The 230,686-nt window shown below is 62.0% G+C and carries 194 protein-coding genes, 1 tRNA gene and 1 pseudogene (2 of these 196 cut by a window edge); 95 read left to right on the forward strand and 101 right to left on the reverse strand.

Annotated features, from left to right (window positions below):
* Positions 1–63 carry the 3' end of a glycine zipper family protein gene (locus BLT26_RS07485; protein WP_245720638.1) on the forward strand. 288 nt of this gene lie to the left of the window's left edge, so the window shows 63 of its 351 coding nt (coding positions 289–351); its start codon lies beyond the left edge, outside the window; its stop codon occupies positions 61–63.
* A gap of 149 nt (positions 64–212) precedes the next feature.
* Here the strand turns inward: BLT26_RS07485 and BLT26_RS07490 are convergent, their stop codons facing one another.
* Positions 213–863 (reverse strand): hypothetical protein, encoded by a 651-nt coding sequence (locus BLT26_RS07490; protein WP_091511371.1) that lies wholly within the window; start codon positions 861–863, stop codon positions 213–215.
* A 288-nt stretch (positions 864–1,151) separates the two neighbouring features.
* On the reverse strand, positions 1,152–4,298 hold the full coding sequence (putA, locus tag BLT26_RS07495) for a bifunctional proline dehydrogenase/L-glutamate gamma-semialdehyde dehydrogenase PutA (RefSeq protein ID WP_091511382.1): 3,147 nt from the start codon (positions 4,296–4,298) through the stop codon (positions 1,152–1,154).
* A gap of 139 nt (positions 4,299–4,437) precedes the next feature.
* On the opposite strand from putA, the gene BLT26_RS07500 reads away from it, so the two are divergent.
* The 5 genes from BLT26_RS07500 to BLT26_RS07520 all read left to right on the forward strand — a co-directional run bounded on the left by BLT26_RS07500 (position 4,438) and on the right by BLT26_RS07520 (position 9,528).
* The gene (locus tag BLT26_RS07500) at positions 4,438–4,950 is read left to right on the forward strand and encodes an Lrp/AsnC ligand binding domain-containing protein (RefSeq protein ID WP_091511385.1); all 513 of its coding nucleotides are present in this window, start codon (positions 4,438–4,440) and stop codon (positions 4,948–4,950) included.
* A gap of 24 nt (positions 4,951–4,974) precedes the next feature.
* Positions 4,975–5,910, forward strand: a complete 936-nt coding sequence (locus BLT26_RS07505; RefSeq protein WP_245720639.1) for a DMT family transporter — start codon at positions 4,975–4,977, stop codon at positions 5,908–5,910.
* A 126-nt stretch (positions 5,911–6,036) separates the two neighbouring features.
* Positions 6,037–7,194: an acyl-CoA dehydrogenase family protein gene (locus tag BLT26_RS07510; protein WP_091511391.1), complete on the forward strand. Its 1,158-nt coding sequence runs from the start codon at positions 6,037–6,039 to the stop codon at positions 7,192–7,194.
* Between the two features lie 302 nt (positions 7,195–7,496).
* On the forward strand, positions 7,497–8,783 hold the full coding sequence (locus BLT26_RS07515) for an OmpP1/FadL family transporter (protein WP_175453058.1): 1,287 nt from the start codon (positions 7,497–7,499) through the stop codon (positions 8,781–8,783).
* Between the two features lie 298 nt (positions 8,784–9,081).
* Entirely contained in the window at positions 9,082–9,528 is a 447-nt protein-coding gene (locus tag BLT26_RS07520; RefSeq protein WP_091511397.1) for an OsmC family protein, read from the forward strand.
* A gap of 25 nt (positions 9,529–9,553) precedes the next feature.
* Here the strand turns inward: BLT26_RS07520 and BLT26_RS07525 are convergent, their stop codons facing one another.
* The 4 genes from BLT26_RS07525 to BLT26_RS07540 all read right to left on the reverse strand — a co-directional run bounded on the left by BLT26_RS07525 (position 9,554) and on the right by BLT26_RS07540 (position 16,202).
* Entirely contained in the window at positions 9,554–11,134 is a 1,581-nt protein-coding gene (locus tag BLT26_RS07525; protein WP_245720640.1) for a phospholipase D family protein, read from the reverse strand.
* Between the two features lie 150 nt (positions 11,135–11,284).
* Entirely contained in the window at positions 11,285–11,806 is a 522-nt protein-coding gene (locus BLT26_RS07530) for a hypothetical protein (protein ID WP_139169445.1), read from the reverse strand.
* Between the two features lie 473 nt (positions 11,807–12,279).
* Entirely contained in the window at positions 12,280–13,782 is a 1,503-nt protein-coding gene (locus BLT26_RS07535; RefSeq protein ID WP_091511408.1) for a flavin-containing monooxygenase, read from the reverse strand.
* A gap of 149 nt (positions 13,783–13,931) precedes the next feature.
* On the reverse strand, positions 13,932–16,202 hold the full coding sequence (locus BLT26_RS07540) for a multiheme c-type cytochrome (RefSeq protein ID WP_091511412.1): 2,271 nt from the start codon (positions 16,200–16,202) through the stop codon (positions 13,932–13,934).
* 369 nt (positions 16,203–16,571) lie between these two features.
* Here BLT26_RS07540 and BLT26_RS07545 point away from each other — a divergent pair, with 369 nt between their 5' ends.
* Together BLT26_RS07545 and BLT26_RS07550 are read left to right on the forward strand one after the other, a co-directional pair.
* Positions 16,572–17,576 (forward strand): HAD family hydrolase, encoded by a 1,005-nt coding sequence (locus BLT26_RS07545; protein ID WP_091511417.1) that lies wholly within the window; start codon positions 16,572–16,574, stop codon positions 17,574–17,576.
* A 99-nt stretch (positions 17,577–17,675) separates the two neighbouring features.
* The gene (locus BLT26_RS07550) at positions 17,676–19,229 is read left to right on the forward strand and encodes an arylsulfatase (RefSeq protein WP_245720641.1); all 1,554 of its coding nucleotides are present in this window, start codon (positions 17,676–17,678) and stop codon (positions 19,227–19,229) included.
* A 220-nt stretch (positions 19,230–19,449) separates the two neighbouring features.
* On the opposite strand, the gene BLT26_RS07555 is transcribed toward BLT26_RS07550, so the two are convergent.
* Positions 19,450–21,420, reverse strand: coding sequence for a DUF3604 domain-containing protein (locus tag BLT26_RS07555; protein WP_245720642.1), 1,971 nt, complete (start codon positions 21,418–21,420; stop codon positions 19,450–19,452).
* Between the two features lie 287 nt (positions 21,421–21,707).
* Here BLT26_RS07555 and BLT26_RS07560 point away from each other — a divergent pair, with 287 nt between their 5' ends.
* The 3 genes from BLT26_RS07560 to BLT26_RS07570 all read left to right on the forward strand — a co-directional run bounded on the left by BLT26_RS07560 (position 21,708) and on the right by BLT26_RS07570 (position 25,178).
* Positions 21,708–22,820, forward strand: a complete 1,113-nt coding sequence (locus BLT26_RS07560; protein ID WP_091511427.1) for a cation diffusion facilitator family transporter — start codon at positions 21,708–21,710, stop codon at positions 22,818–22,820.
* A gap of 224 nt (positions 22,821–23,044) precedes the next feature.
* Entirely contained in the window at positions 23,045–24,724 is a 1,680-nt protein-coding gene (locus tag BLT26_RS07565) for an NAD-dependent malic enzyme (protein ID WP_091511431.1), read from the forward strand.
* 55 nt (positions 24,725–24,779) lie between these two features.
* Positions 24,780–25,178, forward strand: coding sequence for a hypothetical protein (locus BLT26_RS07570; protein ID WP_091511436.1), 399 nt, complete (start codon positions 24,780–24,782; stop codon positions 25,176–25,178).
* 33 nt (positions 25,179–25,211) lie between these two features.
* Here BLT26_RS07570 and BLT26_RS07575 read toward each other — a convergent pair whose 3' ends face one another.
* The 6 genes from BLT26_RS07575 to BLT26_RS07600 all read right to left on the reverse strand — a co-directional run bounded on the left by BLT26_RS07575 (position 25,212) and on the right by BLT26_RS07600 (position 32,725).
* Positions 25,212–26,036, reverse strand: coding sequence for an SDR family NAD(P)-dependent oxidoreductase (locus tag BLT26_RS07575; RefSeq protein WP_091511440.1), 825 nt, complete (start codon positions 26,034–26,036; stop codon positions 25,212–25,214).
* Between the two features lie 167 nt (positions 26,037–26,203).
* The gene (locus BLT26_RS07580) at positions 26,204–26,989 is read right to left on the reverse strand and encodes a DUF4397 domain-containing protein (protein WP_091511443.1); all 786 of its coding nucleotides are present in this window, start codon (positions 26,987–26,989) and stop codon (positions 26,204–26,206) included.
* A gap of 5 nt (positions 26,990–26,994) precedes the next feature.
* The gene (locus tag BLT26_RS07585; RefSeq protein ID WP_091511447.1) at positions 26,995–28,248 is read right to left on the reverse strand and encodes an APC family permease; all 1,254 of its coding nucleotides are present in this window, start codon (positions 28,246–28,248) and stop codon (positions 26,995–26,997) included.
* A gap of 140 nt (positions 28,249–28,388) precedes the next feature.
* The gene (locus tag BLT26_RS07590; RefSeq protein WP_091511450.1) at positions 28,389–29,597 is read right to left on the reverse strand and encodes an efflux RND transporter periplasmic adaptor subunit; all 1,209 of its coding nucleotides are present in this window, start codon (positions 29,595–29,597) and stop codon (positions 28,389–28,391) included.
* Between the two features lies 1 nt (position 29,598).
* Positions 29,599–31,977, reverse strand: coding sequence for an ABC transporter permease (locus BLT26_RS07595; protein WP_091511453.1), 2,379 nt, complete (start codon positions 31,975–31,977; stop codon positions 29,599–29,601).
* A 31-nt stretch (positions 31,978–32,008) separates the two neighbouring features.
* On the reverse strand, positions 32,009–32,725 hold the full coding sequence (locus BLT26_RS07600) for an ABC transporter ATP-binding protein (RefSeq protein ID WP_091511456.1): 717 nt from the start codon (positions 32,723–32,725) through the stop codon (positions 32,009–32,011).
* Between the two features lie 253 nt (positions 32,726–32,978).
* Here BLT26_RS07600 and BLT26_RS07605 point away from each other — a divergent pair, with 253 nt between their 5' ends.
* On the forward strand, positions 32,979–33,284 hold the full coding sequence (locus tag BLT26_RS07605) for a hypothetical protein (protein WP_091511459.1): 306 nt from the start codon (positions 32,979–32,981) through the stop codon (positions 33,282–33,284).
* Between the two features lie 4 nt (positions 33,285–33,288).
* Complete coding sequence (locus BLT26_RS07610; protein WP_091511463.1) at positions 33,289–33,729, forward strand: hypothetical protein; 441 nt, start codon at positions 33,289–33,291, stop codon at positions 33,727–33,729.
* Positions 33,730–33,744: 15 nt separating this feature from the next.
* Here BLT26_RS07610 and BLT26_RS07615 read toward each other — a convergent pair whose 3' ends face one another.
* The 4 genes from BLT26_RS07615 to BLT26_RS07630 form a co-directional block, all read right to left on the reverse strand.
* Positions 33,745–35,076 carry an MgtC/SapB family protein gene (locus BLT26_RS07615; RefSeq protein ID WP_217631401.1) on the reverse strand — a complete coding sequence of 444 codons (1,332 nt, stop codon included), beginning with the start codon at positions 35,074–35,076 and terminating at the stop codon, positions 33,745–33,747.
* A 207-nt stretch (positions 35,077–35,283) separates the two neighbouring features.
* On the reverse strand, positions 35,284–36,150 hold the full coding sequence (locus tag BLT26_RS07620; RefSeq protein ID WP_091511471.1) for a copper resistance protein B: 867 nt from the start codon (positions 36,148–36,150) through the stop codon (positions 35,284–35,286).
* An 8-nt stretch (positions 36,151–36,158) separates the two neighbouring features.
* Positions 36,159–37,955, reverse strand: coding sequence for a copper resistance system multicopper oxidase (locus BLT26_RS07625; RefSeq protein ID WP_091511478.1), 1,797 nt, complete (start codon positions 37,953–37,955; stop codon positions 36,159–36,161).
* Between the two features lie 129 nt (positions 37,956–38,084).
* Positions 38,085–39,371 (reverse strand): hypothetical protein, encoded by a 1,287-nt coding sequence (locus tag BLT26_RS07630; protein WP_139169446.1) that lies wholly within the window; start codon positions 39,369–39,371, stop codon positions 38,085–38,087.
* A gap of 469 nt (positions 39,372–39,840) precedes the next feature.
* Here BLT26_RS07630 and BLT26_RS07635 point away from each other — a divergent pair, with 469 nt between their 5' ends.
* Positions 39,841–40,293 (forward strand): VOC family protein, encoded by a 453-nt coding sequence (locus tag BLT26_RS07635; protein ID WP_217631402.1) that lies wholly within the window; start codon positions 39,841–39,843, stop codon positions 40,291–40,293.
* 228 nt (positions 40,294–40,521) lie between these two features.
* Here the strand turns inward: BLT26_RS07635 and greB are convergent, their stop codons facing one another.
* Both greB and BLT26_RS07645 read right to left on the reverse strand, forming a co-directional pair.
* Complete coding sequence (gene greB, locus BLT26_RS07640) at positions 40,522–41,031, reverse strand: transcription elongation factor GreB (RefSeq protein WP_091511484.1); 510 nt, start codon at positions 41,029–41,031, stop codon at positions 40,522–40,524.
* Positions 41,032–41,048: 17 nt separating this feature from the next.
* Positions 41,049–43,040, reverse strand: coding sequence for a S9 family peptidase (locus tag BLT26_RS07645; RefSeq protein ID WP_091511488.1), 1,992 nt, complete (start codon positions 43,038–43,040; stop codon positions 41,049–41,051).
* Between the two features lie 224 nt (positions 43,041–43,264).
* Between BLT26_RS07645 and BLT26_RS07650 the strand changes: the two genes are divergently transcribed.
* A complete protein-coding gene (locus tag BLT26_RS07650; protein WP_091511492.1) occupies positions 43,265–44,119 on the forward strand; it encodes a beta-keto acid cleavage family enzyme in 855 nt (284 codons plus the stop codon).
* An 87-nt stretch (positions 44,120–44,206) separates the two neighbouring features.
* Here the strand turns inward: BLT26_RS07650 and BLT26_RS07655 are convergent, their stop codons facing one another.
* The 6 genes from BLT26_RS07655 to BLT26_RS07680 are packed head-to-tail and all read right to left on the reverse strand — an operon-like array spanning position 44,207 to position 52,005.
* Positions 44,207–45,370 carry an acyl-CoA dehydrogenase family protein gene (locus BLT26_RS07655; RefSeq protein WP_091511496.1) on the reverse strand — a complete coding sequence of 388 codons (1,164 nt, stop codon included), beginning with the start codon at positions 45,368–45,370 and terminating at the stop codon, positions 44,207–44,209.
* 14 nt (positions 45,371–45,384) lie between these two features.
* Positions 45,385–47,421 carry an acetyl/propionyl/methylcrotonyl-CoA carboxylase subunit alpha gene (locus BLT26_RS07660; RefSeq protein ID WP_091511499.1) on the reverse strand — a complete coding sequence of 679 codons (2,037 nt, stop codon included), beginning with the start codon at positions 47,419–47,421 and terminating at the stop codon, positions 45,385–45,387.
* The gene (locus BLT26_RS07665; protein ID WP_245720643.1) at positions 47,418–48,245 is read right to left on the reverse strand and encodes an enoyl-CoA hydratase/isomerase family protein; all 828 of its coding nucleotides are present in this window, start codon (positions 48,243–48,245) and stop codon (positions 47,418–47,420) included. Before BLT26_RS07665 ends, BLT26_RS07660 begins: the two co-directional genes overlap by 4 nt.
* The gene (locus BLT26_RS07670; RefSeq protein WP_091511505.1) at positions 48,235–49,446 is read right to left on the reverse strand and encodes an acyl-CoA dehydrogenase family protein; all 1,212 of its coding nucleotides are present in this window, start codon (positions 49,444–49,446) and stop codon (positions 48,235–48,237) included. Before BLT26_RS07670 ends, BLT26_RS07665 begins: the two co-directional genes overlap by 11 nt.
* Positions 49,447–49,504: 58 nt before the next feature.
* Complete coding sequence (locus BLT26_RS07675) at positions 49,505–51,112, reverse strand: acyl-CoA carboxylase subunit beta (protein WP_091511509.1); 1,608 nt, start codon at positions 51,110–51,112, stop codon at positions 49,505–49,507.
* A complete protein-coding gene (locus BLT26_RS07680; protein ID WP_091511513.1) occupies positions 51,112–52,005 on the reverse strand; it encodes an SDR family oxidoreductase in 894 nt (297 codons plus the stop codon). Before BLT26_RS07680 ends, BLT26_RS07675 begins: the two co-directional genes overlap by 1 nt.
* A gap of 201 nt (positions 52,006–52,206) precedes the next feature.
* On the opposite strand from BLT26_RS07680, the gene BLT26_RS07685 reads away from it, so the two are divergent.
* Both BLT26_RS07685 and BLT26_RS07690 read left to right on the forward strand, forming a co-directional pair.
* On the forward strand, positions 52,207–52,800 hold the full coding sequence (locus BLT26_RS07685) for a TetR/AcrR family transcriptional regulator (protein ID WP_091511516.1): 594 nt from the start codon (positions 52,207–52,209) through the stop codon (positions 52,798–52,800).
* A gap of 197 nt (positions 52,801–52,997) precedes the next feature.
* Positions 52,998–55,583 carry a hypothetical protein gene (locus BLT26_RS07690; protein ID WP_091511520.1) on the forward strand — a complete coding sequence of 862 codons (2,586 nt, stop codon included), beginning with the start codon at positions 52,998–53,000 and terminating at the stop codon, positions 55,581–55,583.
* A gap of 32 nt (positions 55,584–55,615) precedes the next feature.
* On the opposite strand, the gene yciH is transcribed toward BLT26_RS07690, so the two are convergent.
* Positions 55,616–55,939 carry a stress response translation initiation inhibitor YciH gene (gene yciH / locus BLT26_RS07695; RefSeq protein ID WP_091511523.1) on the reverse strand — a complete coding sequence of 108 codons (324 nt, stop codon included), beginning with the start codon at positions 55,937–55,939 and terminating at the stop codon, positions 55,616–55,618.
* A 135-nt stretch (positions 55,940–56,074) separates the two neighbouring features.
* On the opposite strand from yciH, the pseudogene BLT26_RS07700 reads away from it, so the two are divergent.
* A pseudogene (locus BLT26_RS07700) lies at positions 56,075–56,884 on the forward strand (ion transporter); the annotation flags it as partial.
* 221 nt (positions 56,885–57,105) lie between these two features.
* On the opposite strand, the gene BLT26_RS07705 reads toward BLT26_RS07700, so the two are convergent.
* Entirely contained in the window at positions 57,106–57,570 is a 465-nt protein-coding gene (locus BLT26_RS07705; protein ID WP_091511530.1) for a PaaI family thioesterase, read from the reverse strand.
* Positions 57,571–57,678: 108 nt separating this feature from the next.
* Here BLT26_RS07705 and BLT26_RS07710 point away from each other — a divergent pair, with 108 nt between their 5' ends.
* Together BLT26_RS07710 and BLT26_RS07715 are read left to right on the forward strand one after the other, a co-directional pair.
* Positions 57,679–58,824 (forward strand): serine hydrolase domain-containing protein, encoded by a 1,146-nt coding sequence (locus tag BLT26_RS07710; protein WP_091511534.1) that lies wholly within the window; start codon positions 57,679–57,681, stop codon positions 58,822–58,824.
* Between the two features lie 17 nt (positions 58,825–58,841).
* Positions 58,842–59,069: a SlyX family protein gene (locus tag BLT26_RS07715; protein WP_091511537.1), complete on the forward strand. Its 228-nt coding sequence runs from the start codon at positions 58,842–58,844 to the stop codon at positions 59,067–59,069.
* A 160-nt stretch (positions 59,070–59,229) separates the two neighbouring features.
* On the opposite strand, the gene BLT26_RS16255 is transcribed toward BLT26_RS07715, so the two are convergent.
* Positions 59,230–59,556 (reverse strand): hypothetical protein, encoded by a 327-nt coding sequence (locus BLT26_RS16255; RefSeq protein ID WP_139169448.1) that lies wholly within the window; start codon positions 59,554–59,556, stop codon positions 59,230–59,232.
* A gap of 181 nt (positions 59,557–59,737) precedes the next feature.
* On the opposite strand from BLT26_RS16255, the gene BLT26_RS07720 reads away from it, so the two are divergent.
* From BLT26_RS07720 to BLT26_RS07740, 5 genes are all read left to right on the forward strand, one after another.
* On the forward strand, positions 59,738–60,388 hold the full coding sequence (locus BLT26_RS07720) for a YiaD family glycine zipper/OmpA-like lipoprotein (RefSeq protein WP_091511540.1): 651 nt from the start codon (positions 59,738–59,740) through the stop codon (positions 60,386–60,388).
* A 125-nt stretch (positions 60,389–60,513) separates the two neighbouring features.
* Positions 60,514–61,029: a hypothetical protein gene (locus BLT26_RS07725; protein WP_091511544.1), complete on the forward strand. Its 516-nt coding sequence runs from the start codon at positions 60,514–60,516 to the stop codon at positions 61,027–61,029.
* Positions 61,030–61,403: 374 nt separating this feature from the next.
* Positions 61,404–61,913: a hypothetical protein gene (locus BLT26_RS07730; RefSeq protein WP_091511548.1), complete on the forward strand. Its 510-nt coding sequence runs from the start codon at positions 61,404–61,406 to the stop codon at positions 61,911–61,913.
* A 62-nt stretch (positions 61,914–61,975) separates the two neighbouring features.
* Positions 61,976–62,344: a SpoIIAA family protein gene (locus tag BLT26_RS07735; RefSeq protein ID WP_091511554.1), complete on the forward strand. Its 369-nt coding sequence runs from the start codon at positions 61,976–61,978 to the stop codon at positions 62,342–62,344.
* A 48-nt stretch (positions 62,345–62,392) separates the two neighbouring features.
* The gene (locus BLT26_RS07740) at positions 62,393–63,205 is read left to right on the forward strand and encodes a class I SAM-dependent methyltransferase (RefSeq protein WP_091511559.1); all 813 of its coding nucleotides are present in this window, start codon (positions 62,393–62,395) and stop codon (positions 63,203–63,205) included.
* A gap of 45 nt (positions 63,206–63,250) precedes the next feature.
* On the opposite strand, the gene BLT26_RS07745 is transcribed toward BLT26_RS07740, so the two are convergent.
* From BLT26_RS07745 to BLT26_RS07760, 4 genes are all read right to left on the reverse strand, one after another.
* A complete protein-coding gene (locus tag BLT26_RS07745) occupies positions 63,251–64,636 on the reverse strand; it encodes an L-serine ammonia-lyase (protein ID WP_091511563.1) in 1,386 nt (461 codons plus the stop codon).
* 164 nt (positions 64,637–64,800) lie between these two features.
* On the reverse strand, positions 64,801–65,778 hold the full coding sequence (gene cmoB, locus BLT26_RS07750) for a tRNA 5-methoxyuridine(34)/uridine 5-oxyacetic acid(34) synthase CmoB (protein WP_091511566.1): 978 nt from the start codon (positions 65,776–65,778) through the stop codon (positions 64,801–64,803).
* Between the two features lie 14 nt (positions 65,779–65,792).
* Positions 65,793–66,530 (reverse strand): carboxy-S-adenosyl-L-methionine synthase CmoA, encoded by a 738-nt coding sequence (gene cmoA, locus BLT26_RS07755; protein ID WP_091511570.1) that lies wholly within the window; start codon positions 66,528–66,530, stop codon positions 65,793–65,795.
* Between the two features lie 33 nt (positions 66,531–66,563).
* Positions 66,564–69,473 carry an insulinase family protein gene (locus BLT26_RS07760; protein ID WP_091511574.1) on the reverse strand — a complete coding sequence of 970 codons (2,910 nt, stop codon included), beginning with the start codon at positions 69,471–69,473 and terminating at the stop codon, positions 66,564–66,566.
* Between the two features lie 231 nt (positions 69,474–69,704).
* Between BLT26_RS07760 and BLT26_RS07765 the strand changes: the two genes are divergently transcribed.
* Genes BLT26_RS07765 through BLT26_RS07775 form a run of 3 tightly spaced genes read left to right on the forward strand, consistent with a single transcriptional unit; the run spans position 69,705 to position 71,528 of the window.
* Positions 69,705–70,418 carry a DUF599 domain-containing protein gene (locus BLT26_RS07765; RefSeq protein WP_091511577.1) on the forward strand — a complete coding sequence of 238 codons (714 nt, stop codon included), beginning with the start codon at positions 69,705–69,707 and terminating at the stop codon, positions 70,416–70,418.
* Between the two features lies 1 nt (position 70,419).
* Positions 70,420–70,749 carry a nucleotide pyrophosphohydrolase gene (locus BLT26_RS07770; protein WP_091511581.1) on the forward strand — a complete coding sequence of 110 codons (330 nt, stop codon included), beginning with the start codon at positions 70,420–70,422 and terminating at the stop codon, positions 70,747–70,749.
* Between the two features lie 5 nt (positions 70,750–70,754).
* Positions 70,755–71,528: a methyltransferase domain-containing protein gene (locus BLT26_RS07775; RefSeq protein WP_091511586.1), complete on the forward strand. Its 774-nt coding sequence runs from the start codon at positions 70,755–70,757 to the stop codon at positions 71,526–71,528.
* Positions 71,529–71,560: 32 nt separating this feature from the next.
* On the opposite strand, the gene BLT26_RS07780 is transcribed toward BLT26_RS07775, so the two are convergent.
* Positions 71,561–72,085 (reverse strand): J domain-containing protein, encoded by a 525-nt coding sequence (locus BLT26_RS07780; protein WP_091511591.1) that lies wholly within the window; start codon positions 72,083–72,085, stop codon positions 71,561–71,563.
* A 41-nt stretch (positions 72,086–72,126) separates the two neighbouring features.
* Positions 72,127–73,395: a porin gene (locus tag BLT26_RS07785; protein ID WP_175453059.1), complete on the reverse strand. Its 1,269-nt coding sequence runs from the start codon at positions 73,393–73,395 to the stop codon at positions 72,127–72,129.
* Positions 73,396–73,567: 172 nt separating this feature from the next.
* Between BLT26_RS07785 and BLT26_RS07790 the strand changes: the two genes are divergently transcribed.
* Positions 73,568–74,197 carry a class I SAM-dependent methyltransferase gene (locus BLT26_RS07790; protein WP_245720644.1) on the forward strand — a complete coding sequence of 210 codons (630 nt, stop codon included), beginning with the start codon at positions 73,568–73,570 and terminating at the stop codon, positions 74,195–74,197.
* A 73-nt stretch (positions 74,198–74,270) separates the two neighbouring features.
* Positions 74,271–74,900: a peptide-methionine (S)-S-oxide reductase MsrA gene (gene msrA, locus BLT26_RS07795; RefSeq protein WP_091511600.1), complete on the forward strand. Its 630-nt coding sequence runs from the start codon at positions 74,271–74,273 to the stop codon at positions 74,898–74,900.
* An 89-nt stretch (positions 74,901–74,989) separates the two neighbouring features.
* Here the strand turns inward: msrA and BLT26_RS07800 are convergent, their stop codons facing one another.
* The 10 genes from BLT26_RS07800 to phhA all read right to left on the reverse strand — a co-directional run bounded on the left by BLT26_RS07800 (position 74,990) and on the right by phhA (position 87,422).
* Positions 74,990–75,823 (reverse strand): sulfurtransferase, encoded by an 834-nt coding sequence (locus BLT26_RS07800; RefSeq protein ID WP_245720645.1) that lies wholly within the window; start codon positions 75,821–75,823, stop codon positions 74,990–74,992.
* A gap of 208 nt (positions 75,824–76,031) precedes the next feature.
* Positions 76,032–77,282, reverse strand: a complete 1,251-nt coding sequence (locus BLT26_RS07805; protein ID WP_091511607.1) for a DcaP family trimeric outer membrane transporter — start codon at positions 77,280–77,282, stop codon at positions 76,032–76,034.
* Positions 77,283–77,445: 163 nt separating this feature from the next.
* Complete coding sequence (locus BLT26_RS07810) at positions 77,446–78,570, reverse strand: amidohydrolase family protein (protein WP_091511610.1); 1,125 nt, start codon at positions 78,568–78,570, stop codon at positions 77,446–77,448.
* Between the two features lie 236 nt (positions 78,571–78,806).
* On the reverse strand, positions 78,807–80,480 hold the full coding sequence (locus tag BLT26_RS07815) for an alpha/beta fold hydrolase (protein ID WP_245720646.1): 1,674 nt from the start codon (positions 80,478–80,480) through the stop codon (positions 78,807–78,809).
* Between the two features lie 47 nt (positions 80,481–80,527).
* Entirely contained in the window at positions 80,528–81,145 is a 618-nt protein-coding gene (locus BLT26_RS07820) for a trimeric intracellular cation channel family protein (protein WP_091511614.1), read from the reverse strand.
* Positions 81,146–81,221: 76 nt separating this feature from the next.
* The gene (locus BLT26_RS07825) at positions 81,222–82,406 is read right to left on the reverse strand and encodes an acyl-CoA dehydrogenase (RefSeq protein ID WP_091511617.1); all 1,185 of its coding nucleotides are present in this window, start codon (positions 82,404–82,406) and stop codon (positions 81,222–81,224) included.
* A 416-nt stretch (positions 82,407–82,822) separates the two neighbouring features.
* Entirely contained in the window at positions 82,823–83,992 is a 1,170-nt protein-coding gene (locus BLT26_RS07830; protein ID WP_091511621.1) for a cation:proton antiporter domain-containing protein, read from the reverse strand.
* 115 nt (positions 83,993–84,107) lie between these two features.
* The gene (locus BLT26_RS07835) at positions 84,108–85,736 is read right to left on the reverse strand and encodes an aminotransferase class V-fold PLP-dependent enzyme (RefSeq protein WP_091511624.1); all 1,629 of its coding nucleotides are present in this window, start codon (positions 85,734–85,736) and stop codon (positions 84,108–84,110) included.
* A gap of 109 nt (positions 85,737–85,845) precedes the next feature.
* The gene (locus tag BLT26_RS07840) at positions 85,846–86,316 is read right to left on the reverse strand and encodes an Lrp/AsnC family transcriptional regulator (protein WP_091511628.1); all 471 of its coding nucleotides are present in this window, start codon (positions 86,314–86,316) and stop codon (positions 85,846–85,848) included.
* A 287-nt stretch (positions 86,317–86,603) separates the two neighbouring features.
* Positions 86,604–87,422 (reverse strand): phenylalanine 4-monooxygenase, encoded by an 819-nt coding sequence (gene phhA, locus BLT26_RS07845; protein WP_091511631.1) that lies wholly within the window; start codon positions 87,420–87,422, stop codon positions 86,604–86,606.
* Between the two features lie 191 nt (positions 87,423–87,613).
* Between phhA and BLT26_RS07850 the strand changes: the two genes are divergently transcribed.
* Positions 87,614–89,059: a TyrR/PhhR family helix-turn-helix DNA-binding protein gene (locus BLT26_RS07850; RefSeq protein ID WP_091511634.1), complete on the forward strand. Its 1,446-nt coding sequence runs from the start codon at positions 87,614–87,616 to the stop codon at positions 89,057–89,059.
* 29 nt (positions 89,060–89,088) lie between these two features.
* Here BLT26_RS07850 and BLT26_RS07855 read toward each other — a convergent pair whose 3' ends face one another.
* Complete coding sequence (locus BLT26_RS07855; RefSeq protein WP_091511637.1) at positions 89,089–89,439, reverse strand: Mpo1-like protein; 351 nt, start codon at positions 89,437–89,439, stop codon at positions 89,089–89,091.
* Positions 89,440–89,573: 134 nt separating this feature from the next.
* Here BLT26_RS07855 and BLT26_RS07860 point away from each other — a divergent pair, with 134 nt between their 5' ends.
* The gene (locus BLT26_RS07860) at positions 89,574–90,797 is read left to right on the forward strand and encodes a CaiB/BaiF CoA transferase family protein (RefSeq protein WP_091511641.1); all 1,224 of its coding nucleotides are present in this window, start codon (positions 89,574–89,576) and stop codon (positions 90,795–90,797) included.
* Positions 90,798–90,818: 21 nt separating this feature from the next.
* Here BLT26_RS07860 and BLT26_RS07865 read toward each other — a convergent pair whose 3' ends face one another.
* The gene (locus BLT26_RS07865) at positions 90,819–92,843 is read right to left on the reverse strand and encodes a CocE/NonD family hydrolase (RefSeq protein ID WP_091511645.1); all 2,025 of its coding nucleotides are present in this window, start codon (positions 92,841–92,843) and stop codon (positions 90,819–90,821) included.
* A gap of 24 nt (positions 92,844–92,867) precedes the next feature.
* Complete coding sequence (locus BLT26_RS07870; protein WP_091511651.1) at positions 92,868–94,187, reverse strand: ATP-grasp domain-containing protein; 1,320 nt, start codon at positions 94,185–94,187, stop codon at positions 92,868–92,870.
* A 225-nt stretch (positions 94,188–94,412) separates the two neighbouring features.
* Between BLT26_RS07870 and BLT26_RS07875 the strand changes: the two genes are divergently transcribed.
* Positions 94,413–95,057 carry a lysozyme inhibitor LprI family protein gene (locus BLT26_RS07875; RefSeq protein WP_091511655.1) on the forward strand — a complete coding sequence of 215 codons (645 nt, stop codon included), beginning with the start codon at positions 94,413–94,415 and terminating at the stop codon, positions 95,055–95,057.
* Positions 95,058–95,157: 100 nt separating this feature from the next.
* Here BLT26_RS07875 and asnS read toward each other — a convergent pair whose 3' ends face one another.
* The 5 genes from asnS to metH form a co-directional block, all read right to left on the reverse strand.
* Positions 95,158–96,558 (reverse strand): asparagine--tRNA ligase, encoded by a 1,401-nt coding sequence (gene asnS / locus BLT26_RS07880; protein WP_091511658.1) that lies wholly within the window; start codon positions 96,556–96,558, stop codon positions 95,158–95,160.
* Between the two features lie 192 nt (positions 96,559–96,750).
* Positions 96,751–97,311: a DUF934 domain-containing protein gene (locus BLT26_RS07885; RefSeq protein WP_091511661.1), complete on the reverse strand. Its 561-nt coding sequence runs from the start codon at positions 97,309–97,311 to the stop codon at positions 96,751–96,753.
* Complete coding sequence (locus tag BLT26_RS07890; RefSeq protein WP_091511666.1) at positions 97,295–98,956, reverse strand: nitrite/sulfite reductase; 1,662 nt, start codon at positions 98,954–98,956, stop codon at positions 97,295–97,297. The genes BLT26_RS07885 and BLT26_RS07890 overlap by 17 nt, the downstream gene beginning before the upstream one ends.
* A 546-nt stretch (positions 98,957–99,502) precedes the next feature.
* A complete protein-coding gene (locus tag BLT26_RS07895) occupies positions 99,503–99,748 on the reverse strand; it encodes a DUF2970 domain-containing protein (protein WP_091511670.1) in 246 nt (81 codons plus the stop codon).
* A 13-nt stretch (positions 99,749–99,761) separates the two neighbouring features.
* The gene (metH, locus tag BLT26_RS07900) at positions 99,762–103,457 is read right to left on the reverse strand and encodes a methionine synthase (protein ID WP_091511672.1); all 3,696 of its coding nucleotides are present in this window, start codon (positions 103,455–103,457) and stop codon (positions 99,762–99,764) included.
* 239 nt (positions 103,458–103,696) lie between these two features.
* Here metH and nfuA point away from each other — a divergent pair, with 239 nt between their 5' ends.
* A complete protein-coding gene (nfuA, locus tag BLT26_RS07905) occupies positions 103,697–104,299 on the forward strand; it encodes a Fe-S biogenesis protein NfuA (RefSeq protein WP_091511675.1) in 603 nt (200 codons plus the stop codon).
* A 91-nt stretch (positions 104,300–104,390) separates the two neighbouring features.
* Here the strand turns inward: nfuA and BLT26_RS07910 are convergent, their stop codons facing one another.
* The 7 genes from BLT26_RS07910 to murI form a co-directional block, all read right to left on the reverse strand.
* Positions 104,391–105,383 carry an endo alpha-1,4 polygalactosaminidase gene (locus tag BLT26_RS07910; protein WP_139169449.1) on the reverse strand — a complete coding sequence of 331 codons (993 nt, stop codon included), beginning with the start codon at positions 105,381–105,383 and terminating at the stop codon, positions 104,391–104,393.
* 458 nt (positions 105,384–105,841) lie between these two features.
* Positions 105,842–105,979 carry a DUF3096 domain-containing protein gene (locus BLT26_RS07915; protein ID WP_091511679.1) on the reverse strand — a complete coding sequence of 46 codons (138 nt, stop codon included), beginning with the start codon at positions 105,977–105,979 and terminating at the stop codon, positions 105,842–105,844.
* A gap of 139 nt (positions 105,980–106,118) precedes the next feature.
* Positions 106,119–106,574 (reverse strand): thioredoxin TrxC, encoded by a 456-nt coding sequence (trxC, locus tag BLT26_RS07920; protein ID WP_091511682.1) that lies wholly within the window; start codon positions 106,572–106,574, stop codon positions 106,119–106,121.
* Positions 106,575–106,773: 199 nt separating this feature from the next.
* Positions 106,774–107,850: a 3-deoxy-7-phosphoheptulonate synthase gene (locus BLT26_RS07925; protein WP_091511684.1), complete on the reverse strand. Its 1,077-nt coding sequence runs from the start codon at positions 107,848–107,850 to the stop codon at positions 106,774–106,776.
* A 160-nt stretch (positions 107,851–108,010) separates the two neighbouring features.
* Positions 108,011–111,490: a UvrD-helicase domain-containing protein gene (locus tag BLT26_RS07930; RefSeq protein ID WP_091511685.1), complete on the reverse strand. Its 3,480-nt coding sequence runs from the start codon at positions 111,488–111,490 to the stop codon at positions 108,011–108,013.
* Between the two features lie 2 nt (positions 111,491–111,492).
* Complete coding sequence (locus tag BLT26_RS07935; RefSeq protein ID WP_091511688.1) at positions 111,493–114,249, reverse strand: PD-(D/E)XK nuclease family protein; 2,757 nt, start codon at positions 114,247–114,249, stop codon at positions 111,493–111,495.
* Positions 114,250–114,270: 21 nt separating this feature from the next.
* Complete coding sequence (gene murI / locus BLT26_RS07940; RefSeq protein WP_091511689.1) at positions 114,271–115,155, reverse strand: glutamate racemase; 885 nt, start codon at positions 115,153–115,155, stop codon at positions 114,271–114,273.
* Between the two features lie 133 nt (positions 115,156–115,288).
* Between murI and BLT26_RS07945 the strand changes: the two genes are divergently transcribed.
* Genes BLT26_RS07945 through BLT26_RS07955 form a run of 3 tightly spaced genes read left to right on the forward strand, consistent with a single transcriptional unit; the run spans position 115,289 to position 118,146 of the window.
* Positions 115,289–116,731, forward strand: a complete 1,443-nt coding sequence (locus BLT26_RS07945) for a DNA recombination protein RmuC (RefSeq protein ID WP_091511692.1) — start codon at positions 115,289–115,291, stop codon at positions 116,729–116,731.
* Between the two features lie 6 nt (positions 116,732–116,737).
* Positions 116,738–117,670 carry an AEC family transporter gene (locus tag BLT26_RS07950; protein ID WP_091511694.1) on the forward strand — a complete coding sequence of 311 codons (933 nt, stop codon included), beginning with the start codon at positions 116,738–116,740 and terminating at the stop codon, positions 117,668–117,670.
* 11 nt (positions 117,671–117,681) lie between these two features.
* Complete coding sequence (locus BLT26_RS07955; RefSeq protein ID WP_091511697.1) at positions 117,682–118,146, forward strand: DUF2489 domain-containing protein; 465 nt, start codon at positions 117,682–117,684, stop codon at positions 118,144–118,146.
* Between the two features lie 29 nt (positions 118,147–118,175).
* Here the strand turns inward: BLT26_RS07955 and trmA are convergent, their stop codons facing one another.
* Positions 118,176–119,264 carry a tRNA (uridine(54)-C5)-methyltransferase TrmA gene (trmA, locus tag BLT26_RS07960; protein WP_091511700.1) on the reverse strand — a complete coding sequence of 363 codons (1,089 nt, stop codon included), beginning with the start codon at positions 119,262–119,264 and terminating at the stop codon, positions 118,176–118,178.
* Between the two features lie 156 nt (positions 119,265–119,420).
* On the opposite strand from trmA, the gene BLT26_RS07965 reads away from it, so the two are divergent.
* Positions 119,421–119,825 (forward strand): secondary thiamine-phosphate synthase enzyme YjbQ, encoded by a 405-nt coding sequence (locus tag BLT26_RS07965; protein WP_091511702.1) that lies wholly within the window; start codon positions 119,421–119,423, stop codon positions 119,823–119,825.
* Between the two features lie 31 nt (positions 119,826–119,856).
* Here BLT26_RS07965 and BLT26_RS07970 read toward each other — a convergent pair whose 3' ends face one another.
* The 9 genes from BLT26_RS07970 to BLT26_RS08010 form a co-directional block, all read right to left on the reverse strand.
* A complete protein-coding gene (locus BLT26_RS07970) occupies positions 119,857–120,192 on the reverse strand; it encodes a TusE/DsrC/DsvC family sulfur relay protein (protein ID WP_091511706.1) in 336 nt (111 codons plus the stop codon).
* Positions 120,192–120,473, reverse strand: a complete 282-nt coding sequence (gene tusB, locus BLT26_RS07975) for a sulfurtransferase complex subunit TusB (protein WP_091511709.1) — start codon at positions 120,471–120,473, stop codon at positions 120,192–120,194. Before tusB ends, BLT26_RS07970 begins: the two co-directional genes overlap by 1 nt.
* Positions 120,474–120,491: 18 nt before the next feature.
* On the reverse strand, positions 120,492–120,854 hold the full coding sequence (gene tusC / locus BLT26_RS07980) for a sulfurtransferase complex subunit TusC (protein ID WP_091513301.1): 363 nt from the start codon (positions 120,852–120,854) through the stop codon (positions 120,492–120,494).
* A 23-nt stretch (positions 120,855–120,877) separates the two neighbouring features.
* Positions 120,878–121,270, reverse strand: coding sequence for a sulfurtransferase complex subunit TusD (gene tusD / locus BLT26_RS07985; protein ID WP_091511712.1), 393 nt, complete (start codon positions 121,268–121,270; stop codon positions 120,878–120,880).
* Positions 121,271–121,361: 91 nt separating this feature from the next.
* Positions 121,362–122,039: a Bax inhibitor-1/YccA family protein gene (locus BLT26_RS07990; protein WP_091511716.1), complete on the reverse strand. Its 678-nt coding sequence runs from the start codon at positions 122,037–122,039 to the stop codon at positions 121,362–121,364.
* A gap of 66 nt (positions 122,040–122,105) precedes the next feature.
* A complete protein-coding gene (locus tag BLT26_RS07995) occupies positions 122,106–124,571 on the reverse strand; it encodes an endonuclease/exonuclease/phosphatase family protein (RefSeq protein WP_091511721.1) in 2,466 nt (821 codons plus the stop codon).
* Positions 124,572–124,589: 18 nt separating this feature from the next.
* Complete coding sequence (locus BLT26_RS08000) at positions 124,590–125,864, reverse strand: glycosyltransferase (RefSeq protein WP_091511724.1); 1,275 nt, start codon at positions 125,862–125,864, stop codon at positions 124,590–124,592.
* Positions 125,861–128,104 (reverse strand): glucosidase family protein, encoded by a 2,244-nt coding sequence (locus BLT26_RS16480; protein WP_091511727.1) that lies wholly within the window; start codon positions 128,102–128,104, stop codon positions 125,861–125,863. The genes BLT26_RS08000 and BLT26_RS16480 overlap by 4 nt, the downstream gene beginning before the upstream one ends.
* Positions 128,104–128,814, reverse strand: a complete 711-nt coding sequence (locus tag BLT26_RS08010; protein WP_091511731.1) for a TVP38/TMEM64 family protein — start codon at positions 128,812–128,814, stop codon at positions 128,104–128,106. The genes BLT26_RS16480 and BLT26_RS08010 overlap by 1 nt, the downstream gene beginning before the upstream one ends.
* A 210-nt stretch (positions 128,815–129,024) precedes the next feature.
* Here BLT26_RS08010 and BLT26_RS08015 point away from each other — a divergent pair, with 210 nt between their 5' ends.
* Both BLT26_RS08015 and betB read left to right on the forward strand, forming a co-directional pair.
* Entirely contained in the window at positions 129,025–129,807 is a 783-nt protein-coding gene (locus tag BLT26_RS08015; RefSeq protein WP_091511735.1) for a TorF family putative porin, read from the forward strand.
* 148 nt (positions 129,808–129,955) lie between these two features.
* Positions 129,956–131,419 carry a betaine-aldehyde dehydrogenase gene (betB, locus tag BLT26_RS08020; RefSeq protein ID WP_091511739.1) on the forward strand — a complete coding sequence of 488 codons (1,464 nt, stop codon included), beginning with the start codon at positions 129,956–129,958 and terminating at the stop codon, positions 131,417–131,419.
* A gap of 45 nt (positions 131,420–131,464) precedes the next feature.
* Here betB and betA read toward each other — a convergent pair whose 3' ends face one another.
* The 4 genes from betA to rne all read right to left on the reverse strand — a co-directional run bounded on the left by betA (position 131,465) and on the right by rne (position 139,125).
* Positions 131,465–133,165: a choline dehydrogenase gene (betA, locus tag BLT26_RS08025; protein ID WP_091511743.1), complete on the reverse strand. Its 1,701-nt coding sequence runs from the start codon at positions 133,163–133,165 to the stop codon at positions 131,465–131,467.
* 9 nt (positions 133,166–133,174) lie between these two features.
* A complete protein-coding gene (gene betT / locus BLT26_RS08030; RefSeq protein WP_091511746.1) occupies positions 133,175–135,241 on the reverse strand; it encodes a choline BCCT transporter BetT in 2,067 nt (688 codons plus the stop codon).
* Between the two features lie 493 nt (positions 135,242–135,734).
* Positions 135,735–135,822, reverse strand: a tRNA-Ser gene (locus BLT26_RS08035).
* A 141-nt stretch (positions 135,823–135,963) separates the two neighbouring features.
* Positions 135,964–139,125, reverse strand: a complete 3,162-nt coding sequence (gene rne, locus BLT26_RS08040) for a ribonuclease E (RefSeq protein ID WP_091511750.1) — start codon at positions 139,123–139,125, stop codon at positions 135,964–135,966.
* A gap of 785 nt (positions 139,126–139,910) precedes the next feature.
* On the opposite strand from rne, the gene rluC reads away from it, so the two are divergent.
* Both rluC and BLT26_RS08050 read left to right on the forward strand, forming a co-directional pair.
* On the forward strand, positions 139,911–140,903 hold the full coding sequence (gene rluC, locus BLT26_RS08045) for a 23S rRNA pseudouridine(955/2504/2580) synthase RluC (protein ID WP_091511753.1): 993 nt from the start codon (positions 139,911–139,913) through the stop codon (positions 140,901–140,903).
* Positions 140,904–140,947: 44 nt separating this feature from the next.
* Positions 140,948–141,592, forward strand: a complete 645-nt coding sequence (locus BLT26_RS08050; protein ID WP_091511758.1) for an HAD-IA family hydrolase — start codon at positions 140,948–140,950, stop codon at positions 141,590–141,592.
* 5 nt (positions 141,593–141,597) lie between these two features.
* Here the strand turns inward: BLT26_RS08050 and BLT26_RS08055 are convergent, their stop codons facing one another.
* On the reverse strand, positions 141,598–142,197 hold the full coding sequence (locus BLT26_RS08055) for a Maf family protein (RefSeq protein ID WP_091511762.1): 600 nt from the start codon (positions 142,195–142,197) through the stop codon (positions 141,598–141,600).
* Between the two features lie 108 nt (positions 142,198–142,305).
* Here BLT26_RS08055 and BLT26_RS08060 point away from each other — a divergent pair, with 108 nt between their 5' ends.
* The 7 genes from BLT26_RS08060 to fabF all read left to right on the forward strand — a co-directional run bounded on the left by BLT26_RS08060 (position 142,306) and on the right by fabF (position 147,795).
* Positions 142,306–142,848, forward strand: a complete 543-nt coding sequence (locus BLT26_RS08060) for a YceD family protein (RefSeq protein ID WP_091511765.1) — start codon at positions 142,306–142,308, stop codon at positions 142,846–142,848.
* Between the two features lie 75 nt (positions 142,849–142,923).
* Entirely contained in the window at positions 142,924–143,115 is a 192-nt protein-coding gene (gene rpmF, locus BLT26_RS08065; protein ID WP_091511768.1) for a 50S ribosomal protein L32, read from the forward strand.
* Between the two features lie 3 nt (positions 143,116–143,118).
* Positions 143,119–144,153: a phosphate acyltransferase PlsX gene (gene plsX / locus BLT26_RS08070; RefSeq protein WP_091511772.1), complete on the forward strand. Its 1,035-nt coding sequence runs from the start codon at positions 143,119–143,121 to the stop codon at positions 144,151–144,153.
* A gap of 24 nt (positions 144,154–144,177) precedes the next feature.
* On the forward strand, positions 144,178–145,122 hold the full coding sequence (fabD, locus tag BLT26_RS08075; protein ID WP_091511775.1) for an ACP S-malonyltransferase: 945 nt from the start codon (positions 144,178–144,180) through the stop codon (positions 145,120–145,122).
* Between the two features lie 17 nt (positions 145,123–145,139).
* The gene (gene fabG, locus BLT26_RS08080) at positions 145,140–145,895 is read left to right on the forward strand and encodes a 3-oxoacyl-ACP reductase FabG (RefSeq protein ID WP_091511778.1); all 756 of its coding nucleotides are present in this window, start codon (positions 145,140–145,142) and stop codon (positions 145,893–145,895) included.
* A gap of 224 nt (positions 145,896–146,119) precedes the next feature.
* The gene (gene acpP / locus BLT26_RS08085; protein WP_067080870.1) at positions 146,120–146,356 is read left to right on the forward strand and encodes an acyl carrier protein; all 237 of its coding nucleotides are present in this window, start codon (positions 146,120–146,122) and stop codon (positions 146,354–146,356) included.
* 197 nt (positions 146,357–146,553) lie between these two features.
* Positions 146,554–147,795, forward strand: coding sequence for a beta-ketoacyl-ACP synthase II (fabF, locus tag BLT26_RS08090; protein ID WP_091511782.1), 1,242 nt, complete (start codon positions 146,554–146,556; stop codon positions 147,793–147,795).
* A gap of 123 nt (positions 147,796–147,918) precedes the next feature.
* On the opposite strand, the gene BLT26_RS16610 is transcribed toward fabF, so the two are convergent.
* Positions 147,919–148,068 carry a hypothetical protein gene (locus BLT26_RS16610; protein WP_245720679.1) on the reverse strand — a complete coding sequence of 50 codons (150 nt, stop codon included), beginning with the start codon at positions 148,066–148,068 and terminating at the stop codon, positions 147,919–147,921.
* Between BLT26_RS16610 and BLT26_RS08095 the strand changes: the two genes are divergently transcribed.
* The 14 genes from BLT26_RS08095 (at position 147,997) to BLT26_RS08160 (ending at position 159,913) form a co-directional block, all read left to right on the forward strand.
* Positions 147,997–148,623: an aminotransferase class IV gene (locus BLT26_RS08095; protein WP_245720675.1), complete on the forward strand. Its 627-nt coding sequence runs from the start codon at positions 147,997–147,999 to the stop codon at positions 148,621–148,623. The genes BLT26_RS16610 and BLT26_RS08095 overlap by 72 nt on opposite strands.
* Positions 148,617–149,696, forward strand: coding sequence for an endolytic transglycosylase MltG (mltG, locus tag BLT26_RS08100; RefSeq protein WP_245720647.1), 1,080 nt, complete (start codon positions 148,617–148,619; stop codon positions 149,694–149,696). Before BLT26_RS08095 ends, mltG begins: the two co-directional genes overlap by 7 nt.
* A 2-nt stretch (positions 149,697–149,698) precedes the next feature.
* Positions 149,699–150,322, forward strand: coding sequence for a dTMP kinase (gene tmk / locus BLT26_RS08105; RefSeq protein WP_091511790.1), 624 nt, complete (start codon positions 149,699–149,701; stop codon positions 150,320–150,322).
* Positions 150,323–150,357: 35 nt separating this feature from the next.
* Positions 150,358–151,386 (forward strand): DNA polymerase III subunit delta', encoded by a 1,029-nt coding sequence (locus BLT26_RS08110; RefSeq protein WP_091511793.1) that lies wholly within the window; start codon positions 150,358–150,360, stop codon positions 151,384–151,386.
* 108 nt (positions 151,387–151,494) lie between these two features.
* On the forward strand, positions 151,495–151,845 hold the full coding sequence (locus BLT26_RS08115) for a PilZ domain-containing protein (protein WP_091511796.1): 351 nt from the start codon (positions 151,495–151,497) through the stop codon (positions 151,843–151,845).
* Between the two features lie 7 nt (positions 151,846–151,852).
* Entirely contained in the window at positions 151,853–152,629 is a 777-nt protein-coding gene (locus BLT26_RS08120) for a TatD family hydrolase (protein ID WP_091511800.1), read from the forward strand.
* 27 nt (positions 152,630–152,656) lie between these two features.
* A complete protein-coding gene (locus BLT26_RS08125; RefSeq protein ID WP_091513307.1) occupies positions 152,657–153,286 on the forward strand; it encodes a dUTP diphosphatase in 630 nt (209 codons plus the stop codon).
* Positions 153,287–153,389: 103 nt separating this feature from the next.
* Positions 153,390–154,370, forward strand: coding sequence for a malate dehydrogenase (locus BLT26_RS08130; protein WP_091511804.1), 981 nt, complete (start codon positions 153,390–153,392; stop codon positions 154,368–154,370).
* 156 nt (positions 154,371–154,526) lie between these two features.
* Positions 154,527–155,045, forward strand: coding sequence for a DUF2244 domain-containing protein (locus BLT26_RS08135; RefSeq protein WP_091511807.1), 519 nt, complete (start codon positions 154,527–154,529; stop codon positions 155,043–155,045).
* Between the two features lie 167 nt (positions 155,046–155,212).
* Positions 155,213–155,689, forward strand: coding sequence for a thioredoxin-dependent thiol peroxidase (gene bcp, locus BLT26_RS08140; protein WP_091511811.1), 477 nt, complete (start codon positions 155,213–155,215; stop codon positions 155,687–155,689).
* Positions 155,690–156,126: 437 nt separating this feature from the next.
* Positions 156,127–156,573 (forward strand): helix-turn-helix domain-containing protein, encoded by a 447-nt coding sequence (locus BLT26_RS08145; protein WP_091511814.1) that lies wholly within the window; start codon positions 156,127–156,129, stop codon positions 156,571–156,573.
* A 129-nt stretch (positions 156,574–156,702) separates the two neighbouring features.
* Positions 156,703–157,035 carry a preprotein translocase subunit YajC gene (gene yajC / locus BLT26_RS08150; RefSeq protein WP_091511818.1) on the forward strand — a complete coding sequence of 111 codons (333 nt, stop codon included), beginning with the start codon at positions 156,703–156,705 and terminating at the stop codon, positions 157,033–157,035.
* 98 nt (positions 157,036–157,133) lie between these two features.
* Positions 157,134–158,147 carry a D-cysteine desulfhydrase family protein gene (locus BLT26_RS08155; protein ID WP_091511822.1) on the forward strand — a complete coding sequence of 338 codons (1,014 nt, stop codon included), beginning with the start codon at positions 157,134–157,136 and terminating at the stop codon, positions 158,145–158,147.
* A 107-nt stretch (positions 158,148–158,254) separates the two neighbouring features.
* Complete coding sequence (locus tag BLT26_RS08160) at positions 158,255–159,913, forward strand: alanine/glycine:cation symporter family protein (RefSeq protein ID WP_091513312.1); 1,659 nt, start codon at positions 158,255–158,257, stop codon at positions 159,911–159,913.
* A gap of 146 nt (positions 159,914–160,059) precedes the next feature.
* Here BLT26_RS08160 and BLT26_RS08165 read toward each other — a convergent pair whose 3' ends face one another.
* Positions 160,060–161,394, reverse strand: coding sequence for a glutamine synthetase family protein (locus BLT26_RS08165; protein WP_091511826.1), 1,335 nt, complete (start codon positions 161,392–161,394; stop codon positions 160,060–160,062).
* Between the two features lie 220 nt (positions 161,395–161,614).
* On the opposite strand from BLT26_RS08165, the gene BLT26_RS08170 reads away from it, so the two are divergent.
* The 5 genes from BLT26_RS08170 to cysB all read left to right on the forward strand — a co-directional run bounded on the left by BLT26_RS08170 (position 161,615) and on the right by cysB (position 168,395).
* Positions 161,615–162,922, forward strand: coding sequence for an NAD(P)/FAD-dependent oxidoreductase (locus tag BLT26_RS08170; RefSeq protein ID WP_091511830.1), 1,308 nt, complete (start codon positions 161,615–161,617; stop codon positions 162,920–162,922).
* A 191-nt stretch (positions 162,923–163,113) separates the two neighbouring features.
* Positions 163,114–165,447, forward strand: a complete 2,334-nt coding sequence (locus BLT26_RS08175) for a TonB-dependent receptor (protein ID WP_175453061.1) — start codon at positions 163,114–163,116, stop codon at positions 165,445–165,447.
* A 135-nt stretch (positions 165,448–165,582) separates the two neighbouring features.
* Complete coding sequence (locus BLT26_RS08180) at positions 165,583–166,269, forward strand: TetR/AcrR family transcriptional regulator (RefSeq protein ID WP_091511842.1); 687 nt, start codon at positions 165,583–165,585, stop codon at positions 166,267–166,269.
* Positions 166,269–167,174: a 5'-nucleotidase gene (locus tag BLT26_RS08185; RefSeq protein ID WP_091511847.1), complete on the forward strand. Its 906-nt coding sequence runs from the start codon at positions 166,269–166,271 to the stop codon at positions 167,172–167,174. Before BLT26_RS08180 ends, BLT26_RS08185 begins: the two co-directional genes overlap by 1 nt.
* Positions 167,175–167,423: 249 nt before the next feature.
* Complete coding sequence (gene cysB / locus BLT26_RS08190; protein WP_091511850.1) at positions 167,424–168,395, forward strand: HTH-type transcriptional regulator CysB; 972 nt, start codon at positions 167,424–167,426, stop codon at positions 168,393–168,395.
* Between the two features lie 126 nt (positions 168,396–168,521).
* Here the strand turns inward: cysB and BLT26_RS08195 are convergent, their stop codons facing one another.
* The 3 genes from BLT26_RS08195 to ppsR form a co-directional block, all read right to left on the reverse strand.
* Positions 168,522–168,824 carry a hypothetical protein gene (locus BLT26_RS08195; protein ID WP_091511855.1) on the reverse strand — a complete coding sequence of 101 codons (303 nt, stop codon included), beginning with the start codon at positions 168,822–168,824 and terminating at the stop codon, positions 168,522–168,524.
* A gap of 156 nt (positions 168,825–168,980) precedes the next feature.
* Entirely contained in the window at positions 168,981–170,321 is a 1,341-nt protein-coding gene (pabB, locus tag BLT26_RS08200; protein WP_091511858.1) for an aminodeoxychorismate synthase component I, read from the reverse strand.
* 86 nt (positions 170,322–170,407) lie between these two features.
* The gene (gene ppsR / locus BLT26_RS08205; RefSeq protein ID WP_091511861.1) at positions 170,408–171,235 is read right to left on the reverse strand and encodes a posphoenolpyruvate synthetase regulatory kinase/phosphorylase PpsR; all 828 of its coding nucleotides are present in this window, start codon (positions 171,233–171,235) and stop codon (positions 170,408–170,410) included.
* Positions 171,236–171,411: 176 nt separating this feature from the next.
* On the opposite strand from ppsR, the gene ppsA reads away from it, so the two are divergent.
* The 5 genes from ppsA (at position 171,412) to BLT26_RS08230 (ending at position 180,344) form a co-directional block, all read left to right on the forward strand.
* Positions 171,412–173,781 carry a phosphoenolpyruvate synthase gene (gene ppsA / locus BLT26_RS08210; protein ID WP_091511865.1) on the forward strand — a complete coding sequence of 790 codons (2,370 nt, stop codon included), beginning with the start codon at positions 171,412–171,414 and terminating at the stop codon, positions 173,779–173,781.
* 602 nt (positions 173,782–174,383) lie between these two features.
* Entirely contained in the window at positions 174,384–174,881 is a 498-nt protein-coding gene (locus BLT26_RS08215; RefSeq protein ID WP_245720648.1) for a L,D-transpeptidase family protein, read from the forward strand.
* Positions 174,882–175,033: 152 nt separating this feature from the next.
* Positions 175,034–175,513 carry a ribonuclease E activity regulator RraA gene (rraA, locus tag BLT26_RS08220; RefSeq protein ID WP_091511871.1) on the forward strand — a complete coding sequence of 160 codons (480 nt, stop codon included), beginning with the start codon at positions 175,034–175,036 and terminating at the stop codon, positions 175,511–175,513.
* A gap of 333 nt (positions 175,514–175,846) precedes the next feature.
* Positions 175,847–178,090, forward strand: a complete 2,244-nt coding sequence (locus BLT26_RS08225; protein ID WP_091511874.1) for an acyl-CoA dehydrogenase — start codon at positions 175,847–175,849, stop codon at positions 178,088–178,090.
* A 49-nt stretch (positions 178,091–178,139) separates the two neighbouring features.
* Positions 178,140–180,344 (forward strand): acetyl-CoA hydrolase/transferase C-terminal domain-containing protein, encoded by a 2,205-nt coding sequence (locus tag BLT26_RS08230; RefSeq protein WP_091511878.1) that lies wholly within the window; start codon positions 178,140–178,142, stop codon positions 180,342–180,344.
* A gap of 58 nt (positions 180,345–180,402) precedes the next feature.
* On the opposite strand, the gene aceA is transcribed toward BLT26_RS08230, so the two are convergent.
* On the reverse strand, positions 180,403–181,737 hold the full coding sequence (aceA, locus tag BLT26_RS08235; RefSeq protein ID WP_091511882.1) for an isocitrate lyase: 1,335 nt from the start codon (positions 181,735–181,737) through the stop codon (positions 180,403–180,405).
* Between the two features lie 35 nt (positions 181,738–181,772).
* Here aceA and BLT26_RS16675 point away from each other — a divergent pair, with 35 nt between their 5' ends.
* Positions 181,773–181,895, forward strand: a complete 123-nt coding sequence (locus BLT26_RS16675; RefSeq protein ID WP_281245466.1) for a hypothetical protein — start codon at positions 181,773–181,775, stop codon at positions 181,893–181,895.
* Positions 181,896–182,289: 394 nt separating this feature from the next.
* Here the strand turns inward: BLT26_RS16675 and BLT26_RS08240 are convergent, their stop codons facing one another.
* A complete protein-coding gene (locus BLT26_RS08240; RefSeq protein WP_091511886.1) occupies positions 182,290–183,888 on the reverse strand; it encodes an isocitrate lyase in 1,599 nt (532 codons plus the stop codon).
* A gap of 116 nt (positions 183,889–184,004) precedes the next feature.
* On the opposite strand from BLT26_RS08240, the gene BLT26_RS08245 reads away from it, so the two are divergent.
* Together BLT26_RS08245 and BLT26_RS08250 are read left to right on the forward strand one after the other, a co-directional pair.
* Positions 184,005–184,940 carry a LysR family transcriptional regulator gene (locus BLT26_RS08245; RefSeq protein ID WP_091511889.1) on the forward strand — a complete coding sequence of 312 codons (936 nt, stop codon included), beginning with the start codon at positions 184,005–184,007 and terminating at the stop codon, positions 184,938–184,940.
* Between the two features lie 150 nt (positions 184,941–185,090).
* Positions 185,091–187,268 carry a malate synthase G gene (locus BLT26_RS08250; protein ID WP_091511892.1) on the forward strand — a complete coding sequence of 726 codons (2,178 nt, stop codon included), beginning with the start codon at positions 185,091–185,093 and terminating at the stop codon, positions 187,266–187,268.
* Positions 187,269–187,376: 108 nt separating this feature from the next.
* On the opposite strand, the gene BLT26_RS08255 is transcribed toward BLT26_RS08250, so the two are convergent.
* The 7 genes from BLT26_RS08255 to BLT26_RS08285 all read right to left on the reverse strand — a co-directional run bounded on the left by BLT26_RS08255 (position 187,377) and on the right by BLT26_RS08285 (position 193,417).
* Positions 187,377–187,895 (reverse strand): DUF7931 domain-containing protein, encoded by a 519-nt coding sequence (locus BLT26_RS08255; RefSeq protein ID WP_091511896.1) that lies wholly within the window; start codon positions 187,893–187,895, stop codon positions 187,377–187,379.
* Positions 187,888–188,310 (reverse strand): GNAT family N-acetyltransferase, encoded by a 423-nt coding sequence (locus BLT26_RS08260; protein WP_091511899.1) that lies wholly within the window; start codon positions 188,308–188,310, stop codon positions 187,888–187,890. Before BLT26_RS08260 ends, BLT26_RS08255 begins: the two co-directional genes overlap by 8 nt.
* 1 nt (position 188,311) lies before the next feature.
* Positions 188,312–189,478 (reverse strand): cupin domain-containing protein, encoded by a 1,167-nt coding sequence (locus BLT26_RS08265; protein WP_245720649.1) that lies wholly within the window; start codon positions 189,476–189,478, stop codon positions 188,312–188,314.
* 10 nt (positions 189,479–189,488) lie between these two features.
* Positions 189,489–190,862, reverse strand: a complete 1,374-nt coding sequence (gene purB, locus BLT26_RS08270) for an adenylosuccinate lyase (protein ID WP_091511903.1) — start codon at positions 190,860–190,862, stop codon at positions 189,489–189,491.
* A gap of 16 nt (positions 190,863–190,878) precedes the next feature.
* Positions 190,879–191,514 carry a high frequency lysogenization protein HflD gene (gene hflD / locus BLT26_RS08275; RefSeq protein ID WP_091511906.1) on the reverse strand — a complete coding sequence of 212 codons (636 nt, stop codon included), beginning with the start codon at positions 191,512–191,514 and terminating at the stop codon, positions 190,879–190,881.
* Positions 191,515–191,584: 70 nt separating this feature from the next.
* Positions 191,585–192,721 carry a tRNA 2-thiouridine(34) synthase MnmA gene (gene mnmA / locus BLT26_RS08280; RefSeq protein ID WP_091511910.1) on the reverse strand — a complete coding sequence of 379 codons (1,137 nt, stop codon included), beginning with the start codon at positions 192,719–192,721 and terminating at the stop codon, positions 191,585–191,587.
* 114 nt (positions 192,722–192,835) lie between these two features.
* The gene (locus BLT26_RS08285) at positions 192,836–193,417 is read right to left on the reverse strand and encodes a pseudouridine synthase (protein WP_091513319.1); all 582 of its coding nucleotides are present in this window, start codon (positions 193,415–193,417) and stop codon (positions 192,836–192,838) included.
* 152 nt (positions 193,418–193,569) lie between these two features.
* Between BLT26_RS08285 and icd the strand changes: the two genes are divergently transcribed.
* Positions 193,570–194,820 carry an NADP-dependent isocitrate dehydrogenase gene (gene icd, locus BLT26_RS08290; RefSeq protein WP_091511914.1) on the forward strand — a complete coding sequence of 417 codons (1,251 nt, stop codon included), beginning with the start codon at positions 193,570–193,572 and terminating at the stop codon, positions 194,818–194,820.
* Positions 194,821–195,040: 220 nt separating this feature from the next.
* Here the strand turns inward: icd and cspD are convergent, their stop codons facing one another.
* On the reverse strand, positions 195,041–195,319 hold the full coding sequence (gene cspD, locus BLT26_RS08295) for a cold shock domain-containing protein CspD (RefSeq protein WP_091511916.1): 279 nt from the start codon (positions 195,317–195,319) through the stop codon (positions 195,041–195,043).
* A 278-nt stretch (positions 195,320–195,597) separates the two neighbouring features.
* Between cspD and clpS the strand changes: the two genes are divergently transcribed.
* A complete protein-coding gene (gene clpS, locus BLT26_RS08300; RefSeq protein WP_091511920.1) occupies positions 195,598–195,975 on the forward strand; it encodes an ATP-dependent Clp protease adapter ClpS in 378 nt (125 codons plus the stop codon).
* Positions 195,976–196,087: 112 nt separating this feature from the next.
* Complete coding sequence (gene clpA, locus BLT26_RS08305; RefSeq protein WP_091511924.1) at positions 196,088–198,364, forward strand: ATP-dependent Clp protease ATP-binding subunit ClpA; 2,277 nt, start codon at positions 196,088–196,090, stop codon at positions 198,362–198,364.
* A gap of 77 nt (positions 198,365–198,441) precedes the next feature.
* On the opposite strand, the gene infA is transcribed toward clpA, so the two are convergent.
* The 4 genes from infA to trxB form a co-directional block, all read right to left on the reverse strand.
* Entirely contained in the window at positions 198,442–198,660 is a 219-nt protein-coding gene (gene infA, locus BLT26_RS08310; RefSeq protein WP_010130378.1) for a translation initiation factor IF-1, read from the reverse strand.
* A gap of 139 nt (positions 198,661–198,799) precedes the next feature.
* Positions 198,800–199,519 (reverse strand): arginyltransferase, encoded by a 720-nt coding sequence (locus tag BLT26_RS08315; RefSeq protein WP_091511928.1) that lies wholly within the window; start codon positions 199,517–199,519, stop codon positions 198,800–198,802.
* Positions 199,516–200,244: a leucyl/phenylalanyl-tRNA--protein transferase gene (gene aat / locus BLT26_RS08320; protein ID WP_091511931.1), complete on the reverse strand. Its 729-nt coding sequence runs from the start codon at positions 200,242–200,244 to the stop codon at positions 199,516–199,518. Before aat ends, BLT26_RS08315 begins: the two co-directional genes overlap by 4 nt.
* A 139-nt stretch (positions 200,245–200,383) precedes the next feature.
* Positions 200,384–201,328 (reverse strand): thioredoxin-disulfide reductase, encoded by a 945-nt coding sequence (trxB, locus tag BLT26_RS08325; RefSeq protein ID WP_091511934.1) that lies wholly within the window; start codon positions 201,326–201,328, stop codon positions 200,384–200,386.
* A gap of 393 nt (positions 201,329–201,721) precedes the next feature.
* Here trxB and BLT26_RS08330 point away from each other — a divergent pair, with 393 nt between their 5' ends.
* The 7 genes from BLT26_RS08330 to BLT26_RS08360 all read left to right on the forward strand — a co-directional run bounded on the left by BLT26_RS08330 (position 201,722) and on the right by BLT26_RS08360 (position 209,618).
* Entirely contained in the window at positions 201,722–204,061 is a 2,340-nt protein-coding gene (locus BLT26_RS08330) for a DNA translocase FtsK (RefSeq protein ID WP_091511937.1), read from the forward strand.
* 87 nt (positions 204,062–204,148) lie between these two features.
* Entirely contained in the window at positions 204,149–204,757 is a 609-nt protein-coding gene (gene lolA, locus BLT26_RS08335) for an outer membrane lipoprotein periplasmic chaperone LolA (protein ID WP_091511939.1), read from the forward strand.
* Positions 204,750–206,096, forward strand: a complete 1,347-nt coding sequence (locus BLT26_RS08340) for a replication-associated recombination protein A (RefSeq protein WP_091511942.1) — start codon at positions 204,750–204,752, stop codon at positions 206,094–206,096. Before lolA ends, BLT26_RS08340 begins: the two co-directional genes overlap by 8 nt.
* A gap of 49 nt (positions 206,097–206,145) precedes the next feature.
* Entirely contained in the window at positions 206,146–206,520 is a 375-nt protein-coding gene (crcB, locus tag BLT26_RS08345; RefSeq protein WP_091511945.1) for a fluoride efflux transporter CrcB, read from the forward strand.
* Between the two features lie 18 nt (positions 206,521–206,538).
* Positions 206,539–207,816: a serine--tRNA ligase gene (gene serS / locus BLT26_RS08350; protein WP_091511949.1), complete on the forward strand. Its 1,278-nt coding sequence runs from the start codon at positions 206,539–206,541 to the stop codon at positions 207,814–207,816.
* Positions 207,817–207,862: 46 nt separating this feature from the next.
* Positions 207,863–209,242 (forward strand): siroheme synthase CysG, encoded by a 1,380-nt coding sequence (gene cysG, locus BLT26_RS08355; RefSeq protein ID WP_091511952.1) that lies wholly within the window; start codon positions 207,863–207,865, stop codon positions 209,240–209,242.
* A 169-nt stretch (positions 209,243–209,411) separates the two neighbouring features.
* On the forward strand, positions 209,412–209,618 hold the full coding sequence (locus BLT26_RS08360) for a hypothetical protein (RefSeq protein ID WP_245720650.1): 207 nt from the start codon (positions 209,412–209,414) through the stop codon (positions 209,616–209,618).
* A gap of 25 nt (positions 209,619–209,643) precedes the next feature.
* Here BLT26_RS08360 and BLT26_RS08365 read toward each other — a convergent pair whose 3' ends face one another.
* Complete coding sequence (locus BLT26_RS08365; RefSeq protein WP_091511959.1) at positions 209,644–211,998, reverse strand: penicillin acylase family protein; 2,355 nt, start codon at positions 211,996–211,998, stop codon at positions 209,644–209,646.
* Positions 211,999–212,292: 294 nt separating this feature from the next.
* On the opposite strand from BLT26_RS08365, the gene BLT26_RS08370 reads away from it, so the two are divergent.
* From BLT26_RS08370 to BLT26_RS08390, 5 genes are all read left to right on the forward strand, one after another.
* The gene (locus BLT26_RS08370) at positions 212,293–214,872 is read left to right on the forward strand and encodes a TonB-dependent receptor (RefSeq protein ID WP_245720651.1); all 2,580 of its coding nucleotides are present in this window, start codon (positions 212,293–212,295) and stop codon (positions 214,870–214,872) included.
* Between the two features lie 162 nt (positions 214,873–215,034).
* The gene (egtB, locus tag BLT26_RS08375) at positions 215,035–216,342 is read left to right on the forward strand and encodes an ergothioneine biosynthesis protein EgtB (protein WP_245720652.1); all 1,308 of its coding nucleotides are present in this window, start codon (positions 215,035–215,037) and stop codon (positions 216,340–216,342) included.
* A complete protein-coding gene (gene egtD / locus BLT26_RS08380; protein WP_091511970.1) occupies positions 216,339–217,307 on the forward strand; it encodes an L-histidine N(alpha)-methyltransferase in 969 nt (322 codons plus the stop codon). Before egtB ends, egtD begins: the two co-directional genes overlap by 4 nt.
* A complete protein-coding gene (locus tag BLT26_RS08385; RefSeq protein ID WP_175453062.1) occupies positions 217,276–217,896 on the forward strand; it encodes a DUF411 domain-containing protein in 621 nt (206 codons plus the stop codon). The genes egtD and BLT26_RS08385 overlap by 32 nt, the downstream gene beginning before the upstream one ends.
* 61 nt (positions 217,897–217,957) lie before the next feature.
* The gene (locus tag BLT26_RS08390) at positions 217,958–218,932 is read left to right on the forward strand and encodes a hydrolase (RefSeq protein ID WP_091511977.1); all 975 of its coding nucleotides are present in this window, start codon (positions 217,958–217,960) and stop codon (positions 218,930–218,932) included.
* Between the two features lie 330 nt (positions 218,933–219,262).
* Here BLT26_RS08390 and BLT26_RS08395 read toward each other — a convergent pair whose 3' ends face one another.
* Positions 219,263–219,529, reverse strand: a complete 267-nt coding sequence (locus tag BLT26_RS08395) for a hypothetical protein (RefSeq protein ID WP_139169451.1) — start codon at positions 219,527–219,529, stop codon at positions 219,263–219,265.
* A 270-nt stretch (positions 219,530–219,799) separates the two neighbouring features.
* On the opposite strand from BLT26_RS08395, the gene BLT26_RS08400 reads away from it, so the two are divergent.
* From BLT26_RS08400 to BLT26_RS08415, 4 genes are all read left to right on the forward strand, one after another.
* A complete protein-coding gene (locus BLT26_RS08400) occupies positions 219,800–220,294 on the forward strand; it encodes a hypothetical protein (RefSeq protein WP_091511984.1) in 495 nt (164 codons plus the stop codon).
* A gap of 46 nt (positions 220,295–220,340) precedes the next feature.
* Entirely contained in the window at positions 220,341–221,354 is a 1,014-nt protein-coding gene (locus tag BLT26_RS08405) for a zinc-dependent alcohol dehydrogenase family protein (protein ID WP_091511987.1), read from the forward strand.
* A 176-nt stretch (positions 221,355–221,530) separates the two neighbouring features.
* Entirely contained in the window at positions 221,531–222,853 is a 1,323-nt protein-coding gene (trhP, locus tag BLT26_RS08410) for a prephenate-dependent tRNA uridine(34) hydroxylase TrhP (RefSeq protein ID WP_091511990.1), read from the forward strand.
* A gap of 176 nt (positions 222,854–223,029) precedes the next feature.
* A complete protein-coding gene (locus BLT26_RS08415; protein WP_091511994.1) occupies positions 223,030–224,865 on the forward strand; it encodes a DUF389 domain-containing protein in 1,836 nt (611 codons plus the stop codon).
* 94 nt (positions 224,866–224,959) lie between these two features.
* Here the strand turns inward: BLT26_RS08415 and BLT26_RS08420 are convergent, their stop codons facing one another.
* The 6 genes from BLT26_RS08420 to hypF form a co-directional block, all read right to left on the reverse strand.
* Positions 224,960–226,600: an acetolactate synthase large subunit gene (locus BLT26_RS08420; protein WP_091511998.1), complete on the reverse strand. Its 1,641-nt coding sequence runs from the start codon at positions 226,598–226,600 to the stop codon at positions 224,960–224,962.
* A 233-nt stretch (positions 226,601–226,833) separates the two neighbouring features.
* A complete protein-coding gene (locus BLT26_RS08425) occupies positions 226,834–227,580 on the reverse strand; it encodes a hypothetical protein (RefSeq protein ID WP_091512002.1) in 747 nt (248 codons plus the stop codon).
* A gap of 71 nt (positions 227,581–227,651) precedes the next feature.
* Complete coding sequence (hypE, locus tag BLT26_RS08430) at positions 227,652–228,689, reverse strand: hydrogenase expression/formation protein HypE (protein WP_091512006.1); 1,038 nt, start codon at positions 228,687–228,689, stop codon at positions 227,652–227,654.
* Positions 228,679–229,782, reverse strand: coding sequence for a hydrogenase formation protein HypD (gene hypD / locus BLT26_RS08435; protein ID WP_091512009.1), 1,104 nt, complete (start codon positions 229,780–229,782; stop codon positions 228,679–228,681). Before hypD ends, hypE begins: the two co-directional genes overlap by 11 nt.
* On the reverse strand, positions 229,779–230,069 hold the full coding sequence (locus BLT26_RS08440; protein WP_091512012.1) for a HypC/HybG/HupF family hydrogenase formation chaperone: 291 nt from the start codon (positions 230,067–230,069) through the stop codon (positions 229,779–229,781). The genes hypD and BLT26_RS08440 overlap by 4 nt, the downstream gene beginning before the upstream one ends.
* Positions 230,060–230,686: the end of a carbamoyltransferase HypF gene (gene hypF / locus BLT26_RS08445; protein ID WP_217631404.1), read on the reverse strand. It continues 1,689 nt past the right edge of the window; 627 of the gene's 2,316 nt are visible here — the last part of the coding sequence; its start codon lies beyond the right edge, outside the window; the stop codon is at positions 230,060–230,062. Before hypF ends, BLT26_RS08440 begins: the two co-directional genes overlap by 10 nt.

Genomic DNA, 230,686 nt, shown 5'->3' on the forward strand with positions numbered 1-230,686 from the left:
TCCGAGGAGAGGTACATTGTCAGGAACTGTCTGCGCGGTCGCGGATATCGCGTGCTGAATTGATCTTTTCGTACAGTGTGTGGTCAAAGTTTCAACAGAGCCTGTTGATATTCGGCAATCTCACAGGACTTGGCTTGAGCCGGGCATGAGCCCGGCTTTTTTTTGCCTGCAGATTACTGGTAGACCGGCATTGGCCGATCCGCAAGACGCATTTACCTGGACAGCGAAATCGCCCTGGTGGCCGGGCCCTGGCCGTTGGGCGAAGCAAGGGCGAGAATACGCATGGACATGTCGATATAGTCATTGCCGAGATTGTCGTATTCGCGGTTGACGTGATAGGGCGTGGCGTGGTCCCGCAGGAAAGTTCCCTCGATACGGAACAGTTCATCGTCCTTGTTTGATTTCAGGTGGCCGGCGACCAGCTGGGTCAGTTCCTTGAGCACGGCCAGGATCGCAGCGGAGCCGGGATTTGCACTGACGATTGTATCGATTCCCAGTTCCACCGCCTTGCTGCTGACAATTTCCTCAACCTGCCCGCCGATGCTATTCAGGTCGGAGTCGCTCTCCATCACCAGTACCGACAGGGCCACGAACTTTCCCGGGTTCCTGGGCCCGTAAACCAGGTGCCCGTCGCCGAGCATTTTTACCGTGCCACCCCGACGCACTTTGGGGAACGGCATCATATTGAAATCAATTGCGGGACTCGCAACACCGGATTCGTCTATGGCCATGGAAACGATGTAGGGCTCGTTGTAGTTCTGGAATGACGAGTCCGCATGCTTCTTGAGCGTGAAGCGGGGGATTGTGATTGCGATGCTGTCGCTCATTGGGTCGAACGGCGCATTGTAGGGATTATTGGACATTTTTGTTCTCCTTGTGCGAACCCCGATTCTACCGCTATTCCCACTGTGTTTTGTACATCCCGCACCGGCACCTGTGCATGACGGTCGGGGTGGCGGTAGCCACCATGGATGAAAAGCAGCGTGCAATGAAAATGAATATGCGTGCGGGTATCGGCGGCAGGGAGAAAGGGCAAGGAGAAAGGGCAAGGAGAAAGGGCAAGGAGAAAGGGCAGGGAGTGGGTGAAAAGGGGGAAATAAAAAAGGGCGGTTTCCGGTTGGAAACCGCCCCCTGGGGTGCGATACCAGGCTCTACTGGGCCAGCGAGAACAACTGGGTGTTGCCGCCGGTCGCCACGGTATTGATGGTCTTGGTCTTCTCGTCGGCGAAACGGAACAGGTAGTGCGGCCCGCCCGCCTTGGGCCCGGTGCCGGACAGTCCCTGGCCACCGAACGGATTGACGCCAACGACAGCACCCACCATGTCCCGGTTGACGTAGCAGTTGCCCACGTTCACGCGCTTGAACACGGCGCCGGCGCGGCCCTCGATGCGGGAATGCAGGCCGAAGGTGAGGCCGTAACCGGTGGCGTTGATCCGGCGGATGACATCCTCCAGCTCGCCCGCCTTGAAGCGCACCACGTGCAGGAAGGGACCGAACACCTCGCGCTCGAGTACGGAGAAGTCCTCGATCTCAACCACCTGCGGGCCGAAGAAGGTGCCCTTCGCCGGCACCTTGTCTCCGTCGAAGGAGAAGAGCGGTTTCGCTTCCTGCTGCATGCGCTCGCGGTGCTTCTGCAGTGTGCCCAGCGCCTTGGCGTCGATCACCGGACCGATGTCGGTGGACAGCAGGGCAGGGTCGCCCAGGGAAAGCTCCTCGCAGGCACCCTTGAGCATCTTCAGCAGGTTGTCGGCGATCACGTCCTGCACACACAGGACGCGCAGGGCAGAGCAGCGCTGGCCGGCACTGAGGAATGCCGACTGGATGACATCGTCCACTACCTGCTCTGGCAGGGCGGTGGAGTCCACGATCATCACATTCTGGCCGCCGGTCTCGGCGATCAGGGGGATGATGGGCCCTTCCTTGTCGGCGAGCTGGCGGTTGATCAGGCGCGCGGTCTCGGTGGAGCCGGTAAAGGCCACGCCCGAGAGGCGCGGGTCTTCGATCAGCAGCGGGCCCACTGCGGCCCCGGTACCGGTGATCAGGTGCAGCACCTCTTTCGGTACGCCGGCCTGGTGCATCAGCTCGATGGCCCGGGCGGCAATCAGCGGGGTCTGCTCGGCGGGCTTGGCAAGCACCGCGTTGCCGGCGGCCAGGGCAGCCACCACCTGGCCGGTAAAGATCGCCAGGGGGAAGTTCCACGGGCTGATGGCCACAAATACGCCGCGCCCGGTGAGGTAGAGTTCGTTGCTCTCGCCGGTGGGCCCGGGTAGTTCCTGCGGCTCGCTGAAGTGGCGGCGGGCCCCGTTGCCATAATAGCGACAGAAATCCACTGCCTCGCGCACCTCGGAGATGCCGTCGTTCAGGGTGCGACCGGCCTCCAGGCAGATCAGTGCCGTCAGGTCGTTGATGTGCTCTTCGTACAGGTCGGCGATGCGGTCGAGGATTTTTCCGCGCGCGTTGCCGCCCAGCCGGTCCCAGGCCACCTGCGCCTCAGTGGCTGTGCGGTAGGCGGTGTCGATCTGGTGTTTGTCCGCGTTCGCGGTATGCCCCACCACCTCGCCGGTAGCCGGGTTGTAAACCGGCTCATCGACCTTGCCCATGGCGCCGTTGATGATCGGCCCTCCCTTGAACTGCTTGCCGCGCATCTTCTCGACACTCTCCAGCAGTGGTTCCACCGCCAGCGGGTCAGTGAGTTCCATGCCGTGGGAGTTCTTCCGGGGCAGGGGCTCGCCGCCCAGGAGGATGTCCTCCGGCACCGGAATCTGCGGGTGGCGGTAGGGCTTGCAGTTCTCACTCTGTTCGATGGTGTCCCCCACCAGCTCCTCCACCGGGGTCTTCTCATCCATGAAGCGGTTGACGAACGAGCTGTTGGCGCCGTTCTCCAGCAGGCGGCGTACCAGGTAGGGCAGCAGGTCCTTGTGGGCGCCCACCGGGGCGTATACCCGCACCGGCACGCGCTTGCCGTACACCTTTTCCAGCTGCGCGTACAGCAGGTGGCCCATGCCGTGCAGGCGCTGGAACTCGTAGTTGTTCTCGTCGCCGGCCATCTCCAGGACCAGGCCCACGGTGTAGGCGTTGTGGGTGGCGAACTGCGGATACACGGCGTCGCGGTTGTCCAGCAGCTTCTTGGCGCAGACCTGGTAGGACAGGTCGGTGTGGCACTTGCGCGTGTACACCGGGTAGTCGGGCAGGCCCAGCTGCTGGGCATGCTTGATTTCGGTATCCCAGTAGGCGCCCTTGACCAGGCGCACCATGATCTTGCGGCCGGTCTCGCGGCCCAGGGCGATCAGCCAGTCGGCCACGTAGGGGGCGCGCTTCTGGTAGGCCTGCAGTACAAAGCCCAGGCCCTGCCAGTTGCCCAGCTCCGGCGCGCGCGCCAGGGCCTCGAAGATATCCAGGGAAACATCCAGGCGGTCCGCTTCCTCGGCGTCGATGTTGAGGCCCATGTCGTACTTGGCCGCGGCAATGCACAGCTCCTTGACGCGGGGCAGCAGCTCGGTCATGACGCGCTCGCGCTGCAGTACACTGTAGCGCGGGTGCAGGGCGGACAACTTGATGGAGATGCCGTTGGCCTCGATCACATCGCGCTTGTCGTTGTGCTTGCCGATGGTCTCGATTGCGCTCATGTACGCATCGAAATAGCGCTTGGCATCGGCCATGGTGCGGGCGCCTTCGCCCAGCATGTCGAAGGAGAAGCGGGTGCCGGGGACATTCTCGGCCGGGCCTCGCTTCAACGCCTCCTCAATGGTGCGGCCGAGGACATACTGGCCGCCCATGATCTTCATCGCCTGCATCATGGACGCGCGCACCATGGGCTCGCCCATGCGGCTGACCATGCGCCGCATCCAGTGAGAGGGCTTTTCGGTGATATCCGGGTCCAGCTCGACGATATTGCCGGTAAGCATCAGGCCCCAGGTGGAGGCATTTACGAACAGGGAGTCGGACTGGCCACGGTGGCTGGACCAGTTGCCGGAATGCACTTTCTCGGCAATCAGTTTATCGGCAGTATCCGCATCCGGTACCCGCAGGAGGGACTCGGCCAGGCACATGAGCGCCACGCCCTCCTTGTTGGAGAGGCCGAACTGCTGCAGGAAGGCGTCCAGCGTGCCGCGCTTGCTGCGCTCCTTGCGCGACTCGACCACCAGCTCACGGGAGGTGGCGAGGATTTTCTGGCGCAGTGTGTCGCTGGGCCGCGGGGCGGCCAGCAGTTCGCTCACGCACTGGTTTTCGTCGGCGTGCAGGTACTGGCGGGCCTTCTCGCGCGCGCTGTGCAGGTCCCCGGCGAATTGTGTTGGCATGCTGTCTCCAAAACTCTAGATTGATACCAGAAGAAAAGTCGGATTATGTGCGATTTTGCTCAGAATTAATCGCCATTATGCAAACAGTTGTGGTTAAATATAGCGCCTATTTGCATGATCACCAGTAGGGTATGTTGCTATGTCACGTCAGATGGAAGACCTGGACCGTATCGACCGCCAGATTCTGCGCATCCTCCAGCGCGAGGGACGCCTGCCGAACGTCGAGCTGGCCAGGCGCGTAAATCTCAGTCCCACCCCCTGCCTGGAGCGGGTCAAGCGCCTGGAGCGCGAGGGCTTCATCCGCGACTATGTGGCGTTGCTTGATCCCCTCAAGGTCCACGCCGGCCTGGTGGTCTACATCCAGGTTACGCTCACCGATACGGCCACCGAGGCACTGGAGGCCTTCAACTCCCACGTCTCCAGCCTGGAGGAAGTGCAGGAGTGCCACATGGTGGCCGGCGGCTTCGATTACCTCATCAAGATCCGCATCAAGGACATGCTGGGCTATCGCCGTTTCCTGGGCGAGAAGCTGGCGTCCATACCCGGGGTGCGCGAGACCCATACCTATGTGGTGATAGAGGAAGTAAAGACCGATACCGCGGTGGCGGTGCCCGACCCCGAGCCCAAGAAAGCCAAGTCCGGCAAGCGCTAGCGCGCCCCCCGGCAATTCAACAGTATGTCGAGCGAACAACTGGCCCCGATGACCACGCTATCCGTACCCGACAATCGCCGCGCCGTAATGCTGGCCCTGGCGGCGGTTCTCTGCTGGTCGACAGTGGCCAGTGCCTTCAAGCTCTCGCTGCAGTATGTGTCCCCACTGCAGCTGGTCAGTATAGCGGCCGCGGTGTCCACGCTGCTGATGGCTGCGGTAGTGTCAAAGCAGGGGGAATGGAGCGGGCTCGGGCGCGCGTGGCGGCGCAACTGGCGCTGGTACCTGGCACTGGGTTTCTGCAATCCTTTCTTCTATTACCTGGTGCTGTTTAACGCGTATGACCTCCTGCCGGCCCAGCAGGTACTGCCACTGAATTACACCTGGGGCGTGCTGCTCGCGCTGTTGTCGGTGCCGGTGCTGGGCCACCAGCTGCGTACCCGCGACCTGGTGGCCGCGTTGGTGTGCTACAGCGGGGTGCTGGTGATCGCCACCGGCGGCAACCCGCTGGAGCTGGAGTTCGCCGACCCGTTGGGGGTTGGCCTGGCCCTGTTCAGCACCCTGATCTGGTGCTGTTTCTGGCTGCTGAATACGCGTATCGGCGGCAGTGCACCGGTGAACCTCCTGCTCACTTTCCTCTGCGGGCTGCCCTGGCTAGCAGGAGCGCTATTGATGTGGGGCGACTGGCACTGGCCACCACTGGCGGGCTGGGCCGGAGCGGTGTACGTGGGCCTGTTCGAAATGGGGATCGCCTTCCTGCTGTGGCAGGGAGCCCTGATGGCCTGTGATAACGCTGCCCGCATCAGTAACCTTATTTATCTCTCGCCGCCACTATCGTTGGTATTTATTGCGCTGCTGGTGGGCGAAACGATCCAGATGGCAACCATTGTTGGCCTGGTTTTGATTATGCTCGGGGTCGCCGTGCAGCAGGGCGCGCTGCGTCGGTGGCTCCTGAAACGATAAAGAATCCGCAGGAGCGGCCGCTGGCCGCGAACTGGTCACGAACGAACCAGGTGCATATCGCGGCCAGCGTCCGCTCCTACGATGATCGAGAGAAACTGAAAAGCGATAAAGATAAGCAGGTACCCCATGGATTTCTCCCTCACCGAAGAACAACAGATGATCCAGGATGCCGCGCGCCAGTTCGCCGACAGCGAGCTGAAGCCGGTGGCGGCGGAGCTGGACAAGACCGGCAACCGCGAGTTGCTGCTGGAAAAGCTGCGCCAGCTGGCGGAGCTGGGCTTTATGGGGATCAACATTGATCCGGACTTCGGCGGCACCGGCGCCGGAACCGTGGCCTTCAGCCTGGCCATTACCGAGCTGGCCCGCGGCTGTGCCTCCACCGCCACTACCACCTCCGTGACCAATATGGTTGCCGAGGTTATCCAGGCGGTGGGTAATGAGGACCAGAAGGCGAAGTACCTGCCGAAGATCTGCAGTGGTGAGTATGCCGCCGGATCCTTCTGCCTCACCGAGCCCAGTTCCGGCTCCGATGCTGCCGCCATGCGCACCCGCGCGGTGAAGGATGGCGATGAGTACGTGCTGAATGGCAGCAAGCTATACATCTCCAGCGCCGAGTTCGCCGGCGTGTTTGTGGTGTGGGCGGTGACCGATCCGGAAGCCCCGAAAGGGAAGGGCATTTCCTGCTTCCTGGTGGAGGCGGATACGCCCGGCCTGGTGATCGGCAAGGCAGAAGAAAAAATGGGGCAGAAAGCCTCGGTGACCAACGAGGTTTCCTTTGACGACTGCCGTATTCCCGCCGCCAATCTCATGGGCGAGGAGAATCGCGGTTTCCGCATCGCCGCCGGGGAGCTGGCCGGCGGGCGCATCGGTATCGGTTCCCTGGCGCTGGGCATCGGCCTGGAGGCACTGGACTGCGCACGCGCGTTTATCCAGGAGCGCGAACAATTCGGGCAGCCGCTGGCAAAATTCCAGGGCCTGCAGTGGCAACTGGCCGACTGCTATACGGAAATGGAGGCAGGGCGACTGCTGCTGATGCAGGCGGCGTGGCAGAAAGACGCAGGGATGGCGTTCGGCCCCGCCGCGTCCATGGCCAAGCTGTATGCCACCGAGAAGGCCAACGAGGCCTGTTACCGCGCGCTGCAGATGCACGGCGGCGCCGGTTACACCCGCGATTACCCGCTGGAGCGCATGGCGCGCGATGTGCGTATCACCACCATCTACGAGGGCACCAGTGAAATCCAGCGGCTGATCATTGCCCGTCACCTGCTCGACGGTCTCCGTTGACCTGACTTGCGGCACGGCCTGCCGATCCGGCGGGCCGAGTTCCCTATCCCCCGCTCGGCGCGGCCGATCCCTTCCCGGCGTGCCTTTCCTTTTCTGCTTCCCTCCAGGCTCGGCTAGGCTTAAACCTGCACTTGCTTGAGTTTTGCGGGACCCGTGAATATGGACGCCTGCCTGGAAACCTGTGCACCGCTTGACCGGATTACAGGGCCGTTCAGCACCGCCCGGGTAGGGCCGGCGCCCTCCATAAAAGGACCTTAAAGCGAGCCACAGGGAATGTGCTGTCCCGGGACATGGAGATGTCGATGGTAAAGTCGTATAGGCATTCGCTGCTGCTGCCCCTCGCAGCGCTCACTATTGGCTGGTCACACTCCGGTTCTGCCGGGGGACTCATGGTGTGGGAAATCGGTACGCCGACCCTGGGCACCGCCGGCGCCGGCTGGGCGGCGATGCCGGAGGATGCATCCACTGCCTACACGAACCCCGCCGGTACCGTCTGGCGGGACAATACGGAACTGATGGCGGCGGGGCAGCTGTTGTACGGCCATCTTGAGTTCAATGATGATGGCGCGAGCAACGTTCCGGGCAACGATGGCGGCAACGCCATCGAGTGGTTCCCGGGCGGCGGCTTCTTTGCCGCGGGCCGGTTCACCGACCGAATCGGCTGGGGCTTCGCCATGGCCGGCAATTTCGGCGGGGTACTGGACTATGACGGTGACTGGAAAGGTCGCCGCTTCGTGACCGAGACCAGCCTGATCGGTATGAGCCTGCTGCCTTCACTGAGCTGGAAAGCGAGCGACTGCCTGTCAATCGGTCTTGGCCTGAATGTGATGGGCGCCTATTACAAATACGAGTCGCGCCCCCGCGCCGGCCTGGCGGGCGGCGATGCGCGACTGAAATACGATGACAGGGATATCGGCTACGGCGGCAACCTGGGCGTTATCTACAAGCCCACTGCAGCCACTACCCTGGGGTTCAGCTATACATCGCAGGTCGACTGGGAGTTCCGCGATGACCTGCGGCTGGATGGTTTCGGTCCGCTGTTCACTCGCCTGGTAGAGCGACTCGATGGTGCGCGCACTGGCTTTGATATGAATGCGCCCCAGACCCTGACCATCAGCCTGCAACAGCATCTCACTGGATCGACCACGATGTATGCCAATGTGAACTGGCAGGAGTGGTCGGAGTTTGGGCTGATTGGCTTTGAAATCGATAACCCCAACCAGACCAGCGCCACTATCAATCGGGAATACGACGACAGCTGGCACGGTGCCCTGGGCCTGCGGCACCAGTACCGGACCGGTGCCCTGGCGGGGTGGGCGCTGTCGGCCGGTATTGCCTATGACAGCAGTATCGAGGACCTGGGCTCTCGCACCGCAGATGTGGTTGTCGACAAGCAGTGGCGCCTGGGGCTGGGAGGGCAAAAGGAACTCTGTCCGGGACTGCGGCTGGATCTCGGTTACACCCTGGTGTGGATGGGAGATGTTCCTATCGACCAGCAGGGTGCGCCGCCGTTTAGCCCACGGTTACAGGGCAGCTATGACGATTACTCTCTGAATTTCTTCGGTGCCTCATTACAGTTCGAGCTCTGATAGTAATCTCAGCCCGTGGTCGCGCTTGACCGTCGAGCGAGAGTCGCGAGTGACGCACTTTGTAGGCAGACTGACGACTGGCTGCGGTAATGATGGTTGCGTTGGTTTTTTTGGTTCCCTGAGCGGCTGGTGCGGCTCATGCTTTAACATTGTTTGACCCTGAAAACCCGGGTTTCCCAGTTACCAGTTCAGAACAAAGCTGAGATGGCGCGGAGCGTCGCCCGACCGGCCAGGGGACATCCTCTTTGACTGCGAGGGCGTGTATATTGTCCGCAAGGAAAACTGACGAGGTGGATTGATGAGCGGGCCGACACCAACCGTTGTAACTGTCGAAGAATCCGGGGAGGGTAAATTCACCCAGGCCATGCAGTCCGGTCCCCACCAGCTTGTCGCCGACGAACCGGAGGATTTTGGCGGTGACAACCGGGGGCCCGGGCCCTACGAGTACCTCCTGATGGGGCTGGGCGCCTGTACCAGCATGACCATCCGCATGTACGCCGACCGCAAAAAGATTCCCTTGCAGCGGGTTCGGGTCATCCTGTCTCACCAGAGGGTTCACGCAAAAGATTGCGAGGACTGCGAGACGAAAGAGGGGAAAATTGACGAAATCGTGCGGGAGATAACCCTGGAGGGGGAGTTGACCATTGAACAGCGGGAGAAGTTGCTAGATATTGCCAACCGCTGCCCGGTACACCGGACCCTGACCTCGGAGAACGTTGTGCGCTCACGGCTCTCTTCTGCCTGAACTTCGTTACTCTATAGAATGGGGCTCACACCTGTGACTCGATTGGCAACCATGAGAGCAGCCAGGCCACGAACCGGTCCCAGGTACTGGTTTCCGGTTCCTTGTACCAGGTTTGTCTCTGGCCGTCGTCCTTCCCGGTCCAGGTCAGCCGGTCCCCTTCCCCCAGCGTAAGTCGCCACGCCGAGTCTGGCGCCACCCAGTCCTCGAACAGCGCATTCAACTGGTTATTGATGGCCGCATTCTCGATCAGCACGCCGATTTCGGTATTGTGCCGGCGCGAACGACTATCCATATTGATGGACCCGATGAAGACCCGATCGTCATCGATCACAAAAGTCTTGGCGTGAAGGCTGGCGCTGCTACTGCCCTCAAACCAGTGCAGCTTGCGTTCCTGGTCGGCGCTGGGGCGTAGCTCCCAGAGCTGTACACCCGCCTCGAGCAGGGGACGCCGCGAATGGGAATAGGCGCTGTAAACCGCAGCAGTATCGGTACTGCTGAGGCTGTTGGTGAGCACCCCGATATCCATACCGCGATTTGTCAGGTCGGAGAAAAAGTCTTCTCCGCGTTCGCCCGGTACAAAATATGCCGAGCTCATCCTGATCCGCGAGCTTGCCCGGGATAGCTCTTGCATCAGCTCATATGCCGGCAGCTCCTCCTCCGGGATATCAGATTCGCTAAATGCCTTGGCCGGCGGGTCAGTGAACAGGGTGGCGGGGCCCCACTCAAATTCGAGCTCACTGGCGAGCAGGCGCTGAGAGAAGTCGGAGTCGCGTTGCGCCTTGTGGAACTCGCTGTCCGCATGTTCCTGCAAGTTTTCCTTTATTCGCGTCCGCATTTCCTCGAGGCTGAGGGAGTCGTCGTCATCCAGCATTAATTCCGCCACGGGGACCGACCTGTCGTGGTTCCAGTACTCGTCGAAGGCGGACGCTGCCCGCGGCAGCAGGTTGCCCACGATGAGCACGTCGGTATCCAGGAACTGCCTGCCGTCGCCGGCAAAATATTCATCTGCGATGTTGCGGCCGCCGGTGATCATCGCCACTCCATCGGCAATCAATAATTTATTGTGCATCCGGTGATTGATCCGGCCGAAATTCCTGATGTGCTCAAGCGCACGGTCAAGGTCGCTGCGCCCGGCCACCGGGTTAAACACCCGCACCTCCATATTCTGGTGTTCTGTCAGCGTCACGATATTCGGGTTGCCGACCCTGGTGGCAACATCATCCACCAGTAGCCTGACGCGGACCCCCCGATCTGCGGCTTCGAGAAGTTTGCTGGCGATCAGGTTGCCGGAGACGTCATCCGCAAAAGCGTAATACTGCACGTCGAGTGAGACCCGGGCCTGCTGAATCAGCACCAGTCGGGCGACAAAGGATGTAGGTCCCTCCGGGAGGAGCAGGAATCCCGAATGCTCGCCCGGCTGTTGATCTGTGTGTCTGGTGATGGCTTGTGCCATCGGAGATTGAGTCGCGGGTGGCAGAGCGTGGGAGGCGGCCCGTTCTTCCGGGTCATAGCCCTGATCGCCGCTGTTACATGCCTGCAGGATCAAAAAGCTGGTGAATACCATCACCGGAAGCGGTAACTGTCCTGGGGTATAGCTGGTGTTCATTCTGTTAACCGGTCTACTTTCGTCCCAAAAGCCGGCGGCAATCACCGCGGCGGTCGAGGCAGCGGTTCAGTATTTGGCAATGGAAGGGGGAAGGGTACTGAATAATAGTAGTTAGCCGGCCTGCCCCGGGCAACCGGACAATCCTTCCGTTCATTTTTTAGGTGGGCCGGGATTTTTCTCGGTACTGATTGCTATGTTCGGTTCCGGGTTCTTCACTTCCTCAACAAGGTGTCCTGCTACAGTCTCCTCGGGCGCGAATCGCAGGAACAGGCCGAGGCAGATCAGGAGTATGGCGGCAGCGAGAATAATAAGCGCCGGGTACACCAGTAGTTCCGCCTTGCCGGTTTGCCCGAACTTGATTACGAAAATGAGGCCCTCGAGCGAGAGTGCCACGCAGACCACCACAATAAAGCGGGGAGTGGATCGCCGCAATATATGAGTCACCTCGCCGATGGCCGGTTTGCGCAGCTCGTGGGAAAGTGCGCGCTGTAGCTCGTAGATTGCGAGGGCGACAATCAGGTTGCTGATCGCATTGGTTATCACCTCGGGTATCTCGTTGTTCGGGTAAGTGAAGCCCTCGATGATCACGTAGGCGGCCACGCTGACGGCACTGGAAATCAGTATCAGTGCCGTGACCACCATCAGGAATAAGGAGAAAACCCCCAGGAACATCAGTGTATTGGCTCTTTTGTTCTGGAGCTTTTTGTACAGCCTGTAAAGGTGGTTTGCCATAGCTCGCGGGACACTCTCTTGGGCAGGGAAATATGTCACAGGGCGGGCTGTACGGCGTGTCAGTGCATAGCACAAGGATGGACACTACCTGTGGCTCGCTATTGAGAGTGTAGTAAAGAGCGGGGCGGTTTTTTTCCCCTGGCCAGGGGGCTGGAATGGTCCCGTGACGGGGGTAAACCAAATGGTGCAGGAAGGTCAGGTGGGAAGAATGATCGGACCCTTTCCAGCGCAGCAGGCAGAAGGTGACATGCCGGCTGTCACCCGCTGTTTTGAGCGTCAGTCTGGCGACAGGGGGATGGGACGGCGCGCGACATGTAAGCGGAGTCGGGAGCTCGCCTATTAGCGGCCCCCTGTCAGGGTAGACCGCGACTCAATTGCGGGAGCCACGCGCTGAGTGAGCCGGGTCGTTATCCTTAACAGGCTGCTTCGCTGGCAGCCTCCTTTGCAAGTGGCGCGCGTCCTCCTGTCCGGGCATAGAAGGTGAGGATGCCGTCGTCGATCGGGTCTTCCAGCAGAATCCGGGCATCGCGCTCATAGTCGTTCACCAGCCGCCACGGGTATTTGCTGCCCTGTCGGGGCAACAGCGGGTCGGCACGCTGCACATAGCCTGATTTCAGCGCCGCCATGACGGACTCCTGCTCCTTGCAGCCCTCGCGGTCGATCGGCATGAATACCGCCTTTCCCTCGCGCTGCATATGGTTCAGCAGGCGGCAGAGGTAGTCCGCCGACAAGTCGGCCTTCAGCGTCCAGGCCGCGTTGGTATAGCCGAACACCCAGCCCATGTTGGGCACGCCCTCCATCAGCACGCCCTTGTAGGTGAGCCGTCGGTTCATTTCCACGCGTTGGCCGTCGACCTTCAGGTCCATGCCGCCCAGTACCTGCACCTTTAGGCCAGTAGCGGTGATGACGATGTCTGCCTCCAGCTCCCGGCCGGATTTCAGCCGGACGCCGGTGGTGGTGAAGGTATCTATCTCGTCGGTTTCCACCGATGCCCTGCCGGAGCGGATCGACTCGAACAGGTCGCCGTCAGGGACCGCGCAGAGGCGCTGGTCCCAGGGAGCGTAGTCGGGCGCGAAATGGCGCATATCGTAATCCTTGCCCAGCGCCCTGCGTACGCCGCGCAGCATCAGCCTGCGGACGAGGTTGGGCCAGCGCCGGGCCGCCTTGAAGATCCAGCGGTGCAGCTTGATATTGCGCTTGCGGGCCATGCGGTACACCCACCGCTCCGGCAGGAACTTCTTCAGTACGGCGGAGATCTTGTCGCGCGCCGGCACCGATAGCACGTAGGTAGGGGAGCGCTGCAGCATGGTGACATGGGCCGCCTTTTCACCCAGGGCTGGAACCAGGGTCACCGCCGTGGCGCCGCTGCCGATTACCAGCACACGCTTGTCGCTGTAGTCCAGGTTTTCGGGCCACTGCTGCGGGTGGACGACTTGCCCGGTGAACTGGTCGATGCCCGGAAACCGGGGCAGGTAGCCCTGGCGGTAGTCGTAGTAGCCGGTGCAGGAGATCAACACGTCGCAGGTATAGCTGACGGGGTTGCCGCGCTGTTGCCCCCGCAGCTCCCAGCACTGGCGGCTGCTGTCCCAGTTGGCTTCCTGCAGGTCAACGCCGAACTGGATACGCTCTGAGACCCCGTATTCGTCGGCGGTATCACTGATGTACTTGCGGATGGACTCGCCCTCGGCGAGGACCTTGAAGCCGTTCCAGGGGCGGAAATTGAAGCCGAAGCTGAACATGTCCGAATCGGAGCGGATTCCCGGGTAGCGGAACAGGTCCCAGGTGCCGCCGATCCGCTCGCGGCGCTCGAGCACCGCAAACTTCCGGTCCGGGCAGTCCCGGCTCAGGTGGCAGGCCGTGCCGATGCCGGAGAGCCCGGCACCGATGATCAGTACATCGTAGTGCTGCTGTGTCATGGGATATCGTGTCTTTATTGTTCTGGATTGTTCTGGCTGTGTATGCGCTGTTGTCGATGGCCCCAACGATAGCGGATTACGTGGGTCGGTAACAGCGGCAGCGGGGGCTCCGCTGCCTCATTAGCTCCTGATAGCGCCTGGAACTGGCGTTACTGCAGCGCGCGAAGGTACTTGCGGGCCGCCGTCTCGTCGCCGGCCTCGCGGTGCATGGCCACCAGCGCCGAGAGGATCTGCCGGTCCGCCGGATAGTGCTCCAGGCCCCGCTCCAGCTCGGCAATGGCTTCCTCTGGGCGGCCCGCCGAGTTGAGCGCCACCGCGTAAACGTAGATGTAGCGGGCCGGCGCAGCCTCCGCCGTCGCCGACTGGCGCAACAACTCAATTGCCGCTCCTCTTTGGCCCTGCCGCACCAGCGAGAGGCCCAGGGCGTGCTGGACGGGGGCTTTCTGCGGAACCCTGTCGAGCGCCTCCCGCAGCAGCGACTCGGCATCGCTCTCGCGGCCGGAACTGCGGTAGAGGTCGGCCAGGTTGACGTAGGCTGGAGTAAAGTAGGGCGCCAGCGAGATTGCCTGGCGGTACAGCAGCTCGGCCTGCCGCTGATCGCCCCACTGGGCGTGGATCCCCGCAAGGTTGGCCAGTGACTCCGGCCGGTCACTGTTGAAGCGCTCGGATTCCCGGTAGCTCGCCAGTGCCCGGCTGTACTGTTGCTGTACCCGCGCCGGGAGCTGCTCGACCGGGTGGGCCGCCAGGGCATTCGCGGCGAGGGATTCGGTGACCCGCTTGCCCTCGTACAGCAGGGGGATAGCGAGGGCAGGGCGGATAGGCGCAGGGACGGATTCCAGCGACTGTGCCAGGCCGAGGTTAAGCAGCGGCTCATTGCCCTGGGCTATCGCCTGGAGCAGCTGTGCCGACTGCCGGGAAAGGTAGCGTGGCAGCAGGCTTACCGCAGTTGCCCTGGCGATCGCGGGCTGGGTGTCATCGACGGCCAGCGCCATCAGGGCCCGTTCGGCGCCCGGGAGGCCATGGCGGCCGGCGTAGAGTGTCTCGCCAAAATGCGTTTCAGTGGGTGGACCGAATTTCTCTGCCAGGACCCGGGCTGCCCAGCGATTGGACTGGTCGGTATGGCAGCCGGTACAGGCGTTGGGTGTCTGCAGCCGCTCCGACAGATCCGGCCGCGGTACACGCAAGCTGTGGTCCCGGCGCGCATCCACCTGCATGTAGGTTTTGGCCGGCATATGGCAGTTGACGCATTGTGCGCCCTCGCTGCCCCGGGGATGAAAGTGATGCGCGGCGGTATCGAATTTGCCGGGCAGGTGGCACTGGGCGCACACCGCGTTTCCCTCCGCGCGGAGCTGCAGGCTGTGGGGCTCATGGCAGTTGCTGCAGCTCACCCCTGCTGCATGCATCTTGCTCTGTAAAAAGGAGCCGTATACATAGACTTCGTCCCTGACCTGGCCATCAGCATGGTAGAGCGGCTCAGTGAGCAGTGCCGGGCTGAAGTGATCCAGCAGCTCGCTGCCGGCCCGGGCGCCGGGGAAGCTGGTCCGGCGGCGGGAGTGGCACTGGGCACAGGTTTCGATTTCGGTTTGCGTCTCGGCCGCGGCACTCAGCCGGGCGGTGCCGGCCGCGGCGTCCATCACCCAGGCCGCCTGCTGGCCTGCGCGGTATGATACCGCGAACCCCTTTCGCGTAACGGCACGATCAGGATTCGCGGCCCATTGCAGGTGCCGTGAGGCGGGGCCGTGGCAGGCCTCGCAGCCCACGTCCATCTCTGACCAGCTGGTTGCGTATGTATGGCTGGCGGGATCGTAATTCTTCTGCAGGTTGGTGGAGTGGCAGTCGGCGCATATGAAATTCCAGTTGTAATTGAGCCCGGTCCAGTGGAGCTGGTCCCCGGCTTCAATGTGCTCTTCCGGATGCAGGTGGAACCAGCGTTGTCCGCCCTCCGAAGTTTTACGGCTATCCCAGGCTATGCCCAGGGCCTGCAGCTTTCCGCCGGGAAGTGCCACCAGATACTGTTGCAGCGGATGGACGCCGAAGGTGTAGGCGATCGGGTAATCTGCTGTCTTGCCGTCCGGGCCATCGGTGCGGACCATATAGCGCCCGTTGTGCGTGAAAAAACGGGAGCGGGCACCGTAATAATTAAACTCCGCATTATCGAAGTCGCCGAGCACCGTGTCGGCGTTGGCTTCCTGCATGGCCAGGTCGTGATGTGAGCCCTGCCAGCGCTTGAACTGCTCTGCGTGGCAGCCGACGCATGTGCGGGTGCCCACATAGGTTGCAGGGCTGGAGCCGGCAGGAGGTTCAGCAGTGGCTTCCTTTATCGCTCCAGGGGATGCTGGCGCTTTTTGCGCGGGCCCGCTGTGCCGGTCGCAACCGGCGATCAGTAGCATTACCAGCAATACGGGCAGGGCGACAGGCATGGGGCCTCTGGGTGCGGTCGTTGTTGTTATGCATGGCCGGTCCCCGCTCTTGTTGAAGAGGCCGAACCGCGTTTCAGTATAGCGATGCGTGCGCCACCTTTCCGGTTGCTCGGTGGAGTCGGGCGCCTTTCGGTTTCACCTGCGCCAGAGCAGGCTCTTCCACCATCTAATGACTGTCCCTGGACGCCTGGTACAGCCTGCCTTTATTCCCCGGAGGGAGGGCCGAGAGGTTTGCACGACGGAATCATTTACCGTGCCGCATCTGTGACGTCAGCCATTGGCACCTCAGGACGAGCGGCTAAAGTTAAATGGAGTCGGTGTTGGATGCGGGGCTTTCCGTTGCGGAAAGTTCGCGGAACGGGAGTGCTCATGCGCATGAGATACAAGCTGTCAGGCCTGCTCTCGCTGGTTGTGACCCTGGTCCTGGTAGCCTGTCCGGTGGCTGTGAAGGCTGCGGACCCGTTGCCATCCTGGAAGGACAATGGCACCAAGGATGCCATTATGGAGTTTGTCGCGAAGGTGACCAGGGAGGGCGGCAAGGATTACCTTCCGCCGGAGCAGCGGATCGCCACCTTCGATAACGACGGCACGCTCTGGGCCGAAAAGCCCATTTACTTCCAGCTGGTTTACGCGGTGGACAAGGTCAGGGAGATGGCCCCGGAGCACCCGGAGTGGAAAGACCAGGAACCTTTTGCGTCCATATTAAAGGGCGATCCCCAGAAGGCCCTGGAGGGAGGGAAGCCGGCCCTGATGAAGTTGATGGCGGCCACGCACACCGGTATGACCGGCGAGGAATTCAGGAGCAGCGTCAGCGAATGGCTGGAGACAGCACGGCATCCCAAAACGAAGAAGCGCTACACGGAGATGGTCTACCAGCCAATGCTGGAATTGCTGAGGCATCTCAGGGCCAACGGTTTCAAAACCTATATCGTCTCCGGTGGTGGCATCGATTTCTTGCGAGCCTTTTCCGAGGAAACCTACGGTATCCCACCGGAGCAGGTGGTGGGGAGTACCCTGAAGGCCGGCTACGAGCTGCGCGATGGAACGCCGGTGCTGGTCAAGCAGGCGGAAGTTGCCCTGATTGACGACAAGGAAGGCAAACCGGTTGGTATCTACCAGTACATTGGCCGTCGCCCGGTGTTCGCGGCCGGGAACTCCGATGGTGATTTGCAGATGCTGGAGTACACGACCGCAGGTGCCGGCCCCAGCTTCGGGCTGCTATTGCATCATACCGACTCTGGTCGTGAGTGGGCCTACGACCGGCATTCAGCCGTCGGGCGCCTGGATAAGGCGCTAAAGCAGGCGCCGGAAAAGGGATGGACGGTGGTCGATATGCAGGATGACTGGAGGGTGGTGTTTCCTTTTGAAAAGTGAGCAGCGGCTAGTCTTACTGTTGAAATGCCCTCCGGTCACTGGCTCAGCTCGCCCGGGCACGTGACCCGCCTGCGATTGTGGAAGCACATGAGAAAAGGAATGCTGTCTCGTTCATTGCGCCTGTCCCTGCTGGGTACCCTGGCGGCACTGCTCCTCTACCAGGGCTCCGCCTGGGCCCAGTCGAAACCGAACATACTGGTGATCTGGGGCGACGATATTGGTATCACCAATATCAGCTATAACAGCCGCGGCCTGATGGGTTACGAGACGCCGAATATCGACCGTATCGCGAAAGAGGGGCTGGCCTTCACCGATTACTACGGGCAGCAGTCGTGCACGGCCGGGCGTGCGGCTTTCCTCGGTGGCAATGTGCCCATTCGGACCGGGATGACCAAGGTGGGACTGCCCGGGGCGAAGGAGGGCTGGCAGGAGTCCGATGTGACCATTGCCACCGTGATGAAGAGCCTGGGTTATGCCACCGGCCAATTCGGCAAGAACCACCAGGGCGACCGGGACGAGCACCTGCCGACCAACCACGGTTTCGACGAGTTCTTCGGCAACCTCTATCACCTGAATGCGGAGGAGGAACCGGAGCACCGGGACTATCCGAAGGATCCGGAGTTTCGTAAGAAATACGGGCCGCGGGGCGTTATCCACGCCAGGGCGGGTGGCGAGATCAAGGACACCGGCCCCTTGACCAAAAAGCGGATGGAAACCATCGATGACGAGACGGTGACGGCCGCCATCGACTTCATCAAGCGCGCCCACCAGGCGGGCAAGCCATTCTTCGTATGGTGGAACGGCACGCGCATGCATTTTCGCACCCATGTGAAGGCGGAGCACAAGAACCTGGCCGGGCCCAACAGCAACGAGTACCAGGACGGCATGGTCGAACATGACCAGCACGTGGGCCAGCTGCTCGATGCGCTGGACCAGCTAGGCATTGCCAAGAACACTATCGTCTTCTATTCGACCGACAATGGCCCACATTTCAATACCTGGCCCGATGCCGGCACCACGCCGTTTCGCAGCGAGAAAAACTCCAACTGGGAGGGCGCCTATCGGGTTCCCGCATTCGTTCGCTGGCCCGGCAAGTTCCCCGCTGGCAAGGTCCTGAACGGTATCGTCTCCCATGAGGACTGGCTACCGACACTGGCGGCTATCGGTGGAAACCCGCAGATCAAGCAGCAACTCAGGGAAGGGGTCAAGCTGGAAGGGCGCAAGTACCGGAATTACATCGACGGCTATAACATGGTCGATTTCTTTACCGGGAGGGCCAGCGAATCTCCCCGTAAGGAATTCATCTATGTAAACGATGACGGGCAGATTGTGGCCATGCGCTACGAGCCTTGGAAGGCGGTGTTTCTCGAGAACCGGGGCGAGGCCTTCGAGGTCTGGCGCGAGCCTTTCACCGAACTGCGCGTGCCACTGCTCTTTCACCTCCGCCGCGACCCGTTCGAGCGGGCCCAGCACAATGCCAATACCTACAACGACTGGTTCCTGGACCGGGCGTATGTGCTGGTGCCCATGCAGAAGCTGGCCACTGACTTCCTCAAGACCCTGAAGGAATATCCGCCGAGCCAGACACCGGGTTCCTTCAACCTGGAGAAGGTACAGAAGATGCTGGAGGAGGGAGCGTCCGGCAGTAACTAGGTGCCGGACAGCCTCCGGGTCCAGCAGTCCCAGGTCGTTGGGCAGCGCCGTTTCCTGGTAGGTCTCCGCCTTGTTACCGGGCGCAGCCTTGACCCGCCAAAACCCCCGGGGGCAGTTTTGGTTGGCTTGGCTGCTACCGCGTTTGATACCGGTTGATTATCCGTCCGGGTTTCCCGCTCGCAGCCTGGTGCCACGATATATTCCCGTAAATGAGCCTGGCTCAGGGCGTGTACCAGATGGGGCTGGAGAAGGCGCGCTCCTGGAGAGTCATCGGTACTTTCTTGTCCATCTCCACGTCGAACCGAACCCTGTCGTACAGCGTCCAGCGCGGGGTAGGTATTTCCAGTGCCCGCACGTAATAGAAGGCTTTCTGTCCGGGGTCGAAGTCCGGGTCCCTGAATACCCCGACCAGCTGTGGCGCGCCTATATCATTGGTGTATTCGGCGGTCTTCAGGTTCACGGTGTTGCCCACTGCCGGGATTTTTCCCTGTGCATCCGCCTTGCGGGTGCCCGACCATTTGACGTTGTAAATCTTCTCGTGGGTCTCGCCATCGCTGTCGACCCATCCCTTGATGACCTGGACCCGGTCGAGGTTGGCACCCTCGGGATCCTTCATGACCGCCACCAGGAAGGTCGGCACTTGGCCTTTCTTTGCTGAGGGCAGCTTGCCTCCCATCGGCACGCCCTTCTTGTAGCCAGCGGCAGCCAGGTCGCCTCTGGCGTCCGCATCGGAAAAACCGTAGCCGCCGAAGAAGCGCACTTTCATGCGTGGCCCGGTGGTGGCAAAGGTCTCCCTGCGCTTCATGGCGTCCCAGATCGCCTCGCGGGTATTCTCCCTGGCCCAGACACCCATGATGCCGGAAGCCGCCTGCTCCCAGCCGACGTATTCACCGGCCGGGCCAGACAGCAGGGGGAATTTCCAGCGCTCCTTGTTGCTGGGCTCCAGGGTCTTGAACTTGCCGAAGAAGTTATCCTCTTCGGCGGTGGATAGCCCGGTATGGGTATCGGTAGCGGCATTGGCGCCGTACTGGAAGGGATTGGTGCCCAGCTCTTTTTCCAGCCGCATGCCGGACTTCAGCGCCTCGCGCCAGTACTCGTATTTGAGCGCGCCCTTGGGCTTGGGCTTCAGGATCAGGTTGCCCCGGTCCCACAGGTCCCAGTCGGCGAATTCGTCGGTTGGCGACAGGGAAGGGTGGACCTCGCTCTGGCCCTTGATCTGGGTCACCTCGAACAGGGGCTCGTACCTGGCGCGCATCCGAGCCCACTGGGGCGTCATGGCCGAGCCATCGAAGCGCTGTTCCTCGAACATCCGGCCGTTGGACAGGTTGCCATTGTGGGGGATGGCAAGCACCTTGCCGCCGGTCTTGTCCTCGTAGGCTTTCATCCAGGCCCAGAGTTTTTCCGGGTCCTGGGTCTCGAAGGTGGTCAGGGGAAGGATATCCCGGGTCCGTTCGGCGCCGTCGCGGAAAATGACATTGCGGTGCAGGTTGTCACCGCCGTCCGCGTTGACCGTCCACTCGAAGGCGATAAACGTGCTGAACTCACCGGGCTGGTAATACTTTTCTGCCGCCTCAATGGTCTTCTGCCAGGCGGACTTCATCCATTTCGGGTCCATTACCTCCTTGGGCAGCCGGCCCTCCGACTGCATGACGATCAGCTCACTCTTGGCATCCGCCGCAGCTTTTTCATCCCCGGAGGCCAGGGCATCGTGCCAGCCCTTGATGGTCTCGTTTGCCATCATCTCGGGGTTGCCGGCAACGATTTCATTAATCACTCCCATGCCATCCGAGTGGTCGGTGATCATAAACCAGTCGTAGGGGCGCGCGAGCTTGGCCTTCAGGCCACTGTTGGACTTGACCTCCCGGCCCAGCGCAAAGCGGTAGGCGTCCTCCGGCGTCAGGGTGGCGCCGTCCATGCCGGCATCGGCGGACCAGCCGGTGTGCACGTGGCTGTCGCCAAAGTACGCTTCGCGGGGATAGGCCGCACCAGTATGGGGCCCGCGTTGCGCGGCCTGCTTTTCTTCCCGTGACGCCTTGCGCATGTCAGGTTGCCGGGCGTCGGCTTGCCCCTTCGATGTCGGGTCCGGTTTATTGTCTGCAGAGGGCGGGGTAGTTGCATTGGGTTGGTCGCAGGCGTTCAGCAGGGCTGCGATACAGGTTAGCGAAATGGCCAGTACGAATCCTTTCATCATTGCTCACCTTCACTGATACTGTGAGCAGCTATACCTCGCCCGAGTTATGGCGAAGATGCCGCTGTCCATGCTGCCGGACCCGGGTAACTGCCCAGCCCGGGCGATTGCAAGAACAGTAGACGAGGACGCGTTGTTCCGTGCGGCGGTAGCCGGCATAAACGCCGGGCGACCAGGCAATATGCGTGAGGTTAAGCGCTGATGCGGCAGGCTGAGAAATTGTTCCGGCGCACGTTCCGTGTTGTCCATGATGCCGGGTAGGATTTTCGCAATATAAATTGAGGGAAGAAATGGCCCAGGGATCAAAGAAAGCTGTACTTTACGCCATCTTCGTTAACGGCATCATCACGGTGCTGAAAGGATTGTCGGCACTCGCCACGCATTCGGCCTCGATGATGAACGAGGCGGTGCACAGCCTGATGGATACCCTTAACCAGGTGTTCCTCATGATCGGGCTGATCCGTGGCGGCGCGGGAGTCGACAGGACCTACGCATTCGGCCACGGCCAGAAGAAATACCTCTGGAACCTCTGGAGTGCGATCGGCCTGTTTTCGATCGGCTGCGGCCTGGGCCTGGCGCATGCCTGGCATGCCTGGCACCAACTGGGAAGCGTCGAGCGGCCCACGGCAGTCTCATTACTCGGGATGGAGATTGCTCCCATACTGATCTCGGCAGTGGTGCTGACCATTGCGCTGGTACTAGAGGGCTATGTGCTGCTTGTGGCGACGCGGGAGTTTCGGGCCCAGATGCGTGCCAAGGGTGCCAGCAACCCGTTTCGCTTCCTGCGCGAGGCGGATGACCCGACCCTGATTGCGGTGCTGCTGGAAGATTCCATCGCGGTTACCGGTGTGATCCTTGCTGCGACGGGTATCACCCTGACGCAGTTGACCGGCGATGAATCCTGGGATATCTGGTTCTCGGTCGCCATCGCGGTGATGCTGGGGATCACGGCAATCTTCCTCGGCATGATCAATATGCGCTACCTCACCAGCATCCGCGATGCCGATGCGGAGCGTGCCTTTGCGGAAATCTGCGAGCGCCGCCGGGACATCGAACGTTTTCACGACCTGCGCTCGATTGTCGTCGATGAGACCCATGTGGTGGTGGTGGCCGAAGTCGAGCTGCGCGAAGAGGTATTGGTGACTGATATGCGGGAACGCATTCACGCCCACGAGCAGGCATTGCTGGAGCGGGTCCCCGAGCAGCGCCGTACCGAACGGGTACGGGAGTACGCGGAGATTCGCGCAGTGGTGCAGGCCACCCTGGAGCGCACCGAGCGCGTTATCGACGAGCTGGAGACGGAACTGAAGGATCGCTGCCCGCAGGTTTTTCACCTGACGGTAGAGGTGGAAGGGATTGCTGCGGAATCCGCGCTGGATGCGCCGGGAGAGTTGTTATCCTGAGCGGCCCGCGGTAGGCTCCCGCTCGCGCGGTGACGGTGCCGGAATCCGGCTTTTTTGCAGGAGAAAAAGGATATCTTTGTGACCGCGGGCGGTTACCTGTTCATGTTTTCTGTTCAGGCGCTGTGCAGGAGCCGCACTTTTCCCGAATTCCAAGTAAAGATTACTTTCCGCCGGCCGCTCACGGCCGGTGTCGAGCCGATATACCCAGAACATACGAATACCAGATGACCAACGAAGACAAGCGTCCGCTCTATATCCCCCACGCCGGCCCCTCCCTGCTGGAGATGCCGCTGCTGAACAAGGGCAGTGCCTTTACCCTGAAGGAGCGCCTGGAGTTTAACCTGGTTGGGCTGCTGCCCAATAACGTTGAGACGATCGAAGAGCAGGCGCGCCGCGCCTACCACCAGTACCAGCAGTGCAACAGTGACCTGGAGCGGCATATCTACCTCCGCGCCATCCAGGACGACAACGAGACACTCTTTTTCCGCCTGATCGAGGAGCACATCGAGGAGATGCTGCCGATCATCTACACGCCCACCGTGGGCAAGGCGTGCGAGGAGTTTTCCAATATCTACCGCAACCACCGTGGCCTGTTCGTATCCTATCCGGACAGGGATTACATGGACGACATCCTGCGTAGTGCCACCAAGGATAATGTGAAGGTGATCGTGGTCACCGACGGTGAGCGCATCCTCGGGCTGGGTGACCAGGGCATTGGCGGCATGGGCATCCCCATCGGCAAGCTTTCACTCTATACCGCCTGTGGTGGCATCAGTCCCGCCTACACCCTGCCGGTAATGCTGGATGTGGGCACCAATAACCGCACCCTGCTGAATGACCCCATGTATATGGGCTGGCGCCACGAGCGCATCTCCCAGGAGGAATACGATGAGTTCGTGGCGGAGTTCATTGCCGCGGTAAAACGACGCTGGCCGAAGGTGCTGGTGCAGTTCGAGGACTTCGCCCAGACCAATGCCATGCCACTGCTGGACCGTTACCGCGATGAGTTGTGTTGTTTCAACGACGATATCCAGGGCACTGCCGCAGTCTGCCTGGGCACCGTGCTGGCGGCATGCAAGGCCAAGGGAGAGCGGCTGAGCGACCAGTGTGTGCTGGTGGTGGGTGCCGGCTCTGCCGGTTGCGGTATCGCCGAGCAAATCGTCAAGGCCATGGAGGAAGAGGGCACCAGCGAGGCCCAGGCGCGGGAGCACCTGCTGATGTTCGATCGCTATGGCCTGGTCACCAGTGATATGAAGGGCCTGCACACCTTCCAGGCCCGCCTGGCGCAGGATCCGGAAAAGTATCCCGGGGTGAGCGAGTGGGACCTGTTGCAGTTGGTGCAGCAGGTGAAACCCACCATCATGATCGGCGTATCCGGACAGGGCGGCCTGTTTACGCAGGAAGTGATCGAGGCCATGCATGCCGGCTGTCCGCGACCGCTGGTGTTGCCGCTGTCCAATCCCACCTCCCGCGCCGAGGCCACGCCGAGGGAAATCCTTACCTGGACACGGGGCGAGGCGCTGGTGGCCACCGGCAGTCCCTTCGAGCCGGTAGAGCTGGAAGGCCAGACCTACCGGGTGGCCCAGTGTAATAATGTCTATATCTTCCCGGGCATCGGCCTGGGGGTTATCGCGGCCGGTGCCTCGCGCGTTACCGACGGCATGTTGATGGCCGCGTCCAATGCCCTGGCAGAGCATGCGCCCGTGGTGCAACGCGGTGAGGGATCACTGCTGCCGGCGCTGTCCGATATCCGTGAAATCACCCGGTATATCGCCTTGAAGGTGGGCCAGCAGGCGCAGGAAGACGGTGTGGCGCCGGGCATCAGTGAAGAGAAACTGTCGGCTTCCATCGAGCGGAATTTCTGGTACCCGGGATACCGCAAGTATCGCCGGCGATCTTTCTGAACCGGGCAGCCCCTTCATGGACTCACGGCTTCCAGCTGCAACACTGGAGGAAAACATGACACCTGCAGAGGCACACCGCGTGAAGCGTGAGAATTTCTGTAATGGGGTCAAGGGCTGGTTCCTGTTCCTGCAAACCGATTTCGGCTATCGGAGCGAGGGCCCCAGGGCTAGCACACAGCCGAATGGCAGCGTGATCCGCGACACCTTTACCTTCGCCAACAGTGAAAGGGACCGGTTGATCAAGATCAGTAATGCCTACCATCCGGTGGACTATGGCTTCGAAATCAATTGCTATCGCCCTTCGGTCTCCCTGAATCCCGGGGATGCCTTTCTGGCCGCGTTTATGGTCAAGGAGGAGCAGGACCTGGCGCAGGGGTACCTCGAGGGACTGGCCCGGGAGTTCAGGAAGACATACGATGGGCTGATTCGTGGAGTGTCCTGGCCGGCTGGCTGATTGCAGCCGCCGGCGCCTGGCAAGGGCTGGTCCTCAGGATCCCTCGATTGCTGCTGCCTGCCTGCGCAGTACTTTCAGCAGCACCAGGCTGCACACCCTGAAGAAAATGCCCGGGAACAGGCGGTTGGCGAGGGCGGTCAGTTTGCCGCGGGTGCCGGGGATAATCTGCCACTTGCCCCGATCCAGGCCGGCCAGGATCTCGTCGCAGGCGGTGTCTACGTCCAGGGAGCCGGCCACCTTGCGTAACTCCATGGAAACCGGGTCTCCGTCGAGCTTCTCCTTCTCTACCATCGGCGTGCGCACCTCGGCGGGGCAGATACAGCTGACCCCGATACCGAGCGGCTGGTACTCAAACCGCAGGGTGGTTGCGAGCCCCACGACACCAAACTTGGAGGCGCCGTAGGCTGCGTAGCCGTAATTGCTGGTCAGGCCGGCCAGCGATGCCACCAGGGCCAGGCGAGACCCCGGTTGCAGGTGCGGCATCACCGCTTTGGCGAAGTGGAAGCTGCCATGCAGGTTCACGTCCACCACGCGATGGAAATCCTGTGTGGACAGTTCCGTAAACGCACGATTCACCACGATTCCAGCGGAGTTCAGGGCCAGGTCGGGCTCGCCCAACTCGCTGACACTCCTGTCGACTGCTACCTGCAGCTCGGCCAGCCCGGTTACGTCGACAGGCTGAAACTGCCAGGTTCCCCCGCCCTCACTTGCGGCGAAGTCCAGTTGGCTGCGGGCATCCTCAGGAAGCCGGAGGTCGAGTACCGATACACACGAACCCCGCCGTAGCAAGCGCAGGGCGAGGCCCAGCCCGAGTCCACTGCCACCCCCGGTGATGATTGCGTGCTTCCAGAATTTCATGGCGCTTCCCCAGGCGGAGTTTCCGCACTTGTCTTTTTTACCGAATGTAACAGGAAAACGTCATCGGGATGAAGGGGTGCGTGAGAATGGAAATAGAAATAGGGGAGCAGGCTGTGACGGGAAAGACCGGGAGCGTGATCCAGGCCGTTGCTGGATCACGGCCTGGCTCAGGGAAAGTCTTCCGTTATTCCGTTCACTATCATCGGCGATGTCAGGTAATGCCCTTTCCGCGGGATAATGAAGAAGCTGTTCAGCACCTGCTGGCGGATGGTTACCGGTTCCCGTATGACTCTTAGTGGTGAACCGCTGAACAGCAGCTCCAGTTGCAGCTCGCCGGTAGGTACCGGTTTCGTATGGCTGCTGTGGAAATACTTGAGGGTTGAGGAGAATTCCTTGCTGTCACCCTTTATTAACTTTCCCTCGAGGTGGGTAGCGCCCGGCATCAGGTTGATCACGCGGAACTGGCCTTTATGCTTCTCTTTTACAAAGAAATCGTTCACCAGAAGCACCTGTGGCAGGTAGCCATTGTCGGTCCGCGTTGCGCTGCCTTCTACCAGGGTATGCAGTTTGTTATCCAGGGTCTGCCTGTTGAGCTTCTGCGGCCCCGTTGAAATACCGGCGATAAAAAGGGTATAGGATTCCCGGGTGCCGAGCCCGAAGGTTTTTTCCAGGATTGCCTGCTTTCCTGTGACAACCCGCAGCCGGTACCGGCCCGGCTCCAGGGAATGGTACTTCGACAGGCTTCCATAACTTAACCTGACCTCTTTCTCCTGTTTTTCACCCCTGTACAGCAGCACCTGCACCTGGTCTGTCCCCCAGAGGAAGTTGGCAAGGCGCAGCCGTGTGGCGTTTTCCTTCGCGGGATCGCTGCATGACGCCAGCGCAAGGCTGAACAGCAAAATGACTAACAGGCGGGCGGCGCAGGCCGGCGGGTATCCGTTCACTATGGCCATGTAATTCAGCTCTCGGTATGTTTCAGCAGCTGGGGCCTGCCCAGCAGGATCAGCAGGATCAGCAGGGCGAGGCCGGCCAGGGGGACTGGTTTGGAAATGGCGAGCCTAAGCAGCAGTGACAGGCCGGTGATGACCGCTATTATCATGCCCAGGCACGGGATCCACTTCTTGCTGTCGCGCTCTTTGAAGCACAGCCAATTTACGATGCCAAAGGTGGTGATAAATACGAGGCTCGCAGCTTCCACCAGGGAGCTCAGGGAACCAATCACGGCGAGCACACCAGCCATGCTTCCCAACAACAGGATGGAGCGGTCCGGAACATCGTTGCCGTTCGTATGCCGGAACCAGCCGGGCAGTTCCCTGTCGTGGGCGATGCGCTTGGCCAGCTGCGCAGTCGAGAAGAGCGTGGAGTTTATCGCCGCCGCCGTCGCGAAGCAGGCGGCCACCGTGATCGCCGCGACGCCTGCGGTACCGAAGGCTCTCTTGGCAGCGATGGAAAGGGCAATCTCCTTGAAGTCCACCAGCGAGGTGGCGCCGCCCAGGAAGGTGGCGCCCAGGGTCACGATGACGTAAAGCGCTACCACAAACGCCGTTGCGCTCACCAGCACCGGCATAAAGTACTTCTGCGGATCCCTTATCTTGTCGTACTCGTAGCTGAGCAGCTGGAATCCCTCATAGGCCATGAAAATGGCAGCCCCGCCGAAGAGGCTCGACCATATTGGGCGCGGCTCGATCCCGGCCACCAGTTTGGTGGTATCCCATTGTCCCAGGCCGTAAACACCAAGTGCCAGCAGCATCAGGAGGTTGGCAGAGACGATGGTGATCTCCACCTTGGTCATCTTGCCGACGCCCGCCAGGTTCAGCCCGATCAGCAGCGCCACGACTCCGGCTGCCAGCAGGCGTATCAGCAGGGGGTTGCCATGGAAGGCAAACGACAGGTAGTGCCCGAATACATAGGCATAGACAGAGATAGTGAGTACATAGCCCAGTATCAGCATCCAGGCGAGGCTCCCCGCCAGGCTCTCATCTACGGTCTTTTCCAGAAAGGCGAAAGCGCCGCCACTCTCCGCAAACTTGTTGGACAGAAAGACATAACTGTAGGTGGAGGTGAGGGCCAGAATCCCCACGTATGCAAACGCAAGCCAGCTCCACTGCGCGGAGACGGCAATCACCACGCCCAGCACCGTATATATCCCGCCACCGACCATGCCGCCGGCAGCGAGCGCCCACACAGATAAGGGATTCAGTTTGTTCGACATATTCGGTGTATGCGCCTTTTGCACTGGGGATATAGCTGCGAGGGATCGGCGGCATTCCGCGCGGCCATCGCCCGGCAGTCTAGACGCAGTCGGCGGGCTATGCCTGTTGAGGGCAGGAAGCGGACTCCCGGGGCAGGGGGCTAGAGTGCCCGCTTCTCAACTGCCACCCCGTCCTCAATCCGCTCGCTCGGGTGCAGCACCAGGGTGTCGCCCTCCACGAGACCATCAAGAACCTCCGCCACCTGCCCGTTATTGTGGCCTATCTCCACTGGCACCAGCTCGGCCTGCCCGCCCCTTACGCGGAATACCGCCCATTTTCCCCGGTAGCGGATCAGCGTTCCGGTGGGAACCTGCAGGATCTTCTCACCCCGCCATATCCGTACGGCTGCATCCACCCGGTACCCGTGCCCCAGTCGCTGCCATTCCCTGCGTGGATCGTCTAACTCGATGATGACATTTACACGCTGCTCCTCGATGCCGAGGGCCGAGATCTTGGTAAAGCCGAACGGCTCCACTACCCGCACGGTGCCGTGCAGCGGGTTGTCCCCGCCCCACCGGGTGAAGCGCGCGTAGTCTCCCGGGTTGACCTGCACCGCGTCGCGGGACAGAAGGTCGACTACCACTTCGAGTTGGGACGGGTTGCCGATGTCGAGCAGGGGCGTACCCGCCTCGACGACGCTCTCACTCTCCTGGCGTAGTTGCAGCACCTGGCCGCTGACCGGGGCGGTCACCTTGACAATGTCCTCCGGGCTGGGCGGTTTGCCCTCCCGGGGCGGGATCAGGGCGGCGCGGGCATTTTCCAGCTCACCCTGGCGTACTTTTTCCGCTGCCCTGGCCGAGGCGAGGGAAGCTTCAGCGCTGTCCAGCGCCAGCTCGACACGCTCCAGCTCCGATTGCGACACGAAGTCCTTTTCTGCCAGCTGGCGAAAGCGCCGGGCGTCTGCCCGGGCAAACTCCAGTTGTGCCTCGGCATCGCGCCGTTCCGCACGCGCCAGCTCCAGCGCCGACTGTGCACTGCGTATTGTGGCCATCGCCTGGTTGCGGGTGCGCTCGTCGAGGAACTGCGGGTGGGTTGGAAGCAGCTGGGCCAGTTCGGTGCGATAGGCGGTTACCGTATCGCCGACCTCCTTGTCGACGCGCAAAAGGTAGCCGGTCACCGGAGCTGAGACCACGAACACGTCCTTGACCCTTGTGTAGCCCTCGTCGCGTACATAGACCTCCATGGGGCCGCGGGACACCCCGGCCAGGTCCACGGGCACGGGCTTGGGCAGGAACGCCCAGGCGAAGAACAGGACCAGGACCGCCAGCAGCCCGATGATCACCAGTCGACGCAGGAGCTTCGCGCGCATGTTATTCCCTGGTCTTCAGGACCGCGATCAGGTCGAGCCGGTCGATGCGTCGCCTGACCAGCAGCCCCGATCCGAGTGCCGCGAGCAGGACCACCAGGGCGGCGTAGCCGTAAGTTGAAGGCGCAATCACCAGCGGTATGCGGAATAGCTCGGTATCGAACGACAGTACCAGCGTTGCCGCCAACAGGTAGCCGAGCAGGGCGCCGAGCGGCAGCGCAAGCAGCGTCAACAGCGCCAGTTCACCCAACAGGATGTAGGATATTTCACCGCGGGTGAGACCGAGCACGCGCAGGCTGGCCAGTTCGCGGGCGCGCTCGGACAGGGATATGCGCGCGTTGTTGTATACCACCCCCACCGCGATGAGCCCGGCGAAAAGGGTGTTGAAGAACACGAAGGTCCCGAGGCTGTCCTGTAACGTTTCGTAAAAGGCGTTCTGGGCCTGCTCCTGCAGGCTTACGCCGGCGACGAGGGGTGTGTTCTTCAGTTCTGCGTAGAGCGCGTCTGTCTGTTCCGGATCCACAAGAAGGTAAGTGCCATTGATGGCGGTATCTTCCTTCAACAGGCGGTTCAGGTAGTCCAGGTCCATGTAGGCGCCGGTGCCCATATAGGTTTTGACGACCTGGCTGACCGGGATGTCCAGCTCAGGGCGGCGTCCGGTGCGGACTTCGACCCGTAGCAGCTCGCCCGGGGTGACTTTCAGTAGTTCCGCGAGCTTGTCCGAGAGCACGATCCCCTGGGGTGCTACCGGAATGGGGTTGAGCCCGGTGTCCACGATCCGGCTGAGCTCCGCCCCGGGAAGTATCCCGACGATACTCTCGCGGCGGGTTCGCGGCCCGTTGCGCAGTACCACCGGGATGGCGCGAAAGGGCTCTGCGTGCATGACTCCGGGGGCGTGTAACACATCCTGGATGGCCCGGTCGTTGCGGGGGTCGAAGAAGTTCACGGTCACATCCTGCCGGTCGATGACATTGAAGCTGATATCCACCATGTACATCATGGCATCCATTGAGAAGCTTGCGCCGATCAGCAACCCCTTCGACATGGCAATACCGAGCACGGCCATGGCGGCACGGCGGGGCCAGCGGTAGACGTGCCGCAGGATCATTCTCGTGGGCTGGTCGATCCAACCCGACAGTCTCTCTAACCAGCGTGCCGAGCGACTGTAGTCCGGCGGTGGGGGCGGCACCATCGCCACTGCCGGCTCCAGTCGCATGACGCGCCGCACCGAGGAAAAGGTGCCTGTCACGGCCACCAGCAGGCTAACCCCGACCGCCACCAGGTAGACCTGTGCCGGGGCACGGAAAATCAGGAAGGGAAACTTGAAGAAATCCTGGTACATGTTGGCGAGGCCCCGGCCCAGCCAGGTGCCGAGGGCGACACCGATGAAAATACCCAGGATTACGATGACACCAATCATGCGGAGGTAGTGGAGGGCTACAGCACGGTCCGTATAGCCGAACGCCTTCAGCAGGCCGATCTGCTCGCGCTCCGTGTCGATCAGGCGCCCGACTACGACATTGAGAAGGAAAGTGGCCACCAACAGGAATATCGGTGGGAGTATGCGCCCTATGGTTTCCAGCTGGTTGATCTCATTGACGAGGAACTGGTCAGAGATCATCTGGTCACGGCCGTAGGCCCCGGTTGCCCCGTAGCGCTTGAGCATTGTATCCAGTTGCTCGAGCAGCGCGTCCTCGTTGCTGCCGGCGGAGGTGAGCAGCACCGCCTCATTGAAGGCGCCGTCAAGGTCGAAGGCATGGGCCAGGGCATCACGGCTCATCCACAGCACACCGAAACGCTTCTTGTCCGGCACGATCTCCCCGGGAGATATGGCGTAGATATATTCTGGCGACAGGACAATACCCGTGATGGTGAGCCGTTTGCGGGTGCCATTAAGGATCGCATGGATATGGTCGCCCGGCTGCAGCCCGTGCGCCTCGGCAAAGGCATCGAGCGCCAGCACCTGCTCCTCATGCTGGGGGTCCAGGTAGCGGCCGCGGCGCAGGACAATATCGTTGATATGGGGGGTAGGGATCTCGGGCAGCGATTGTATCTCGCCCGTGATCGGGGCGCTGGCACCGGGCACATCGAGGATTACCCCGGCCCGGATACGGGTTTCCGCGCGCCGCACGCCGGGCAGTGCGCCGATTTCGTCCAGCAGGCCGGTGGGTGCACGCTTCACGGGCGCGATAATGTCCGCGAAACGATAGCGTTCGTAATAGGCAGCGCGGGTCTCTGCCAGTGACAGCAGCATGCCCCGCGACATCACGTACATACCCACCCCGCAGCCGATGACCACCGCTATCGCCAGTGCCTGGCCCTTGATGGCCCAGAGATCGCGGACCAGCTTCCGGTCCAGTGGCTTCAGCAGTTCGACCAGCATGGAAAGTATTTCCTGTTTGTGCGCGGGCCAGCTACCAACTCAATTCCTCAGGCGCGCACGGCTCCGGATTGGTTTCGCTCCGCTGGATCTGGCCATCGGCCATGTACAGGACCCGGTCAGCCATGGCGGCGATACCGGCGTTGTGGGTAATGATCATGGTAGTGGTATCCAGTTCACTGTTTACCCGCGCGATGGCCTCGAGAACCACGATACCGGTCTGGCTGTCGAGCGCCCCGGTGGGCTCGTCACAAAAAAGTACATTTGGCTGCTTGGCGATTGCACGGGCAATGGCTACCCGCTGCTGTTCGCCACCCGACAGCTGCGCCGGGAAGTGATCCATGCGTTGCTCCAGGCCCACCAGGCCCAGGGCCTTCTCCGGTGACATCGGGTTCTGTGAAATCTCTGTCACGAGGGCAACATTCTCGCGTGCCGTCAGGCTCGGGATCAGGTTGTAGAACTGGAACACGAAGCCTACATGCTCGCGCCGGAACAGGGTCAGGTGGCGATCGTCGAAAGCGGTGAGCTCACGCCGGTCGAAAAACACGCGCCCGGAAGTTGGCGAGTCGAGCCCGCCAAGAATATTCAGCAGGGTGGATTTCCCGCTGCCGGAAGGCCCCAGCAGCACTACCATCGCCCCGCGCGCGACCTCAAGGTCCACGCCGCGCAGGGCGTACACCGTTGCCTCACCACTGCCGTAAACCTTTGTCAGTCCTTCAGCGCGAAAGGCGGGGTAGTCGGCTCTGTTCATCTCAATCTTGCCTGCTGGTCGTGGCCTGCAGCTGCTGCCAGTCGGCCCGGTGTAACAGGAGCTTCGCCCCGGTGAATGTCCTGACCCAAGTCTAGGTGCTGGTGTGCAAAAGCATGACAAAACTCGTTTGCTTGCGGTGGAGACCTGCGCTGCTCGACTAGGCTCATGGCAGTTCAGGCAGGGTGCGCCAGCAAACAGCCCGGAACGGGCGGCGTACCTGTGAGTTATTGACAGGTATGAGGGAGATCCCGCTATGGCCAAAGACAGGAATATATACGATGACATCGATAACAAGACGGACCTGCGCGATGTCGCATTGATGATTCGCAAGGACGTTGATGACGCCGATTCACGGGATGAATTGACGGAACTCTATCGACGCGCAGGCTATCTGGTGACACTTTCCCATGCACAGTCCTGGGAAAAGAAATTTGGCAATGATATCGGTGAAATCCGTGAAGTGGCCCAGGAGGAGTTTGCCAAGACCGCCCGCAAGGTTAACCGCCGTGCCGAGGATATTGGCACCGAGGCCGATTACGATGAAAGCTGGGGAGACTGAGAAAATGAGCACGGGGAAGAGCGGTCGCGAATACAAGTCAACCGAATCCCAGTACAAGGGCAATGCAGCCGAAATGTACATAACTTACGACCTCGAGCAGGAGACCCGCGGCGATACCACCGCGATGTATCCCAAGGTCAAACGTGTCTATATCGCCGGGGAGGTGACCGACTGGAAAGTTGGCCGCTTCAAAAAGCAGTCTGGCAAGGAAGTATTCGGCGTAAAGATCGAGTATGAGCAGACCCGGGAGGGCTATGAGCGCTCGGGCTACACGGCCAGGCGCAGTGATACCGGCACCGAGTATGAGGTGGAGCCGACCAGGGTGCCCGCCAGCAAGTCGGAATTCACCAAGATCGTCGAGCTGCCCGAGGACGCCGAGAATATCGAATTTCGGGGCCAGGACCTGCCGAACAAGTATCGTGACGCGTTGCAGAATGTCCGCTAGCTGAATTGCCCGCGCCTAACCAGCGGGCCAGAAAGCAATCACCGCCAACCCGGCCACGAAAGGTGCAGCGAATAGCAGCAGCACCCGCCGGAACAGCTTCATCCCGCCGAGGGCACCGGCGGCCCCGGCCTTGAAAACCAGGTTGGCGAGCGTCGCGATCAGCATGGAGCGCCAGGCGGTCGCGGCTTCCAGTGTGCCCTTGCCGGCGAGGTTCGCGGTGGACAGGGTAATTGCATCCACATCGGTAAACCCGGAAATCAGCGCCACTACATAGATCCCCTGGTTGCCAAAGTAATCCTTGGCGGCCGCGACGGCCAGGATCACGATAGCGTAGAGACCGCCGAATACCAGTGCCGGGGTGAGCTCCGCCGGGTTGGTCTGCTCGGGCATCTCATCTTCCTGGCGGCCCACCCGCAGGTAGCCCACGCCGCAGACTGCGGCACTCACCAGCAGCATCGCCGCCAGGGGTGGAAACAGCTGCAGCACCATACGCGGAGCCACCACCGCAATCTCCACGAACATGCGCACGAACATGCTGGTGGAGGCGATCAGTATCACCAGCGCAGCCAGGTTGACCAGCGCGGCCTGGTTGCGGGCCCGGCGCGCATAGCTGACCGTTGTCGCGGTGGAGGAAATCAGCCCGCCGATCACGCCGCTTAGCAGGGTCCCTGTGCGAGCCCCCACGATCTTGTAGGCGCCATAGCCACCCAGCCCGATCCCGACGATCAGCACGACCAATAGCCAGATCTTGAATGGATTGAGCACATCGTAGGGCCCGAAGGTGCGGTTGGGCAGAATGGGCAGGATGATCAGCGAGATCAGCGCAAACTGCATGATTGCGCGCAAATCTTTCTCCTGCAGGTGCCGGGCGAAAGCGTGCATGGTGGGCTTCAGGTGCAGGAGGATGGCGACAGTACCGCCAACCGCCACCGCGATCGATTGTTCGCCCAGCATCACATAGGCCCCCACAAGGTACATCATCAGGGCGGTAATCTCGGTGGTGATACCGCTGCTCTCTCCCTCGCCCCGCAGCCTGCCAAGGTTGCCAAGGATCAGCACGATGGTGATACACAGCAGGCCCGCGGGTACCATCCATTGCGCCTGGTGCACGTCACCAATACGCGCGGCCAGGGCACCGAACAGGGCGATCAGGGGAAATGTACGGATACCGCCAATGCGATCGGTGGTGCGCTCCCGCTGCAGCCCCACCAGCAACCCCAGGCTGAGCGCGATACCCAGCGCTATGGCGCTGTCGACGTCGACATAGGGCGCGGCGAGCTGGCCGTCACTCGCGGCACTGGCAGCAGCATCAACTTGTTGGTCGGGAGAGCCGGTGGTTCCTTGCAAGGCAGAGTCCGTTTATTTGGATTATTACGCCCGCCGGGCGGGCGTACCCCGGCGCCGCTCGCCAGCGGCTCGGGCTTCAGTCACCTTCCAATATAGTCGCTGTGGCGCCAGTGCCGAACTGCGCCGGCGATGGACTGCCGGCCGCCGACAGGGCGGGGCGGACCGGGATGAGACTGGGCGATACATAAGGCAGGAGACGGGATCAGGTCAGAACCAGAAGCGGAAGCCTGCCAGTGCAAAAGTAAACTCGGTTTCCCCGCCATCGGCCTCGATCAGGTCCGCGGTTTCGCCAATTTTGCGCTCCCAGGATACGCCGATATAAGGCGCGAATTTTGGTGTGATCATATAGCGCAGGCGCAGCCCCAGCTCCACGCCGGTGAAGCCAGTACCGATGTTGTAGGCGGGGACATCCGAAAACGAGAAATCTGTCTCGAAGCGGGGCTCCAGTTCCAGGCGCTGGGTGAAATAGAAGCCGCGTTCCATCTCCAGCCGCCATGATACATCGCCATCCTCGCTGACATAGGCAGTCAGGTCGGTTTCAAATCCGTAAGGGGTCATGCCCTGCAGGCCCCCCGCAAGGAAGGAGCGGCTTTCGTTGGGGTTGAAGTCGTGGCGCATCCCGAGTTGCAGGTCCCAGAAGGGGCGGATGGCGTGGTTCCAGAACACCTCCAGCCGCGCCGATTCCGTTTTGCCCCCGGCTTCGCGCTCGCCTTCAGACTCCAGGTACAGCTTGTTGTGATCCCCGCCATACCAGGCGTCGATTTCCCACAGCTGTTTTTCCAGGTCGCCATCGCGGCGGTACTCCAGTCGTTTGCCCAGCACCTGGAAGAATTTCTGGTTGTCGTGGATGGGGACCACGCCGAAATTTTCCTGTGGCTTGCCCGGCGTATCCTCGGCATACTTCCTTATCTCATTGCCTGGCGGTGGCGGCAGGGGAGGGCTGCGGTAATCTTCCGGTTTCGGCTCGGTGCCGTCGTCTGAGGCCTGGATCGGCACGTCCTTCGGCGGCTGCTCCTGTGCCAGCAGGGACGGCGAGAGAAGCAGCATGACCAGGTAGGGAACAAAATATTTCATAGCTGGACTCACGCGACGCGGATAACCTGGAACATACCGGCTTCCATGTGATAGAGCAGGTGGCAGTGGAAGGCCCAGTCTCCTTTTTCGATGGGCGTTATCAGTACCGACAGCGCCTCACCGGGCTTGATCAGGATGGTGTGCTTGAAGGGTATCTGCTCGTTATCCCCCCCATTTTCCAGTTGCATCCACATGCCGTGCAGGTGCATCGGGTGCTCCATCATGGTGTGGTTGACCAGGAAGAGCCGCAGCCGCTCGTTGTGCCTGAACAGGTACGGCGCCGGCTGTTCGGTGAACTTCTTGCCATCCAGGCCGAAGATGAAACGCTCCATGTTCGCGGTCACGTTGATGACCATCTCGCGGTCGACGGTAGCCTTGTAGGGCTGGGGCTCGGCCGACACCAGGTCCTTGTAGGTGAGTACCTTCCAGCCGTCCTTGCCCAGGCCTACACCCGGTTCCGCGAGCCGGTCCTGCGGGTTCATTACCACCATGGCCACGTTCGGGTTGTCTTTGTCCGGCAGGAAGGGCATGGGGCCGTTCGGGCCGGGGATGCCGGGGTCCTGCATCTGCATGCGCTTGCGCCACAGCTTCTCCTTCATGGCATCGCTCATGCCGCCGAAGTACTTGCCCTTCATCATGCCCATGCCGATGTCTTCCAGTTTGCGATCGGGCGCGGGGCGCAGGGGGGGGACCGGCGCCTGCATGCCCGGCTCCGGGGCCAGGGTACCGCGGGCATAGCCGCTGCGGTCGAGGGACTCTGCGAACAGCGTATGGGCGCGCGCCTCGCGGGGCCTGATCAACACGTCGTAGGTTTCCGCCACGCCGATGCGGAATTCGTGGCACCTGACCGGTTGCACGGCCTTGCCGTCCGCCATCACCACTTCCATGTCGAGCCCGGGAATACGAACGTCGAAGTTGCTCATCGACGAGGCGTTGATAACCCGCAGGCGGACCGTCTCGCCGGGGAGGAACCTGCCGTTCCAGTTCATATCCGGGGAGTGGCCGTTCATCAGGTAGGTGTAGATATAGCCGGTGACGTTGGAGAGATCCCGCGGGCTCATGTTCATCTTGCGGAAGGGCAGCAGCTCCGCGTTGGCGTCGGCGAAGCCCATCCTGCGGATGTCGTGCAGGTAATCGAACACAGTGCGCTTGTAATAGATGTAGTAGTGGGGGTCGAGGTTGATATTGCGGAACAGCGTCTCCGGGTCTGTGAAGGCCCAGTCCGACAGCACGATCACGTGATCCCGGTCGTAGTGGAAGGGCTCGCCGTCCTTCGGGTCGATTACCAGCGGGCCGTAGGAGCCGGTCTGCTCCTGGAAGCGGGAGTGGCTGTGGTACCAGTAGGTGCCGGCCTGCACCACCTTGAACTGATAGCGGTAGGTCTCGCCGGGCTGGATGCCGTTGAAGTTCACCCCGGGTACGCCGTCCATGCGGAAAGGGACGAGAATACCGTGCCAGTGGATCGAGGCATGCTTGGTGTCGGGCAGGTAATTGGAGACATCCATGGTCACCGTGTCGCCCTCCCGCCAGCGGATCAGCGGCCCCGGAACAGTGCCGTTGATGGCGGTGGATGTGCCGGTCCTGCCGTTGATCGCGAGCGGGGTATAGCGGAACGCCAGGTCGAAATAATTCTGGGGCCGGTAGTCCCCGATCCCATCGTGGATGTGTTTCGGGGACGTGAGCGCCCAGGAAGCCAGCGGAAAAACTGCGTTGACGCCGGTGGTGAAAATGCCGGCGCCCAGCGTCTGGAGGAACCGGCGCCGGCTGCCGATGGTGGGCGCGCCCGGCTGCTGCTGATCGGCCATCGCTGTAGGATCCCGGTACTTGAGATCCTGCAACTGTAGCCGACGGAGCAGGCGAACCGGCACGGGGTCGCTAGTTTGGCGCCGGGCTTCGCTGGTATGGCAGGGGACCAGGGCCTGGCCGCCCTGTATTTACCCGCTTACGCCGCAGGAGCCGAGGCGCTGTTTCCACAGCTGCTCGTTGGCGAGAAAGTCGGCGTACTCCGCGCGGAAGCTCTCGCAGGCCGCAGTCCCGTCTTCTGACGACGCGCAGCAGGTCAGGGCCTGCCTGAGTTCGCGCTCGGAGACGCTGTCGAAGGCGGTGGAATCGTCCGGGCCATACATGATGCTGTCCTCCCACGACTTCACGGGTCGCCAGGAGTTGTTGCCGTAGGCGCCGCCGTAAAAGCAGCCCGCACCCGCCTCGCAATCCAGGCCGATGTCCTCGGTACCCCAGACCGGGGTGCAGTTGGAATCGAAATAGTCGTCTTTGGTCTCCGACCAGCCGCAGCACTGGTAGACCCCGTTTTCATCCTTGGTGCAGTCGCCGTCTTCCAGGCGGTTGTGGCTGACGCACTGGTCGCGGGTGGTGAAGGTGGGGCAGACCGAGGTCTCCGACTGGGTGTACTCGGAGGCCGGCTTGTAAGAGTTACACCACTTGGAGCAACCCGGTCCGTCCAGGTTGCGCCACTCCCGCGAGCGTTCGCTGGGCCAGCCCTCAACCGCGTCGCCATTTTTGTTGATGCCACCGCCGTAGAAATCCGCCAGCCCGAAGTTGTGGCCCACCTCGTGGATCACGGTATTGGTCTGCTTGTCCAGTACGGTTGCCAGGTCCTTGCCGGAGTCTGAGCCCACGTAGATCACTTCACCGGCCGAGCCGCCGTATGAGGAGTCGGCGAACACCACCTTGATCAGGCCGTGCACGTCACTGACATCACACTGGGCGGTGATAGCCTGGTGAATCTTGTCATCGTCGCACTGGAGCAGGTCGCCCCCGTTCAGTCCCTTGTTGAGTCCCTTACAACTGAAGTCCTCACCGTTGCCGATATCGAGGCGGTAGAAGGCCAGATGGCTGAAATACTCGCTGAAAGGCGGGATGGCCTGGAACTGCTCGTAGACAGCATCGTTGACCAGCTCGTCGAAGTAGGGCGCGTCATTGAGGTTTAGGAAAAAAATCTTGAGTTCGGCGTTCTCGCTGCCCTCGAAGGGTACACAGTTGCCCACGGAGACATATTCTCCCGGAAGCAGGTCCGTGCCGCCACTGCTACTGGTTCCCGAACTGCCGGTGGAACCGGAACTACCAGATGAGCCGGAGCTGCCGGAGGAGCTCGAGGCAGGCGGGGTGGGAGAGTCGTCTCCACCGCCGCCGCCCCCGCCACAGGCGGTGAGCAGGCAAAGGGAGAGCGTCAGCAACAGGTTGCGGCAAGAGAGTGAGGTCATTGAAATCACATCTAACGGTTATTTTTTGTACATCACGCGGAAGCGCACTGTGCGTTGTCCGCCAAACACCTTCAGCCTTCAATGACCTCTAAGTCGCCTCACGGCGATTCCTGACTCCCTGTTGATCGGGTGGGCAAATTTTATACAGCGCTTTCGCTCGTCACCGCGCCCGGGGCGTGGGACCAAATTGACGCAAAATCATACAGAATCATTTTGCCAATTGCATGCTTTTTGTTTTCTTTGTGCAAAAATTGATCGACCTGGTATCGGGCGAGATATGCAGTCAGTCTCGGGCGGCGGGGAGGTGGTGGGCGGGGAGGGGCCCTTACCGCCGCACACTTTTTCCCGTCGTCTAACCTGAATCCATTATTACCGCGTGGCCCGGGAGAGCATGCCGGGGCCCTGCGCGGGGAACTCCAGTTGTGCGACATGCATGTGTCTCGACGGCCACAAACAGTGGGTGATGGAAATGAATAACGGTAATTCGAAAGCGATTGCGCTGGGCATCAACCATGTAGCGCTGGAGGTGCGCGATCTGGAAGAGGAACTGGATTTCCTGGGTCGCCTGTTTCGCTTCAGCCTGCGCGGGCGCGAGGAAAATATGGCATTCATTGAACTCGGCGATCAGTTTATCGCATTGCTGGAGTCGTCGAATACCGGGGAAGACAGCCATCGTCACTTCGGGTTGGTTGTGGATGACAGAGAGGCTGTGGAAGCGCGCCTGCGGGAAAACGGTATTCCAATTGTGGGTGACAGGTTCCTGGATTTCCGTGATCCCTCCGGCAACCGCTGGCAGGTAGTGGAGTACGGCGAGGTGCAGTTTATCAAGCACGAACAGGTACTGGCCCGGCTGGGGGCAGGCGGCCTGCGCAAGTCTGCTGCGAGCCTGGAGCAACTGCGAGAAAAAGGTATCGCACCCTGACTGCGCCGCCGGCGAAACAGGGGAAGAGAAGTTCAATGGCTGGTAAGTTTGACGGAATACAGCAGGAGAAACCTGCCCGGCCCGAGTCGCGTCAATCGTGCCGGGAAAGTCAGGTCGAGCCGCTACGCATGTGACAGGGAAACGAGTCCCCGTAATTGAATGGGTACGGCTTGATCGGGATTCCGGGGGACATCTGTCAGGCACCGAGTGGGCCGGGGTACCTGAACATCAGTCTGCGGAAGTCTCGTAACTTATCTCAAGCACGTAATAGGTAACCCAGCGTTCCTCGATGCGGATATCCACTTCGTCGTCGAGTCTCTTGCCAAGTAGTGCCCGCGCCACTGGGGAATCCATGGAGATAAGTCCTTCTTTTACGTTGAACTCGTCGGGCCCGACGATACGGTAAGTGCTCGTGTTGCCCTCATCATCCTCGATGGTGACCCAGGCCCCGAAGTACACCCGCTCCCGGTCCTCTGGGATGCGGTCGACCACGGTGACTTCCTCCAGCCGCTTGGTGAGGAAGCGCACCCGGCTGTCAATTTCCCGCAGGCGTTTCTTGCCGTAGATATAGTCGGCATTCTCCGAGCGGTCGCCCAGCTTGGCTGCCTCGCTGACGGCACTGGTGACCCGGGGCCGCTCTTCTTCCCACAGGTACTTGACCTCGGCCCGCATCCGACGGGCACCCTCCGGAGTGATATATCGCGAACCGCGCGGGCGCGGGGGTCTCCATCTTCCCATTTATGTGCTTGCTCCTGTCAGTCGCTATGTGGCTGACTTGCGAGGTTTTCGATCTCGATGCCGGGGCCCGGCTCGGCAAGGGGAAAGCCGAAAATGCGGCTGTAGAATTCCAGCTCTGCCTCCAGCGCCATTTTTATGCTGTCGCCCGAGCGGAAGCCGTGGCCCTCGTTTGCGAAAGTGATATAGGCCACAGGTATGCCCTGCCTGCGCAGGGCAGCCACTATGGCTTCGGCCTGGTTGGGGGGCACCACCTTGTCCTCCAATCCCTGGAAGACGATCACCGGGCAGTCGAGTTCCTCCACATAATTGATGGGGGAACGTTCGCGGTAGGTTTCCTCCGCAGCAGGCCAGGGGCCCACCAGTTTGTCCAGGTAGCGCGACTCGAATTTGTGTGTATCCCGTGCGAGTGTGGTCAGGTCACCGACGCCATACAGGCTGGCACCGGCCCGGAAAGTCTTGTGGAAGGTGAGTGCCGCCAGGACCGTGTAACCGCCGGCACTGCTGCCCTTGACCAGCAACCGCTCCGGATCCGCGAGACCCCTGGAAACCATGAATTCCGCGCCTGCACACACGTCCTCTACATCGAGTACGCCCCAGCCGTTTTGCAGGCGGTCGCGATACTCGCGACCGTAGCCGGTGCTGCCGGAATAGTTCACGTCCAGCACGGCGAACCCGCGGCTGGTCCAGTACTGGATTTTAAGGTTAAGCCCCGCGGAAGTGGCTCCGGTGGGGCCCCCGTGGCTCAATACCAGTAAAGGCGGCAGCTCGCCATCGGGCGCGCAGTAATGGGGATTTTCCGGGGGATAGTAGAAAGCGAATACGTTGCGCTCGCCGACCGGGTATTCGATTTCCTGTGCGAAGGAGAAGGTCTCTGCCGGCAGGCCAGCACTGTTGCTGCGCGCTATGGTTGCCAATTTCCCCGAATGGTTGTCATAGCGCACCACGGCGGGAAACTCGCTCGGTGAGGCGGCGATGAATACGGCCTGGTGGCTTTCGCAGCGCAGGCTCTCGATATCGCAGTAAGGCTGTTCCAGTAGCGTGTGGCCACCGCTCTCCAGGTCGATGCGGGCCAGTCGCCAGCGGCCGCCTTCGGTGAAGGTGCAGAGAATCTCGTCGCTGGTCAGGAAGCCGTAGGTGGACATGCCGAACACCCACTGGGGTGTTGCGAACTCTGCAGCCCGCTCCCACAGCGGTGCACTCTGTCCGCGGCGATACAGGTTCCACCAGTTGTTGCGGTCGGAAACGAAAAACAGTTCACCTGCCGGTGACCACTGCGGCTGGAAAACCGATTCCCGCTCGCCACCGGCAACGACCTCGATGTCACCGGCCCGGCCATCGTCGTCGAGGGTGGTAATGCACAACTCGGTACCGTCCCAGGGCATGTTCGGGTGAAACCAGCGCAGGAAACAGAGTTGGTTGCCATCGGGGCTGGGCGCCGGGTTGGAATAAAAGTCGGCGCCCTCAAGCAGGACGCGCGGACGGGTGCCAGCGCTGTCGCCCGCATCATCGAGCCTGAAGGCAACAATTCGTGCCACGGGCTCTTCGCCGGCATCGCACGGCGTATAGTCCTCCTGCACACAGAGTAAGCGGTTGCGCCGGCGGTCCAGCTGCAGGTCGGCGTAGCGGTAGGGGCCTTCATTGGACAGGGGGCGCGCTTCACCACCGCTGAGAGGCATGTGATAGATGCGCTGGTCGGCAGCCTGGACAAAGTAAACCCGGTCGTTGGCGACCAGGTAGCTGGCACCACCATATTCGTGCGCTTTCGAGCGCACGCTGATGGGGGCGGGGGTGATATCGCTGTTGCCGTGCTGCGGGCAATGGCGGACCAGCACCGAGCGGCCGTTTTCGGCCGGGCGTGATTCGAGCCAGTAAAAGCAGCCGTCCACCAGGCTCGCCTCGCTGAGGCGCACGCTGCCTTGCACCAGCAGGTCTGCGGTGACACCAGATTTCCAGCTTCCGTAAGGTGCAACCTGTTTGTCCTGATTTCCATTCGCAGGAATATCAACCATCCCGCATCCCCCTGTTGGTGTTCCATCGAAAGGCTTTGTCAGCGTAACGAATGTGTCTCGCTGGCGCGCATTCTGCCGCCGTGCGGAAACGGGTACAAGTCGGCTTTGTGCGCCTGCGGGCCTGTGTTAGCCTGAGGGAACCAAGCAATTGCTTGGTTTTGTCGGTGAACACTTCCGACTCGTGCGAGTCCCGTCCCGACAAAGATAATCCAGGAGTCCTGCCCATGTCTGATGAAGTGGTGATTACCTGTGCACTGACCGGTGTGCTCACCGACCCCCGGCAGCACCCGGTGCCCGTGACGCCCGAAGAAATGGCCGCGTCCGCCCGCGAGGCATTCGATGCCGGTGCGTCGGTGATGCATGTGCATTTCCGCTGCCAGGAGCCCGGTATGGGACACCTGCCCAGCTGGGAGCCGGGGGTGGCGGTTGCCATTGCCGAGGCAATCCGGCACGCCTGTCCCGGGGTCATCATGAATTTCTCCACAGGTACTATCGGCCGTGACCAACAGGGCCCACTCGACTGCATCCGTGCCGGGCGCCCGGAAATCGCCGCCTGCAATGCAGGCAGCCTCAATTACCTCAAGGCGCGCTCCAATGGCAACTGGGCCTGGCCGCCAATGTTGTTCGAAAATACGGTTGAAAAGGTGGAGGAACTGCTGGAAGTCTGTCGCGAGACAGGCACGCGCCCGGAGTTCGAGTGTTTCGACGTGGGTATCGTGCGCTCGGTCGGGATGTTCCGGGACGTGGGATTGGTCGACAGGCCCAATTACAACCTGGTGATGGGCGTTGCCTCCGGCATGCCCGCCGACCCGGACCTGCTGGCACTGTTGCCGCGCTACATGCACGAGGGCGCGCTCTGGCAGAGTACCGTGATCGGACGGCAGGAGATCTGGCAGCTGCATCGCCGCACCGCGGAACTCGGGGGGCACCTGCGCAGCGGTGTGGAGGATACCTTTTACCTACCTGACGGCTCCCGCGCCAATGGCAACGGCCAGCTCATCGAGGCGCTGGTAAGAGTTGCCGAAGAGTGCGGGCGCAAGGTGGTATCGCCAGGCCGGGCGAGGGAAATATTTCTCTGAGCTTTTGCTCGCCCCGAGTGAGAGCCTGGAGCGACTGGCCGTGTGGTGCCAGCGGCGTCGCCGGCCGGGGAGCGCGACGCCGGCCTTTCAGATGCCCATCTGCCGGGAGGCCAGGTCACGGAGGATTTCTTCAGAACCACCTCCAATGGCATTGACCCGCACCTCGCGATAGATACGCTCGGTCCGGCTGCCGCGCATGTAGCCGGCGCCACCCATTACCTGCATCGCCTCCCGCGCGCAGAATTCCATGGTTTCGGTGGCCTGGACCTTCAGCAGGGACACGTCGGAAACCTTCAGCTGGCCCTGTTGCTCCGCGCAGGCGCACAGCTCCAGGTAGGCCTGGGTGGCATTGATGCGCTGCTGCATCCCCGCGAATTTGTGGCGGATCACCTGGTGGTCAGCCAGGCGCTTGCCGAAGGTCTTGCGTGCCTGGGCCCACTCGATCGCCTCCTGCAAGCAGACCCGGCTGTAGCCGACGCAGGAGGCCGCGATGCCCAGGCGCTCGCCGTTGAAGTTGTGCACGATCGGCAGGAACCCCCCGTTTTCCTCACCGATCAGGTTGTTCCTCGGAACCTTGACCTCATCGAAAAAAATACTGGCGGTGTCGGAACACCACCAGCCCTGTTTCCGGTCCAGCGCCTGCCGCTCGACACCGGCGGCCGCGGCGGGGATCAGTAGCAGGGATATCCCGCCGAAGCCCTCTTCCCCGGTGCGCACGGCGGTGGTGAACCAGTCGGCGCGCATGCCTCCGGTGATGAAGGTTTTCTCGCCGGTGACCACGTAGTGATCTCCGCTGGACCTGGCCCGGCACTGGATATTCGCCACGTCGGAGCCGGCACCGGGTTCGGTTACCGCCAGGGAGATATGCCTCTCGCCGCGCAGAACGGGCGGTACCACGGCCGACCTCAGAGCCTCGGAACCATAGTGAACCAATGGTGGCAGTGCGATTCCATGCACCATCAGGCTGGCGTAGAGGCCGCCGGCCCCGCAACGGGCGAGTTCCTCGGCGGCGACGAGGGTATGGAATACATCGCCCGGCACACCGCCGTAGGACTCCGGATAACCCAGCTGTAACAGCCCGACCTGTGCGGCCTTGTGCCAGAGGCCGGCTGGAAGATGGCCCTCCTCGTCCCACTGGTTGATATGGGGGGAGATCTCGCGTTCCACGAAGCGCCTCATCTGTTCGCGCCACTGGTGGTGTTCTTCGCGCAGAAACGGGCTGTACAGCCGGGTATTATCGATGTCGTACATCCTGTTTCCCCTATTCAGGTTATCGACGGGGTAGGCTGGGGCACTGGCTCGATACGCGCCAGCACCTGGCCGCCGCGCACCTGGTCACCGGGCCGGGCTGCCAGCTCGCCGACCGTTCCATCGCAATCGGCTTTCAGCGGGTGTTCCATTTTCATTGCCTCGATCACCGCCACTGTATCTCCACACTGCACCGCCTGGTCCGCCGTCACGCAGAGTTCCACCAGGGTCCCGTCCATGGGCGCACGGATAAGCCCGTCGCTGCGGGCCTGGGCTGCGCTGGCGGGGAAGTGAGAGTGGTCTTCCCACTGCGCCTGTTGGCCATCCATCAGCAGGTGCAGCCGGGCGCCGCGCAGACTGAATGTTGTCAGGCACTCGATACCATCGACGGCGAGGCGGGCGCGATCCCCGGCCATGTGCACAACCTCGATGTCGAAGTTCTCCCCACCGGATTCCACCCTGATTCCGGAGCGGCCCTGGTGTACCCGGAGACGACACTCGAAAAGCCTGCCATCTCGCTGGAGGCAAAAATAAACCGGGACGCTGTTATCGCCGTTGCGCCAGTTTGCCCGGCCGCTTCGGCAATCGGCAGGATCGAGCGCGCATCGGTACATCACTGTTGCAGCAATTGCCGCTTCCCTGTGCTGGGCGGAATCTATGTGGTCCGGATTCCCAGTGGGTTTGAGTTCCTCCTGCTCAGCCAGGAAAGCGGTGGTCGCTCCTCCTGCGGCAAACACCGGGCTGTCGATCACGCGCTGCAGGAACGCAAAGTTGTTGCGCGGCCCGATAAACTCAATGCGGGAGAGGGCATTGAGCAGCCGCATGCGTGCCTGCTCACGATCGCGACCGTGAGCAATCAGTTTGCCCAGCATGGGATCGTAAAACGGGGTTACGGCACCGCCGGTTGCTATGGCATGGTCGCAGCGGATGCCGGGAGCGGCCGGTTCCTGCCAGTGGAGTATCTCGCCGGATTGCGGCAGGAAGTGGTTGTCCGGGTCCTCGGCATAGAGTCGCACCTCGATGGCGTGGCCGGCGAGCTTCACTTCCTGCTGGCTGATTGGCAGGGGCTCGCCCCGCGCCACCGCCAGTTGCCAGGCCACGAGGTCGAGCCCGGTCACCATTTCGGTCACCGGGTGTTCCACTTGCAGGCGGGTGTTCATCTCCAGGAAATAGAAATCGCCATTTCGGTCGAGCAGGAATTCCACGGTACCGGCGCCGATATAATTACACGCGCGGGCTGCCGCCACGGCGGCTTCCCCCATACGCCGGCGGAGATCCGCTCCCACGGCAGGGGAGGGGGACTCTTCCACGATTTTCTGGTGACGGCGCTGGATAGAGCAATCCCGTTCACCCAGGTGGATGATATTCCCGTGGCAATCCGCGAACACCTGCACTTCCACGTGGCGGGCATCGACGAGCGCTTTCTCGAGAATGATTTCGTCACTGCCAAATGCGCTTTTCGACTCACTGCGTGCGCTGCGCAGCCGGGCCGGCAGCTCCTCCGCATTCTCCACCAGGCGCATGCCCCGCCCGCCGCCGCCGTCGGCGGCCTTGACCATCAGTGGAAAACCGATCGCGGCGGCAGCATGCAGCATTTCACTTTCGCCGTTGGAGTGCTGCTCAGGGAGAGCGAAGCCGGGGATACATGGCACCCCGGCCTGTTCCATCAGCGCCTTGGCACGGCGTTTGTTGGCCATGGCCTCTATGGCCTCGGGCGGTGGGCCGATAAATTCCAGCCCGCTGCGGATGCAGGCTCGTGCAAGCCCCGCGTTCTCCGACAGGAAACCATAGCCGGGATGCACTGCAGTGGCACCGCCCCGGATGGCAGCGGCGATCACCCGCTCTATATCCAGGTAGGACTCCTGTGGTGCGCGGCCACCGATCCCGATTGCCACATCGGCCGCCCGGGTATGGGGCGCGTTGCGGTCGGGGTCACTGTAAATGGCGATGGTCCGGTAACCTTCCGCTCGCGCCGTGCGCATGATGCGCATGGCAATTTCGCCACGATTGGCCACCAACAGGGTGGGGCGGCGGGGGCTGTTGTTGTGCTTCATTGCGGTTGCCACCCGGCCGGGCGTTTCTCGATAAACGCGCGGGTGCCCTCACGGCCCTCGGCGCCCTGTACGGCACGGGAAAACAGGCGTGCGGCGTGGTCCAGCAATCGCTCGCGACCAGGCCCGGCGGCAGCCGGGTCGCTGTCGAGCAGCAGGCGCTTGGTAGTCGCCAGCGCAGCGGGGGCGCAACGGCCGACCGCCGTGAGCTGTTCGGCCACGGCGGCATCCAGGGCCGCGCAATCAGTAACGGTAGAATGTACCAGCCCCAGGCGCAGGGCCTCGGCGGCATCGATGCTGGCACCGGCCAGTGCCAGCCTGCGGGCCTGTGACTGGCCGATACGGGCCACGACGAACGGCGCCACTTGTGCCGGTACCAGGCCCAGCCGCGCCTCCGGCAGGGAGAAGCGTGCATTCCTGCTGGCGATGGCAATATCAGCGGTGCATGCAAGTCCCAGTCCACCGCCCATGATTGAGCCCTCGAGCGCAACAATGGTCACCAGCGGGGATCTCTCGAAGCGCTCCAGCAGGTTGCCGAAGCGGCGGTTGAGTTTTTCGAAGGCGTCCTCCTGCCCACGCTCGACTAATTGTTGCGCATTGAGCATGTCGCTCACGTCCGCCCCGGCCGAGAAGTGGCCGCCGGTGCCCCGCAGTACCAGGGCCCGAATCGCGGGGTCATTCCCTGCTGATTCCAGTTCTTCGAGAAGGGCATCCACCATTCGCAGGCTGAGTGCGTTGCGCTGTTCGGGCCGGTTCAGGGTGAGAAAAATCGCATGCCCCTCGCGGCGGCTGAGCACTGGCGCGGTAACGGTATCCTCAGTGTTCACGCTGGGTCTCCTCTTTGCGAGACGCGTTTCCACCGTGGGGCCTGGGCGCATGTGGCCCGGGAAGTATGCCCATCAGTTTGGAGATAATGCCGAGCATCACCTCGTCGGCGCCCCCGCCGATCGCGGTGAGGCGGGAATCGCGATAGGCGCGGTTGATGGGCGTCTCCTCCATGTAACCCATGCCGCCCCAGAACTGCAGGCACTGGTCGGGAATGGAGCGGCCCAGGCGCCCGGCCTTGAGTTTCGCCATGGAGGCGAGGGTGGTGACATCCTCGCCTGCCACGTAGGACTCGATCGCCCGCCACGTCAGTGCGCGTAGGCACTCCACTTCCGTCTGCATTTCCGCGAGGCTGAAATGAACAGCCTGGTTGTCGAGCAGGGCACCGCCAAAGGCCTGGCGCTCGCGCGTATAGTCGATGGTTGAGGAAACACAGTTTTCCAGGCCGCGGATTGTCAACAGCGCACCGGCAAGCCGTTCTTCCTGGAACTGCAGCATCTGGAGCAGGAAGCCATCGCCCTCGTTGCCGATGCGATTGCGTTTCGGCACGCGCACATTGTCAAAGAATACCGGAGCGGTTTCGGAAGAGCGCATGCCCAGTTTCTTGAGCCGCTCCCCCACGCGCACTCCCGGGGCATCCGCGGGGATCACCAGCAGCGACTTGTTGCGATGTGGCTTGCCTTCGCCGGTATTGACCAGGGTACAGAAAAAATCGGCGCTCGGGGCATTGGTGATCCACATCTTGCTGCCGTTGACCAGATAATCGTCGCCGTCGCCGGTGGCAGTTGTGGCAATACCGGCTACGTCAGAGCCGGCGCCGGGCTCGGAGACTGCGATTGCCCCTACCATGCTGCCCCGAATGGCGGGGGTGAGGAATTCCTGGCGGAGCGCGTCATTGCCGAACCTGGCCAGCGCAGGTGTCGCCATGGAGGTCTGGACGGCGATGGCCAGCGGCACGCCGCCGCAGTGGGCTGCACCGAGTTCCTCGAGGAAGACCGCCTCGTAGCTGAAGTCGAGAGCAAGCCCGCCGAATTCTGCGGGCTTGTTAATGCCGAGCAGGCCCAATTCCCCGAGGCTGGCGAACAGCTCGCGGCTGGGAAAGTATCCTGCGGCCTCCCACTCGCTGACCCTGGGATTGATTTCACGCTCGACAAAGTTGCGTACAGTGCGCTGCAGCTCGCGATGCTCGTCGGTCAATACCATGGCGATGTACCCTTTTCCTTGAGTGTTTCGACCTCTCTGAGCACCCTGGCGATGCTCCTCAGAACCTGGCGACCCCAAATGAATTCGTGCGTTGTGATGCCAGTTCAGCTCCGTGACATATTTCCAGCAGCATGCCCAGCAGCCTGCGGGTATCCCGTGGGTCGATGATTCCGTCATCCCAGAGCCGTGCACTGCTGGAAAGCGCCCCGGAACCCGCCTCCATAAATGCGGCGGTATCCTGCTCCACCCGGTCGAGAGCGGCCTCGTCGATCGCGCCGGCGCGCCGCATCTTTTGCTCGGTTACGATGCGCAGCACCTTGCCCGCCTGGGCCGCACCCATCACGGCCGTGCGGGAATTGGGCCAGGCAAAGATAAAGCGCGGGTCAAAGCCGCGCCCGCACATGGCGTAATTCCCGGCCCCGTACGAACCCCCGATGACGATGCTGAGCTTGGGCACACTGGCGTTGGCCACTGCCTGGATCATCTTGGAGCCGTGCTTGATGATACCGGCGCGCTCCACCTCGGTGCCGACCATAAAGCCGGTGGTGTTATGCATGAACAGAAGCGGCGTGCCACTCTGCTCGCACAGCTGGATAAACTGGCCAGCCTTGCTGGCACCGGCCGGGGTAATGGGGCCGTTGTTGCCGATCACGCCCACAGTATGGCCCTCGATCCTGGCATGGCAACAGACTGTTTGCCGGTCGAATTCGGGCTTGAAATCCAGTAGAGCCGAGTCATCGACGATACGCGCCAGCACCTCGCGCACATCGTAAGGTTTCCTGCTGTCGGCGGGGACCAGGCCCAGCAATTGCTCTTCCGGGTAGCGGGGCTCGCACCAGTCGCGGGCCGTTTGCGGCCGGGGCTCGGAGGGAAGGGTGGCAACGATTTCCCGGGCCAGGCGAATGCCGTCTGCATCGTTCTCTGCCAGGTAGTCGCCGCTGCCGGACTGCCGGCAGTGCATCTCGGCTCCGCCGAGGGTTTCCTCGTCCGCGATCTCGCCGGTTGCGGCCCTGAGCAGCGGCGGGCCGGCCAGGTACATGCCGGTCTGCCCGCGTATCATCACCACGTAGTCCGAGAGTCCCGGCTGGTATGCGCCCCCGGCCGTGGCGCCGCCGTGCACCACGGTTACCTGGGGGATGCCGGCAGCCGACATGCGCGCCTGGTTGGCGAATCCCCTGCCGCCGGGGGCGAAGGTCTCATTGGCATACATCAGGTTGGCGCCGCCACTCTGGGCGAGTGTGACCACCGGCAAGTGGTTCTCCAGCGCTATCTGCTGCATCCGCAGGGCCTTGTCCATTCCCGCCGGGGAAATGGTGCCGCCCTTTACTGCATAATTGTCCACGCGCACCATGCAGCGCCGCCCGCTTATGCGGCCGATGCCGCAGATGGCGCCGCCGCCGGCACCGCTGCCGTCGGCGTCGTCGTACAGCCTGTAACCCGCCAGGGCGCAAAGTTCAAGAAAAGGGCTGCCGGGGTCCAGCAGCCGGTTAAGCCGCTCCCGGGGCAGTAGCCAGCCGCGTTGCCGGTAGCGATCACTCTTCTCTGCGGCCACGTCGAGCGGTCGCCGCTCTGCATCGCGGAACTGCGCGATGGCATCGAGCATGGCCGCGCGATTTTCCGCAAACTCGGCAGATCCGGTATCCACGCATGACTCGAATGGCTGCATCAGAGCTTGCCCTCGGCTTCGAGTTCGGTCACTACCGCGGGTTTCTCGCGGCGATGGAATCCGTCAAAGCGCTTGCGATTGCGGGCCGGCGTGGTTTGCCAAAGCGGTGAGTGATGCTTGAGGCTGGAGCCGCCATCTATCCTGATCGTCTGGCCGGTGAGGTAACTGGCGGCATCCGACAGCAGGAAGCATACGGCTGCGCTGATTTCGGCTTCCTCGCCGAGCCTGTAGAGGGGAATGCTGTCGCGAAATCCCGGTAGCAGTTGCCGCAGGAATTCCGGGTCATAGGTATCGAAGCCGCTGGAGAGGATGTAGCCGGGAGCGACCGCGTTTACGCGCACGCCGCTGGCAGCCCACTCTACCGCGGCCGTTTCCGTGAGGTTGTCCATGCCCGCGCGGGCGGCCCCGGAGTGTCCCATCAGTGGCATACCACCTGCATTGTCTGCGGTGATATTGACAATGGCGCCGCCGCTGTCTTTCATGCACTGCTTGTAGACCTCGCGCGCCATGAGAAACCCCCCGAGCAGGTTGCTTCTCACCACTGCCTCAAATCCCCTGGCGGAAATCTGTTCCAGGGCAGAGGGGAACTGCCCACCGGCGTTGTTCACCAGCCCGTGGATAGCGGTGTGGTCACGCAGGATCCCGGACACGGTTTCCGTCACGTGTTCCTCGTCGCGGATGTCGAGGCTGTGCCAGCTTCCGGTCCCGCCGTCTTCCTCTATCTCGGCCAGTACACGCTGCAGTTTTCCCCCCGTACGGCCGACCAGCACCACATGAGCCCCGAGGCTGGCCAGTTCGTGGGCGATGCAGCGGCCGATACCGCTGCCGCCGCCGGTGACGATGTGAACCTGCCCGGCGAAACTGCCCGGGCGCAGCTGGCTCTGGTAGGGCATGGCGGACTCCTTGTGCCGTATCCGTTGTCGCTATTTTTATTGTCGGGGCTTGCAGGTTTACTTGCCGGCAAGCATCATTCCCCAACGCTACCAAGCAAGCGCTTGGTTATCAACTGTTTCACGTTGGGGGAATCATTGGCGGAAGAAAGCAGCATTACAGGGGTAAGGTCCGTGCCTGCGCCGGGCGGGTCACCAGGGCTCATGGATTCACTGGTGGCGTGCGGGGAACTCACGGATCCTTCGTCGCCGCGCGGGCGCCTGCTGAATGCCGCAGCGCATTTGTTCGTGGAAAAGGGATTCGCCCGCACCACGGTACGTGACATAGCGGGGGAAGTCGGGATTCTTTCTGGCAGCATCTTCCACCACTTCCGCAGCAAGGAAGAGATCCTGTGCCAGGTGATGCGGGAGGTCACACTCTTCGCGCGCGCGCGGATGGCCCAGGCGGCAGCTCAGGCGAGTTCGCCCACGTCAAAGTTACGTGCGTGCATCCTCTGTGAACTCGAGGCGATCCACGGCCGCGCGGTGCCCGGCTTCACTATCCTGGTATCGGAATGGCGGAGCCTCAGTGGGAAGAACCAGGCTGTTGTGCTGGCGTTGCGCGAGGAATATGAGCAGTTGTGGCGCGAGGTGCTCGAGGAGGCGGAGAGTGTGGCTGACCCGGCCCTGGCCCGGCGTTTGCTCCAGGGCGCGCTCTCCCATACTTACCACTGGTTCCGGCAGAAAGACGGGGGGCTTTCCCTGGGGGAACTGGCCGACGAATTGGTAGTACTGTTTTCGCGGCCGAAGCCAGCTTGAGTGCTCATCGCACCACCGGGTGAGATGTGGTTATCACTATGAGTGTGCGGCACCCCTTCTTTTGGCGCAGGGCGTGCCAGTGGGGCGAGGGCGGTGAGAACCAGTCCCCACACTGGTGCAGGATAATAAATTAGGCTTTGGCGGCTAGCACCCAGCCCACCGGGAAATACCAATAACTACCTGCACCGGAGCCATCGATGTCAGCCCAGTTGTTCCAAGTTGTATCTGCCGGAAAGACCCTGCGGGACAAGCCGCCGGCTGAAGTACTGGAAGCCGCGGCCAAGGCATTCTCCATTCCGGTGCCCAGGGCGCGGCCTCTGTTGGTGAAAGGTTGGGTGATCAAGGATGGGCTTTCCTCCCAGCAAGTGGTGGAATACCGCTCCCGTCTCCAGCGAATCGGCCTGCGTGTCGAGGTTTTCCCTGCTGGTAAATACAACAACAAGGCGCTGTTGGCCCGGATGGAGTACGCCAGGAAACGGCGCGCCGGTGGGGCGCTAAATGCCCCCGCTGCAACCGGCCAGGCTGAAGACACCGCTCGCGCAGGCATACAAAAAAAACCGGTCCCGGCGGCTTCTCCAGCTGCAGTTACGGCCGCCAGCGCCAGGCCCATTAAGGGAGCGGCCAGCTCCCCCCCGTCCTCCAGGGCACGGCAGCAACTCGAGGCCCTGTTCGCCGGAGGCGATAATCGGGTCCCCGACCCGCTTTCGGCTCGTACCGGCCTGTTGCTCGGGCTGCCTGGTGTGGCGCTTGTACCGGCGTTTTTCGTCCTGTTACTGGCCCTGTGTGTGTATAGTGCCGGCAGCGCAGCCTGGCGCTTCGGTGAGGCGATACTGGTGGCACAAGCCGGGCCAGGGGCGGTAGTCGGCCTGGTCGCATCCCTGACGCTCAGCGGGCTGGTAGCAGCTTTGCTGGTATGGCCATTCTTTAGTGCACGGCGGCTGGCGGCCGACGCCCAGCCGGTAACGCGCGCGTTGTCACGCGCCGAGGGGCAGGGTCTCTACCTGCTGCTGGACGTACTCGCTGACAAACTGGCATTGCCCCGGGTATCGGGCATCCGTATCGCCGCCGGCAGTACAGTGCGGGTGGACTCCGAAGGGCTGGCCGAGAGCCTCCAGCAGTCTCCCGTCCTGGTGCTTGGCCTGGGCGCCGCCTATTCACTATCGGGAAACGAGTTGCTTGCACTGGTGGCGCGACAGCTGGGAACCCACCGCGGGCGAATCCGGGCACTGGCAGCCTGGCTGGCGCTGGAGACTCCACGCCGACTGCAGTGGCTCCAGTGGGCGCTGGAGAACGACCGCACCGTGCTCTCCCACGGCAGCTCCCGGAGCGTGCAGAGGGGAGGGGCGCCCGCAGCCCTGAAGCCATTACATAAACTTCTCGCCCTGTGCGGTCGCGGTGTGATCCCGATCCTGGACCGGCTTGAGGCCCTGCACCAGGTAGTGGGCGGGCCGGTGGCACGACTGCTGGTGCGGGAGGCAGATCGCTGTGCCGCCCAGGTAATTGGCAGCGATGCCTTCGCGCCTTTCGCGGAAAAGTGGCAGCAGCTGGTCCACGCGGACCTGCTGGTGTCGGAGGTCAATCGCGAGGCGGCGATCGCCGGGCAGCGCCTGGAAAACTATCCCCGCGCCATCGTGTGGACCATGCGCAACCTTGACCGGGAGACTGTCTCCAACCTCGAACTGGCGATGGCGCAGCCCTCCGATTACTGGGACAGCACGTCCCCGGCGGATAATGACCGGGTCGCCTTGGTCGAAGATCTCGGGCTGGCGCCTGCCGTGGGCAATGAGTTCTCTGTTCACAAGTTGGTTGAAGACCTGCACGGCCTGGCCGCAGAGGCGAGCGCATCGGTCTCGGCAGAGGATACCCGTCCCGTCGATAACCAGCAGTTGCTGTGCGTCACTGAGGATGCTGAGCGGGCACTTCAGGTAATGGGGGAGTACTTCAACCGCATACCGCCACGCCGCTTCCTCCCTGCAGATGTACCGGGAGACCAGACCCTGGCAGCGATGGGATTACAGGAGTGTGTAGACTGGCTGCGGAACAAACTTGTCGAGCTGCGCGAACTCACGCGAAACCTCGATGAGCTGTCCTCACGGGCCACCATGGTTGAGCTGGGCGCGGAGCTAATGCGCCAGGCGGTAAAAGTCCCGCCGGGTGATTTTCGCCTGGAGGTGGCGGATGCGGCAGCGGCGGATGCCACGCTGCGTGACCTCCGCGCACGGCGGGATGCCGCCCTGCGACAGTACCACCAGATCCAGGGGGTATTTGTACTGCGCATGAAGCGGGCCATCGGGTCGATGGGCAGCGATGACCGTACCTGGGCGCAGGCTGCGCTCGGCGAGACGCAGGCATTCGACTCTCTTGCCCCTCATGTGGACAAGCTGGACGAGTTCGCCATGATACTCGGGTATGCAATGGACCGGCTGTCGCTCGAGCCGGCCCAGCGAGAGGTGCTGCAAAAGTTTTACGATCTCGCCCAGCGTGCCCTCGATGCGGTCAGCCAGCAGGTTCAGGGCAATGAGGTTCTGGTGAATATCGGTCTGGAGAGTGCTCTCCAGGCCCGTTTGGCGGGGAGTATGGCAAACCGCCAAGTGGAGCCCCTACCGCGTGAGCGACAGGCCCTGGTCGACAGGCTGCAGGAAATGGAACTGTGCTGCAAGACGGCCAGCGCCACTGTCAGCGACCAATATCGCAAGCACCTCGCCCGGCTGCTGCAGCAGTGCCTGGAAACTGAGAAGTCCCTTGGGGTTAAGCCTCTGCGGCTGGTGGGCGAGTTGTCCTAGGCTGCCAGTCGGCCGCCACACGATGCCGGCGCTCAGCCTCCGGCCAGTTTTACCCGGTAATCCCTTGCCTCGAGCAGGGCCTTGATCTCTGCCCGCTTGTCGCCCTGGATCTCGATGACCCCATCTTTCAGGGCACCCCCACAGCCACAGCGCTTTTTAAGTTCGGCCAGTAAAAGTTTCAACTCGGTGTCAGTACCGGGTACCCCGCGCACGCAGGTCACACCCTTCCCCTTGCGGCCCTTGGTCTCGCGCTGGATGCGGACGATGCCGTCCCCCTCGTGGCGCTCTTGTGGCTGCGACTCTTCTTTTATCCTGCCCCTGTCAGTGGAGTACACGAGGCGGCTGTTTTTCCCCATGGCTTGCTCTGTTCGGTCTCTGTCCGGTTGGTGGCGGCAAGGTTACAGGCAAAATTTGCCCGATGCCATTCGGGGATGACCCTGTGGCGGCGAAGCTGTTGTGGCGCTATAGTCATGTCTCGTTGTGGAGGGGATATGGCATTAACCGGAAAGAGAAAGTGGCTCAACGAAGTCATCTTTGGCACCGATACCCCGGCGGGGAAGGGCTTTGATGTTGTCCTGATCTGGGCCATCCTGATCAGTGTCGCACTGGTGCTGCTGGTATCGGTCGAGAGTATTGCCGGCCAGTATGGTGAGTTGCTGTTTGCCCTCGAATGGTTTTTTACCGCGCTCTTTACCATAGAGTACGCGGCGCGCATCTACTGCGCGGTAGACCGGCGCAGCTACATCTTCAGTTTTTACGGCATTGTTGACCTGCTGGCGATCCTGCCCAGTTACCTTGCCCTGATGGTTACCGGGGCGGGCTACCTACTGGTAATCCGCTTGTTGCGGGTCTTGCGTATTTTCCGCGTCCTCAAGCTCGTGCGTTACCTGCAGGATGCCAACCTGTTGTTGCGCTCGCTCTGGCAGGCGCGCCGCAAGATCCTGGTCTTCTATGCCGGCGTGCTGGTGATCTGCATTATTTTCGGCGCCCTGATGTTCGTCGTGGAGGGGCCGATTCACGGCTTTACCAGCATTCCCAAGAGTGTGTATTGGACGATCGTCACCCTGACTACGGTGGGGTTTGGTGATATCACCCCACAGACCACGCTGGGGCAGACCATCGCGTCCATGACCATGCTCATTGGCTACTCCATCATCGCAGTGCCTACGGGGATTGTGACAGCGGAACTGGCACAGGAACTCGGACGCGAAAAGCTGCTCATCCGCTGCGACAATTGCAGCCGGGCCGGGCACGATCGCGACGCGGAATACTGCAAGCACTGCGGCTACAAACTCGAGGATGTGCAGCGGGAGGCAGAGAAGCTCGAGGAAAAGAAAGCCGAGGAAAAGAAAGCGGAGAAAAAAAAGGCCGAGGAAAAGGTGCGCAAGCCAGAACCCGGGGAGGCGAGGTCCGACGGGTTACCGCACTCCGGTGCGGAGGAGGAGAGCAGGCGGCAGGGTGAGGGCCCCGACAGCAGCCCGGGCAGTGCCGGGGAGGATCGCTGAGCGAGCCCTCGCGCGGCTCACCAGTTGTCAGGTACCCTTACCGCCACCACGTCGGCTTCCGCGCACACCCGCCCATCGCTGGACAGGGTGCACTTGAGCTCGGTCTTCCGGTCGCTCCGGCCGATGATTCGGGCCTCCAGTACCACCGGGCTGCCTATCGCCGCGGGTGCCTTGTAGCGGATATCCAGTTTGCCCGTGGCATACCAGATCTTGTCACCGACACCCGTCTCGCGCCCCGCCTGGCGGTAGCCGTCGGAGATGGCCGTACAGATGGTGTGGCAATCAATCACGGTGGCGATGATGCCGCCGTTGAGGTAATGGGTGGGGCCGGCACAGTGATGGGGGCTGGGGACAAACTCACAGCGACTGCTGTCCTCGCCGGTCCAGTAGCTCTTGATTTGCAGTCCCTCAGTGTTTTCCGGTCCGCAGCCAAAGCAGTGGTTGTGTGGAATCTGGTCCTGGATTGCGGTCTGTTCTGACATGGCTCCCCCCTTAGAAAGCGTAAAATCGTGGTCGGCAATGCTAACCATTTGCGCGGGACAGGGGAAGAAACTACCCTTGCGCCTCGTTTTATCGCTGGACGGGTTTCGATGGAGATTTACGGACACTGCGCACCGGGGTGGGAAGCCCTGTATGACTGTTTTGCCGAGAACTTCCGCCACCACGGTGACACTGGTGCGGGATTTGCGGTCCGCCAGGACGGCGAAACCGTGGTATCGCTCTGGGCTGGCTGGGCCGACCGCAATGGAGAGGTACCCTACACCGAGGACACCCTTGCCAATGTCTTTTCCTGCTCGAAGGGAGTGCTGGCCCTGTTGGCCTTGCAGCAGGTGGACCGCGGAAAACTCGAGCTGGACCGCCCGGTTGCGGACTACTGGCCGGAGTTTGCCGCGGCAGGTAAAGGGGGCGTCACCGCTCGCCAGCTTCTCTGCCATCGCGCCGGGGTGGTTGCATTCCGCGAGCGGGTTCCGGATACCCTGATTTACGACTGGGAGCGTGCCTGTGCCACTGTGGCAGCGGTTGAGCCCTGGTGGGAACCCGGGAGCCGCCAGGGATACTCCCCGTTCCTGTTCGGCTGGGCCCTGGGAGGCCTGCTCGAGCGGGTCAGCGGCCGGGACCTGCGCGACCTGTACCGGGAGTTTCTCGGTGGGCCCCTGGGACTGCATGGTGGTTTCGGTGCGCTGGGCCACCGCTCGGATCGTATTGCCGATGTGGCGCCCCTGAAACAGCCCCTTCCCGAGTTACGGGAAAATGCTGTGGGCCGGGCAATGAAAGAGGATCGTGACGGGCCGGTGGCCAAAGCCTTCTCAAATCCCATGAGCCTCATGATGAGCAGTAACAGTGCGGAGTGGCGCGGGGCGCTGATTCCTGCGGCAAATGGGCACTTCAGTGCACTCGACTTGGCCACGGTTTACGGCGAGCTGGCCTCTGATACGCCGGGGCTGCTTGGCAGTGACACCTTGGCAGAGGCGGTCAGGGAGCAGAGCCGTGAGCGAGACCAGGTCTTGCAGGCAGAAATCAGTTTTGGTTGTGGCTTTATCCGCAGCGGTCGCGCCGCCGACCTGCGCTTCGGCGGGGAGCGCGGCTTTGGTCATCCCGGGGCTGGCGGAGGGGTTGGTTTCGCCGACCCGGAGGCGGGCATCGGTGTCGGTTATGTGACCTCGAGGCTGGGCCAAAGCCTGTTTATGGATCGGCGTGCGGTGGCACTGGTCGATCTCCTTTATTCCTTTCTCTGAATAAATCCGGAAACGAAATGGAACAACAGCTGAATGACCTGCGCAGCCGCGTGGAGGAACTGGAAAGTCGCCTGGCGTTCCAGGAGGACACGCTGTCACAGCTTAATGATGTCATTGCGGCGCAGGACAAGGATATTCGCGCCCTGGTCGCCCGGCTTAGGGAGTTGGCCGACCGCTACCAGGACCTGTCGGAAGAGGGTCAGGGGCCAGGCAGGCAGCAGGACGAGAAGCCGCCACATTACTGAGCTCCCAGTTCGGCCAGGAGTTCTGGTCGGGTTCCTGTTGTGGAGCCGAGAGAATTGCGCGCCAGCTGGCCGCGAGTTCGCCTATACCCCTGCCGCTTGTGTCCACTTCAGCAGGCCAGTATGCAGATAAATTGGCAAAAAGTTGCCGGCCTGGGCCGAGTCAAGTATTGACAAAACTTTTTCCACATGGCGAAGGGGGTGTCGTGAATACTTGGTCATCGATCGCTAGCTGGTACGGAAATTTCCGAATTTGTTGTAAGTCATTGTTTTTTAATGATAAAAATCGGAGTTTAAAAAGTGCGCAAAATGCTGATTGCAAGAGATAGTGCCCGCTCGGGCGGCCTTTTGCCAATTCATTAACAGAGTTATCCACAGAAGCTGTGGAGTAATGCCCGGCCATCCCCTGGCGCATGGTTATTTGGTACTGCTGGCGAGCGCCTGCGGTGACCGAGGCAGGATGCAGAAACTCACGACTTTTGTTGTCCATAAATGCGTATTGCTTTGTGGACGCAGGGGGAGATTCCTCCTAGTCTTCGCTCCTTGGGAAAAAGGGGACCGGTTCAGCTGGCAGTCAGCTGGGCCCAGGCAACATTTCCCTCAGCGCGGGGGGCAGACAGTCTTCCCGTGAAGCAATACCCGTTCACTAAAAAGCGTTAGGAGAACCTTACATGAAAAAATGGGTCGCTATTCTCGCATTGGGCTCACTGGTTGGCTGTACCACGCTGGATCCTTACACTGGCGAAAGGAAGACCAGCAGTGCGGCCAAGGGTGCCGGTGCCGGGGCTGTGGCGGGGGCTATCATCGGCGCGGCGACAGCCAGCAAGGATGACCGCAAGAAGGGCGCTATTACAGGTGCCCTGGGTGGTGCTGCCATTGGTGGCGGCGTTGGATACTACATGGACCGCCAGGAAATGGCCCTTCGGGAGCGGCTCGAAGGCACCGGGGTGCGCGTGCAGCGTGAGGGTGACAACATCCGCCTGATCATGCCGGGCAACATTACCTTCGCAACTGACCGGGCTGAGATCCGCCGCGACTTTTACGATACCCTGGATTCTGTGGTGATCGTATTGAAGGAATTCGACAAAACCGCAATCCGCGTAAGTGGTCATACCGACAGCACCGGCTCTGATGTTTACAACCAGACGCTGAGCGAGCGCCGAGCCAATTCTGTCGCCAGCTTCTTTACCAGCAATGGTATTGCTAGCGGTCGTGTCCAGGCCGTGGGTTACGGCGAGCGCTACCCGATCGCCGCCAATGACACGGCGGCCGGTAAACAGGCCAACCGCCGGGTGGAGCTGGAGTTGCTACCACTGAAATAATGTGAGAAAAAGAGGGCACTTCGGTGCCCTTTTTTGTTGATGCCTACGACGCAAATAGAGCCGGACAGGGGCAGGGAGGCCGCCGGGCATTGACCGCCCGGCGACATCAAAAAGGAGTTTGTTGAGTGAACCAGGGCAAGCAGCGCCAACAATTTCACTATATCGCCCGGGTCAGTGTTTTGCCGCTGGTCCTATATCTCCTTTTTTCGGCCTGCGCACAGGCGAGTGACGCCACTGAGAGCGGCGCAGCTGAAAGCCTTACTGCCCCGGGTATTACCGCTGAAGACCGAGGCGTGGTCGAGCGTTACGAGCGAGCCGCGTTTGTCGCCGAGGTCCAGATCGCCGGTATTCATCGCGATGTTGATCGCGCCCTATCGGAACCCGGGATGGTAGCCATCAAGGGGTATGTGTACTCCGCGGTATCCCGACAGACCTGGAAAGGTGAGTCCAGCGGGCTGGTCGCTTTCCGGCGAGGATTGGACGCCTGCGAGGACAAGCTGGAGAAAGGCCAGCGTTACCTGATTTTTGCCTCTCCCGATAGCTACGGCCGGCTGCAACTATTGAGCTGTGAAGCCGCTATTCCGGAAGCCGAAGCGGCACCGCTGCTGGCGCAATTGAAGCGGTCTGGGGCGGCAGGTTGACGGCGGGCTTTCCCGCGCCTCTTTACCGCCCGCCTTATGATATTTCCCGCATTCCAATTCCGCATTCCCGCCACAATTATTTCCTAAAGAAATAACTCACCGCCTGATTACAGCAAGACTGACTTATACTGAGGAACAATGTTCCTTGAAGAACCGGTCTACCGGGTTATTCTTATCAATATTGGCGTCAACATCTTCCGAATTGGAGGATTTGGCGAATGTCCGCCTGGCGCCATCGACCGGAGCCGGTTACGGGCCAATCAGCGGAGCCAGCCACAGCGGCTCGATTGTCCCGATGGCTGCCGGAAGAGGGCCGACGACACTGAGCGGCGGTATCTCGAATCAAGTAATGGCCAGGGGTCAAAGGTGGGTTTATGAAAACGCTACTTATCACGCTGATTATTCTGCTGCTGGTAGTCGGTTACTTCATGTCGCGGAATGGCGATGACACGGCCGATGATACGTACGATTCGCTCGAGTCTCCCCAGGAAGAGCGCATGGACGACACCAGGCCCGAGGCTACACCCGATGAAACCGGTACGCCGCCCGATGGCATGGGAACCATGGAATCCCCGGATACCGGCACGCCCCGGGAACCCGACCAGCCGGATACAGTTCCTCCCGAGACCGATGTGGATGCCGATGTGGATGTAGATGTGGAGGATGAATCGGCGCTCGAACGCGAGGCTGAAGAGGCCGTCGAGGCCACCAAGGAGGCCGCGTCCGAGGCCGGCGAGGCAATCGAGGGTGCCGCCGAGCGAGCCGGGCAGGCGATCGAGAAGGCCGGCGAGGCCACCAAGGAGGCAGCTGAAGACGTCATGGAGGATATTTCCGACGAACCCGACAGGGATGCCGAAGCCGGTGACGAGCCGCAGAACCGCTAAACCGTCGCTAATCAGTCAAGCCGGCGCCGCCCGCATGGGCGGCGCCGGTGTATGTATTGGCCATGATTGACCACCACTGGTACCACAACCATTCGGTGCTCGAGGTCTCGCCACGGGCACCACTGCAAGCGAAGGACTTCGAGGCGCTTGCCGCGCAGGTGGACCCGGTTATTGAGGAACACGGCAGCCTGGCGGGTATCCTCATCGATGCGGAGAGTTTCCCCGGCTGGGAGGACTTCGCCGCTCTCGTTTCACACTGCACTTTTATTCGCGATCACCATCGCCATGTGCACAAGGTTGCGGTGGTGTCCGACCAGACCCTGCTGGGCTACATGCCCCGGCTTGTGGATCATTTCGTGAGCGCCGATGTGCGTCCGTTTCCACGGGCTGAGAAGCAGCGCGCACTGGAATGGCTGTCCGAGCCGGGGTAGCATCTAGCCGACCGCAACTGCCCAACCGTCAGCTTTCACGGAATCGCTTTGAAACACTCCCCACAATCCCTGGCGGTGATCGCCGCTGCGCCCCAGTGGCAGCCTGCCGCTCGAGAGTTGGCGCAGGAACTGGATCTCCCCCTACTGACAGAAACAGAGCCATCGCGACTGGAGCATCCGGCTTATGTGCTCCGGCGCGGGGACGCGCTGCAGTTGTGCGCGACCGGGCGCAAGGCGCCGGGCCCGGTCGAGGTGGACTTTGTCTCCGGTGCCGCAGCACATCGGCGTAAGTATGGCGGTGGCAAGGGCCAGCAGATTGCGAAAGCGGTGGGTGTGCGGAGCGGGTTTTACCCGCGGGTGGTGGATGCCACCGGGGGGCTTGGGCGCGATGCCTTTGTCCTGTGCTCGCTGGGCTGTGAAGTGCTTGTGCTGGAGCGCAACCCGATAGTGCGGGCTCTGCTGGCGGATGGCCTACGGCGACTGCGCGAAGCGGCGGAACAGGATGCCGAGCTGGCGCCGCTCGCTGGGCGGCTGCAGCTGGCAGACGACGTGGACGACTCGGCCGGCTGGCTGGCAGGGCAGGCGCCCGAGTCAATTCCTGTGGTGTATCTCGACCCGATGTTCCCGCCCCGTGGCAAGAGCGCCAAGGTCAAGAAGGAAATGGTGGCATTCCACCAGCTGGTGGGCAGTGACGAGGATGCCGACGCGCTGCTGGAGCCGGCTTACGCAGCCTGCTACTACCGCACCGTGGTCAAGCGCCCGCGGCTCGCCCCCTGGCTCGCAGGGAAAAAGCCGGCTCTGTCCCTTGAGGGAAAGTCCGGCCGTTTCGACATCTATACGCGCCACGGCGTGCCCGGTTGAGCGGGGCAACACGACAAGTCAGCGCGGAGCCCCGTGTCGACGGTATCAGCAATTCACCGCGTTGACCGCGAGTCCCCCCTGGGACGTTTCCTTGTATTTGCTCTGCATATCGACACCGGTCTGGCGCATGGTCTCGATCACGCTATCCAGGGGCACGATGTGCGCGCCATCCCCCCGCAGGGACAGGCGAGCGGCGTTGATTGCCTTGACCGCGCCCATGGTATTGCGCTCGATACAGGGTACCTGGACCAGGCCGCCGATCGGGTCGCAGGTCAGCCCCAGGTTGTGCTCCATGCCGATTTCAGCGGCGTTTTCTATTTGCTGGTTGCTTCCGCCCTGAACGGCAGCGAGTCCCGCCGAGGCCATGGAGCAGGCCACCCCGATCTCTCCCTGGCAGCCGACTTCCGCTGCGGAAATAGAGGCATTTTTCTTGAACAGCATGCCGATAGCGCCGGCGGTAAGCAGGAACTTCACCACCTGGTCCTTCAGGTCCCCGTGTTTTTCCGGGTCGTGTACAAAGTGCACATAGTAGGCAATGACCGCTGGTATCACGCCGGCAGCACCATTGGTGGGGGCGGTGACGATCCGCCCCCTCGCTGCATTTTCCTCGTTTACGGCCAGGGCGTAGAGGCTCACCCAGTCGAGGATGGCAAGGCCGTCCTCGCGCTCCTCCCGGCTCTGCTTGCTCAGTTCCTTGTACAGTTCAGCCGCCCGGCGCCGTACCTTGAGGCCACCCGGCAGCAAGCCGTACTGGTGGCAGCCGCGCTGGATGGATCCGTCCATCACCTCCCAGATTTCCCACAGCGCATCCTTGACCTCCTGCTCGCTGCGGAAGGCCTTTTCGTTTTCCATTGCCAGCTCGGCGATGGTCCAGCCATGGCGCTCGCAGACGGACATCAACTGCGCGGCGCTGCCGAAATCGTAGGGCAGGAGGGTGGCAATCTGGTCCTTGTGGGCGAAATCCTCTTCGGACAGCACGAAGCCACCGCCGATGGAAAAATAGCTGCGCTCAAACAATAGTTCGCCCGCACTGTAGGCTCGGCAGGTCATGCCGTTCGCGTGTTGCGGCAGGAATTCGTCCTCGTGGAAAACCAGGTCGTGCTCGCGCACAAAACGGATGTCGTGATCGCCGTGCAGGCGCAGTTGTTCGCCACGCTCGATCCGGGCAAGCTTTTCGTCGATCGAGTTGACGTCTATGGTATCCGGGGACTCACCCAGTAACCCCATCAGCACTGCCATGTCGGTGCCGTGGCCGATACCGGTAAGGGCCAGCGAGCCATACAGGTGCACCTGCACACGGTCAGTGCGGGTGAGCTCCCCGCGGCCGGCGAGGTCCTCGACGAATTGCCGCGCGGCCACCATGGGGCCCACGGTATGCGAGCTGGAGGGGCCGATACCGATCTTGAACAGTTCGAAAACACTGATGCTCATTGACTCTGGCACTCCGTGACTGGCAGGTCTGTTTAGGTGTTGATGCTGCAACTCTGCCCATTTGGCAGAGACATTCAAGATGCCTGTCGGTATTCCGCAGAATATCCTACCACCTGTCTGTTTGACCGAGTTTAAGCGTCTAAATTGCCTCCTCGCGGCACAAGCTACGGCGCATTTGCGACCAGGATGGCCCTTTTGGGCGCAGGGTGACCCTCGACAGTGCGATCGGGGGACGCGGGGTCGAGGAAGTCGGCCAGGGATTCGAACCGCATCCAGTCGGTACGGCGTTGCTCCCCCTGGCTGGTGGGAGCGACGTCCACGGTACGTGGGTTGGCAAAGCCGGTTTTGCGCAGCCAGCTCTCGAGCGTGGCGCAGGTAGGCAGGAACCACACATTGCGCATCTTGGCATAACGCCCCTCGGGCACCAGGCAGTGGCCGAGGTCCCCGTCCACCACAAGGGTTTCCAGTACCAGCTGGCCGCCCGGGCGCAGGGTGTCGCGGAGTTCACGCAGGTGATCCATGGGGGAGCGGCGGTGGTAGAGCACGCCCATGGAAAATGTCGTGTCGAAGGCCCGGAGGTTTGGCGGTACAGCCTCGATCCCGAGCGGCAGCAAGTCGACCGGCAACTCCTCCCCGATATATTTTTTCAGCGCATAGAACTGGGCGACAAATTTTGCCGAGGGGTCGATGCCGATTACCCGGCGGGCTCCCGCACCGTACTGGCGCCAGCAGTGGTAACCGTTGCCGCAGCCCACATCCAGCACCAGCCGGTTTTCCAGTGGCTCCAGGTGGGGCAGGACCCGCTCCCATTTCCAGTCCGAACGCCACTCCGTATCGATATGCAGCCCGAACACCTCCCAGGGGCCCTTGCGCCAGGGATGTAGGCGGCGCAACTGCCTTTCCAGAAGCTCCAGCTGTTCCGGCGTGGCATCGCCCGCCTGGCCGATGACCACGCTGTCGACGAACTCTGTCGAGTCGCAGGTGATCTCGGGTAGCCCACTGAGCGCAGCGCGCCAGTCGGGTAGGTCGCCCCAACGGTGTTCACTCAGTCCTGCGGCCACCTGGGCCGGGAGCTCGGCCAGCCAGCCGCGCAGTGCGGGGATGTGCCTGAGCCCCTCGTAGAGTTGGGAGTAGTCGATCATCGCTGTGCCCCGGGTCAGGTATCGGCCTTGATGGCAATCATCGAGGCGAAGTTGAAACACTGGAACCAGACATCGACACTGCTGAAGCCCACGTTCTTCAGGCGCTCGCGGTGCACGCCGAGTGTTTCCGGGATCAATACGTTTTCCAGGGAGGCCCGCTTCTGGGCCACTTCCAGTTCGCTGTAGCCGTTGGCCCGCTTGAAGGCGTGGTGCAGGTCGATCATCAGTTCCTCATGATCGCGGTCCTCAAAGGCCACCTTTTCCGACAGTATCAGGACGCCACCGGGGCGCAGGCCGTCGTAAATCCGCTGCAGGATACGCTCGCGCTCGGCTACCGGGATGAACTGCAGGGTGAAATTGAGCACCACCACGGAGGCGTTCTCGATCTGCACCTTCTGCAGGTCGTCGCAGACCAGTTGCACCGGTAGCTGGCCGCTGTCGGCAGCCAGCACGGTGCGGGCGCGCTCGACCATGGCCGGCGAGTTGTCGACCGCGACGATTTCACAGCCGGCAGCGGGAATGCGGTGTCGCATCGCCAGGGTGGCGGCACAGAGAGAGCTGCCCAGGTCGTAACAACGGCTGCCGGCCTGGGCGAAGCGCTCGGCGAGCGTCCCGATCATGGCAACGATGGTGGTATAACCCGGCACGGAGCGCTGGATCATGTCCGGGAAGACATCCACCACCGATTGGTCGAAGCGGAAGCCGGACACCTCGCCGAGCGGGTTAGCGTAAATGTTGTCTTGTTTGCTCATGGTCCAATTGCCCCTGGCGCAGCCAGCGGCCTGCTAGAGTTTTTCCTCCGCCAGGCCCAGTGCCAGGCCGGCCTCGCGGCCGTGCTTCCCGGTAACCACGGCGGTGCTCGCCAGCTCGGGCTTGAGATAGGTTGCGGCAGCCCGCTGCAGGTCCTCCAGTTTCACCTCGGTCACACGCCGGCGGAATTCCTCACGGATTTCGTGTGTGCGGCCGTACAGTTCTGAGTGGAAGGCCTTTTTGGCCTCACCCGCGGGGGAGCCGGGCTTGTCCAGCCCGCCGACAACCCCGAGGATGGCTTCCTCCACCTGGGCGTCCTGGTGGGTGCCATCGGCCAGCCAGTTGAGCGAGTCATCGAAGTCCTGCAGGGTTTCTCCCATACGTGGATCGCGGTAGGAGAAAAAGCGGAACACGCCGATGTTGCTGTCGTGCCCTGCGCCGCCGCCATAGGCGCCGCCCTGTTCGCGGATGGTGCGGTGCAGGAAGCCGTTACGCAGAAAGCCGCCCAGGACCGCAAGGGGTGCAGCATCGGGGTGTTGCATTGGAACGGTGGCGTACGCCCTGGAACAGAAGTTGACCTGGCTGTTGGCGAGCCAGAGTTCCTGAACCCGGCGCGGTTCGAACGGACCGTCGATAATACCGCTGGTGCCGACGGCCTCGTTACCCAGGGTGCTTAGCGCCCGGGTGAAATCGGGGAGTTTTTCCTCTTCACCCACCAGCAGGAACTGCCGCTCCGCCGACAGGATCTTGCGGTGGATCGCCTGGAATTTTTCCGCCAGGTTGTCGAGCCCGCCCTGCCCGAAACCTTGCACCAGCCCCTTGAGGTGGCGCAGTCCCAGCAGGCCGCCGGTAGCGTGGCTCTCGTAGGCGGCGCGATTGAAGCCGGAACTTGCGGCCGCCATGGCCAGGGCGTGGCCGTTGCCCACGACGCCCTGCTCGCGCCGGGCGAGAGTCTGTTGCAGCAGTTCCCGGATGCGCGGCAGCTCGTCAAAGCGCACCTGCTCCAGCGTTGCCTCCATCAGCTCAGTGAGGGGTTCCTGGTTGGCAGCCAGGGCCTTGCCCGACAGCACGAAATGGCCGCGCAGCTGGTGCAGGTCGTCGATGGCGGTGCGGCTGCTGGTGAAGCCGTGCAGGGCACCGCAGACCCGCGCCTGCCACTGCTGCACTTCCAGGTAATCCTTTTCGCCCAGGCCGACCTCGCTCAGTACCTGGCAGTAGTACGGCAGCAGCTGTTTCTCTTCCTCGCTGAAGTCGGGCAGGGCGCATACTACCTGCTGGTAGACCAGGCCATTGGTACCGGCGCTGTAACGGGTCAGTTTCTGCCGGCCCACCGGCACTGTCTCGCCTTCGACGCGGGGCATTTCGGCGGGGATGTCCTCTACTCCCACCTTGGGCAGGATCGAGGCGTCGTCTTCCCGCTCCTGGCGTTCCTGCAGGGCCCTTGCGGTCTGGATGATCTGCTGCTTCTCCCCGTCACCGAGTGTCGAGCGGAGCTCCGCCAGACGGTCCTTTTCAGCCTGCTCCCGGCGGGCGGCGAGTTCCGTGTCCGGTCGCAGGATTACGCGCACGCGGTGCTGGTTCTCAACCAGCAGCTCGCGTGCCTTGTCGGCGATAAAACGCGGGTCCTTGATTCGCTCGCGGAGCTTTTCCAGGGTCGCATCGATATTGAGCAGGCCGATGGCGTCCCCCCGGTGCGTGGCGCCGGTGAGTGCAGTCAGGATCAGCTGCAGGCCGTAGGGGAAGCCGTCACCACCGATTTCGCGCTGCTGCAGTTCCAGCTGGTGCAGGCTGGCGGCCAGTTGCTCATAGGGCACGCCGTTTTCCGCCACGTCCCGCAGCACATCCATGACCTGCTTTTCCAGTTCATCGGCGCGATCGCGTTCGCTGCCCTCGATACCACAGACAAAAGCCATTTCCCGCTGGGTATCGTCCAGCCCCAGCAGGGGGGAGGGCGAGCTGCCGAGCTCGGTGGTCTCCAGCAGCTTCATCAGGGGCGAGGCACTGTTGTCCAGCAGTACACCCGAGAGCAGGTGGGCAGTCAGCGCCTCCTCGAGGTCAGTGACATCGCCGAGCAGCCACGCCAGCACGATATGGGTCTTCCCGCTGGTGTCGTCCGAGTCGCTGAGGGGGTAGAACTCCTCAACAGAGACCGGTGCCAGGTAGCGGTCCTCGCGCCCCACCTCGATCACCTTGTCGAGCTTCTCGAACCTGTGCAGTGCCTTCTCCTCGAAAGCCGCCTGGTGCTCGGCGGCGGGAATGTCACCGAAGGTCATGAAGGTGGCATTGCTCGGGTGATAGTGGGTGCGGTAGAACGCCTGCAGCTGCTCGTATGTGAGCTTGGGAATGTCAGTGGGTTCGCCACCGGAATTCCAGTGATAGGTGGTGGTGGGGAACAGGTACCGGCTCAGGGCCTGCCACAGCTGTGAGCTGACTGAACTCATTGCGCCCTTCATCTCGTTGAAGACCACGCCCTTGTAGACCAGCTCGCTTTCCGGGTTGCCGGGCTCGCTGAATTCCAGCCGGTGCCCCTCCTGGGCAAAGTCCAGCGGGTCCAGCTTGGCGAAAAATACCGCATCCAGGTAGACATCCAGCAGGTTGTCGAAGTCCTTGCGGTTCTGGCTGGCGAACGGATAAGCGGTCCAGTCGGAGCTGGTAAAGGCGTTCATAAAGGTGTTAAGCGAACGCCGTATCATCATGAAGAAGGGGTCGCGGACCGGGTACTTCTCACTGCCGCATAGCGCTGTGTGCTCCAGGATGTGCGCCACGCCGGTGGAGTCCTGCGGTACCGTACGCAGCGCTACCAGGAACACATTCTCGCGGTTGTCCGCAGCAATATGGAGGTGCTGGGCACCGGTGACCTTGTGGCGGTACTCTTCAACGCGCACGCCGAGGGAGTCGATCTCTGCACTGGTGACCAATTCGAAAGCGGGATGTGAATTACTCAAAAGACAGCTCCGTGGGATTGGTGTCCGGCCGGCAGCGCCGGCTGATGCGGGCGGGCCGGGTTGAATTTGGGCGCTATTCTACCGCCTCGCCGTGCGGGAAAAACAGTGTTGACAAGGGTGACAGCAGGGCAAAGACTGCGGGGACACCTGCTTCTTCCCTCGCGACCTGGCGCCCCGGTCCGGCAAGCGAAGTTCCGGCAGGATAAATGTAGACGAATACGGAGACAGACGTTGACCTGGTTGGATATCGCCAGCGTGGCTGGCTTTTTCATTACCTGGGCGGGCTATACCATCTTCGCCCGCAGGAGGGCCAAGGTGTCCTGGTGCCTGGCATCCTCGATGCAGTGGTACCGGGTGGAGTGGATGTTGCGCATGCTCGAGCGCGATATGCGGATGCCAGATACTGCCATCATCGGTAATCTCGAGCGGGTGATCGGTTTCTTTGCCTCGACCAGTATCCTGATCCTCGCAGGCCTTGTCACCGCGCTTACGGCCAACCAGGCGGCTATCCAGGTGCTCGGTACCCTGCCGTTTGCCGAGCCCACCACGGTCCAGCAGTTCGAGCTCAAGGTAATGCTGTTGATCGTGATCTTCATCTTTGCCTTCTTCAACTTCACCTGGTCACTGCGCCAGTATTCGTTTGCGAATGTGCTGATCGGTGCCGCGCCACTGGCCGACGACCGCGAAACCTCGGAGGAGGAGCGGCGACGCTTTGCCATCAGCACCGCCAAGGTGATTGACCAGGCAGGGCACAGCTACAACTACGGGTTGCGCTCTTACTATTTCGCCATGTCCGTGATGGGATGGTTCGTGCACCCGCTGCTGTTCATCGCCAGCTACCTGGTGGTGGCCCTGGTGCTGTTCCTGCGCGAGTTCCGCTCGCGGACATTGCGGGCCATTCTCGCGGCAGAGGGCAAAGTGCTTGAACAGACCACGGGCGACTGACATGGATACAGGGAAGATACTGCGCGAATTCGACGCCATTGCCTGCGCCCGCGGCTGGCAGACCCTGCACAGCCCGAAGAACCTGGCCATGGCCCTGGCAGTGGAGGTGGCCGAGCTGGGCCGTCACCTGCAGTGGAGTTCCGACGAAGAGATTCGGCAACTGCTGGTCGGGCCGGCCAGGGCAGAGCTGGCAGGAGAGCTGGCAGATATCCAGATGTACCTGTTGAAGCTGGCGAGCACGATGGGCATCGACCTGGAAGACGCGCTGGAGGCAAAGATGGCTGAAAACCGCCGGCGGCTCTCTGCCGGCGCAGGCGGGAAAGGCGACTGACACCCATGGCTGACCGGAATTTCGATGACCTGGCAGAGCGCTTTCGCAAGCGTATCTACGGCGGCCTCAAGGGGGATATCCGCCTCGCGGTATTAAACCGGGACCTCCAACCACTGCTGGATGCCGACGGCGCCCGCCTCAAGGTGCTCGATGCGGGGGGAGGGCAGGGCCAGTTCGCCCTCGACCTGGCTGCTGCGGGCCACCAGGTAACCCTGGCCGATATATCTGCGGAGATGCTGGCCCAGGCACAGGAACTCGCTGCAGAGCGGCGCGTGCAGCAGGCGGTGCGCTTTGTTCATGGCCCCCTGCAGGAGCTGTCGGGCCGGGACGGCGATAACGACCTGGTGCTCTGCCATGCGGTGCTGGAGTGGCTGCAGCAGCCCCGGGAAGCGCTCCTGCACCTGGCACAGTTGCTGCGCCCGCGGGGATACCTGTCCCTGACGTTTTACAACCGGCGCGCACTGGAATTCCGGCTGCTGCAGCGCGGCAGCTTCCGCCAGCTGGACCGCAATGTCGACAGCGGATACTGGGGTGGGCATCCGGGCAGCCTGACCCCCGACAACCCGTTGCTGCCGGAGTGGGTACAGGACTGGGTTGCCCAGGCGGGGCTTGCAGTGGTGGCACATAGCGGCATCCGCTGCTTCAACGACTACATGACCCCGTCAATCCGCGATAAGCTGCCGGCGCAGGCTATCGTGGAAAAGGAACTGGCCTACTCGCAGCGGGATCCCTATCGCCAGCTGGCGCGCTACGTGCACCTGCTGTGCCGGCGGGCCTGACTGCCCTGGGACCAGCCTGTCCCCGCTGGTGGTCACAGCTGGTGGAGCAGCAGCTCCTTGGCAGCATTGATGCGGGAGGCGAGGTAGTCGCTGCCGCCACGGTCGGGATGCATTCTCTGGATCAGGCGCCGGTGTGCGGCAAGGATCTCGTCGCGACTCGCATCTTTCCCCACGTCGAGGATTCTCCGTGCTTCCTCCACCGTCAGCGATGCTTCGCCGTGCGGCGGTGACTGCTGCTGGCCTGCACTTTCCCCGCCCTGCTGTTGCGACCGTTGCTGGCGGGCCTGGGCGTGCCGGGCGATGAGGGGGGCCAGCCAGGGGAGGTGGCGGCCCAGCCAGCCCAGGGTGCGCCCAAGTACCGGCAGCACCAGTGCGATGGCGGCGCCGACCCAGTGCAACCTGCCGGTAACCGCCAGCAATACCGCGGCTATTGCTACCACTACCAGGGTCCACTGGAGCAGTAGTTTGCGACGCTGGCGGGGCGGGCTGGCGCTGAACTTCTGCCAGGCAATCCAGGCGAAGATGCCGAGCGCAATCAGCAATATGAGTCTGGCCACTGGAGAGTCCTTGCGAAAACAAAATCCGGGCCAATAGCCTATCAGATGTCGACTCTCATGCCGACGGCGATCACGTCACCGGCGGTCAGTGCGCGTCCCAGGGAATTGCTGTTGTCGATGGTGTTCTCGGTGTAGATGTGGATGCGCTCGTCCCAGTTGTACTTGAAACCGATGTAATACTTGGTCAGCCTGACCTCGTCCGCGTCGATGAGAGCCTCCTCAAATCCCGGGTCATTCGAGTGCAGGTCGTTGTGGCCAAAATAGAATGAGTAGCAGTTCCTGGCGCCCCAGGTGTAGGTAAACAGGGATTCACTGCCGATAGCGTCGAAGAAGTTGGTGATACCCTCCACCGACCCGGGCGGTGCCAGGTCGTTGTTCTGGGATTTCTGCACCACCGCGGCGCCATAAAACCCCGGCTGGTAAGGCCCACGCCCGTAATTGACGCCGGCAATCAGGGACCAGATGTTACTGCTGGCGTTGATGGGGAAGTTGGTGTCGATAACGACGGGATCGAAGGGGTCGCTGATATCGGTCACTATGCCCCGGCTGGTCTCGAGATCCAGCTTCACGCGGTTGTAGGCGGTGCCAAACGTCAGCCCCTCCCCGATGTCGGCCCGGTACTGCAGGGATACGCCATGGCTGATACCGAACTCGCAGTCGGTGTCCGGGCACTCCACCAGCAGGTCCTCGCCGATGACGTCCTCCACGGAAATGACGAACGGCGAGGTGTGGGCCTGGTATTGAACCCCGAACTGCAGCTCACCCCCGAGGCCATCCCACTCCTTGCGCCAGCTGAGCGCGCCGTCGGCGCGGCCGGTGCCGGTTATGCCGCCGTCGGAACCCAGCGAGAAGGCACCGCTGCCCAGGCCGCCGGAAATCTCGTACCAGTCGGTGTAGCTGGCGACGTCATAGTAGACGCTCCACTGCTTGCCGAAGGCGAAGTCCCCCCAGAGGTCGTGCTTGGCGAATATGTGCCCGTGGCGGATATACAGGGTATCCCCGGCATCGCCCACCGCGGCCTGCTGGTTACCCGAGATCTCGACAGGGCGGGCGGTACTGATGGCATTGATGCCCCACTCGACATTGAAGCCCACGTCCCACTGGTAATAGGCGGGCACGCTGAGGCTGAAACGGATACGCGAGACGCCGTCCTGGAGGCGGGTGTCACCGTTGACATTTATCTGGTTCACACTGAAGTAGCCCTGCATATAGAGGGTTACCTGGTCGGACTCGTAGATTGGCACGGCGTGCGCCGTGGTTGAGCCGAGTAGCACCGCAGCTGCAATCCATTTCCCTGGGGACTTATGCATCATCAATTCCACGTATTCCTTGTGGTTATCTGGGGCGGCCGCAATTTCGCCGCTGATTGAAGAAAAGTAGTCCAGTGGGCTGAAACCGGCGTAGTGAGTGGTTAAACTTGCGCCCCAGTGACAGCTGCTACTTTGTTTTGGTTGAGCCGACTGAATACAGGAGCTGAAAAAGGTGAAAGGCAAAAGCAACGATTCGCGTCGCCTGTTCGGCCTGACTGTGCGCAAGAATGCACACCCGGACATGCGCCGGCTGCGTCGGGAGGCGGGCGATCCCAGCCTGCACGGCAACAAGTTCTGGAAAAGCTCCTGCCTGACCATGGACTACTTGAAGCGTCACCCCCTGAAAAAGGGCGCCCGGGTACTGGACCTCGGTTGTGGCTGGGGGCTGGGCGGGATCTTCTGTGCCAGGCAGTTCGATGCCGATGTAACCGGCCTCGACGCGGATCCCAGTGTGTTCCCGTTCGTGGACTATCATGCAGAGTTGAACGGGGTGAGCGTCAAGACCTGGCGCTGCCGCTATGAAAGGGTGACCACAGAGGACCTGTCGGCGTTTGACGCGGTGATTGGCACTGATATCTGTTTCTGGGACAAGCTGGAGGCGCCCCTGTACAACCTGACCCGCAGGGCATTGCGAGCGGGGGTGCAGCGCGTGGTACTGGCGGACCCGGGACGCTCTCCTTTCCGCAGGCTCGCCGAACGGGCAGAAGAAACGCTGGCGGCTGAATACCGGGAATGGGAGGTCCGCCGGCCAATGAAGGCCAGTGGCTGCATCATGGTGGCCGGTGAGACCGGGCCCAAGTGAGCCCGGAGAGAGAGCCCTGTTTTCGGATTCGTTCAAGTTGGGATACAAGCTTCCCATCTGAGGTGGAGAGACAATGCAATACGATAAGTTCAAGATGCCCTGCGCCGACCAGATACTGCCGGGCCGCAAGGAGCCGATGGAGATCAGCGGGGTTCACTTCGTCAATGACAACCCGATGAAGCCGCCGTTCCCCGAAGGTATGCAGAAAGCCATGTTCGGCATGGGGTGTTTCTGGGGCGCGGAGCGGATGTTCTGGGAGATCGACGGCGTCTATGTAACCGCGGTCGGTTATGCGGATGGTTGTACCGAAAACCCCAACTACCAGGAAGTCTGCAGCGGGCGTACGGGCCATGCCGAAGTAGTGCTGGTGGTATTTGACCCCGGCAAGGTCAGCTACGAACACCTGCTGAAGCGGTTCTGGGAGGAGCATGATCCAACCCAGGGCATGCGGCAGGGCAATGACCTTGGTACCCAGTACCGCTCCTGTATTTTCTGTTTCGATGAAGCCCAGCTGGAGCAGGCGAAGAGGTCGAAGGAGAAATTCCAGCAGGCGCTGGAAGACAAAGGGTTTGGTGAAATCACCACGGAGATCACCATGGCGCCGGAATTCTATTACGCCGAGGAAGATCACCAGCAGTACCTGGCGAAAAACCCCGAGGGCTACTGTGGCCTGGCCGGCACCGGCGCCTGCCTTATTCGCTGAACGTCTTTCCCTGGACCCGGGAATGCCCGATGCGGCCGGCCGTATCTCTTTCAGGGATGGGCCGGCCGCAGTTGTTTCAGGGGGGGCGTTCAGCTGGCCCCGTGTGGGGTAGGGTACAGGCTGTGGGCGCACCAGTCGCTCCAGCTACCCGGGTACAGGCGCACGTCATCGCGGCCGATCAGGTGCAGGGACAGCAGGTTGACGCAGGCGGTCACGCCAGAGCCACAGTAGCAGATTAATGGCTTGCCTGGGCCCACGTCCTGCCAGTGGTCCCGGAGCTCCGGCTGGGATTTTACCTTACCCGAGCTGTCGGTGATCTCCTGCCAGGGCTTGTTGATGGCGGAGGGGATATGGCCGGCCACCGGATCCATCGGTTCTTCGATGCCCTGGAAGCGTGCGGGATCCCGTGCGTCAACGAGCTGCCACTCGTGCTGGCCCAGGCCGCTGGAGATTTCCTTGTGCTCAGCGATGGCGCCCGGATCCGGGCTGGCGATGAAATTTCCGGTTGGCGGAACCGTTTGGGGCGAACCAGCCTCCACGGCCAGGCCCGCGTCGCGCCAGGCCCGGTAACCCCCATTAAGGATTGAGACCTGCCGGTGGCCGAAGTAGCGCAGTAGCCACCAGGCGCGCGCGGCAAATGCCAATCGCTGGTCATCGTAAGTGATCACGTGGCTGTCGCTATTGATCCCGATACGGCGGGCATAAGACTGGAACTGGGCCGGCGATGGCAGCGGGTGCCTACCGCCAAACTCCTGGACCGGTGCGGAGAGGTCGCGGTGCAGGCTGGCATAGTGTGCGCCGGGAATGTGGGCCTCGGCGAATTGCTCCTCGCCGGCGAGCGGGCGGGACAGGTCGTAGCGGCAGTCCAGGATTACCACGTTGGGGGCATGCAGTAGTCCTGCCAGGTCAGCAGGTTCGATCAAGGCCGGGGTGTTCATTGTTACGGGGTATTTTGTTGTCCTTGGTTACCGCTTGAAGCTACGGGCAAATAGCCGCGCTGTCCACCCACAAAAAGGAATGTATCTTACCGGCAGCGCCCTGGGTGATATCCTCTCTCAGGTGTTCCTACCCGGCCAGCCTGGCAGGCTTGCTATATGATCCGGAAGAGTCTCAGCCGGCCGCCCGCGAGTCTCAATCCCCCACCAGGTCCATATTGAATTTGTACTTGAATGAAAACTGCAGCCGCCAGTCTTCAGAGCTGAACCCATTGCGGGCGTTGTCCCGCTCCGCCCAGATCAGTTCGGGACCGAGTATCACGCTCTCCACAGGATGATAAAGCAGGTTTACCGATGCGTACTGGCCCTGCTCAAACGCGCGATCCAGCTGGCCGTCACTATTGTTGATGTCCAGTACCGACCAGCCAACGCTGGATGTCCAGCGATCGTTCCAGTCGATATCCAGGTAGGCCATAAGCCCCAGTAGCGGCAGGGGCTCGCCCGTTAGCGGGGTTTCGCGGTTGTCGAAGTTTTCCACTACCCCGATGTCCGCCGGGGCGTCGTTCATATAGCTTCCCACGCCCTCGCCATAGGTGGCGCTGAGGTTGAGCTCGGTGTAGTCCATCTCGATGATGGACGAAAAGCTGACGCCCCAGGCGGTGACATCGCCGGAGAGGCTGAATTCATCCCTCAGCGAGTCCTCCCATTCGATCCGGCGCGCCAGCCCCGCTACCTGGAAGTGCCCCCAGTGGGTCTCCTGGCGGTATTGGGCTGTCACAACCGGGAGCCGGAAGTGGCCGACCACACCCTGGAGCTCGATGAACTCATCGTAGGGACTGTCATCGCGTGTGGCGTCGGGGCGCTCGAGGGCCACAGCAAAGTGGGACCCTTCGTCCCTCCATGGCGTCCAGCGGAGCTGTACATTGCGGAAATAGGGAATGCCGTTGGGGCCCCACTTTTCGACGACGTTCGGGAAAATTGACGAATCCATGAACAATGTCCAGGTCTGGCCCGCACCCACCTGGCAAAACTCCCCCCACCCGTGGCGGAAGCGGAAAGCGGTTTCACCGACGTTGCTGCCCGACCCAAACAGTTCGTATTCGAACCAGGTGTTCACTTCCCCGCAGTAGGTTTGCCAGTTGCCCTTGAACCCCATGCGGGTCTGGCGCACGCTGGCGTAGTAGTTGCCGCTGGGCGGAAATTCGTTCTCGAATGCCGGCAGCTTGGTGGGGCGCATGACATCGAACCAGTCTTCCTGGGTCTGGTTTTTCTCGTAGCCCATGTCGAGCTGCACGGTAGTGTAGATGTTGAGGTGTGGGGCACCCAGCAGCTCCCTGTTGTCGGCCTCCACCGGCAGTGGCTGCAGGAGAACCAGGAACAATGAGGCTAGGTAGATAACCCGGCTGTGCCCCCGGTGTGCGAGGGACCGGTTGGGAGGGTTCTTCATTTGTCGTCCCTGACGTCTTGAGCCTGCGCGCTGGCTGTCATTAACTGACCGGCCGGGGTCGTGCGGCCGCCCTGGTAGTGAACTTCGTTCCCGGGTCACTTCCTTGCTGAAGGGCAGGGCGGTGACCGGGTACCCGCCGGGGCTCCCCGGCAGGCGGCTGGCTTTACTGCTTTACGTTTTTCTTTTCCCAGTCGCGCACCTTGCGCCGGGCCCTGTCGAAGATACGCTCGTAATTTCCCTTGGTGATTTTCTCTTTTGCCTCTGGGTTCAGCTTTTCCCAGAGCGGCTGGTACATCTCATAGACCTTTTTCTGGGCCTCGACGGTATCCGGGGCCACCACATCGGACCCGAACAGGAAGCGGTCCGGATATTTGTTCAGCAGGTCTGCCGTCCGCTTCGTTGCCTCCGGCGTTTCCGTCACGTACTTGGCGACCTCATCCCAGGAGATATCGATATACACATGCTTGAGATCCGGACTGGTTACGATTTTCTCGGCGATGGCCAGCTGGTCCTTTACCGGCCGCACCACGCGCCCGAGACCCATGTGCGCCCAGATGATGGTTGTATTGGGGTGACGTGTGAACAGGTCCTTCATCTGCTTCAGGGCAAAAGGCTCCTTGTCCGATTTGGGAAAGGGGGTGTTGATGTCGTTGTGCAGGATGACCGCAAGGCCGGTCTCGCCGGCGAACTCCATAATCCGGTCCAGGGCCGGATCGGTTAGGCTGGCCGTGTCTCCGGCCACCTTTGAAGAGACGAATTCCTTGTGAATGGTGAATTCCCCAATGCCGGAAAAGACACCGGGATAGGTCTCCAGCACGCGCCGGATATGGTCGGCGGCATACATGTCGGCGGGATTAAACCCGGTGATCATGGGGTCGAGCCTGGCCTGTTTGTCCTTGGGGAGGCCCTGGTAGGCTTCGGCGATGTGGGCATCGGTAAACGAGTAATAATAGAGCGGTGCGTCCGACTCCAGGTAATAGGTGGGTGCCGAGTCCCCGGTATTTTCGTAGGACCATGTCTGCTGCAGGGGAATCCCGAAGAGGGTCGAGCGGCCGATGGTGTCACCCATCATCTGCACATAGTCCTCTATGTCCGTACCTTCCTGAATGTAATTGGTCAGGTGGAAATGCGAGTCGTTGAAGAGGGCGTCCTCTGGCACGCTGCTTTCCTGAGCCTGTGTTACTGCGCCGATTGCCGTGACCAGAGCTGCGACGGTTGCCGCACTGGCCCGACGGACTTTCTTCGAGGTTGGCAAGTCTGTCCAGTTGCCGGTATTTATTGGTTCCATCTGGAAAACTCCACTCTGGTTCAGAAAGGACCCTTAGGGGCGGAGAGAGAGGTGATAGGGGCTGAAAGTACCGTTCAGTGTAGAACTCCGCCCGGGAACAGTGTGGACGAACATGACAAAGCGCCGGTGGGGTGCCAGGCAACATGAGCGGGTACAGGCGGGGGGAGAGGCGGGGGAGAGGCGAGGGAGAGGCGAGGTTGTGGCGCGGGCCCTGGGGCGGGCCCGCGGAACAGGAGTTACTGTGTCGGCAGGGCACCTCGACTCGCGGGAGAAGCAGCGGGCGCGGGATCCTGGTTCGGCTCGGCGGCGGATGCCTCGCTATTGCCCTGGGCTGCACCGGCCTCCGGAACCTGTCCAGCGCCGTCGGTTGAGTTACTGGCCGCCATTTCCTCGCGACGGCACTCGGCAACGCCTTTTGTGACTTCCTCGCGCGGGTTGTCGAGAAAACGGGCGGCGGCATTCTCGGCACAATTGCTGGCGGAGATGACGTCGTGGGCCAGGTTCGGGAACAGCAGCCACTGGTGGTTCGGAAGTTTCTGGCGGGCCCTGTCTGCATCTTCTACCGCAAGAACCGGATCCAGCGCCCCGTGCAGCACCAGGACCGGCAGCGGCGTTTTAATAGCGCGGGATTCACTCAGCGGCGCGGAAGGAATGGCCCAGATCCGGCACTGGACCTGCATGAGTTCAAGATCGGCGCGGACTGCACCACCGAGAATCCCCGAATCCGCCGCCTGTGCCCGGGCCTTGTCAAAGTCGACGAACGGTGCCTCTTCATAGCAGAAGTGGCTCACACCTGCTGCGTCGCCAAAGTAGGGGTCGAGCAGGATATTCATGAAGTTGGCGATCGCTGCCCGCACCGGCGTATCGTTGCCACTCTCCAGCCCCTCGATAACCTGGGGAAGGTCGGGGTAGAAGTTCTCGTCATACAGGGCCTGGAAGAGAACCCGCAGCAGGCGCTGGCCGGTCAGGACAAACGGATACTGCTCCTCGGAGTAGAGGTGCTTGACGGTAATCGTCCGCGGGTTTTCGTCCAGGGTCTGGACCAGGTTTTCCAACCGGCGCTGCAGGTCCGGGTAGCGGCTATTGCACTGCTTGTCCTCGCTGCAGAATGCCAGGCCGCGACGGTAGGCGGCGAGTGAGTCCCCCGCCAGTTGCTGGGTGTACTTGATATCGGGGAATACCGCGCTGTTGAGTACCAGCGCGCGTACAGACTGGGGGAAGTCGCGCGCGAGGGTCAGGGCGTAGCGGGACGCGTAAGACACGCCGTAGAGGTTCAGCTTGTCCACCTCCAACTGCTTGCGCAGGGCCTCCACATCCCGGGCCACATTGGCGCTGTGGTATTGCGCCAGGTCCGCCTGGTCGCTGAGACGGCTGTAACAGCGTTCCATGCTGAACGTAAATACCCGTGCCTCCTCGTCCCGCGAGAGGGCACGCTGGAAGGCGGTCTGTGCGTCCTGGATGAATTCATCGCAGGTCAGGCGCGGCCTGGCCATGCCGGTACCCCGAGGGTCCATGACAATCAGGTCGCGACCGTCGTCCACGGTCATCTCGGCATAGTTGACCCACAGCCACTCGGTGGCGTTTTCCGGCTCCAGTCCCAGCGCGGCTCCCGGGCCACCGGCACCCAGGTGGAGCAGGGGAGCCTTGTCCGGGTCCGGCTCGAACGCTACGAAGCGCACCACCGGAAACTGGAGCTTGCGCCCCTCCGGCTTGGCATAATCCTCGGGCACTTCCATCATGAAGCACTGCGCCAGCGGCCAGCTGTCGTCGGTCTCGAACCAGCAGGGCTTGGGTATCAGCCTGGTTGGCCCCGCTTCTGCGGCGGACTTGCGGGCATCCCCGTCACACGCCCAGAGCAGGGCGCAGAGGAGGGGGAGCAGGATGACCTTGATTGTGGGGAGCTGTCTCAATCGTATTTACCTGTTCAGCTGTCGGGCGCCCGGCCCTCCGGTCACGCTCAGTGCTGACCGAAGCGTGCGATGGGCGCGGATAGGTTCCAGCGTATTGCGGCCAGCCGGATGGCCAGGGTTGTGAGCACCGCGATGGCGACCACCAGTTCTCCGGGCAGTTTACCGCTGGCATCGAGAAGCACCAGCACTGCGGCACCGGAGAGGGCTGCGGTGGCATAGATTTCACGGCGCAGCAGGAGGGGGATATCACCGGCCAGGATGTCCCTGATCAGGCCGCCAAAGGTGCCGGTCATTACGCCCATCACCATGGCAATGGCCGGGGAATGGCCCAGGTCGAGTACCTTCTGGGTGCCGATCACTACGAACACCGCAAGCCCCATGGCGTCGGCGATCTTGAGCAGTCGCATGGGAACCTGAAGGTAGCGGATCAGGTAGAAACTCACAACGCCGGTGCCTGCGGCAATCCAGAGGTAGTGACTGTCCTGCAGCCAGAATACCGGAACATTGAGGATCATGTCGCGGGTTGTGCCGCCACCAGTGGCGGTGACACAGGCGAGTACTACTGCACCAAACAGGTCCATCTGCTTGTGACCGGCGGCGAGGACGCCGGTAAAGGCAAAGACCACAATGCCGATAAGGTCGAACCAGTACAGCAGTTGTTCCATCGGGGAGAGCCTGTGTTGCGTAGCTACCTGTAGCCCGGGCGGGCTACAGGCGCATCATACAGGCATCAGGCAGGCATCAGAAGAAAGCTTGCAGCCCGGTCTGGGCCCGGCCCAGGATCAGTGCATGCACGTCGTGGGTGCCCTCGTAGGTGTTGACCGCTTCCAGGTTCATGACGTGGCGGATGACGTGGAACTCGTCGGAGATACCGTTACCACCGTGCATGTCGCGGGAGACCCGGGCAATATCCAGTGCCTTGCCGCAGTTATTGCGCTTCACCAGCGAGATCATGGTGGGGTCAAAGTCCTTGCCCTCATCCATGATACGACCCACCCGCAGGGAGGCCTGCAGGCCGAGGGCGATTTCGGTCTGCATATCGGCCAGTTTTTTCTGGAACAGCTGGGTCTGTGCCAGCGGGCGATTGAACTGCTTGCGGTCCAGGCCGTACTGGCGTGCCGCATGCCAGCAGAACTCCGCCGCACCGATCGCGCCCCAGGAAATACCGTAACGGGCGCGGTTCAGGCAGCCAAACGGACCGCGCAGGCCGCCGATATCGGGGAATTTGTTCTCTTCCGGTACAAAGACGTTGTCCATCACGATCTCACCGGTGATGGAGGCGCGCAGGGAGAACTTGCCCTCGATCTTGGGCGCGCTCAGGCCCTCCATGCCTTTATCCAGCACGAAGCCACGGATTACGTCCTCGTCGTCCTTGGCCCAGACCACGAAAACGTCAGCAATGGGGCTGTTGGTGATCCACATCTTGGAGCCGCTCAGGCGATAGCCGCCGTCGACCTTCCTGGCACGGGTCTTCATACCGCCCGGGTCCGAACCGGCATCGGGCTCGGTGAGGCCAAAGCATCCGACCCACTCGCCGGTGGCCAGCTTGGGCAGGTACTTCTCCTTCTGCGCCTCGCTGCCGTAGGCGGAGATGGGGTACATCACCAGGCTCGACTGCACGCTCATGGCGGAGCGATAGCCGGAGTCCACGCGTTCTACCTCGCGGGCCACCAGGCCGTAGGAAACGTAGTTGAGTCCCGCGCAGCCGTAGCCTTCGATGGTGGAGCCCAGCAGGCCCAGTTCGCCCATCTCGTTCATGATCTGGCGGTCGAATTGCTCGTGGCGGTTGGCCTCGAGTACCCGCGGCATCAGCCGGGTCTGGCAATACTCGCGCGCGGTGTCGCGCACCATGCGCTCCTCGTCGGTGAGTTGGCGGTCAAGGAGCAGGATATCGTCCCAGTGGGCGAGTGGTTGGTGCTTGCTCATTATTTGTCTCGTCTACCTTCGCTGTCGGTTGCTGGCCGGGGAACTTCCGGGCAGCACTGTGTGCATCTTAATCAGTTGTGCCGCAATTGGCACTGCGCGGCGGTGCCGTCCGCCAGGCTGTGAAATTTGTGATCACTATTTTCGGCGGGCCCATGATACCTAACTCCTGCCGCGAGGGCACTCCCCCTGTGCGCGGCCGGGACCAAAATTCCCCTGACCCCGTAACCATGCCCGGATATGCCCGCAACAGGCCGGTCCTCGCCAACAATTTCCCAGGCTGGCCGGGCAGGCCGGAACCTTTTGGCGCAGCCACGGGGTTTCGCCATTGCCGGGCAGGGGAGAGGCACCACCGGCATGCTGCGGACACGGGGTGTCTGCAGCCCGCTGCCCAGCGGGTGCTGTCTGGCCGGCCGGGTTCAGTCCCGCCGCAGGTGATCCTTGATGGCAATGGGATTGGGGAAATTCATCACGACGATATAGGAAGACACCAGGAAGGTGATGATTGCCGTGGCCTGGATCAGGTGCGATGCAGCGCTCCCGATCAGTTGCTGGCTGGCGGCGAGGAATGCGATCAATAGCGAGAACTCACTGATCTGTCCCAGTCGGAAGCCCACGTCCCAGGACAGCACATTGTGCTCGCTCTGGTTCCCCAACAGGTAGCGGAAGACCACCGGCTTTACCACCAGCACCGCTGCCGCAGCCACCAGCGCCGGCAGTGCAATCTCGGGGACCATCGACAGATTGAACTGGGCGCCGAGGCTGAAGAAAAACAGGATCAGGAAAAAATCCCGCAAAGGCTTGAGGCTGAGCGCGATATATTGCGAGATGGGGCTGGTGGCCAGGGTGATACCGGCGATAAAGGCCCCGATCTCCCGGGAGAGGCCAACCACCTCCGCCATTTCCGCCATTCCCATGCACCAGCCGAGCGCCACCAGGAATACGTATTCGTGGAAGCGGTCGTAGCGTGTCAGCAGTGGCAACAGGACGTATTTCACTACCACCCAGGCGGCGACCACCAGTAGCGGCAGGGCGGCGAAGGACATGCCCAGCCGAGCGAGATCCACCTGACCGGTACTGCCACTGAGGAGGATCATCAGGCAGGCGATGGCCACGAAATCCTGGAATAGCAGCAGCCCCACCATGATCTCGCCCAGGTGCTTGTGGTGCAGCACCGTTGTCGGCAACAGCTTGATGCCGATGATGGTGCTGGAAAACATCATCGCCATGCCGATCACCCAGGACTCGATATTGGTAAACCCGAACAGCTGGCCGATTCCAAACCCGAGGCCGAGAAACAGGGCACAGCTGACCAGGCCGACGAAAGTGGCCTTGCGCATGACCGATACCAGTGCCCTGGGCTGCATATCCAGGCCGAGCAGGAACAGCAGGAAGATGATGCCGATGGTGGACATGTCGGCGAGGAGTTGCACATTGTCCACCACGCCCACACCTGAGGGGCCCAGCAGGACACCCAGGGCGATGTAGGCCACCAGCAGGGGCTGGCGGCCATAGAGAGCCGCGGTGGCAATGAGCGCGGCGCCACTGAAGATCAGGAAGAACGATTGGAAGAGGGAGGTTTCCGCCACTGTGGCTCCTTGTGTGCTTACCCGTCCGGGGCCTGTCCATGGGTTACATTATCCACGGATGCCGGTGCAGCGGAAACCGCCGGGTTTCGGGCCCGGGAAAGCCCGGGCGGAACACTCAGAGGTTGAACCAGCGGAGGTGCTCGGCCCGTTCCGACAGGATCGGTTGCGCGCAGGTTTTGCCATGGGGCGCGCGCAGGATTTCCCGTGCCTCGGCGAGGAAGTCCTGCAACCGGGTGGCCACCGGTGCGGGAAGTTCGGTGCCGGCATTGTCGAGGTCCAGCTGCAGCGGAGGTTCCGCCGCCTCGCCCTGGTAGCGCCAGACCCCGCTACCGGCGTCATACTGATAGTAGGGCAGCAGCCGGTAACCTTCGGCGGCGATGATTTCGATTGCCTCAATCAGGTAGTCGGCGGTCTCCTCATCGAGGAAGTAATTGAAGTTGAGTCGCACCCAGCCCGGCTTGAGGATGCTCTCCCCCTCGCTCACCAGTCGCTCCAGGGCGGCGCTTTGTTCGCTGGTCAGGTGCAACAGCTGGTGGCCATAGGGGCCCGCGCAGGAGCAGCCGCCACGCACCTGGATCCCGAACAGGTCATTCAGTAGTGCCACCACGAAGCCATGGTGCAGGGGCTTGCCATCCCGGAGTATATGCACGGAAACGATGCTGACCCGCGGCGCCGCGGTGCCGCCGAGAATCTCGATGTTGGGGTTCTCGCCCCAACGACTGAAGGCGCGGTCGAGCCACGCGGCTTCGCGCGCCTCGATTTCCGCGGCACCCACGCGGTCCTTCAGGGCAAATACCAGTCCTGCCCGCACCGATTCGACAATTGCCGGCGTGCCGGCTTCCTCCCGGCGCTCGCCGGCAGGCAGGTAGGTATGGCTCTCCGGCCCCACCCACGACACCGTGCCACCACCGGGTACTGCAGGCTGTCCAGCCGGCAGGAGGGATTTGCGCACCACCAGGACGCCCGGGGTGCCCGGGCCACCGACGAATTTGTGCGGGGAGATAAACAGTGCGTCCTTGCAGGTGGCCCCGCCGTCTCCCTGCATATCGATGGCGACATAGGGGCCGGCGGCGGCATAGTCCCAGAATGACAGTGCCCCGTACCTGTGCAGGAGGGAAGTGACGGCATCCACATCGGTACGAATACCGGTGACGTTGGAAGCGGCAGAAAAACTGCCGATCTTGAGCGGGCGCCCGGCAAATTCCTGCAATGAATGCTCCAGTGCGGCCAGGTCCACACCGCCTTCTTCGCCCTGCGGGATGGTTACGACCTGGGCCACGGACTCACGCCAGGGCAGGTCGTTGGAGTGGTGCTCGTAGGGGCCGATGAACACTACCGGCCGTTTGTCTTCGGGGATTTCCGGGCCCTGCGCACCGAAGCGTTCGTATTGATCTGCCCGCAGGCCCAGGCATTCCACCATCCGGTTGACGGCCGCAGTGGCACCGGACCCGCAAAATATGACCGCGTGCTGTTCTCCCGCGTTGACCGACTTGCGCACTGCTGCCCGTGCCTGCTCGCGAAAGGCGGTGGTCTGGCGGCCGGTGGCCGAAGTTTCGCTATGTGTGTTGGCGTACCAGGGTAGTACCTGGTGGCGGATCGTATCCTCGATGAACGCAAGGCTGCGCCCGGATGCCGTGTAGTCGGCGTAAACCAGTGGGCGGATGCCGAACGGGGTGGTGAGTGGCCGGCGCTCGCCAATCACATTATTCCGGATGCGCTCGAGAAGGGGGGCACAGTCGCTCATGCTGACCTCTACTGCCTGACGTTTGCGGGCCGTGCGAGGGTCATTACCCATGCGGCCCGCCGTCACTCATTGTTAAAGTTATCTTCTGTTGTACCCGAGCGGCCTGGCCTTATTCGCCGGAGGGGATGGGCAGTTCAGTAGTGCTCTTGATCTGTTCCATGGCGAAGTTGGAGACAATATCGCTGATCCCCACCTGGCGGATCAGCTCCTTGTAAAACCGGTCGTAGGCGGCGATGTCGCTGACCACGATGCGCAGCAGGTAGTCGTATTCACCGGCCATACGGTAGCAGTCCACCACTTCCGGCAGTTTTGCCACCAGCGCGGCAAAAGACTCGGCCCATTCAGCGGTGTGCTGGTCAGTTTTGACCTGCGCAAATACCGAGACCGGCAGGCCGAGAATCTCTGCGTTCAGTAGGGCTACCTTGCGACGGATGATGCCGCTTTTCTCCAGCTTCTGTATCCGGCGCCAGCAGGGTGTCTTGGTCAGCCCCACGCGCTCGGCCAGCTCTTCGATGGAAAGGCTAACATCTGACTGGAGGATGGCAAGAAGTTGTCTGTCGATCGCGTCAAGTGAGGACATTGTTCTACAGAGCTCCCTATAACGCGGGGTTTGTATCCATATCCGATGGCCTGGCTGCCCTCACTGGCAAAAAAGTACCCCGAGTGATTTGTGTGCAGCGGGAACTGTCCGACTTTCGGGGACACTTGGGCTCCCGCTTCACCCTCGCCTGTAACGTTAGTCTCCCGCCAGGCAACTCGGTAGCCGGGTTTTCTCTTCACGGGTGGGGGAGGGGAAGGGGGTGGAAGAGGGAACGGAGTGAAGGGGGAAAGAAGCGCTGCAGCGCAGGAGCTGCAGCGCTGCCGCCCTCAGGCGGCGTCCTTGGGCGGGAAGCGCGGCTCGAACAGGCCCAGTTCGATGGCCTCGCGCACCTTGCTCATGAGGTCGATCTCGGTGAGCTGCTGCAGCTGCTGGAGATTGTCCAGCACGTAGTAGACCGGCTGGACGATATCGATCCGGTAGGGAGTGCGCAGGGCGTCCAGCTCATCGAACTCGAAGCGCTCCGGCTCGTTCCCCAGCGCATACAGGGTTTCCTTGGGAGATGACAGTATGCCGCCACCATAGATGCGCAGCCCGTCATCGGTCTGCAGCAACCCGAACTCCACGGTGAACCAGTACAGGCGGGCCAGGTAGGCGCGCTCTTTCGGGGAGGCCGCCAGGCCCAGCTGGCCATATTTCTGGGTGAAATTGGCAAATGCCGGGTTGGTGAGCATGGCGCAGTGGCCGAAGATCTCGTGGAAGATGTCCGGTTCCTGCAGGTAGTCAAATTCTTCCGGCGTGCGGATGAAGGTGGCAACCGGGAACTTGCGGTCCGCCAGCAAGCCGAAAAACGTCTCAAACCCGATCAGGGCCGGGACCCGTGCCACTTCCCAGCCGGTCTCACGGCGCAGCACGCTGCTGATTTCTTCCAGTTGCGGGATCCGGTCGCGGGGCAGGTCGAGCAGTTCCAGTCCGCGCAGGTATTCATCGCACGCGCGGCCGGGGACCACTTCCAGCTGCCGCTCGATGAGGCGCTGCCAGGTCTGGTGCTCCACATCGGTGTAATGGATGTAACCCTTGGCATCGGGCTCACGGGCCACGTATTTGCTGGGTTTCTTGCCGCTGGCTTGAGAATCGCGTTGCTTCATGACTCTTCTCTCTGTTGCGGACGCACCTGGAGTGTCCTCGTGCTGGATCGCAGTGCGCGCCCATCCGTTGTTTTTATCGTCCGTACATTCTTAGACAGCAGGCCGGTCAAAAGGGAGCGCCTGGCGGCCAAACTTGCCGAAACAGGTGCGTCAGCGCTAAGATTTTTGTAAACCAAAGTTTACAGAAAGCGATGCGTGTTGAAATAACTTGTGATAACCGTGTCGGCATCTTGCATGAAATAACGCAGATTTTTGCCGAATTCAGGGTTAACGTGACATCCGGTGAGCTGGGTGGGGACAGTGGCGACAAGGTGTACCTGGCGGTGCCGGGCATGCTGCACACCCAGTTCCGCGCCATCGAGAAGTCCCTGCTCCAGGTACCGGGCGTGAAACGGGTACGGCGGATCGGCCTGATTCCGTCGGAACGGCGTCATTTCGAGCTGGACACCCTGTTGCGCCATGTGACCGACCCCGTGCTCTCGGTGGACCGCGAGGGGCGGGTGGTTGCAGCAAACCTAGCCGCCGCGAGGGCTTTCGGGGTGAGTATCGACCGGGTGCCGGGGCTCCAGTTGCAGCGCTTCCTGCCACTGCTGCAGGTGGCCGAGTTGCTGCGCGATTTCGCGGTTCCCCGCTTCGGCATGCCGGTTGAGGTTCGCGGGCGCGATTACCGTCTCGAGTGGGTGCCTATCTCCCTGCCGGATGCCGAGGAAGTCGGCTCCCTGGCCGGCGCGGTGCTGACGCTGCAGGAGGTCGAGCGACGGGACGAAATTTCCCGGCTGCCGCCCCCTGTGGCCCTGTGGGACTTTGACCGGCGACGGGCCAGCTGCCTTGAGCTCCAGGCGGCGGCGCGGTTGAGTTCGCCGCTGCTGATCACCGGCGAGGGCGGAAGCGGCAAGAGTACGTTCGCTGCGGCGGTGCACTACCTTTCGCCGTTGGCGTCCCGGGGGGAATACCGCTGCCTGGACGCTGTGGGCCTCACCGACTCCAGGCCCTTGTGGGACCGGTTGCCGGCCGGGGGCACCCTGGTGCTGGAAGAGCCGGAAAAGCTGTCGCCCGGTGAGCAGGTGGCACTCCTGCGCGGCCTGCGCCAACTGCCGGGTGGGGTACGCGCGGTCGCCACCAGCTCCCGGCCAGAGCGCCTCGAGCCGGGGCTGGCGCAGTTTTTTTCCGGTCTGGTGCTCGCCCTGCCGCCCCTGCGGTCTATGCGGCCGGCCATTGGTCGCTTTGCCGGGGCGGCGCTGCGCGAGGTGCAGCGCAAAGAGACTGGTGGCGAGGGTCCGCCATCCCTCACGCTTGACGATGGGGCAGTGGATTACCTGCGCCTCCGGGACTGGCCGCAGAATTTCTCCGGGCTCAAGGACTTTCTTGTCCTGGCGGCGCAGCGCTGCCGGGTGCGCGGTGACTCGGTGATCAGTGCTGCGGACGTGGAGGAGAACGCCGGCGGAGCCACCGGCCTGCCGATGGCCTGGGCCAGGGGGCTCAGCTTTCGGGAAGCGATGGAAAAGGTGGAGGAAGGCCTGTTGCGGGAGTTGGCGGCGGAGCAGTTGTCCACCCGGGAGATGGCGCAGAGGCTCGGCCTGTCCCACACCGCCATAGCCAACAAGCTGCGAAAATTCAGGATTTCACGAGAGCCCTGAGCCGCTGGCACATGGCTCTCGCTGCCTCCTCAGCGCTCGATGCGTCCCAGGAGCATGTCCCTGAACATGACAAAGTCACCCCGCAGGCTGTAGAGGGGATGCTTGAAGGTGGCAGGGCGGTTGTGCTCGAAGAAGAAATGGCCCGCCCAGGCGAAACCGTAACCGGCGATGGGCATGCCGATCAGCCAGCGGAGGTCGCCGGTAACCAGGGCTGTGACGAGCAGGCCTATCACCAGCAGGGTGCCGGCGAAGTGCAGGCGTCGACAGGTCAGGTTGCTGTGCTCCTGGAGATAATAGGGGTAAAAATCAGCAAACGAATGGAAAGCGCGCTGTTCGCGCTGGTCCTGTTCATCGGGTGTTGGCTGGGGTTGGGTCGTCATCGGCATGCTCCTTATTGTTCTGCCAGCCAGTTTACGCCGCTTCCCTTGGGACTCCAACTCGCAGGAGAGGGCCGCCCGCCGGATAATCTGGTAGTCTGCCGGCCGTGATACAAGCGTTGAGGAGTACAAGGATTATGCCCGGCCCGCTTTCCCACCTGAAAGTGCTCGACCTGAGCAGGATTCTCGCCGGCCCCTGGGCGGGCCAGGTCTTCGCCGACTTTGGCGCCGAGGTGATAAAGATCGAGCGCCCCGGTCGCGGCGACGACACGCGGCATTGGGGCCCTCCCTACCTGAAGGACGACCAGGGCGCCGACACCAGCGAGGCGGCATACTACCTGAGCGCCAACCGCGGCAAGAAATCGGTGACGGTGGATATCACCACGGCAGAGGGCCAGCAGATAGTGCGCGACCTGGCCGCGCGCTGCGATATCCTGCTGGAAAACTACAAGGTGGGCGGCCTGAAAAAGTACGGGCTCGATTACGACGCCGTGCGCGACATCAACCCGGGCATAATCTACTGCTCGATTACCGGTTTCGGCCAGACAGGTCCCTATGCACAGCGCGCCGGTTACGACGCCATGATCCAGGGGATGGGCGGCCTCATGAGCGTGACCGGGGTGCCCGAGGGGCAGCCCGGCGCCGGCCCCCAGAAAGTGGGTGTGGCAGTCGCCGACCTTATGACCGGGATGTATGCGGTCTCGGCTGTGCTGGCCGCCGTGATTCACCGACAGGAGACAGGGCGGGGACAGTATATCGACCTGGCACTGCTGGATACGCAGGTGGCGTGGCTGGCGAACCAGGCCCAGAACTTCCTCACGTCGGGGCGCAGCCCCGAGCGGCAGGGCACCGGGCACCCGAATATCGTCCCCTACCAGGCGGTGCCGTCGCGGGACGGCTACTTCATGCTGGCGGTGGGTAACGATGACCAGTTCCGGCGCTTCTGCCAGATCGCGGGACTCGATCAGGTAGCCGACCAGCCCGCTTACGCCACCAATGCCGCCCGGGTCCTGGCGCGGGAGCAGCTGGTCCCCATCATCGAGGAGGCCACGCGCCAGCGCGATTCCGACTGGTGGCTGGAAAAGCTCAGCGATGCGCACGTGCCCTGCGGCCCGATCAATAACCTGGAGCAGGTATTCAGCGATCCGCAGGTGCAGGCCCGGGAGATGGTGGTCGAACAGCCCCACCCGACGGCGGGCAGTGTGCGCACGGTCCGCAACCCGGTGGTGTTCTCGGAATCGCCCCTGGATTACGAGCAGGCACCGCCGGTGCTCGGCCAGCATACCGAGGAAGTGCTGCGGGAGATCCTGGACAGGGGACCGGAAGAGATCGAGGCCCTGCGCAGGCAGGATATCGTCTGAACCCGCCGCCGGCGGCGCCGCTCAGAGGAAGTCCCGCGGAATCTTCCTGCGCCAGTTGTCGGCAAAGACCCGGGCGTCCCCCTCCCAGGCGTCGAGGTGGGCATGAATATAAAAGTGCTCGGCATCGGCCGTCAGGACGGTGCGGGTGCTGGTGCGCACCGACCAGTCGCCGCGGGCGAAAGTGCGCTCGGTACGGGTTTCGCCCTTCAGTGAATTGAAGTCGTTCTCCTGGAAGGTATACCAGTTCCAGATACGGCTGGAGAACTCCAGGTCGATTTCGTCGATACGTACCAGCCCGTCGTCCTTGATCACCTTCAGGGTCCAGATGTCTTCGGCCAGGTCGGAATTCACCAGCCAGTTGTGGTGCTGCGACTCCAGATACTCCATGTGCACCGGTTCTGCACCGACGGGCTCACCGAACTTGATCTGTTCATCGGTGGCGCGGGGCTTGCGCAGCGGCAGGACCAGGTTGCTGGTGGCGCAGTAGATATCCAGCCGGACCGGGCGTGGCGGTGGCCAGGCCAGGGCCCAGTAAGAGGTGGAGACGCTCACACGCAGGCGATGGCCCTTGGGGAACACCTGCGCGACATGGTTCATTGGCACATTGATGCGGTACTTGAGCCCTGGCACCAGCTCCTCGGGCTTGTCGTGACCATGCCGGTGCGTCAGGTTGAAGAGGCCGTAAGTGACCCGCGTGGCGGCACCGGTGGGTGAGACGTCAGACAGGCGCACGGCGATCATCGCCACTGGCTCGGAGGAGGCGAGCTCCACTTCCAGGCGCGGTGCCCCGAGAATCTCGATGTCATCCTGGAGCGGGGCACTCTGGAACACCAGTGCGCCGCCGTCCTCCTGGCGCTGGTCGTGGGGCAGGTCCGGGGCGGCGGTATAGGAGCACCACTTGCCGGCAAAGAGCCCGACGCTCAGCGGTGACTGCACCCGCAGGACATTCTCCATGACGCAGGGGGGCTCGTTGCCAAACAGGATCCGGTAGGCGGAAAGTTTGTAGACCCGCTCGATGATGTTGTCGGAAGGCCAGCTGTCCTCTCCCACCCAGCGGCCGGGCCGCTGCTGGTAATAGGTGGTTGGCGGCACGCTGTCCTGCATCCATGCCCTCAGGCAGGGTTCCCCGGTGATGCCCGTGTCTTTTCCCTTCAGCCACTGGTCCCACCAGCGCAGGGCTTCGCCCAGGAAGTCGATCGCCGGACCGGGGACGCCCTGGTGGGGATATTTGTGCCCCCAGGGGCCGATCAGCGCCATGCGCGGCACCTGCAGGTGCTGCAATAGCCTGAATATTGCATTCGTATAGCCGTCTGCCCAGCCGCCCACCAGCAGGGTGGGGCACTGGATGGCCGCGTAGTGCTGGCTGACCGAGCCGTATTCCCAGTAGCCGTCGCGGTACTGGTGGCGCAGCCAGGTGTCCAGCCACAGGCCACTGTCCCGCAGGCGCTGGAGCCACATCTCACGCCACTTTTCTCCCACCAGCTGCGGGTCTGGGGGGCAGGTATTGATGGAGAACATGGTGGTGGCTTCCGACAGGTTGTCGGTGAGCAGGCAGCCCCCCATGTAGTGCATGTTGTCCACGTAGAGATCGTCGGTGGAACAGCAGGAAACGATCGCCTTCAGGGGGGCGGGGCGCCGGGCAGCCACTTGCAGTGCATTGAATCCCCCCCACGAAATGCCCATCATGCCCACGTTCCCATCGCACCAGGGTTGGCGCGAAATCCACTCGATTGCCTCCACCGCGTCGCACTGCTCCTGTTCGCGGTACTGGTCCCTCAAGATGCCGCTGGATTCACCGCTGCCGCGCAGGTCCACGCGCACGCAGGCGTAGCCGTGGCCGGCGAAATAGGGGTGCATGATGGAGTCGCGCAGGCGGGTCTTGTCGCGCTTGCGGTAGGGGATGTATTCCATGATTGCGGGCACCGGACGCCGGGGCGCGTCTTCCGGCATCCACATGCGCGCCGCCAGCCAGCCGCCGTCCTGCAGCGGAATCTCGAAATGTTCGACGGCCGTGACCTGGTGGGGAAAATCGGTTACTACCCGCATTGGCACTCCTACGTGCAGGAGGGGTCAATAGCGGACGCTGTCAAACTGGAACGCCTCAAAGCCCTTGCCATCTGCAAATTCGAAGTGCAGCTGCTGTGCCAGGTCGCGGTAGGTCGACAGCAGCTCCTCCTGGGACTGTGCGCCAAGGCAGATATCCGCTATCTCATAACTGTAGCTGTCCTGGCCCGGCAGGTCCCCGAGTTGCTGCCCTTCGGTCACAATCGGATGGATCCGGCAGCCTGGGATGGATCGCTCGAGCGCGCGTAGCTCGGCCTCGTCCGGCACCCGGGTGACCACGGTGTTCCGATAGCGCCTGAGCATGAACTTGGCGGCACAGCGGAACTCACCCTGCAGCGCCGAGAAATCCGTTTCGCGATCGAGTGCGACGTCGAGGGCGGCCTCGTGGTTGGAGACGCCGTGTACCTTGACGAACTGGTCGCTGTGGGACTGGGAAATGCGCGTGTTGAGTTCCAGTACCCGGAAGGTGTCGCTGGCCGGATCCCAGAAAAACTCGATGCCAAACGCGGAGTTGTCGAAGCCGATCTGGCGCAACAGGGCTTCCCCGGCGGCGCAGATCTTTTCCTGCGCGTATTCCGGCCACGCGGAGGGATACTCGTAGCGGGTAAAGCTCTGGTTGCGGCTGTCCTTGACCGTATCGACGATCCCGTGAACCCGGTAGCGGCCGTTGACCATCGTCCCCTCGATACCGCACTGCTTGCCGGTAAGCAGTTTTTCCGCCACGCACCAGTTGCCGTCCACCGCACCTACCTCCGGGGGCACTTCCACCCTTGCCAGGGCAAAATTGAGCAGTTCGCCGAGCTGCCGTACCTCGGTGCGAATAATATCGATCGCCCGGCGGAAACCGGCCTCGTCATCGATGCGGAAACCCAGCTGCGACGAGTGGCCGACAATCGGCTTGAGCCAGAAGGGGAAGCCGAACTGCAGCTGCTCCAGCGGGTCTTCCGCGAAAGGATCCACCGCGCAGAAGTCGGGCACCCAGTCCGGCAGGGCCTTCCGCTGTTCAAGGCGACTCCAGTATTTGTGTTCGCACTTGAGGACCGCCAGCAGGTCGGCAGAGCGAAACCCGTGCTGTTGGCAGAGGATGGGGTGCAGGGTGCTGGAGGGGAAATCCCAGTGGTTGATGATGCCCGCGACGTCGCCGTTGTAAGCCTTTACCTGCTGTTCGGCCAGCGCCAGCAGTTCCGCCATGGGGCGTTCGGGGAACCAGACAATCTCGTCATCGGTAAACAGTTTGAGCCAGTGAAAATTCTCGGCGCCACGCACGGCATTCAGGTACTCCCGGTGCATCGGGGCCATCCCGAAAACAAAAAACTGCCTGGACATGTATGCTCCCCGTTGGCAGGTTCTTATCAACGCTACGTTCAGCCAGCATAGCAGGTCACGATTGCCCGGGATGGAAGGCCCCGGGCAAGTCGCGCCGTCTCCCGGTTCGGGCAAAAGGCGCTCCTGCAGGAAAGATCCACGCGCCAGTGCTAGATTGATTAAGGGCAAATTCGAAGACGGTGAAATGTGATGTCTGTCTTTGGCTCCCGCATCGGGAGAAGACCTTTGCTGGCGGTAATTGCGGCACTTCTGCTGGGCACGATTGCGGCGGATGCCCGCGGCGCTGCGGCCAGGGTCAGTTGTGGAAATGTGTCCGGCTTCGCCATCGAAAACCTGGTATGCCAGGACGAGGAGTTGACCCGCCTGGACCGGTTACTCCGGAAATTGATGGACGATGTGGTGGGGGAGCGCGCTCCCGGTCAACCAGCCGGCAAGCGCCTGCAGGAAAGGGCGGGCAAATGGCGCGCGAGGCGACACCAGTGCTGGCGGGCGCAAAATCCCCGGCAGTGCGTCGTCGAGCTGTACCGCCGCTCTATCGCGGAACTACAAGTGGAAGTGGCCCTGGCCGGCACCTCGCGGGTGGTGCACTACCTTTGCCGGGACCAGGTGCTAACGCTGCGTTTCCACGATACCAGCGTGCCCGCGCTGACGGTCGATTTTCGAGGCCGGGAAGTATTCATGCTGCGTGACCGGGACAGTGCGGCAAACCGCTATTCTGGGCCGTCGCTGTCAGTGTCGATCCAGCCAGGGCTATTGCTGCTGCACCGGAGTGGCAGGAATGAATCGTCGTTGAAATGCCAGCCGAGTAGCCAGCAGGGCAGCGAAACTGGGCGCCGCACTGACTTTGCCCAGTGCAGCAACAGGCCATGAGGAAAGCCGCGGCTCAATACCGGTTCGGGAAAGGCCCAATGGGCCCATAAAAAAAGCCCCGGCATATGCCGGGGCTCTGGTGCTGGCGAGCGCTGTTCCCTCAGAAGGCGGCGTTGCGCGGCGTGCGCGGGAACGGAATCACATCGCGGATATTGCCCATACCGGTGACGTAGGAGACGATGCGATCGAAGCCCAGGCCAAAGCCGGCGTGTGGCACGGTGCCGTAGCGGCGCAGGTCGCGATACCAGTCCAGGTGTTCGCGGGGGATATCCATCTCGTCCATGCGCGCGTCCAGTTTGTCGAGGCGCTCCTCGCGCTGGGAACCGCCGATTATCTCACCGATACCGGGCGCCAGCACGTCCATTGCCGCCACGGTCTTGCCGTCGTCATTCATGCGCATGTAGAAGGCCTTGATGTCCTTCGGGTAGTTCATGACGATGACCGGCTTCTTGAAATGTTTCTCCGCCAGGTAGCGTTCGTGCTCGGACGCCAGGTCGATGCCCCAGGACACCGGGAACTCGAACTTCTCCTTGCAGTTTTCGAGGATCTCGATCGCTTCCGAGTAATTGATGCGGGCGAAGTCGTTCTCGATGATGTTCTCGAGGCGACTGATGGCCTCCTTGTCGATCCGCTGGGCAAAGAATGCCATGTCGTCGGCGCGCTCTTCGAGAACCGCCCTGAACACGTATTTCAGCATCTGTTCCGACAGCGCCGCGATGTCCGCCAGTTCGGCGAAGGCGACCTCGGGCTCCACCATCCAGAACTCGGCCAGGTGGCGGGTGGTGTTGGAGTTCTCTGCACGGAAGGTCGGGCCGAAGGTGTAGACCTTCGACAGCGCCAGGCAGTAGCTCTCAACGTTCAGCTGGCCGGATACGGTAAGGAAGGTCTCCTCGCCGAAGAAGTCCTCGCCGAAATCCACGGCGCCCCTGTCTGTGCGCGGCAGGTTCTCCAGGTCCAGCGTGCTGACCCGGAACAGCTCACCGGCACCCTCGCAGTCGGAAGCGGTGATGATGGGCGTGTGAATCCAGTTGAAGCCCTCCTCGTGGAAGAAGCGGTGGATCGCCTGGGCGATACAGTTGCGTACCCTCGCCACGGCCCCGCCGACATTGGTGCGCGGGCGCAGGTGGGCGTGCTCGCGCAGGTGCTCCATGGTGTGGCGCTTGGGGGACATGGGGTAGGTGTCAGGGTCTTCGACCCAGCCTAGTACATGCACCTCGCTGGCCAGCAGCTCGATGGCCTGGCCCTTGCCCTCGGAAGGCTTGATGGTACCGATGATGTCAACGGCGCAGCCGGTGGTGAGCCGCAGGACCTCGGACTGGTAGTTGCTGATACTGGACTCGACTACGACCTGCAGCGGATCGAAACAGCTGCCATCGTGGACTGCCAGGAACGACAGCCCGGCCTTGGAGTCGCGGCGGGTGCGGATCCAGCCCTGTACCCGGGCCTGTTCACCCTCGCGGCCGGTGGATTTCAAAAGAGTATCTACAGACTCGACTTGCATTGTTCTCGCTCTGCATTGGCTTGTCTTGGCGGTGCCTGCTTTTTGCACAGCAACGCGCCGGTCAATTACGGCCGGCATATTGGACTGTTGGCGGGCGGAAATCCAGCCCCCGCCGCCGCGGGCGAGGCGACGCGCGGTCGGGGGAGCGGGCCACCGGGCCGATGAATACCCGGTGGTGGAGGAGGGTACTGTTCAGCCGGCCAGGGACCGGCGGCGGAAGATTGGCCGGGGCTCATCCACCGCGGCCTGGTAGCTGTCGCTGAAGTCGTGCATCGAGTCCAGCAGTTGCTCCAGTGGTTGTGCCCCCTCGTAGGCGAAGGCATTGAAGCCACAGCGGCGCAGGTAGGTCAGCTGGTCGCGCATAAAGGCCCCGACCGCACGCAGCTCGCCGGTGTAACCGTAACGCTCCCGCAGCAGTCTCGCCGTGCTGAAGCCGCGGCCGTCGGCGAAGGTGGGGAAATGGACCGCGACCAGCGGCAGGTCACTGGCGGATGGCCCCAGCTGGTCGGCGGTTTCGTCGCTGTCCAGCCAGACTCCGATTTCGCTCTCGCGTCCGGCCAGGTCGGCGCGTAGCCTCTGCCACAGGGACAGGGGCAGAATGACCTTGCCCGGGGCCAGGCTGGCGGCGGTAATTTCCGTGTTCGCCTCATCGGCGGGTACAAGGCGCCATTCGTTCGCGACCACCGCCCCGTCGAGGATCAGGCGCTCCGGGTTGTTCGGTTGCGGCCCGGTGCCCTTAGCTGGCTTTGGCATAGACTCTCTCCTTGAACGGCTGCAGGCCGATGCGGTTGTAGGTATCCAGGAACAGCTCGTCCGCGCGGCGTTGCTCGATATAAATGTCGAGAATCTTGCCGATCACCTCGGGCACTTCCGCGCGCGAGAAGCTGGGACCCAGGACCCGGGCGAGGCTGGTGTTCTCGGAAGAGCTGCCACCCAGTTGCACCTGGTAGAATTCCTCGCCCTTCTTGTCCACGCCGAGGATGCCGATATGGCCCACATGGTGGTGGCCACAGGCATTCATACAGCCGGAAATGTTGAGGTTCAGGTCGCCCAGGTCATAGAGGTAGTCCAGGTCGTCGAACCGACGCTGGATTGCCTCCGCCACGGGGATGGACTTGGCATTGGCCAGCGAGCAGTAGTCGCCCCCGGGACAGCAGATCATGTCGGTCAGGGTGCCGATATTGGGTGTGGCGAAGCCGTGCTTGCGCGCCGCCTGCCAGAGATCCAGCAGGGCATCCTGGCGCACGTCTGCCAACACCACGTTCTGGTCGTGGGTAACCCGCGCCTCGCCGAAGCTGAACCGGTCGGCGAGGTCGGCTATGGCCTCCAGCTGGGTGTCGGTCACGTCGCCCGGCGGTACCCCGGTGGGCTTGGTGGACAGGCGCACGGCCCGGTAACCCGGGACCCGGTGGGGGAAGGTATTGCGTTCCAGCCAGCGCGAGAAGGCCCGGTCGCTGTCCGCCTGGTCCCGCAGTGCTGCCTCGGTCACCGCGGCGTCCAGCTGGCGATACTCCGGCTCCGGGAAGAAGGACCTGGCCCAGGCCAGTGCCTCGGGTGTGAGCCTGTCGGCGCTGTCCCTGATCTGCGCCCACTCTTCTTCCACGCGGCGACAGAACTCCTCCGGCCCCAGCGCTTTCACCAGGATCTTGATGCGTGCCTTGTACTTGTTGTCGCGCCTACCCAGCTGGTTGTATACGCGCACGATGGCCTCGAGGTAGGACAGCAGGTCCTCTTCCGGCAGGAAGTCGCGGATCAGCTCGGCAATAACGGGGGTCCGGCCCTGGCCGCCGCCGACGTACACCTGGTAGCCGATTGCCCCGTCGCGCTCGACAATCTGCACACCGATGTCATGTACCCGGATGGCTGCGCGATCCGCCTCGGCGCCGTTGACCGCGATCTTGAACTTGCGCGGCAGGAAGGCGAATTCCGGGTGGAAGGTGGACCACTGGCGAATCAGCTCGCAGTAGGGGCGTGGGTCGGCGATCTCGTCGCGGGCCACTCCGGCGTAGGGGTCGGAGGTGGTGTTGCGGATGCAGTTGCCGCTCGTCTGGACCGCGTGCATTTCTACTTCCGCCAGCTCGGACAGGATGTCCGGCACATCTTCCAGCTGCGGCCAGTTGAACTGCAGGTTCTGGCGGGTGGTGAAGTGGGCATAGCCCTTGTCGTAGTCCCTGCTGATTCGGGCCAGCCGCCTCAGCTGGGCACTGTTGAGCAGCCCGTAGGGCACCGCGATCCGCAGCATGGGCGCCAGGCGCTGTATATACAGGCCGTTCTGCAGGCGCAGGGGCAGAAACTCTTCCTCGCTGAGCTCACCGGCCAGGTAACGCTCGGTCTGGCCGCGAAACTGGGCCACCCGCTCGCCGATAATGGTCCGGTCCCGTTCGTCGTATCGATACATAACAGCCTGATTCCATTGCCTTTTCTTGCGCGAAGGGGGAAAGCGCGGGTAGAGCTCCGCGGATTCTCCGATGGCGCTTAACATACCAGCGCGCTTATGCAAAAAATAACAATATTTTTTGCTATCGCAGTAACTATTAGTTATATGGGCGCCGCCCTGTGCAGCCCGGGATTACGGGCGGCCCGGGGTGTGCGCGACACGCTTGCGCTGCCGTGGGGGATTTGCTCTACTGGGGACACCGTTGCATGACGGCACAGCTACCGTAATAACAATAATGCGCAGACGGAGTATTCCGATGAGTGAAGAAGTAGTTGTTGTATCTGATCATAAAGACGATGTTGTCGACGCTATCGCCGCCGTGGCGCTGGTGGCCATTTTTGTGGTGACCTGCGTGTACTGGGTGGCGTCCCAGTAGCGCCCGCCAACACGCCGCCCGGGTCCCTGCCGTACCGGGCGAGTCGTTCCCCTTCCTGAAACCACCCGCGAAGTTTGCGGGGATTCCGCTGCGAGCGCCGGTGCCTGACCGGTGTGCCGAGGGCGGGTCTCTCAGCCCATGCTGCCCAGTACGGTTTTTACCACCAGTACCAGCGTCAGCACGAACAGCGCGGTGAAGATAATGCCGGCGGCAATGTAGGTCTTGATACTGCCCCCCTGGAAGTCCCGCTCCCGGTTCCGGTTGCTCTGCACGCCGATGGCTGCGGCCAGGGTGCTGAGCACCACCTGGCCGAAGGAGGGTGCCTTCCCGGTGGGGCCATCCGGTTGACCCGTACGCTCTTCCCGCTGTTTATCCATCGCTTGTCTCCGCTCAGTCTTCGAGGTTGGGGCGCAGCCAGCGCTCCAGTTCCTGCTCAGTCATTCCCTTCCGGTCGGCCAGGCTCGCCAGCTGGTCGCGACCGATCTTGCCGACATTGAAGTACTTGGCTTGCGGGTGCGCGAAATACCAGCCGCTCACCGACGCCGCCGGCATCATGGCGAAGTGGGAGGTGAGGCTGACCCCGGCGTTTTCCTCCGCATCCAGCAGTCGGAAGAGCGTGCCTTTCTCGGTGTGGTCGGGGCATGCCGGGTAGCCGGGGGCGGGGCGGATGCCGCGGTACTTCTCCCGGATCAGCTCCTCGTTGCTCAGTGATTCTTCCGCGGCATAGCCCCAGTAGTCGGTACGCACCTGCCGGTGCAGGCACTCGGCGAAGGACTCCGCCAGCCGGTCGGCCAGCGCCTTGACCATGATTGCGTTGTAGTCGTCATGGGCGGCCTCGTATTCCGCTGCCAGTTCGTCGGCGCCGATACCCGCGGTAACGGCGAAGCCGCCGACATAGTCGGCCACACCGGAGCCCACGGGCGCGACGAAATCGGCCAGCGAGCGGCACAGGCCGTCGCCACCGCGTTTCTGCACCTGCTGGCGCATGTGGTGGAGCCGCGCCAGCTCGCGGGAGCGACTCTCGTCCTGGTAGACGATGATGTCGTCGCCGTCGCTGTTGGCCGGCCACAGGCCAATCACTGCGCGGGCGCGCAGCAGCTTCCGGTCGATGATCTGCTGCAGCATCATGCGCGCATTCTTGTACAGGTCGGTTGCTGCCTCGCCCACCACCTCGTCGTTGAGGATGGCCGGGTACTTGCCGGCCAGGTCCCAGGAGATGAAGAAGGGCGTCCAGTCGATGGTATCCACCAGCTTCTCCAGCGGGAAATCATCGATCACGGTAACGCCCGGCTTCCGGGGTACGGCGGGTGTGTAGTCCTGCCAGTCAAAGCGGGGGGCTGCCGCCAGGGCCTCCTCGTAGCCCAGGCGCTTGTCGTTGCGCTTGCGGTTGGCGGTGCGGTGGCGGACCTTCTCGTATTCCTCGCGAATTCCTGCCACATAGTTGGGGCGGTGGTCGTCGGACAGCAGGTTACTGGCCACGCCCACCGCGCGCGAGGCATCGGGTACATAGACCACCTGGTTGCGCTTGAACTCCGGCTCGATCTTCACGGCCGTGTGCGCCTTGGAGGTGGTGGCGCCGCCGATCAGCAGCGGGACGTCAAAGCCCTGGCGCTCCATCTCCGCCGCCACGTGCACCATCTCGTCCAGGGACGGGGTGATCAGCCCGGACAGGCCGATGATGTCGCAGTGCTTCTCCCGGGCGGTTTGCAGGATGGTTTCGGCGGGCACCATGACACCGAGGTCGATCACCTCGAAGTTGTTGCACGCCAGCACCACCCCGACGATATTCTTGCCGATATCGTGTACGTCGCCCTTTACCGTGGCCATCAGGATACGGCCATTGGGTTTGCTGTCCGCGGTTTTCTCCGCCTCGATATAGGGTTGCAGGTAGGCCACTGCCTGCTTCATGACCCGCGCGGACTTGACCACCTGGGGCAGGAACATCTTGCCCTCTCCGAACAGGTCGCCGACCACATTCATACCGTCCATCAGCGGGCCCTCGATCACATCCAGTGGCCGGCTGGCGGCTTCGCGCGCCTCCTCGGTGTCCTCGGTGATATAGGTGGTGATGCCCTTCACCAGTGCGTGCGCGAGCCGCTTGTTGACCGGCCACTCACGCCAGCCCAGGTCTTCCTTGCGGACCTGGCCACCACCGTCACCGCGATATTTTTCGGCGATTTCCAGTAGCCGTTCGGTGCCGTCGAGGCGCTTGTTCAGGATTACGTCCTCGACATGCTCCCGCAGTTCGTCCGGCAGGTCATCGTAGACCGCCAGCTGGCCCGCATTGACGATGCCCATATTCAGGCCCGCCCTGATGGCGTGGTAGAGGAACACCGAATGGATAGCCTCGCGCACCGGGTTATTGCCGCGGAATGAGAAGGACACATTCGAGACGCCGCCACTGACCTGGGCGCCGGGCAGGTTCTCGCGGATCCAGCGGGTGGCCTCGATAAAGTCCACCGCGTAATTGTTGTGCTCGTCGATCCCGGTGGCGACGGCAAAGATGTTGGGGTCGAAGATGATGTCCGAGGGGTTGAAGCCCACCCGGTCCACCAGGATGCGGTAACTGCGTTCGCAGATTTCCCGCTTGCGCTGGAAGGTGTCTGCCTGGCCGCTCTCGTCGAATGCCATCACCACCACCGCGGCGCCGTAGCGCAGGCACAGCCTGGCCTTCTCCACAAAATCTTCCTCGCCCTCCTTGAGGCTGATGGAGTTGACGATCGGCTTGCCCTGGATGCATTGCAGGCCGGCCTCGATGACTTCCCACTTTGAGGAATCCACCATAAACGGCACTTTGGCGATTTCCGGCTCGGTAGCGGCCAGGTTCAGGAAGCGGCGCATGGCGGCGACCGAGTCCAGCATTGCCTCGTCCATGTTGACGTCAATGACCTGGGCCCCGTCCTCCACCTGCTGGGCGGCAACCTCGAGCGCGGTGTCGTAGTCTTCCTCGAGGACCAGGCGCTTGAATCGCGCCGACCCGGTCACGTTGCAGCGTTCGCCCACATTGACGAACAGGGAGTTCTCATCCGCAGTGAAGGGTTCCAGGCCGGACAGGCGCAAGGCGGGCTTGATCTCCGGGAGGCTGCGCGGGGCGGTGCCGGCGACCGCAGAGGCAATGGCCGCGATATGCTCCGGCGTGGTGCCGCAGCAGCCACCGAGGATATTGATAAAACCGCTGCGGGCGAATTCCGCCACGATCGCGGCGGTCTCCTCCGGCGTCTCGTCGTATTCGCCGAACTCGTTGGGGAGGCCGGCGTTCGGGTGGGCGGAGACATGGGCTGCGCAGACCCCGGACAGGGCCTCGATATAGGGGCGCAGCTCGGTGGCACCCAGGGCGCAGTTCAGGCCGACGCTGAGTGGACGTGCGTGGGCCACGGAATTGTAGAATGCCTCGGTGGTCTGGCCCGACAGGGTACGGCCGGAAGCATCGGTAATGGTTCCCGAGATCATGATTGGCAGCTCGTAGCCCAGGTCGTCGAACAGGCTGTGGAGAGCGTAGATGGCTGCCTTGGCGTTCAGGGTATCGAAGATGGTTTCGATCAGGATCAGGTCACTGCCACCCTCGACCAGGGCGCGGCCAGCCTCGCGATAGTTGTCCACCAGCTGGTCGAAGGTGACATTGCGCGCTCCGGGGTCGTTGACGTCCGGCGAGATACTGGCGGTGCGGGAGGTCGGCCCCAGCACGCCCGCCACCCAGCGGGGGCGGTCCGCTGTAGCGACTTCGTCTGCCACCCGCCGGGCCAGTTCCGCGGCCGCGCGGTTCAGCTCGGGTACCAGGTCTTCCAGGTCGTAGTCGGCCTGGGACAGGCGGGTGGAGTTGAAGGTGTTGGTCTCGATGATGTCGGCGCCCGCCTCCAGGTAGTCCCGGTGGAGTCGCTCGATCAGGTCGGGCCGGGTAATGCTGAGCAGGTCGTTGTTACCCTTGAGGTCGCCTTCATGGCCCGCGAAACGCGCTCCGCGGAAATCTTCCTCCTGCAGCTTTTCCCGCTGGATCATGGTGCCCATGCCGCCGTCCAGGATGATGATGCGCTCTGCGAGCGCTGACTGGAGTTGGCTTAGGCGTTGACTGCGGGACTGCTGGGACATTGAAGCTTCCTTTGTATTCCGGGTGGACCTGAATGACAGTGGTCCGGGAGTCATTTCAGGGCGGCAAGTTTAACACGCCAGCCGCGCACTGCATCGCTCTGCGAGGGATGCAGTGCGTTATAACTGCTTGATCTTAAAGGGTTCAGCCTGGTTATTTACGATATGTGCGGGCCGGTTTAACTTCGGTCCAAGTGAGAGTAAAATACCCGACAAGGAAACTCGGTTATTTGAGAGATTGTATGTCACAACAACCTGCAGAGCTGAACGTCACGATTACGGAGCCGGCCCGGGAGTACCTGCGCGAGCTGCTGGAGAAGCAGGATTGCGAGGGCATCGCCATCCGCATGTTTGTTTCCAACCCGGGCACCCCGAATGCAGAGACCTGTATCGCTTACTGCCGTCCCGGTGAGGAGCAGGAAGACGACGTAGTAATGGAGCTCGACGGCTTGAAAGCCTATTTCGAAGGCCGGTCCGTGCCTTACCTGGATGAGGCCAAGGTGGACTATTCCTCGGACAAGATGGGCGGGCAGCTGACCATCCGCGCGCCCAATTCCCGCATGCCCAAGATCACCGATGACAGTCCCATCGAGGATCGCATCAACTATGTCCTGTACAACGACATCAACCCGGGCCTGGCAGCCCACGGCGGCCAGGTGAGTCTGGTGGAGTTCACCGAGGACGGTTATGCGGTGCTGCAGTTTGGCGGTGGTTGCCAGGGCTGCGGCATGGTGGATATGACCCTGAAGGAGGGCGTCGAGAAGACGCTGAAGGAGAAGGTGCCGGAGGTGACCGGAGTCAAGGACGTCACCGACCACACCGACAAGTCCCAGGCTTACTACTGACAGGCAGCGACCCGGCCTGGACTCCCACAAAAGCGAACCGATGCCGGTTCGCTTTTTTTATGCAGGTTGCGCCGGTCCGTGCCCCCAGCTGTCAGTTGCGCTCGAAGAACTCGTACTCATCCACATGGTCGAGAAACACCCCATCGAAAGCTGTATCCAGGATTCGATCCAGGTAGGCGTCGGGCGAACCGAACAGGATCGCCTGCCAGCCGGGCTCCCAGTAGCGTACATGGTAATTAGTGGGATCGCCGGCGACCTGCTCCACCAGCCATACCGGCGGGTTGCTGAACCAGCTGTTCTGCCAGTAGAAGCGGTCGCTCTCTGCCTGGCCAATGCTCAGGTAGGCCAGCAGCAGCCGGCGACCGCCACCGGGCTTGAAGCGTAACTGTTGCAGCTGCGCCGCCGTGAAGGGCTCGCCGTTGAAGAAGAAATCCAGGATCAATACGTCGTAGTCGGTGAGCACCAGAGCATCGATGAATTCCTGACGGGTGGAAAAGAGCCTGGGATTGACCAGGTTGAGGAAGTTTCGGGCAAGTCCCAGGTCGTCGATATCAGCAAAGTTGGTACCCGGTACCTCCAGGGGAAAACCGGGCACAGTGTCCAGCTCGCGGTTCGGGGCGACAAACGGCAGGAAGCCGGCTTCGGCGATGGAGTCGTAGGCTTCGTCGATATTCCGCCGGCTATTGGCGAAATCGGTGACCAGTACCGGAAACTCGCCCGTCTCCACGGCCAGGTCTATAAGCTCGATCAGGCGGTCCGTCTGGGTGATTGGGGTAGGCTGGTCCACCCCGGCTGCGCCGAAGAACACCCCCTGGGCGCCCAGTCCATCCACTGCGTCGAGGTATTCAATCTCCAGCGCCCCGGTCGCCAGGCCATCAGTGGTGACCAGCTCCACGCCATCCTGCGGCACGACAATGAAATTCTCGCGTCGCTCCCGGGCGTATATGGCGATGTCACGCACCAGTTCGCGCATGTCTGCGCGGAAGTCGCGGACCTCCCTCTGGAAGGTGAGTTCGGGCAGGTCGTCGAACTCGCAGGCGACCAATAGCAGCGGCGCCAGCAACAGTGCCAGGTATCTATTCAATTTTTTTCTCCTCCCTGTACCGGTCCTTGGGGGCGTGCTTCCGTGCAGGTAACCGTTCTCTCCGGCTCTTATATCGGCTCCCGGTGGCGCTCTCAATCCGTCGCCGATTTGTGCCAGGGCCGGCCTGTCGGTTTCGATATCATAGCTGCCTGCAACGTTAACAGCCGGGCTACGATGTGGCGCGACATTGCGCACACTACCGGTCCCGGCGAATCCAGGCTGAGTGCGGCTTTCTGTCTGGCGCGCTGCTCCCAACCTGGAGAGTTGGGAGGGCAGCAGGGAGCGTTGAGTGCCATGAGAGGGGCGGCGATGGAAATGGTGCCAATTACCTGCCTGATGGCAGGATCAGGTATCGGTTCTGCTGCCCTTGTTTCCGCTCCTGGCGCAGGTCCTCCGGGCTGCCGTGGCCGGTATGCGCCGGCCCTCGTGACAGCGGGCGCGGCGCAACGGGGACGAGCCTAAATATTGAGAATCTGGATCAGGCCGATAGCGATCAGGTAACCCGCAACGATGTAGTTGAGCAGCTTGGGCATGATCAGGATGCCCACGCCAGCCAATAGCGCGAGAACCGGGGCAAGCTCGAGATGTAATGTCATACCAGATAACCCTTCGTGTTTTTATGCGTCTGTGAGGGTAAACGGTGATTCAGGGCTGAAGCAAGGGACCACGTCATGGTCGTGAAATCCCGCAGGGGACACAGGCTCGTTTGGTGCGGGGGACCACGCGCCTGGAGCCTTATAAGCCGAGCCCGGCCAGTTGCTGCGTCAGCCATTGCTGAAGCTGGGAGCGGGGCAGGGCCCCGGCAAGATGCGTAATCTCATGCCCGCGGTAGAGCACCATCAACGTGGGTATCGAGCGGATCTGGTATTTGTTGGCGGTTGCCGGGTTGGCCTCGGTATCGAGCTTGATAAAGACGGCCCGGGTGGGCATTTCGGCCGCTACCTGGGCGAAAACCGGGGCAAACTGCTGGCATGGGCCGCACCAGGGCGCCCAGAAATCCACCACCAGCGGCAGGTCGGTGTTCTGGACCAGGCGGTTGAAGTCTCCGTCTGTCGCCTGCAGCGGCTCGCCGCGCAGCAGGGCACCGCGGCACTTTCCACACAGGGGACGGTCGCCGAGCCGCTCGGCGGGAATGCGGTTAATGGCGCTGCATGCAGGACAGGTGATTTTTACGGGGGAGTTGTCGGGCATGGGATAGCTCCCGGAACTTTGCTCGTGGCTGCAGGGAACAGTGTAATGGTTGCTGTCACGCGAGGGGCCGAATCCGGCGTTGCGCGGAAAGTTGTGTGAAGGAGGGACTGCTACCGGTTCGGTGAGCCGGCTATTGGCGGGGACAGAGGAGGGTGGCGGCACGGGCTGTGCCGGTGCCGCCATCCATGTACCCCTGTAGTCAGTCGCTGGTGCGCTTCCTCAGCGGTTCCCGCAGCTGTTCAGCCATTTTCAGTAACAGGGATTCGGTAGTTTCCCAGTCGATACATTTGTCGGTGACCGACAGCCCGTACTCCAGCTTGTCCAGGTCCTCGGGAATCTTCTGGTTGCCCGCCTTCAGGTTACTTTCCACCATGATGCCGATGATCGACTGGTTGCCGTCGAGGATCTGGTGCGCAACGTTCTCCACCACCAGCGGCTGCAGTTCATGGTTCTTGTTGGAGTTGGCGTGGCTGCAATCCACCATGATGTTTGGAACCAGTCCCGCTTTCTGCAGCTCCTGCTCGCACATGGCCACGCTCACCGAGTCGTAGTTCGGTTTCTCATTGCCGCCGCGCAGCACCACGTGTCCGTATTTGTTGCCGGCAGTGTGGATGATGGCGACCTGGCCGTCCTTGTTGATACCCAGGAAGCGGTGCGGGTTGGCCGTCGATTGCAGGGCATTGATGGCCACGTCGAGGCTGCCATCGGTGCCGTTCTTGAAGCCGACCGCCGAGGACAGGCCGGAAGCCATCTCGCGGTGGGTCTGGGATTCGGTGGTGCGTGCGCCGATGGCAGACCAGGAGATCAGGTCCTGCAGGTACTGCGGCGAGATCGGGTCCAGCGCCTCGGTAGCGGTGGGCAGTCCCAGCTCGGCAATATCCCGCAACAGCTTGCGACCGATATGCAGGCCATCCTGGATCTTGAAGGAATCGTTCAGGAACGGGTCGTTGATCAGGCCCTTCCAGCCGACAGTGGTGCGCGGCTTCTCGAAATAGACGCGCATGACGATCAGCAGGGTATCGGAGACCTTGTCGTCGAGTTCTTTCAGGCGCGTGGCGTAATCGATGGCGGCATCGACATCGTGGACGGAACAGGGGCCGATCACCACCATCAGGCGGTGGTCCTTGCGATCGAGGATGTCCCGTACCGCGGCACGGCCGGCGGCCACGGTGGTTTCGGCTGCTTCGGAGACCGGTAGCTCGGTCTTGAGCTGCGCGGGACTGATGAGGATTTCCTGGGAGACGACATTCAGGTCGTCGAACTGCTGTGTGGTCATTGGTATCACTTATCGCTTGCCATTCCTGGCCGCCCTGCGGCCGTGAAAGAAGGTATATCCTACTAACAGGCGGCAGGCAGGGCGAGTGTTTCAGGTGAAACCAAATTTATGCCATGTCTTAGGATGCGCATTGCCCGCGTGGCCATGCCAGCCTGGCTGGTCAGAACTTCTCCAGGTGCTGCAGCAGAGGCAAGTATAGGGCGCAGCGGATATTGCGCTCTCCGCGGTCGTAGAAAAGGCGGCGATAGCCCTCCAGCTGCGGGCGGTAGCGCTCTACCTGCGCGGCGATAAACGCCTCCGGATCCTCGCCCTCGCCGGGTTCGGTGGTCTTGTAGTCCACTATCCAGCGCAAACCGCCGTCATCGACGAAGGTGCGGTCGATAATGTAACGGCGCAGCTGTCCCTGGCCACTGTGGATTTCGAGCTCGCAGGCCGAGTCGCGGTGCCGGTTGTCCAGCAGCCAGCGCCCGCTCGGGCAGGCGAGGGCTTTGCGTATGGCCTGCTCGACCTTGTCTGTCGCTTTCGCCAGGCCCTGGCCGACAAGGCCCAGCTGGCGCAGGCGCAGGGTCCACAGGGGGCGCTGCTCCAGCACCCGCGCATCGTCCCAGTGCTCGATGCCACTCTCCGCGATGGTTGCCAGTGTCTCGTGGGCCACCGTGCCTGCATGGCGGAGCCAGCGCCGGGTTACCTGGCCGAGCTCGGGGATATTGGGTTCGGCGGTTTCCCGCGGCTGGTAGTCGGCCATGCGATAGGGCGCCAGCCATTCCATTACCGGTATCGCCGGGGCCTGCCAGTCACCGGGCAGTCGCAGGAAATAGTCCCGCTTCTCCGCGCGACCGGCTTCGTCGCCAACGCTTTCCGCGCGTGGCTCCAGCCAGTGGCACCAGTCGCTGGATTCCGACAGGGAGGGCCAGATCCCGGCAAGCAGCGCGGCGCTGCCCGGTGACTTGAAGCCGGGCTTCTTTTCCTCGCGCTCGACGCAGGCCAGCAGGTGCAGTGACCTGATCGCTCGCGTGCAGCCCACGTAGAGCAGCCGGGTCCCCTCGAGGCGCTCGCGCTCGCTGTTGTCATATTTCAGGTAGTCGAACAGCGGCTCCCTCTCGCCGCGGGGGCTTTTCGGCGCGAGCAGGAAGCGACTCTCGCCCTCACTGTTGAGCCACTCTGACCAGCGCAGCAGCTGGTCGCCGCCGGGTTTGCCTCCCTGGTCCAGTCCCGGTATCAGTACGTGCTCGAATTCCAGCCCCTTGGACTTGTGGATGGTCATCACCTGCACGCCCGCATCCGGGCCGGGCCGGGCAAAGAGTTTTTCCAGGGCCAGCTGGAACTGCTGCCAGTCGCCGATGGTGCCGCCCTGGTCGTGCTTTTCCAGCAGGCGGAAGAAATCCTCCACATTGTCCAGGTCAGCCGGCCGGGCGACGCAGGCGGGCCCGCCCAGGGCGAGCCACAGGCCCTCGATCCACAGGCGCAGGGGTTTGCGTCCGCGCTCCTGCCAGGCACCCAGCAAGAGCCTGCCGGCCTTACCCAGCCGCTCGCGCCCTTCATCACTGATTTGCCCGATTTCCTGAAGGTGTTCGATGGCTTGCAGTAGAGGCCGGGCGCTGGCATCGCTGGCGGAGCGGTTCTCATTGCCCCAGTTTGCGACTGCCAGCAAATCTGCCCAGTCGAGCCCGCACCACGGCGCGCGCAAGACCGCCAGCCAGCTGAGGCGGTCACTGGGATCGAGCAGGGCGCGGGTCAGGGAAAGCAGGTCGAGGACGACCATCTTGCTCGCCAGCGGCGCCAGCTCCGGTGCCTGGTAGGCGACTCCGCTCTCACTTAGGGCGGGAAGTATCTGGTCCAGGTGCTTCTTCTTGCGCACGAGGATCGCAATGCGCCCGCCGGGGTCGTTCGTGCGCAGTTCCTTTACCAGGGCGGCTACCCGCGCGGCTTCTGCGACCCGCTCCGGGTCGTCGATGCAGCCGTGGAACTGCACCGCCGATGCCGGCCAGCTGTCGTCGCGGAAAGCAATGGAGTCCAGGTAGCGCACGGCGCCCCGGCCGATGTTGTCCTGCGCCGGGAAAGCCCGCCGGAAGGTTTCATTGACCCACGCCACCACGGCGTTGTCCGAGCGGAAGTTCACCTGCAGGTCCAGTGGCACCAGCCCGACTTCGCCTATGCCCCGTGCGCGCGCCTGGAGAAAGATACCGACATTGGCGTTGCGGAAGCCGTAACACGACTGCATGCCGTCACCGACGATAAAGAGGGTGCGGCCGTCGCCGGGCTGCCAGCCCGCGGTGAGCTTTTCCAGCAGCCGCAGCTGCATCTGCGAGGTATCCTGGAATTCGTCCACCAGGATATGTTGCACCTGCAGGTCGAGTTTCAGCGCGAGGTCCGTGGGTGCCTCGGTATCGCCGAGTGCCACGAGCGCCGCCTGGGCAACCTCGGTGTAGTCGGTTGCCCCCAGTTGCTGGAACACCAGCTTCAACTGGGCCACCAACTGCGGCAATACTTCTGCCATTGCTTCCAGCAATTGCCACTGGTCGCGAGGCAGGGCGGCGGGGAGGCGGCGCACCTCGTTGACGGCGGCCAGCAACTGGTCCTCGCCCGCCAGCTCCGCCAGCAGGTCCTTCATTCGTGCCTTGTAGGAGCGTGCGCGATCGTAATCGGGGTCTTTCTTGTCCGGGGAGACAAAGCCGAGCTTCTTGTTCAGCCCGCCACCCTTGCGCCACTCGCCCTTGCCGGTCACCAGTAACTCTGTGAGCGCCAGCCAGGTGGGCAGGCCGCTGATTTCTGTCGGCGGTACTGACACGATGCCGGCACAGTTGCACAGGGCATGGGCGGGGTCATCTTTTGCCAGGTTACTGCCGGCGTAATCGGCCAGCTCCAGCAGTTCGCCGGTCGCACTGCCGAGCGCGGCGTGCAGTTGCTGCAGTCTCTCCCGGATGAGCTCGTCGACCACGAAGTGAAAGTACTCCCTTGCGTCGTCGCGATCACCCTGGCCGATATCCAGCAGCTGGCCCAGCCATTGCTCGCGCTTTTCCAGCAACATCAGCAGCAGCTTCTCGAGTTGGCCGAGGTCATTGTCCAGGTGCAACAGCAGCCGCAGCAGTGACGGTGGGGGATTCTCGCTGGCGAGATCGTCGAGCAGCCGGGAGACCGCCATGCGGAAAGCGAGCTGTGGTTCCTCGAGGGGCTCTCCCGGCGCCCCCAGCCCGCTGTCGATGGGCAGCTGGCTGGCGAGGCTGCGACAGAGGCCGTCGATGGTCTGGAAGCGCAGGCGCTGGGGTGCCTGCAGCAGCTGCCAGTTGTGGCGCCGGTCCTGTTCCAGTAACTGGCGGGCCAGGTCCCAGGTCACCGCCTCGTGGGGATTCTGCGGCCGCGGCCGGTCGCGCGCCTGCAAGAGTGCCTTCAGCAGGCGCTCGCGCATCTCGCCGGCTGCCTTGCGGGTAAAGGTAATCGCCAGCACCTCTTCCGGCTGGCGGCAGTGCGCCAGCAGCTTCAGCACCCGTTGGGTGAGCAGGCCGGTCTTGCCCGAGCCGGCCGGGGCGGATACGGCAAAGCTGCGGCCGATATCCAGTGCCGCTGCGCGCGCGTCGGCGTCGGCCGGCTGGCTGACGGCAGGCCTGGAACCCGCTTCGGGGGTAGAGACAAATTCATTCATGGTCAGGACTGCTCCCGCTCCGGCCAGCGGTTGAGGGGCCAGAGATTCTCATCGTTATCGCTTTTGATGCGGTCGAACTGCAGCGTGGCGTGGCCGGTGCGGTATTCGGTGGCGAGCATTTCGAGGCTCTCCTGCCAGTGCTCGACCAGTTGGGCCCAGTTTCCAAAAGGCCCGTCCTTCTCCAGGTCGCCCACCGCCTTGATCCCCTTGATGGGCTGTTCCAGCTCACCGGTGCCGCTCCAGCTGCACTCGCCGAAACGCACCTGGCCGAAGGCGATGGCCCGGGCTTCCGGCCGGGCGAGGGCATACATGGGAAGCTGGGGTTCGCGCAGCCGTGGTTGCTGCCAGTCCTTGATGGAGGGCTGCCGGCTTTTGTAATCGATGACCATGGCGGTGCCATCGGGCAGGCGATCGAGGCGGTCCAGTCGCAGCTCAAAGCGGAGCCCGCCGATCTCGGTCGGTTGCTGGAACTCGGTAGCTGCCACGGCGAAGGCGGGCCGTGTTTTTTCCAGGTCGAGCCACTGGCCAACCAGGCGTTCGAGGCGCTGCTGCTCGAGCTGCCAGAAGCCCTCCGGCAGGTGAGACTGGTATTTGCGTGCCGAGCGAATCGCTTCTGTCACGGAAGTGGTGATGGTGTCCTGCAGCTCCTCTCCGGCCAGGTTGTGCAGCCGGCTGGAATCTCCGCAGCGCTGCCAGAATTCGGCCAGTGCCTCGTGCATCAGCTTGCCGCGCTCGGCGGGATTGAGGCCGAGCGTGGGTGCATTGAAAACCGCCGCGCCCAGCCGGTAGCGCAGCTGGGCATTCAGCGGGCACAGCGCCTGCGCCTTGAGTACGCCGGAGCCGCCGCGCACGGGCGCGCACTCATCCGGGTGCAGCGGGGGGAAGCTGGGGTCAGGGACGGTATCCAGCCTGGCAGACTGTTGCACCTGTAGATAAAAGCTCCCGATAGCGTGGGCCCCAGACGCCATCCGAGCCTCCCCGGCGGTTGCGGCAGCGTCGCTGAACAGGGCGCTCAGCCCCTGTTCGACACCGTCGGCCTCCCGGGCGAAGCTCACGGTGACGTCTTTGCTGGCCCCCAGCAGGTCGGCTGTAAGTTCACGGGCAAGCTCCAGCTCACGCTCGGCACTCGCTCGCGGCATCTGCCAGTGCTTCTGCCACTGCACCGGCAGCAGCGGGTTTGGCGCCGGGGCCGGGGGCCACTGTTGCTGGCCGAAGCCCACCAGGCGCAGGTGATCAAAAGAAAGGGCGCCTGCCTCCAGCACCCCCAGGATCTGTACGGGGCCGTCGCGCGTCTCGGCCTGGAACGGCGTGCGGCTGGCGATGCGGCGCAGGTGCTGCAGGGCCTGGTTGAGGGTGAGGGTGCCGGTAAAGCCGGACAGGGCCGCCAGTTCCTCGAGCACCCTTTCCCACAGGCCCAGTTGCTGGTACTCCTGGCTGTCGGGATTGCGCGGCCCGGGCCAGCCGAGTGTCGCCAATACCCTGGCAAATCGCTCGGCCCAGACTTCCGCCGGCGCTTTCTGCCAGCGGCGGGCCCAGTCGCCCACCGCCTCCAGCTGGCGGGGCAGGACCGGTTGTACCAGTTCCAGTCGCTCGGCCAGTTGCTCGGCGCAGTAGCGCAGGGTGTCGCCGCTCACCTGGGACAGTTCGCGTTTCTGCAGTTGGCGGAACAGGGCACTGCGCAGCGCCAGCTCACCGGCGTCGTCGACGTCCTCGCCAGTCTGTACACCGGCCGGGGCGTGGCCCCAGTAGGGGCTGAACAGCAGGTTGCGCAGCTGGGAGTAGTCCCACTGGTCGCGCAGTAGCTCGAGGAGTTGCAGGGCGCCGGACCCCACCGGTGTTTGCGCCAGGGGAGTACCGGCGGAGAAGTTGAATGGCAGGGTATAGCGCGGCTGTGCCGGGTCCAGCAGCTGGGGTTCCAGCACTCGCGTAAAGATGGTTTCCACCTGGCTGCGGCACTGGCCGAGATTGTTCACCACAATCCCGAGGCTTGCGTGCTGGTCCCGTTCTAGCAGTCCGGCCGCCCAACAGGCGGCGCTGTAGAGCTCCTCTTCGAGGTTGTCGCACGCCGCAACCTGCACCAGGCTGTCGCGGCGCGACACTGGATGCCGGTCCACGACAGTGGCTGCGGTATCGATGATATGCCGGGCCAGCGGCGACACCTGGGCGAAGCCCGCCATGGCAATGCACGGGAGGGTGACGAGCTCGCCGCCTGCGAATGCCTGCGCAATCAGCAGGTCGCGCATATCCGGGGTGATGGCGTCCTGCTCGCGGAGCTCCCCCATGAAGGCGGCGATCATGTCAAACAGCGGGAATTCACTCCGGTCCAGGGCGAACTGTTGCAGTGGTGCGGCCAGCGCCTCTTCCAGTGCCTCGCCCTCCAGTTGGTGCATGTCGAGCAGGCGCCACTGGATCAGCTGTGACAGGGCGCTGTCCGCGTCCCGGCAGAGCTGGGCACTGTTGAGCAGCTGTCGGTCGAGTGTCCGGTCCAGGGCCCGCTGCCACAGCAGTTGCCGCTGCTCGGCGTTGAGCACCGGTTGCCAGGAGGGCCGCCAGCTCCGCTGCTGCAGCTGGAACCAGTTTCGCTCCAGCCAGCCTCCCAGCGACTCGACTGGCGGCGGGGCCCAGTTCCGCTGTTCGCCACGCGCCGCCGCGTAAACCTGCCGGCAGCGGTTGCGCAGGCGGTTATTGGGCGTCAGCAGTAGCCCGCCCTCGGGCAACTGCGCGAGGATTTCCAACGCGGGAAAAGCCGGTTGCAACATGATGGGTCCCCGACCGGTGGTTTATTTGTGGTTATGTCGCGGTTTCTGCCCGCTCGACCGCGCAGCGGGATCGCCGGTGACCTCTAATGCGCGCAGCGGGAATTCGCCGAAAGCGCCGGCGATTGCATTTTCACCGTCGGGCGCAGTGGCCAGCAGCGCGCCCGTACTGGCCGTTGCCGGCAGGTCAATGCCAAGCTCCCCGAGCCACCAGGCCACACGCCGGGCGATGGCGGCACCGGAATCCAGCCACTCTACCGGGCGCGGGGCGTAGCGGTCCAGGTCCTCCCGCAGCAGGGGGAAGTGCGTGCAGGCCAGGACAACAGTGTCCACCTCGTCCCCGCCGGGAGTGTCGAAGATACGAGCCAGTACAGGGGCCAGCTGGTCACGGGTAATCGTCTCGCCGCGGAGCTTTGCCTCGGCCAGGCGCACCAGCTCGGGAGCGGGCACGTTGATCACGCGGGCACCGTTGGCGTAATCGCGGATCAGTCCGCGGGTGTAGTCGCGATTGACGGTCCCCTCGGTGGCCACCAGCGCGATGGTGCCGGTGCGGCTGGCGCGGGCCGCCGGCTTTACCGCGGGCACCACTCCTACCACCGGCTGTCCCAGGGCTGCGCGCAATTCGGGCAGGGCGAGGGTGCTGGCAGTATTGCAGCCCACGACGAGAATGTCGGCGTGACTCTGGTGCATCATGGCGCTGGCACAGGTGACGATGCGCGGTCGCAGCTGTTCCTCGGTCTTGTCGCCGTAGGGGAAGAAGCCATTGTCCACGCCAAAGTGCAGGGTGAGGCCCGGCAGCAGTGCACGGATCTCCCGTGCGATGCTGATGGCTCCCACCCCGGAGTCAAATATCAATGCACTTGGGGGCCGATCGCCCGCCTTGTTAGAATGCGCGTCTACCAATTGCATCACTCAGGTTTGCTTTGCGGAAAGCATACCAAATTACCGGCCCGGAGAATGCCCACGGGCCCCGGTTGAGGCGCGCACAGGCCACGACACTCGGGTCGCAACAGAGGCCGTAACAGGACATCCAGGAACACCTATGGAAATCTTTCCCCTCCAGGTAACCATCGAGCAGGCCGCGGCTGCGGTAATGGCCGTGGTGGTGCTGCTCACCGCGGTGGCCGTAATCGGCCGTCGCGGGCCACGGCGCCGCGCGGATGCGCTGCTTGCGGATATGGAGGCGCGGCGCACTGAGCTCGAAGCCTGTCGCAACGAGCTGGGGATAGCCCAGGCGCGGCTCGAGGGCAGCCGCGAGCGCGAGTCGCAGCTGGCGACGGAACTGGAGAAGTTGCGGGCCGAGCTGGCAGACAAGGCCCAGCGCCTGACCCGCAGCCAGGTCCTGGTGGAAAAGAGCGAGGCTGCCCTGGCCGAGCAGCGCCAGTTGCTGGAACAGACGCGCAAGGCCATGGCGGAGCAGTTCGAAAACCTCGCCAACCGGATCTTCGAGGAAAAACAGCAGGCCTTCGTGCGCCGCAGTGAAGACAGCCTGCGCAAGAGCCTGGATCCGCTCGAGCGCCAGCTGGGGGATTTCCGCAAGCGGGTGGAGCACGTGTATGACCGCGAGAACGCGGAACGTAACTCCCTGCTGGGGCAGATCAAGGCCCTGCGGGAGCAGACCCAGCGCATCAGCGACGAGGCCCTGAACCTGACCTCGGCCCTGAAGGGCGACAGCAAGGTGCAGGGCAACTGGGGCGAGGTGGTGCTGGAGCGCCTGCTGGAGGAGTCCGGCCTGCAGAAGGGGCGCGAGTATGAGACCCAGGTGACGATTACCAGCGACGGCAAGCGGCGCCAGCCGGATGTGATCGTGCGCCTGCCGGAAAACAAGGATCTCATCATCGACGCCAAGGTCTCGCTGGTGGATTACGAGCGCTACGCCTCGGCGCAGACCGACGAGGAGCGGGCCCAGGCACTGAAGCAGCATGTGAATTCCTTGCGCGGGCACATCGCCGGCCTGAACAAGAAGGCCTATGAACAGCTCGAGGGTGTGCGCTCACTGGATTTTGTATTCATTTTCGTTCCCATCGAGGCGGCCTACATGCTGGCCATGCAGGCGGATCCGGGGCTGTTCCGCTACGCCTACGACCGGCACATCGTGCTGGTGAGTCCCACCAGCCTGATGGCGACCCTGCGCACGGTGGAAAATATCTGGCGCTACGAGAAGCAGAACCGCAACGCCGAGAAGATCGCGGCCGAGGCTGGCAAACTGCACGACCAGTTCGCCATGGTACTGGAGTCGCTCGATGAGCTGGGTAACCGCATCCGCCAGACCGAGGACGCCTACCAGCAGACCTACAAGCGCCTGGCCAGTGGACGCGGCAATGCGGTGAAGCGGATCGACAGCCTGCGCAAGCTGGGCGCCAAGACCCGCAAGCAGATCGATACCGGTTTGCGCGAGAAGGCCAACGATGCCCATCAGGCGGCGCTGCCGGAGCCGGCGACGGAAGATACAGAGGCTGCCGAAACAGAGACCGAAGGCACCTGATCGCCCATGGAAACCTTCGCCTTTGCGCTGTCGGTTACCGGGCCCATTTTCCTGACGCTGCTGATCGGCTACGGCCTGGTAAAGGTTGGCCTGTTGCGGGAGTCCTTCGTGGACGATGCGTCGCGGCTGGTATACCTGGTCACACTGCCGGTGCTGCTGTTCACCAGTATTTTCACTTCCAAAGCCGAGCTGGCCGAGCAGTGGCCGCTGCTGCTGGCGGGCGCGGTCGGCACCCTGTTGACCATGCCGTTGGCCTGGCTGGCGGCGCGGCCGCTGGAGCGGGGCGATCGCAGTGCGTTTATCCAGGGCGCGTTCCGCGGCAACCTGGGCATCATCGGGCTCGCATGGGCACTGAACGCCTATGGCAGCAGCGGCCTGGCCCAGGCGGCGCTGCTGATGGCAGTGGTCACCATTCTCTATAACCTGGCCGCAGTGTCACTGTTCGCGGCCTACCGCCAGGAAACCCGTTTCAGCTGGTCCCGGCTGTTGCGCGAGATAGGGCAAAACCCCCTGATTATCGCCATTGTGCTGGCGCTGGCTTGCCGCGAGCTGGGGCTGCGGTTGCCGGAGATACTCCTGCAGACCGGTGATTACCTGGCTTCCATCACGCTGCCGCTGGCCCTGTTGTGTATCGGGGCCAGCCTGGACCTGGGCCGGTTGCAGCGCAGTTCGCTGGCGGCGGTCGGGGCCTCAATGTTCAAGCTGGTACTGGTGCCAGTGGTACTGCTGGCGTGCGGCTGGCTGGTGGGCCTGCCGGGGCAGTCGCTCGGGGTGCTGTTCCTGATGGCGGCTGCGCCGACGGCGACGGTTTCGTTTATCATGGCGCGCGCGCTCGGGGGCAACAGCCGGCTGGCTGCAAATATCGTTGCCCTCAGTACACTGCTCTCCATCATCACCGCCAGCCTGGGGCTGGTAGTGCTGGAGTCCATCCTGTCCTAGAAGAGGTTGTTATGTCCGTTTTCCCGACCTGGCTGCTGGTAGTGGCAGCGCTGATTGTTTTTGCGCTGGCCGCGGTGGCGGGCTGGTACCTGCGTCGCCTGCAGCTGGCCACGCGGGCACAGAAGCAGCAGCTGGAGGAACTGGAGCGGGCCGCCGAAGATCAGCGCCAGCGCGTCAACGACAGTATCCAGATCATCGCGCGCACCCTGCTGGACGAGGGCGTCGGCCTGACCGAGGCCTCGATCCGTATCCGGGTGCTGCTGGACGCGCTACAGGTGGAGGCGGGAGTAAAGGAGGAATTCGTGGCCTTCTATACCGTCGCCGACAAGGCCGCCCATATCCCGATCCTGCAGGAGTGGAAAAAGCTTTCACCCAAGGAACGCTTCAGGTTCGAGAAGGAGATGGCGGCGCTGGAAACTGAGTACCGGGATTTCGCCCTTGACGCGGCGCAGCGCATCCTCGGCCGCCGGTTCTAGGGTAACGCCTTACGGCTGCCCTGCCTGGCCTAGCGGCGTACCAGCAGCAGCCCGGTTTCCGTATGGTCGGTATACGGGAACTGGTCGAAGAGGGCAAAGCGCTCGATGCGATGGGTCTTGCTCAGCTCCGCCAGGTTATCCAGCTGGGTATCCGGGTTGCAGGAGATGTACAGGATACGCGGGAAGCGCGCCACCATGGCACAGGTATCGGCATCCAGGCCCGCGCGCGGCGGGTCAACGAGCACGGTGGAGAAATCGTAGCTGTCCAGGTCAATATCCCGCAGGCGCCGGAAGGGGCGCACCCGGTCGATGGCCTGGGTGAATTCCTCGCTGGAGAGCCGCACAATATCGAGGTTGGTAATGCCGTTGGCCCGGATATTTTCCTGCGCGGAGGCGACGGAGACCTTGGATATCTCCGTGGCCAGGGCCTTGTCAAAGTGCTCGCAGAGGGGGATGGTGAAGTTGCCATTGCCGCAGTAGAGCTCCAGCAGGTCGCCCTCGCTGTCCTGGCAGGCATCCTTGGCCCAGCCGATCATGGCCCGGCAGATCTCGCCATTGGGCTGGGTAAAGCTGCCCTCCACCTGCTTGTACTCATAGGTCCTGTCGCCGATCTGGAGCCGCTCGATGACGTAGTCCCGCTCCAGCACCAGCTTCTGCTTGCGCGAGCGGCCCAGTACCGGAAAGCCGAGCCTGTCCTGCAGTGCCCGCGCCTCGCGCTCCCACTCTTCGTCCAGCTTCTTGTGGTAAATGAGCGTCACCAGCGCATCGCCGTCCAGGGTGGTGAGGAATTCCGCCGAGAACAGGCGCCTGCGCAGCACTTCACTGGCATTCACCGCCTCCAGCACCTGTGGCATCAGCCGGTTCATCAGCTCCGAGCCTACGGTGAATTCCTCGATGATAAACGGCTGCTTGTATTCGCCCTGGCGGTACATGGCATAGTGGGCCTTGCCTTTTTCCTGCCATACCTTGAACTCGGCCCGCAGGCGGTAGTGGCTGGGCGGCGATGGGAAGACCTCCGGCTCCAGGTCAGTATATTCCCGGAAGCGCTCGCACAGCCGGGCGGCTTTCTGCTGTAGCTGTTGGCTGTAGTCTTCGGGGTTCACTCGGTGCAGGGCCATGGGAAATCCAGTCTTGCAGGGACGTATGTCGGGAATTCAGAGGCCGCGGATTATAACGGGCTGTGGCACCGCCGTATAATCCCATAATTCCGCGATAGCAGGATAAGGTCACTGGCGAGAATCTCTCGCCCGGGAATACCAGTCAGGAGGTTAGCCATGCCGGTGGGGCAGGTGGAAGTTTCAGTCAGCGGCCAGGGGCTGCATGAATTTACCGGTGAAGTAGAGCGCTGGCTGGCGGGGCAGGGCGTAACAGAGGGGCTCTGCACCCTCTTCATCCAGCACACCTCGGCCAGCCTGCTGATCCAGGAAAACGCCGATCCATCGGCGCGGCACGACCTGGAGAACTGGCTCAACAGGCTGGTGCCGGAAAATGACCAGATCTATACCCATACGCTGGAGGGGCCCGACGATATGCCAGCCCATATCAAGGCGGCATTGACCGCCACCAGCCTGTCAGTGCCGGTCAAAGATGGGCGATTGATGCTGGGTACCTGGCAGGGCATTTACCTGTGGGAACACCGCCACCACCGGGGGCGCCGGCGGGTAATCCTGCACGTCTAGGCGTCCCTGTGGCGCGGGCGCACTGTGCGGGTCAGAGGCAGTTGGTGGGCTTTGGCAGGCCGGCTATCCTGCTGCCGACCTTGGCGGGGCTACCGGGAAAGAGCTTCATCAGGTAGATGCTGCGGCCCTTGTCGCTGCCCAGCTGCAGGCCAACGTACTTCACCAGGGGGCGCATGGCGGGCGAAAGCTCGAACTCGTGGTAGAAGTCACGCAGGAGCTCGATGATTTCCCAGTGGGCATCGGTCAGTTCTATGCCCTCGGCCTTGGCCAGGGCGTCGGCGACTGCCGGGCTCCAGTCGTCCAGGTTGCGCAGGAAGCCCTCTTTGTCCAGCGGGATCTCCCGCCCTTCCACAGAAATATTGCTCATCACTTGAACCAGCTGACGATGGGGTTGTGTTCCGTGCACAGGGCGACCCAGCGGGCGTCGTCGATTGCCTCGACGGCCCCCGGGATCTCGAGGCCGCGGGCGCGGGCGTCGGATTCCAGGCAGTAGACCGGTCGCACGGCGGGGCTCTCGCTCATGCGCCCGCTCAGGGCATAGACGCCGTCCTCTATCAGCAACAGGGCATCGCCCTCGGAGAAGGCGGCAAGGCAGTCCGCGAGGGCGGTGCTGGAGAAAGGGGACTTACTGACGATATGCAGGCTCATAAGCTTGATTTGGCGGCGCTAGAAATTTAATACGGAGTGGTAACCGGCGATCAGTTTGCCGGTGTCGCTGACCGGGCGCAATTCCGGGCCACCGCTGGCAAGCATTCCCAGGTCCAGGCCGCGCTGGGCCAGGCTGCGTTCGCAGACATAGGCCGTCTCGATCCCGAACACCGGCAGCGCCTGCAGGTTGCGCTGCAGGCTCTTCTGCTCGATTCCCGCCGGTGACTGCTCCGGCAGCAGCTGGAATACGCCGTCGCCGCAAAACAGAAGGTCCGGCACCTGTTCCAGGGCGGAGGCGGCCAGCACCGCCTCCAGGCCCTCTCGGGCCAGGGCGTTGCCGTAGGGTGCCTGGCGGCACAGGGCGAGAAATCGCTTTGCCATCTCGTTTTCCCTCATCTTGTCCTTTAGCCGCCGAACGTCACCAGCCGGTCCGACTGCGCTACCGCGTCGGCCAGCTGTCCCAGCCCGGCCAGCTCGAAACCCTCGGCCAGGTTGGCCGCCGGCCGCTCCAGGCGCCGGGCCTCGCTTTCACTCAGGACGCCACGTCTCTGCGCGGCCGCGATACAGACCACCAGGTCGAGGCCGTGCTCGGCCTGCAGCGCCTGCCAGGCGCCCAGCAGGTCCGGTTCGTCCTGGGGGGGAGCCGCCAGTGCACTGCCGTTGTGTACGCCGTCGCAGTAAAAAAACACCCGGTGCAGCTCGTGGCCCTCCGCAAGCAGGGCGCGTGCAAACCGCAGGGCGCTGGCGGCAGACTGGCTGGAGTGGGGCGCGGAATAGACTGCGAGGGAAAATTTCATGGCAGCTCGGTTGCAGGTATCAGAAATGGCCGGATACAAAAGGCCCCGCTCAAAGCGGGGCCCCGGTGGAACTGTTCAGCCAGTGGCTGGATCAATCGTCGGACGCGAAGCCGATGATATGCAGCAGCGCAGTGAACAGGTTCAGGATATCCAGGTACAGGCGGGTGGTGGCCATCAGGTAGTTGGTCTCACCGCCATTGATGATCGCACTGGTGTCGTACAGGATGAATCCGGAGAACAGCAGGGCGATAACGCCACTCAGTACCACGCTGGCCAGCGGCATATGCACGCCGAAGAAGCCGGCGATCACCATGCCCAGGGCGCAGACCAGTACCGCGATCAGGCCCACGAACAGGAAGCCGCCCATAAAGCTGAAGTCCTTGCGGGTGGTCAGCACGTAGGCGGACAGGGCGAAGAAGATCAGCGCCGTGGTGCCGAGCGCCTGGGTGATGACCTGGGCCATGCCGGCGGCCACATAGTAATTCAGCAACGGGGCCAGGGAGGCACCCAGCAGGCCGGTGAACGCAAATACGACGCCGACGCCCGCGCCGGAGTTGGCGGTGCGGGGCAGTACGAACCACACCAGCACGATGGCGGCAATGGAGCAGATGAGGCCCATGCCACGCCCCATGCCCAGTGCCATGGCAATCCCGGCAGTGAACGCGCTGAAGAGCACGGTCATGGCGAGCAGTGCGTAGGTATTACGCAGCACCTTGGCCGATTCAGCGCGGTCCAGGGCGCCTGAGGGTGAATAGACTTGCGGTTGCATTAGCTTCTCCTGCTATTGAACGATTGGCCAAATCATATAGCTGCGGGGGTGGCCCATCAAGTTACTTCAGCTTTCTTTACCTTCCGGCCCGCTGGCGCTCGATTTCTCAGCTCGACCGGGCAGTTCCAGGTCCGCAATCAGGGGCAGGTGATCCGAGGCCACCTGTGTCAGCTCGGTGCGGGGCACCACCACCTTGCTGACCTTCAGGCGCCGGCCGGTAAAAATATAGTCGATACGTGCTCGCGCCAGGCGACTGGGGAAGGTGCCCCGCGGGCGGTGGTTGGCCAGGTGCATCTGCGCGTCGTGCAACTGCTCGGAGAGCCGCTTGTGCTCTGCAGAATTCGGCAGGGCGTTGAAATCGCCCAGCAGCACCTTGTAGCCGCCGCACTCGGGGTGGCCGAGCCAGTCGGGCCCCAGCAGCGCATCGACCTGCCGCAGCCGCTCGGCCTTGCCCAGACCCAGGTGGGTATTGACGATGTGGACCTTCTCGCCATTGTGCTCTACCTCCACCCAGACCGCCCCGCGGGGTTCGTCCACAGTGGGAAGCAGGGAGCGCCTGGCTGCCTCCGGCGGCCCCGGCAATATGCCTTTTTTGACCACCCGCATCGGCAGCCGCGACAGGATGGCATCGCCGTAGCGCTCCTCTTCCAGGTTGATGGCGGGATGGAACTGGAAGTCCATCTCCAGGTAGCGCGCGATCCGCTCTGCCTGGTCGTCCCCGCCGCTGCGCGGCCGGCTGACGTCCAGCTCCTGCAGGGCTACCACGTCCGGCTGGTAACGGGCGATCACGCGGGCAATACGCCGGGCGGAATACTTGCCATCTACCCCCAGGCAGCTGTGCACGTTGTAGGTCATGACCCGCAGCGTCTTCGTCGCATGGGCCCGCGGAGTGGGTACCAGTACCAGCGGATGGTATAGCTCCAGGAATTCCTGGGCTGCCCGGCGCAGGTCCTCCGCGCGCCAGTATCCCTGTTCGGGGCGGCGGATATCCTTGGGCAGCAGGGCAAAGGCGTTGGTCTCGTTGGGACCGGGCCCGCCGTGGCTGCCGTTCTCCACCGCAAAGGTCATGGGTTTCTCGCCGGCACACCAGCCGCTCATGATGAAGTCGCCGGCATCGGGGTGGTGACAGAGTTGGGCGAGGTCCGCGGCTGTCTGCTCGGCAAACGGATGCTCGTCGCCCATCAGGCGCAGCCCGTCCCGGGGGAGTTCCACCGCGCCACCGCGCCACCAGCCGTGCACAGGGGTATCCTCTTCATCCGATGACCGGTAGAGCACCAGTGGCACCGCCGCGCGTTCGACGATCAGCCGTGCAATCTCCTGGCGCGGCGTACCATTGGTGCGCAGGTTGTAGAGCATGGCCACCGGCCCGAGTGCCGCCAGTGCCAGCGGCGATTCGGGCTCGGTCTCGCCCGGCTCGTCCCTGGGGATCATTTTCTCGATCCATTCACTGCCGAACATCCGCGCCCTTTCCAGCTGCACACCGCGCCGGCCGGTGCTGCGATAGCGGTCACTGTCGCCCGGCAGGTCGCGCAATGCCTCCGAGAGCGCCTCGCCGAGGCTGCGGCCGTGGCGTACCTCATAGGGCTCTGCCTGCTCCTGCCCGTGATCCGAGAAAATCCATACATCGTACTGGCGGTTTTCGGAACGGTGCGCGGCCCGCCAGATCCGAGCGATGGCGTCATCGATACCTTTCAGAACCCAGTGCGCGAAGGCGGAGTCAGGGCCGCGCCGGTGGGACTGCTCGTCGTAGCCGAGCAGGTTGACGTAGATGATGGGCAGGCCGCGGGCGATATCGATCTTGACGCCGAAGGTGCAGAGCTCGCGCATCAGGATGGTTACCGCGACGCGTGTCGGGATAAACATCAGTTCCCGCCAGAAGTCTTCGCCGTGGACGACCCCGCGAATGGAGTCGATGATGGCGAGCACAACCTCTATCACCAGAAGGGCCCCGGTGCGTATAAGGCCCCAGACGTTGCTCAGCAGGAGCAGCAGGACGGTGAGTGGGGACGCCTCGCGCAGCGCCGGTCCCCAGCCCCGCGACGCAGGGCAAAAGTGGGCCTCGCCGTCAGCGGCACCGGCGCGAAACAGGCTGAGGTAACAGCTGCCATCCTTGAGCAGGGGGTCATCTACCCTGGCTTCCAGCTTCTTCTCTACCGCGCAGGCGGCGTCGGGGTCATACATGCGCACCAGCTGGTCTGTATCGCGCATCATAAAACCGAATGCCGGCACAATGGCGCGCACGCCATAAAAGAGCTCCGCCTGCACCGCGGGAGTGGTGGAGGGCACACCCGGGAAAAGATGGTCCAGCTGGTAGTGTTCCTTGCGAATCAGCTTGCGCAGGAACGGCATGCGTTTCTTGGCCAGCGCCCTCTGCAACTGGGGATAGGCCAGGCCGTCGACCTGGATAAGAATCAGGCCGTGATCGGTGGGATGGCTTTCGCTGGTGGAAAGCTTGAGCAGCTTCGCCATCCAGGCACTGCGGCTGAAACGGCGGCGCAGGCGGCGCAGGCGAGTCTCTATACGGTCAAACATGACGCTGCTCTATCCCCTTCAGCGCCGTGGCGGTTGCCCGAAGGCGGCCCCGGCGGCGCTGGTCACCCCTTCGAAGATGTCCCACTGCGCCGCAATCAGGTTGCGCAGGCGCATCCATTGGGCGTAGACGGAATCGTCCAGCTGCCATCTTTTTTTCAACAGTGGGCGGTACAGTTCTAGTGCGTGGCTGGCGCAGCGTTCCATGGAGAACTGGCGTGCTGTTGCCAGGGCAGCGTCGCACAGGGCTCTTCTCTGGGGTGCCGGTTGCCGGTACAGCCAGTCAATGGCAGCGACAAATTCCGACCGGTCTTCGCGCTTGACGAGGCACCCGTTGACGCGGTCGCGCACGACTTCCCGGCAGCCATTGGCATCGAGGGCCACCACCGGCACCGAGGCGGCCATGGCCTCGGTGAGTACCATGCCCTGGGTCTCACTGGTCGAGGCAAACACAAAGGTATCCATTGCCGCATAGGCGTTTCTCTGCCTGCTGCCCTGGAGGGTGCCGGGCATATGCAGTCGGTCCGCCAGTCCCTGCGCCTCAAACAGCTTTTCGATGGCACTGCCGCTGGGACCGCTGCCGACAAGCAGGAAGTGCGCTTCGCGCTGCTCCTGCATGAAGTCCGCCACTGCCGCAGCGAGGAACTCGAGGTTCTTCTCCGGCGCCAGCCGACCCAGGTGGCCGAGCACATGCGCATCGGGGGGAATGCCCAACTCGGCGCGCATGGCGGCCCCGTCGCCGGGGAGATACTGCTCTTCACGCAGGCCGGTAGGCATTTCCTCGATCGGCGTGGTCACCCCGCGCTCCCGGAGGATGTCTGCAATGCTTTCACTGGGAGCGAAAACAAGGCTGGCGAGGTTGGCGTAGCGGGTGGCCAGTTCGATGACAAACCGTTTCAGTGCCTGTGAATCGGCGGGGACATAGTGGGTATAACGCTCGTAGAGGGTGTGGTGGGTGAACACCAGCGGCAGCTCCCGCGAGCGGGCTATGCGCACCGCTGTCATGCCGAGCAAAAATGGATGGTGGGAATGGACAATATCGGGCTGGAACTCATCGAGCCGTTCACTCAGGTGGGGGGAGAAGGGCAGGGCAACCGAGAAGTCACTGCCATTGAAATTCTGGATTGCATGGATTCGCACCACATCCTGCTCACCCTTCACGTACTGCGAAAACTCGGGCGCAACGATCAGTACCCTGTGGCCCCGGGCACGGTACTCCTCGGCGAAGGCCGCCACCGAACGGGCCACACCGCCCACGTGCGGAAGATAGGTATTGGTGAGCATCACGATGTTCACTGCGGGGTGAGCTCCACTTCCTGGCTGCCGGGTGGAACCCGCACCGGCGCGAAGCCGAGCGCCCGCACCTCGATTGGTGGCTCATCCCGGTGCCACTCCGCCATCCAGCTCACGCGCGGCGATGCGCCGGGAGCGACCTCGAGGGAGATACGCCCGAACCGGGTCAAGGCGGGGCCGAAGTGGATCGGGTGCGCCGACGCCTGGTCGGATAGCCACTCCGGTGGCAGGCCGGAGACCAGCACCAGGGTATCACCCTCCTCGCGCACAAAGCAGTTGCGCTGCATCGCTACCCATTCCGCCGCCGCCCAGGCGTGCTGGCCGTCGCCCATGCAACCACCGAAGGAGTGCGGGTGAATGGCCTCGGGCCACTGCCCGGTGGGTGAGGCCAGTTGTGCCACGTTCCGCATCAGTTCGACACAGCGGGCATCGCCGGCCCGCAACAGCAGCTGGGCGATATGCAGGGTGAGGTAGGCATTGATACCGGAGTGGATCATATCCTGGAAGAAACCGCCGCTGACAAAGCAGTTGTCCATCAGGAACTCCGCCAGGTCTAGCAGCCGCGGGTCGTCGGCGGGATAGAGATGCAGGGGGTAACCGGCTGCGACAGAGCCGATGGCGCCAGGGTCGAGTCGCCGGTTGGGGGACGCCGGCATGGCCGCCCGGCCCAGGCGTTCTGCTGCAGCGGCGAGACTCTCGTCGATGGTCTGCTGAAAATCCCGTGCCTGGCCGGCGAATCGGCTGCTGTCATTGTGCATGCCCTCGCGCTCACAGATGGCGGCGGCCGCGTGCAGTCCGCCCACGCCCCAGAAGTCATCCCAGTAATAGCAGTCATTGGGCCCCAGGTGTTCGGCGCTGAAGCCGGCCGGTAACAGTCCCCCGCAGCGGCTGCCGTCCTTCGGCAGCCGCTTGCTGTCGATCCAGCTGGCGCCGCGCAGCACCGGGTCGCGCCAGCCCTGCTTGAGCGGCTGGTTGGTAAGCTGGCAGAAGAGGTCAAAGATCCATAGCGCCTCGCCATTCGAGTCCCACTCGCCGTCCTGGGAGTGAAAGAATCCATCCCGTTTCTGCCGGTGCGGGAACTGGTCGAGGGCGCGTTCCGCGCGCTCGACCAGGCCGGCGTAGAGCAGTGACTGGATCATGAAGGCGGCATCCCTGAACCAGAAACGCTTGTAGGTATAGGGGCCGGGATAGACATCCTTCGGTGAGTGGAGGATCAGGGTGCGGATGGCGGCGTCATAGAGAAACTGGAGCTTTTCGTCGGGGATCGACATGGCGCAGTGGTTGGTCAGGGTATCGCCCCAGTGCAGGGGCGTTGGCGACCTGTGCTTTTCAGGCTTGAGCGGTATCCTGACTTCCACCGGCAGCGCCTGGCCCGGCTCGATGCGGAACATGGCCCCGGCGGTGGCCATCCCGACCTCGCACTCGCCGTGCGTGCGGCCACCTTCATCCTGCAAGTGCAGGAAGATATCGCCGTGATGGTAATCAGAGGCCAGGTGCCTCTCCAGCGCACGGTCGAATTCCACTGCGTACTTGTCCTCGATCAGCCAGTTGCGGCGATCATTGTCGAGGCGCACCTTGTGAACGAAACTCACGCCTTCGGGGTTGTAGGGACGCAAGGCAACAATCAGCCAACCTCCCGACGCACTCTCGGCCTGCAGGCGCAACCGGCAGTGCGCAGCGCCATCTTCCTGCTCGACAAATGCCCGGTTTTGCAGGCGCATGTCGGCGTGGGCGGTTTCTGTCAGCACACTGATATTTTCACCGAACTCCAGTTGCTGGCGACACTGGTCCAGCTTGGAGGGGAGCAGTTTTTCGCCGCGCGTATTCACCACCCAGGTATCTATCGACCAGCCGTCGTAATGGGGGGTAAGCAGGCCGCGGGGATCGATGACCGGCATTTCCTCGCAATCGGGCAGGCCTACCGCGGTCCAGTTGCGATGGCTCAGGTTGCAGTGGGTGATGGAGAATGCCCGGGGAATGAAGGAGCTGTCCAACGGGTCAAACTGGCGCTCCACCCAATAGGGCCACACCCAGTCGAGGTTGTGCTGGATAACCTTGCTGTTGATCAGGGCCCGTGCGTGGAAAATCACCCCGGCGCGCAGCAGCTCAATGGGCTCGGCGACCTCCGAAGGCTGGGCGAAGCGCTGCAGGTGCGCCATTACGGATAGCGGATCCAGGAACCCGTGAGAGGTGGCGAACTTGCGCACAAAGAAGCGCCACGGCAGCCATTTCATCCAGGGCATTACAGGTCCTCTCTGTCAATTTTCTGAGCCAGGGCGCGTCGCGCGATGCGCGTAATCCCAATCACGCCGATCACGGCGAGAACGAATCCGAGGCCGTAAAATGCCCACTGGACCGGGGTGCGCTCTGATTCCATGGCGCCAAGGGTAGCCAGGTCCGAGGCGATGGAGCCCAGGTAGACATTGTGCAGGCTGATCGGGATGATCCCGATGGCATTGCCGATGACAAAATCCCGCAGCCGCACCGGTGTCAGGCCGAAAAAATAGTTGGACAGCTTGAACGGGAACAGGGGCACCAGCCTTGTCAGCATCACGAGGCGCCACCCTTCATCCCTGATGACCTCACCGAGGTGGGGTGGGCGCATGTGCCCCATCAGCCATCGCGACGGTCGCGGACCAAACAGGTACCTGGCAATCAGGAACGCAATGGTGGCACCGAGAACGGTGCCGACAACCACAAATATGGTTCCCTTGACCACGCCGAAGACAAAACCGGCGCCCATGGTGAAAATGACTCCGGGCGCGAGTACCACGATTGCCAGGGCGATGATCAGTATAAACAACAGGCTCGCCTGCCAGCCCTGGCTTTCCAACCACTGCAGTAGTTCGATCAGCCGGTCATCCAGGTCAAAGTAGAGCAGCAGGCCCACGGCGATACCCACCACGATAGTGCTGAGGAGGATTATCCAGACCGGTGAGTATTTGACTGCCATAGGCTCGCTCAATCGGGCGCGCTAGTGTGGTTTTCGCGTTCTTCCACTAAGACTAGCCAAGTGACGGCTATTTTGTTTATCGCCTGGTGCCACGGGAGCACCAGAAAAGAGGCTGTTGTCGCCAGTATCTTGCAAACCGGCGTAACTTGCCTATATCTAGCCTACTTAACGGAGAAAGGTTTCCCCACGGGGACGGTCAAGGAAGATTCCATGGAATGGTCATTTTTGCGTGTGTTGCGTGTGTTGCGTGTGCTTGCTGTGGCAGGCAGTTTTGCTGCGTCCATAACGCCGCTTGCTTCCCTGGCCCAGGAGGACAAAGGGGAAGCTGAGGAGGAGGAAGAGTCCTTCGGGACATTCGGCGGCAACCTGATGTTTGCCACCGACTATATGTTCCGCAGTATTTCCAATTCCAACCTGGGGCCACAGGTCCAGGGGGACATGAACTGGTCTCATGACAAGGGCTTTTACGTCGGTGTCTGGGCATCCAACACGGATTTCGGCGGCCCCGGCAACAGCATGGAGCTCGACCCCTACATTGGGCTGGCAGGTAACTTTGGTGAGAGCAACTTCAGCTATGACATTGGTTACTGGTCATATAACTACCCCAAGTCACCCTTTGACCTGGACTATGGCGAAGTCTATGTCTACCTCACCTGGACCAAGGACAAGTTCTCGCTAACCCCGAGTGTCTGGTATGCCGACAACTACTTCGGCGAGGATTTCCTCGATGAGGTGTCGGCCCTGGCCTATGAGTTAACCCTGGCTTACGAGCTTCCCGACAATTTTTCCATATCTGTGCGGGTAGGGGAGCAGACCTTCGAAGACGCATTTGACAACCTGGACTATGTTTACTACGACCTCGGCATAGACTACTCGATCGAGGACTGGACTTTCGATTTGCGCTGGTATGACACCGATGGCATCGATCCATTCCTGGCCCGGCCAAAACTCGCAGACGGCGAGGTGGTGTTCAGTATCAATCGCAGCTTCTAGCATGCCCGCCTCGACCGCAGGCGCAGCCCGGATAATATGGGCCGGGCTGGCCGTTTGCTCGCCTGCGCCGGTTGTCCAAGTGTGTTTATTCCCGCCCGACTTTTCCTAAACTCAGTTGACCGGACCCTTTGACCTGCAGGAGAAAACCATGTCGGATTCAAGTGACCGACTCCTCTGGATACACGGTGAATATACTGCTCCCGCAGACGGGGAGTACTTCGAGACACTCAATCCCGCTACAGGTAAGGCCATCTGCAAGGTGGCCCAGGCCAGTAAGGAAGACGTAGACCGGGCGGTGGAATCCGCCAGGGAGGGGCAGGAGGCATGGGCAGCTATGAGTGGCGCCGAGCGCGGGCGCATACTCGTGCGCACTGCCCAGTTATTGCGCCAGAACTGCGATGAGCTGGCGCGGCTCGAATCGCTGGATGGCGGCAAGCCCATCGCCGAGACCCCGGAGGCCGACGTGGGCTCTGCGGCTGATTGCCTGGAGTTCTTCGGCGGCCAGGCGGCCTCGGTACAGGGGGAATACCAGGCGGTTCCCGGGGGCTTCTTTTATACGCGCCCGGAGCCTGTCGGCGTGTGCGCTGGAATCGGCGCCTGGAATTATCCCGTCCAGATAGCGGCCTGGAAATCTGCCCCGGCGCTCGCTGCAGGGAATGCAATGGTATTCAAGCCCGCCGAACTCACGCCCCTTTCCGCCCTACGCCTGGCCGAGCTGTTCAAGGAGGCCGGGTTGCCCGATGGCGTCTTCAATGTAGTGCCGGGGCTCTCTGACACCGGCAAGGCCCTGACTGCACATCCTGGCATTGCCAAGGTTTCCCTGACCGGAGGTGTGGAGACGGGCAAGGCAGTGATGCGCGCCGCGAGTGAGACCCTTAAACTCGTTACGCTCGAGCTTGGGGGCAAGTCGCCGCTCATAATCTTTGAGGATGCCGACCTGGACAACGCGGTCGGCGCCGCGATGCTCGGCAACTTCTACACCCAGGGCGAGATATGCACCAACGGTACCCGGGTCTTTGTGCATGAGTCGGTCAGGGAGAAGTTTGTCGAAAAGCTGGTGGCGCGAACCGAAAAACTGAAGCTGGGAGACCCGCTGGATCCGGATACCGATCTCGGCCCCCTGATCAGCCGCGACCACATGAATGGTGTCCTGGACTATATCGAAAAGGGCAAGAAGGAGGGTGGCAAGCTACTGACAGGGGGTGGCAGGGCCAAGGTAGAAGGGTTTCCGGACGGTAACTTTGTCCAGCCCACAATCTTCGACGGGCTCAGCGACGACATGACTATCGTGCAGGAAGAAATTTTCGGCCCGGTACTTTCGCTGCTCAGTTTCGACAACGAAGACGAGGTGCTGGAGCGGGCCAACCGCACGCACTTTGGCCTGGCGGGAGGGCTGTTTACCCGCGATGTGCAGCGCGCCCACCGGGTGGCGGCGAAGCTCGATGCGGGTATCGTTTGGGTCAACCACTACAACCTGACACCTGTGGAGATGCCCTTCGGTGGAATCAAGCAGTCCGGCATGGGCAAGGAAAACAGCCGCCGCGCCTTCGAATACTATACCCGCCTGAAGACCGTTTATGTCGCCGAGGGCGACGTGGATGCTCCTTACTGATCACGTACCATTAGGTGGCCGCACCGGCCTGCCGGAATCGGCAGGTCATTTCTCGAGCGGGCGTGCCGGGCTGCCCTCACGCTGGCTCTCATCCCAGCCCTGGGCCACATAGCTGTCCGCTGTTGAAGGCGTAAGCATGCCCTTGCCGCGGATATGGTCGGCGCCTTTCTCGCCGATCATGATTGTCGGCCCATTCAGGTTGCCGTTGGTCACCGTCGGCATGATTGACGAATCCACCACCCGCAGGTTCTCGATACCGTGGACGCGGCATTCCGGGTCCACCACCGCCATTTCATCTGTCCCCATCCGGCAGCTGCCCGCCGGGTGATAGGCGGTTTCCGCGGTTTCGGCCAGCCAGTTGTCGATCTCGTCATCACTCTGCACGTCTGGGCCGGGCGATACCTCGTCGCCGCGATAGGGATCCATGGCTGCCTGGGCGAAAATTTCGCGGGTGAAGTGCAGTCCCGCGCGAAAAGCCTGCTTGTCCTCTTCGCGGGAAAAGTAATTAAAGACCATTTCCGGCGCCTGGCGCGGGTCGGCCGACTTCAGTTTTACCCAGCCGCGGCTCAGCGGCTTGTTGCAGCCCAGGTGAACCTGGAACCCATGTCCCTCCACCGCGCTCGAGCCGTCATAGGCGATGGCACCGGCGAGGAAGTGATACTGGATGTCAGGCCACTTGAGCCCGGCACGGCTCCGGATATAGCCGTTCGACTCAAAGTGATTTGACGCGCCGAGCCCGCGCTTGAACAGCAGCCAGTTGATGCCGATCCAGGCCTTGCCCAGCGGTCCCAGCCAGCCATTCAGGGTGATGTCCTGCTTGCATTTCTGCTGCACCCAGACTTCCAGGTGGTCGTGCAGGTTCTGGCCCACGCCCGGCAGGTCATGCACCACGTCGATACCATGCTCCTTGAGATGCTCCGCCGGGCCGATACCCGAGAGCATCAGCAGCTTGGGCGAATTGAACGAGCTGGCCGAGAGAATCACCTCCCGGTTGGCGCGCGCGCGGAACGTCTTGCCGCCGTGTTCGTACTCGACACCGATCGCTTTCTTGCCCTCCATGATGATGCGCGTCGTGAGCGCATGCATCTTAAGTTCCAGGTTGCTGCGGTTCTGGGACGGCTTGAGATAGGCAAGGGCGGTGGAGCAGCGGACACCGTCGCGTACGGTCATGTCCATGCGCCCGAAGCCTTCCTGGCGATAGCCGTTGTAATCTTCTGTGTAGCCGTAGCCAGCCTGCTTGCCCGCCTCAATAAACGCGCGGTAGAGGGGATTCTGCATATTGTTGCCGTTACAGGTGGTCACCGGCCCGTCTTCACCGCGATACTCGTCCCCACCGTAGACACAGTCCTCCGAGCGCTTGAAGTAGGGCAGCACGTCGGCATAGCCCCAGCCCTCCGCGCCTTTCTCGACCCACTCGTCGTAATCGCCCTTGCAGCCGCGCACGTAGGCCATGCCATTGATCGAGGAAGAACCCCCGATGACTTTGCCGCGCGCCTGGTGAATCCGTCGCCCGTGTAGTCCCGGCTCCGGCTCGGTGTAAAACTCCCAGTCGAACTTTGGCATGCCCAGCGGAATCGAGAAGGCCGACGGCATCTGGATATAGATGGAGTTGTCCTTGCCGCCGTACTCCAGTAACAGCAGGCTGGTGTCCTTGTCTTCGGTCAAGCGGCTGGCGACCACTGAGCCGGCGGAACCGGCCCCTACCACGATGTAGTCGAATGTCTGGTCGAAGGATTCGGTATTCATCAACACTCCCTAGGTCGGACCCGGCTCGTCCTGGTCGCCGGGAGACGGCGCACCCAGTTCGCGACGTTTGAACAGGTATTGCAGGTGGGCCTCGAAGTGGTCGATGATATCCCCGATTACCTGGTCGCGGGTGTAGCCCATCAGGTCGTAGGTAAGCCCGCCCTCACGCAGGTGGGGTTCCAGTCGGTAATAGGTGGAGCGCGGTTTCTCGGCACGCACGGTAAAGCTTGGCATCGAGCACTCCCGCGGCCAGACCTGGTAGGTGAAGTTGACCTCCTCCTTCAGGCCCACGTCGAGTCGCAGGTGAAGGTTGTCGCCCTTCTCCCCGGAGATCTCCACCGGATAGTCCTCTTCTTCGAGCTCTTCCTTCACTGCCTCAAATGCGGGTCGGATGGTTTCCTCTATAAACTCTTCCACCTGCTTCCTGCTGGGAAAGCTGACCGCCCGCGAAAGCCTCTGCACCCAGTTGGCGCGGTCCTCGCCGCCCATGGTACGGCCGGAGAGCTGGCCGGAAAGTGCAGCCTGCACACTGGTGGCCTTGAGGCCCTCGAGGTGCAGCGCCTTGGTCAGACCGAACATCATCAGGATAAGCACGAAAGCAAAAGGCAGTCCCATGATGACTACAGCACTCTGCAGGGCCGAGAGCCCATCGGTCATCAACAGCGCCAGTGTGACGATACCGATGATCACCGCCCAGAGGACACGCATCCACGGCGGGGCATCGTGATTGGGATCCGTGAGGCGGCTGGTCAGGTTCGATAGCACCAGGGAGCCCGAGTCGCCGGAGGTGGTAAAGAAGACTATGGCGAGAATGGTGACCACAATAGTGGTGACGATTGTCCAGGGCATCTGCTCGAGGAACAGGTAGATTGCCGAACCCGGATTGTTTACTGCCTTCTCGGCGAACTCGGTGGCGCCACCCATCACCAGGTCGATGGCGGAGTTACCCATGATCGCCATCCAGGCACACATAAACAGGAATGGCAGTATCAGGGTGCCCGACACGAAGGCGCGAATCGTGCGTCCCCTCGAGATCCGCGCCAGGAACAGTCCGACGAACGGGCCCCATGCGATCCACCAGGCCCAGAAGAAGATGGTCCAGGCATTGAGCCATTCCGTGGGCGGGTCGAAGGCGTAGGTGTTGAATGACAGGTCGACGAAATTCTGCAGGTAGTCGCCCATATTGGTGACAAATGCGTTCAGCAGGAAGCGCGTTTCACCGGCGAACAGTATGAACAGTAATAGCACCACGGCCAGCAACATGTTGAACTCGGAGAGGCGGCGGATGCCTTTTTCCACCCCGGTCCATGCAGAAATCGCGGCGAATACCACGATGATCGTGGCCAGCGCGGCCTGCGTCATCGTGCCTTCGGGAATGCCAAACATGTAATTGAGACCAAAGTTCAGCTGGATAATGCCGATCCCCAGGCTGGTGGCCACACCAAACACGGTACCAAGCACTGCGGCGATATCCACCGTATGCCCGATGGGCCCATAAATCCGTTTCCCAAACAGCGGATAGAGGGCTGAGCGAATTGTGAGGGGCAGGCCGTGGCGGAAGCTGAAATACGCGAGGGACATGCCTACCAGCGTATAGACCCCCCAACCGGATAGTCCCCAGTGCAGGAACGTGAGGGCCATTGCCCGGCGTGCCGCGTCCTCGGTCTGGCCCTCTCCCACCGGTGGTTCCATGAACTGGGTGACCGGCTCGACGATACAGTAGAAAATCAGGTCGATGCCGATGCCTGCCGCGAACAGCATGGCGGCCCAGGTAATCAGGGGAAATTCCGGTTCGGAGTGCGCCGGCCCCAGTTTGATATCGCCGTACTTGGAGGCAGCGATAAAGATCACGAAGATCAGGTAGACGACCACCGCGATAAAGTAGAACCAGCCGAAACTGCCAGAGATCCAGCCCAGCACCCCGTTGAGGTAGGTGCCGGCCTGCTCGGTGAAAATCATCGCCCAGAGAGAAAAAACGACGATGCCTATTCCCGAAGTGGCAAAAACAATCCACTTGATCTTGGCCTCTTCGGGAGAAGCCTTGGAGCTCTCCAGCGAGGGTTTGGATTCGTGCATGGGAGTCACCCAGAGTTTTCAGTGACTAGAGCATAGACTATCCGGGAGTGGCTGGTCGCAAGTGGGGCGGGGCTTCCGGTGCCTGGGGCCCACTGGTGTATGACGCTCCGCCCCACGTCAGGGCGGCGGTTTTTCGCTTCCTGATTGAGGATCGGAGATAGGGGGTGCTGCGTGTCCCAGGCTGGCTGATATGTGGAACTGGACGCAGGTTAGGGCAGGTGTGTGGTGGGGCAGGGGTGCGCTTCGGTGCGCTCGCTGGTCTCCGGGCTGGCGCCCTGCGAGTCGAACCGGGTTTCTCATCCAGGTCTCCCCCAACCCCATATAAAAAAACCGGCATGGCGCCGGGTTTCTTTATATGGCGGTGGGGCAGGGATGCGCTTCGCTGTGCTCGCGGCTCTCCGGGCTGGCGCCCTCCGAGTCGAACGGGGGTTCTTATCCGGGTCCACCCCAGCACCATATAAAAAAACCCGGCACGAGGCCGGGTTCTTTTATATGGCGGTGGGGCAGGGATTCGAACCCTGGGACCTGTTACAGTCAACGGTTTTCAAGACCGCCGCTTTCGACCACTCAGCCACCCCACCAAATTGTCCGGCGCATTATACCGACGTGGTTGCCGGGTACAAGGGCGTGGGCAATTTTTTTAGGAACTTCAATAGGTTAGCTGCAATTTTGAACAGCGTCCGGGGATGGAAGGCCTGCGTGGTGGCAGGCCTTCCTCCCGATCAGCTCGCCTCGGCGGAGCTGTCGCTCTCGTCGTTTGCCTGGGGTGCCTCGCGAGCGACGCGCGGGTCGTTGGCCGGGCGGGCGAGGGCGCGGGGCTGGTGCTCGATGGCGGCCGGCCTGGAGGTGTCCAGCGGCTGCTTGAGCCCCATATCGCGCTGCTCGGTGACGATCGCCAGTTCACCCAGCGGGCGAGGGTTGACCCGGGGATCATTGCTGGCGCGACCGGGTGCGGTGGCGGCAGGTGTCGCTACCGCGGCTGCTTCCTCCGCTACCGGCTCGGCTGCTGCTTCTTCTTCCTGGGGAGCGCTTTCGGCAACGGCTTCTTCCGCCGGTTGACGTTCCTTGCCGACAGTGGGCTCTTGCGGAGCTTCTGCGGCAGGCTTTTGCTCTTCCTGCTCAGGTTGCTGTTGCGTTTCCGGGGCTGCCTCTTTCACTGCTTCTTGCGGCTGGCGAGGCTCTTCCTTCTGCGCGGGAGCGGCTTCCTCTGCAGCGGTGGCAGGCTCAGCCGGAGGAGTCTCTTCCTTCGGCGCTGACACAGCCGGTTTCTCACCTGCAGTCGGTGCCTGTTCACCCTGCGGCTTTTCGGTTGCAGCTGCAGCCTGTTCGGCCTGGGGCTTTTCACCGGCTGCTTCCGGCTCGCGCTTGCGACGGGCCTTCTTCTCCACCTCGCCGGTCTCGCCCGCCTCGGCCTTGCGGCGGGGCTTGCGGGTGGCTTCTTCAGCAGAAGCGGCTTGACCTGTTGCGGTCGTGGATGACTCTTTCGCCGCTTGCGTTTCGGCTTCCGCGGGCTGCGCCTGCTCTGCTTTCTCGGCTGCAGGTGCGGCCTCTTGTGCCGCAGTGGTGGTTTCTGCTGGCTTGGGCTGCCTGTCCGCAGACTTCTTCGCTTCGCCTTCGGCTTCGTCGATAGCCTCGTTGACCTCGCGGTTCAGCTCCTCCTGTCCCTGGGCCACGGCGGCAGCAGCAGCGTTCTCGCCGCGACGGCCGCGACGGCGGGCCTGCGGACGACCGCGTACATTGCTCGGGCGGCGCTGCGGGCGCTCGCGGCTTTCAGGCTCGGCTTCGGTTGCCGGGCTTTCAGCCTGTTCGGCGGTAGTTGACTGCTCTGCAACCTGCTGGCCTTCCTCGCGACGGCGACGACCCTCACCGCCACGGCGGCGGCGGCGACGGCGCTGCGGGCGCTCGGCACCCTGTGCTTCGTCGCGCTTGGCGGCACCTTTCTCCTCGCGCTTCTCCTCACGCTGCTCTTCGCGCTTCGCCTCGCGCTTGTCTTCGCGCTTTTCCGCCTGCTTGCGGGCCTGTTTGTCCTCGCGCTTGGACTCCGGGCGATCGTCCTCACGGCGCCGTCCGCCGCGGCCGGAGCGGCCACCGCGGTTACCGCGCTGGCCCCGGCCGCGCTTCTCGTAAGTCTTGCCGCGATCCTTGGTTTTCTTGTGCTTCTTCTTGCCCTTGTCTTCTTCTTCTCCGGAGAAGAGGGCGCTGATGGCACTGATCAGGCGGCTGATGAGTCCGGGCTGCGGCTTTGCAGCCGGCGCAGGGGCCGCTGCCGGGGTCGGCGTCGGGGCCGGCGCGGTATGGGCGAGCTGCTGTACAGCCGGCTGGGCCGGTGCGCGCATCGGCTCCTCGTCCCTGTCGGCAGCTTCCTCGAGGGTGCCGGAAATCTTGTAGGAAGTTTCCAGGGTGGCGGTTTCGTCGTCGCGCAGCCGCTGGACCTCGAAGTGGGGAGTCTCCAGATCGGCGTTGGGCACTACCACCACGCGGGTGTTGTTGCGCGACTCGATCTGGGAGATCGCCTTGCGCTTCTCGTTCAGCAGGTAGGTGGCCACATTCACCGGGCAGATTGCGCGGATCTCCGCACTCCGCTCTTTCTTGGCCTCTTCCTCTACCAGGCGGAGGATGGACAGGGCCAGTGACTTGGTCCCGCGAATGGTGCCCTGGCCACTACAGCGCGGGCAGACGCGGAAGGTTGTTTCGCCGAGCGAGGGGCGCAGTCGCTGGCGCGACATCTCCAGCAGGCCGAAACGTGAAATGCGTCCGATCTGGACCCGGGCCCGGTCCATGCTGAGGGCCTTGTCCATGCGCTTCTCGACTTCGCGCTGGTTGGACTTGCTCTGCATGTCGATAAAGTCGATCACCACCAGGCCGCCCATGTCGCGCAGCCGCAGCTGGCGGGCGATCTCGTCCGCTGCCTCCAGGTTGATGGAGCGGGCGGTCTCCTCAATGTCGCCGCCCTTGGTGGCACGGGAGGAGTTGATATCGATGGAAACGAGCGCTTCGGTGACGTCGATGACGATGGAGCCACCGGAAGGCAGTTTTACCTCCCGCTCAAACGCCGTCTCGATCTGGCTTTCAATCTGGTAACGATTGAACAGCGGGATGGCGTCCTCGTAGTACTTTACCTTGCTGGCATAGTGGGGCATGACCTGGCGCGCGAATTCGGCAGCCAGTTGGTAGGCACCCTTGTCGTCAACAATGACTTCACCGATATCGTCGCGCATGTAGTCGCGAATGGCGCGGATGATGACGTTACTTTCCTGGAACAGGAAGTGCGGCGCCTTGGAGTCATCGGCTTCTGTCTTGATCGCATCCCACAGCTGCAGCAGGTAGTTCAGGTCCCACTGCAGTTCCTCGCCGCTACGGCCTACGCCGGCGGTGCGTACAATAATGCCCATGCCGGAAGGCACTTCCACGCTGGACAGGGCATCGCGAAGCTCGGAGCGCTCGTCGCCCTCAATGCGGCGGGAGATGCCGCCGGCGCGGGGGTTGTTTGGCATGAGCACCAGGTAGCGGCCGGCGAGGCTGATGAAGGTGGTGAGGGCAGCGCCCTTGTTGCCGCGCTCTTCCTTGTCCACCTGGACGATGACTTCCATCCCCTCCTTGACCACGTCCTTGATCTTGACGCGGCCGTCGATGTCCTTGGGCTGCTTGCTGAAGTATTCGCGGGAGATTTCCTTGAGGGGCAGGAAGCCGTGGCGCTCCTCGCCGTAATCGACGAAGGCCGCTTCCAGGGAGGGTTCTACGCGGGTGATTTTTCCCTTGTAGATATTGGCTTTCTTTTGCTGGCGGGTGCGGTTTTCGATATCCAGGTCGTAGAGCCACTGGCCATCGACCAGGGCTACGCGCAACTCTTCGGGCTGAGTTGCGTTGATCAGCATTCTCTTCATGCGTGTCTAATGTCCTTGCGTTGCACAAAGGCAAGACACTGAAGTCGCAGGCTTGTTGTAGGGTGCCACGTGGCAGCCACGCGGTCGTGCAGGGAAAGGGGGGATGGCCCGCTGCCCGGTGGGGCAGGGTCGCATCGACCCGGCAGTCACACTGCGATACCTTTGGCAGCCCGCAACGGGCGGTGCTGCCATTTCGACCTCCGGCGCCTCGTGCCCAGTCTCTGGACAGGGCGCCGCCCGCCGGGCAGTGGCATATACCACTGCAGGCGGAACCGCCTTCTTTAAGGGTTCGTGTTACCTGCGAACCCGGCGGCGGGGATTACTTTTGTCTTCCGGCTCTGTAATTTCCGGCTTGTGGCCGGGCCCCTTCATCTATGTAGTTGTGTCGTCCGGGAGTCCTGGTCTTCGCCTCCCGGAGGGCCAGTTCGATCGCTGGCCTGCTGTTACAGAGTGGGACGTAAAGTGTCCTGAGTCGTTTCTTTCAAGCGCTGCGGGCCTCAGCCCGTCTTACCTTCGCGATAAATACCCGCCGGTTTGGCGGGAGTCGAAGGCCGACGAGGCGCCCTCTACTTTCTGGTGATGGGCCCCACCTCGTCGACAGAGTTTTGTTGATGTCGCGGATGTCCGCGCACCGGCCGATTGGCGGTATTTTCTCTTGAGCGATGCCTGAGCTCACAGCATGGGGAGCCGCGCATCGCCGAAAACCAGCCCAATTCAAGCCGCTCGAATATAGCACGAGGTCGATGCCGCTTCAATTGCGCCTGTGGTACCGCTATCATGCGCCCATGCGAAGTAATCACCCCTCCGATGAGGCCCCAGCGGCTTCCAAGTCCCCCGGTAACGGGTCTCCTGGCGTTCAGTTCCTTACGGTTCCGGCTGAACTGGCTGGTCAGAGAATCGACAATTTTCTGCAGGCGCGGCTGAAAGGCGTGCCGCGCTCACGTGTCTACCGCATCCTGCGGAAGGGAGAGGTGCGCGTCAACAAGGGGCGCGTAAAGGCGGAATACCGGCTGAGAGCCGGGGACGTCGTGCGCGTGCCGCCAATCCGCACGACGGAGCAGGCTCCGCCGGCAGTTGCGGGGGAATCCCTGCGCAACCTGGTGCAGGCATCCATACTTTATGACGACAATGGCCTGCTGGTGATCAATAAGCCGGCCGGACTGGCAGTGCATGGTGGCAGCGGGGTGCGGCTCGGGTTGATCGAGGTCCTGCGACAGATGTTTCCCGGCAGCCCTTTCATTGAGCTGGTTCATCGGCTCGACCGGGATACCAGTGGCGCCATTATGGTGGCTCGCAAGCGCTCCGTGCTCCAGCACGTGCAGGCGGAACTGCGCGCGGGCAGGGTGGGCAAGTCCTACCTGGCTCTGGCCAGCGGCAAATGGCCGCGGGGACGGAAGCTCGTTGAGGCCCCGCTGCGGAAGAATACCCTCAAGAGCGGGGAGCGCATGGTTTCGGTGGCCCCGGACGGCAAGCCATCGCAGACCCGCTTCCAGGTCCTTGAGCGCTTTAGTGGCGCGACCCTGGTCGCTGCCGAGCCGGTGACCGGGCGGACGCACCAGATCCGGGTGCATGCGCAGTTTGTGGGTTGCCCGCTGGCGGGCGATGTGAAATACACACCGGACGAGGAAAACCGCCGTTTTCGCGGGCTCGGGTTGAAGCGCTTGTTCCTCCATTCAGCGAGCGTTTCCTGCTCCCTGCCGAGCGGGGAGGTGGTGAAGGTGGCGGCGCCGCTCCCGGAGGAGCTCGAATCCGTCCTCGCGGCACTGCGCCAGGGTTGATCCGGTAGTAGTTGGTAAGTTTTGGATCAAGGCAGGTAACTGGGATGCTGGTAATTCTCGATTGGGACGGAACCGTCTGCAACTCCGCGGAGCGTATCATCCACTGCATGCAGCGGGCGGCCGAGAGGGCCGGCCTGCCGGTGCTCAACCCCGAGGCCATCGGCAATATTATCGGCCTCGGCCTCCCGGAGGCGGTGGCCAGCCTGTTCCCCGAGGCTGCCAGTGACCAGCGACAGCGGGTGCGAGAGCTCTACTCGGAAGAGTGGCTGGCGGCGCGGGGCGAGCCGCTGCCCCTTTTCGAGGGGGTTCTGCCGACGCTTGACCGGCTGCTCGGTGGCGGCCACCAGCTGGCGGTAGCCACTGGCAAGAGCCGGCGGGGCCTGAACCGCGAGCTGGGTGAGCGAGGGCTGGGGGATCTCTTCGTGGCCAGTCGCTGTGCCGACGAAACCGCCTCCAAGCCACATCCCCGGATGCTGGAAGAGATCCTGCTGGAGGTGGGCTGTCCCGCCGGGGAGGCGGTAATGGTGGGGGACACGGTCTACGACCTGGAGATGGCCGCGGCGCTGGAAATGCCCTCCATCGGCGTGAGTTACGGTGTGCACGAGCCGGACAGGCTCAGGGCCTGGAAGCCGCAGGCCATTATCGACGAGTTTCCCCAGCTGCTGGAGTGGCCGCCGCTGGTTCCGTGACGGGTTCAGTCCGTTGCGGCCGGCCCCAGGACATCGATATCGAACTGCCGCAGCATGCTTATCAGTCGAATTAATGGAAGGCCGATCAGGGAATTGTAGTCAGTCCCTTCCATTTTTTCGAAAAGAGCGATGCCCAACCCTTCTACTTTGAATGATCCGGCACAGTCGACCGGGTTTTCCTGTTCGACGTAATAGCGGATCTGGTCTTCCCGCAGGCTGCGGAACACGACATCAAACTGCTCCACTTCGGCCAGTTGGCGGCCGGAAGTTGCGTCCAGCACGCTCACCCCGGTGTGGAAGTGCACTCTCTTGCCACTGCAGGCCATCAGCTGTTCTACGGCGCGCTCAGGGCTGCCGGGCTTCCCCAGGGTTCTGCCGCCGCATTCGGCCACCTGGTCGGAGCCGATAATGATGCCCTGCGGGAAGCGCTCGGCCAGCGCGAGAGCTTTCTGTCTCGCCAGCCTTGCTGCCAGGTCCCGTGCGGGCTCGCCCTCCAATGCTGCTTCATTTATATGGGGGGAGGCGCTTTCGAAGGTAAGGCCAAGCTGGTTGAGCAGGGCGCGGCGGTACTGTGAGCTGGAGGCTAGAATCAGGGGGTGGGCCATGATGACGGGCTCTCCACGAGTGGCTCGGAATAAAGGTGCACGGCGGCGAGTTTGAGGCTGCTGATTTGTTTTGACAAGGGTGGGGCGAGTCCATAGAATTGCGCGCTTATGTCGATACCCCCCTCTAAATCAGAGCTGCCGCGGCGCCTGGATGCCCGCAAGCTGGCCCAGCGCGAGCAGCAGCTGTCGGGCACTCTGCCCGCGACCGGGCTCGAGCGTGTGGCAGGCGTGGTAGAGTCTGTCGCAGGAGATGTCCGGGCGACCCTGGATTTCAGCAGGGACCTGGAGGGGCACTTTACGGTGACCGGGCAACTCGACGGCGAGGTTAAGCTGCTGTGCCAGCGCTGCCTGCAGCCGATGCCTGCGCCGCTGGAGTGCAGTTTCCAGTGGGGTATTGTCTGGTCCGAGGAGCAGGGCAAGGCGCTGCCCAAGGAATTGGATCCAGTGATTCAGGACAGCGATGAGCTGGACCTGTACGAAGCACTGGAAGATGAGATTTTGCTCAACCTGCCCATGGTGGCCTACCACGATGAGGAGTGCGTCGCCAGCGAGCACTTCCGCGCCGGGGAAGAGCCTGCAGGGGAGGATGAGCAGCGTGAAAACCCCTTTAAAGTGCTGGAACAGTTGAAGGGTTCGTCGGGCAAGTCTTAGTCGACTCCCGCCGAGTTAGGGCTCGCCGGTAGGCGCCCCGGTTCCAGTGTAACTTGTTGATTTTAGGAGCAAGCCATGGCTGTTCAAAAAAGCAAAAAGACCCGTTCCCGTCGCGGTATGCGTCGTTCCCACGACGCCCTCGGTGCTGGTGCGGCTCTGTCCGTCGATCCGACAACCGGTGAAAAGCACCTTCGTCACCACGTGACCAAAGACGGCTTCTACCGCGGTCGCAAAGTGATCGAAGTCGGCGGCTCTGAAGAAGAGTAAGTCTTGTCCAGCCAATTGCGATTGGCCGTGGATGCGATGGGCGGGGACTTAGGTCCCCGCTCTGTCGTTCCGGCCTGTGTCAGATTCCTCCAGAGGTTTCCAGGTGCTGAGCTGAAGCTGTTCGGCCCCCATGACCTCCTCTCCAGCCTCCTTACCGAGCAGCAAAAATCCTCCCTCGCCACCAGGTTGCAGTTGGTCGACTGCGAGCAGGAGATTACGCAGGAATGTAACCCGATCCAGGCGGTGCGCCACAAGCGAGATTCGTCGATGGGGCGGGCGCTGCAGGCACTTGCCGACGGGCAGGTCCAGGCGGTGGTCAGTTCCGGTAATACCGGTGCGTTACTGGCGCTGTCCCGAAGTATTCTCGGTACTATCGATGGTGTCCGGCGCCCGGCACTGGGCAAGTCGGTGCCAACCGAGCGAGGCTCCTGCTTCCTGCTCGACCTGGGTGCGAATATCGGCTGCAGCGCGGAAGACCTGTTGCAGTTCGCGCGGATGGGTATCGAGGCCCAGAGGGTTCATGCGGACAAGTGCGAGCTGAAGGTGGCGCTGCTGAACATTGGTGCCGAGGCCCACAAGGGTACCGAGGAAATTCGCCGGGCGGCCGAGTTGTTTGAGTCCGACCCGGAGATCAATTACGCGGGTTTTGTCGAGGGGCACGATATCTTCACCGGCTGCGTGGATGTCGTCGTCTGCGACGGCCTGCTCGGCAACGTTGCCATGAAGTCGGCCGAGGGCGTCATTAGACTGATGGGTCAAAAAGCGTTTACGATTGAGGACAAGACGCCTTTCAAGCGCTTTTTTGGCCAGTTAGCCATAAAGCTGTTGCGAAAATGGCGTACACAGGTGGAGCCCTCCCGCTATAATGGCGCCAGCTTTTTAGGGGTGAAGGGCAATGTGATCAAGAGTCATGGTGGTGCCAGCAGTGAGGCATTTTACCGGGCGATGATCACTGCCAAAGAGTGTGCCGACGCGGACCTCGCCGCCCGACTGGGTGACGCCATGGCAAGGTTGCAGGCGCGCGTCTCTCACCAGTAACGCAACCAGGTGTAAGGATGTCCCATGACCAATGCAAGGCTCGCATTCGTCTTTCCCGGCCAGGGGTCCCAGCAAATAGGCATGCTGGCCGAGGCTGCGGCTGAATTTCCCGAGATCCGGTCTACTTTCTCTGAGGCGTCCGATGTGCTCGGTTACGACCTCTGGGAACTCTGCCAGCGCGGTGAGCAGGCAGACATCAACCTGACCGAGCGAACCCAGCCCCTCCTGCTGACGTCGAGCGTGGCCCTGTATCGGGCCTGGTGCGCCCGGGGTGGTGCGCGCCCGGCGCTGATGGCCGGTCACAGCCTGGGCGAGTGGTCGGCGCTTGTCTGCTCCGGCACCCTGGCCTTCGTGGATGCCGTGCGCCTGGTGCGGGAGCGCGGCAGGCTGATGCAAGAGGCGGTTCCGGCCGGTGAGGGCGCCATGGCTGCGGTAATCGGCCTGGACGATGCAGCGGTGGAGAAGGCCTGTAGCGAGGCGGCGGAAGATGAGGTTGTGGCAGCGGTCAACTACAACTCTCCCGGCCAGGTGGTAATCGCCGGCAGCAAGGCCGCGGTCGATCGTGCGATCGAGAACTGCAAGGCCGCCGGCGCCAAGCGCGCCATGCCGCTGCCGGTAAGTGCCCCATTCCATACCGAACTGATGCGCCCTGCAGCGGAAAAGCTCGCCCCCCAGATCGAGCAGGCGGAGTTCCATGTGCCGGAAATCCCCGTGATACACAATGTCCATGCGCGCAGGGAACTGGATCCCGTGGCCATCAAGGCCCTGATGGTCGAGCAAATCTACAGTCCCGTGCGCTGGACTGCCTGCGTGCAGGAGATGTCCAGGGACGGTATCGATCAGCTGGTTGAATGTGGTCCCGGCAAGGTGCTGGCCGGCCTGGCCAAGCGTATCGATCGCAGCCTGAGCTGCCACAACATCGAAACTCCGGCGCAGCTCAATGAGGCTGCGCTGGCAACCGCTGGATAGGCGAACCTGGAGTAGTAATGACAATAACAACGTCCCTGAATGACAAAGTTGCGCTGGTCACTGGCGCGAGCCGCGGGATCGGTGCAGCTATCGCCGACACCCTGGGCAGTCTCGGAGCTATCGTAATCGGCACCGCCACCAGCGAGGCGGGTGCGGAAAAGATAAGCGCGCGCCTGGCGGAGAAGGGTGTAAAAGGCGCAGGCAGAGTTCTGGATGTCACCAGCGCTGACAGCCTGGCGGCGCTGCTGGCCAGCGTAAAGGAAGAGTTCGGCGCGCCGACCATCCTCGTCAACAATGCCGGCATCACCAAGGATAACCTGCTGATGCGTATGAAAGACGAGGAGTGGGCATCGGTGATCGACACCAACCTGAGCGCCGTCTATCGCGTGACCAAGGCCTGCCTGCGGGATATGACCAAGGCTCGCTGGGGGCGTATCATCAATATCAGCTCGGTAGTTGGCAGCATGGGCAATGCGGGCCAGAGCAACTACGCGGCCACCAAGGCCGGGGTGGCCGGCTTTGGTCGCTCCCTTGCCGCCGAGGTGGGTTCCCGCGGCATCACGGTGAACACCGTGGCGCCCGGCTTTATCGATACCGATATGACCCGCGTGTTGCCGGAAGAGCAGCGCGAGGCGTTGATGGGCAAGATACCGCTGGGCCGCCTGGGTCAGCCGGAAGAGATTGCCTCTGTTGTCGCATTTTTGGCCAGCGATGCCGGCGGCTACGTCACCGGTGAAACGATCCACGTAAATGGCGGCATGTATATGGCTTGAGCATTTTCTCAGAAAATGTTCATAACAGATTGAAAAACAAAGAGTTTGTAGGGTAGCTTGGGGTTGGTCCCGGCGGTGCATTACATCCCGTGGAAATCAGGGTACAATGCCGCCTCGCATTAACCATAAGCTGTGTGAGCTGGTCGTTATATCCGCATGAATCAGCGGTTGGGAACAATAACGACTAATAACAGATTTTCATCCACTAGGAGTTAAATTGAATCATGAGCAGCATTGAAGAACGCGTCAAAAAGATCGTTGCTGAACAACTGGGCGTTAAGGAAGAAGACGTAAAGCCTGAAGCCTCTTTTGTTGAAGATCTGGGCGCTGATTCACTCGACACAGTTGAGCTGGTAATGGCCCTGGAAGAGGAATTCGAGACCGAAATTCCGGACGAGGAAGCGGAGAAAATCACCACCGTCCAGCTCGCGATTGATTACATCAAGGAGAACCTTGGTTAATCCGAGCCGGATGGAAATAGGCTAGGGCGGTGTAGAGCCGTCCCTTGCCGCACGAATATTGCGAGAGCCGTTCTATGTTGCATAGTACGGCTCTCCTTTTATTGCGAACAAGGAAATGTGACTGCCGGATTGATCTCCGTCGGTAAGCCGTACGTAAACAGTCCGCCAGTGCAGCAGAGATTTTCGGGGGAACAAGAGTGTCACGCAGAAGAGTTGTCGTAACCGGCATGGGTATGGTGAGTCCACTGGGCAATACCGTGGATGAGACCTGGTCGGCTGTTCTCGCTGGTACCAGCGGTGCCGCGCCGATTGAATCTTTTGATGTCTCCGCTTTTTCCACCCGCTTTGCGGCTACCGTGAAGGATTTTGACCCGACACCGTATATGCCTGCGAAGGAAGCGCGGAAGATGGATGTGTTCCTCCAGTTTGGCATGGTGGCGGGCATCCAGGCCATTGAGGACAGTGGTCTCGAAGTCAGCGAAGAGGATGCGCCGCGCATGGGCGCCTGCATCGGTTCCGGCATGGGAGGCATTGCCGCGATCGAGGAAAACACCAAGCTGATCGCTGAAAAGGGGCCCCGCCGGGTTTCCCCTTTCTTCGTTCCCGGAGCCATCATCAATATGGTGGCCGGTAACCTGTCGATCAAATACGGCCTGAAAGGGCCAAACCTGTCCACTACCACCGCCTGCACCACGGGCACACACGCCATCGGCCTGGGCCTGCGCACCATCCAGTATGGCGACGCGGACGTGATGGTCTGCGGCGGTGCTGAAATGGTGACTACCCCGGTAGGACTGGGTGGATTTTGCGCTGCGAGAGCACTGTCTACCCGCAATGACGATCCTGTGGCCGCCAGTCGCCCATGGGACCGGGATCGCGATGGCTTCGTCCTGGGGGAGGGCGCCGGCGTACTGGTGCTGGAAGAGTACGAGCGCGCGAAGGCCCGCGGGGCGAAGATCTATGCCGAGCTGACCGGCTTCGGTATGAGCGGTGACGCCCACCATATGACGTCCCCGCCCGAGGATGGTGCCGGTGCGGCCCTGTCAATGCGCAATGCGCTGGGTGATGCCAGGCTGGCTCCGGGGAACGTACAGTACATCAATGCCCACGGTACTTCGACGCCGCTGGGGGACAAGGCCGAGATCGCGGCCGTCCGGTCTGTCTTCGGTGCAGAGGCCGGAGAGCTTGCGGTGAGCTCCACCAAATCGATGACCGGGCACCTGCTCGGCGCCGCCGGAGCCATCGAGGCGATCTTCTCGGTTCTCGCCCTGCGCGACCAGGTGGCCCCTCCCACCATCAACCTCGAGAATGTGGATGAAAGCTGTGGCGGTATCAATCTGGTGCCGGCAGAGCCCCAGAAGTTAACGATAGACTCGGTCCTGTCGAACTCATTCGGGTTCGGGGGCACCAATGGCTCGCTTGTATTCGGGCGTGTCTGATCTCGCCCGCCCCGCTGCCAGCCGGCAGCGGGGCGCTCCTTTCCGGCTACTGCCCCCTCCGCCATGAATCTTCCGGTCTATTTCCGCAACGGCCTACCGGTAGCCGAATTGCCGCCCGATGCGTCACTCGGTGCCGGACAGCTGGAGACGATGCGTCTCCAGGGTGGGCGTGTGCCCCTCTGGCGGCTTCATCGAGCGCGACTGCTTCGCAGTGGCGCTGTGACCCCCGGCGACCTGGAGCCGGTAGAAAGCACCCTGGGCCAGTTTGGGCATTTTCCCGGCCCTGCGCGGGTTCGCCTGCGCTTTTCCGAGCCGGGACCTCGCCGCAGCTGGGATATGGCTGTCGAGTCACTGGATCCCGGCGAGGGGCTGGAGTCGGGCGTATGCCTGAGCCTCTGCCACACCCGCCTGGAACCCTCCGAAATTGCGAATCCTGGCTGCAAACTGCTGCAGCGACCGCGGTATAATCGCGCCCTGGCCGAATTGCCCGCTACCGGCATCACCTGCGATGGCCTGCTGCTCGACACAGCCGGCCGGGCGATCGAGACCCTGCGCTGCAACCTGCTGGTACGCACCGGGGCGGGCTGGCTGACGCCGGACCTTAGTCGTTGCGGTGTGCGCGGTGTAATGCGAGACTGGCTCCGGGAGAGAGTCCCGGTACGCGAAGTCGATATATCGGTCGAGATGCTCGAACACGCCGCTGAACTCGCCCTGTGCAACAGTGTGCGGGGCGTGTTACCGGTTGCCGAATTGGATGGGCGGTCCCTGGGAACTCCCGGGCCCGAGACCCGTAAGTTACAGCAGTTAGTGACGGAAGAGTTGTGGTAAAGAAGAACAAGCGAGGTGAGCCGGCCAAGCCTGCAGCCGGGCGCCGCTGGCGCTACCTGTTTTTGGGCAGCCTGCTGTTGGTGGTGGCTGCGGCCGGGTCACTCTGGGCATACCAGAAGAGCCTCGTGGAACCACTGGCGATCGGCGAAGACGGTCTCCGGTTTGAGGTGGCCAGTGGCGGCAGCCTGTCGAAAGTACTCGACCGCCTGGGCGAGCAGGGTGTCGTGACCCTCCCCAAAGCCGTCCTGCTGTATGCATACTGGCAGGAAAAGACCGGCATTCATGCCGGGGAGTACCTGATACCTTATGGCAGTAACGCAATGGACCTGGTGGAGCGGCTTCACACCGGTGATGTCACGCGTTATCGGCTGACCCTGGTGGAGGGGTGGACTTTTGCCCAGGCCCTGGACCAGGTGCGGGCGGGCCGCAATATAGTCAAAACCGACGCCGCCGCAGATACCCTGAGCGCGGCCGAGGCACTGGGCTTCGAAGGCGAGAGCGCCGAGGGCTGGATTTTCCCGGATACCTATATTTATCGCTCCGGCACCACCGATATCGAGCTGTTGCGCCAGGCCTACCAGCGCATGCAGAAGGTGCTGGAAGAGGAGTGGCAGGCGCGCAGCGATAACCTTCCCTATGCCGGCCCTTACGAGGCCCTGATCATGGCCTCGCTGGTCGAGAAGGAAACCGGCCAGCCCTCGGAACGCGATGAGATCGCCGGCGTTTTCGTGCGGCGGCTCAACAAGGGCATGCGCCTGCAGACCGACCCCACGGTGATTTACGGGCTGGGTGACGAGTTCGACGGGAACCTCAGGCGTGTACACCTGCGCCAGGCAAACCCATACAACACCTATGTGATCAAAGGGCTGCCCCCGACACCCATTGCCCTGCCGGGGCGGGAGGCTATCCGCGCGGCGCTCAATCCCAAGGCGGGGGACACCCTGTATTTTGTCGCCAAAGGCAATGGCTACCACCACTTCTCGGCCACCCTTGCCGAGCATAACCGCGCTGTGCGGGAGTACCAGCTGAAGCGCCGTGCGGATTATCGTTCCAGCCCGGGCAAGGAGAACTGACCTTGGCCCGGGGCAAGTTCATTACGCTGGAAGGTGGTGAGGGGGTCGGTAAATCCACCAACCTCCGCTACCTGACCGACTGGTTGCGCGCGCGGGAAATTCCCTTTGTGCAGACTCGCGAGCCAGGGGGAACCCCGCTGGCAGAACAGTTGCGCGAGCTGCTGCTGTGCCGGCGTGAAGAGCGAGTGGACCCCACGGCCGAGCTGTTGATGGTGTTTGCTGCCCGTGCGCAGCATCTGGCAGAAGTTATCCTGCCGGCCCTGGAGCGTGGCGAATGGGTAGTGTGCGATCGGTTTACCGACGCCACTTACGCCTACCAGGGCGGTGGCCGCCAGTTGGATCTTGGGCTGATCGCGCAACTTGAGCAGACTGTGCAGGGTGGCCTGCGTCCCGATCGCATCCTGTTGCTGGACCTCGACCCGCAAGTGGGCCTTGAACGCGCCTCGCGGACAGGCGCGGCAGACCGCTTTGAGAGCGAACAGCTGGCGTTTTTTCGCCGGGTGCGTGAAGCCTACCTGGCGCGCGCGGAAGCGGACCCCGCCCGCTATGCGGTGATCGATGCCGCTCAGGCACTGGAAAGTGTCCAGCGCGACCTGGGTGAACAACTGGAGTCGCTCCTCGACTGAGAGGGGCGGTCTTTTGCAACAGCAACAGGACTGGCGTGTCAGAAACTGATCAAACAGCTACCAGCATTCCCTCCCCGCTACCCTGGCAGGCAGAGCCCTGGCAGCGCCTGGGAGCCCAGTGGCGCGCGGGGCGCTGTCCGCACGCGCTGCTGCTGAGCGGTGCGCCGGGCCTCGGCAAGCGTCGCTTTGCCGAGGCGTTTGCTGCGCTGGCGCTCTGTGAACAACCTCGTCACGGTCTCGCCTGTGGGGACTGCCGTGGCTGCCGCCTCTGGCAGGCGGGCTCACACCCTGATTTCCTGCGGGTGCAGCCGGAAAAACCGGGCGGCCCCCTCAAGGTGGAGCAAGTGCGTCAGCTGGGGAGCTTCGTCGGTCGTACCAGCGGCAGGGAAGGGGCGCGGGTCGTGTGGCTGGCACCGGCCGAGGCGATGAACGTGAATGCGGCCAACGCCCTGTTGAAGAACCTGGAGGAGCCGGCCCCGTCGGTGGTCTTTCTGCTGGTGTCGGACGCGCCTGCCGGGCTCTTGCCGACCATTCGCAGTCGTTGCCAGACGGTGCCTTTCCCTGCTCCGGCCCGGGATGTGGCGCTGCGCTGGCTCAAGGAGGGCGGCCTGGACGGCACGGGTGCGGCCCGCGCCCTCGAGCTTGCCGGCGGGGCGCCTCTGCTGGCGGTTAACCTGGCCGAGCCTGAGGCCCGGGAGGCGCGGGAACAGTTTCTCTCGGACCTGACCGAGCTTACCCGGGGCGCGGCCAGCGCAGTGGCCCTGGCGGGGCGCTGGGAGAGTCCGCCGGAAGGGGTGGAACTGCCACAGCTGTTGCAGTTCTGGCAGCACTGGGTGTCGCTGATGATGCGGGCGCGCAGCTGCGACCTGACCCCCGACGAGCAGGTGGTGGCCCTGCTGCAACGATTGCCGGGTGCAGGGGCGGAAAGCCTGCGCCCGCTGTTCGCATTCAGCGACCAGTTGCTGGAGGCCCGGAATGCATTGATGGGCACGGCGAACCCGAACAAGCGGCTGCTGGTCGAGGAGCTGATGATCCGCTGGGGGCGGCTGTACAATCGCCGCTAGGCGAATGGTTGCCGCGTGGCAACTTCCGTGCACCCTGGCCATTCTGGACAGGCCCGGTGTGCTCGGCTACCGTAACGACAATTACAACGACAATACTGAGGATGGAATATGACCGCCATGGGAGGGGGCGCCCGGGGTATCCTGACGCTCAAGATTCAGGACAAGTCGGTGCTCTACGCAGCCTATATGCCGTTTGTCAAAAACGGTGGCCTGTTCCTGAAGACGGACAAGCCCTATAACCTGGGGGATGAAGTCTTCCTGTTGTTGAACCTGATGGACGAGCCTGACAAGGTGCCGGTGGCCTGCAAGGTTGTGTGGATCACCCCGGCGGGGGCCCAGGGCAACCGCTCCCCCGGAGTGGGATTACAGTTTACCGACAAGGACAACCTTGCCCAGAGCAAAATCGAAACGTACCTGGCGGGCTCCCTGGAATCCAGCCGCCCCACCCATACATTGTAAGTGATTGATGCTAGTAGATTCCCATTGCCACCTCGACCGGCTCAAACTGGACAAATTCGGCGGAGACCTCAGTGACGTGCTGAACCTGGCGCGCGCGAGGGGGGTGCACAAGTTCCTCTGCGTGGGGATCAGCCTGGATAACGTGGACCGGGTGGTGGAAATTGCCGGCCAGTATCCCGACGTGGTCTGCTCGGTGGGGATCCACCCGCTGGACGTGGATTCCGGGCTCGCCACCGAGGACCGCCTCGTGGAGCTGGCAAAGAAACCCGGCGTGGTGGCACTCGGCGAAACCGGGCTGGATTACTATTACAGCACCGATACGAAAGATACCCAGCGAGAGAGTTTTGCTGCGCACCTGCGTGCTGCCGGTCGTGCAGGGTTGCCGGTAATCGTGCACACCCGCGATGCGCGTGAGGATACCCTGGAACTCATTCGCACCCATGGCTCGCTTGACCATGCCGGCGTGCTCCACTGCTTTACCGAAAGCTGGGAGATGGCCCGGGCGGCCCTGGACCTGAATTACTATATCTCCCTTTCCGGTATCGTGACCTTCAAGAACGCCGAAGAGCTCCGGGACGTGGCCCGCAAGCTGCCGCTCGACCGATTGCTGGTGGAGACGGACTCGCCGTACCTGGCGCCGGTGCCTTATCGGGGTAAGCCCAACATCCCTGCCTACGTGCGGGAGGTGGCAGAGTTCATCGCCGAGCTCCGCGGGCTGGCGCTGGAGGAACTGGCCGAAATCACCACAGAAAACTTTTACCGACTTTTCCCGCGGGCCGCCTGAGCCCGCACGCAGGAAGTATTCCCGATGATGCAACAACAGCTGCAGGCCATGCTGGCACTGCAAGACGAGATCAATACGCTGGTGAATGACAACTGGCGTGAGCAGGAGTTTGCCTGGTACCGGGCCATCTGGGTGGAGAGTGCCGAGCTGCTGGACCACTACGGCTGGAAGTGGTGGAAGAAGCAGCAACCGGATATGGACCAGGTAAAACTCGAGCTGGTGGATATCTGGCACTTTGGCCTCAGTCTCGAGCTGCAGCAGGGTAGGCCGGAGAAGGTGGCGGCTGATATGACCGCGGAACTGGCTGCGATGCAGGCCGCCCCGGGTGATTTCCGTGAGCACCTCGAGGTGTTCACGCTGAATACACTGGCCAGCCGCCAGTTTGACCTGGTCGGCTTTGCCCAGCTGTTGGCGGATACCGGCATGTCCTTCGATGAACTCTATCGGCGTTATGTCGGCAAGAATGTACTGAATCGATTCCGCCAGGATCACGGCTACCAGGATGGCAGTTACATCAAGAACTGGGCCGGGCGTGAGGATAATGAGCACCTGGCAGAGCTGAGTGAGTCCCTGGACGCCTCCAGCAGCGACTTCAGCGACCTGCTGTATTCCGCGCTCGCCAGCCGTTACGCCGAAGCGAATACGGCTGCGGTGTAAACACGCGGCATGACCCCCGCGGCGCGGGAGCCCGGCGCCCGAAGGTGAAATTTATCTGCAAGTCTCTATAATGCGGGCCGCTTACAGACGAGGGAGAACTATCGTGAAAGCACCTGTACGTGTTGCTGTGACCGGCGCCGCCGGCCAGATCAGTTATTCGCTGCTGTTCCGCATCGCCTCTGGCGAAATGCTGGGCAAAGACCAACCGGTAATCCTGCAACTGCTGGAAATTACCCCGGCCCTGGAAGCGCTGAAAGGCGTCGCCATGGAGCTGGAAGACTGCGCCTTCCCGCTGCTGGCTGGTATTGTCCAGTCCGACGACGCCAATGTTGCGTTCAAGGACGCGGATTATGCCCTGCTGGTGGGCGCGCGTCCGCGCGGCCCGGGTATGGAGCGCAAGGACCTGCTGGAGGCCAACGCGGCGATCTTCTCGGCGCAGGGCAAGGCGCTGAACGATGTCGCGTCCCGCGACGTCAAGGTGCTGGTAGTGGGCAACCCGGCCAACACCAACGCACTGATCGCCCAGCGCAACGCCCCGGATCTGGACCCGCGCAATTTCACTGCGATGACCCGCCTGGACCACAACCGTGCCCTGTCCCAGCTGGCCAACAAGACCGATAGCAGTGTCAATGACATCACCCACATGACCATCTGGGGCAACCACTCGTCCACCCAGTACCCGGACCTGCACCAGGTCAAGGTGGCCGGTGAAGACGCCATGGAGAAGATCGAGCAGGACTGGTACGAGAACGACTTCATTCCGACCGTGCAACAGCGCGGCGCGGCCATTATCAAGGCGCGCGGTGCGTCGTCCGCGGCCTCGGCGGCCAATGCGGCGATCGACCATATGCGCGATTGGGCACTGGGCACCGCGGATGGCGACTGGACCAGCATGGCTGTCTACAGTGACGGCTCCTACGGCATCCAGGAAGGCCTGATCTACTCCTTCCCCTGCACCTGCAAGGGTGGGGACTGGCAGATAGTACAGGGCGTCGACATCAATGACTTCTCCCGCGAGAAAATGACTGCCACCGAGCAGGAGCTGGCGGAAGAGCGTGATGCAGTGGCACACCTGCTGCCATAAGCACATCGGGCCGTATCCCGGCCTGGTACGCGAAAACCCGCGCTTTGCGCGGGTTTTTTTATGGCCGGCTGTACGCGATGCCAGGCCTGGCGCGCGTTTTGGTCGCTGAAGTGCCCTGACTACACTTATGGCAGGTAGTACCAGGAAGCCGCGACTATGGTAACTGAAGTTGGCCGCACCTCCCGCGGCAGTACCTGTATCCTCCTGCAGCCTAACCAGTCCCTGTCTGTCACCGGAAACCTGTGGGTGTTCATCTCGCTGCTGGCTGTCTCGCTGGGGATCAGTGTGGCCTTCGCGCTGGCGGGAGCCTGGATGGTGCTCCCGTTCGCGAGCCTCGAGATGCTGCTGCTGGGGGGACTTCTCACTTACGTATACCTGGAGGGCTCGCGCAGGGAGGTGATCCGGATAAACGGCGAGCGTGTTGTACTGGATTGCTCCCGCGGGCATCGTCAGCAGTTTGTCTACCATCGTGAATTTGACCGCGACAGCCTGCGGGTGCTGGTGCGCATGGACACGGCGACCGAGCCGGCTTCGGTAAGCTTTTCCGGCCCCGAGGGCTGCCTGGAGGTGGGGGGCTTCCTCACCGATGCCGAGCGTGCCGCGCTGGTCGAAAAGCTCAGCAGCTGCGGTATCTTTGCCCGCAAGGAGAAGGGGTACGGTGTGGTGCAATTCTGACCGTTGGGGTTGGCGCGAAAAAATATAAATTTATCAAAGGCTTATCTGGCATTCCTAAATCCCTTTCGGGAAGTGTGGTGGTGACTGCCATCGCAGCGACCGGGTTCGGTATAATTGCCCGGCTTTCTTCTTCCACAGCAACTTTAACTTCTGATTCAGGGGGTTTTGTGTCATTTCCCAAGATTGGTAACCTGGCTCCGGCATTTACACTGAAAAACCAGGATGGTGAAAAGGTTTCACTGAAGGACTTCCGGGGTGAAAAAAACGTGGTGTTGTATTTTTATCCAAAGGCGCTGACCCCCGGCTGCACCACCCAGGCCTGCGGCATTCGTGACAGTATTGACAGTTTTGCCGAGCACGACACCGTGGTGCTTGGGGTTAGCCCCGATCCGGAAGGCAAACTGCAGAAATTCATCGAAAAGCACGAACTCAACTTTGACCTGCTGGCGGATGAGGACCACAAGGTGGCTGACAAGTACGGGTGCTGGGGCCTCAAGAAGTTCATGGGGCGTGAGTATATGGGCCTTTTGCGCACCACTTTTATCATCGACAAGGGTGGCCGCCTGCGTCATATCATCGACAAGGTCAAGACCAAGACCCACCATGACGATGTCCTGAACTGGATTTCCGAAAACCTCGACTGAGGTACCTTCCCTCGGTTTGACCGCCAGCCGCGGTGCGGCCTTACCGCGGCTGTCCTCCGCGTTGCGTGGCTGGTTAGCGCCCCTCTGTGCATCATCGATCCGGCGGCGGAGTAAACACCGGCGGACGCTGGCAAGGTGTCATTTAAAAAATTAAAAAAAAGTTGCCTGTCGCGCCTTGCATTCTCTCTGATTGGTCTATACTGGCTTGTGTAAAGAAGCGCCGGCACAGGGTTCCCCTGAAAGGAAGTAGCCGGGTGTAAGGTTAATTTTTGTACAGTTCTGCGATGGATTCGAAGTCTGTTTCAAGTGTTTCCCCGTAACCGGTTGGTAATCGGCTCTTGAAGTCAGTGGTAGGGGCAGGTAAAGATTCAGGGATTCGCAGGAAGCGGACGTAGAAAAAATAACCGCGGCTCACGGAACTTATAAGGAGCAGCTCTATGAATCATATTCAGCCAGATCAGACCTCCCTGTCTGAAGACAAGCCCCTGCAGCAGGCCCGGCTCTCGGGCGATCCCAATATTCTCGATCAGCTACTGGCCCCGCCTGAAGCCACCAGCTTCGGTATTGCCGCGCGCGTGATCGACGTGCTGGAACAGCGCATCGGCAAGGCATCCCTTGCCATTCGCCCTGTGGCGTCCGACCTGAGCATGTCTACCCGTACCCTGCAGCGCCGCCTGCAGGAACATAACCTGAGCTTTGCTTCCCTGCGAGACCACGTGCGTTTCCGCCACGCAGTGCATTTCCTGAAGGACACCGCGCTCAGTGTTGACGGCATATCCAGAATCCTGGACTTCTCCGACAGGACCAGCTTTACCAGTGCCTTCAAGCGTTGGACCGGAATGTCACCGACCGGTTATCGCCGCCAGGTCCGCCAGCGCTTCTGATGGAAATCCGGGCCTGCCAGCGCGGGCCCGTATAGTGCCTCGGGCAGGCCGCCTCCGGCAGATTGCCTCGGCAGGGTAAACCCGTTAGAGTTGGCCACAATTAAATGGCTGACTTTTCGAGGTTGATTGATGAGCTTTTTCATTCCTGCCGCCGTAGCTCAGGAGGCTGCACCTGCGCCCCAGGGTAACCCCATGGTGACCCTGCTGATGTTTGCCGGCCTGTTTGCGTTCATGTGGTTCTTTATTATCCGCCCGCAACGCAAACGGCAGAAGGAGCATCAGGAACTGGTCAACGCCCTGAAAAAGGGCGATGAAGTGGTTATGACCAGCGGCATGCTGGGTCGCATCGACAAGGTGGATGAGGACTACCTGGTGCTTGAGGTTGCCGACAATATGCAACTCAAGTTCCAGAAGGTGGCAGTGCACGCCATTTTGCCCAAGGGCACCATCAAGAAAATCTAGGACCACTCTGGACGGTTCCGTGAAAACCCGGCGTGATGCCGGGTTTTTTGCATGGCGGGCCCGGCCAGTAGCAAACCGGAAAGGCCGACGGATCGACCATGGATACTCTTGCCTTCCCAGCCCGAGTCGAACTCGCCCGTCTTCCGACCCCGTTGCAGCCCCTCGATCGTATTACCGAGAAATATTCCACCCCGTTTGACGGCCCGCGCATCTGGGTCAAGCGCGATGACCTTACAGAAGCCGCCATGTCCGGGAACAAGCTGCGCAAGCTGGAGTTTATTGCGGGGGCGGCGCTGGAGCGAGGCTGTGACACCCTCATTACCTGTGGTGGCCTGCAGTCCAACCACTGTCGTACCACCGCCCTGGTGGGGGCCCGACTGGGCCTCAACGTCCACCTTATTCTTCGCGGTGAGCACAGCGGTGAAATGGACGGCAACCTGTTGCTGGACCGGCTCGCCGGCGCAAAGGTGTCGTTTTATCCACAGCGACAGTATTTCCGCGAGCAACAGGAAATTTTTGCCCACTGGGAGAAGGTTTACGCGGATCACGGCCACAAGGCATTGCTGATTCCCACTGGCGCCAGTGATGGCCTGGGCATCTGGGGCTACCTGGCCGGGTCGCAGGAGCTGTTGCAGGACTGCCACCGCGCGGGCTTCAGGCCAGAGTACGTTGTCTGTGCCACCGGCAGCGGGGGAACCCAGGCGGGCCTGACACTCGGGTTTCACCTGGCCGGGGCGGCCACGGTCGTGGAGGGGTATGCGGTCTGTGATGATGAGCAGTATTTCATCCGCAAGGTCCACGAGGATGTGGCAGCCTGGTCCGCTGATGGTGGTCACGGCTTTGATGAAAAAACGCTCAATGTCAGTGTGAATGCCGATTATATCGGCCCGGGATACGCAGTGGCCGATGAGCCCGTTTACCGGACTATCGCGGAAGCGGCATCGCTGGAGGGGCTGGTACTGGACCCTGTGTATACCGGCAAGGCTTTCCACGGCCTGCTACAGGAGCTGGGCCGGGGACGTTACCGCGACTGCGACAACCTGGTGTTCGTCCACACGGGCGGCCACTACGGGCTCTTTCCACACAGGGCTCACTTTGCATTCCTGGAGTAGGGTAACGGTTACTGTTCTACGTTGCCGGAAACTGCTAATCTGCGCAGCTATCTGCAGCCAGAGCTGTAAAAATAAACGTAAATAATTACAGAGTAGTGGGGGTCAATTTGGAATCCTTCAATCAACTGCTGTTGAGCCTGGATGGCTTGCTCGGCTCGGCGCCCTGGTTTCCATGGGTGCTTTTGGGAGTCGGCCTGTTCTTCACCTTGTATCTGGGATTCCCGCAGGTGCGGTATTTCGGCCATGCGATCAAGATCGTTCGCGGTAAGTACGACAAGCCGGGTGATCCCGGTGATACCTCCCACTTCCAGGCCCTGTCGACAGCCCTGTCCGGTACCGTCGGCACGGGCAATATCGGTGGCGTGGGGCTGGCCATCTTCCTCGGTGGGCCGGCGGCTCTCTTCTGGATGTGGGTGACGGCCTTCCTCGGTATGACCACGAAGTTTGTCGAGGTTACGCTGTCGCACAAGTACCGCGTCAAGGCGGCCGATGGTTATTACGCGGGCGGCCCGATGTTTTACATGGAGCGTCGCCTCAACATGAAGTGGCTGGCGGTCCTGTTTGCCATTGCCACGGTGATCAGCTCTTTCGGTACCGGCAGTCTGCCGCAGGTGAACAATATCGCCCAGGCCATGTACGACACCTTCGGCCTCAACAAGGCGCTGACCGGCGGGGTGCTCGCTATCCTGCTCGGCTTGGTGATCATCGGCGGCATCACCCGCATTGCCAAGGTGACTTCCACTATCGTACCGATCATGGCGGTACTGTATGTAATCGGTGCCCTGGGAGTAATTCTCTACAACGTCGAGAATATCATTCCCTCGTTCGTTGCGGTCTTCAGGGATGCTTTCAACGGCTCTGCCGCAGCCGGTGGATTCCTCGGCGCCAGCTTTGCCTATGCGTTTAACCGCGGCGTCAACCGGGGGCTCTTCTCCAACGAGGCCGGGCAGGGTTCAGCACCGATTGCGCACGCCTCGGCCCGTGCCGATGAGCCGGTTTCCGAGGGTATGGTGTCGCTGCTCGAGCCGTTTATCGACACCCTGATTATCTGTACATTGACGGGCCTGGTTATCCTGTCGTCCGGCGTGTGGACCGAAAAGCACTTCAACCGCTTTGAGCGGGCCGATATGGTCGCGCTTGCGGGCAACTATACCGATGAGAAGCCCGGGGACGTGAAGCAGCTGTTCGGTTTCCTGAGCGGCCAGCCCACCGAGGTGGAAACCTTCAACGGCTCTATCGTAGTGGCCGATGGCCGCCCGCTGAACCAGGGTGAGTTCACGCTGATCAATGCGCGCTCCATCGCCGAGGATATCGAGTTCCGTGTCGGGGAGGACACTTTCAGCGGCGTGCTGACCGTGAGGGATGGACGCTTTGCCAATCCCAACATCGAGGTCTGGGGTAACTCTCTGGTTCACTCTGTCGCCCTGACCAACGTCGCTTTCCAGCGTGGTTTCTTCGGTGAATACGGTAGCCTGATCGTTACGCTGGGCATCCTGCTGTTTGCCTTCTCTACCGCAATCGCCTGGTCTTACTACGGCGATCGCTCGATGATCTACCTGCTCGGCCCGCGTGCAGTCATGCCATACCGCCTGGTCTATGTGCTGGCATTCTTCTGGGCGGCTATCGAGGATACGACAATCATCTGGAACCTGTCGGCTGTGGCAATCGTCATCATGACACTGCCCAACCTCTTCGGTATCAGTGTCCTCGCGCGGGAAATGAAGGATACCGTCAAGGATTACTGGAAGGATCCCAGTCACAAGTAGTGAAAGCGATTCCGGAGGCCATCCGGGATCGCGAAGGGGCCCGGAAGGGCAAAGAAAAAGGGCAGCGTTTGCTGCCCTTTTTCGTGGGTGCCAGTGCGGTCGCTGGAGGCTTTTTGGTGCCCTGTAACTCCCGCAGGCGAATAGCGTCAGACGTTCAGGAGCAGGTATTCCCGTTCCCAGGAGCTGATCACGCGATTGAACTCCTCGTATTCATCGCGCTTGATGGCACTCCAGGCCCGTACAAACTTTTCTCCGAACATCTCCTGCGCCTCGGCGCATTCCGCCAGCAGGCTCAGGGCGTGCTCCTGGGTGCGCGGGAGGGTAATGGGCTCAGACGAGCAGTCGCCCTGGTAGGGCGCACTGGGCTTGACCTCGTTGACAATACCCAGGTAGCCGCAGGCAAGGGAGGTGGCGATCGCCAGGTAAGGGTTGCAGTCGGCACCGGGAAAGCGGTTTTCCAGGCGCTTTGCCTGCGGTGAGCTGTCAGGCACCCGCAGCCCGGTAGTGCGGTTGTCGTAACCCCAGTGCAGGCTGGTGGGGGCGGCAATCTCGGGCGTGAAGCGGCGATAGGAGTTCACATTGGGCGCGAAGAAGCTGATAAACCCGGGAGTAAACTTCTGCATGCCGCCGATAAAGTGCATGAAGGTGTCATTCTCTTCGCCATTCTCGTCGACAAAGATATTCCGGCCGGTCTCCGCGTCCACAATGCTCTGGTGGATATGGAGCGCGCTACCGGGCTCGTGCTCCATCGGCTTGGCCATGAAGGTGGCGTATATACCGTGGCGAAGGGCGGTTTCCCTTACGGTGCGCTTGAAGGTGAAAACCTGGTCGGCGAGCTTTAGCGGGTCGCCGTGAAGGAAGTTGATCTCCATTTGCGCGGTGCCTGACTCGTGAATCAGGGTATCCACATCGAGTCCCTGCGCTTCGGAAAAGTCGTACATGTCCTCGATGATAGGCTCGTACTCGTTGGCGGCATCGATACTGTAGGACTGGCGGGTTTTTTCCGTGCGTCCCGAGCGACCGACCGGGGCGGAAAGCTTCTCGTCCGGATCCAGGTTTCGCTTGACCAGGTAGAACTCCACCTCGGGCGCCACGATCGGTTTCCACCCTCTTGCCGCATATTTATCCAGCACGAACTTGAGGATATTGCGGGTGCTGATAGGGTGTGGTCGACCGTCCCGGGTATAGCAATCGTGAATGATCTGCGCCGTGGGTTCATTGGCCCATGGATTGAGTCGAATGGAATCGGGGTCGGGCACCAGCAGCATGTCAGTATCTGCCGGATCCACCAGCTCATTGTGCTCGTCCACATAATCGCCGGTGACCGTCTGTACCAGGATGCTTTCGGGCAGGCGGCTGTCCTGGGTAAGGAATTTGTCCGTGGGGGTAAATTTACCCCGCGCATTGCCGGATATGTCGGGCACCAGGCACTCCACTTCCGAAATTTCGTGTTGCGCGAGCCACTGCTTGATCTTGTCCATTGTGCACCTTGCTGAATAAGGTCTGCCCCCGTGCGGGAATGCATTAGTATACGCCGCTGGCGCCCTTATGAGGATGGGGCTCGCGGCTGGTAATGGGATGGTTCCTGACCGTTCCCGTCGTGAGTTTTGATTATGGCAAAAAACCGAATTATCATTCAATATAAATTGAATTATTATTCGGTTTGCAGTCGTTGCGCGAACCCTATGCGGAGATGATGAGATGACGGCCAGAGGTACAGTGGAAAAATTGCTCGGGCATACCGATTCCTATTACGCAGCCAGTGCCAATCCGGCCCCGGTATATCCCGCCCTCGATGGATCGGAAGAGGCGGATGTATGTGTGATCGGGGGCGGTTACACGGGGCTGTCGTCTGCGTTACACCTTGCCGAGCGCGGTTACCGGGTGGTGGTACTGGAGGCCGAGCGCCTGGCCTGGGGCGCCTCCGGACGTAACGGCGGTCATGTGGGAGTAGGGCAGCGCCGTGGCCAGGAGGACCTCGAGAAGATGCTGGGGCTGGACACCGCCCGGCAGCTCTGGGGTATGAGTGTCGAGGCCGTGCACCTGGTGGAGCAGTTGATTGAGAAGCACAATATCTCCTGTGACCTGAAGCGAGGGATCCTGCACCTGGCCGCCAAGCGCAGTCACAACGAACACCTCAGGCAGGAAGCCGAGTTGCTGCAGGAGCGCTATGGCTACGAGCAGATACGCTATGCCGACGAGGCGGAGACGCGATCGCTGGTCGGTTCGGAACGCTTTTTCGGGGCCCAGGTTGACGATGGCTCCCTGCACCTGCACCCCCTGAATTTTGCCCTGGGCCTGGCCGATGCGGCTGCCGCGGCGGGGGTTACTTTCTTTGAGCACAGCCGGGTGACGCGCTATCGCGGCGGTTCCCCCTGCGTAGTGGAAACCGCCGGGGGCCAGGTGCGGGCAAAGAACGTGGTGTTGGCCTGTAACGGCTACCTGGGCAAGCTGGAGCCCCGCATGGCGGGCAAGATCATGCCCATCAACAATTTTGTGCTGGCCACCGAACCCCTGCCCGAATCTCTCGCGCGGGAACTCATTGCCAATGATTATGCGCTGCAGGACACCCTGTTCGTGATCGACTACTGGAAGCTGTCCGCTGACAACCGGTTGATCTTCGGTGGCGGCGAGAACTACACCTCGCGCTTCCCCCAGGATATCCGCGCGTTTGTGCGCAAGTACATGTTGAGGGTATATCCGCAGCTGGCGGACACCCGCATCGACTTCGGCTGGGGCGGGACCCTTGCCATCACCATGAACCGCATGCCGCACCTGGGGCGGCTGGAGCCCAATATCTACTACAGCCAGGGTTACTCCGGGCACGGCGTGCCCACCGCGACATTTGCCGGCAAGGTTATCGCAGAAGCACTGGCGGGAACCGAAGAGCGTTTCGACGTACTGGCGCAGATTCCGACGCCGACCTTTCCCGGTGGCACCCTGCTGCGATGGCCGGGACTTGTGGCCGGGATGCTCTATTACAGCCTGAAAGACAAGCTGGGTGGCTGAGAAAGGCTTGTCCAGAGGAGCCAAAAGGGGCTAGAGGGTGTCCCAAATTAAAGTTGAACAATAATTCGGTTTGTGGGATAACAGGATCTCGAGCCTACGGATGGGGTGCTGCCACCGGTGGTATTGGATGAGCGACCCTGAATAAGAAAAAGACGGGGATTACCATGCCTGATACATACAAGACACTACCAATGCGGAAACACCTGCTGGCCTCGGCGATAGGGGCTGCAGCCATTGCAATCGGTACCGGCGCCAGCGCCGCCGAGATTGAAGAGGTCACCGTAACCGCCCAGATGCGGGCGGAATCCCTCAAGGATGTGCCGATGGCGGTCAGCGCGTTCACGGGCGACACGGTGAAGAACAGCAACCTGAGTGACTTCAAGGACCTGTTTTCGCTTACGCCGGGGGTGTCGGGCGAAACGACCGATTCCTACTTCGACTCGGTATCGGTGCGGGGGGTCAATAACAACAGTTTCGGCAGCGGCAGCGACCCCGCCCTCGGCATTTTCCTCGACGGCGTCTACCAGAGCCGCACCGGTGCCACACCGAGCATGTACGACCTGGAGCGGGTCGAAATCGTCAAGGGACCCCAGGGCACCCTGTTCGGCCGCAACACCGCCTCCGGCGCCATCTCGATGGTGTCGCGCAAGCCCGGCGACACTTTTACCGGTGAAGTTTCCGTCAGTGCCGGCCAGTACGGGCGCAGCGAATTCGAGGGCGGCGTAGACATGCCCCTCGGTGAAGACCTGGCCGTGCGCTTTGCCGGCAAGCACTTCCAGGAAGACGGCCACGTGGAGAACCTGGCCGGCGGCCGCGACCTGGGCGCCAGCGAGCTGAATGCCATGCGCGTCACTACCGTCTATGACGGCATCCAGGATACCACCGTCACCCTCATGGCCCAGTACGAGGATCGTATCAGCGACGGCACCATCTACCGCGCATTCGATAGCGGTGCCGGTTACAACTACCCGATCCCCGAGGGCGATTACGACCAGGTCTTCAACGATGCCCAGGGCAAGGACGAGTCGGAAATCGGCGACGTGGTCCTTACCGTCGAGCACGATCTCGCCAATGGCACCACACTGTCTTCCATTACCGGTTACAAGACCCACAACTACAGCTACATCGAGGACTTCGACGGTACTCCCCACCCGATCGACACCTACTTCCGGGACCAGTCCGGGGATTTCTTCAGCCAGGAATTTCGCCTGACTTCCAACAGCGCCGGTCCCTTCAATTACGTGCTGGGGGCTTCCTACTACCAGGAAGAGCTGAACACCTACTTTGCCGGCGTGGACAATGAGGACTTCATCTGCGACGGCATCTTTGCCGATGAGTGGGAGGAAGGGCTCGACTCCTTTGTGAGCTGCGACAGCCTGCCGCAGGACGTCCTGGACGAGGCCTTCGGCTTTGAGGGCGAGCCCTGGGAGTATGCACCGGGCCGGCTCTCCATCGAGGAGGCCGACACTGTTGGGGAATACTCCGGCTGGGGCGTTTTTGCGAACACCACTTATGACCTGGGTGAGGCCACCACCCTCGGCCTGGGTGTCCGCTACACCGAGGATGACAAACAGTACAGTGTGGATTCCCCCTGGCCCGACACCTGGACCGGAGGCTGGAATTACCAGGCCATGTATACCAATGGGCCAATTGTCGGTGACAACACCTGGGACAACATTTCCGGCCGCGCGACCCTGACCCAGGTCCTGAGCGACGAGCTGACGGCCTATGCGAGTGTTGCCACTGGCTACAAGTCGGGCGGCTTCGATTACCTCTCATACAATGTGACCGACCCCACCTACGGCAATGACGCCGACAGCCAGTATGCGTGGCTGGACGAGCAGGGCTACGAGGTGGATGCCAGCAATGCCGAACCCAGTAAGTTCGACGAGGAGAATGTCCTGTCCTACGAGTTGGGCCTGAAAGCGAGGCTGTTTGGTAACCGGCTGGCACTCAACGCGGCTGCCTTCCAGTACACCTACGACAACCTGCAACAGGCATTCTGGGTGGGCGCGGCCGCGATCACCAGGAATGTGGGCGAATCACAGGGGCAGGGCCTGGAGGTCGATGCGCGCTGGTTGTTGACTGACAACCTGGACCTCTACCTGGGGATGGCCTGGCTGGATACAGAGTTCACCGGTGCGCCCGCCGAGCTGTGCGACAGCTGTGATGGGAATGAGATGGCATTTTCACCGGCGTTCTCATCGGCCACTGTCCTTACCTACAGCCGCATGACCGGTTTGGGTGAGATCTCGGTATCCGGTGAATACACCTTCACTGGTGAGCAGTGGTCCGACCTGGAGAATACCGAGGCGGTGAGGCTGGATGCGCGCAACGTGATGAACCTGCGCCTTTCCCTTACCTCCCCGGAGGACAGCTGGACCGCCGGAGTGTATGCGGAAAACCTGACCGGTGAGGAGTATTACCACTGGGGCTATGCCGAGGCGCTGTACAATCTGCCTGCCACCAAGACGGACCCGTCGCGCGGCAGGGTAGTGGGGGTAAACCTGGATTACCGTTTCTGATGGTCCCACCTCCCCAGTGCGGGAACATGAAGCCGGCGCCCTGCGCCGGCTTTTTTGTGGGCGGCGGCCATGCCGGTAGGTAGCCGGTACCGGTATCTTATTGATGGTAGACTGCGGTTATCCGAGAATGGGGGCATGAACTTGTCTAACTCTGAACAACGCAAGCGCAAGAGCCAGCTCGCACCGCGCCGGGAGCCGGTACAGGCCCGGGCACGTGAGCGCACCCGCAGGATTCTGGACACTACTGGCCGCCTGCTCGAGGAGGTGGGACTGAATGACCTCACCACTATCCTGATCGCCAAGGAGCTCGGGGTGTCGGTTGGTTCCCTGTATCACTATTTCCCCAACAAGCATGCGATCCTCTATGCGATGGGTGAACAGTGGTTGGCCAGCATGACCGACGCCCTTGAGGAGCTGGGCGGGTCAACGCTGGAGGATATGCCCCTGGAGGGCTTTATCCATGAGCTGGTGGAGCGGCTGCTGGCCGTTTACCGGGAGCAGCGCGGCCTGCTTCCGCTGGTACAGGCCATGTGGGGTATCCCGGAGCTGCACGAACTCGATGAGCGTCACGATGAACTCATCATTACGCATCTGAGTGCCATGTTCCGGCGCATGGGGTTTAGCTCTCCCCCTAACGAGATGGGCCGCCTGGCCCGCGCGACACTGGAAACATGCCATGCGCTGTTCCTGGTGATCGTAAACCAGCGGGGTGTGCGCTCGGAGCGTACCCGCGAGGATCTCGAGCGGATGTTGTTCACCCTGCTGGATGGCCGCCGGGCAGACTCGCGGCCGGGAGGCCTCGATGACGTGGAGGAGCCCTGATGCCGCGCAATGACAAGCTTGTGATCGCGATCTCCTCGCGGGCGCTCTTCAACCTGGGCGACAGTCACCGGGTGTTTGAGGAGCAGGGGCTCGAGGCATTCTCGGCCTACCAGATCGACCATGAAAACGATGTGCTGGAAAAAGGGGATGCTTTCCCGCTGGTGGAGAAATTCCTGCAGATCAACGAGCGCCTGGACGGCAGCCCCAGGGTCGAGGTGATCTTGCTTTCCCGCAATAGCGCCGACACAGGCCTGCGCGTATTCAACTCAATCGAGCACTACGGACTCGATATTACCCGCGCCGCCTTCTGCAACGGCGAGAGCCCGTACCGTTACATCGCACCGTTCGGTTGTCACCTGTTCCTGTCGACTGATGGCCAGGACGTGCGCCGGGCGCTGGAGCAGGGCGTTGCGGCGGCCACGCTGGTGGCCGGCACCGCACAGCAACGGCGCGACGATACCCTGCGTTTCGCATTTGACGGCGATGCGGTGATCTTTTCCGATGAGGCAGAACAGATCTTCAAGCGGGACGGCCTGGCGGCATTCGCAGCGTCGGAGCGGGCCTCGGCCCAGCAGCCCCTCGGCGGCGGCCCGTTCAAGGGTTTTCTTGAGGCTCTGCAGCAGTTGCAGGCCGAATTCCCCGCCGATACCTGCCCGATTCGCACCGCACTGGTCACCGCGCGCTCCGCACCGGCTCATGAGCGGGTGATCCGGACCCTGCGAGCGTGGAACGTACGCATCGATGAATCGGTCTTTCTTGGGGGCCTGCCCAAGGGCGAGTTCCTGCGGGCTTTCGGTGCCGACGTATTCTTCGATGACCAGCCGGCGCACTGCGCTTCGGCGGCCGAGCACGTGGCTACCGGGCATGTGCCCCATGGTATTGCCAATCTCGAAAGCCACTCCTGAGCCAGGCCCGGTCGCTATGGCCGCCCGCTGGCAGCCCATGGAAGGGATAGGTCGCTGGCGCCTGCTTATACCAATCCCGTGTTTCCTGTCACAGGGCGTGCTTTTTCCCGATATTTCATTTTGCCGACAGGCGGGCAGGGCTGCTATTCTTTTCTCGCATAACCTTTTATAGTTTTTATAACTGCGATATGTGCAGGCGGCAATTGGGGGATGATTGCCCGCCTGGCCGCTTAAAGTCAGGGAGACACCATGAAACTGCAGCAGTTGCGATATATCTGGGAAGTCGCCCACCACGACCTGAATGTTTCCGCGACCGCACAGAGTCTCTACACCTCGCAGCCCGGCATCAGCAAGCAGATCCGTCTACTGGAGGATGAGCTCGGGGTCGAGATTTTCGCCCGTAGCGGCAAGCACCTGACGCGCGTCACCCCGGCTGGCGAGGCTATCCTCAAGACCGCGGGTGAGATCATGCGCAAGGTCGAGAATATCAAGCAGGTGGCGCAGGAGTTCAGCAACGACCAGAAAGGCAACCTGGCGATTGCCACTACCCACACCCAGGCGCGTTACGCGCTGCCTCCGGTGATCAAGTCATTCATCGCGCGCTATCCCGAGGTTGCCCTGCACATGCACCAGGGCACACCCATGCAGATCTCCGAAATGGCCGCCGATGGCACCGCCGATTTTGCCATTGCCACCGAGGCACTGGAGCTGTTCAGCGACCTGGTGATGATGCCGGTTTACCGCTGGAATCGCTGCCTGCTGGTTCCGCGCGACCATCCCCTGTGCCAGCTGGGCAAGCTGACCCTCGAGGAGGTGGCCCAGTACCCCATCGTGACCTATGTATTTGGTTTTACCGGCCGATCAAAGCTGGACGAGGCCTTCCTTGAGAAAGGGCTGACGCCCAAGGTGGTCTTCACTGCAGCGGACGCGGACGTGATCAAGACCTACGTTCGCCTGGGGCTGGGGATTGGCATTGTGGCGGATATGGCGGTAGATGACGCCGATGAGGACCTGGTGGCGCTGGATGCCAGTGAGCTGTTTGAATCCAGCATCACGAAAATCGGTTTCCGCAAGGGAATTTTCCTGCGTGGCTTCATGTACGACTTTATCCAGCAGTTCGCCCCGCACCTCACCCGTGAGCTGGTGGACCAGGCGGCCCACGCAAGTTCGCGCGCGGAACTGGACGAGCTCTTTGCCAATCTGGAGCTGCCGGTCTACTGAATACCCGGCGCGGTGCCAGCGGGGCGCTGGTGAAAGGGGGAAGACGCAAGGCGAACGAGTGGCTGCATCCGGGAATGGGGTACCAGGAAGCACCGGTTGCCGGCACAACATCCTGGTCGCAGGGGGTCAGGAGGCCGCGGCGGCGTTCTCCAATGGCTGCAGTACTTCCTTTGCGAACTTGAAATAGACCGTGAACACCTCGACATCGCCACGGCCTCCGGCATTCTCCACGACGAAAAACGGTGCGCGCGACACTGCGTGCTTGCTCGCTAACTGGAAGCCCGCACTGCCGGGATCGCGTTCGTCGGCGACCAACACCTCATCGATAAAGCGCATCTGGTCTTTTTCAAGCAATTTCTGCTCTACATCGTGGCATTTGGCGCATGGGCTGCCATCGGCGAGAACCTTCTTTACCAGGGTGATGCGCATGATCGCTTTTCCTGCTTCTGTCGTGCGTGGGGTGGGATTGGTACTTCCCCTGTGACGCAGAATCTAGCAAAACGGTTAATAACGCGAAAATACCGTTAATTGATACTTTTATAACTATTCGTTTTATAAATTGGTAGCCCGATCAATTGTCACTGATCATCGGGGCATGCCCTCGAGCGTCTCAAGCAGCATTCCTACCTTGTTCAGGCATTCGTCATATTCAGCCGCCGGCACAGAGTCGGCGACTATCCCGCCGCCGGCGGCCCCGGAGATGACCCCATTGCCGGCAGTGAATGTGCGGATGGCGATATTGGTGTCTGCCCGGCCGCAGCTGCTCAGGTAGCCGATGCTGCCGCAGTAGATGCCGCGGGGGCTGAGTTCGAGTTCCCGGATAATCTCCATCGCCCGGCGCTTGGGGGCGCCGGTAATGGATCCGCCGGGGAAGCAGGCGGCAAGCAGGTCGGTAAAGTAGGCGCCCTCGGGTAATTCCCCGGTAATGCGGCTGACCAGGTGATGGACGTTGGCGAAGGTTGCCAGTTCGAACAGCTCGGGCACCCGAACCGTCCCGCGTCGGCAGCGCTTGCTGAAATCATTGCGTAGCAGGTCCACGATCATGAGGTTCTCGGCGCGGTCCTTGATACTGTGTTGTAAGGCATCGGCAACGCGGGTGTCCTCAACAGGATCCTTGTGGCGCGGCGCAGTGCCCTTGATGGGCTCGGTTTGCACGGCGCAGCCGTCTGCGTGGATGAAACGCTCCGGTGACAGGCTGAGAACCTGGCCGTGGGGCAGGTCGAGGTAGGCGGAAAAGGGCCCCGCAACCCGCTCGCGCAGGGCCAGGTAGCCTGCCAGCGGATCACCCTCGAAGGGCGCGGAAAAGCGCTGGGTGAAATTGGCCTGGTAGATATCACCGGCACGGATGTAGTCCAGGATTCGCTCTATCTGCCGGCAGTATTCCTCGCGGGTAAATTCGTGCTCAAAGGGGCCGCACAGGGAGAATGGCCCGGTACGCGCAGCATCCTGCCAGGGCAGTGCGCTGAAGCGCGCGATCAGGTCCCTGACCTGGACCTCCGAGCAGGCCGGGTGGAAAACGAGGTGGCTGGCACAAAGCTGGTGGTCCACCACCAGGGCCCAGCTGTAGAGGCCGAAAAAACCGGCCGGCAGCGGGGTGGCGCGGTTGTCAGGGGCAAGGAAATTCTCCGCCATCCCCAGCTCATAGCCCGCATAACCGATGGCACCGCCACAGAATGGCAGTTGCGCGTCGCTGTCCAGCGGCGCCAGCTCACACAGCAGGTCGTCGAGCTCGGCAAATGGTGCGGCACTATCGGCCTGCAACTCCAGTGTCGCCAGCGGGTCGGCACTGATGATGTCAAAGCGACCGCCGGGGGCAACGGGCCTGCCGCTGTCGAGCCAGACAGGCGCGGGGAGGTCTGCCACGGTCTGGAAGGCCACCGGTGTATTGATGGAGTAGGGGACTGAGACGATCTGCAGCGATTTCATGCAAACTTCTTATACGCACCAGTCGGCGTCCGGGTTTCGATGACAGGTATCCGGGCCGAAAAAATGGCGGCTACTTTACCGCAAAATCAGTCGACGCGCCGCTCGATACCTGCCTGGGACATCAGGCGTGTCGCCAGTTCCTCGACCGACAGCTGGGTCGCGTTGAGATAGGGGACCTGGGAGCGCCTGAGCATCTGCTCCACCTGGCGCACTTCGAACTCGCACTGTTCCCGTGAAGCGTAGCGGCTGTTGGCCCGGCGTTCCTGGCGGATCGACATCAGGCGCTCCGGGTCGATGGTCAGGCCGAAGAGCTTGTGGCGATAGGGGCGCAGAATTTTCGGCAGGGCGGTGGAATCCATATCCTCTTCGGTGATCGGGTAGTTGGCTGCCCGCAAACCGAACTGCAGGGCCAGGTAGAGGCAGGTGGGGGTTTTGCCGGACCGGGAAACGCCCACCAGGATCACATCTGCGCGGTCAAACTCCCGCACCCGCCGGCCGTCGTCGTTATCCATCGCGAAATGCACTGCCTCAATACGCTCGCTGTAGCGACTGTCATTGGCAATACCGTGCGATACATTGACAGACTGTGCCGGGTCGGTGCCGAAGAGACTGGCCAATGGGGTGAGGTAACTCTCGAACACGTCGAGCATGAGCGCGGAGCTGCGATGCAGCTGCGCGCGGATCTCATCCGCGACGATGCTGCTGATTACGATCGGTTGCAGCCCCGATTCCCGGGCGGAGTGCTCGATGCGCTGCATGACCAGGCCGACCTTCTCTGTTGAATCGATATAGGGCAGGGTGACCTGCTCGACGTGCTCCTGGCGAAACTGGGCCAGCAGGCTGTGGCCGATGGCTTCCACCGTCAGGCCGGTGCCGTCGGAGATGAAGAATGCCGTGCGCTTGTCTTTCGCCATAATCACTGTTCGGGCCGGAAATGAGTGTGGCCCTATGCTACTGGTTTCTCCACCGGTAGTCTGCATCTGCGCCCGTGTAGAAAAATTACAACATTTTCGCTGCATTTTACGGGCTATTTTTTACAAAACCCATCCTTATAATCGGCGCCTCAAATCCTGCTGCAGAGGGCGTTTCCGTGACGAGCTTTACCATCAACTTCGCGCAACTGGGCATGGGGGATGTCGACAAGGTCGGCGGCAAGAACGCCTCTCTCGGCGAGATGATCTCCTCCCTTGCCGACGCGGGTGTCAGTGTGCCGGGCGGCTTCGCCACCACCGCCGATGCGTTCCGCGCGTTTCTCGCCCACGAGCAGCTCGAGGAGCGGATCGCAGCGCGCCTCAAGAGCCTGGATGTAGGGGACGTGAAGGCCCTGGCCGAGGCGGGCGAGCAGATTCGCGGCTGGATTCTCGAAACCCCCTTTCCCGCGACCCTGGAGCAGGAGATCCGGGACGGCTACCAGGCCCTGGGCGGCGGCGACACGGCCGTGGCAGTGCGCTCTTCTGCAACTGCGGAGGACCTTCCCGACGCTTCCTTTGCGGGCCAGCAGGAGACCTTCCTGAATATTCGCGGTGTCGACGCGGTCCTGGACGCGGTGAAGGAGGTTTTTGCCTCGCTGTACAACGATCGCGCCATCGCCTACCGGGTGCATACCGGCTACGCGCATGCCGGCGTGGCACTGTCAGCCGGCATCCAGCACATGGTGCGCAGTGAAACCGGCGCGGCCGGGGTAATGTTTACCCTGGATACCGAGAGCGGGTTCCGTGATGTGGTCTTCATCACCTCTGCGTACGGGCTTGGGGAAACCGTGGTCCAGGGGGCGGTCAACCCGGATGAGTTCTATCTGTACAAGCCTGCGCTGAAGGACGGTCGCCCGGCCATCCTGCGCCGCAACCGCGGCAGCAAGGCGATCAAGATGGTCTATGACGGCAGTGGCGATTGTGGCCGCTCGGTCAAGACCGTGCCCGTGGCCGACGAGGATCGCAGGGTATTCTCCCTGACCGATGACGAGCTGACGAGCCTTGCGCAACAGGCGTGCCGGATCGAGGAGCATTACGGCCGCCCGATGGATATCGAATGGGCCAAGGATGGTGACAGCGGCAAGCTCTTTATTGTGCAGGCCCGTCCCGAGACTGTCCGCTCCCGTGACCAGGGTACCAGCATCGAGCGCTATCACCTCCGCGAGCGGGGTGATGTCCTGTGCGAGGGGCGTGCAATCGGCCAGCGCATAGGTGCGGGCAAGGTACGGGTGCTGGAGTCTGTCGATGACATGGCCTCGATGCAGGATGGCGAGGTGCTAGTCACCGATATGACCGACCCGGACTGGGAGCCCGTGCTCAAGAAAGCCAGCGCTATCGTCACCAACCGCGGCGGGCGCACCTGTCACGCGGCGATCATCGCCCGTGAGCTGGGTATCCCTGCGGTGGTGGGGTGCGGCAATGCGACTGAGCTGCTGCACAGCGGAACCCCGGTGACCGTCTCCTGTGCCGAGGGTGATACCGGTTTTGTCATGTCCGGTGAGCTGGATTTCGAGCGCGAGCAGACTGAAGTGCAGGATATGCCGGAGCTGCCGTTCAAGATCATGCTCAATGTGGGTAACCCGGACCGTGCCTTCGCGTTCAGCCATCTGCCCAACGAGGGTGTCGGCCTGGCGCGGCTGGAGTTCATCCTGAACCGGATGATCGGCATCCATCCCAAGGCACTGCTGGAGCTGGAGAAGCTGCCGGAAGACCTGCAGAAGACAATCCGCGAGCGTATCGGTGGCTATGCGTCGCCGGAAGACTTTATCGTAGAGAAGCTGGTCGAGGGGATCTCTACGCTCGCGGCGGCCTTTGCGCCGAACCGCGTGATCGTACGGCTCTCGGACTTCAAATCGAATGAATACGCCCACCTGATCGGTGGCCAGCTCTATGAACCGAGCGAGGAAAACCCGATGCTCGGGTTCCGCGGGGCCGCGCGTTACCGTTCGCGTGATTTCCGCCAGTGCTTTGCCCTGGAGTGCCGCGCGCTGAAAAAAGTGCGGGAGGAGATGGGCCTCGAGAATGTGGAGATCATGGTACCTTTCGTGCGCACTCCGGAAGAGGCCTCAGAAGTAGTGGCACTGATGGCCGAAAATGGCCTGGTACGGGGTGAGCGCGGGCTCAAGGTGATCATGATGTGCGAGCTGCCGTCTAATGCCTTGCTGGCGGAGGATTTTCTGCAGCACTTCGATGGTTTCTCCATTGGCTCCAACGACCTCACCCAGCTGACGCTCGGGCTTGACCGGGACTCCGGCCTTGTCGCGGACCTGTTCGATGAGCGCAATCCGGCTGTGAAGGCGCTGCTATCGCAGGCGATACGGGCCTGCAAGAAGGCCGGCAAGTATGTCGGTATCTGCGGTCAGGGGCCATCCGACCACAAGGACTTTGCCCGCTGGTTGATGGACGAGGGTATCGACAGCGTCTCCCTGAATCCTGACACGGCAGTGGATACCTGGCTGTTCCTGGCCAACGATCCCGATGCCCAATAATCCATAAACGGCCCTTCGGGCCGTTTTTTCTTTTCTGCGATCCACTCCCGGCACCGCAGCCGTGCCCCTGGTTACGGCTGTCGGGCCACAGGTTGCTCAAGCATGCCTGTAGCCAGGCCTGTAAATCCCTGCAAGCTTTCTCTTGTGGGAATTGGTACGTAATCCGGCCATATATTTTCCCTTTGCTGGAAAGTCAGCCATTTCTTCCCGCGGTCTGTGCGGGCGCTCGCCCACCTTGCTCAACTCTCCGGGCTTTCGGGCATATTCAATTCGTCCCTCATGGCTCTCAATAAAAGTGTCTTCTAAAAGAAGCAATCCGTCTAAAACCGCTCCCGCAGCGCAATAGAATCGAATAGTGAAAAGCTCACCCGTGGCTTTACTTTCACAAAAAATGGAATTTGCTGAGTCGCGACGTGGGAAGCGGCCGGCAGGGGCTCGCCACCTCAGGGGCGGCAGGGTCCGGGATCCAGCGCAGACTGGCAGGCGGTCAGAATTTTTTGCCGAATAGCGCGAGGTGTCGTATGTACACGATCAGACGAACCTGGAATCCCCAAGAATGTGCCGGTTTGCTGTTTCTCCTGCTCGTACTCCTGACGTTACCGGTGAGTGCAAATACTGCCAATACCCGCGGTGTAAACTGGTTCGACGACCAGGCTGCCGTAAACACCTCCGGCGCTGCCTCGATTCAGATTAACCTCAGTGAACAACGGGCGTATTTTTACAAGGGGGGGCGCCTGATCGGCGTCTCAAAAGTATCCTCTGGTAAGAGAGGTTACAGTACCAGCCCGGGGCATTTCCGCGTCCTTTCGAAACATCCTCGACATCGTTCAACTATCTACGGTAGCTACGTCGACAAGCGGACCGGGCGTGTGGTCAAGGCGGATGTAAATACCCGCACAGACCGTCGTCCTCCCGGTACCTATTATCGCGGCGCAAAGATGCACTATTACATCCGCTTCAACGGCGGTATCGGCCTGCACGCGTCGGGCCATGTGCCGGACTATCCCGCGTCCCATGGATGCGTCCGCATGCCGCGACATATGGCGGAGAAGTTCTATCGTTACGCAAGCGTAGGCACCCCGGTCCGGGTCACCTACTGACCCGGATCCCAGCTGGCCCTGCATGTGGAGACAGCACGTATATACAGTGAAGTAATGCCCGGTATTCAGGTGCCGGGCTTGCATGTCATTCCGGCGCACGCATACTGACCCTGCTGTCGATCAGTATCCTGACCAGATTGGGGAGACAACCAATGAGAGTTTCCACTCCGGACCTGTGTGACGAACATGCCGATGTTATCGAGGTGGTGGAGCCAATGTTCGTCAATTATGGGGGGCGCGAACAATTCGGCGGCCGCATAAGTACCATCAAGTGTTTCGAGGACAATTCTCTCGTGAGAGAGGCGGTTGCCGAGCCGGGGCAGGGGCGTGTACTGGTAGTGGACGCGGGCGGCTCCATGCGCAGGGCCTGCCTGGGCGACCAGCTGGCGGAGAAGGCGGCTGCGAACGGCTGGGAGGGAATCCTGATGTACGGCTGCATCCGTGACGTGGATGAAATCAATGCACTGGATCTCGGCGTACAGGCGCTCGGGACTCACCCCATGAAAACCGAGAAAAAAGGGATCGGAGAGCGAGACCTGGCGGTATCCTTTGGCGGCGTTACCTTCCACCCGGGGAGTTTCGTATACGCGGACAACAACGGCGTGATCGTATCTTCCAGTGCCTTGCTGTGAACCCTATCCGGAGCAGTTTGATCTGCTGTTTGACTCGACCCGTACCTAGTCCCTAGGCTGGGCACAGGGAGTGATGGATGTAACGCCGTGAACGCAGGCTGATGAGGGCCTGCGGTATTCGTTGCCAGATCCCGGGCGAGGTGCCCCAACACAGCAATTGGAGGGGCCTGCGTTGGCAGGGAGAGCGCCAGCTGTCGAGTTGAGCGCCAAATCCAATATGGAGCGACACTTCACAGCGCTCTCAATGAGATCCCTCGCCTATCATGTGACCTGAAGCCATCTCGCAACGGCGGGGACGTTCAGTGCCTGCCCACAAGCACCCGGAAGGAAACAATGAGCGACCTGAGAAAAAAATGGATAACCGGACCCCTGCTTAAACTGATCAAGAAGGTGTTGCCGCCGATCTCAGAGACCGAGCGAGAGGCGATGGAGGCGGGAGAGGTCTGGTGGGATGCCGAGCTGCTCTCCGGCAAACCGCGGTGGGAGGAGCTGCTGGGGATGGGGCCGCCGAAGCTGAGCGAGGAAGAGCAGGCGTTCCTCGAGGGGCCCGTGGAAGAACTCTGCAGCATGATCGATGACTGGCAGATCATTTTCGAGGACCGTGACCTGCCGGATGAGCTTTGGGAATTCCTGAAGAAGGAGCGTTTCTTCGGCATTATCATTCCCAAGGAGTACGGAGGGCTGGGCTTTTCCCCGACAGCCCATGCGGAAATCGTCACCAAGATCTCCACGCGCAGCACCACGGTGGGCGTTACCGTGATGGTGCCAAACTCGCTCGGTCCCGGTGAGCTGCTGATGGCTCACGGCACCGAGGAGCAGAAGGACTATTACCTGCCTCGGCTTGCGGACGGGCGCGAGTTGCCCTGTTTCGGCCTGACCAGTGATGAGGCTGGTTCAGACGCCGCCTCGATGACAGACCACGGTATCGTGTGCTATGGCGAGTACAAGGGCGAGAAAACCCTTGGCATGCGGGTCAACTGGCACAAGCGCTACATCACCCTGGCGCCCGTGGCGACCATACTGGGGCTGGCGTTCAAGCTGTATGATCCGGACCACCTCCTCGGCGACGAGGAGGAACTCGGGATCACTGTGGCGCTGGTACCGACAGATACCGAGGGTGTGACCATTGGCCAGCGCCACCTTCCGGCCATGCAGGCATTCCAGAATGGTCCGAACTGGGGCAAGGATGTGTTCATTCCCATGGAGTGGATCATAGGCGGCCAGGAAAATGTGGGGCGCGGGTGGCACATGCTGATGAGTGCACTGGCAGCCGGCCGCGGCATTTCACTGCCGTCACTGTCCACCGGCGGTGCCAAGATGGCCGCTCGCCTGACTGGCGCCTATGCCCGGGTACGGGAGCAGTTCGGGATCCCGATCGGAAAATTTGAGGGGGTCCAGCGGCGCCTGGCCGAAATTGCCGGCATTGCCTACGTACTTGATTCTGCCCACAAGACCACCACAAGGGCCCTGGACGAAGGGTTAAAACCCGCCGTCGTGTCGGCGATCATGAAGGCTCATGCGACCTTCGGCCTGCGCGAGGCAATCAACGATGCCATGGATATCCATGCCGGCAAGGCCATCATGGATGGTCCCCTGAACTACCTGGGCAACGTCTACCGGGCGGTGCCGGTGGCCATTACCGTGGAGGGTGCCAATATCCTGACGCGCAGCCTGATGATTTTTGGCCAGGGCGCGATCCGGTGTCACCCGTACCTCCTCGACGAAATGCTCGCGGCTGAACACGAGGACACAAAAGAGGGTGTCAGCCAGCTCGACGAGCTGTTGCCCAAGCATGCATGGTTCCAGATCAAGACGCTGGCCCGCGGATTCTTCCACGGCTGGACTGTGGGAATCTTTGCCAGCAGTCCACGGGGAGTGGGGCACGCAGCAAAATATTACCGCCAGTTGAACCGCTATTCGGCAATACTCACCCTGGCCACCGAGATTTCCCTGATGTCCCTCGGCGGCGAGCTGAAGCGCAAAGAGCTGATTTCTGCACGCCTGGGCGATGTCCTGAGCCAGCTCTACCTGCTCAGCTGCACCCTGAAGCGGTTCAAGGATGACGGCAGTCCCAAGGAAGATCGGCCTTTGCTGGAGTTCGCAATGCGCGCGGGCCTGCACAAGATCGAGGTGAGCCTGCTGGAGGTCTACCAGAATTTCCCCCGGCGCTTCCTCGGGCAGGTGATGCATTTCCTGACCATGCCCTGGGGACACAGTGTGCATACCGCCTCCGACCGGCAGGCCCGGGCCTGCGCGGAACTCCTGATGGAACCCTCGGAAACCCGGGACCGGCTCACCCGGGGCGTGTACCTCGGCAATCCCGGTGACGGGGTCGATATTGTGGAGCAGGCCTTCAATAAGGTGTGTGCCACGCAGAAGGCACGCGACAAGATGAAAAAAGGCGGAATCCGCCAGTTGAACGGCGACGCCATCGAGAAGGCACGGGAGAAGGGGCTCATTTCCGAGGAAGAGGCCGAAAAATTACACGAGACATCTGAAGCGGTTCACCTCGCCATCCAGGTAGATCACTTCGACCACCTGAGTCCCTGTGAGGACAAGGCGAAACACGGGGAATAAGCCGTAAAGTGGCCCCTGGCACCCGCGCTAACAGGGCAGGAGAGTTTGTGTGGAGAGACAGCGGCAGCGTTACGATAGTGTCGAGGCCTGTGTCGATGCTGTCCTGGAGAGAGTAGGCAAGCGGATCGTGCTCGGCCTGCCCCTGGGCATCGGCAAGGCCAATCACTTTGCCAATGCGCTCTATGCGCGCGCCGCGGCCGACAGCTCGATTTCGCTGACAATATTTACCGCGCTTACCCTCGAGCGACCGGTCGGCAAGGGCGAAATCCAGCGGCGATTTATCCAGCCGTTGCTCGACCGGCTTTACAACCATTACCAGGACCTGGCCTATACCGCGCCCCGTCACCGGGGCCAGCTGCCGCCGAATATCGAAGTCTGTGAATTCTTCATGCAGCCGGGTGCTTACCTGCATAACCCCACCGCCCAGCAAGCCTACGTCAGCGCCAATTACACCCACGTGACGCGCGACCTGTTTGACCGGGGTGTAAACCTGATCGCACAGATGGTTGCGCCTGGCGACTCGCGGGAAAGCTTCAGCCTGAGCAGCAATCCCGATCTCACCCTCCCGATTCTTCGCGAGGCGCAGGCGCGGGAAGGATATGAGCTGTACCTGCTCGGCGAGGTCAATCCCCAGCTGCCGTATCTCGGCAGCGACGCCATCCTGCCGGCGGAGAGATTTGATTTCCTGCTGGAAGGGGATATGTACGATACCCCCTTGTTCTGTGCGCCGACGACGCCGGTGGGGCTTACCGAGTACAGCATTGGAATGCACGTTGCCAGCCTGCTGCCGGACGGCGGTTCGCTGCAGGTGGGGATCGGTGCACTGGGCGATGCAGTCTGCCACGCGCTGCGCCTGCGACATACACACAACAAAGAGTTTGGCGGGATACTGCGCGACCTCACGGTCGATGACTCACTGGAATTTCGCCACCGCATGCCCCCCCAGCAGGACAAGTTCGAGCGCGGATTGTATGGCGTGAGTGAGATGGTGCCCCCTGGCTTCCTGAACCTGCGCCGTGCGGGTGTGCTCAAACGCGAGGTATATCCTGACGAGGCTCTGCAAGGACTACTGAATCGGGGTGAGGTTGAGCCGGTTGCGGACGAGAAGTTGCTGCTGGCGCTGAAAGAAAGCGGCCGTATCAGCTGTCCGCTGACGGAAGAAGACACCGATTTCCTGCAGTCTATCGGGGCGGTGGACCCGAGTTACAGCTGGCGCGGCCACAGGTTCCTGAGCCCCGATGGCGAGCAAGAGGAGGCCGACCTGCACAGCGCACACGGCCGGCAGAGGCTACTTGGCAGCTGTGCGGGGAAGAAGCTGCGCGGCGGCATCTGGCTGCATGGTGGATTTTACCTGGGGCCTTCGGCCATGTACCGGGAGCTCCGCCAGCTGGACGATGAAGAGTGGGCCGGGATCAATATGACGGCCATTGATTACATCAACGAGTTGCAGCACGACTACAGCCTGAAGGTGGCGCAGCGCCAGCAGGCCCGCTTCGTCAATGCCGCCATGATGGTCACGCTTAATGGCGCCGTGATTTCGGACGGCCTCGCCGATGCGCAGGTGGTCAGTGGGGTGGGGGGGCAATACAACTTTGTCGCCCAGGCCCATGAGCTGCCAGGCGGCCGCTCGGTAATTACCCTGCCCAGCACACGTGAGAGTGGCGGAGAAACGCGCAGTAATATCGTCTGGGAGTTCCCCCACTGCACCATCCCGCGCCACCTGCGGGATATCGTAGTGACGGAATACGGTGTCGCCGACCTGCGGGGCAGGTCCGATCGTGACGTGATCGTGGCGATGCTTGCAATCTGCGATTCGCGTTTCCAGGAAGAATTGCTGGAGAAGGCCAAGAGCGCCGGCAAGGTGGAGCAGGATTACAGTATCCCGCTGCAATTCACCGAGAATACCCCCGCGCATATCCGGGCGGTATACAGTACCGATGAGCGACTGGCCCTGCTGCCGTACTATCCCCTCGGCACCGACTTCACCGAGGAGGAGGCGCTGCTGGCGGCAGCACTGGGTCGGCTCAAGGTCCACAGCAAGAAGTGGTGGAAAGTTCTGCCGCTGGCCCTGGCGGGCTACCGGGCGTACCGGGACCGGTCGGCCTCAGCCGATTACATCCATCGCTGTCTTGAAAGAATGGGGTTTGAGGAAACGGATACCTTCGAGCACAAACTGGAAGGTTACCTGGTGGCGGGGGCGCTGAGGGAGTTTGTAGATCTCCGCCGCCCCCTGACCGGCCCCGGCGCAGAATGAAAAGCGGGCCGCGTAGCGGCCCGAAAACTGAGTCGAGGTGGCTCACCCGGCGGTTGCCTTACTTGAACTGGTCTTCCTCTGTAGAACCGGTCAGTGCAGTCACGGAAGACTGGCCCCCCTGGATGACATTGGTCATGTCGTCGAAGTAGCCGGTACCCACTTCCTGCTGGTGCGCCACGAAGGTGTAGCCCTTGTCCGCATCCTGGAATTCCTTTTCCTGCAGGCGGACGTAGGCGGACATATCCTCGCGCGCATAGTCGTAGGCCAGGTTGAACATGCTGTTCCACATGTTGTGGATGCCGGCCAGGGTGATGAACTGGAACTTGTAGCCCATGGCTGACAGCTCCCGCTGGAACCTGGCGATGGTCTCGTCGTCCAGGTTCTTCTTCCAGTTAAAGGAGGGCGAGCAGTTGTAGGACAGCAGCTGCTCCGGGTGCTCCTTGTGAATAGCCTCGGCGAATTTTTTGGCCTCTTCCAGGTCCGGGGTGGCGGTCTCACACCACAGCAGGTCAGCGTAGGGCGCGTACGCCAGGCCGCGGGAAATGGCCTGGTCGATGCCGGCCTTGACGCGGTAGAAGCCCTCGGCAGTGCGCTCGCCGGTCAGGAAGGGCTCGTCGTACTCGTCGTGGTCGGAAGTCATCAGGTCCGCCGCATTGGCGTCGGTCCGCGCCAGTACGATGGTGGGCACGCCCTCAACGTCGGTCGCCAGGCGCGCCGCGGTAAGCTTCTGCACCGCTTCCTGGGTGGGTACCAGCACCTTGCCGCCCATGTGGCCGCACTTCTTCACCGAGGCCAGCTGGTCCTCGAAATGCGCACCGGCAGCACCGGCGCGGATCATGTTCTTCATCAGCTCGTAGGCGTTCAGGACGCCGCCGAAGCCCGCCTCGGCATCCGCCACGATGGGGGCGTAGTAGTCGATATAGCCCTCGTCACCCGGGTTTTTGCCGCTCTTCCACTGGATCTGGTCGGCGCGCTCGAAGGCGTTGTTGATCCGGCGGATAACGGTCGGCACTGAGTCCACCGCGTAGAGGGACTGGTCCGGGTACATGGTTTCGGAAGTATTGGCATCGGCGGCCACCTGCCAGCCGGACAGGTAGATTGCCTGCACGCCGGCCTTCACCTGTTGCACGGCCTGGCCACCGGTCAGCGCACCCATGGCATTGACGAAGTCCTTGTCAGGACGGAAAGATGGGCGGCCGCCCTCGTTGATCAGTTGCCACAGCTTTTCAGCCCCGCGCCGGGCGATGGTATTCTCGCGCTTGATGGAGCCGCGCAGGCGTACCACGTCCTCGGCCGAGTATGTGCGCTTCACGTTCTTCCAGCGCGGATTCTCCGCCCAGTCTTTCTCGATGGCAGCGATTTCGGCCTTGCGGTCATAATTGCCGGTAGTCATCTCTTGCTTCCCCTCGAAATGTTGGCTGCAATTGGGTGTCTAGTATCGGGCGCCTGGGCAGACCGGGCGGCGGTGGCATCGATGACCTGTTCGTCGACCAGGGCCCGGTGGGCGAACCGTTTATCGCCGGGAACCACTCGCTGACCTGCCGCAAATGATTCATCGCACTCGCGCGCGCCTGCGTGGAGATAGCCCTCGCGTGGCGTCACTGTGCCTCGCCGATACCGCCCGGGGACAGTTTGTGACTGAGGAGGCCGAGCAGCGTAAATTCGGGCGAGGAACAGCCAGAATTAAAGACCAGAACACGCCCTGGCGCGGCAATACAATCCGCCAAATAACCACCGTCATCCCTTAAGGCTAGACGAATTTGGCGCGTTATCCCTGTTCTGGGCCGACAGAACCAGGGGGGCGCTATTGGGCTCAAGTGCGCGGGGAGCGTGGCTTTCAAGCCGCCCATAAAAAAGGGGCCACAAAGTGACCCCGAAAGTGAGTGAATAAGTTCCGGGAGTTGGCAGCATTCAGGTCTACCCAACTCCTGCTTGCTGACGGCGCTTAGCCGAACTGGTTCATGGTGTTGTCTTTACCGGCAGCCTTCAGCGCGGCTTCACCGGCAAAGTATTCCTTGTGATCGTCGCCGATGTCGGATCCGGCCATGTTCTGGTGTTTGACGCAGGCGATACCCTGGCGGATTTCCTTGCGCTGTACACCTTCCACATAACCCAGCATGCCTTTCTCTCCGAAGTACTCCTTCGCCAGGTTGTCGGTAGACAGGGCGGCGGTGTGATAGGTCGGCAGAGTAATCAGGTGGTGGAAGATCCCGGCTTCGCGGGCAGCATCAGCCTGGAAGGTACGGATCTTGTCATCGGCCGCCCTGGAAAGCTCGGTATCGTCGTATTCCGCACTCATCAGGTTGTCGCGATTGTAGGCGGACACGTCCTTGCCTTCTTCCTGCCAGGCATCGAATACCTGCTGGCGGAAGTTCAGGGTCCAGTTGAATGACGGGCTGTTGTTGTATACGAGCTTCGCGTTCGGAACCTGCTTGCGGATTTCGTCCATCATGGCGCCGATCTGGCCGACATGGGGCTTCTCGGTTTCAATCCAGATCAGGTCGGCGCCGTTCTGCAGGGAGGTCACGCTGTCGAGGACACAGCGGGCTTCGCCGGTGCCTTTGCGGAACTGGAACAGGTTGGAGGCCAGGCGCTTCGGGCGCAGCAGCTTGCCGTCACGGTTGATGATCACATCGCCATTGGCCAGGTCACCGGAAGCCACTTCCTCGCAATCCAGGAAGGAGTTGTACTGGTCCCCCAGGTCGCCGGGCTCCTTGGTCACGGCGATCTGCTTGGTCAGGCCGGCGCCCAGGGAATCGGTACGAGCAACGATCACACCGTTATCCACGCCCAGCTCCAGGAACGCGTAGCGGACCGCGCGGATCTTGGCCAGGAACTCCTCGTGCGGAACGGTCACCTTTCCGTCCTGGTGACCACACTGCTTCTCGTCGGAAACCTGGTTTTCGATCTGGATACAGCAGGCGCCGGCTTCGATCATCTTCTTGGCCAGCAGGTAAGTCGCTTCCGCATTGCCGAAACCGGCATCGATGTCGGCAATGATCGGCACGACGTGGGTTACGTGATTGTCGATCTTGTCGATGATCGCTTTCTCGGCATCTTTGTCACCGGCTTCGCGGGCTGCGTCCAGCTCGCGGAACAGGCCGCCCAGCTCACGGGCGTCAGCCTGGCGCAGGAAGGTATACAGCTCTTCGATCAGCGCAGCGACAGAGGTCTTCTCATGCATGGACTGGTCGGGCAGGGGGCCAAATTCACTGCGCAGTGCAGCGACCATCCAGCCGGAGAGGTACAGGTAACGGCGGTCGGTGTTGCCTTCGAAATGCTTTTTGATGGAAATCATCTTCTGCTGACCGATAAAGCCATGCCAGCAACCCAGTGACTGGGTGTACTTGGTGCAATCCTTGTCGTAGGCCTCCATGTCTTTGCGCATGATATTGGCGGTATATCTGGCGATTTCGAGGCCGTTCTGGAACTTGTTCTGGAGCCGCATGCGCGCCACAGATTCCGGGTTGATGGCATCCCAGGAGCTGCCATTGGCTTTACGGAGCTTGGCTGCCGCTTCGATTTCTTGCGAGTAAGTGGACATGGCTGTATTCCCTCGAAAAGAAAGGTGACTTCGAATTGTTGTTGCATATGCTACGAGCGCTGGCATAATTTGGCTAATTTATTGCCATTATTTTCGCTATCAGTCAGATAAATACTATGAGTTTGGAAAGAGCCGACCTGAACCTGCTGGTCTACCTGGATGTGCTCCTGCGGGAACGCAATGTCACCCGCGCTGCGAACTACCTGGGCTTGTCCCAGCCCGCCATGAGCAATGGCCTCAAGCGCCTGCGCGAGCTGTTTGGCGACCCACTGCTGGTGCGCACCCGGGAGGGAATGATGCCCACTGAGCGGGCACTGGAACTGCAGCCCATGGTGCGCGAGGCCCTGGCCTCCATCGACCGGGTTATCCAGCCCAACCGGGATTTCGAGCCGGGGGCGGCGCGACGCACCTTCCGTATCATGGCCAGTGACTACGCTGAATCGACCCTGATCCCGGCACTGCTGAGGCGCCTGCGGGACCAGGCGCCCGGTATCAGCCTCGACATCATGACGCCCAGTGACGTGAGTTTCGTCGATGTCGAGCAGGGCAAGGTGGACATGGTCATCAACCGCTTCGACAGCATGCCGCAGAGCTTTCACCAGGCCACCGTCTGGCGGGACAGCTTTTCCTGCGTGATGCGGGCGGACAACCCGGTGCTTGGGGACTATACCCTGCAGAGCTATCTCAAGGCCCAGCACATCTGGGTGAGCAAGACCGGCATGGGGGTAGGTGTGGGCGTCAACCCCGAGGACGTGCAGCGGCTCGGCTGGGTTGACGAGGCCATTGGCCGCCTCGGCGAGAAGCGCGATATCTCGGTATTCACCCGCCACTACCAGGTCGCAATGCTGCTGGCGGAACAGAGCGACCTGATCGTAACGGTACCCACCCGGCTGGCGCAGCTGGCCAGCGACAACCCCCGCATCACGCGCCGGGAGCCGCCGCTGGATATTCCGCCCCTGGAGTTGAAGATGGCGTGGAGCCCGCTTTTGCAGCAGAGCGCACCACACCGCTGGCTGCGGCGGCTGATCCTGGATGTGGGTCGCCAGCTCTGAGCCGGCGGGAGGGATGAGCGGTCGCCGATTTCACCAAAATCAGGCGAGTGAATAGCGGAAATTGCGGCTATAAATTAGCGGTATGGCGCCGCGCCTGTTTAGAATGCCGTGAAACAATTTCCCAAGACGCTATCAGCAAGAGGTCAGGATATGACGGAGCGAGTCCAAGTCGGCCAACTGAAGATTGCCCCCGAACTCTACAGCATGGTGAACGAGGAGGTAATCCCGGGCACCGGCGTGGATGCCGACAGTTTCTGGGCCGAGTTCGGCAAAATTGTCGCCGACCTGGCACCCCGCAATCGTGACCTGCTGGAAAAACGCGACGCATTGCAGGCGAAGATCGACCAGTGGCACCAGGATAACCCGGGAGGCTATCGCGACCTGGATCGCTATAAGGCGTTTTTGCGCGAGATCGGCTACCTGCTGGAAGAGCCGGCCGACTTCACTGCCAGCACGGAAAACGTGGACGAGGAAATAGCCACCATGGCCGGGCCCCAGCTGGTGGTGCCGGTGATGAATGCCCGCTATGCCCTCAATGCGGCCAATGCTCGCTGGGGAAGCCTTTATGATGCCCTCTACGGCACCGATGTGATCAGCGAAGACGGCGGCGCCGAGAAGGGAACCGCCTACAACCCGGTGCGCGGCGAGCGCGTTATCCAGTATGCCCGCGAGTTTCTCGACCAGGCTGCGCCGCTCACCGAGGGCAGCCACCGCGACGCTGTCGAGTACCACATCAACGGGCCGCTGGTGGAGGTCCAGTTGCGCAACGGCGACATCGCCACCCTGAAGAGCCGCGGCCAGTTCCTGGGTTTCAACGGGGATCCCAGCGAGCCCAGCGCTATCCTGCTCCAGCAGAACGGACTGCGCTTCGAGATCCAGATCGATCGCGAGAGCCCTATCGGCAAGACGGATGCCGCCGGCGTCAAGGACATCCTGATGGAGTCGGCCCTGACTACGATCATGGACTGCGAGGATTCCGTGGCCGCTGTCGACGCCGAGGACAAGGTGGTGGTCTACCGCAATTGGCTGGGGCTGATGAATGGCACCCTGGAGGAATCCATCGACAAGGGCGGCAAGACATTCGTCCGCAAGTTGAACAGCGACCGGGAATATAAGGCTCGCGATGGCAGCCGCTTCACGCTTCCGGGCCGCAGCCTGATGTTCGTGCGCAACGTGGGCCACCTGATGACCAACGATGCGGTTCTCGATGGCGACGGCAACGAGGTCCCGGAGGGGATCCTGGACGGCATGATCACCAGCCTGATCGCCCTGCACGACCTCCGCGGCTCCGGCTCGCTGAAAAATTCCCGCACCGGCAGTGTCTATATCGTCAAGCCGAAGATGCACGGGCCGGAAGAGGTGGCGTTTGCCAACGAGCTGTTTGACCGTATCGAGGATGCCCTGGGTATGGAGCGGAATACCCTGAAGATGGGCATCATGGACGAGGAGCGCCGCACCACCGTCAACCTGAAGGGCTGCATCGCCGCGGCGCGGGAGCGGGTGGTCTTTATCAACACCGGTTTCCTCGACCGCACCGGCGATGAAATACACACCTCCATGCTGGCGGGGCCCATGATCCGCAAGGGAGACATGAAACAGTCAACCTGGATCAATGCCTACGAGGACTGGAACGTGGATGTGGGCCTGGAGACCGGCCTCAAGGGCCGCGCCCAGATCGGCAAGGGTATGTGGCCCATGCCGGAGAAAATGGCGGCAATGATGGAGGCCAAGATAGGCCATCCCATGTCCGGGGCCAACACCGCCTGGGTGCCGTCGCCGACCGCTGCCACCCTGCACGCACTGCATTACCACCGGGTGAATGTCGGCAAGCGCCAGGAAGAGATCGCCGGGCGGGACCACGCCAGGCTGGACGATATCCTGACGATTCCGGTGGCTGAAGACACCGGCTGGAGTGATGAGGAGATACAGCGCGAGCTGGACAACAACGCCCAGGGCATACTCGGCTATGTGGTGCGCTGGGTGGAGCAGGGCGTGGGTTGCTCCAAGGTGCCGGATATCAACGATGTGGGCCTGATGGAGGATCGCGCCACCCTGCGCATCTCCTCACAGCACATCGCCAACTGGCTGAAGCAGGGTATCGTCACCGAGGCACAGGTGCGCGAGACCATGGAGCGCATGGCCGCAGTGGTGGACCGCCAGAATGCCGGCGATGAAAACTACCGTGATATGGCGCCGGATTTCGACAACAGCGTGGCTTTCCAGGCAGCCTGTGAGCTGGTCTTCGATGGCTGCGCACAGCCGAACGGCTATACCGAGCCGGTCCTGCACCGCCGCCGCCGCGAGTTCAAGCAAAAGCTCGCCAGCTGAGTCGCGGGGTTGCCTGCTGCCCGTACGGTGCCCCGGGAATTGCCGGGGCGGCCCATGCCGGGGCGGCCCATGCCGGGGCGGCCCCTGGCCGGTTAATACTGCCGGCTCTCAGAGGTCCAGGCGGCGCAGTGCGGGATCGAGCGAGGCGCGCTCCCACTCCTGCCTGAACACTTCCTCCAGCCTGCGGGCCCTGACCCTGTCGCGGGGATCGTAAATGCCGAGCCACTGGTCGCGATCTTCCCGCAGCAGTACCTGCTTGCCGTCTGCCAGCACAAATTCCTGTTGCGGGGTCTCACTGGTGGGCGTGATGCTGCGTAACTGGATGCGGCTGCAGAGGCGCTGGGCGAGGTGGTGGGTACGGTTGAATTCCCGTCCCAGTGTTTCGCTGTCGCGGACCAGGATTTGCAGGTCGGTATAGCGGCTGCGCCTGGCGAAAGCCGAGAGCGCTTCCGTCACCCGGGGGTCGTTGTACAGGGTGGGGCAGAGGTTCTCTGAATAGATACACACCTGCCGGTGGGCACCCTGTAGCAGCTCCAGCAGGGCTTCGCGGAAGCCGGCAGCCGACTCCAGGGTGCGGAGCCCAGCAGCCTCCCGGTCGTCCGCGGTATCATCGCGCTCGTCAGCCAAGGTCCCGCTCCATGCGGATATGGGCGATGGCTGCCTCCTCGAATTCCTCACCCACGGGCAGGAAGCCCGCCTGGCGATAGAAGGCTTCGGCATGGCGCTGGGCATGCAGGTAGACCCGGGCCATCCCTCGATTGCGCGCGAACTCACAGATATGCTGCAGGAGACGCAGGCCAAGGCCGGTGCCCCGCAATTCTGGCAGTACCGCCATGCGACCAATCTTGCCGCCCGGCAGGATCCGCCCGGTGCCGACCGGTGTGCCGTCCCGCAGAACCAGGAAGTGCTGGGCCACTTCCTCCTGGTCGTCCCACTCTATTTCTGGCGGCACGCCCTGCTCGCGGATAAACACCGTGTCGCGGATGCTGCGCAGTGCCTCGCGGTCGCGGTCCCAGTCGGCGGGGCGGATCTCGACTGCCATTTCAGAAGTCCTCCGGCGGGTAGATCAGGGTGCCCTGGGCGACCAGCAGGTCGATCAGCCCCTCGCCAGCACCCAGTTCGGGGAAATCCTCGAGGTCCCGCGCGTCGATCGAGTGGCTGTTGCAGAAGCGCTCGGCAAAGCCGGGCGGAGCCGGAAAGCTCTCGCCATCGACGAACAGGGTTTCCGGATCCCTGCAGAAGGCGCAACGCGAGGCCGGGTTGAGCACCAGTGTGGCTCCCGACGGCAGCTGCTCGCGCCAGTCGGAGGCGTCCCCGGCATCCAGGGCCACCGTATCGGGATACTTGGCCTCGGTCATCATCGCGCCGAACCACTGGGCGATATTCCGCGGTTGCAGCAGCCACTCTCCCAGCTGCTCCTGCAGGCGGGCTACCGAGGCGGCGTCGATCTCCGCTGGCACGCGGGCGGGCTCGAGACCCGGGTCGGAGTAGCGCAGGTGCTCCGGCAGGGCGTGTGCCAGCTCCGCGGCCAGGTCTTCGAGGATGGTTTTTGCCGACGGGGCGCGAAAGCCCACGGAAATGGTAGTGCAGCTGCCCTCGGCGATGCCCCAGTGACTGTATTGCGGGGGAAGGTAGAGCATGTCCCCGGGCTCCAGCACCCAGCTGTTCTCGGGCTCAAAATCCCTGAGAATCTTGAGCGGCGTGCCTTCGATGCGCGGGCTCTGGTCGTCAACGCGCGCTCCCTGGTGCCAGAGGCGCTTGCCCTCTGCCTGCAGCAGGAACACGTCGTAATAATCGAAGTGGGGCCCGACACTGCCCTTGTCAGCCGCGTAGCTGATCATCACATCGTCGAGCCGCCACTCGGGGAGGAAGCGGAAATATTCCTTGAGCTCCGCCACCTCGGACATCCACTGGTCCACCGCCTGCACCAGCAGTGTCCAGTGGCTGCGCGGCAGCGAGAGGAAGTCCTCCTCGGTGAAGGGACCACTGCGGAGCTGCCACGGTCCATCCTCCCCGCGCTCCTGTATCAGGCGCGACTCCACCGCCTCCTCAAGCGCCATGCCCGCCAGCTCCTCGCCGGATACCGGTGACTCGAAGCCCGGGAAGGCATTGCGGATCAGCAGCGGCTTCTGCTGCCAGTAATCCCGGAGAAACTCGTCTACCGGCATGTCACCCAGGTGGGTAAGCGGGCGGGGCAGGGAAGCGGTCACCCTAAGCTCCTCAGATCTTTTTCGCCTGGGCGACGGCGTTACCGATGTAGGTGGCCGGCGTCAGTTCGTGCAGTGACTGTTTGGCTTCTGCGGGAATGTCCAGGTTATCGATAAACGACTTCAGTGTTTCCCGGTTGATGCCCTGTCCGCGGGTGAGGGCCTTGAGTTTCTCATAGGGCTCCTCGATGTTATAGCGCCGCATGACCGTCTGGATCGGCTCCGCCAGCACCTCCCAGGCGTTGTCCAGGTCCTCCGCCAGGCGCTCGCGATTGATTTCCAGCTTGCCGAGTCCCTTCAGGGTGGCGGCGTAGGCGATGGCCGAGTAACCGGCGCCGACACCCATGTTGCGGAGCACGGTGGAATCAGTCAGGTCACGCTGCCAGCGGGAGACGGGCAGCTTGGCTGCGAGGTGCTGGAATACCGCGTTCGCCAGCCCCAGGTTGCCCTCGGAGTTCTCGAAGTCGATCGGGTTTACCTTGTGCGGCATGGTGGAAGAACCCACCTCGCCGGCGACCACTTTCTGCTTGAAATAACCGAGGGAGATATAGCCCCAGATATCCCGGTCGAAATCGATCAGGATAGTATTGAAGCGCGAGATCGCATCGAACAGTTCGGCAATGTAATCATGCGGCTCGATCTGGGTGGTGTAGGGATTCCAGGCGAGCCCCAGCGAGGTGACGAACTCTTCGGCGTTTGCCTGCCAGTCCACCTCCGGGTAGGCAGAGAGGTGGGCGTTGTAATTGCCCACGGCGCCGTTGATCTTGCCCAGCAGTTCGATCTCATGGATCTGCTTCACCTGGCGGCGCAGGCGCGCGACCACGTTGGCCAGTTCCTTGCCTACCGTGGTCGGGCTGGCGGTCTGGCCATGGGTGCGAGACAGCATGGGCACTTCTGCGAAGTCCTGCGCGAGTTCCGCGATCTTGCTCACGATCTGGTTCATCGCCGGCAGCATCACCTGGTCACGCCCGGCGCGCAGCATCAGCGCATGGGAGAGGTTGTTGATATCCTCGGAGGTGCAGGCGAAATGTACGAATTCGCTGACCTTCGCCAGTTGCTCGTTGGTGCCGAACTTCTCCTTGATGAAGTATTCCACCGCCTTCACGTCGTGGTTGGTGGTGCGCTCGATCTCCTTGATGCGCTCGGCGTCCTGTACGGAGAACTTGGCGACGATATCGTCGAGCAGCTCTTCGGCATCACCGGTAAACGGGGGCACCTCGGCGATTTCCTCATGGCGGGAAAGCTGCTGCAGCCAGCGCACTTCCACCTCGACCCGGGCCCTGATCAGGCCATACTCACTGAAGATGTCGCGCAGGGCGGCGGTCTTGCTTTCATAGCGCCCGTCGATCGGTGACACCGCGGTCAGTGCCGATAGCTCGACTGTCATGTTCGTCTCTCCGAAATTACAAATTGGCTTGTTCGACTTCCGCGATCAGCTGATTGGTCGCGGTCAGCAGCTTCTTGCGCTGGAAAATAAGGTGCAGCCGGCTGCCTCCCAGCTGGCGCCACAGCGTTGCGGCGCGCACGCCGGCAAACAGCATGGTGCGGATCTGGTTGGCAACCCGCTGTTGCTGGAGGAAATTGAAGTCCCCGAGCACCTGGATCCTGAAGCGAAAAGTGCTGAGGGTATCGGTATAGATGCTCGCGAGGTTCGAGAATACGTTTTCGTGGTTCAGGCCGAAATGTTCTGACTGCACCCGGGCCCTCTCCAGCCGGCTGCCGATGATTGCCAGCAGGTCCTGCTTCTTGGACAGCTGTCGCTGGAGGTACAGTATGGACAGAGCATAGCGCAGGCAATCGGTGTATTCAGGGTGCTGGCGCGTACGCAGCAGCTCGCGCGATACGCGCAGGCCCGGTAGCAGCTTATCCATGCCATCGAAGACGTCCTCCGTCCGCTCCGGGTTGACCTGGAACAGGCTGTGGACAGCCGTATGCAGTTGCTCCTCGGGGGCACTGCCGGTTTTCGCCAGCCGCTCCACGAGAACGGACGCCTGGAAAATCCCTGCCAGGGCGAGTGCCTGGTCCCGCCATTTACTCAAGTTCTCTCCTTAAAACTGCTGTGCGTTGCTTACGGCCGTTGTGGCCGGCACCCGGTTTCCGCGTTTTCGTTTATCGGTATTTTGCCGGTACCTTTTCGCCGATGCCGGTGGCGCGTTCAATTACGGCACCGCCCAGGCAGATGTCGCCATCATAGAGTACCAGTGACTGCCCGGGTGTGATTGCCCGCTGGGGCTCGTCGAAGCTGACTTCCAGCTCCCCGTTGTCCAGTACCCTGACCGTGCAGCCCTGGTCCGGCTGGCGGTAACGGGTCTTGGCGCCGGCCCTGAATTCCCGTGCTGGCGGGCTGCCGTTGATCCAGTGGGTCTGGGACCCGTGCAGGCCGGTGGCGTACAGCAGGGGGTGGTGGGCGCCCTGGGCCACGACCAGCACATTGCGCTCGAGGTCCTTGCCGACGACGTACCAGGGGGCATCGCCTGCGCCACTTACGCCGCCGATCCCCAGACCCTGGCGCTGGCCGATGGTATGGTACATAAGACCCGCGTGAGTACCCATTACCTCGCCCTCCGGGGTCTCCATGTTGCCGGGCTGGGCCGGCAGGTATTGTTCCAGGAAGTCCTTGAAGCGTCGCTCACCGATAAAGCAGATACCGGTGCTGTCCTTCTTGTCGTGGGTGATGAAGCCATTCTCTTCCGCGATCCGGCGGACTTCCGGTTTCTCCAGTTCGCCTAGCGGGAACAGGGAGCGCGCAAACTCGGCCTCGCCCACGGCGTGGAGGAAGTAACTCTGGTCCTTGTTGGCGTCCAGGCCCTTGAGCAGGTGGGCCCTGCCGTCGATATCGCGGCGCCGGGCGTAGTGGCCGGTGGCGATGGCCTCGGCACCCAGCATCTCGGCGTACTCGAGGAACACCTTGAACTTGATTTCCCGGTTACAGAGGATGTCCGGGTTCGGAGTGCGTCCAGCCCGGTATTCGGCGAGAAAGTACTCGAACACGTGATCCCAGTACTCGGCAGCAAAATTGGCCGTGTGCAGACGGATGCCGAGGCGCTGGCACACAGCCTCGGCATCGGCGAGATCGGCCTTGGCCGTACAGTACTCGGTACCGTCGTCCTCGTCCCAGTTCTTCATGAACAGGCCTTCGACCCGGTAGCCCTGTTGCAGCAGCAGCAGGGCGGCCACGGATGAGTCTACCCCGCCGGACATACCGACGATGACGCGCTGGGGCTGTTTTACAGAGGGTTCAGGCATGGCGAATGGGACTGGCTGTTACTGCTCGGGTCGATTAAAAGGGGCGCAATTTTACCCGCGAAACGGCGTCGTGGCCATGGTTGTGGTGTTCTACCCTTATAGCCCGGATACCGCTCAGCGGCGCCGCTGCCGCCGAGCGGGTGCTTTCGCGGCGGCGAACACCTCCTCCTCACGGCAATGCCCCGGTTGCAGGGTGTCCAGTTTCCAGTTGCCGATGGCCATCCGGATGAGCCGCAGCGTGGGGTGCCCGACCGCGGCGGTCATGCGCCGGACCTGCCGGTTGCGGCCCTCGCTGATGGTCAGCTCCAGCCAGCTGGTGGGGATCGCGAGGCGTTCGCGCACCGGGGGAGTCCGCGGCCAGACCGGGGGTTGCGCCAGCGCGCGGGCCCGGGCGGGCGCGGTGCGGCCGTCCTTCAGCTCGACACCGTGGCGAAGGCGTGCCAGGGCGTCCGGGCCGATGTCGCCTTCCACCTGCACCCAGTATGTCTTGGGCAGCTTCTGGCGCGGGTGGCTGATCTGGTGCTGCAGGCGGCCATCGTCGGTCAGCAGGAGCAGCCCTTCCGAGTCGAAATCCAGCCTCCCCGCCGCATAAACACCCTTGTGGCGGATGTAGTCGGCGAGGGTGGGCCGCCCGCTATCGTCGGTAAACTGGCTCAAAACGCCGTAAGGTTTGTTGAATAGGATAATCTTACTCATGGGCGGGCTCAGGAAAGGAATGTAATCCAACTACAAAATTGGGCGGATACTGATATAATCCCGCCGATTTTTCATCCCGCCAGCGGGAATAACAGGGCGGGGCAAGCGACACCCGACCGAAATAGTCAAAGAGTTTTGGGAGTTTAAACGATATGGGTCATATCCAAGTGCCGGCAGACGGCGAGAAAGTTACAGTCAATTCCGACGGTTCGCTGAATGTTCCGAATCGCCCCATAGTACCGTTTATCGAGGGTGACGGCATCGGCGTGGATATCACCCCGGTAATGCGCAAGGTCATCGACGCCTCAGTCGAGAAGGCCTACGGCGGTGAGAAGGCCATCTCCTGGATGGAAGTTTACTGTGGCGAGAAGGCCGCAGAGACCTATGCCGGTGACTGGTTCCCGGCCGAGACCCTGGAAGCCCTGAAAGAGTACTCCGTTGGCATCAAGGGCCCGCTGACTACCCCGGTGGGCGGTGGTTTCCGCTCCCTGAACGTTGCCCTGCGCCAGGAGCTGGACCTCTACGTTTGCCAGCGCCCGGTGCGCTGGTTTACCGGCGTGCCCACTCCGGTCAAGAAGCCCAACGAAGTGGATATGGTGATCTTCCGCGAGAACTCCGAGGACATCTACGCGGGCATCGAGTGGAAAGCCGGCACCGACGAGGCGAACAAGGTCATCAAGTTCCTGCAGGAAGAGATGGGTGTCAAGAAGATCCGCTTCCCCGAGAACTGCGGCATCGGCGTGAAGCCGGTTTCCGAGGAGGGCACCAAGCGCCTGGTGCGCAAGGCCATTCAGTACGCCGTGGATCAGGACCGCGCTTCTGTGACCCTGGTGCACAAGGGCAATATCATGAAGTTCACCGAAGGCGCCTTTGCCGACTGGGGCTACGAGCTGGCCCGTGATGAGTTTGGCGCACAGCCGCTGGACGGTGGCCCCTGGCACAGCTTCAAGAACCCCAACACCGGCAAGGAAATCGTGATCAAGGACGTGATTGCGGATGCCATGCTGCAGCAGGTGCTGCTGCGCCCGGCCGAGTACGACGTCATTGCGACCCTGAACCTGAACGGCGACTACCTGTCCGACGCCCTGGCGGCCCAGGTGGGTGGTATCGGTATCGCGCCGGGCGCCAACATCTCCGACGAGGTGGCCCTGTTCGAGGCGACCCACGGCACTGCACCCAAGTACGCCGGCCAGAACAAGGTAAACCCGGGCTCCCTGATCCTGTCCGCCGAGATGATGCTGCGTCACATGGGCTGGAACGAAGCTGCCGACCTGGTTATCAAGGGCATGGAAGGTGCAATCGCCGCCAAGACCGTGACCTACGACTTCGAGCGCCTGATGGAAGGTGCGGAGCTCAAGTCCTGCTCCGACTTTGGTGATGAAGTGATCAAGCACATGGCGTGATCGCCTCTGGCTTGTCATTGAAGTCATTGAAAAAGCCCCGCTCCGGAAGGAGCGGGGCTTTTTTTTGCTGCGCGTTATTGTGGAGGCGTGGTGAGGCGCTGAATTGCCAAGCCTATAAGACCTAAGTCCAGAATCTGCGCGCCTGTAAACGGGCACTGGCAACCCGGCTGCCCTCTATATAGGTGGCGGCATGTGGGACAATGAAAGCGATCGCGGGCGCTCAGCCCAGGGCCTCGGCCTCTCGCTCTCGCGGGGAAGATTCGCCGGCCGCTCGCTCCTGCTTCGGCTGGGCCGCTGCGTCCACATTGATATTGGCGGCGTGGTAACCCTTGTCGCCTTTTATGATGTCAAATGTAACCTGTTGGCCCGCCTTGAGGGTGCGGTAGCCCTCCATCTGGATAGCGGAGTAATGCGCGAACAGGTCTTCACCCCCTTCGTCCGCGAGAATAAACCCATATCCCTTGGCGTTATTGAACCATTTGACGGTACCGGTAGGCATGGCGAAATCCCTCTAATTGCCGGGGCGACTGCAGGCCGCCTTTACAGAGTGTCTTTTATCGTTATCGAAGCGTTGTCGCTTGATTACCGCGTGCGTCCCTGCGGTAAGAGCGTCATTTATCGACGCTTGCACTACCTCTTGTAGCTAACAGTCCCGCCAATGTCAAGTGGGGGTACGCGCCTGCCTGCGAGGTTAAATGAGGGTACAATGCGGGCACGTCGATGGCGGCTGCCTCCCTGCAGCCGCCAGCGGGAGCAACAGCTGTATTGAAAGAAACTATGAGCAAAGAATTTCTTATAGAGTTGAGTTCGGGCGGTGGTGATGACCTGCCGTTCGGGGGCGATTTTGATGGCGACCTGGCGCTCGAGGAGGCGCCTGCGCGGGTCAAGCGTCCTCCCATGTACAAGGTGATCATGCTCAATGATGACTACACGCCGATGGACTTTGTGGTGGAGATCCTGGAGACGTTTTTCGGGGCTGACCGGGAGCGGGCCACCCGGCTGATGCTGCAGGTACATACGCAGGGAAAAGCGATCTGCGGTGTCTATACTCGAGATATAGCGGAAACAAAGGCAGCACAGGTCAATCAATTTGCCAGGGACCACCAGCATCCTCTGCTGTGTGAGATCGAAGCTGATGAGAGCGAAGAAGATTGATACAGGTCCCGTCGCCCGAAAGGAATCGGGCACACTCACGCAACGCCGTTTCACGGCGCGCACTGGTCAGGTGAATGGCGGGTGAAATTGGCATAAAGGGTTCGAGGTTTAGATGCTCAGCAAGGATTTAGAGGTAACGCTGAATCTGGCGTTCAAGGGCGCGCGCGCCAAACGGCACGAGTTTATGACCGTCGAGCACTTGCTGCTGGCGCTCCTCGACAACGAGTCCGCTGCTGACGTGTTGCACGCCTGCGGAGCCGACCTGAGTGCGCTGCGGCGCGAGCTGCTCGAGTTCGTGGACTCAACCACGCCGCTGATACCCGAGTCGGATACCGAGCGCGAGACCCAGCCGACGCTGGGATTCCAGCGCGTGCTGCAGCGCGCGGTTTTCCACGTGCAGTCCTCCGGCAAGAAAGAGGTGACTGGAGCTAACGTTCTGGTAGCAATTTTCTGCGAGCAGGAAAGCCAGGCAGTTTATTACCTGAAGCAGCAGAGTGTCGCCCGCATCGATGTAGTCAACTACATCACCCATGGGATTTCCCGCGTGGGCTCGAGCGGCAATAATGCCCACGGCGCAGAACCGGCACCCGAGCAGACCGACGAGGACCTCGCGCCCGGGGCTGAGCCGGGGGGCTCAGACCCGCTCGAGAGCTACTCCACCAACCTCAACCAGGAGGCTATCCTGGGCCGCATCGACCCTCTAGTGGGACGTGGCCCCGAGGTCGAGCGCGTGACACAGGTGCTGGCGCGTCGGCGCAAGAATAACCCGCTCCTGGTCGGGGAGTCGGGCGTGGGCAAGACCGCCATCGCCGAGGGCCTGGCGCGGCGCATCGTGGACGAGGAAGTTCCCGAGACCCTGCGCAATGCGACCATCTACTCCCTGGACCTGGGTTCACTGCTGGCCGGTACCAAGTACCGCGGCGATTTCGAGAAGCGCTTCAAGGCTCTGCTGGCGGAGCTGCGCAAGCGCGACCAGGCGATCCTGTTTATCGACGAGATCCACACCATTATCGGTGCCGGTGCAGCTTCAGGGGGCGTGATGGATGCCTCCAACCTGCTCAAGCCGCTGCTCTCCAGTGGCCACCTGCGCTGCATCGGTTCAACCACCTTTAGCGAATACCGGGGCATCTTCGAGAAGGATCGCGCCCTGTCGCGGCGCTTCCAGAAGATCGATGTCAACGAGCCCTCGGTGGAGGAGACGGTTGAGATCCTGCGCGGCCTCAAAACCTGTTTCGAGGACCACCACCGGGTGCGCTTCACTGACGCCGCGCTGGAAGCTGCCGCGCAGCTGTCGAGCCGGCATATCACCGAGCGCTTCCTGCCCGACAAGGCCATCGATGTGATCGACGAGGCGGGCGCATACCAGGCGCTGCTGCCGGTGGAGGAGCGCAAAGAGGTGATCGGTGTGCCGGAGATCGAGTCGGTGATCGCAAAAATCGCCCGTATCCCGGCCAAGAGCGTCTCCGCCTCCGACAAGGAGCAGCTGGCGCGCCTGGATGAGAACCTGAAGATGGTAGTGTTCGGGCAGGAGGAGGCCATCGGGGCGTTGAGCACCGCTATCAAGCTCAGCCGCGCCGGCCTGGGTGCCGACGAGAAACCCATCGGTTCCTTCCTCTTTGCCGGCCCGACGGGCGTCGGCAAGACTGAACTGTGCCGCCAGTTGGCCAAGGTGATGGGCATCGAGCTGATCCGTTTCGATATGTCCGAGTATATGGAGCGCCATACCGTATCGCGGCTGATCGGCGCACCCCCCGGTTATGTCGGTTTTGACCAGGGCGGGCTGCTCACAGATGCGGTGACCAAGCACCCGCATAGTGTGGTGCTGCTCGACGAGATTGAGAAAGCCCATCCGGAAGTGTTCAACCTGCTCCTGCAGGTAATGGATCACGGCACCCTGACCGACAACAATGGCCGCAAGGCCGATTTCCGCAATGTCATCCTGATCATGACCACGAACGCCGGGGCGGAGCTCATGAGCCGGCGGTCCATCGGTTTCACCAGCCAGGACCACTCAAGCGACGGCATGGAGGAGATCAAGAAGATGTTCACCCCGGAGTTCCGCAACCGGCTGGACAGTATCATCCAGTTCGGTTCGCTGGATTTCGAGGTGGTGAAAACCGTGGTGGACAAGTTCGTCGTCGAACTGCAGGCCCAGCTGGACGAGTCCAGTGTGACCCTGGAGGTCAGCGAGGAGGCCCGCGAATGGCTGGCGCGCCACGGCTACGACGAGAAGATGGGCGCACGCCCCATGGCCAGGCTCATTCGCGACAAGCTGCGCAAGCCGCTCGCTGAGGCGGTACTGTTCGGCGAGCTGGCGGAAGAGGGCGGCCGGGTGGAGGTCACCGTGGATGGCGATGAGCTGCTGATCAGGACCGCGGTGGCTGCCTGACTGCCCCGAAGAGAGGGGCGTTCCACAAAAAAGGCCACCATGGGTGGCCTTTTTTGTGGCTGCTGAGCGGATCTCGCTCAGCGGGCGCGGTAAGTGATACGCCCCTTGCTCAGGTCGTAGGGAGTCAGCTCTACCTTGACCTTGTCACCCGTGAGAATACGGATGTAGTTCTTGCGCATTTTTCCGGAGATGTGCGCGATCACCACGTGCCCGTTCTCAAGCTTTACGCGGAATGTGGTGTTCGGCAGGGTGTCGATCACCTCGCCTTCCATCTCAATGTAATCGTCTTTCGCCATGCGGCAGTAACCTTCAAAATAACTTTCAGACCTTTTACCCCGGCGGCACGCAGGCCGGGCCGCGGTGCGACGGCCGCGTATTTTGCACGAAAAGAGGCAATAGGGCAAAGCCCGGGGAAACCGCCCTGTTTGAGGGCCGCTACCGGGACTTCAGGCGCCAGCGGTTCTGGCCCAGCAATTCCACCGGCTGGAACTGGGTCTTGTAGGCCATTTTCTGGCACTCCTCGATCCAGTAACCAAGGTAGAGGCTCGGCAGCCCGAGGCGGCGCGCCCATTCGATCTGGTACAGAATGCAGTAACTACCCAGGCTCCGCCGGTGCTCGGCCGGGTCGAAGAAAGTATAGATGGCGGACAGGCCGCTGGTGAGCAGGTCAGTCACAGCGGTCGCCACCAGCCTGCCCCGGGCGCGGAACTCGATGTAGCGTGTGCTGCCCCAGGCCGGCGCCAGGAAGTCGCGGAACTGTTCACGGCTCGGGGGGTACATTTCGCCCTCGCGGTGGCGCTCCTCGATGTAGCGGGCGTAGAGCACGTAATGCTCGTCGGTGTCGATGGCGTCGACATGGAATACGTCCAGGTCCCGGTTACGTTTCCAGCAGCGTCGCTGGCTGCGGTCGGGTACAAACAGGCTGACCGGGACCCGTGCGGGCACGCAGGCGTTGCAATTGGCGCATTGGGGGCGGTACAGGTAGTTGCCGCTGCGGCGGAAGCCCAGCGCCGACAGCTGGCTGTACAGCCGCTGGTCCACTGGCGTCTGCGGGTCAATGAATACCGTGGTGGCCTCCCGATCCGGCAGGTACCCACAGGGGTGGGGCAGGGTGGCCAGTAACTGCACCGAGTCCAGCTGGGAATACTTGCTCATAGGTCCCGTTCCAGGTTCCAGGTTGGCTCCCAGGGGGCGGGGAGGTCTCCCATGCCTACTCCCTGCGCCAGCCGCCGCTCAAACTCCTCGCGCCCGATTTCCACCGCGCCCAGGCTTGCCAGGTGCGGGTTGCTCACCTGGCAGTCGATCAGGGGGCAGCCCCACGATTGTAACTGTCGCACCAGGTGGACAAAAGCGATCTTGGAGGCATCGGTAGCACGGTGGAACATGGACTCACCGAAGAATACGTGACCGATGGCAACCCCGTAGAGCCCCCCGGCGAGCTGGCCATCCTCCCAGGCCTCAACTGAGTGCGCATGGCCCAGCCTGTGGAGTTCCCTATAGGCGGCCCGCATCTCCGAAGTAATCCATGTCCCCTCTCCATCTACACGGGGTTCACTGCACGCGCTGATGACAGCATCGAAATCCCGGTCGAAAGTGACGCTGAAACGGCCGCGGCGAAGGGTCTTGCGGAGCGTGCGGCCGACGGAAAACTGCTCCGGCAAGACCACGCATCGGGGGGATGGGCTCCACCACAGGATGGGTTGGTCATCGGAGTACCAGGGGAAGATCCCGCGACGATAGGCTGCCAGCAACCACTCCGGTGTCAGCCGGCCCCCGACGGCGAGCAGGCCGTTGGGCGAATGTAACGCCTGGCGCGTGGGCGGGAAGTTCGGTCTCTCCCCATGAAGCAGGGTCAGGTGTTCGTCGCTGTTTCCTGTCATCGCTCTACCGTATCACTCATGCAGCCCCCCGTGGTGGGACGTCATCGGGCTGCGCCGGGGCTCTCCCTGAAAGCGTACAAAAGAAAAGGGCGATCACAAAGGATCGCCCTTTCCGTTTTAATAGCTGACCGGCAAGCGGTTACTGGCTGTCGAGGAAGCGCTCGGCGTCGAGGGCTGCCATGCAACCGGTACCCGCAGAGGTGACCGCCTGGCGGTAGATGTGGTCGGATACATCGCCCGCGGCGAACACGCCCGGCACGGAGGTCTGGGTGGCATTACCCTCCAGCCCGCTCTGCACGATAATGTAACCCCCGTTCATTTCCAGCTGGCCCGCAAAAATGTCCGTGTTCGGCTTGTGGCCAATGGCAATGAATACCCCGGACACATCCAGCTCCCGGGTGGAATCGTCCTGTGTGCTCCGCAGGCGCACGCCGGTGACGCCGTTGTCATCGCCGAGCACCTCGTCGAGGGTGTGGTGCCAGCAGACCTTGATATTGCCGTTTTCCACCTTGTCCATCAGGCGGTCCTGAAGGATTTTTTCGGCCCGCAGTTCATCGCGGCGGTGGATCAGTGTCACTTCGCTGGCGATATTTGACAGGTAGAGGGCTTCCTCCACGGCAGTGTTGCCTCCGCCGACCACGGCGACTTTCTGGTCGCGGTAGAAGAAGCCGTCACAGGTGGCGCAGGCGGAGACGCCGCGGCCCATGAAAGCCTCTTCCGAGGGGAGCCCGAGGTACTGGGCAGATGCCCCGGTGGCGATGATCAGGGCATCGCAGGTGTATGTCTCGTTGCCATTCAGTACGAAGGGTCGCTGGTTCAGGTCCACCGATTCGATATGGTCGAAGATGATCTCGGTTTCGAAGCGTTCGGCGTGCTGTTGCATCTGCACCATCAGGTCGGGGCCCTGCAGATCCGCGACGCCACCCGGCCAGTTCTCGACTTCAGTGGTCGTGGTCAGCTGGCCACCCTGTTGCATGCCGGTGATCACCACCGGCTTGAGGTTGGCGCGCGCGGCGTAGATGGCTGCGGTATAGCCGGCGGGACCGGAACCGAGAATAATCAGTTGATGGTGCTTGTTGCTCATAAAACGCTCTTACCAAAATCAGTTAACAACAGTGTGCCCGCTGCGGTCGAGCGGGGTTTGACCGAAAAATGATCAGTCGAGACTATTGAATTGAGCGATATCATAGGCGAAGGGGCGGGGGGAACGAAATAGTTTCCCTTTATTCAAATCATTGCGCGCCACTATCCGGGGCCGCTGTGCCGGCTGTGCCCTATTGATGGTAGAACGGCGACACGCATCACAAAAAATATTAGCAATGCTCTCTATCTTATTGATTTATATGGATTAGAATTCCGTTAAAGTGGATTGTGAAGAGCGTGGGCGGTGGCATTTTCCGCTCCTCTGTAGTACACAGGCCTCTCCCGGCCGGGGCTCGCTCCCCGCGGACACGACAATAATTCCCGAGGTAAGCCATTGAAGGCCCAGAGCGCATCCGACACACCCGATAATGAGGCAGGCGGCCTGCCGGAATCCCTGATCGCGCGACTGTTGCGGGAGGGAGCCCTGATTGCCCTGCTGGCGGGAGCCCTGCTGATGGCGATCAGCCTCATGAGCTATAGCCCCCAGGATCCGGGGTGGTCCCATACCGGCCAGGGAGGGCCGGTTGAGAATGCCATCGGCCCCACCGGCGCCTGGCTCGCCGACGTCTGCCTGTCTCTGCTCGGCTGGATGGCTTACCTGTTCCCCCTCCTGATCGGCTGGCGCGCGCTCGGGATCCTGCGGGACCGCAACGCGCGTTTCCACGGCCCACTTTTCACCCTGAGGGTCACCGGCCTGGTGGTATTGCTCACTACTGGCGCTGGCCTGGCTACACTCTGCTTCGCCGAGGCGGAAAACCCGCTACCGTTTTCTAATGGCGGGATCATCGGTGCCGCCATCGCCGAATCAACTGAACTCAGCCTCGGGTACGTGGGGGCCACCATCCTGCTTCTGGCCCTGTTCGCCATCGGCATCACCGTGTTTACCGGTCTGTCATGGCTGAAGCTGGCGGAGGCGATCGGTCGTAACCTGCTCGGCTTCCTGGCCTGGGCGGGCCAGCGTTACCAGCGAGCCCGCCAGGAGCGCGCAGAGCGGCGCGCCGCCCGGGAGGCGGTTGTTGTGCGCAAGGCTGCTGTTGCCGAGGAGAAGCAGCGTACCGCCAAGCGCCTCCCCCCCAAGATCGAGCCGACACTCCCCGCTCCCAAGCCCAGCCCCCGGGCGGCCAAGGAAAAGCAGGGTGAGCTTTTCGCCAGCGGCCCGGTCACCGGGACCCTGCCGCCGCTGTCGCTGCTGGATGCGCCTGACAAGAACAGGAAAGCCGGCTTCTCCCGCGAATCACTGGAGGCACTCTCGCGCCTGCTGGAACTAAAGCTGAAGGACTTTGGCGTGGTGGCGGAGGTGGTCTCGGTTTTGCCGGGCCCGGTAGTTACCCGCTTTGAGATCCAGCCGGCACCCGGGGTCAAGGTCAGCAAGATCAGCAACCTGGCCAAGGACCTGGCCCGATCGCTGGCGGTCATCAGTGTGCGGGTGGTGGAAGTCATTCCGGGTAAGTCGGTGGTGGGCATCGAGATCCCCAACGAGAACCGGCAGATGGTACGCCTGACAGAGGTGCTGTCTGCCGATGTATACGACAACGCCAAGTCGCGCCTCACCCTGGCCCTTGGCCACGATATCTCCGGGCAGCCGGTCGTTGCCGACCTGGCCAAGATGCCGCACCTCCTGGTGGCGGGCACCACCGGCTCGGGCAAGTCGGTGGGCATCAATGTGATGCTGCTGAGCCTCCTGTACAAGTCCACTCCCGAAGAGGTCCGGCTGATCCTGGTGGATCCCAAGATGCTGGAGCTTTCCGTGTATGAAGGCATCCCACACCTGCTGACGCCGGTGATCACCGATATGAACGACGCCGCCAACGGCCTGCGCTGGTGCGTGGGTGAAATGGAGCGGCGCTATAAACTGATGGCGGCAATGGGCGTGCGCAACCTGGCGGGTTTCAACCGCAAGGTGCGGGAAGCCATCGAGGCAGGCGAGCCGCTGACAGACCCCACCTGGCAACCGGATCCCGCTTCCAGTGTTCCCGAGGCAGAGCAGACCCCGCCGCACCTGAAGCCGCTGCCGGCAATCGTCGTGGTGATCGACGAGTTCGCCGACATGATGATGATTGTCGGCAAGAAGGTGGAGCAGCTGATCGCCAGGATCGCCCAGAAGGCGCGGGCTGCCGGTATCCACCTGTTGCTGGCCACCCAGAGGCCATCGGTCGATGTCATCACCGGCCTGATCAAGGCCAATGTGCCCACCCGTATCGCCTTCCAGGTCTCCTCGAAAGTGGATTCCCGCACCATCCTCGACCAGGGCGGTGCGGAGCAGCTGCTCGGCCACGGCGACATGCTCTATCTTCCGCCGGGCAGTGGTGTGCCGGTACGGGTCCACGGCGCCTTTGTCGACGATCACGAGGTACACAAGGTGGTGGCCGACTGGAGCCGGCGGGGAGAGCCGGACTATATCGATGGCATCATCGACGACACCAATAACAGCATTCCCGTACCGGGCCTGCAGACCGAGGGCGAGGAGGATGATCCCGAGGCGGACCCCCTCTACGACGAGGCAGTGGCCTTTGTCACCAAATCGCGCAAGGCCTCGATCTCGTCGGTGCAGCGCCAGCTGCGGATCGGCTACAATCGCGCCGCCCGCATCATCGACGCCCTGGAAGCGGCGGGGGTAGTGTCGCCGGCCGGCCACAACGGTAACCGCGAAGTCCTGGCGCCGCCGCCCGCCTAGTTGAGCTGACCACTGCCCTGACGGTTCAGTCCCGGTTCACCTGCCGGGGACTAGGCTTAAGGAAAATCCCAGCACTGGAGTGCCGTTATGAAAAGAATGCTTACCGCCCTCGCGACTTCCGCAGCGCTATTTGCCGGTTCCGCCTGGGCCGACGCCACCGCCGAACTCAGCCAGCTGCTGCAGCCGCTGGCTTCCATCTCCGGCAAGTTTCACCAGACCCTTACCGACGAGCGCGGCGAGGTGCTGCAGAAAAGCAGCGGCACCTTTTCGGTGGAGCGTCCCGGCAAGTTGCGCTGGGAGACAGGTGAACCTTTCCCGCAGCTCCTGGTTACCAACAACAAGAAGTTGTGGCTGTACGACCCGGACCTGGAGCAGGTGACCATCCGCCCGGTAGACAAGCGCATGAAGGAGACTCCCGCACTGCTGCTGGGCGGTAAGGTCGGCGAGATACGCAGTTCCTTCAACGTGGCGAGCAAGAACGGCGCTTACGAATTGACACCCAAGAATGCCTCCGCGCCGTTTCGCGCCATGGAGATCAGCTTTGACAACGGCCTGCCGGCGGCCATGACTGTGCGTGACAGCATGGGGCAGACCACCAAAATCAAGTTCAGCCGGGTAAAGGCCAACCCGAGCCTTTCCGCTGCGCTGTTCAACTTCAAGCCACCGGCGGGGACCGACATTATCCGCGATGAGTGACCTGTTCCAGTCTCCACCGAGACACCAACCCCTGGCCGCGCGTATGCGGCCCCGCAGTCTGGCCCAGTACATGGGCCAGACGCATTTATTGGGGCCGGGAAAACCGTTACGTGAAGCCGTCGAGCGTGGGCAGTTGCATTCGATGGTCCTGTGGGGCCCCCCGGGCGTGGGCAAGACCACTTTTGCCAGGTTGCTGGCAGAGGAATGCGATGCGCGTTTCGCCACCCTTTCGGCCGTGTTGGCGGGCGTGAAGGACATACGCGCAGCGGTGGCCGAGGCTGAGCAGCATCATGCCCAGAGCGGTCGGGGAACCATCCTGTTTGTCGATGAGGTGCACCGCTTCAATAAGGCGCAGCAAGACGCCTTCCTACCTTACGTGGAGGAGGGCACTGTCACTTTTGTCGGCGCCACTACTGAAAACCCGGCTTTCGAACTGAACAACGCCCTTCTGTCCCGCTGTCGCGTGTACATGCTGCGCAGCCTCGATGAGGAGGAACTCCTGGCGCTGCTGCACCGGGCGCTGGCCGAGGACGAGGCGCTGCGCGCGCTCGACCCGGAAGTGGATGAGGAAGTGCTGGGAAAACTGGCAAAGGCCGCCGACGGTGACGCCCGCGGGGCCCTGAACCTGCTGGAGATCGCCTGCGACCTGGCCCGGGAGGAGGGCGGTCGCTACCGGATTGACGAGGCGGTGCTGACAGAGGTGTTAAGCGCTGACGTGCGCCGCTTCGACAAGGGTGGCGATTACTTCTACGACCAGATTTCTGCAATGCACAAGTCGGTACGGGGCTCGGATCCCGACGCGGCGCTCTACTGGTTTGCGCGGATGGTGGACGGCGGATGCGACCCCCTGTATATCGCCCGCCGTGCCGTGCGAATGGCCAGCGAGGATATCGGCAACGCCGATCCACGGGCCCTGCAGGTTGCCCTCGGCGCCTGGGACGTGCAGGAACGGCTGGGCAGTCCTGAGGGAGAGCTGGCCATCGCCCAGGCGATTGCCTACCTGGCGGTGGCCCCGAAAAGCAATGCGGTCTACACCGCCTACAAGCGGGTGCTGGCGGATGTGCGCCGCGATCCAAGTTACGAGGTGCCGGTCCACCTGCGGAATGCGCCCACCAAGCTGGCGAAGAGCATGGCGCACGGGGCGGAATACCGCTACGCCCACGACGAACCGGACGCCTTCGCGGCGGGCGAGAATTATCTGCCGGAACCAATTCACGATCGGGTGTATTATCACCCGGTGCCGCGCGGCCTGGAGCTCAAGATAGCGGACAAGCTGGAGAACCTGCGCCGCCTGAACCGGGAAAGTGATCGCCAGCGGTATCCCGCGCGCAGGAAGTGAATGGGGCCGGCGGGCCGTAGAGCATAGAGGGCAGGGGAGCGACGAGAGAATGCAATTGCTGGCGGTTGCCCTGGGGGGGGCGATAGGCGCGATCATCCGTTACCTGGTAACGGTGTGGACCTACCCCCTGACCGGCGGAAAATTCCCCCTGGGGACCCTGATTGTCAACGTGACCGGCTCCTTCCTGATCGGTGTGGTGTACGTGGCCATCGTGGAGCGGGGCATGTTGTCCCCGGAGTGGCGCCTGCTGCTGATGACCGGCCTGTTCGGCGCACTGACCACCTTCTCGACCTTCTCGCTGGAAACACTGCTGTTGTGGCACAATGAGCAGCCCCTGATGGCGCTTGCCTATATTTTGATCAGCCTGGTGCTCTGCCTGGCTGCTACCGGCGCGGCCATCGCACTGACCATGAAATATCTATAAAGCGGTAAAGAAAGCACCATGCTCGACCCAAAACTCATTCGCACCCAGATGGACGAGGTGGCCGCGACCCTGAAGAAGCGCGGCTTTGAACTGGATACTGCCCGCCTCCAGGAACTGGAGGAGCGGCGCAAGGAACTGCAGGTTCGCACCGAGAGCCTGCAGAGCGAGCGCAACAGCAAATCCAAGAATATCGGTCGGGCCAAGGCCGCCGGCGAGGACATCGCCCCCCTGCTGAAAGAAGTGGAATCCCTCGGCGGGCAGCTGGGTGAGGCCAAACAGGCGCTGGGCGAATTGCAGGAGGAGCTCGACAGTATCCTCTCCGCCATCCCCAACCTGCTGGACGAATCCGTCCCGGAAGGTGAGACCGAGGATGACAACGTAGAGGTGCGCACCTGGGGTGCGCCGCGCAGTTTCCCGTTCGAGGTCAAGGACCACGTGGACCTGGGGGCGCAACTGCAAGGGCTGGATTTCGAGGTGGCCAGTAAGCTGACCGGTTCACGTTTCGCGGTGATGACCGGTCCGGTGGCAAAGCTCCATCGCGCGCTGGCACAGTTTATGCTTGATTTACACATAGAACAGCACGGTTATCGTGAGGCCAACGTGCCGGTGATCGTCAACAGCGACTCCCTGTACGGAACCTCGCAGCTGCCCAAGTTCGCAGAGGACCTGTTCAAGCTTGAGGATGAGCGTGGTTTTTACCTGATACCCACTGCCGAGGTGCCGCTCACGAATTTGTACCGCGATGAAATCGTCGAGGATGCCGAGTCGCTGCCGCACAAATATGTGGCACACACGACCTGCTTCCGTTCCGAGGCCGGATCCCACGGTCGCGATACCCGCGGCATGATTCGCCAGCACCAGTTCGAGAAGGTCGAACTGGTATGGTTCGCCCGCCCGGACCAGTCCGAGGAGGCGCTGGAGGCGCTGACGGGCCACGCCGAGACGGTATTGCAGAAACTCAACCTGCCATACCGCACCGTGGTGCTGTGCGGTGGTGACATCGGCTTCGCTGCACGCAAGACCTACGACATCGAGGTATGGCTCCCCTCGCAGGAGAAATACCGGGAGATTTCGTCTTGCTCCCTGGTGGGTGATTTCCAGGCCCGGCGCATGAAAGCGCGCTGGCGCAACCCGGACACCGGCAAGCCGGAGCTGTTGCACACCCTGAATGGCTCTGGCCTGGCGGTAGGGCGCACCCTGATTGCGGTGCTGGAGAACTACCAGCGCGAGGACGGCAGCATTGAGGTTCCCGAGGTACTGCGCAGTTACATGGGCGGTGCCGAAAGCATAGGCTGAGTCCCCCTGCCAGGGGCCGGCCAATTGAGTATTACGGATTACCAGATTGCGCTATTTACCCCTCGCATTTGACCTCGTCGACCGCCCCTGCCTGCTGGTAGGGGGCGGTTCCATCGCCACCCGCAAGGCCCGCCTGCTGCACAAGGCTGGTGCACGCCTGCTGGTGGTTGCCCCGGATATCACCGATGAACTCGCCCAGCTGGTCGTGGACAGCGGCGGTGAGTACTTCCCGGCCATTTACGAATCCCCCTTCCTCGACCGCGCAGAGATGGTGATTGCCGCCACCTCGGACGAAGTGGTAAACGCCCGGGTATCTGCCGATGCGCGGGCGCTGCGATTGCCGGTTAACGTGGTTGACTCCCCACAGCTCTGTACCTTTACCGTGCCAGCCATTGTGGAACGCGGGCCCCTGTCCATCGGTATCAGCAGCGGCGGCGCCGCGCCGGTACTGGCGCGGGGAATTCGCGCCCAGCTTGAGGCATTGCTGTCGCCCGCCGTGGCATCGCTCGCGGAGCTGGCAGCAGGTGTGCGGGACAAGGTGAAAGAGGCCCTGCCGGAGCCGCAGCGCAAGGATTTCTGGCAGTGGGTTTTCACCGGGCCGGTGGCCACCAAGGTGGAATCGGGACGGCCGGAAGAGGGCAGGCAGCAGTTGCTGGAGGCCCTGGAGAGCTGGCGCGGCAGCCCCGAGCCCAGTGGCGAGGTCTACCTTGTTGGCGGGGGGCCCGGTGACCCTGACCTGCTCACGTTCCGTGCCCTGCGCCTGATGCAGCAGGCGGACGTGGTGCTGTACGACCGGCTGGTTTCCTCCCAGGTGCTGGAACTCGTCCGGCGCGATGCCGAGCGTATTTACGTCGGCAAGAAAAAAGAGTTTCACTCAGTTCCCCAGGACGATATCAACCAGCTGCTTGTGGACCTGGCGAGGCAGGGCAAGAAGGTGCTACGCCTCAAGGGCGGCGACCCGTTCATTTTCGGCCGTGGCGGGGAGGAAATTGACCGGCTCGCGGACGCGCGCATACCATTCCAAGTGGTCCCGGGTATCACCGCGGCATCTGGTTGCTCCACTTACGCAGGTATCCCGCTCACTCACCGGGACCATGCACAGTCAGTGCGTTTTATTACCGGCCACCTGAAACAGGGGGAGCTGGTGCTGCCGTGGAGTGAGTTGGCTTCGCCGGGCCAGACCCTGGTGTTTTACATGGGCCTCACCGGCATCGATACCATCTGTTCGAAGCTGGCTGCCCACGGACTGCCCACAGATACCCCGGCAGCACTGGTAGAAAAGGGCACTACACCGGAGCAGCGTGTGGTGGTGGGCAATCTGGAAACCCTGCCGGATCTGGCGCGGGCAGGGGGTGTCGAGGCGCCGGCGCTCGCCATCGTCGGCGGTGTAGTGAGCCTGCACGAAAAGCTCCAGTGGTTCCGCTGAACCGTTCCGGAAAGCCCGCCCTTCACTGAGTGACAGCTGCGGCCTCGACGGCCGACTCCCCGACTGCGGGCGCTATCTATACTGCTACATAGATTCTGTAGTGGTATAGAGCATGGTTGTCGCGCTGATCCGATTTTATTGCACCCTTTTAGTGCGGAGCTTCCTTCCGGTGGAGGCAGAGATATGCCTGCCGGACCCTGGCGACAGCCATGCACGGCGCTACACCCGCAGTTACCGGGTGAAGCGCGGCTGGGTAAAGAACCTCTGGATTGCCGCCTCCCTCCTGATGCTCTGTTTTCCCCTGCTGCCGTTCGTGCTGGGGCTGGGGCTGCTTACATCCCTGCTGTCGTTTGCCATCCTCGATGAAACCGCCTGACCGGGACTGCGCCAGTGCGGCCCGGTTATTCCAGGGTAAGGCGGTGAACCGGCTCTCCCTCCACCAGGGGTGATGGGTTGCCCTCCACCCAGTCGTGGTGACCGTTACCGAAGAAGGGTGATAGCGGATGCGCGCTCTGTCCCGTGGCCATATGGAAGATGGCATTCTCCTCGCGCCCCGGCGCCACCACCATGCGCTGCGAGGCGCCGGTGGTCGGGGACTGCGCACGGGGCAGGTGAGTGTCGCCCGAGAGCTGGTCGGCGGGCATGGCGGTGAACCAGTTAACCGGTGCCAGCGCCCGCCCCAGGGGATGGCGGATGCGGGCGGTGTTCTGCACGCCCCAGGTCTGCTCGGCGAGCGGCAGGCCACTTGCGGCCATCTTTTCCAGGACCCTGTCCAGGGCAGTAAATTTCAGTGCGCGCCAGGACTCGAAGTCCGGATTGAGCAGGTGCGCGGGCTCCGTGCTGTTCATCTCCCAGGCCGCGTATTCCAGCTGTCGTTTCATCGGGCCGAAGGAGAAGTCTTCCTGGAACCTGCGCATATAGGTGAGCACCGGTGCCGTGGCCATTTCCAGGAATTTCAGCCGGTAGTTGCGGACTATGCGGTAACCGACGGAATCCGCACTGGCTCGCCCACCCCATTGCTCCAGCTCCCGACGTACGTCGGCATAGTCCTCATTGCGATCCAGTAGCGCCAGCAGCTGCTGCTGCCAGCGCTCCAGGAACAGGGCCCGATCATCCAGCTGAAGTTCGAGCAGGTCCTGCTCGGTAAATGAATCCGCTGCAAACAGGGCATCGCGGATCTGCTGCTGGCGGGCGCCGAGCGCATAGCCGTGATTTCCCATTACGGCGAGCCGGGGCCCGTCCATCACCCGGCTGTTGGCAGTCCAGATACGATTCGACGGCGGGTTGTACACCCGCGGCTGCTCGGAGTTGTCGAGGTAACCGTCCCAGTATGCCTCGCCGTCCGCCCACGAAAGCGAGCGGCTGCCATCAAGCCCCACGCGCCGCGGAACGGCGCCGCCTACGGTCCAGCCGATATTGCCGTCGCTGTCGCCGACCACCAGGTTCTGGTGGGGAATACCGAGTTGCGGACCCAGGTCCAGGGCTTCCTCTGCAGATTCGGCTTTTTCCATCTGCAGCAGGTTCAGGTTGGCGCCGCGAATATCATGGGCCACCCAGCGGTAGGCGAGGGGAGTGCCGCGGTGGTCGCTGCCCACCACCGGGCCCCAGATGGTCTTGCGAACCTCGAGGGTCTCCGGTACCGCCCCTTTCACCATTATGCGCTCCTTCTCGATGCTGAACTCCGTCCAGCCATCCGGCGTGCGATAGCGTTTGCCGTCCTCACTGACCTCGATTTTAACCAGGTCGCCCCAGTCGCCCATGGTGTTGGTGAAACCCCAGGCTATGCGGCCGTTGGAGCCGACAACTGCGATCGGGCCTCCGGGCAGTGTGGCCGCACGCATCTTGCGGTCGGTGCCGGGAATGCTCCAGCCGGCACGGTACCAGATGTTGGGCACGTCGAGGCCCAGGTGCATATCGTCTGCCAGTATGGCGCCGCCGTGTTCCGTCAGCGCGCCGCCCACGACCCAGTTGTTGCTGCCGAAGACCTGGTCGTCACTTTCCATTACCTGGTAGGCAATGGTGTCATCCGCCTGCAGGAGGGTGGCAATGTCAGTCCGGGGCAGTGACACCGGGCCGCGAGCCTCACCGACCAGCGGCGCATCCCAATTGCCGCCTTCGGGGAAAAAGAAACCGTACAGGTCTCCGGGCAGCAGGTCAGCGAGTGCGGTGTCCCTCTGCTCGAACTTCCCGATCGGGCTCTGCAGGCTCAGGTACATACTGAATACGCTCAATAAGCTGTCTGCCTCGGTCCAGGGACGTGGCTCCTTGCCCAGTAGCAGGTATTCCCAGGGATGGCTGCCCAGCTGTGCCAGCCCGTAATTCACCCCCTTTACGTAGTGGGAAAGCACTTCGCGGTGGTCCCTGGGCAGCGCGGCGACATTCCGCTCGGCGCGTTTGCGGAACTGGTGTACCCGCACCTCGCGGTCGTGCTCCAGGGCCGCCGGCCCGACCAGGGCGGAAAGCTCGCCGGCGGAATTCCGGCGCAACAGGTCCATCTGGAAGAAGCGCTCCTGGCCGTGGAGGAAGCCCAGGCCGAAGGCGATGCTGGCGCGACTGTCGGACACAATCATCGGAATGCCCTGGGCGTCGCGCCGGATACTCACAGGCTCCTCCAGTTGCCCGGTGTGCAGAACACCATCAAGCAGAGGGAGGCTCTGGCGCAGCCACAGCCAGGCAGCGGCCAGGAGGAGGGCGGCGATGGCACAGAGGATGATCAGGACGCGTGCGGTCAGGCGTAGGGGGGCGGTACGGGCCATGGGTACTTCCATCAAATCTTATTCTATTGCTCGGCACCTCGATAATAGCAGTGGGCCCTGCACCAAAATAGTTACCGGGGGACATAAGCTGGTCACAGAAACTGCTTTAAAGAGGAATAATGTGCCATTAAAGTCGGTGGCTCTCCGGGGTGCCCACTAGAACTGACCAGTCACTAGAAAAAAGTCATAACGGGCTTTCAAAAGCGCACATTGGCACGTAATATGGCGCCCAATAACAAAAACACGAAGCAAACATCACGCTTTTTCTATAACAACAAACGCGAGGACGCGATGATGCACGACGCCGATCAGACCGGTAGCAACCGGAATTTCCGTCTGTCCATTCTCTCCCAGGCTGTTGCCTTTGCCACCGCGATCAGCGGCTCCGCTTATGCGGCCGAGATCGAGGAAGTGGTGGTTACTGCGCAGAAGCGCTCGGAGAACCTGCAGGATGTACCCATTGCGATTTCCGCCTTCACCGGCGAGAACATCGAGAAGATGGGTGCCCAGAGCCTGACCGACCTGGGTAAATCCACCCCGGGTGTCGAAATGAACAACGACACCGCACTGCAGCCGACCTATAACATCCGCGGCATCCAGACTTCCGACTTCACCGTGGGCTCCGACCCGGCGGTAGCGGTCTACGTCGACGGTGTCTACACCGGCCGTGGTGCTGGCGCCGAGGTGCCGCTGGCGGATATCGAGCGGGTTGAGGTGCTGAAAGGCCCGCAGGGCACACTGTTTGGCCGCAACGCCACCGGTGGTGCCATCCACATCATCACCAAGCGTCCCTTCAATGAGGACCAGACCGAGGTGTCCCTGACTGCCGGCAACTACGGCCGCATGTCCTCCGACGTGATCGTTAACCGCGCCATCAACGATCGTGCCGCGGTGCGCCTGACCGCGTCCACCGACAAGCGCGACGGCTATTATCCGAACGCCCTCGACGGTTCCGACTGGGGTGGGCAGGACACCAAGACCCTGCGCGCTGCGGTCTCGCTGCTGCCGACCGACAACACAGAAATCCTGTGGCGCGGCGAGTACAGCCGCCTTGACCAGAACGGCGCCACCCGCGTGTCCATCAACGACTCTATTTCTGTCGGTGGTGGCGATCTCTTCGGTGACGTGGCGTTCGATTTCGGCAACGTGGAAGAGCGCGACCTGTACGGCACCTCCCTGAAGGTCACCCACGACTTCGAGAATGTAACCCTCACCTCCATCACCGCGTACCGCACCTTCGAGGCGTACATCGGTCAGGACGAGGACGGTGCCAATAACCCGGACTTCTATTTCGGTTCCGGAAACACTGACGACCAGGAGTTCTTCTCGCAGGAGTTCCGCCTGAACGGTGAGACAGACACCCTCAAGTGGACCCTGGGCGCTTCCTATTCCCAGGAGAAGCTGGAGCACAACACCGAGGCTTTCTTCACGCCGAGCACCTTCGAGAGCTTCGCGCTGTACACCGCTCTGAAGGACAGCCCCGAGGCCCTGGGTGCGTTGGGTGTGCCGGCGGAGACTATCGCTGCACTCGACGCAATGACCGACGTCCAGGTTGCGGAGCAGGTGCCGATGTTCCGCGAGATGCTGCGTAACACCCAGATTCCCCTCGCTCCGGGTCTGGCTGCCAGCGGCGACGGCCTGATGATCGCCAACTTCTTCGGCACCTACATGCTGCCGAGCCTGCTGGCCCAGGCGCAGACCTCCCCTGAGGCCATGGCGGCCTTTATGGGCAGCTTCGACTGCGCGCCACAACTGCAGACCTACCTGGGTACCGGCGATAACAGCCAGCTGCAGGGCTGCCTGCTGCTCGGTGCGAATGCCTTTGTCCAGGGCACCGATGCCAGCTGGGGTGAGAATGTGCTGAATACCGGGGACTACCGCTCTGCAGCCATCTACGGCGACGCTACCTGGTCACTGACTGATCGTACGGACCTCACTTTCGGCCTGCGCTACACGCAGGACGAGAAAGACTTCTCGATCGATACCCAGTACCAGAACGAGCTGTACGGCATTCCTTTCGGTATCGCCTTCTTCAGCGGCGGCCAGCCGATGATCTCGGAAGAGCCGTCTGACAGCTGGTCAGACCTGTCCGGCCGCATCGTGCTGAACCATCACTGGAATGACAGCGTGATGACCTACGCTTCAGTGTCGAATGGTTTCAAGGCGGGTGGTTTCAACAGCCTGAACTACGGTGCAAATATCGAGAACTCCTTCGACCAGGAGAACGTCACCAACTACGAAGTCGGTATGAAGTCCAATCTGCTGGACAACCGCATGCAGTTGAACGCGTCCCTGTTCGCTTACGAGTACGATAACCTGCAGGAATTGAGCCTGATCGGCTTCCCGATCCCGAGCTACAACCTGCGTAACGCCGATGCCGAAGGGCGGGGCGCCGAGGTGGAAGTGCTGTTCGCGGCTACCGACAACCTGCTGATCGGCGGTAACTACTCGAACCTGAAGACCGAGTACACCCGCTACCAGATCATCGAGGCTGCCGGTGAAACCGCGGCGGATGACCGCACCGGCGATCCGCGCGTTGGCACTCCGGAGAACAAGTTCAACCTGATGGCGGAATACGTTATCGGCCTGAACTCCGGCGGCGATGTTGTCCTGCGGGGTGACTACAACTGGACCGGCGAGCGTGTAGGCACCATCTCTGACCCGTCGTTGACGGTACCTGACTACCAGCTGCTGAATGCCCGCGTGGCCTTCAACAGCCCCAGCGACACCTACACTGTGTCGGCCTGGGTCCAGAACCTGACCGATGAGGAGATCGTGGGTTCATACGGTGGTCCGGGTAGCGCGATCGGCTCCGAGACCGGCTGGCGTTTCCAGCCGCGGATGTTCGGCGCGGACGTCACTATGCGCTTCTGATCACGAGCGTTCACGACAAATGGAAAGGGCCGGCTTATGCCGGCCTTTTTCATTTCAGGCGAGTGGACAATATGGGGAAGGGCGCGCCAAAAACCTTTCCACCGCTGGCAATTTCATGGGAATCACGCCAAAACTGCGTATGATCATTGAAAGCCATAAGCAGTGACCAATCGCATGACGCTACTGGAGCGGGAGGTATACCGGGAAAACCAGGCTGACCTGCTGTCGCGCTACCGGCGCGTACGACATGAGACAGAGCTGCTGGCAGACCCACTGTCGCCTGAAGACATGCAGCTGCAGTCCATGCCGGACGCCAGTCCCAGCAAGTGGCACCTGGCCCATACCAGCTGGTTCTTCGAGACCTTTATCCTGCGCAGCTCGCTACCCGGCTATCGGGTGTTTGACAGCGACTACCACGAACTCTTCAATTCCTATTACAACAGCCTGGGCACGCCGTTCAGCCGTCCGCACCGCGGGATGTTGTCCCGCCCCGATCTGGAGAGCGTTTTTGCTTACCGCCAGGCGGTGGATGGTGCGATGGATGAGCTGCTTGCCGATCATCCGGTGGGAGATTCCCTGCAGTCACTGATTACCCTGGGGCTGAATCACGAGCAGCAGCACCAGGAGCTGCTGCTGACCGATATCAAGCATGCCTTTTCCATCAGCCCTCTCTTCCCCGCCTACTCGGAAACTGTGCAGGAACCAGAGGATGAGGATGTGCTGGCGCCTGCTGCGATGACGTGGCTCGACGTTGCCGGCGGCAACTATGCCATCGGGTCCGAGGGCGACCACTTCTTCTTTGACAATGAGAGCCCGGCGCACCGGCAACTGCTGCAGGATTTCCAGATCGCGTCGCGCCTGGTCACGAACCGCGAGTTCCTCGAGTTCATCGAGGATGGTGGCTACCGCGATCCGCGCCTGTGGCTCTCCGACGGATGGGCACTGGTGAAGAGCGGGCAGAGGGAGATGCCGCTGTACTGGCAGTGGCGGGATGGCCGGTGGATGCAGTTTACCCTCGGTGGGCTGCAGCCTCTGATCGAGGATGAGCCCGTGTGCCACCTCAATTTTTACGAGGCCGATGCATTTGCTACCTGGGCGGGCAAGAGGCTCCCCACAGAATTTGAGTGGGAGGTTGCCGCGTGCCAGCTTCGCCAGCCCGACCAGCTTGCAAGAGCGAACCTGCTGGAGAAACGCCAGTTCCGTCCGCTCCCTGCCGTTTCGGGGCAGAACCAGTTCCTCGGTGACCTGTGGGAATGGACCTCCAGCGCCTATCTCCCGTACCCGGGATTTCGCGCCAGCGCCGACGCTGTGGGGGAGTACAACGGCAAGTTCATGTGTAACCAGAAAGTTTTGCGCGGGGGTTCCTGCGTCACTCCAGCTGATCATATACGCATGACATACCGGAATTTCTTCTATCCTCATCAGGCATGGCAATTTACCGGTATCAGGCTGGCGGGAGATCCAGTATGAACATGGCTGTTTCGCCAGTGAGCGACAAGGCTGACCAGGGCGAATTTTTGCGCGATGTTATCGCGGGACTGCGCCAGCCTCAGAAAACGCTCCCGTGCAAGTACCTCTACGACGAAGCGGGTTCGAGGATTTTCGAAAAAATCTGCGAGCTTGAGGATTACTATCTTACACGCACGGAAGCGCAGATTTTTTCCGATAACCTCGAGGAAATTGCCGCATCGATCGGGCCGGGAGCGGTTGTGATCGAGCCGGGGGCGGGCAACTGCGAAAAGGTCGAGCCGTTGCTGGAAGCCCTGGAGCGTCCGCAGGCGTATATCCCGATCGATATCTCTCCCGAGATACTGCTGGCAGCACGGGGGCGCATTCAGGCGCGCCTGCCACAGCTGGAAGTTGAAGCTCATGTGGCCGATTTTTCGCAGCCTGGCGCCTGGCGGGGGGCCGGCTGTAAATACACTGGTCGCCGGGTAATCTTCTTTCCCGGCTCCACCATAGGTAATTTCGATCCCGGACAGGCCCAGCAGCTTCTGGAAGACTTTGCCTCCCAGTTGGGGCAGGGGGACGGGCTCCTCATCGGTACAGACCTTGTCAAGGACGCGGTGGTCCTCGAGCGAGCCTATAACGACAGTGAGCATATCACTGCCGAATTCAACAAAAACCTGCTGGTGCGCATCAACAACGAGCTTGAAGGTAACTTTGATCCGCAAATGTTTGCCCACCGCGCCTTCTATCACCCGCTGCGGCAGCGGGTGGAGATGCATCTGGTCAGCCTGAAGGCCCAGCGGGTGCGTATTTCCGGTGAGGAGTTCGGTTTTTCCGAGGGCGAGACAATCCATACGGAAAACAGCCACAAGTACTCCCTGCAGGGGTTCGCCAGCATGCTCGACTCTGCCGGCTTCAAGTCGCGCTGTAATTGGGTTGATGGGAAAGAGTTGTATGCGCTCCACTACGCAGAAATCCCTCGCTAGCCGGGTCTTGCGCCTGGTGGTACTGCTTGCCAGTGCCATATTGAGTTCGGCTTCGCTCGCCGACAGAAGCCCTTCATCGACTGCAGCGCAGGGCACCCACGTGGAAGGCAAGGGCGCGGATGGCATAGCGGCCGCTCCTGCCAGTGAGGACGCCTCTCTTACTGAAATGCTATCGGTATCAGTGTACAAGCACCGGTTCTGTCGCTGTTGCGGCAAGTGGGTTGACCACCTCGAGAGCAGGGGACTGCAGGTACCGGTTATTAATTCCAGCAATGAAGAGCTGAGTGTACTGAAGGGAGAGTGGCGGATTCCCAATGGCATGCAGGGCTGCCACACCGGTGTCGTACAGGATAAGTATGTATTTGAAGGTCATGTTCCCGCCCGCCTCATCCGCCAATTCCTCTCCAGTCCTCCGCCGGACAGCCTGGGGCTCATGGTGCCCGGGATGCCGGAAGGCAGCCCGGGGATGTACGGGGGAGGGGGCTTCAAGCCTTACATCGTCTATCTGCTGATGCGCAATGGTGACTACCGTTTCTATGCCCGTATCGAGGAACCAGAGAGTGCAACCGGATCCGTCGGAGAAGACTAGGGGCTGGGTTTCGGATGCCCGCCGCGGTAAGGTGTCGCGCCTGTTATCCGGATAGCTATGCATGACTGAGAAGTTCCGCCCGGCCAGGGGCCTGGGCAATTGTCACCTCCAGACCGTTTTCCCCCGTTTCCACCGCCCAAGGCCCTGGGTGCGTACACACAGCCGCTGGTTTCACACGCCCGATGGCGACGTGATTGCCCTACATATGCCACATCGATTGCGGGATGATCCGCAACGGCCGCTGGTGCTGGTGCTTCACGGCCTCGAGGGTTCGGTAAACTCTCCCTATGCCCAGGGAATCATGGAAGCCCTCCAGGCAAATGGCTTCCAGGTGGCCGTCATGCATTTTCGCGGGTGCGGTGGTATCCCCAACAAGCTGCCCCGCGCGTACCACAGTGGTGACAGCGACGATCCCCGCTGGCTGGCCGGCGAACTGCGGAAAGAGTTCCCCCGCACTCCGCTGATGGCCGTCGGCTACTCGCTGGGGGGTAACGTACTCCTGAAGTGGCTGGGCGAGGACGGGGAGGGGAGCCCCCTTGCCGCGGCAGTGTCGATATCAGCCCCGCTGGATCTCCATGCCTGCAGCCGGCGTATCAACAGCGGTCTGTCCCGCGTCTATCAGCGGCACCTCCTGAAGAGTCTCCGGGAGAGCCTGCTCCGAAAGAGTACTGACAAGGAGCTGGCCAGCCACCTGCCCGATTTAGGCGACAGGCGCCTGTTTAGTAACTTCCGCGTTTTTGACCATATGTTTACCGCGCCACTTCACGGCTACCGGGATGTGGAGGACTACTACACCCGGGCATCGAGCAAGCCGCTGCTGGGCGCTATCAGGCGCCCCACGCTGATCATTCACGCTATCGATGACCCGTTTATCTGTCCCTCTGCCGTACCTGCCCCCAGCGAGTGCAGTAATTGTGTCGAACTGGATATCTCGCGACAGGGGGGGCATGTCGGTTTCGTGAGCGGTAGCCTGTGGCGACCGGAATACTGGCTGGAGACGCGTATACCGGAGTTTCTTGCCCGTGCCCGGAGCTGAATCCCGGTTTACCTCCCGCGTTTGACCTCTCCGCTAAGCATGGCGCGGCTGAGCTGGCCTGGCGACAGCGAGGTCAACGTACCCATGACGGCCAACTGGCTGATCAACAGGAGCGCAAGCATCCGGTTGAATTGCCGGTGCTGTCGTGGGAGGAGCAGTAGAGCAGCCGTGAATTTAAATCGAGTGACTTCCAGTGCGCGAACTGGCTGCCACAGGTATTGAGCGCTATTTAGCCATAACCATAATTTAACATAATCTATATTATGCGAACTAGGTATTGGCTATGCGGGAAGCCAGTGTGCTCCAGGTGCGCACAGCTCTGCCGCGTGTTCACGCCTCTTCAATGTCCATCTGTCCCTCCAGGCCCTGAACGCGTCGAATGAGCGACGGCTTAACGATGCGATGCAGGCAGTGATCGCGCACGATCGCCGTGAGCCCCTTGGTGGCGTGTAATGTAGAAATGTATTCCCTGACCCATCTGCGCGCGTCGGCTTCTGACGCAAAGTCGGCAGAAACCAGCCTCCACAAGAACTCGTCCAGGCTGATGGAGACTCGGGTGAAGTCTGCATTCCTGCCGTCGATGATCACTGATGCCATGCCAACCCCTTCCATAAATAATTATGTCGCTCGCGTGCGGCAACTGCCTGGAGTATACATAAATAATTATGCACCACACTCATAGATGATTAGGTTTTCGGGACATAAATAATTATGCCGCAGACACATAAATAATTATGCTGCCAGAATCAATGATTGGAGCGGGGGCTCGCGGCCCAGCGAGATTCTGGCCCCCAATCCAACCGCCGTATTGGCGCTCGGGCCCTGGGTCGGCCAAGCTGCAGCGTAATCAGAAGCCCGGGAAAAGCCATGAAGGCCCCTACGTTCTACCGGTTGGTCGCAGTGTGCGCGTGCAGCATCTTGCCCTTCGCACCTGCACTTGGCGCGGATCGACCAGAGTTGGCCGATTTCGCCCGGGGTTTTATGGAGGATTTTTCTGATCCCGGCAAACAACCCGACGAAGTGGCCAGGGAGTATTTTGCGTCGGCGCCCATCTTCTTCGTCGGAGAAATGCCGGGTCTCAGTGAGAGCCCCGATATTGCGCCGCTCATGCTGAGGCTCTTTCGGGAGCAGTTCCACGTTCTGTCGCAGCCTTTTTCAAGCTACGAAATTGAAACATTGGCCATGGGCGACGATGGCAGTGCCGCCATGCTGGTGGCATTCCGGCGCGATCCTGGCACCAAGCCCGGGACGGGAATTTTTTGCAATATCTTCTCGCTGGCCAGGCTGGGAGGCCGCTGGAAGATCATCGGCTGGTCGCTGTTTGCGATGGGTAATGCACAGGACTGCTCTCACAGCCATTGAACCGCCCTTCCCTGCGATCACACCGCCATTACGGAGAAAGACAAGGATGAAAGCGTTTGTCGTACCCAAGCCCGGTGGCCTCGACCGGCTCGAGGTCCGTGACCTTCCCGATCCCGGCGACCCCGGGCCCGGCCAGGTCAGGGTTGCCCTGCATGCCACCTCCCTGAACTTCCATGACTACCTGATCGCATCCGGGCAGCTGCCCACGGAGGACGGGCGGGTCCTGATGTCCGACGGCGCGGGTGTGATCGAGGCGGTAGGTGAAGGTGTGACCGAGTTTGAGATAGGTGACCACGTTGTCTCTTGTTTCTTTCCGCAGTGGCCCGATGGCGCGCCCCGGAGTCCGGTGGGCAGTTTTGGCGATACACCGGGGGATGGAACAGACGGATTTGCCCTCTCTCACGCGGTGCGGGCTGCAGCAGCCTTCACTCATGCTCCCCATGGGTGGAGTCATTCGGAGGCTGCCACCGTTACCACTTCCGGGCTAACGGCCTGGCGTGCCCTGGTGGGCGACGGCAGGCTCAAGGCCGGGGATACTGTGCTTACCCTGGGCACCGGTGGCGTATCGATTACCGCCCTGCAAATCGCCAAAGCCATGGGAGCCTCGGTGATCATCACCTCCTCTTCCGACGAAAAGCTGGAGCGTGCCCGCAAGCTGGGCGCTGACCATACGATCAATTACGAGGAGGAGGAAAACTGGGGTGAGAAGGTCCATAAGCTAACCGGTGGCTGCGGGGTCGACCACGTAATCGAGGTTGGGGGTCCCGGTACACTGGCGCAATCGATCGAGGCCGTGCGTGTGGGCGGGCATATTGCCCTGATCGGCGTATTGACCGGGACCAAGGGAGAGGTCCCCACGGCGGCCCTGATGGGCAAGCATGTACGGTTACAGGGGCTGGTGGTGGGAAGCCGGCGACAGCAGCAGGATTATGTGGCTGCCCTGGAGGAGACGGGCATTCGCCCGGTCGTCGACCGGACTTTCCCGTTGGAGGAACTTGCCGATGCCTTCAGGTTCGAGGAGAGCGGCAGCCATTTCGGCAAGATCTGCGTTGAATGGTGATTGACGGGCAGATCGAGCCGGGAGCCCGGTCAGTGCGGCTGTTGGCGCTTACGGGGCTCCCAGTGGGCCCGCAGTCCGGGCCTGAGGCTGGGTAACTTGATTTAGATCAACCAGGCGGCGGCGCCAGCGGGGACAATTGCGCGCCTGCACGAACTGTCTGACTGTGGTATCTGCCCATGACTCCCGAACTCCTGTCCCCCGCCGGCACCCTCAAGAGCATGCGCTACGCCTTCGCCTACGGGGCTGACGCCGTGTATGCGGGCCAGCCCCGCTACAGCCTGCGCGTGCGCAACAATGAGTTCAATAAGCTGGACAACCTGGCGGCGGCGATCGAGGAGGCCCATGGCCAGGGCAAGCAGTTCTACCTGGCCAGTAACATCGCCCCCCACAACGACAAGGTGCGCAGCTACCTCAGGGACCTGGAGCCGGTGATCGACATGGCCCCCGATGCGCTGATCATGTCGGACCCGGGCCTGATCATGCTCGTGCGCGAGCGCTGGCCGGAGCAGGAAGTGCACCTGTCTGTACAGGCAAACGCGGTCAATTGGGCCAGCGTGCGTTTCTGGGCGCGCCAGGGTATCAGCCGGGTAATCCTGTCCCGCGAACTCTCCATCGATGAGATCGAGGAGATCCGCCAGCAGTGTCCGGAGGTCGAGCTCGAGGTGTTCGTGCACGGCGCCCTGTGCATTGCTTACTCGGGCCGTTGCCTGCTCTCCGGCTACATGACCCATCGCGACTCCAACCAGGGCGCCTGCACCAATTCGTGCCGGTGGCAATACAACGCACACCCGGCACGGGAGAACGATGTAGGAGACCTGATTGCGACGGATGGGCCGACTCAGGTCTTCGACCCGTCTGCGCGCAGCGTGGAGCCCGTGTTGCTGCAGGAGCGCAGTCGCCCCGGTCACTACATGCCGGCCTACGAGGACGAGCACGGCACCTACATCATGAACTCCAGGGACCTCCGTGCGGTACAGCACGTGGATCGGCTGGTGAAGATGGGTATTCATTCACTGAAGATCGAGGGGCGCACCAAGAGCCACTATTATGTGGCCCGTACCGCCCAGGTCTACCGCCGGGCCATTGATGACGCCATCGCGGGCCGGGGCTTTGACATGGGGTTGATGGATGAGCTGGAGCACCTGGCTAATCGCGGTTACACCGAAGGCTTCTATAGGCGTCACCTGCCGAGTGAATTCCAGAACTATGAACAGGGCAACTCGAGTAACAGTGGGCAACAGTTTGTCGCCGAGGTGCGCGAATGCGAAGGTGAGTGGCTCACGCTGGAGGTTAAAAATCGCTTTGAGCTTGGGGACCGGCTCGAATTGATTACCCCCCGGGGCAATCAGGAACTGCGCCTGGAGGCGCTGGAGGATCTCCGGGGCAACGGCCTGGAAGCTGCACCCGGCTCGGGTCATGTCGTGCGGATCCCCAGGCCGGGCGACGTCGAACTCCCCGCGGATGGCGGCTACGCGATGCTGATGCGCCACCTTGGTTGATTCTGCCACTCTGGTTAGTTCTGCCATGTTGGTTGACTGGGCCGCCGCTCCCCGTACGGGCGCCCTCCCCTGACCAGTTTCCCTGGTGGGCCGGGCTATAATGAGGCCGGATCGCTTGCACTTCCCTCAGGACTCGCGACAGACCCGAAAAGGCAACGGCTAACCCGAGGTGCTGGATGGCAGTCCTGGCCCTGCTCAGAAACGCCGATGAGATCAGCCAGGTCATCCCCTGGGCAGCGGAAATCGCATTATCCCGCAATACCGCGCTTCACGTTCTCGGCTGGCACTATGCCGCCGCCCCCATCCCGGACGGGGAATTCTCCAACCGGACAATCGAGGCCGCCCTCGGGCGTTTTTTACGCAAGCTGCAGCGGATCCGCGCAATCTCGCGGCTGGAGGAGCCAGGTAACCTGGAGGTCTTCGAAGTCGGTGAACGCGACGCGGACGAATGTGCGATTGCGGTGGCACAGCGTGAAGATATAGAGCTTATTGTCGCCGCGGCGCCAGACCAGACCGGCGCAACAGGTGCCACACTCTCCTCCAGTACTTTACTGAAAAAAGGTCGCTGCAGCACCGTGATCCTCTTTGGGGGGGCAAAGCGTTCACGGCAGCCGGGAAAAGTCTTTGTCTCAGCGACGGACAGTGCCCATGATGGCGCCGCCCTGGTCATCGCACACCAGCTGGCCGAGTGCGGTGGCGGCGAGGTAACCCTGGCCCGCCAGGAAGCCGATTACGAAGAGGTCGACATCGAGGTGGGGCTCCGCGACCTGCGCAAGCTATTACGTGACACCGGGCTTGAGTCCAGCACGCGCATCCACTGTCGTGTGTTGAACGAGAGAGACGTTGCCGCCAATGCGCAACTGATGGACGCACACGACCTGGTGTTGCTCGCGGCCAACAGCCCACTTATAGCGTCGGTGGTGGAACTGACCAGGCACCCTACTGTGGCGGTGGCCAAGCGAGCACCCGCCCTGCGGCCCTGGCGACACGCAGTGATGGGTGAGTACTGGAATCCGTTTCTCAGCCCGGCGGATTACGCCGACTTGCTCGAGACGCTGAGGCGAGGATCCATGCTGACGCTGGATTTTCTCGTAATGCTCGGGCTGTCCACCGTGGTTGCTTCTATGGGGCTGCTGCAGGACTCCCCTGCCGTGGTGATAGGGTCCATGCTGCTGGCACCGTTAATGACGCCGATGCTCGGCTGCGGCCTGGCGCTGGTGCAGGCCAACCCGAGACTGGGTAATACTGCCCTCCAGTCCGTCGCCGCCGGGCTGCTGTTGACCGTGGTGATCAGTCTGGCCATTGGTATGCTGACGCCGGGTGTGGAGCTCACGCCGGAAATCTATGCCCGCGGCGCCCCGAATGTGCTGGACCTGGTGATAGCCGGAGCCTCGGGCGCTGCCGCCGCCTATGCCTCTGCACGCCCCAACCTGGTGGGGTCGATTGCCGGGGTGGCGATAGCGACGGCGCTGGTGCCACCGTTATGTTCGATCGGTATCTCGCTGGCATACTACGAACTTGGCAATGCGATCGGCGCCGCCCTGCTGTTTCTCACCAACTTCGTTGCGATCGTACTATTTGCCGCGGCCACCTTTCGGCTGATGGGTGTGCGGACCAGCAGGACCCGACGCAGGCAACGCCGCTGGGTGGCCGGGACCGTGGCTGTGCTGGCGATCGTAGCGCTCGTACTGCTGGGACCATTAAAAGTGTCGCTCGTAAAGGGGCTGCTCCAGGGCAAACCACAGCCTAACTCTTATCCGCTCTCCGCGTCGGTTATCGAGGCGCTAAAGGACTACGTTGAGGAGAATCCCGATGTCGAGATCCTCAGTGCGGGCCGTCCGGCTTCTCCACACCACCCATCCGACGTAGTGCTGGTTCTCGCCGCCCCATTTGAGCTGGATAAGGCCTATGGTCGTGAACTCATCCGGATAGTCAGGGAGGAAATGCGGCAACCGGACCTAAAGGTGGAAGTCCACTGCCTCCGCGAATTGTGGCAGGAAAAAAGCCGCTGAGGGCAAGCCCGGCGGGCTGGGGAGGTCTTTTCTCCTGCGTCTCACCTGGCCTCCGTGAAGAAAATGGTTTGGCAGAAGCTCGCCCTGTGACTGCTTACAGTTTCCGCGCCAGGTCCCGTATCTCCTGGTTCAGGATGCGGTCGTTATCGCTGTAGTCCACTGGCACATCGATCAGGTGTACACCGCCCTGCTTGCAGCATTTCTCAATCAGCGGCTTCAGTTCACTGGTGGCACCAATGCGGTGACCGTGTGCTCCGTAGGCTTCGGCATAGGCGACAAAATCCGGGTTGCCAAAGTCCAGACCGAAGTCGTGGTACTCCATTTGTTTCTGTTTCCACTTGATCATGCCGTAGGCGTCGTCCCGCAGCACCAGGATAATCAGGTCCTGCTTGAGGCGTACCGCCGTTTCCAGCTCCTGGGAGTTCATCATAAAGCCGCCATCACCACAGATCGCCATTACCTTGCGCTCGGGGAAGACCAGTTTGGCCGCCATGGCGGATGGCAGTCCGGCGCCCATGGTGGCCAGGGCGTTGTCCAGTAGCACCGAGTTTGGCGAATGCGCCGGGTAGTTGCGCGCAAACCAGATCTTGTAAATGCCGTTGTCGAGCGCGAGGATGCCGTCCTCCGGCATGACGTCGCGGACTTCCCTTACCAGCCTTTGCGGCCGGATGGGGAAGCTGTCATCCCCGGCACCGTCGACAATATGCTTCCGCAATGCATCCCGAATGCGATGGGCATGGGCAAAACTCCAATGCTCCTGCGGCTCGAGTCGCTCCTTGAGCTGCCACAGGCTGTTGGCAATGTCCCCCACCACTTCAATCTGCGGGAAGTAGACGGGATCCACCTCTGCCGAATTGAAATTGATATGCACCACCTCGGCCCCGCCGGGGCGCATGAAAAAAGGCGGTTTCTCCACGACATCGTGGCCCACATTGATAATGAGGTCGGCTTCATCGATGGCACGGTGGACAAAATCGTGGTCTGACAGCGCTGTGTTGCCAATGAAGTGCGGCCCGGACTCGTCAATCACACCCTTGCCCATCTGGGTCGTAATCGCCGGGATGCCCAGCTTTTTGACAAATTCCCGCAACATCTTGGAAGTCAGTTTTCGGTTCGCCCCCGCGCCGATCAGCAACAGCGGCTGGCGCGCCGCGGCGATGGCCTGGGCGGCCTGGCGAATGGCTTTCTCTTCGGCGATGGGCCTGCGGGTGTAGCTGGGTTCGAGCACCGGCATGGTCGAGTGCTCCTGGGCGATATCCTCCGGCAATTCCAGGTGCGTGGCACCGGGACGCTCCTCATGGGCCTGGCGGAATGCCTCGCGGACCCGGGCGGGAATGCTGTCGCCACTCACAATGGTCTTGGTGAACTTGGTGAGCGGGCGCATCATGTCGACAATATCGATAATCTGGAACTGGCCCTGCTTGGAGCTCTTGATCGGCTTCTGCCCGGTCACCATAACCATGGGCATTGCACCCAGCTGGGCATAGGCGGCGGCCGTCACCAGGTTGGTGGCCCCGGGCCCCAGGGTCGACAGGCACACGGCAGCCTTGCCGGTGAGCCGCCCGTAAGTAGCCGCCATAAAGCCCGCAGCCTGCTCGTGGCGCGTGATGACCAGCTCGATTTTTGAACCCCGCAGTGATTCGAGCAGGTCCAGGTTTTCCTCTCCGGGAATGGCAAACACGTACTCAACGCCCTCTGCCTCCAGGGCCCGTACAAACAGGTCTGACGCTTTCATTTGCTCTTCCCTTTTCCCATTCGCTGTGGCTTTTCTTGTCCCGTTCTCTTCTGCTTGTTGGGGGAGACTTGTCCGACCCTGCCTGAATATCCTGCGTGAACATATTATGCCCGCGCTTTTCGGGAACAGGCCTGGCCGGCCTACGGCTGCTGTTCCCCCCCCGTGTTTCCAGTCTCGCTTGCTCGTCCCAGGCTTCTTCGTCCTCACCTTCTCGTTACGACCATCCCTGCTTATCAGGAGGCGCCGCCGGTATTCGTCTCTTGCAGGGTCAGGATAACAAAGGCTGAGACAAGAATCGCGCCGAGGAAAAAAGGGACATGGACTTTTTCATTGCGGGCCGGGATCTCTTCCCGGATCGCAGTGATAATGATTGCCCCGGTGATGAATACCGTTGCTACCGTCATTACTCCATACAGGCGGTCGGTGAGAATGGCTGCCAGCCAGCCGAGCAGCATAAATACGCAGAAAATACTGCGGAAAGATCGTTCATAATGATGCGGGTAATAGTGCCAGATATGATAGTTGAGCCCCATTATATGCAGGCCCAGGACGATCCCCGCCAATAGGTAGCCCCCTACTCCCTGGATGGGCCAGTCCCCGAGAAAGTAGCCGACCTGGGCGTTGTAGAGTGAGAAAATAACCGCCACCAAAACCGTGCCTGTCGACCAGCCACGGCCTCTCCTGCCGCCCCCGGCAAGATCCTTCCGGAGCAGCAGCAGGAAAATTACGAATCCCGTCAGGGCGACCAGATAGACGTGATTCTGCCCGGGAATCGCCGATCCTGCTGTACTCGCGGGTATGGTGGCCTGTACCTGGGCCAGCTTCGGCAGCAGTACCAGGAAGACGTAGGTCAGGCCGGTACCCGCCGAAATACTGAGGAGTGCAGAGGGCGCCCCGCCCTGGAAAATCTTCCACCTGGGCAGGGTAAAATTGATGATGCACAGCATCAGTGCGATCAACAGTGAAACCAGGTCTCTCATATGCCACGCTTGCCGACTGGATTACTCGTGTCGGCAGTGGGCCGGCACCCGAGTCCCCGCCGCTATTGCCCTCAGCAGATCCGCGGTAGCTGCTCGCCCGGCAGCCGGTCCAGCAGCCGCTCGCTGCCAATGGTATTGCGCATTATCACCCGGGGCCTATGCCCCGTGCTGGCCGAGCCGATTACCCTGCTATCGGCGGCGACAGCAGTGCCCTGCAGGATGGCGAGCGCTTCCACGGCGCGGTCGGCGGGAACAAAGGCGATGAATCTGCCCTCGTTCGCCACATAGAGGGGATCCAGCCCCAGTAATTCACAGGCTCCCTGCACCGGTTCCGATACCGGTATGGCGGCCTCCTCTACTACCAGTTCCCTGCCCGCGCTCTCGGCCAGCTCGACGAGTGCTGTGGCGAGACCGCCGCGTGTCAGGTCACGCAGGCAGTGAACGGTAATACCGGCATTGAGCAGGGCCAGTACCGGCTCCGCCAGGGGGGCGCAGTCGCTTCGCAGCGGGCTTTCGAACTCGAGGCCCTCGCGGGTTGCCATCACCGCCATACCGTGGCGACCAATGTCGCCGGACAGCAGGATCAGGTCCCCGGGGGCGATGCGTTCGGGTGCGATGACCTCGCTGTGTTCGAGAACCCCGATGCCGGCGGTGTTGATGTACAGGCCATCGCCCTTACCCCGCTCGACGACCTTGGTATCGCCGGTAACCAGCTGTACACCGGTATCCCTGGCGGCCCGCCCCATGGAGGCCAGGGCGCGGTCCAGGGTCTGCATGGGCAGTCCTTCCTCGAGAATCAGGCTGCAGCTCAAAAAGCGCGGTACAGCCCCGCTCATGGCCAGGTCGTTGACGGTGCCGTAGACCGCGAGTTCGCCGATGTCTCCACCGGGAAAAAACAGCGGCGAAACTACAAAGGAATCGGTTGTGAAGACGATACGCTCGCTACCCGGGCAGAGGGTGGCGCTGTCATGAGCCTGCCGGAGCCACGGGTTGTCAAAGTGCGGGCGGATCAGTTCGCTGATCAGGCGCTGGCTCAGCTCTCCACCGCTACCGTGTCCCACGCGCACGGTCTCGTCGGTAAATACCGGGAGGGGACATTCAGTGTTCATCGACAATCTCCGCCTTCCGGTAACGGTAGTAGGCCGCACAGGCACCTTCGGTCGACACCATCGGCGCGCCCAGCGGGTGCTCGGGTCGGCAGCGCCCGGCAAAATACGGGCATTCCGCCGGTTTCCTGCGTCCCTGCATAATCTCACCGCTGATACAGCCGCTGTCATCCGCCGGCGGTGTTGTTTCATTGGGAAATCTTAGTCTTGCGTCGAACTGCGAGTAAGCGGGGCGTAATCGGAGTCCGCTGTCGGGGATTGCCCCGACCCCGCGCCAATCCTGGTTGTCCACATCAAAGACCTCTTCCACCATTTGTCGTGCCCGCGCATTGCCCGCTTCCTGCACAGTGCGGACATACTGGTTTTCCACGCCGTAATGACCCTGTTCCAGTTGGCGCACGCACAGTAGGATGCCCTCCAGGATGTCCAGCGGCTCAAAACCCGTGACCACGATCGGGATGCGGAACCTCTCGGCCAGGGGCAGGTACTGCCGATAGCCCATGATCGCGCAGACATGGCCCGCTGCCAGGAATCCCTGTACGCGGCAATCCGGGGCCGTGCAGATTGCCTCAATCGCAGGCGGCACCAGAAAGTGCGACACCAGCAGGGAGAAGTTGCGGAGTCCCCTCCGCCGGGCCAGGCAGGCGGCCATCGCATTGGCCGGTGCGGTAGTCTCGAAACCTATGGCGAAGAACACCACCTCGCGCCCGGGGTTGTCCTCCGCAATCTTCACCGCCTGCAGCGGCGAATAAACGGCGCGCACATCGCCCCCGGTCGCCTTTACCGAGAGCAGGTCGCGACTGCTGCCGGGAACCCGGAGCATGTCGCCAAAGGAACAGAAGATAACCTCGGGGCGGGCGGCCAGGTCCAGCGCCCGGTCGATGACCGCCAGGGACGTCACGCAGACGGGACAGCCCGGCCCGTGCACCAGCTCGAGGTCATCCGGGAGCAGCTGCTCCAGCCCGAACTTCACGATCGCGTGGGTCTGTCCGCCGCAGACCTCCATGATGGTCCACGGGCGACTGGCCGTGCGGGCAATTTCATCGGCGATTTTGCTGATAGCCTGCGGATTGCGGTATTCATCGAGATATTTCATTGCTCCGCCCCCTTTTCTTTATGTTGGGCAGGTGGTGCTGCTGGGCCCAGTTCGTGTTCCAGATCGCCGATCTCCGCCAGGTAATCGAATACGCGGCGGGCCTCGGCCTCGTCCACCCGGCTTATCGCGAAGCCCACATGCACGATGACATAATCGCCGACTCCGGCTTCCGGCACGTAAGCGAGGTTGACCTGCTTGCAGATTCCCCCGAAACGAACCACCCCGCTGCGCTCGAGCGGGGCGCTGTCAGTGACCTGCTCGATCTGTCCCGGGATCCCTAGACACATACGCTCCTGCCCTCCGCGGCATCACTTCCGCAGCGTTCCATGCAGCGGGTGTAGTAAATCTGTCCCAGGGCAATGCCCCCGTCGTTTGGTGGTACCAGCCGGTGGCTATGCACCATGAAGCCACGCCCCCGCAGGAGCGCTGATGTGGTCTCTGCCAGGCGCCGGTTCTGGAAGACCCCGCCGGACAGGAATACGTTGTCGATCCCCGCTGCCTCCGCAACCGCCAGCATCATCCGGGCGAGAGTGTTGTGAAAAGCTGCCGCGCGCTCCCCGGTGGTGATACCCCGCCGTTGGTCCTCGAGAAGGGCGTTTACCATCGGCGACCAGTCAAGGACCCTGCCGTTGGCCCCAGCGGTCAGGGCAAAAGGGTAACAGCGCCCTGAGGCAGAGCCCTGGGCCGCATGCTCAACCGCCATCGCTGCCTGGCCCTCAAAGCTGGTGACCTGGCACAGGCCGAGAAGTGCGGCGACGGCGTCGAACAGCCGCCCACCGCTGCTGCAGCGCGGTGCGAGCTCCTCCTTCCCGAGTATCCTGCTGAGATTGCGCCCCTCCTGTGCGGAGAAGTTGCTCTGCAGGAATTCCCGGAGTGCGCCCTGCCCGTCGGGCAATGCGAAAAG

It is taken from the genome of Microbulbifer yueqingensis (assembly GCF_900100355.1).
In the GTDB taxonomy this organism is placed as follows: domain Bacteria; phylum Pseudomonadota; class Gammaproteobacteria; order Pseudomonadales; family Cellvibrionaceae; genus Microbulbifer; species Microbulbifer yueqingensis.

Bases quoted from the DNA above. Each gene is read 5' to 3' on its own strand.
- BLT26_RS16480 (WP_091511727.1), bottom strand. From the start codon at position 128,104: ATGCCCTGGATGAAATGGCTGCCGTGGCGCTTCTTTGTGCGCAAGTTC.
- BLT26_RS07580 (WP_091511443.1), bottom strand. From the start codon at position 26,989: ATGGCCATAGTGAACGGATACCCGCCGGCCTGCGCCGCCCGCCTGTTA.
- BLT26_RS07745 (WP_091511563.1), bottom strand. From the start codon at position 64,636: ATGAGCATCAGTGTTTTCGAACTGTTCAAGATCGGTATCGGCCCCTCC.
- cmoB (WP_091511566.1), bottom strand. From the start codon at position 65,778: ATGATCGACTACTCCCAACTCTACGAGGGGCTCAGGCACATCCCCGCA.
- BLT26_RS07720 (WP_091511540.1), top strand. From the start codon at position 59,738: ATGAAAAAATGGGTCGCTATTCTCGCATTGGGCTCACTGGTTGGCTGT.
- pabB (WP_091511858.1), bottom strand. From the start codon at position 170,321: ATGAAATCGCTGCAGATCGTCTCAGTCCCCTACTCCATCAATACACCG.
- BLT26_RS07620 (WP_091511471.1), bottom strand. From the start codon at position 36,150: ATGAAATATTTTGTTCCCTACCTGGTCATGCTGCTTCTCTCGCCGTCC.
- BLT26_RS07630 (WP_139169446.1), bottom strand. From the start codon at position 39,371: ATGACCTCACTCTCTTGCCGCAACCTGTTGCTGACGCTCTCCCTTTGC.
- BLT26_RS07965 (WP_091511702.1), top strand. From the start codon at position 119,421: ATGCCGGTGGGGCAGGTGGAAGTTTCAGTCAGCGGCCAGGGGCTGCAT.
- aceA (WP_091511882.1), bottom strand. From the start codon at position 181,737: ATGACTACCGGCAATTATGACCGCAAGGCCGAAATCGCTGCCATCGAG.
- aat (WP_091511931.1), bottom strand. From the start codon at position 200,244: ATGACAGGAAACAGCGACGAACACCTGACCCTGCTTCATGGGGAGAGA.
- trxC (WP_091511682.1), bottom strand. From the start codon at position 106,574: ATGCCCGACAACTCCCCCGTAAAAATCACCTGTCCTGCATGCAGCGCC.
- BLT26_RS07930 (WP_091511685.1), bottom strand. From the start codon at position 111,490: ATGAATGAATTTGTCTCTACCCCCGAAGCGGGTTCCAGGCCTGCCGTC.
- BLT26_RS08400 (WP_091511984.1), top strand. From the start codon at position 219,800: ATGAAGGCCCCTACGTTCTACCGGTTGGTCGCAGTGTGCGCGTGCAGC.
- BLT26_RS07785 (WP_175453059.1), bottom strand. From the start codon at position 73,395: ATGCATAAGTCCCCAGGGAAATGGATTGCAGCTGCGGTGCTACTCGGC.
- BLT26_RS07840 (WP_091511628.1), bottom strand. From the start codon at position 86,316: ATGTCCTCACTTGACGCGATCGACAGACAACTTCTTGCCATCCTCCAG.
- BLT26_RS07735 (WP_091511554.1), top strand. From the start codon at position 61,976: ATGATTGACCACCACTGGTACCACAACCATTCGGTGCTCGAGGTCTCG.
- rraA (WP_091511871.1), top strand. From the start codon at position 175,034: ATGAGAGTTTCCACTCCGGACCTGTGTGACGAACATGCCGATGTTATC.
- BLT26_RS07575 (WP_091511440.1), bottom strand. From the start codon at position 26,036: ATGAAATTCTGGAAGCACGCAATCATCACCGGGGGTGGCAGTGGACTC.
- cysB (WP_091511850.1), top strand. From the start codon at position 167,424: ATGAAACTGCAGCAGTTGCGATATATCTGGGAAGTCGCCCACCACGAC.
- BLT26_RS08240 (WP_091511886.1), bottom strand. From the start codon at position 183,888: ATGTCCACTTACTCGCAAGAAATCGAAGCGGCAGCCAAGCTCCGTAAA.
- ppsR (WP_091511861.1), bottom strand. From the start codon at position 171,235: ATGGCGAAAGACAAGCGCACGGCATTCTTCATCTCCGACGGCACCGGC.
- BLT26_RS07515 (WP_175453058.1), top strand. From the start codon at position 7,497: ATGGTAAAGTCGTATAGGCATTCGCTGCTGCTGCCCCTCGCAGCGCTC.
- BLT26_RS08425 (WP_091512002.1), bottom strand. From the start codon at position 227,580: ATGAGAGACCTGGTTTCACTGTTGATCGCACTGATGCTGTGCATCATC.
- BLT26_RS07935 (WP_091511688.1), bottom strand. From the start codon at position 114,249: ATGTTGCAACCGGCTTTTCCCGCGTTGGAAATCCTCGCGCAGTTGCCC.
- BLT26_RS07635 (WP_217631402.1), top strand. From the start codon at position 39,841: ATGAATAACGGTAATTCGAAAGCGATTGCGCTGGGCATCAACCATGTA.
- BLT26_RS07855 (WP_091511637.1), bottom strand. From the start codon at position 89,439: ATGACGACCCAACCCCAGCCAACACCCGATGAACAGGACCAGCGCGAA.
- BLT26_RS07610 (WP_091511463.1), top strand. From the start codon at position 33,289: ATGAGCACGGGGAAGAGCGGTCGCGAATACAAGTCAACCGAATCCCAG.
- BLT26_RS07850 (WP_091511634.1), top strand. From the start codon at position 87,614: ATGCGTGTTGAAATAACTTGTGATAACCGTGTCGGCATCTTGCATGAA.
- cspD (WP_091511916.1), bottom strand. From the start codon at position 195,319: ATGCCTACCGGTACCGTCAAATGGTTCAATAACGCCAAGGGATATGGG.
- acpP (WP_067080870.1), top strand. From the start codon at position 146,120: ATGAGCAGCATTGAAGAACGCGTCAAAAAGATCGTTGCTGAACAACTG.
- BLT26_RS07970 (WP_091511706.1), bottom strand. From the start codon at position 120,192: ATGAGCAATATTTCTGTGGAAGGGCGGGAGATCCCGCTGGACAAAGAG.
- purB (WP_091511903.1), bottom strand. From the start codon at position 190,862: ATGACAGTCGAGCTATCGGCACTGACCGCGGTGTCACCGATCGACGGG.
- BLT26_RS07550 (WP_245720641.1), top strand. From the start codon at position 17,676: ATGCTGTCTCGTTCATTGCGCCTGTCCCTGCTGGGTACCCTGGCGGCA.
- BLT26_RS08405 (WP_091511987.1), top strand. From the start codon at position 220,341: ATGAAAGCGTTTGTCGTACCCAAGCCCGGTGGCCTCGACCGGCTCGAG.
- BLT26_RS08385 (WP_175453062.1), top strand. From the start codon at position 217,276: ATGCGCTCCACTACGCAGAAATCCCTCGCTAGCCGGGTCTTGCGCCTG.
- metH (WP_091511672.1), bottom strand. From the start codon at position 103,457: ATGTCCCAGCAGTCCCGCAGTCAACGCCTAAGCCAACTCCAGTCAGCG.
- BLT26_RS07730 (WP_091511548.1), top strand. From the start codon at position 61,404: ATGAAAACGCTACTTATCACGCTGATTATTCTGCTGCTGGTAGTCGGT.
- egtD (WP_091511970.1), top strand. From the start codon at position 216,339: ATGAACATGGCTGTTTCGCCAGTGAGCGACAAGGCTGACCAGGGCGAA.
- BLT26_RS07945 (WP_091511692.1), top strand. From the start codon at position 115,289: ATGGAAATCTTTCCCCTCCAGGTAACCATCGAGCAGGCCGCGGCTGCG.
- BLT26_RS08180 (WP_091511842.1), top strand. From the start codon at position 165,583: ATGAACTTGTCTAACTCTGAACAACGCAAGCGCAAGAGCCAGCTCGCA.
- BLT26_RS07895 (WP_091511670.1), bottom strand. From the start codon at position 99,748: ATGGATAAACAGCGGGAAGAGCGTACGGGTCAACCGGATGGCCCCACC.
- cmoA (WP_091511570.1), bottom strand. From the start codon at position 66,530: ATGAGCAAACAAGACAACATTTACGCTAACCCGCTCGGCGAGGTGTCC.
- BLT26_RS08260 (WP_091511899.1), bottom strand. From the start codon at position 188,310: ATGGCAGTCGAGATCCGCCCCGCCGACTGGGACCGCGACCGCGAGGCA.
- tusD (WP_091511712.1), bottom strand. From the start codon at position 121,270: ATGAAATTTTCCCTCGCAGTCTATTCCGCGCCCCACTCCAGCCAGTCT.
- BLT26_RS08390 (WP_091511977.1), top strand. From the start codon at position 217,958: ATGACTGAGAAGTTCCGCCCGGCCAGGGGCCTGGGCAATTGTCACCTC.
- trxB (WP_091511934.1), bottom strand. From the start codon at position 201,328: ATGAGCAACAAGCACCATCAACTGATTATTCTCGGTTCCGGTCCCGCC.
- BLT26_RS07595 (WP_091511453.1), bottom strand. From the start codon at position 31,977: ATGCTGGTCGAACTGCTGAAGCCACTGGACCGGAAGCTGGTCCGCGAT.
- BLT26_RS08225 (WP_091511874.1), top strand. From the start codon at position 175,847: ATGAGCGACCTGAGAAAAAAATGGATAACCGGACCCCTGCTTAAACTG.
- BLT26_RS07670 (WP_091511505.1), bottom strand. From the start codon at position 49,446: ATGGTATTGACCGACGAGCATCGCGAGCTGCAGCGCACTGTACGCAAC.
- BLT26_RS07885 (WP_091511661.1), bottom strand. From the start codon at position 97,311: ATGCCAAAGCCAGCTAAGGGCACCGGGCCGCAACCGAACAACCCGGAG.
- tusC (WP_091513301.1), bottom strand. From the start codon at position 120,854: ATGGCAAAGCGATTTCTCGCCCTGTGCCGCCAGGCACCCTACGGCAAC.
- BLT26_RS07685 (WP_091511516.1), top strand. From the start codon at position 52,207: ATGGATTCACTGGTGGCGTGCGGGGAACTCACGGATCCTTCGTCGCCG.
- BLT26_RS08195 (WP_091511855.1), bottom strand. From the start codon at position 168,824: ATGCGCATCACCCTGGTAAAGAAGGTTCTCGCCGATGGCAGCCCATGC.
- BLT26_RS08050 (WP_091511758.1), top strand. From the start codon at position 140,948: ATGCTGGTAATTCTCGATTGGGACGGAACCGTCTGCAACTCCGCGGAG.
- BLT26_RS07545 (WP_091511417.1), top strand. From the start codon at position 16,572: ATGCGCATGAGATACAAGCTGTCAGGCCTGCTCTCGCTGGTTGTGACC.
- crcB (WP_091511945.1), top strand. From the start codon at position 206,146: ATGCAATTGCTGGCGGTTGCCCTGGGGGGGGCGATAGGCGCGATCATC.
- putA (WP_091511382.1), bottom strand. From the start codon at position 4,298: ATGCCAACACAATTCGCCGGGGACCTGCACAGCGCGCGCGAGAAGGCC.
- BLT26_RS07645 (WP_091511488.1), bottom strand. From the start codon at position 43,040: ATGGTTGATATTCCTGCGAATGGAAATCAGGACAAACAGGTTGCACCT.
- trmA (WP_091511700.1), bottom strand. From the start codon at position 119,264: ATGGCCCTGCACCGAGTGAACCCCGAAGACTACAGCCAACAGCTACAG.
- serS (WP_091511949.1), top strand. From the start codon at position 206,539: ATGCTCGACCCAAAACTCATTCGCACCCAGATGGACGAGGTGGCCGCG.
- BLT26_RS08010 (WP_091511731.1), bottom strand. From the start codon at position 128,814: ATGGCAGTCAAATACTCACCGGTCTGGATAATCCTCCTCAGCACTATC.
- BLT26_RS08285 (WP_091513319.1), bottom strand. From the start codon at position 193,417: ATGAGTAAGATTATCCTATTCAACAAACCTTACGGCGTTTTGAGCCAG.
- msrA (WP_091511600.1), top strand. From the start codon at position 74,271: ATGCAATACGATAAGTTCAAGATGCCCTGCGCCGACCAGATACTGCCG.
- BLT26_RS08055 (WP_091511762.1), bottom strand. From the start codon at position 142,197: ATGGCCCACCCCCTGATTCTAGCCTCCAGCTCACAGTACCGCCGCGCC.
- BLT26_RS07950 (WP_091511694.1), top strand. From the start codon at position 116,738: ATGGAAACCTTCGCCTTTGCGCTGTCGGTTACCGGGCCCATTTTCCTG.
- BLT26_RS08440 (WP_091512012.1), bottom strand. From the start codon at position 230,069: ATGTGTCTAGGGATCCCGGGACAGATCGAGCAGGTCACTGACAGCGCC.
- icd (WP_091511914.1), top strand. From the start codon at position 193,570: ATGGGTCATATCCAAGTGCCGGCAGACGGCGAGAAAGTTACAGTCAAT.
- BLT26_RS08395 (WP_139169451.1), bottom strand. From the start codon at position 219,529: ATGGCATCAGTGATCATCGACGGCAGGAATGCAGACTTCACCCGAGTC.
- hypE (WP_091512006.1), bottom strand. From the start codon at position 228,689: ATGAACACTGAATGTCCCCTCCCGGTATTTACCGACGAGACCGTGCGC.
- BLT26_RS07690 (WP_091511520.1), top strand. From the start codon at position 52,998: ATGTCAGCCCAGTTGTTCCAAGTTGTATCTGCCGGAAAGACCCTGCGG.
- BLT26_RS07955 (WP_091511697.1), top strand. From the start codon at position 117,682: ATGTCCGTTTTCCCGACCTGGCTGCTGGTAGTGGCAGCGCTGATTGTT.
- BLT26_RS07535 (WP_091511408.1), bottom strand. From the start codon at position 13,782: ATGACACAGCAGCACTACGATGTACTGATCATCGGTGCCGGGCTCTCC.
- BLT26_RS07655 (WP_091511496.1), bottom strand. From the start codon at position 45,370: ATGTACGACATCGATAATACCCGGCTGTACAGCCCGTTTCTGCGCGAA.
- BLT26_RS08135 (WP_091511807.1), top strand. From the start codon at position 154,527: ATGGTAACTGAAGTTGGCCGCACCTCCCGCGGCAGTACCTGTATCCTC.
- rpmF (WP_091511768.1), top strand. From the start codon at position 142,924: ATGGCTGTTCAAAAAAGCAAAAAGACCCGTTCCCGTCGCGGTATGCGT.
- BLT26_RS08175 (WP_175453061.1), top strand. From the start codon at position 163,114: ATGCGGAAACACCTGCTGGCCTCGGCGATAGGGGCTGCAGCCATTGCA.
- BLT26_RS07860 (WP_091511641.1), top strand. From the start codon at position 89,574: ATGCCCGGCCCGCTTTCCCACCTGAAAGTGCTCGACCTGAGCAGGATT.
- BLT26_RS08170 (WP_091511830.1), top strand. From the start codon at position 161,615: ATGACGGCCAGAGGTACAGTGGAAAAATTGCTCGGGCATACCGATTCC.
- BLT26_RS07775 (WP_091511586.1), top strand. From the start codon at position 70,755: ATGGCTGACCGGAATTTCGATGACCTGGCAGAGCGCTTTCGCAAGCGT.
- mnmA (WP_091511910.1), bottom strand. From the start codon at position 192,721: ATGCCTGAACCCTCTGTAAAACAGCCCCAGCGCGTCATCGTCGGTATG.
- BLT26_RS07710 (WP_091511534.1), top strand. From the start codon at position 57,679: ATGGAGATTTACGGACACTGCGCACCGGGGTGGGAAGCCCTGTATGAC.
- BLT26_RS08165 (WP_091511826.1), bottom strand. From the start codon at position 161,394: ATGGACAAGATCAAGCAGTGGCTCGCGCAACACGAAATTTCGGAAGTG.
- BLT26_RS16610 (WP_245720679.1), bottom strand. From the start codon at position 148,068: ATGCCCAAACTGGCCCAGGGTGCTTTCTACCGGCTCCAGGTCGCCGGG.
- BLT26_RS08420 (WP_091511998.1), bottom strand. From the start codon at position 226,600: ATGAAAGCGTCAGACCTGTTTGTACGGGCCCTGGAGGCAGAGGGCGTT.
- BLT26_RS07490 (WP_091511371.1), bottom strand. From the start codon at position 863: ATGTCCAATAATCCCTACAATGCGCCGTTCGACCCAATGAGCGACAGC.
- BLT26_RS07715 (WP_091511537.1), top strand. From the start codon at position 58,842: ATGGAACAACAGCTGAATGACCTGCGCAGCCGCGTGGAGGAACTGGAA.
- BLT26_RS07505 (WP_245720639.1), top strand. From the start codon at position 4,975: ATGTCGAGCGAACAACTGGCCCCGATGACCACGCTATCCGTACCCGAC.
- phhA (WP_091511631.1), bottom strand. From the start codon at position 87,422: ATGAAGCAACGCGATTCTCAAGCCAGCGGCAAGAAACCCAGCAAATAC.
- BLT26_RS07675 (WP_091511509.1), bottom strand. From the start codon at position 51,112: ATGCAGCCATTCGAGTCATGCGTGGATACCGGATCTGCCGAGTTTGCG.
- BLT26_RS07560 (WP_091511427.1), top strand. From the start codon at position 21,708: ATGGCCCAGGGATCAAAGAAAGCTGTACTTTACGCCATCTTCGTTAAC.
- BLT26_RS08015 (WP_091511735.1), top strand. From the start codon at position 129,025: ATGGAATGGTCATTTTTGCGTGTGTTGCGTGTGTTGCGTGTGCTTGCT.
- BLT26_RS08340 (WP_091511942.1), top strand. From the start codon at position 204,750: ATGAGTGACCTGTTCCAGTCTCCACCGAGACACCAACCCCTGGCCGCG.
- BLT26_RS07820 (WP_091511614.1), bottom strand. From the start codon at position 81,145: ATGGAACAACTGCTGTACTGGTTCGACCTTATCGGCATTGTGGTCTTT.
- nfuA (WP_091511675.1), top strand. From the start codon at position 103,697: ATGTCACAACAACCTGCAGAGCTGAACGTCACGATTACGGAGCCGGCC.
- BLT26_RS08250 (WP_091511892.1), top strand. From the start codon at position 185,091: ATGACGGAGCGAGTCCAAGTCGGCCAACTGAAGATTGCCCCCGAACTC.
- BLT26_RS07585 (WP_091511447.1), bottom strand. From the start codon at position 28,248: ATGTCGAACAAACTGAATCCCTTATCTGTGTGGGCGCTCGCTGCCGGC.
- BLT26_RS07770 (WP_091511581.1), top strand. From the start codon at position 70,420: ATGGATACAGGGAAGATACTGCGCGAATTCGACGCCATTGCCTGCGCC.
- BLT26_RS07525 (WP_245720640.1), bottom strand. From the start codon at position 11,134: ATGAACACCAGCTATACCCCAGGACAGTTACCGCTTCCGGTGATGGTA.
- BLT26_RS08365 (WP_091511959.1), bottom strand. From the start codon at position 211,998: ATGGCCCGTACCGCCCCCCTACGCCTGACCGCACGCGTCCTGATCATC.
- betA (WP_091511743.1), bottom strand. From the start codon at position 133,165: ATGAATACCGAATCCTTCGACCAGACATTCGACTACATCGTGGTAGGG.
- infA (WP_010130378.1), bottom strand. From the start codon at position 198,660: ATGGCGAAAGACGATTACATTGAGATGGAAGGCGAGGTGATCGACACC.
- BLT26_RS07660 (WP_091511499.1), bottom strand. From the start codon at position 47,421: ATGAAGCACAACAACAGCCCCCGCCGCCCCACCCTGTTGGTGGCCAAT.
- trhP (WP_091511990.1), top strand. From the start codon at position 221,531: ATGACTCCCGAACTCCTGTCCCCCGCCGGCACCCTCAAGAGCATGCGC.
- BLT26_RS07915 (WP_091511679.1), bottom strand. From the start codon at position 105,979: ATGACATTACATCTCGAGCTTGCCCCGGTTCTCGCGCTATTGGCTGGC.
- yciH (WP_091511523.1), bottom strand. From the start codon at position 55,939: ATGGGGAAAAACAGCCGCCTCGTGTACTCCACTGACAGGGGCAGGATA.
- hypD (WP_091512009.1), bottom strand. From the start codon at position 229,782: ATGAAATATCTCGATGAATACCGCAATCCGCAGGCTATCAGCAAAATC.
- rluC (WP_091511753.1), top strand. From the start codon at position 139,911: ATGCGAAGTAATCACCCCTCCGATGAGGCCCCAGCGGCTTCCAAGTCC.
- BLT26_RS07565 (WP_091511431.1), top strand. From the start codon at position 23,045: ATGACCAACGAAGACAAGCGTCCGCTCTATATCCCCCACGCCGGCCCC.
- BLT26_RS07540 (WP_091511412.1), bottom strand. From the start codon at position 16,202: ATGCCTGTCGCCCTGCCCGTATTGCTGGTAATGCTACTGATCGCCGGT.
- BLT26_RS08185 (WP_091511847.1), top strand. From the start codon at position 166,269: ATGCCGCGCAATGACAAGCTTGTGATCGCGATCTCCTCGCGGGCGCTC.
- BLT26_RS08415 (WP_091511994.1), top strand. From the start codon at position 223,030: ATGGCAGTCCTGGCCCTGCTCAGAAACGCCGATGAGATCAGCCAGGTC.
- fabG (WP_091511778.1), top strand. From the start codon at position 145,140: ATGACAATAACAACGTCCCTGAATGACAAAGTTGCGCTGGTCACTGGC.
- BLT26_RS07995 (WP_091511721.1), bottom strand. From the start codon at position 124,571: ATGTTTGACCGTATAGAGACTCGCCTGCGCCGCCTGCGCCGCCGTTTC.
- BLT26_RS07890 (WP_091511666.1), bottom strand. From the start codon at position 98,956: ATGTATCGATACGACGAACGGGACCGGACCATTATCGGCGAGCGGGTG.
- BLT26_RS07990 (WP_091511716.1), bottom strand. From the start codon at position 122,039: ATGCAACCGCAAGTCTATTCACCCTCAGGCGCCCTGGACCGCGCTGAA.
- BLT26_RS07555 (WP_245720642.1), bottom strand. From the start codon at position 21,420: ATGATGAAAGGATTCGTACTGGCCATTTCGCTAACCTGTATCGCAGCC.
- BLT26_RS07530 (WP_139169445.1), bottom strand. From the start codon at position 11,806: ATGTTCCTGGGGGTTTTCTCCTTATTCCTGATGGTGGTCACGGCACTG.
- BLT26_RS08370 (WP_245720651.1), top strand. From the start codon at position 212,293: ATGCACGACGCCGATCAGACCGGTAGCAACCGGAATTTCCGTCTGTCC.
- BLT26_RS07650 (WP_091511492.1), top strand. From the start codon at position 43,265: ATGTCTGATGAAGTGGTGATTACCTGTGCACTGACCGGTGTGCTCACC.
- BLT26_RS07680 (WP_091511513.1), bottom strand. From the start codon at position 52,005: ATGCCCTACCAGAGCCAGCTGCGCCCGGGCAGTTTCGCCGGGCAGGTT.
- BLT26_RS07805 (WP_091511607.1), bottom strand. From the start codon at position 77,282: ATGAAGAACCCTCCCAACCGGTCCCTCGCACACCGGGGGCACAGCCGG.
- BLT26_RS16255 (WP_139169448.1), bottom strand. From the start codon at position 59,556: ATGGACAACAAAAGTCGTGAGTTTCTGCATCCTGCCTCGGTCACCGCA.
- BLT26_RS08060 (WP_091511765.1), top strand. From the start codon at position 142,306: ATGTCGATACCCCCCTCTAAATCAGAGCTGCCGCGGCGCCTGGATGCC.
- BLT26_RS08245 (WP_091511889.1), top strand. From the start codon at position 184,005: ATGAGTTTGGAAAGAGCCGACCTGAACCTGCTGGTCTACCTGGATGTG.
- BLT26_RS07510 (WP_091511391.1), top strand. From the start codon at position 6,037: ATGGATTTCTCCCTCACCGAAGAACAACAGATGATCCAGGATGCCGCG.
- BLT26_RS07870 (WP_091511651.1), bottom strand. From the start codon at position 94,187: ATGTCCAGGCAGTTTTTTGTTTTCGGGATGGCCCCGATGCACCGGGAG.
- clpS (WP_091511920.1), top strand. From the start codon at position 195,598: ATGAGCAAAGAATTTCTTATAGAGTTGAGTTCGGGCGGTGGTGATGAC.
- fabD (WP_091511775.1), top strand. From the start codon at position 144,178: ATGACCAATGCAAGGCTCGCATTCGTCTTTCCCGGCCAGGGGTCCCAG.
- BLT26_RS08125 (WP_091513307.1), top strand. From the start codon at position 152,657: ATGCAACAACAGCTGCAGGCCATGCTGGCACTGCAAGACGAGATCAAT.
- BLT26_RS07810 (WP_091511610.1), bottom strand. From the start codon at position 78,570: ATGGAACCAATAAATACCGGCAACTGGACAGACTTGCCAACCTCGAAG.
- rne (WP_091511750.1), bottom strand. From the start codon at position 139,125: ATGAAGAGAATGCTGATCAACGCAACTCAGCCCGAAGAGTTGCGCGTA.
- clpA (WP_091511924.1), top strand. From the start codon at position 196,088: ATGCTCAGCAAGGATTTAGAGGTAACGCTGAATCTGGCGTTCAAGGGC.
- BLT26_RS07705 (WP_091511530.1), bottom strand. From the start codon at position 57,570: ATGTCAGAACAGACCGCAATCCAGGACCAGATTCCACACAACCACTGC.
- asnS (WP_091511658.1), bottom strand. From the start codon at position 96,558: ATGCAAGTCGAGTCTGTAGATACTCTTTTGAAATCCACCGGCCGCGAG.
- BLT26_RS07570 (WP_091511436.1), top strand. From the start codon at position 24,780: ATGACACCTGCAGAGGCACACCGCGTGAAGCGTGAGAATTTCTGTAAT.
- tusB (WP_091511709.1), bottom strand. From the start codon at position 120,473: ATGAGCCTGCATATCGTCAGTAAGTCCCCTTTCTCCAGCACCGCCCTC.
- lolA (WP_091511939.1), top strand. From the start codon at position 204,149: ATGAAAAGAATGCTTACCGCCCTCGCGACTTCCGCAGCGCTATTTGCC.
- BLT26_RS08145 (WP_091511814.1), top strand. From the start codon at position 156,127: ATGAATCATATTCAGCCAGATCAGACCTCCCTGTCTGAAGACAAGCCC.
- yajC (WP_091511818.1), top strand. From the start codon at position 156,703: ATGAGCTTTTTCATTCCTGCCGCCGTAGCTCAGGAGGCTGCACCTGCG.
- BLT26_RS08115 (WP_091511796.1), top strand. From the start codon at position 151,495: ATGACCGCCATGGGAGGGGGCGCCCGGGGTATCCTGACGCTCAAGATT.
- BLT26_RS08315 (WP_091511928.1), bottom strand. From the start codon at position 199,519: ATGAGCAAGTATTCCCAGCTGGACTCGGTGCAGTTACTGGCCACCCTG.
- BLT26_RS08120 (WP_091511800.1), top strand. From the start codon at position 151,853: ATGCTAGTAGATTCCCATTGCCACCTCGACCGGCTCAAACTGGACAAA.
- BLT26_RS07520 (WP_091511397.1), top strand. From the start codon at position 9,082: ATGAGCGGGCCGACACCAACCGTTGTAACTGTCGAAGAATCCGGGGAG.
- betB (WP_091511739.1), top strand. From the start codon at position 129,956: ATGTCGGATTCAAGTGACCGACTCCTCTGGATACACGGTGAATATACT.
- BLT26_RS07925 (WP_091511684.1), bottom strand. From the start codon at position 107,850: ATGACCACACAGCAGTTCGACGACCTGAATGTCGTCTCCCAGGAAATC.
- BLT26_RS07600 (WP_091511456.1), bottom strand. From the start codon at position 32,725: ATGAACAGAGCCGACTACCCCGCCTTTCGCGCTGAAGGACTGACAAAG.
- BLT26_RS07500 (WP_091511385.1), top strand. From the start codon at position 4,438: ATGTCACGTCAGATGGAAGACCTGGACCGTATCGACCGCCAGATTCTG.
- BLT26_RS07605 (WP_091511459.1), top strand. From the start codon at position 32,979: ATGGCCAAAGACAGGAATATATACGATGACATCGATAACAAGACGGAC.
- BLT26_RS07625 (WP_091511478.1), bottom strand. From the start codon at position 37,955: ATGGCCGATCAGCAGCAGCCGGGCGCGCCCACCATCGGCAGCCGGCGC.
- greB (WP_091511484.1), bottom strand. From the start codon at position 41,031: ATGGGAAGATGGAGACCCCCGCGCCCGCGCGGTTCGCGATATATCACT.
- BLT26_RS07590 (WP_091511450.1), bottom strand. From the start codon at position 29,597: ATGCGCGCGAAGCTCCTGCGTCGACTGGTGATCATCGGGCTGCTGGCG.
- murI (WP_091511689.1), bottom strand. From the start codon at position 115,155: ATGCAATTGGTAGACGCGCATTCTAACAAGGCGGGCGATCGGCCCCCA.
- BLT26_RS07865 (WP_091511645.1), bottom strand. From the start codon at position 92,843: ATGCGGGTAGTAACCGATTTTCCCCACCAGGTCACGGCCGTCGAACAT.
- BLT26_RS07835 (WP_091511624.1), bottom strand. From the start codon at position 85,736: ATGAGCGACTGTGCCCCCCTTCTCGAGCGCATCCGGAATAATGTGATT.
- BLT26_RS08155 (WP_091511822.1), top strand. From the start codon at position 157,134: ATGGATACTCTTGCCTTCCCAGCCCGAGTCGAACTCGCCCGTCTTCCG.
- BLT26_RS07825 (WP_091511617.1), bottom strand. From the start codon at position 82,406: ATGAGCAAGCACCAACCACTCGCCCACTGGGACGATATCCTGCTCCTT.
- betT (WP_091511746.1), bottom strand. From the start codon at position 135,241: ATGCACGAATCCAAACCCTCGCTGGAGAGCTCCAAGGCTTCTCCCGAA.